At 58.7% G+C, this 230,686-nt stretch carries 174 protein-coding genes, 4 tRNA genes, 2 pseudogenes and 2 riboswitches (1 of these 182 only partly in view); of the genes and pseudogenes, 70 read left to right on the top strand and 110 right to left on the bottom strand.

Features of this window, described 5'->3' with window-relative positions:
- Positions 1–27 precede the first annotated feature (27 nt).
- Positions 28–1,377: a site-specific integrase gene (locus L0U79_RS10495; RefSeq protein ID WP_233842224.1), complete on the bottom strand. Its 1,350-nt coding sequence runs from the start codon at positions 1,375–1,377 to the stop codon at positions 28–30.
- 206 nt (positions 1,378–1,583) lie between these two features.
- Positions 1,584–3,542, bottom strand: coding sequence for a peptidase M61 (locus L0U79_RS10490; protein WP_233842223.1), 1,959 nt, complete (start codon positions 3,540–3,542; stop codon positions 1,584–1,586).
- Positions 3,543–4,094: 552 nt separating this feature from the next.
- Between L0U79_RS10490 and L0U79_RS10485 the strand changes: the two genes are divergently transcribed.
- A complete protein-coding gene (locus L0U79_RS10485) occupies positions 4,095–4,565 on the top strand; it encodes a hypothetical protein (protein ID WP_233842222.1) in 471 nt (156 codons plus the stop codon).
- A gap of 27 nt (positions 4,566–4,592) precedes the next feature.
- Here the strand turns inward: L0U79_RS10485 and L0U79_RS10480 are convergent, their stop codons facing one another.
- The gene (locus tag L0U79_RS10480) at positions 4,593–6,191 is read right to left on the bottom strand and encodes an MASE1 domain-containing protein (RefSeq protein ID WP_233842221.1); all 1,599 of its coding nucleotides are present in this window, start codon (positions 6,189–6,191) and stop codon (positions 4,593–4,595) included.
- A gap of 413 nt (positions 6,192–6,604) precedes the next feature.
- Here L0U79_RS10480 and recC point away from each other — a divergent pair, with 413 nt between their 5' ends.
- Genes recC through recD form a run of 3 tightly spaced genes read left to right on the top strand, consistent with a single transcriptional unit; the run spans position 6,605 to position 15,712 of the window.
- Positions 6,605–10,096, top strand: a complete 3,492-nt coding sequence (gene recC, locus L0U79_RS10475) for an exodeoxyribonuclease V subunit gamma (protein WP_233842220.1) — start codon at positions 6,605–6,607, stop codon at positions 10,094–10,096.
- Complete coding sequence (recB, locus tag L0U79_RS10470; protein ID WP_233842219.1) at positions 10,093–13,749, top strand: exodeoxyribonuclease V subunit beta; 3,657 nt, start codon at positions 10,093–10,095, stop codon at positions 13,747–13,749. Before recC ends, recB begins: the two co-directional genes overlap by 4 nt.
- Complete coding sequence (gene recD, locus L0U79_RS10465) at positions 13,739–15,712, top strand: exodeoxyribonuclease V subunit alpha (RefSeq protein ID WP_233842218.1); 1,974 nt, start codon at positions 13,739–13,741, stop codon at positions 15,710–15,712. The genes recB and recD overlap by 11 nt, the downstream gene beginning before the upstream one ends.
- A 61-nt stretch (positions 15,713–15,773) precedes the next feature.
- Here recD and L0U79_RS10460 read toward each other — a convergent pair whose 3' ends face one another.
- From L0U79_RS10460 to pilV, 5 genes are read right to left on the bottom strand one after another with little or no spacing between them, the layout of a single operon-like run.
- Positions 15,774–16,193, bottom strand: a complete 420-nt coding sequence (locus L0U79_RS10460) for a type IV pilin protein (protein WP_233842217.1) — start codon at positions 16,191–16,193, stop codon at positions 15,774–15,776.
- A gap of 13 nt (positions 16,194–16,206) precedes the next feature.
- Positions 16,207–18,435: a PilC/PilY family type IV pilus protein gene (locus tag L0U79_RS10455; protein WP_233842216.1), complete on the bottom strand. Its 2,229-nt coding sequence runs from the start codon at positions 18,433–18,435 to the stop codon at positions 16,207–16,209.
- Positions 18,416–19,057: a PilX N-terminal domain-containing pilus assembly protein gene (locus L0U79_RS10450; protein ID WP_255682792.1), complete on the bottom strand. Its 642-nt coding sequence runs from the start codon at positions 19,055–19,057 to the stop codon at positions 18,416–18,418. The genes L0U79_RS10455 and L0U79_RS10450 overlap by 20 nt, the downstream gene beginning before the upstream one ends.
- Before the next feature lie 25 nt (positions 19,058–19,082).
- A complete protein-coding gene (locus L0U79_RS10445) occupies positions 19,083–20,435 on the bottom strand; it encodes a PilW family protein (protein WP_255682922.1) in 1,353 nt (450 codons plus the stop codon).
- Positions 20,432–20,944, bottom strand: a complete 513-nt coding sequence (gene pilV / locus L0U79_RS10440; protein WP_233842213.1) for a type IV pilus modification protein PilV — start codon at positions 20,942–20,944, stop codon at positions 20,432–20,434. The genes L0U79_RS10445 and pilV overlap by 4 nt, the downstream gene beginning before the upstream one ends.
- Positions 20,945–21,089: 145 nt before the next feature.
- Between pilV and L0U79_RS10435 the strand changes: the two genes are divergently transcribed.
- Positions 21,090–21,165 (top strand) — tRNA-Thr (locus L0U79_RS10435).
- A 108-nt stretch (positions 21,166–21,273) separates the two neighbouring features.
- Here L0U79_RS10435 and L0U79_RS10430 read toward each other — a convergent pair.
- Entirely contained in the window at positions 21,274–21,579 is a 306-nt protein-coding gene (locus tag L0U79_RS10430; RefSeq protein ID WP_233842212.1) for a hypothetical protein, read from the bottom strand.
- A gap of 135 nt (positions 21,580–21,714) precedes the next feature.
- Here L0U79_RS10430 and L0U79_RS10425 point away from each other — a divergent pair, with 135 nt between their 5' ends.
- Entirely contained in the window at positions 21,715–22,134 is a 420-nt protein-coding gene (locus L0U79_RS10425; RefSeq protein ID WP_233842211.1) for a hypothetical protein, read from the top strand.
- 130 nt (positions 22,135–22,264) lie between these two features.
- Here the strand turns inward: L0U79_RS10425 and L0U79_RS10420 are convergent, their stop codons facing one another.
- The 4 genes from L0U79_RS10420 to L0U79_RS10405 form a co-directional block, all read right to left on the bottom strand.
- A complete protein-coding gene (locus L0U79_RS10420) occupies positions 22,265–22,756 on the bottom strand; it encodes a hypothetical protein (RefSeq protein ID WP_233842210.1) in 492 nt (163 codons plus the stop codon).
- A 1-nt stretch (position 22,757) separates the two neighbouring features.
- On the bottom strand, positions 22,758–23,909 hold the full coding sequence (locus L0U79_RS10415) for an RHS repeat-associated core domain-containing protein (RefSeq protein WP_233842209.1): 1,152 nt from the start codon (positions 23,907–23,909) through the stop codon (positions 22,758–22,760).
- A complete protein-coding gene (locus L0U79_RS10410; protein WP_233842208.1) occupies positions 23,906–28,651 on the bottom strand; it encodes a hypothetical protein in 4,746 nt (1,581 codons plus the stop codon). Before L0U79_RS10410 ends, L0U79_RS10415 begins: the two co-directional genes overlap by 4 nt.
- 258 nt (positions 28,652–28,909) lie before the next feature.
- Positions 28,910–33,538, bottom strand: a complete 4,629-nt coding sequence (locus L0U79_RS10405; RefSeq protein ID WP_233842207.1) for an RHS repeat-associated core domain-containing protein — start codon at positions 33,536–33,538, stop codon at positions 28,910–28,912.
- A 1,126-nt stretch (positions 33,539–34,664) separates the two neighbouring features.
- On the opposite strand from L0U79_RS10405, the gene L0U79_RS10400 reads away from it, so the two are divergent.
- The 6 genes from L0U79_RS10400 to L0U79_RS10375 all read left to right on the top strand — a co-directional run bounded on the left by L0U79_RS10400 (position 34,665) and on the right by L0U79_RS10375 (position 39,639).
- On the top strand, positions 34,665–34,940 hold the full coding sequence (locus L0U79_RS10400) for a hypothetical protein (RefSeq protein ID WP_233842206.1): 276 nt from the start codon (positions 34,665–34,667) through the stop codon (positions 34,938–34,940).
- 235 nt (positions 34,941–35,175) lie between these two features.
- On the top strand, positions 35,176–36,744 hold the full coding sequence (locus L0U79_RS10395; protein WP_255682791.1) for a recombinase family protein: 1,569 nt from the start codon (positions 35,176–35,178) through the stop codon (positions 36,742–36,744).
- Between the two features lie 12 nt (positions 36,745–36,756).
- A complete protein-coding gene (locus L0U79_RS10390; protein ID WP_233842204.1) occupies positions 36,757–37,638 on the top strand; it encodes a plasmid partitioning protein RepB C-terminal domain-containing protein in 882 nt (293 codons plus the stop codon).
- Positions 37,635–38,546 (top strand): plasmid partitioning protein RepB C-terminal domain-containing protein, encoded by a 912-nt coding sequence (locus L0U79_RS10385; protein WP_233842203.1) that lies wholly within the window; start codon positions 37,635–37,637, stop codon positions 38,544–38,546. Before L0U79_RS10390 ends, L0U79_RS10385 begins: the two co-directional genes overlap by 4 nt.
- A gap of 322 nt (positions 38,547–38,868) precedes the next feature.
- A complete protein-coding gene (locus tag L0U79_RS10380) occupies positions 38,869–39,261 on the top strand; it encodes a hypothetical protein (protein ID WP_233842202.1) in 393 nt (130 codons plus the stop codon).
- Between the two features lie 3 nt (positions 39,262–39,264).
- Entirely contained in the window at positions 39,265–39,639 is a 375-nt protein-coding gene (locus tag L0U79_RS10375) for a DUF2513 domain-containing protein (RefSeq protein ID WP_233842201.1), read from the top strand.
- Positions 39,640–39,900: 261 nt separating this feature from the next.
- Here the strand turns inward: L0U79_RS10375 and L0U79_RS10370 are convergent, their stop codons facing one another.
- The 4 genes from L0U79_RS10370 to L0U79_RS10355 all read right to left on the bottom strand — a co-directional run bounded on the left by L0U79_RS10370 (position 39,901) and on the right by L0U79_RS10355 (position 45,627).
- The gene (locus tag L0U79_RS10370; protein WP_233842200.1) at positions 39,901–41,661 is read right to left on the bottom strand and encodes an AAA family ATPase; all 1,761 of its coding nucleotides are present in this window, start codon (positions 41,659–41,661) and stop codon (positions 39,901–39,903) included.
- Positions 41,662–41,998: 337 nt separating this feature from the next.
- Positions 41,999–42,313 carry a hypothetical protein gene (locus tag L0U79_RS10365; RefSeq protein WP_233842199.1) on the bottom strand — a complete coding sequence of 105 codons (315 nt, stop codon included), beginning with the start codon at positions 42,311–42,313 and terminating at the stop codon, positions 41,999–42,001.
- Positions 42,297–42,728: a DUF5681 domain-containing protein gene (locus tag L0U79_RS10360; RefSeq protein WP_233842198.1), complete on the bottom strand. Its 432-nt coding sequence runs from the start codon at positions 42,726–42,728 to the stop codon at positions 42,297–42,299. Before L0U79_RS10360 ends, L0U79_RS10365 begins: the two co-directional genes overlap by 17 nt.
- 28 nt (positions 42,729–42,756) lie before the next feature.
- Entirely contained in the window at positions 42,757–45,627 is a 2,871-nt protein-coding gene (locus L0U79_RS10355; protein WP_233842197.1) for a phage tail length tape measure family protein, read from the bottom strand.
- On the opposite strand from L0U79_RS10355, the gene L0U79_RS10350 reads away from it, so the two are divergent.
- Entirely contained in the window at positions 45,626–45,787 is a 162-nt protein-coding gene (locus L0U79_RS10350; RefSeq protein ID WP_233842196.1) for a hypothetical protein, read from the top strand. The genes L0U79_RS10355 and L0U79_RS10350 overlap by 2 nt on opposite strands.
- Before the next feature lie 545 nt (positions 45,788–46,332).
- Here the strand turns inward: L0U79_RS10350 and L0U79_RS10345 are convergent.
- From L0U79_RS10345 to L0U79_RS10295, 11 genes are all read right to left on the bottom strand, one after another.
- Positions 46,333–48,135 (bottom strand): toprim domain-containing protein, encoded by a 1,803-nt coding sequence (locus tag L0U79_RS10345; RefSeq protein ID WP_233842195.1) that lies wholly within the window; start codon positions 48,133–48,135, stop codon positions 46,333–46,335.
- A complete protein-coding gene (locus tag L0U79_RS10340) occupies positions 48,135–48,896 on the bottom strand; it encodes a hypothetical protein (protein ID WP_233842194.1) in 762 nt (253 codons plus the stop codon). Before L0U79_RS10340 ends, L0U79_RS10345 begins: the two co-directional genes overlap by 1 nt.
- 1 nt (position 48,897) lies before the next feature.
- Positions 48,898–49,197, bottom strand: coding sequence for a hypothetical protein (locus L0U79_RS10335; protein ID WP_233842193.1), 300 nt, complete (start codon positions 49,195–49,197; stop codon positions 48,898–48,900).
- Complete coding sequence (locus L0U79_RS10330) at positions 49,194–49,460, bottom strand: AlpA family phage regulatory protein (RefSeq protein WP_233842192.1); 267 nt, start codon at positions 49,458–49,460, stop codon at positions 49,194–49,196. Before L0U79_RS10330 ends, L0U79_RS10335 begins: the two co-directional genes overlap by 4 nt.
- An 80-nt stretch (positions 49,461–49,540) precedes the next feature.
- A complete protein-coding gene (locus L0U79_RS10325) occupies positions 49,541–50,068 on the bottom strand; it encodes a hypothetical protein (RefSeq protein WP_233842191.1) in 528 nt (175 codons plus the stop codon).
- 69 nt (positions 50,069–50,137) lie between these two features.
- Positions 50,138–50,341 (bottom strand): hypothetical protein, encoded by a 204-nt coding sequence (locus L0U79_RS10320; protein ID WP_233842190.1) that lies wholly within the window; start codon positions 50,339–50,341, stop codon positions 50,138–50,140.
- A complete protein-coding gene (locus L0U79_RS10315; protein WP_233842189.1) occupies positions 50,338–50,652 on the bottom strand; it encodes a hypothetical protein in 315 nt (104 codons plus the stop codon). Before L0U79_RS10315 ends, L0U79_RS10320 begins: the two co-directional genes overlap by 4 nt.
- Positions 50,653–50,701: 49 nt before the next feature.
- Positions 50,702–51,130, bottom strand: coding sequence for an ash family protein (locus L0U79_RS10310; RefSeq protein ID WP_233842188.1), 429 nt, complete (start codon positions 51,128–51,130; stop codon positions 50,702–50,704).
- A gap of 635 nt (positions 51,131–51,765) precedes the next feature.
- Positions 51,766–52,260 carry a helix-turn-helix transcriptional regulator gene (locus L0U79_RS10305; RefSeq protein ID WP_233842187.1) on the bottom strand — a complete coding sequence of 165 codons (495 nt, stop codon included), beginning with the start codon at positions 52,258–52,260 and terminating at the stop codon, positions 51,766–51,768.
- Positions 52,261–52,806: 546 nt separating this feature from the next.
- Entirely contained in the window at positions 52,807–54,015 is a 1,209-nt protein-coding gene (locus L0U79_RS10300) for a tyrosine-type recombinase/integrase (protein WP_233842186.1), read from the bottom strand.
- 378 nt (positions 54,016–54,393) lie between these two features.
- Positions 54,394–54,753 (bottom strand): hypothetical protein, encoded by a 360-nt coding sequence (locus L0U79_RS10295; RefSeq protein ID WP_233842185.1) that lies wholly within the window; start codon positions 54,751–54,753, stop codon positions 54,394–54,396.
- Between the two features lie 289 nt (positions 54,754–55,042).
- On the opposite strand from L0U79_RS10295, the gene L0U79_RS10290 reads away from it, so the two are divergent.
- On the top strand, positions 55,043–55,645 hold the full coding sequence (locus tag L0U79_RS10290; RefSeq protein WP_233842184.1) for a glycine zipper 2TM domain-containing protein: 603 nt from the start codon (positions 55,043–55,045) through the stop codon (positions 55,643–55,645).
- A gap of 164 nt (positions 55,646–55,809) precedes the next feature.
- On the opposite strand, the gene L0U79_RS10285 is transcribed toward L0U79_RS10290, so the two are convergent.
- Together L0U79_RS10285 and L0U79_RS10280 are read right to left on the bottom strand one after the other, a co-directional pair.
- On the bottom strand, positions 55,810–56,148 hold the full coding sequence (locus L0U79_RS10285) for a hypothetical protein (protein WP_233842183.1): 339 nt from the start codon (positions 56,146–56,148) through the stop codon (positions 55,810–55,812).
- Between the two features lie 447 nt (positions 56,149–56,595).
- Positions 56,596–56,672 (bottom strand) — tRNA-Arg (locus tag L0U79_RS10280).
- A gap of 142 nt (positions 56,673–56,814) precedes the next feature.
- Between L0U79_RS10280 and L0U79_RS10275 the strand changes: the two genes are divergently transcribed.
- The 5 genes from L0U79_RS10275 (at position 56,815) to murB (ending at position 62,056) form a co-directional block, all read left to right on the top strand.
- Positions 56,815–58,350, top strand: coding sequence for an aldehyde dehydrogenase family protein (locus tag L0U79_RS10275; protein ID WP_233842182.1), 1,536 nt, complete (start codon positions 56,815–56,817; stop codon positions 58,348–58,350).
- A gap of 80 nt (positions 58,351–58,430) precedes the next feature.
- Positions 58,431–59,207 (top strand): SDR family oxidoreductase, encoded by a 777-nt coding sequence (locus L0U79_RS10270; RefSeq protein WP_233842181.1) that lies wholly within the window; start codon positions 58,431–58,433, stop codon positions 59,205–59,207.
- A 5-nt stretch (positions 59,208–59,212) separates the two neighbouring features.
- Entirely contained in the window at positions 59,213–59,980 is a 768-nt protein-coding gene (locus L0U79_RS10265) for a class I SAM-dependent methyltransferase (RefSeq protein WP_233842180.1), read from the top strand.
- On the top strand, positions 59,980–61,017 hold the full coding sequence (locus tag L0U79_RS10260) for a quinone-dependent dihydroorotate dehydrogenase (RefSeq protein WP_233842179.1): 1,038 nt from the start codon (positions 59,980–59,982) through the stop codon (positions 61,015–61,017). Before L0U79_RS10265 ends, L0U79_RS10260 begins: the two co-directional genes overlap by 1 nt.
- A gap of 10 nt (positions 61,018–61,027) precedes the next feature.
- Entirely contained in the window at positions 61,028–62,056 is a 1,029-nt protein-coding gene (murB, locus tag L0U79_RS10255) for a UDP-N-acetylmuramate dehydrogenase (protein ID WP_233843886.1), read from the top strand.
- A gap of 7 nt (positions 62,057–62,063) precedes the next feature.
- Here the strand turns inward: murB and murJ are convergent, their stop codons facing one another.
- The 3 genes from murJ to L0U79_RS10240 all read right to left on the bottom strand — a co-directional run bounded on the left by murJ (position 62,064) and on the right by L0U79_RS10240 (position 64,570).
- Positions 62,064–63,644 carry a murein biosynthesis integral membrane protein MurJ gene (gene murJ, locus L0U79_RS10250; RefSeq protein WP_233842178.1) on the bottom strand — a complete coding sequence of 527 codons (1,581 nt, stop codon included), beginning with the start codon at positions 63,642–63,644 and terminating at the stop codon, positions 62,064–62,066.
- 285 nt (positions 63,645–63,929) lie between these two features.
- Positions 63,930–64,238 carry a hypothetical protein gene (locus tag L0U79_RS10245; RefSeq protein WP_233842177.1) on the bottom strand — a complete coding sequence of 103 codons (309 nt, stop codon included), beginning with the start codon at positions 64,236–64,238 and terminating at the stop codon, positions 63,930–63,932.
- A gap of 8 nt (positions 64,239–64,246) precedes the next feature.
- Positions 64,247–64,570: a YbjQ family protein gene (locus L0U79_RS10240; protein ID WP_192678064.1), complete on the bottom strand. Its 324-nt coding sequence runs from the start codon at positions 64,568–64,570 to the stop codon at positions 64,247–64,249.
- A 150-nt stretch (positions 64,571–64,720) separates the two neighbouring features.
- Here L0U79_RS10240 and L0U79_RS10235 point away from each other — a divergent pair, with 150 nt between their 5' ends.
- Positions 64,721–67,432, top strand: a complete 2,712-nt coding sequence (locus L0U79_RS10235; RefSeq protein WP_233842176.1) for a pitrilysin family protein — start codon at positions 64,721–64,723, stop codon at positions 67,430–67,432.
- A 46-nt stretch (positions 67,433–67,478) separates the two neighbouring features.
- Here the strand turns inward: L0U79_RS10235 and L0U79_RS10230 are convergent, their stop codons facing one another.
- A complete protein-coding gene (locus L0U79_RS10230; protein WP_233842175.1) occupies positions 67,479–68,690 on the bottom strand; it encodes an MFS transporter in 1,212 nt (403 codons plus the stop codon).
- A 123-nt stretch (positions 68,691–68,813) separates the two neighbouring features.
- On the opposite strand from L0U79_RS10230, the gene L0U79_RS10225 reads away from it, so the two are divergent.
- Positions 68,814–69,599, top strand: coding sequence for a helix-turn-helix transcriptional regulator (locus L0U79_RS10225; RefSeq protein ID WP_233842174.1), 786 nt, complete (start codon positions 68,814–68,816; stop codon positions 69,597–69,599).
- Between the two features lie 148 nt (positions 69,600–69,747).
- Complete coding sequence (gene ppk1 / locus L0U79_RS10220) at positions 69,748–71,883, top strand: polyphosphate kinase 1 (protein ID WP_233843885.1); 2,136 nt, start codon at positions 69,748–69,750, stop codon at positions 71,881–71,883.
- A 1-nt stretch (position 71,884) separates the two neighbouring features.
- Here ppk1 and L0U79_RS10215 read toward each other — a convergent pair whose 3' ends face one another.
- Positions 71,885–72,442, bottom strand: a complete 558-nt coding sequence (locus L0U79_RS10215; RefSeq protein WP_233842173.1) for an NAD(P)H-dependent oxidoreductase — start codon at positions 72,440–72,442, stop codon at positions 71,885–71,887.
- A 346-nt stretch (positions 72,443–72,788) separates the two neighbouring features.
- On the opposite strand from L0U79_RS10215, the gene L0U79_RS10210 reads away from it, so the two are divergent.
- Positions 72,789–74,477, top strand: coding sequence for a diguanylate cyclase (locus tag L0U79_RS10210; RefSeq protein ID WP_233842172.1), 1,689 nt, complete (start codon positions 72,789–72,791; stop codon positions 74,475–74,477).
- A gap of 53 nt (positions 74,478–74,530) precedes the next feature.
- On the opposite strand, the gene L0U79_RS10205 is transcribed toward L0U79_RS10210, so the two are convergent.
- The 4 genes from L0U79_RS10205 to L0U79_RS10190 all read right to left on the bottom strand — a co-directional run bounded on the left by L0U79_RS10205 (position 74,531) and on the right by L0U79_RS10190 (position 78,878).
- Positions 74,531–76,801, bottom strand: a complete 2,271-nt coding sequence (locus L0U79_RS10205; RefSeq protein WP_233842171.1) for a thiamine pyrophosphate-dependent enzyme — start codon at positions 76,799–76,801, stop codon at positions 74,531–74,533.
- A gap of 20 nt (positions 76,802–76,821) precedes the next feature.
- The gene (locus L0U79_RS10200; protein WP_233842170.1) at positions 76,822–77,079 is read right to left on the bottom strand and encodes a GDCCVxC domain-containing (seleno)protein; all 258 of its coding nucleotides are present in this window, start codon (positions 77,077–77,079) and stop codon (positions 76,822–76,824) included.
- Positions 77,080–77,107: 28 nt separating this feature from the next.
- Positions 77,108–77,647 carry a GNAT family N-acetyltransferase gene (locus tag L0U79_RS10195; RefSeq protein WP_233842169.1) on the bottom strand — a complete coding sequence of 180 codons (540 nt, stop codon included), beginning with the start codon at positions 77,645–77,647 and terminating at the stop codon, positions 77,108–77,110.
- Positions 77,648–77,708: 61 nt separating this feature from the next.
- A complete protein-coding gene (locus L0U79_RS10190) occupies positions 77,709–78,878 on the bottom strand; it encodes an acyl-CoA dehydrogenase family protein (protein ID WP_233842168.1) in 1,170 nt (389 codons plus the stop codon).
- Positions 78,879–79,570: 692 nt separating this feature from the next.
- Between L0U79_RS10190 and L0U79_RS10185 the strand changes: the two genes are divergently transcribed.
- From L0U79_RS10185 to L0U79_RS10160, 6 genes are all read left to right on the top strand, one after another.
- A complete protein-coding gene (locus L0U79_RS10185; protein ID WP_233842167.1) occupies positions 79,571–80,446 on the top strand; it encodes a DMT family transporter in 876 nt (291 codons plus the stop codon).
- 304 nt (positions 80,447–80,750) lie between these two features.
- Positions 80,751–82,007 (top strand): efflux RND transporter periplasmic adaptor subunit, encoded by a 1,257-nt coding sequence (locus tag L0U79_RS10180; RefSeq protein WP_233842166.1) that lies wholly within the window; start codon positions 80,751–80,753, stop codon positions 82,005–82,007.
- Between the two features lie 19 nt (positions 82,008–82,026).
- Positions 82,027–85,134 (top strand): efflux RND transporter permease subunit, encoded by a 3,108-nt coding sequence (locus L0U79_RS10175; RefSeq protein ID WP_233842165.1) that lies wholly within the window; start codon positions 82,027–82,029, stop codon positions 85,132–85,134.
- On the top strand, positions 85,131–88,445 hold the full coding sequence (locus tag L0U79_RS10170; RefSeq protein WP_233842164.1) for an efflux RND transporter permease subunit: 3,315 nt from the start codon (positions 85,131–85,133) through the stop codon (positions 88,443–88,445). The genes L0U79_RS10175 and L0U79_RS10170 overlap by 4 nt, the downstream gene beginning before the upstream one ends.
- Positions 88,442–89,914 carry an efflux transporter outer membrane subunit gene (locus L0U79_RS10165; RefSeq protein WP_233842163.1) on the top strand — a complete coding sequence of 491 codons (1,473 nt, stop codon included), beginning with the start codon at positions 88,442–88,444 and terminating at the stop codon, positions 89,912–89,914. Before L0U79_RS10170 ends, L0U79_RS10165 begins: the two co-directional genes overlap by 4 nt.
- Before the next feature lie 12 nt (positions 89,915–89,926).
- Positions 89,927–90,817: an aldo/keto reductase gene (locus L0U79_RS10160; protein ID WP_233842162.1), complete on the top strand. Its 891-nt coding sequence runs from the start codon at positions 89,927–89,929 to the stop codon at positions 90,815–90,817.
- A gap of 53 nt (positions 90,818–90,870) precedes the next feature.
- Here the strand turns inward: L0U79_RS10160 and L0U79_RS10155 are convergent, their stop codons facing one another.
- Positions 90,871–91,800, bottom strand: a complete 930-nt coding sequence (locus L0U79_RS10155) for a 5'-nucleotidase (RefSeq protein ID WP_233842161.1) — start codon at positions 91,798–91,800, stop codon at positions 90,871–90,873.
- Positions 91,801–92,387: 587 nt separating this feature from the next.
- On the opposite strand from L0U79_RS10155, the gene L0U79_RS10150 reads away from it, so the two are divergent.
- Positions 92,388–96,197, top strand: a complete 3,810-nt coding sequence (locus tag L0U79_RS10150; RefSeq protein ID WP_233842160.1) for an autotransporter outer membrane beta-barrel domain-containing protein — start codon at positions 92,388–92,390, stop codon at positions 96,195–96,197.
- A gap of 110 nt (positions 96,198–96,307) precedes the next feature.
- On the opposite strand, the gene L0U79_RS10145 is transcribed toward L0U79_RS10150, so the two are convergent.
- Together L0U79_RS10145 and L0U79_RS10140 are read right to left on the bottom strand one after the other, a co-directional pair.
- A complete protein-coding gene (locus L0U79_RS10145; RefSeq protein ID WP_233842159.1) occupies positions 96,308–97,069 on the bottom strand; it encodes an NAD kinase in 762 nt (253 codons plus the stop codon).
- A 144-nt stretch (positions 97,070–97,213) separates the two neighbouring features.
- Entirely contained in the window at positions 97,214–102,136 is a 4,923-nt protein-coding gene (locus tag L0U79_RS10140; RefSeq protein WP_233842158.1) for an NAD-glutamate dehydrogenase domain-containing protein, read from the bottom strand.
- Between the two features lie 472 nt (positions 102,137–102,608).
- On the opposite strand from L0U79_RS10140, the gene L0U79_RS10135 reads away from it, so the two are divergent.
- Positions 102,609–103,796 (top strand): efflux RND transporter periplasmic adaptor subunit, encoded by a 1,188-nt coding sequence (locus L0U79_RS10135; RefSeq protein WP_233842157.1) that lies wholly within the window; start codon positions 102,609–102,611, stop codon positions 103,794–103,796.
- An 11-nt stretch (positions 103,797–103,807) separates the two neighbouring features.
- On the top strand, positions 103,808–107,017 hold the full coding sequence (locus tag L0U79_RS10130; protein WP_233842156.1) for a multidrug efflux RND transporter permease subunit: 3,210 nt from the start codon (positions 103,808–103,810) through the stop codon (positions 107,015–107,017).
- A gap of 91 nt (positions 107,018–107,108) precedes the next feature.
- Here the strand turns inward: L0U79_RS10130 and L0U79_RS10125 are convergent, their stop codons facing one another.
- Positions 107,109–108,269, bottom strand: coding sequence for an acyl-CoA dehydrogenase family protein (locus tag L0U79_RS10125; protein ID WP_233842155.1), 1,161 nt, complete (start codon positions 108,267–108,269; stop codon positions 107,109–107,111).
- A gap of 188 nt (positions 108,270–108,457) precedes the next feature.
- Here L0U79_RS10125 and L0U79_RS10120 point away from each other — a divergent pair, with 188 nt between their 5' ends.
- The 3 genes and pseudogenes from L0U79_RS10120 to metH form a co-directional block, all read left to right on the top strand.
- A complete protein-coding gene (locus tag L0U79_RS10120) occupies positions 108,458–109,384 on the top strand; it encodes a metalloregulator ArsR/SmtB family transcription factor (RefSeq protein ID WP_233842154.1) in 927 nt (308 codons plus the stop codon).
- A 10-nt stretch (positions 109,385–109,394) separates the two neighbouring features.
- Positions 109,395–110,480 carry a homocysteine S-methyltransferase family protein gene (locus L0U79_RS10115; protein WP_233842153.1) on the top strand — a complete coding sequence of 362 codons (1,086 nt, stop codon included), beginning with the start codon at positions 109,395–109,397 and terminating at the stop codon, positions 110,478–110,480.
- Positions 110,481–110,561: 81 nt separating this feature from the next.
- A pseudogene (gene metH, locus L0U79_RS10110) lies at positions 110,562–113,249 on the top strand (methionine synthase); the annotation flags it as partial.
- An 8-nt stretch (positions 113,250–113,257) separates the two neighbouring features.
- On the opposite strand, the gene L0U79_RS10105 reads toward metH, so the two are convergent.
- Positions 113,258–113,587, bottom strand: a complete 330-nt coding sequence (locus L0U79_RS10105; RefSeq protein ID WP_233842149.1) for a lipid-A-disaccharide synthase N-terminal domain-containing protein — start codon at positions 113,585–113,587, stop codon at positions 113,258–113,260.
- A 134-nt stretch (positions 113,588–113,721) separates the two neighbouring features.
- Here L0U79_RS10105 and L0U79_RS10100 point away from each other — a divergent pair.
- Positions 113,722–113,796, top strand: a tRNA-Val gene (locus L0U79_RS10100).
- Between the two features lie 78 nt (positions 113,797–113,874).
- Here the strand turns inward: L0U79_RS10100 and L0U79_RS10095 are convergent.
- The 4 genes from L0U79_RS10095 to L0U79_RS10080 all read right to left on the bottom strand — a co-directional run bounded on the left by L0U79_RS10095 (position 113,875) and on the right by L0U79_RS10080 (position 117,389).
- Positions 113,875–114,228: a hypothetical protein gene (locus tag L0U79_RS10095; protein ID WP_233842147.1), complete on the bottom strand. Its 354-nt coding sequence runs from the start codon at positions 114,226–114,228 to the stop codon at positions 113,875–113,877.
- A 90-nt stretch (positions 114,229–114,318) separates the two neighbouring features.
- Positions 114,319–116,214 (bottom strand): CHASE3 domain-containing protein, encoded by a 1,896-nt coding sequence (locus L0U79_RS10090; protein ID WP_233842145.1) that lies wholly within the window; start codon positions 116,212–116,214, stop codon positions 114,319–114,321.
- Positions 116,215–116,334: 120 nt separating this feature from the next.
- Complete coding sequence (locus L0U79_RS10085) at positions 116,335–116,685, bottom strand: response regulator (RefSeq protein ID WP_233842143.1); 351 nt, start codon at positions 116,683–116,685, stop codon at positions 116,335–116,337.
- Positions 116,686–117,131: 446 nt separating this feature from the next.
- Complete coding sequence (locus L0U79_RS10080) at positions 117,132–117,389, bottom strand: hypothetical protein (protein WP_233842141.1); 258 nt, start codon at positions 117,387–117,389, stop codon at positions 117,132–117,134.
- Between the two features lie 850 nt (positions 117,390–118,239).
- Between L0U79_RS10080 and L0U79_RS10075 the strand changes: the two genes are divergently transcribed.
- From L0U79_RS10075 to L0U79_RS10065, 3 genes are all read left to right on the top strand, one after another.
- On the top strand, positions 118,240–118,626 hold the full coding sequence (locus L0U79_RS10075; RefSeq protein WP_233842139.1) for a response regulator: 387 nt from the start codon (positions 118,240–118,242) through the stop codon (positions 118,624–118,626).
- Positions 118,627–118,996: 370 nt separating this feature from the next.
- Positions 118,997–119,212 carry a hypothetical protein gene (locus L0U79_RS10070; protein ID WP_233842137.1) on the top strand — a complete coding sequence of 72 codons (216 nt, stop codon included), beginning with the start codon at positions 118,997–118,999 and terminating at the stop codon, positions 119,210–119,212.
- Between the two features lie 305 nt (positions 119,213–119,517).
- Positions 119,518–120,018 (top strand): hypothetical protein, encoded by a 501-nt coding sequence (locus L0U79_RS10065; protein WP_233842135.1) that lies wholly within the window; start codon positions 119,518–119,520, stop codon positions 120,016–120,018.
- A gap of 30 nt (positions 120,019–120,048) precedes the next feature.
- On the opposite strand, the gene L0U79_RS10060 is transcribed toward L0U79_RS10065, so the two are convergent.
- Together L0U79_RS10060 and L0U79_RS10055 are read right to left on the bottom strand one after the other, a co-directional pair.
- Positions 120,049–121,530, bottom strand: a complete 1,482-nt coding sequence (locus tag L0U79_RS10060; RefSeq protein ID WP_233842133.1) for a glycine betaine ABC transporter substrate-binding protein — start codon at positions 121,528–121,530, stop codon at positions 120,049–120,051.
- Positions 121,527–122,297: an ABC transporter ATP-binding protein gene (locus L0U79_RS10055; protein WP_233842131.1), complete on the bottom strand. Its 771-nt coding sequence runs from the start codon at positions 122,295–122,297 to the stop codon at positions 121,527–121,529. The genes L0U79_RS10060 and L0U79_RS10055 overlap by 4 nt, the downstream gene beginning before the upstream one ends.
- Before the next feature lie 122 nt (positions 122,298–122,419).
- Between L0U79_RS10055 and yccS the strand changes: the two genes are divergently transcribed.
- From yccS to L0U79_RS09995, 12 genes are all read left to right on the top strand, one after another.
- Positions 122,420–124,579 (top strand): YccS family putative transporter, encoded by a 2,160-nt coding sequence (yccS, locus tag L0U79_RS10050; protein ID WP_233842129.1) that lies wholly within the window; start codon positions 122,420–122,422, stop codon positions 124,577–124,579.
- 126 nt (positions 124,580–124,705) lie between these two features.
- Positions 124,706–124,844, top strand: a riboswitch (molybdenum cofactor riboswitch).
- Positions 124,836–125,819: a GTP 3',8-cyclase MoaA gene (gene moaA / locus L0U79_RS10045; RefSeq protein ID WP_233842128.1), complete on the top strand. Its 984-nt coding sequence runs from the start codon at positions 124,836–124,838 to the stop codon at positions 125,817–125,819. (Overlaps the previous riboswitch by 9 nt.)
- Before the next feature lie 3 nt (positions 125,820–125,822).
- Entirely contained in the window at positions 125,823–126,824 is a 1,002-nt protein-coding gene (gene moaCB / locus L0U79_RS10040; RefSeq protein ID WP_233842126.1) for a bifunctional molybdenum cofactor biosynthesis protein MoaC/MoaB, read from the top strand.
- Positions 126,821–128,071 (top strand): gephyrin-like molybdotransferase Glp, encoded by a 1,251-nt coding sequence (gene glp / locus L0U79_RS10035; RefSeq protein ID WP_233842124.1) that lies wholly within the window; start codon positions 126,821–126,823, stop codon positions 128,069–128,071. Before moaCB ends, glp begins: the two co-directional genes overlap by 4 nt.
- The gene (locus L0U79_RS10030; RefSeq protein ID WP_233842122.1) at positions 128,068–128,328 is read left to right on the top strand and encodes a MoaD/ThiS family protein; all 261 of its coding nucleotides are present in this window, start codon (positions 128,068–128,070) and stop codon (positions 128,326–128,328) included. The genes glp and L0U79_RS10030 overlap by 4 nt, the downstream gene beginning before the upstream one ends.
- An 11-nt stretch (positions 128,329–128,339) precedes the next feature.
- On the top strand, positions 128,340–128,846 hold the full coding sequence (locus L0U79_RS10025) for a molybdenum cofactor biosynthesis protein MoaE (RefSeq protein WP_233842120.1): 507 nt from the start codon (positions 128,340–128,342) through the stop codon (positions 128,844–128,846).
- Positions 128,830–129,399 (top strand): molybdenum cofactor guanylyltransferase, encoded by a 570-nt coding sequence (locus L0U79_RS10020; protein WP_233842118.1) that lies wholly within the window; start codon positions 128,830–128,832, stop codon positions 129,397–129,399. Before L0U79_RS10025 ends, L0U79_RS10020 begins: the two co-directional genes overlap by 17 nt.
- Positions 129,396–129,752: a hypothetical protein gene (locus tag L0U79_RS10015; RefSeq protein WP_233842117.1), complete on the top strand. Its 357-nt coding sequence runs from the start codon at positions 129,396–129,398 to the stop codon at positions 129,750–129,752. Before L0U79_RS10020 ends, L0U79_RS10015 begins: the two co-directional genes overlap by 4 nt.
- A complete protein-coding gene (locus L0U79_RS10010; protein WP_233842115.1) occupies positions 129,749–130,648 on the top strand; it encodes an extracellular solute-binding protein in 900 nt (299 codons plus the stop codon). Before L0U79_RS10015 ends, L0U79_RS10010 begins: the two co-directional genes overlap by 4 nt.
- 42 nt (positions 130,649–130,690) lie before the next feature.
- A complete protein-coding gene (locus L0U79_RS10005) occupies positions 130,691–131,458 on the top strand; it encodes an ABC transporter permease subunit (RefSeq protein ID WP_233842113.1) in 768 nt (255 codons plus the stop codon).
- Complete coding sequence (locus L0U79_RS10000) at positions 131,458–132,477, top strand: ABC transporter ATP-binding protein (protein WP_233842111.1); 1,020 nt, start codon at positions 131,458–131,460, stop codon at positions 132,475–132,477. Before L0U79_RS10005 ends, L0U79_RS10000 begins: the two co-directional genes overlap by 1 nt.
- Before the next feature lie 284 nt (positions 132,478–132,761).
- Complete coding sequence (locus tag L0U79_RS09995; protein WP_233842109.1) at positions 132,762–133,427, top strand: transposase; 666 nt, start codon at positions 132,762–132,764, stop codon at positions 133,425–133,427.
- 67 nt (positions 133,428–133,494) lie between these two features.
- Here L0U79_RS09995 and L0U79_RS09990 read toward each other — a convergent pair whose 3' ends face one another.
- Positions 133,495–133,824, bottom strand: coding sequence for an Imm58 family immunity protein (locus tag L0U79_RS09990; protein WP_233842107.1), 330 nt, complete (start codon positions 133,822–133,824; stop codon positions 133,495–133,497).
- Complete coding sequence (locus L0U79_RS09985) at positions 133,821–136,124, bottom strand: RHS repeat-associated core domain-containing protein (RefSeq protein WP_233842105.1); 2,304 nt, start codon at positions 136,122–136,124, stop codon at positions 133,821–133,823. Before L0U79_RS09985 ends, L0U79_RS09990 begins: the two co-directional genes overlap by 4 nt.
- A gap of 997 nt (positions 136,125–137,121) precedes the next feature.
- Here L0U79_RS09985 and L0U79_RS09980 point away from each other — a divergent pair.
- On the top strand, positions 137,122–137,589 hold the full coding sequence (locus L0U79_RS09980; RefSeq protein ID WP_233842103.1) for a hypothetical protein: 468 nt from the start codon (positions 137,122–137,124) through the stop codon (positions 137,587–137,589).
- A gap of 21 nt (positions 137,590–137,610) precedes the next feature.
- Here L0U79_RS09980 and L0U79_RS09975 read toward each other — a convergent pair whose 3' ends face one another.
- The 9 genes from L0U79_RS09975 to L0U79_RS09935 form a co-directional block, all read right to left on the bottom strand.
- Complete coding sequence (locus L0U79_RS09975; RefSeq protein ID WP_233842101.1) at positions 137,611–139,251, bottom strand: MASE1 domain-containing protein; 1,641 nt, start codon at positions 139,249–139,251, stop codon at positions 137,611–137,613.
- Positions 139,252–139,628: 377 nt separating this feature from the next.
- Complete coding sequence (locus tag L0U79_RS09970) at positions 139,629–139,865, bottom strand: formate dehydrogenase subunit delta (protein WP_233842099.1); 237 nt, start codon at positions 139,863–139,865, stop codon at positions 139,629–139,631.
- Positions 139,862–140,716 (bottom strand): formate dehydrogenase accessory sulfurtransferase FdhD, encoded by an 855-nt coding sequence (gene fdhD / locus L0U79_RS09965; RefSeq protein ID WP_233842097.1) that lies wholly within the window; start codon positions 140,714–140,716, stop codon positions 139,862–139,864. The genes L0U79_RS09970 and fdhD overlap by 4 nt, the downstream gene beginning before the upstream one ends.
- Positions 140,697–143,618 carry a formate dehydrogenase subunit alpha gene (gene fdhF, locus L0U79_RS09960; RefSeq protein ID WP_233842095.1) on the bottom strand — a complete coding sequence of 974 codons (2,922 nt, stop codon included), beginning with the start codon at positions 143,616–143,618 and terminating at the stop codon, positions 140,697–140,699. The genes fdhD and fdhF overlap by 20 nt, the downstream gene beginning before the upstream one ends.
- A 134-nt stretch (positions 143,619–143,752) precedes the next feature.
- Positions 143,753–145,327, bottom strand: a complete 1,575-nt coding sequence (locus tag L0U79_RS09955) for an NADH-quinone oxidoreductase subunit NuoF (RefSeq protein ID WP_233842093.1) — start codon at positions 145,325–145,327, stop codon at positions 143,753–143,755.
- Positions 145,324–145,830, bottom strand: a complete 507-nt coding sequence (locus tag L0U79_RS09950; RefSeq protein ID WP_233842091.1) for a formate dehydrogenase subunit gamma — start codon at positions 145,828–145,830, stop codon at positions 145,324–145,326. Before L0U79_RS09950 ends, L0U79_RS09955 begins: the two co-directional genes overlap by 4 nt.
- Before the next feature lie 46 nt (positions 145,831–145,876).
- Positions 145,877–147,523, bottom strand: a complete 1,647-nt coding sequence (locus L0U79_RS09945; RefSeq protein WP_233842089.1) for an OFA family MFS transporter — start codon at positions 147,521–147,523, stop codon at positions 145,877–145,879.
- 267 nt (positions 147,524–147,790) lie between these two features.
- Positions 147,791–151,018: a hypothetical protein gene (locus L0U79_RS09940; RefSeq protein WP_233842087.1), complete on the bottom strand. Its 3,228-nt coding sequence runs from the start codon at positions 151,016–151,018 to the stop codon at positions 147,791–147,793.
- A gap of 34 nt (positions 151,019–151,052) precedes the next feature.
- On the bottom strand, positions 151,053–153,245 hold the full coding sequence (locus L0U79_RS09935) for a TonB-dependent receptor (RefSeq protein ID WP_233842085.1): 2,193 nt from the start codon (positions 153,243–153,245) through the stop codon (positions 151,053–151,055).
- A 192-nt stretch (positions 153,246–153,437) separates the two neighbouring features.
- Here L0U79_RS09935 and L0U79_RS09930 point away from each other — a divergent pair, with 192 nt between their 5' ends.
- Complete coding sequence (locus tag L0U79_RS09930) at positions 153,438–156,554, top strand: hypothetical protein (protein ID WP_233842083.1); 3,117 nt, start codon at positions 153,438–153,440, stop codon at positions 156,552–156,554.
- A gap of 19 nt (positions 156,555–156,573) precedes the next feature.
- Here the strand turns inward: L0U79_RS09930 and L0U79_RS09925 are convergent, their stop codons facing one another.
- Both L0U79_RS09925 and L0U79_RS09920 read right to left on the bottom strand, forming a co-directional pair.
- On the bottom strand, positions 156,574–157,401 hold the full coding sequence (locus L0U79_RS09925) for a hypothetical protein (RefSeq protein WP_233842081.1): 828 nt from the start codon (positions 157,399–157,401) through the stop codon (positions 156,574–156,576).
- A gap of 645 nt (positions 157,402–158,046) precedes the next feature.
- Complete coding sequence (locus L0U79_RS09920; protein WP_233842079.1) at positions 158,047–158,466, bottom strand: VOC family protein; 420 nt, start codon at positions 158,464–158,466, stop codon at positions 158,047–158,049.
- 300 nt (positions 158,467–158,766) lie between these two features.
- Positions 158,767–158,874: riboswitch (glycine riboswitch) on the top strand.
- Between the two features lie 39 nt (positions 158,875–158,913).
- Between L0U79_RS09920 and gcvP the strand changes: the two genes are divergently transcribed.
- Positions 158,914–161,784: an aminomethyl-transferring glycine dehydrogenase gene (gene gcvP, locus L0U79_RS09915; RefSeq protein ID WP_233842077.1), complete on the top strand. Its 2,871-nt coding sequence runs from the start codon at positions 158,914–158,916 to the stop codon at positions 161,782–161,784.
- A 77-nt stretch (positions 161,785–161,861) separates the two neighbouring features.
- Here gcvP and L0U79_RS09910 read toward each other — a convergent pair whose 3' ends face one another.
- The 4 genes from L0U79_RS09910 to L0U79_RS19300 form a co-directional block, all read right to left on the bottom strand.
- The gene (locus L0U79_RS09910; protein WP_233842075.1) at positions 161,862–163,829 is read right to left on the bottom strand and encodes a M48 family metallopeptidase; all 1,968 of its coding nucleotides are present in this window, start codon (positions 163,827–163,829) and stop codon (positions 161,862–161,864) included.
- Between the two features lie 51 nt (positions 163,830–163,880).
- Positions 163,881–164,468, bottom strand: a complete 588-nt coding sequence (locus L0U79_RS09905) for a LemA family protein (protein ID WP_233842073.1) — start codon at positions 164,466–164,468, stop codon at positions 163,881–163,883.
- 116 nt (positions 164,469–164,584) lie between these two features.
- Positions 164,585–167,233 (bottom strand): M1 family metallopeptidase, encoded by a 2,649-nt coding sequence (locus L0U79_RS09900; RefSeq protein WP_233842071.1) that lies wholly within the window; start codon positions 167,231–167,233, stop codon positions 164,585–164,587.
- A 231-nt stretch (positions 167,234–167,464) separates the two neighbouring features.
- A complete protein-coding gene (locus L0U79_RS19300; RefSeq protein ID WP_233842069.1) occupies positions 167,465–168,985 on the bottom strand; it encodes a GGDEF domain-containing protein in 1,521 nt (506 codons plus the stop codon).
- Positions 168,986–169,367: 382 nt separating this feature from the next.
- On the opposite strand from L0U79_RS19300, the gene L0U79_RS09890 reads away from it, so the two are divergent.
- Complete coding sequence (locus L0U79_RS09890) at positions 169,368–170,309, top strand: sensor domain-containing diguanylate cyclase (protein WP_233842067.1); 942 nt, start codon at positions 169,368–169,370, stop codon at positions 170,307–170,309.
- Between the two features lie 64 nt (positions 170,310–170,373).
- On the opposite strand, the gene L0U79_RS09885 is transcribed toward L0U79_RS09890, so the two are convergent.
- The 9 genes from L0U79_RS09885 to miaA all read right to left on the bottom strand — a co-directional run bounded on the left by L0U79_RS09885 (position 170,374) and on the right by miaA (position 178,575).
- Positions 170,374–171,687, bottom strand: coding sequence for a type II toxin-antitoxin system HipA family toxin (locus L0U79_RS09885; protein ID WP_233842065.1), 1,314 nt, complete (start codon positions 171,685–171,687; stop codon positions 170,374–170,376).
- Between the two features lie 35 nt (positions 171,688–171,722).
- A complete protein-coding gene (locus L0U79_RS09880; RefSeq protein WP_233842063.1) occupies positions 171,723–171,983 on the bottom strand; it encodes a helix-turn-helix transcriptional regulator in 261 nt (86 codons plus the stop codon).
- Between the two features lie 144 nt (positions 171,984–172,127).
- Complete coding sequence (locus tag L0U79_RS09875; RefSeq protein ID WP_233842061.1) at positions 172,128–173,420, bottom strand: adenylosuccinate synthase; 1,293 nt, start codon at positions 173,418–173,420, stop codon at positions 172,128–172,130.
- 82 nt (positions 173,421–173,502) lie between these two features.
- Complete coding sequence (locus tag L0U79_RS09870; RefSeq protein ID WP_233842059.1) at positions 173,503–173,688, bottom strand: DUF2065 domain-containing protein; 186 nt, start codon at positions 173,686–173,688, stop codon at positions 173,503–173,505.
- A 10-nt stretch (positions 173,689–173,698) separates the two neighbouring features.
- On the bottom strand, positions 173,699–174,574 hold the full coding sequence (hflC, locus tag L0U79_RS09865; protein WP_233842057.1) for a protease modulator HflC: 876 nt from the start codon (positions 174,572–174,574) through the stop codon (positions 173,699–173,701).
- Positions 174,571–175,677 (bottom strand): FtsH protease activity modulator HflK, encoded by a 1,107-nt coding sequence (hflK, locus tag L0U79_RS09860; RefSeq protein ID WP_233842055.1) that lies wholly within the window; start codon positions 175,675–175,677, stop codon positions 174,571–174,573. The genes hflC and hflK overlap by 4 nt, the downstream gene beginning before the upstream one ends.
- Positions 175,678–175,858: 181 nt before the next feature.
- The gene (gene hflX, locus L0U79_RS09855) at positions 175,859–177,175 is read right to left on the bottom strand and encodes a ribosome rescue GTPase HflX (RefSeq protein WP_233843884.1); all 1,317 of its coding nucleotides are present in this window, start codon (positions 177,173–177,175) and stop codon (positions 175,859–175,861) included.
- A 6-nt stretch (positions 177,176–177,181) separates the two neighbouring features.
- Complete coding sequence (gene hfq / locus L0U79_RS09850) at positions 177,182–177,463, bottom strand: RNA chaperone Hfq (protein WP_233842053.1); 282 nt, start codon at positions 177,461–177,463, stop codon at positions 177,182–177,184.
- 164 nt (positions 177,464–177,627) lie between these two features.
- Positions 177,628–178,575 carry a tRNA (adenosine(37)-N6)-dimethylallyltransferase MiaA gene (miaA, locus tag L0U79_RS09845; protein WP_233842051.1) on the bottom strand — a complete coding sequence of 316 codons (948 nt, stop codon included), beginning with the start codon at positions 178,573–178,575 and terminating at the stop codon, positions 177,628–177,630.
- A gap of 152 nt (positions 178,576–178,727) precedes the next feature.
- Between miaA and L0U79_RS09840 the strand changes: the two genes are divergently transcribed.
- From L0U79_RS09840 to kbl, 4 genes are all read left to right on the top strand, one after another.
- Entirely contained in the window at positions 178,728–179,402 is a 675-nt protein-coding gene (locus tag L0U79_RS09840; RefSeq protein WP_233842049.1) for a hypothetical protein, read from the top strand.
- Positions 179,403–179,502: 100 nt separating this feature from the next.
- The gene (tdh, locus tag L0U79_RS09835; RefSeq protein ID WP_233842047.1) at positions 179,503–180,537 is read left to right on the top strand and encodes an L-threonine 3-dehydrogenase; all 1,035 of its coding nucleotides are present in this window, start codon (positions 179,503–179,505) and stop codon (positions 180,535–180,537) included.
- Positions 180,538–180,712: 175 nt separating this feature from the next.
- A complete protein-coding gene (locus tag L0U79_RS09830) occupies positions 180,713–184,357 on the top strand; it encodes a DUF748 domain-containing protein (RefSeq protein WP_233842045.1) in 3,645 nt (1,214 codons plus the stop codon).
- Positions 184,358–184,469: 112 nt separating this feature from the next.
- Complete coding sequence (kbl, locus tag L0U79_RS09825; RefSeq protein ID WP_233842043.1) at positions 184,470–185,666, top strand: glycine C-acetyltransferase; 1,197 nt, start codon at positions 184,470–184,472, stop codon at positions 185,664–185,666.
- 52 nt (positions 185,667–185,718) lie between these two features.
- Here the strand turns inward: kbl and L0U79_RS09820 are convergent, their stop codons facing one another.
- A complete protein-coding gene (locus tag L0U79_RS09820) occupies positions 185,719–186,444 on the bottom strand; it encodes a hypothetical protein (protein WP_233842041.1) in 726 nt (241 codons plus the stop codon).
- A 128-nt stretch (positions 186,445–186,572) separates the two neighbouring features.
- Between L0U79_RS09820 and L0U79_RS09815 the strand changes: the two genes are divergently transcribed.
- Positions 186,573–187,454 (top strand): LysR family transcriptional regulator, encoded by an 882-nt coding sequence (locus L0U79_RS09815; protein WP_233842039.1) that lies wholly within the window; start codon positions 186,573–186,575, stop codon positions 187,452–187,454.
- A gap of 46 nt (positions 187,455–187,500) precedes the next feature.
- On the opposite strand, the pseudogene L0U79_RS09810 reads toward L0U79_RS09815, so the two are convergent.
- From L0U79_RS09810 to L0U79_RS09795, 4 genes and pseudogenes are all read right to left on the bottom strand, one after another.
- Positions 187,501–188,238: pseudogene (locus L0U79_RS09810) on the bottom strand (pseudouridine synthase); the annotation flags it as partial.
- A 79-nt stretch (positions 188,239–188,317) separates the two neighbouring features.
- On the bottom strand, positions 188,318–189,481 hold the full coding sequence (locus L0U79_RS09805) for an OmpA family protein (RefSeq protein WP_233842037.1): 1,164 nt from the start codon (positions 189,479–189,481) through the stop codon (positions 188,318–188,320).
- A 314-nt stretch (positions 189,482–189,795) separates the two neighbouring features.
- Positions 189,796–190,959 (bottom strand): OmpA family protein, encoded by a 1,164-nt coding sequence (locus tag L0U79_RS09800; protein ID WP_233842035.1) that lies wholly within the window; start codon positions 190,957–190,959, stop codon positions 189,796–189,798.
- 283 nt (positions 190,960–191,242) lie between these two features.
- The gene (locus L0U79_RS09795) at positions 191,243–192,694 is read right to left on the bottom strand and encodes a bifunctional 2-methylcitrate dehydratase/aconitate hydratase (protein WP_233842033.1); all 1,452 of its coding nucleotides are present in this window, start codon (positions 192,692–192,694) and stop codon (positions 191,243–191,245) included.
- A gap of 322 nt (positions 192,695–193,016) precedes the next feature.
- Between L0U79_RS09795 and L0U79_RS09790 the strand changes: the two genes are divergently transcribed.
- Complete coding sequence (locus L0U79_RS09790; protein ID WP_233842031.1) at positions 193,017–193,685, top strand: TerC family protein; 669 nt, start codon at positions 193,017–193,019, stop codon at positions 193,683–193,685.
- Between the two features lie 36 nt (positions 193,686–193,721).
- Here L0U79_RS09790 and L0U79_RS09785 read toward each other — a convergent pair whose 3' ends face one another.
- From L0U79_RS09785 to prpB, 7 genes are all read right to left on the bottom strand, one after another.
- Positions 193,722–195,116, bottom strand: coding sequence for an acetate kinase (locus tag L0U79_RS09785; protein ID WP_233842029.1), 1,395 nt, complete (start codon positions 195,114–195,116; stop codon positions 193,722–193,724).
- Between the two features lie 42 nt (positions 195,117–195,158).
- Positions 195,159–195,863, bottom strand: coding sequence for a hypothetical protein (locus tag L0U79_RS09780; protein WP_233842027.1), 705 nt, complete (start codon positions 195,861–195,863; stop codon positions 195,159–195,161).
- A gap of 8 nt (positions 195,864–195,871) precedes the next feature.
- A complete protein-coding gene (locus L0U79_RS09775) occupies positions 195,872–196,564 on the bottom strand; it encodes a C39 family peptidase (RefSeq protein ID WP_233842025.1) in 693 nt (230 codons plus the stop codon).
- Positions 196,561–196,944 (bottom strand): hypothetical protein, encoded by a 384-nt coding sequence (locus tag L0U79_RS09770; protein ID WP_233842023.1) that lies wholly within the window; start codon positions 196,942–196,944, stop codon positions 196,561–196,563. The genes L0U79_RS09775 and L0U79_RS09770 overlap by 4 nt, the downstream gene beginning before the upstream one ends.
- 125 nt (positions 196,945–197,069) lie before the next feature.
- The gene (locus L0U79_RS09765) at positions 197,070–197,957 is read right to left on the bottom strand and encodes a hypothetical protein (protein WP_233842021.1); all 888 of its coding nucleotides are present in this window, start codon (positions 197,955–197,957) and stop codon (positions 197,070–197,072) included.
- 403 nt (positions 197,958–198,360) lie between these two features.
- Positions 198,361–199,512: a 2-methylcitrate synthase gene (gene prpC / locus L0U79_RS09760; RefSeq protein WP_233842019.1), complete on the bottom strand. Its 1,152-nt coding sequence runs from the start codon at positions 199,510–199,512 to the stop codon at positions 198,361–198,363.
- A 70-nt stretch (positions 199,513–199,582) separates the two neighbouring features.
- Positions 199,583–200,470 carry a methylisocitrate lyase gene (gene prpB, locus L0U79_RS09755; protein ID WP_233842017.1) on the bottom strand — a complete coding sequence of 296 codons (888 nt, stop codon included), beginning with the start codon at positions 200,468–200,470 and terminating at the stop codon, positions 199,583–199,585.
- Positions 200,471–200,586: 116 nt separating this feature from the next.
- On the opposite strand from prpB, the gene L0U79_RS09750 reads away from it, so the two are divergent.
- Positions 200,587–201,804: a citrate synthase family protein gene (locus tag L0U79_RS09750; protein ID WP_233842015.1), complete on the top strand. Its 1,218-nt coding sequence runs from the start codon at positions 200,587–200,589 to the stop codon at positions 201,802–201,804.
- A 470-nt stretch (positions 201,805–202,274) separates the two neighbouring features.
- Here L0U79_RS09750 and L0U79_RS09745 read toward each other — a convergent pair.
- The 7 genes from L0U79_RS09745 to L0U79_RS09715 form a co-directional block, all read right to left on the bottom strand.
- Positions 202,275–202,367, bottom strand: a tRNA-Ser gene (locus tag L0U79_RS09745).
- Between the two features lie 71 nt (positions 202,368–202,438).
- Positions 202,439–202,651 (bottom strand): carbon storage regulator CsrA, encoded by a 213-nt coding sequence (csrA, locus tag L0U79_RS09740; RefSeq protein WP_233842013.1) that lies wholly within the window; start codon positions 202,649–202,651, stop codon positions 202,439–202,441.
- A gap of 274 nt (positions 202,652–202,925) precedes the next feature.
- Positions 202,926–205,562 carry an alanine--tRNA ligase gene (gene alaS, locus L0U79_RS09735; protein ID WP_233842011.1) on the bottom strand — a complete coding sequence of 879 codons (2,637 nt, stop codon included), beginning with the start codon at positions 205,560–205,562 and terminating at the stop codon, positions 202,926–202,928.
- A 74-nt stretch (positions 205,563–205,636) separates the two neighbouring features.
- Positions 205,637–206,137, bottom strand: a complete 501-nt coding sequence (locus L0U79_RS09730) for a regulatory protein RecX (RefSeq protein ID WP_233842009.1) — start codon at positions 206,135–206,137, stop codon at positions 205,637–205,639.
- 14 nt (positions 206,138–206,151) lie between these two features.
- Entirely contained in the window at positions 206,152–206,766 is a 615-nt protein-coding gene (locus L0U79_RS09725) for a short chain dehydrogenase (protein WP_233843883.1), read from the bottom strand.
- Positions 206,767–206,783: 17 nt separating this feature from the next.
- Entirely contained in the window at positions 206,784–207,818 is a 1,035-nt protein-coding gene (gene recA / locus L0U79_RS09720) for a recombinase RecA (RefSeq protein WP_233843882.1), read from the bottom strand.
- Between the two features lie 285 nt (positions 207,819–208,103).
- The gene (locus L0U79_RS09715; protein ID WP_233842007.1) at positions 208,104–208,613 is read right to left on the bottom strand and encodes a CinA family protein; all 510 of its coding nucleotides are present in this window, start codon (positions 208,611–208,613) and stop codon (positions 208,104–208,106) included.
- 68 nt (positions 208,614–208,681) lie between these two features.
- Here L0U79_RS09715 and mutS point away from each other — a divergent pair, with 68 nt between their 5' ends.
- Positions 208,682–211,255 carry a DNA mismatch repair protein MutS gene (mutS, locus tag L0U79_RS09710; protein WP_233842005.1) on the top strand — a complete coding sequence of 858 codons (2,574 nt, stop codon included), beginning with the start codon at positions 208,682–208,684 and terminating at the stop codon, positions 211,253–211,255.
- A gap of 140 nt (positions 211,256–211,395) precedes the next feature.
- Here mutS and L0U79_RS09705 read toward each other — a convergent pair whose 3' ends face one another.
- On the bottom strand, positions 211,396–212,025 hold the full coding sequence (locus L0U79_RS09705; RefSeq protein ID WP_233842003.1) for a glutathione S-transferase family protein: 630 nt from the start codon (positions 212,023–212,025) through the stop codon (positions 211,396–211,398).
- A 115-nt stretch (positions 212,026–212,140) separates the two neighbouring features.
- Here L0U79_RS09705 and L0U79_RS09700 point away from each other — a divergent pair, with 115 nt between their 5' ends.
- Both L0U79_RS09700 and katG read left to right on the top strand, forming a co-directional pair.
- The gene (locus L0U79_RS09700; protein ID WP_233842001.1) at positions 212,141–212,719 is read left to right on the top strand and encodes a TetR/AcrR family transcriptional regulator; all 579 of its coding nucleotides are present in this window, start codon (positions 212,141–212,143) and stop codon (positions 212,717–212,719) included.
- A 136-nt stretch (positions 212,720–212,855) separates the two neighbouring features.
- Positions 212,856–215,087 (top strand): catalase/peroxidase HPI, encoded by a 2,232-nt coding sequence (gene katG / locus L0U79_RS09695; protein ID WP_233841999.1) that lies wholly within the window; start codon positions 212,856–212,858, stop codon positions 215,085–215,087.
- An 89-nt stretch (positions 215,088–215,176) separates the two neighbouring features.
- Here the strand turns inward: katG and L0U79_RS09690 are convergent, their stop codons facing one another.
- Both L0U79_RS09690 and L0U79_RS09685 read right to left on the bottom strand, forming a co-directional pair.
- Positions 215,177–215,734, bottom strand: coding sequence for a response regulator (locus L0U79_RS09690; RefSeq protein WP_233841997.1), 558 nt, complete (start codon positions 215,732–215,734; stop codon positions 215,177–215,179).
- Between the two features lie 100 nt (positions 215,735–215,834).
- Positions 215,835–216,239: a S4 domain-containing protein gene (locus L0U79_RS09685; RefSeq protein WP_233841995.1), complete on the bottom strand. Its 405-nt coding sequence runs from the start codon at positions 216,237–216,239 to the stop codon at positions 215,835–215,837.
- A 46-nt stretch (positions 216,240–216,285) separates the two neighbouring features.
- Here L0U79_RS09685 and L0U79_RS09680 point away from each other — a divergent pair, with 46 nt between their 5' ends.
- The gene (locus tag L0U79_RS09680; RefSeq protein ID WP_233841993.1) at positions 216,286–216,894 is read left to right on the top strand and encodes a trimeric intracellular cation channel family protein; all 609 of its coding nucleotides are present in this window, start codon (positions 216,286–216,288) and stop codon (positions 216,892–216,894) included.
- A gap of 12 nt (positions 216,895–216,906) precedes the next feature.
- Here the strand turns inward: L0U79_RS09680 and L0U79_RS09675 are convergent, their stop codons facing one another.
- From L0U79_RS09675 to htpX, 3 genes are all read right to left on the bottom strand, one after another.
- The gene (locus tag L0U79_RS09675; protein ID WP_233841991.1) at positions 216,907–217,812 is read right to left on the bottom strand and encodes an AEC family transporter; all 906 of its coding nucleotides are present in this window, start codon (positions 217,810–217,812) and stop codon (positions 216,907–216,909) included.
- Between the two features lie 67 nt (positions 217,813–217,879).
- Complete coding sequence (gene htpG / locus L0U79_RS09670; RefSeq protein WP_233841989.1) at positions 217,880–219,748, bottom strand: molecular chaperone HtpG; 1,869 nt, start codon at positions 219,746–219,748, stop codon at positions 217,880–217,882.
- Positions 219,749–219,849: 101 nt separating this feature from the next.
- Positions 219,850–220,740, bottom strand: coding sequence for a protease HtpX (gene htpX, locus L0U79_RS09665; protein WP_233841987.1), 891 nt, complete (start codon positions 220,738–220,740; stop codon positions 219,850–219,852).
- A 142-nt stretch (positions 220,741–220,882) separates the two neighbouring features.
- On the opposite strand from htpX, the gene gluQRS reads away from it, so the two are divergent.
- The gene (gluQRS, locus tag L0U79_RS09660) at positions 220,883–221,749 is read left to right on the top strand and encodes a tRNA glutamyl-Q(34) synthetase GluQRS (RefSeq protein WP_233841985.1); all 867 of its coding nucleotides are present in this window, start codon (positions 220,883–220,885) and stop codon (positions 221,747–221,749) included.
- 139 nt (positions 221,750–221,888) lie between these two features.
- Positions 221,889–222,629, top strand: coding sequence for an acetoacetyl-CoA reductase (gene phbB, locus L0U79_RS09655; protein WP_233841983.1), 741 nt, complete (start codon positions 221,889–221,891; stop codon positions 222,627–222,629).
- A gap of 45 nt (positions 222,630–222,674) precedes the next feature.
- Here the strand turns inward: phbB and L0U79_RS09650 are convergent, their stop codons facing one another.
- Positions 222,675–223,460, bottom strand: a complete 786-nt coding sequence (locus L0U79_RS09650; RefSeq protein ID WP_233841981.1) for a tRNA threonylcarbamoyladenosine dehydratase — start codon at positions 223,458–223,460, stop codon at positions 222,675–222,677.
- 146 nt (positions 223,461–223,606) lie between these two features.
- Between L0U79_RS09650 and L0U79_RS09645 the strand changes: the two genes are divergently transcribed.
- Positions 223,607–223,996, top strand: coding sequence for a cytochrome c (locus tag L0U79_RS09645; protein ID WP_233841979.1), 390 nt, complete (start codon positions 223,607–223,609; stop codon positions 223,994–223,996).
- Between the two features lie 10 nt (positions 223,997–224,006).
- On the opposite strand, the gene L0U79_RS09640 is transcribed toward L0U79_RS09645, so the two are convergent.
- The 8 genes from L0U79_RS09640 to L0U79_RS09605 all read right to left on the bottom strand — a co-directional run bounded on the left by L0U79_RS09640 (position 224,007) and on the right by L0U79_RS09605 (position 230,377).
- Complete coding sequence (locus L0U79_RS09640) at positions 224,007–225,623, bottom strand: glycosyltransferase family 39 protein (RefSeq protein WP_233841977.1); 1,617 nt, start codon at positions 225,621–225,623, stop codon at positions 224,007–224,009.
- A gap of 207 nt (positions 225,624–225,830) precedes the next feature.
- Positions 225,831–226,133 (bottom strand): DUF962 domain-containing protein, encoded by a 303-nt coding sequence (locus tag L0U79_RS09635; protein ID WP_233841975.1) that lies wholly within the window; start codon positions 226,131–226,133, stop codon positions 225,831–225,833.
- A gap of 66 nt (positions 226,134–226,199) precedes the next feature.
- Positions 226,200–227,075, bottom strand: coding sequence for a pirin family protein (locus L0U79_RS09630; RefSeq protein ID WP_233841973.1), 876 nt, complete (start codon positions 227,073–227,075; stop codon positions 226,200–226,202).
- A gap of 13 nt (positions 227,076–227,088) precedes the next feature.
- Positions 227,089–228,147: an NADH:flavin oxidoreductase/NADH oxidase gene (locus L0U79_RS09625; protein ID WP_233841971.1), complete on the bottom strand. Its 1,059-nt coding sequence runs from the start codon at positions 228,145–228,147 to the stop codon at positions 227,089–227,091.
- A 57-nt stretch (positions 228,148–228,204) separates the two neighbouring features.
- Positions 228,205–229,101, bottom strand: coding sequence for an alpha/beta fold hydrolase (locus L0U79_RS09620; protein ID WP_233841970.1), 897 nt, complete (start codon positions 229,099–229,101; stop codon positions 228,205–228,207).
- A gap of 79 nt (positions 229,102–229,180) precedes the next feature.
- Complete coding sequence (locus tag L0U79_RS09615; protein WP_233841968.1) at positions 229,181–229,393, bottom strand: cold-shock protein; 213 nt, start codon at positions 229,391–229,393, stop codon at positions 229,181–229,183.
- Positions 229,394–229,668: 275 nt separating this feature from the next.
- The gene (locus tag L0U79_RS09610) at positions 229,669–229,881 is read right to left on the bottom strand and encodes a cold-shock protein (RefSeq protein WP_233841966.1); all 213 of its coding nucleotides are present in this window, start codon (positions 229,879–229,881) and stop codon (positions 229,669–229,671) included.
- A gap of 286 nt (positions 229,882–230,167) precedes the next feature.
- On the bottom strand, positions 230,168–230,377 hold the full coding sequence (locus L0U79_RS09605; protein ID WP_204633292.1) for a cold-shock protein: 210 nt from the start codon (positions 230,375–230,377) through the stop codon (positions 230,168–230,170).
- Positions 230,378–230,681: 304 nt separating this feature from the next.
- Between L0U79_RS09605 and L0U79_RS09600 the strand changes: the two genes are divergently transcribed.
- A protein-coding gene (locus L0U79_RS09600; RefSeq protein ID WP_233841964.1) for a hypothetical protein crosses the window boundary here: on the top strand, positions 230,682–230,686 show its 5' end (the start). The gene runs 367 nt beyond the window's last position; only the first 5 of its 372 coding nucleotides appear in the window; it begins with the start codon at positions 230,682–230,684; its stop codon lies off the right edge, out of view.

The raw sequence follows: 230,686 nt of genomic DNA, 5'->3' as shown, positions 1-230,686 counted from the left end.
CGAAAACGGCGAGGATTTACTCGCCGTTTATCCTTTCAGCGCGTCGGCGACAGCCTTGGTGATCATCGCCGTGAGCTGCTCGGGGGTGAGGGTCAGCAGGCCCTTGTCGCCCACCTGCTTGTTGACAGCCGCCGCGGCGCGTTCGGCGTCGGCCTTTTCGAGCTTGGCGCCCAGGTGCTGGGCGTCGGGGTGGTAGTAGTGCATCAGCATGCGCGCATCGAGGTGGCCCGTGATCTGCTGGGCCTCGTGCACAGGCAAGTCACTGGTGACTTCGGTGGTGCGCGTGTGGCGCATGTCGTGGAGGCGCTTGTGGATGCCAGCGCGATCGCGGCCGCGGATGAAAGCCTGCGTTGGGGTGTCCTTGGCGAGCGGGAACACCCGCCCCTTCGCCGGCTTGGGTTTGCCGGCCAGGAGTTCGTAGAGCGCCTGGACCGCATGCCTGTTGAGAGGGATGGTGCGTTGGCGTTGACGGCCCAGCGGATCCTTCGTGTCGCGGAAGGTGACCTCTGGAATCTCCTTGTCGAAATCCACGTCGGACCAGTCGAGACGCAGGGCCTCACTGCGACGACCTCCACTCCATCGGAGAAAGCAAATACAGCACCGGGTTTCCAGGCTGGCCTCGGGGATCTTGGCCAAGATCTGAGTGAGTTCGGCGTTGGTCACTAGCTCACCCTTGCGGGGCTGCTCCTTTGCGGTCTCGGCTTTGAGCTTCGGCAGGCCCTTAATCGGGTTGGCCACGTCGAAGTTCCAGTTTCGATCCTTGCGCGCGGTGTTGTAGACCGCTGACAAGATGTCCATGTTGCGATTGATCGAGGCGGGCTTCACGGTGGCCGGCGTGCCATCGCGGTAGGTGCGCTCATAGCGCAGCCAGTCCCGGACCTGATCCAGGTGCTCACGGGTCACCTGATCGGGCGCCCGGGCCATCAGCTTGGGGAACTCGCGCAGGTAAGAACGCAGCACGGTGCATTCCTGGGCGATTCCTTTCTTTCGAGCGTGGGCCGGAATGGGCCGCTTCGCGGCGCGAGGCTGGCCGTCGGCTTTGGCTTGGGCCATCGCGGCCAGTTCCACCATCGCTTCCTCGGCTTCATCGATGTAGCGCTGCACCCACCCGCCCAGGGTCTGGTCTTGCAGACGGGAGCCCACGGGGGTGCCATCGAAGCGGAGGGCGCGGCGCTGTTCTTCTAGCCACGCCTTCGCCGCAACGATCGCGCTGGTGCGAGACTGGGGGTGACTGGCCGCCACGTCCTCGTTGTAGGGAAAAGAGGCCCTGAGGTTCTGCACTTCCCCCTTGGCGTCCTGCTGTCGCAGGCGAGCCCGGATCACGTTGGAGGGCTTGCGGTCTTCCAGGCCGGGGGGCAATTCGGACTTGCGTGCCATGCGTTTCCCTTCGGGCCTTGGCCCAAATTTGGCCCACAAGGGCCGGCAGGCCGCTATTTTGCTCGCCTGTCACCTCCTTCGCAATGCAGAGGTCGGGAGTTCGATCCTCCTCCGCTCCACCACTCATTCGACATATCGGCGCACCATGTCACATGGCGCGCCGATTTTGTTTTCATCGTCTAGCACATTTACGAACGCGCATCGAACTACTTGCGCGGCGCGATGATTTCGCTCAAGTAATCGGGCGTCCCTTCCACGCGCACCAAGTGCGGGTATTGCAGGCCGTCGTGATAGTCGACCGATACCGTGCGATAGCCGCCCTGATATTTCAACAGCAATTGGATCGGCTCCTTGCCACCCTTCGCGGCGGTAATCGCAGCTTTGAGCGCATCGCTTGAATAATCCTTGCCATTCACCGCCATCAGCGTCGCGCCGGTGCTGACGCCGGCCTTGAATGCCGGACCATTCCAGCGCACGTCGTTGACTTGTCCTTTGTCGGTCATCGTCAAGCCGATCGACCAGGCGAAGTTATACAAATGCCGCGACGATTGCGGGCGGCTGTTGTAATCCTTCTCGTAGTCGCTTTCCTTATCGGTATAGACAAGCTTCCAGCCGGTGCCGGAGATACCGTTCAGTAGCGGCGGGTTGAGCGTTTGGACGCGTGCGCGCAAGAAACTCGCCCAGTCGTAGGGAGCCACACCGTTGAGCGTCGACACCACCTCATCGAAGTTATAGGTCTTCGTGACGTAGCTGCCATTGTCGACACCAAAGAACGCATGCGCAAAATCGTCCAGCGATTTGCGGTCGTGCGTCAGCGCGCGTAGCTTGGCGTCCACCTCGAGCCACATCATCTGTCCGCCGCTGTAGTACTCCTCGCTCATCTGCCAGCTGCGGTACGGCAAACTCGAACGACGTGCGGCGGTCGGATCGTTGGTCGTGTCTTCCAGCGTGCGCCACTGGAAACCTTCGCGATTGCGGTCGTAGTTGGCCGCCACCATCGCCAACGCATCCCGGAATTGCTGCGCCGACCACATGCCGGAACGCGCGGTCAAAATAAAGCCCCAGTATTGCGTCTGCCCTTCGTAGACCCATAACAATGAGTCGCCCATCGGCACGTTGAAATTGGGCGTCCACAAATCGGCGGGGCGACGGAACTTGCCGTTCCACGAATGCGTGTATTCGTGCGGTAGCAAGTCGCGGTCGGGCGCACCTTCGTTCCACGCAGTGAAGTAGTCGGCGCCCAGACCGTTTTCGCTGGATTGATGATGTTCCGTACCGTTGCCGCTCAACTGATCCGAGAGCGAAAACAAAAAGTCGTAATGATCGTAATGATGCGAGCCGAACAGTTTCACGGCCTGCGTGACCAGACCGCGGTGCACCTTAAGCTGCTCGGGCGTCATCTCCAGATATTTCGGCGCGTCCGCAACAATATCCAGATGCACCGGCGCATCGCCGCCGGGATTGAGGTCGACACGCTTGAAGTATTCGCCTGCGTAAATCGGCGAATCGACCAGGTTGTTGAACGTCACGGGCTTGAAGGTGGTGGTATCGCCCGATTGCGAGGACGTTTCCAACGCCGTGCCGAGCTGCCAGCCATGAGGCAATGTGACGCTCGGCGCGAACGTGATGCCGCGCGAAAAATAGCCTGCCGGATAGAGCGCCACCTTGCTCCATTCCATGTCCATCATGCGATCGGTCATCTCGAAGCCTTCGCTATCGCTACGACCGGACACGTATTGGAACGACGCATCGATGCTGGAAACATCTGCAGGCACGTCGATATGGAACGCATACACGTTGTACTCGTCGCGCTTCCACGCCAGCGGTTTACCGTTGGCGCTGAGCGTGAGGCCGGCAAGCATGTTGATCGGACCGGTCGGCGAGTGGTCGCCGGGAATCCACTGCGGATACAGCAGCGTCAACGCGCCCGCCTTCACCGGAATCGTTTCCTTGACGCGAAAGATGCCTTGCGCGGTGTCATTGGCGTCGACATGCAGCGTCACGGTGCCGGGATATGGCGTGTCTTGCGGCGGCGGCACGTTGTCTGCGTGCGTCTGTTGCGCAGCAGCCCCTCCGGCAGAGAGCGCTATCGCTACGGCCAAAGCAAGGCGCGAAAACCTGCGATGCATGGCAACGGCGGCAGCGACGGGGGTGACACGAGACATGAAGGGCTCCGGCAATCGAGTGGTCAGTCGCTCAACTTAGCATTTCACGTGCCTGACAGGGAATGCGTGTGCACAGGTATACGCGCGTTCCACTAGCTATGCCGGCGACCTAAAAATCAAATGCCGATATGCGCCGCGACACTAATAGAAAATAATGATTCATTTGCGCTCCGCATCATCCAAGCTATATCGAACCTCTTGCAATAACGAACGATTTTAAATATCGCGCGACATTGCACAGACATATTGTCGCTGCGAATCGTTCCAGATAATCAGCCGAAATTCGCTTGACCCCATGGGGACCGAAACCCTGCAAACGAGCACGTCCAAACCAATGGGTTACATCCTTCAAATCGCACCAATACTCCAACGTATTGGATGAGTTCCCCTCCGCCAGTTAAATCGCCGCAGGCATTTTCACAACCCCGTCACATATCTCTGTGGCCTGCTGAACGCCCCTCCCTTTTGGGCGGTTTATTCATCACCGTTTCCATGCCGAAACGGAGCTAGATTGCGGCAACTCAACGTTCACCATCGCAAGGGGAAAACATCATGCAAAAAATAACTCGTGCCACGCTCGGCCTGTTTCTGGCAATGGGATTGTCCGGAGTGGCCGCTGCTGCGGCGCCGCCCACCACGGGTTTGGGCCAGGCTTGGCCGAATGCCGTGGACGTTAGCGCGAGTCCGCATTGGCACGTTTATGTGTTTGTGTTGAACGGTATCGAATACGTGCAGGTCAACGACCTCAATGGCAACGTGATTGGCGCCGTGGGTACGGCGGGCGGCCAATTCATTACGTTGCCCATCGGCAACGCTTCGCAATATGTGGCCACGCCACAGCAAAGTGCCGCGCACGCGCCGTCGGTTTCCGCAACGAGCGCAGCGACCACGGTCTATCGCGACAGCTCGATGGTTCTGACTGCAACGCCGCAAACCAGCGGAATCACCACACTGAATGCCGCGTCGGCGAATACTGCGGCAACTTGCCAGGATCCCGAGCAGTGCGGCGCCGGTTCGCCGTGAATCCTGCGAACAAACCTACCGGCGGCGCTAGCCGCCGCCGGAAATGGGATCGAGCAGAAATACGCTAATGCAACGTCCCTCCGGGGACGTGCGCGTTTTTACGCTTCCTTCGAAAATGCCCGCGCGATCTTGAATCGAGCGCAAGCCCAAGCCGCTAGTCGTCCGTGCGATGTAGGCCAGCAGATCGTCCCAGTGCACCAATGAAATGCCGACAGGGTCCGTGCGTAGATGCACGCTGATCATCGCGCCACGACGCCCATCCTTTTCCTTGCCGTGGATGCGCACGCGAATATCGCTGACGTCTCGCCGCGAGCATGCATCGGCGATCACATCGCTCACGATGCGGTAGATCGTCATACGCACCGCGTGCGACAACGGACTGAGCGAACCGCGCACGTCGCACGAATAGGCGACACCGGCTTCGTCGAGCAGCCGCGCCATCGCACCTTCGCGCAGCACAGTAGGCAGCCCGCGTTCCCGCATGGTGGTGGGATACAAGCTGTCGGCCAGCCGATGCAATTGTTCTTGGGCGACTAGCGCATGACGTTGATAGCCGCGGTCGTCCAGTGCCGGCTGCAAATGGCGCAGCCGTCCTAGCACCATGGTGAAACCGACTTGCACCGTTTCGCGCACTTGCTCCAGTGTCTGCGACGCCATGCGCATCTGCATTTCGCCGAGATAGACATTACGCTGCGCGAGCGCGAGCGCGGAGCGCACATCGGCGCTCTCCTGTTCCGCTCTCCGGTCGAGCGCGGCGATTCGCGCTCCGGCCAACAGCATGGTCGAGATGGCAAACGCCACCAGAATTTCGGATTGGATGGTGGTGTGATCGTAAAGCGCGGGCATCAAGGCCTTGACGGCGCAGCTGGCGACGGCTCCGCCGATGGCGGCGCCCTGCCATCCATGACGCAACGCAAGCCAGACCACCGGCAAGAACATCGCGACCTGCACCATCTGGCGCGTTTCGCTAAGCGCAGGCGCGGACGCGCCGATCCACAACAGAAACGCCAGCAGCGGCAACCCAAGACACGTGCTTTCGTACACGAGACGGCTGGCAGCCACCTTGGCGTACAACTGACGCCAGCCCCCGCGCACGGTGACTTGATAAGCGGCCAATACCAAAGGCGTGACGGTCAGAATGCCCAAATAGCTGCCGATAAAATAACGGGCCGCCGTTTCGCCGAAGTGGAGCTCGTAACCCGTCGGCAGCACCATCAGGCGAACCATCAGCAGGTCTTTCAGCATCGACACCAGCGACACCATCAGGGCGCACGTCAGTACGGCGCCCATGTTGATGGCGTTCTTTTTGATGGGCTGCCAGCGCTCCCGCACGCCGTAGATCAACGGCGCAAGCACCACTGCGGGTGGGGCGAGATTGGCGACCGCCCAGGTCGATCCCCACACGCCGGCGCACTCGTAGCTCAACCAAACAAAGTAGCCCGATTCGCCGACCATCAATGCAGGCCAGTAACGGTAGGGCGTCAACAGGAAAACACTAAGGCGCAACCCAGCGAGAATCATCCAGTACGAGACCGAAAGTTCTCGAAACAGCACCACCGCGATCCCGTAGGTCACGGCTATGGCGATATGACGAAACCAAACGTTCGCCCAAAGTACTTTCCCCATCGATCACCCCATATATTTTTGACCGACGACCGCCCCATACCCCCACATGTCGGCTTGATCTTGCAACCGGCGGGATGATTCGATGCGGGGTGTGAAACTGTGGTGAAACGCGAGGCCGCACAAGGGTTCTGGCGGGGATTGCGTCTCATCTTGTTTCCAGCTTGTTTCCGTTTTGCGATGCATATCACAGGGATCGGCGCGACTACGAAAGTACGACCTTATGAGGTCGATGACGGCAGGCATTTTCGAGCTGCCCGAACCTTCGGACCGGCCGCGCCTGATTCTGGCTAAAATTCCCGGCGCTCGTCGCATCACCCGTGCACGGTTGTCGCAGGCCGCGCGACTGGGATAAGGCAAAGTGGCCATACCCCATCCGAAGCAATTAGTAGAACAACAAGGAAGCGCAGCCCACCGTGAGTGCATCCAAGCAACAGCCTCACCTTCACGCGATCGAACCTGGCCTGATGGTGATTCACGGCAATCGCCAGGAGGATCTACGCGACTTGCTCGTCGCCTGGCTGCAGCGCACCCCGCTGCTTCCGCTGGAGAACGAGGTGATGCTGGTGCAGAGCAACGGCATCGCCCAATGGCTGAAGCTGGCGCTGGCGCGCCCCATCGAAGCCGGCGGCATGGGCATCAGCGCCGCGGTCGACATGCAGTTGCCCGGCCGATTTCTATGGAACGCCTACCGCGCCGTCCTCGGCGAAACCGGCGTGCCGGCCACCTCGCCGTTCGACAAGTCCCGGCTGGTCTGGCGATTGCTGCGATTGCTCCCGCAGCATCTGGACGAACCCCTTTTTGCATCGCTGCGGGCTTTGCTCGGCGACGCCAGCGACTGGCGACGGCAATACCGACTCGCAATGCAGGTGGCCGATCTATTCGACCAATACCAGGTGTTTCGCGCGGACTGGCTGCACGATTGGGAGCACCGCAACGATGTGCTGCGCGACAGCCTGCGCAATCGCGTGAGCGACCTGCCCGACGCGCAACGCTGGCAGCCCAAACTCTGGCGGCGGCTGCTTGACGATGTTCCTTCGGCACAACGGAACAGCCATCGTGCAGGCGTGCACCAACGCTTTATGCAACACATGGCGTCCTCCCAATTGACGGCAACGACCCTGCCGCGGCGCATCGTGGTCTTCGGCATCACCTCATTGCCGCAGCAGGTGTTGGAGGCGCTCACGGCGCTGGCGCGATACAGCCAGGTCTTGCTGTTGGTCACCAACCCGTGTCGACATTACTGGGCCGATATCATCGAAGATCGCGAGCTGTTGCTCGCCGAACACCGGCGACACGCCAACAAACCCGGGTTGCCGCCCGAACCGCGCTACGAAGATCTGCATCTGCATGCCAATCCATTGCTGGCCGCGTGGGGCAAGCAAGGCCGCGATTTTATTCGTCAGCTCGACGCGTTCGATCAACCGGAGCGCTACCGTCACCATTTCGCGTCCATCAAGCGCAGCATCGATTTGTTTGAAAACGTAGGCACGGATACCCTGCTGCATCAGGTGCAACAGGCCGTGTTGGATCTGCAGCCCGTACCCACCGATCCAGTGCAACGAAAAGTGTTGCCCGAGACGCGATCGCTGCACTTTCATATCGCGCACAGTCCGCAACGCGAAGTGGAAATTCTGCACGACCAGCTGCTTGCGCAGTTCGAACAGGCTTCCCGCGAAGGTCGGCCGTTATCGCCGCGCGACATCATGGTGATGGTGCCGGATATCCAAACTTACGCGCCGCACGTGCAAGCGGTCTTCGGACGCATCGCCCCCGACGATCCGCGTTACCTGCCCTATAGCGTGGCCGATCAACCGGGACGCGGCGCCTCGCCGCTGCTGACCGCGCTGGAGCGTCTGCTCGGTATCGCCGAATCGCGCTTCACCGCCAGCGACGTGCTGGACTTGCTGGATGTGCCATCGCTGCGCCGCCGATTCGGCGTGGCCGAAGACGACCTCCCTACGTTGCGTCGATGGATTGTGGAATCCGGCATACGCTGGGGATTGGACGGCAAGCAAAAACAGCGGTTCGGTCTTCCGCCCGACGAACAAAACAGCTGGCGCTTCGGTGTGCGGCGCATGCTGCTCGGCTACGCCACCGGCGACGGCCCTTCGCTCAACGGCATCGCGCCCTACGCCGATCTGGGCGGCCTGGACGCCGTGCTGATTGGTCCACTGAGTCAGCTACTCGATACCTTGGCACACTACTGGCAGTTGTTCGCTTCTCCAGCCACGCCCGCGCAATGGAGCGAACGCCTGCGCCATCTGCTGCGCGATTGCTTCGATACGCGCGGCGACGATGCAGACACACTACGCATCGACCGCTTGGAAGACGCGCTCGACACCTGGCTCGACGCCTGCCACGAAGCGGGCTTCGCTCAAGCCATTCCGCTCTCCATCGTGAGCGAAGACTGGTTGCAGGCCATCGATCAGAATCATCTGTCGCAACGCTTTATGGGTGGCGCGGTGAATTTCGGCACGCTGCTGCCAATGCGCGCCATACCATTTCGCGTGGTGTGCTTGTTAGGCATGAACGACGGCGATTACCCGCGCCGCATGTCGCCGCCGGATTTCGATTTGATGGCTTATGCAGGGCAATATCGTCCCGGCGATCGTTCTCGACGCGAAGACGATCGCTACATGTTTCTGGAAGCGATGCTTTCGGCGCGCGATGTACTTCACATCAGCTGGGTCGGTCATAGCGTGCGCGACAATAGCGAACTGCCGCCTTCCGTATTGGTCGGTCAGTTGCGCGATTACCTTGCCGCCGGATGGTGCGCTTCTCATGACGCCGACGACAAAGCATCGCGCCAACGTACGCTCGACACCATCACCACCACACATCCCCTGCAAGCGTTCAGCGAACGCTACTTCAACAGCGATCCGGCTACGCCTTGGTTTAGTTATGCATCGGAATGGGCGCGCGCCCGCAAGGCCACCGCTGAGGTTGAGACGGCTCCACTCAGTCCTTGGCAATTCGAATCCAAATTGCCTGTTAGCGCACTGCAACGTTTTCTTACGAAACCCGCCGCTTGCTTTTATAACGAACGCCTGAAGGTGCGATTCGAAGATTTCGACACCGGTCTTGAAGATGACGAGCCATTTTCCTTGGACGGGCTGGAAAATTACGCCGCAACGCAAGCGCTATTGGAAAACGCCCTCGCTTCGGACCATGCGCAAACCAAACCCGCACTCGCCGATGCCGCACAACATCTACGGCAACAAGGCGCTCTGCCGTCCGGAGGGTTCGGTGCGCTCCTCATGGAGGATATCAGCGCCGACGTGCAGCGCGTTCTGCAGCGATGGCTCACCGCTATCACGCGGTGGCCGCAGACAATGTCCGCGCAGGAATTCAGTCACACGCATGACGATTTAACCGTAGAAGGTTGGTGCGACGATCTGCGCACCGATGCCAGAGCGGAATACGTGCGGTTGTTGCCGTTGGCTGGTCGCATCTGCCACGGCAAAGCCATTCGCTACGACAAACTTCTTCCAGCCTGGGTGCTTCAGCTTCTCGCGAACGCCGACGACATCGCTCTAAGCACTCGTTTCCTTGCATCCGACGGCACCGTTGTGCTGAAACCTATTGCAAGCGACGAAGCTGCGATGCTGCTTGGCCAACTCATCGATGCGTGGAAGCAAGGTATGCAAGCGCCCTTGCCGATCTCTCGCCGCACCGCTTACGCATGGCTGTTGGCCGAACGAAACGGAAAGCCACCCTACGAGGCAGCGCAAAGCGGCTACGAAGGAAGCGACATACCGCAAGCGCCCCCCGGCGAAATGACACGCGACCCTTATCTCGCGCGCAGTTGGCGAAACTTCGCTGCGCTCTATGCCGATGGCTTCGAGCGTTGGCTTCCGCTCTATCGTCCGCTTCTTGATGCCGCGGCACTGGAAGGCGACGCATGAGTGCAATGACGCCGCTCGACCCTTTGTGCGTACCTCTTCAGGGCATTCGCCTGATTGAAGCCAGCGCCGGCACGGGTAAAACCTGGACGCTAGCCGCGTTGTATTTGCGCCTGGTGCTCGGCCATGGCGGACAGCCTCCGCGTTTGCCGGCACAAATACTTGTGGTGACGTTTACCCGCGCCGCCACGGCGGAGCTGCGCGAACGCATTCGCGAACGTCTCGCCACCGCAGCCGCCGCGTTTCGAGATCCCCGTGACGCCGATGAATTCCTGCAGCGACTGATCGGCGAGTACCCGAGCGCAGACGAACGCGCGGCGGCTGCGCGTCAACTGGAACTGGCGGCGCAGTGGATGGATGAAGCGGCCATCTACACCATCCATGGCTGGAGTCAGCGCATGCTGGCCCAGCATGCTTTCGAAGGCAGCGATTCGGTCGACGACATCGCCGATGAAAATGCTCGCCTTGCCGAAGCCGTGCGCGACTATTGGCGTTGCTTCTACGCACCGCTCGACGAAACGGATGCCGCGTGCGTTGCGGCGCTTTGGCGCAGTCCGCAGGCTTTGCAAAGCGCTCTGCGCCCTTTGCTGCGTCAGCCTGTACGCCACATTCGAATTCAGGGACATCCGCTGCCGACCGTCGACGATCTCACCGAAACATTGCGTAGCCATCATGGGCCACGCCGTCAGGCGGAAGACGCAGCTCGCGCCATTTGGCGAGCGGATGCGGACGCGATCGCGTCGATGCTCGACACCGCCGTACAAACCAAAGTTCTCAAACAATCCATCTTCAAACCCGATACCGTCGTGCGGGAATTACATTCACTACGCGAATGGGCCAGCGGACTGGATGCCGACCAAGCATTGCTCGAACGTTATACGCAGGCGAAGCTGGACAGTGCGATAAGCAAAGGCAATGCACCACTCAAGCATCCAGCATTCGAAGCCGTTCAAACGCTACTCGACGCATGGAACATTGAGCCGCCACTTGCTCCACTGCTGCTTGCGCATGCCATTCCGTGGATCGCCGATCGCGTCGATCAGATTCGCGAACGCCAGGCAAAACCCGGTTTCGACGATATGCTGCGCCAGCTCGACGCGTCATTGCAAAGCGCACACGGGGCGCAACTCGCCGACACGATCGCCGACCAGTATCCCGTTGCATTGATCGACGAGTTTCAGGACACCGATCCGCTGCAGTGGCGCATCTTCCACCATATCTATGCCGACCGCTCAGAAACCAATCTGTTGTTGATCGGCGATCCCAAACAAGCGATCTATGGATTTCGCGGCGCGGACATTCACACGTATCTGGAGGCGCGCGATCAAGCGCTATTCCCGACCTGGACGCTGACCACCAACTATCGATCCACCGCACCGCTCGTCGGCGCCGTGAATCGACTCTTCCAACACGCCGATCAATGGCCGTTAGGCGCGTTCGCGTTTGGTCACGGCGCACATAGCGTACCTTTCCAGCCCATTCTCGCCGCAGGCACGTCACGCACGTTGCACTACAACGGCAAACCCATCACAGCCTTGCATATGGAAGTGTTCCAGGGAGACAAGCCGCTGAGCACCGGCACGTACCTGGATGCCGCTGGCGCTCACGCGGCCGCGCGCATCGTTGACTTGCTGGAATCGGCGCAGGCCGGACGCTGCGGTTTCGTTGAAGCGCAAGGTGCGCAAACGGCGCTGCGCCCACGCGAAATCGCCGTGTTGGTGCGCAACCGGCGGGAAGCCGCTTGCATCCGCGCAGCGCTACGGCAGCGCGGCGTGGCGAGCGTGTACCTTTCGGAAAACGATTCGGTTTACGCATCGGATGAAGCGCCGGACGTATTGTTATGGCTGCAAGCATGCGCCGCGCCCACCTCCGACCGCGCCATGCGCGCGGCACTCGCCAGCGCGACCATGGAACGAAGTCTGGCGGAGCTCGACCGACTCAATCACGACGAAGGTTATTGGGAATGGTGCGGAAATCAGCTTCGTTCTCTGCAAGCGCAGTGGCAGCGGCATGGCGTGCTCGCCATGCTGCACAATTTGATTCACACCTTCGAATTGCCCGCGCGCTTGCTGACTAAATCGCATGGCGAGCGCGTGCTCACCAACGTGCAACATCTGGCGGAGCTGCTGCAACACGCAGCGACCGATTTGGACGGCGAGCATGCGCTGATCCACTTTCTGACCTCGCAAATAACGCGCGCGCAAGAACGCGATACGGACACCGCCGAAGAACAGGTTGTACGTCTGGAAAGCGAAGCCGACTTGGTCAAAGTCATCACCATCCACAAATCAAAAGGCTTGCAATATCCGGTCGTCATCCTGCCCTTCGTCAGCCGTTTTCAAGACGCGCCCAAGGGTAGCGTCCAACCGTGGCATGACGATCAGGGCCGCACCTGGATCGACCTGTTGCCAGACGACGACGCGCAACGACGTGTGGAACGCGAACGCTTGCAGGAAGATTTGCGATTGCTCTACGTCGCGCTTACGCGCGCTGAGCATGCATGCTGGCTCGGCGTGGCATGCGTTGTAGACGGTCGCAGCCGAACACCGGTATTCCATCGCACGGCATTCGGCTATTTGCTATCAGGCGGAAAACAAGTCGAGCCAAAAGATCTTATGCCACGACTCGCGACACTGGGCGGAGATCCGAGCGAGATACTTCTGCATGTCGCCGAGGAGTCCGCCGGCGTACGCGTCTATCACCCGCAACGCCACGCATCCGGCGCATGGCAAGCGCGACGTTATACGTTGTCGGCTCCGGAACCTTGGTGGATCGCGAGCTACAGCGCGCTGACGCATGGCGAAACCGATTCGGCGCGACAAACCGCACCGGACACCGCGACGCAAGACGTGCTCGCGGAGACCGGTCGCGAGTCTATGGACCGAATCGCCGCAGACAATAACTACGGCATGCATGCCTTTCCCCGTGGCGCGGAACCGGGCACGTTTCTGCACGATTTACTGGAGTGGGTGGCCGACGCGGGCTTTTCATCCGTCGTGGAAAACACCAACGGTTTGACGCAAGAGATAGCCCGCCGTTGCCAACGTCGCGACTGGCAGGCATGGATAACACCGCTTAGCCAATGGCTGCCTTCCCTGCTGCGCACACCACTCGTATGGAATGGTGGCCATTCGTTTGCGCTTGCCGATATCGCCGAGCGCAAGCACTTCCAGGCCGAACTCGAATTCTGGTTCGAAGCGAACCACGTGGATACGTCGCAACTCGACCGCTTGATCACCCGGCACACGCTCGCCGGCGCGAAACGCCCTTCGCTGCCCCCGAATCGCCTGAACGGCATGCTCAAAGGATTTATCGATTTAATCGTAGAACACGACGGTTGCTACTACGTGATCGACTACAAATCCAATTGGCTGGGCGACAGCGCAGAGGCCTACACGCCTAAAGCCATGCGCGAGGCGACGCTGCAAGCACGCTACGACGTTCAGTACGCGATCTATACGCTTGCGCTACATCGCCAACTTCGCGCGCGACTTCCGGGATACGACTACGAGCGCCATATGGGCGGCGTTCTTTACTTGTATTTGCGCGGCATCGATTCGTCCGGCCACGGCGTTCATGCGGAGCGCTTGCCGTTTGCATTGATCGACGCCATGGACCGACTGTTTGCGCAGGGAGCATCCGCGAATGTCGCGTGACACCATGCTCGCCATGATCGCCGACGCCGTGTCACGACGCGTGCTGCGTGCGTTGGATTTCGCGTTTGCACGCTTTATCGCCGAATGCGATCCGAACGCCGAACCGCCGCTGTTATTGATGGCTGCGCTGGCGAGCCGACAGCTTGGCGACGGTCACCCTTGTCTCGATCTGCAAGCGCTGGATGCGTTGGCGACAGCGCAGGAATGGCCCGCCTCATGGGTAGGCATGCTTGCCGCCGAATCAGCTCCCGCATCGCCCTTAGTTGCCGATTCTCAAGGTCTACCGCTGGATGCGCCCCTTGTACTGGATCGCCATCGTTTGTACTTGCGTCGCTACTGGCAGTACGAATGTCGCGTGGCAACTGGCATTTCAACGCGACTTCGCCCTGTCGAAACGCCAGACGACGCCCTGCGCGTCGAATTGCAGCGCTTTTTCCCCGTTCAGCAAGACAACCCCGTCCACTGGCCTCGCGTCGCGTGCGCCCTTGCGGCACATGGGCTTTTCAGTGTCGTCACAGGCGGACCCGGAACCGGAAAAACCACCGCCGTCGTACGCTTGCTCGGCTTGCTGCAAACGTTGCAATTACGCCAGCAGGCTACGCCTCTACGTATTCGCCTGGCCGCGCCCACAGGCAAGGCTGCCGCACGACTGAACGCCTCCATCGCTCGACAAATCGCCGCGCTCGACGTCGATGAACACGTGCGCGAGGCGATACCGCTTGAAGTGGAAACCTTGCACCGTCTGCTTGGCGCACGCCCCGACAGCCGCCGCTATACGCACGATGCGCAACATCCTCTGCATGTGGATGTGTTGGTGATCGACGAGGCGTCGATGATCGACCTAGAAATGATGGCCGCGGTGCTCGATGCGCTCCCCATTCATGCACGCTTGATTCTTATCGGCGACAAGGATCAGCTTTCATCGGTGGAAGCCGGCGCCGTGCTCGGCGATTTGGGGCAGCGCGCCGAGGATGGCCACTACGACGCTGCAACCGCAGCGTGGTTGCGCCTCGTGAGCGGCGACGACATCACGTCGTTTGTTCGGGAAGACGCACAACCGCTCGATCAACATGTCGCCATGTTGCGTAGCAGTCATCGTTTCGGCGCGGAAAGCGGCATCGGTCGACTTGCTGCCGCCGTGAACCATGGCGATGCGAATGCGGTCGATCAGTTGCTCGACGCCCCGCCCGGCGATATCGCCTGGATTTCTTCCAGCACCAACGCCCTCATGATCGCGCCATCGATGGTAGACGGTCATGCCGATTGGTTTTCGTCGCGAGCAACAGATCATGCACCGCAAAGTTTTCGCTACTATCTCGAGCGCCTAAAGCAGCAACGCCCACCTCTCGATGCGGATAGCGCGCATTACCGTCGATGGGCGCACGACGTACTGGAAGCCTTCAATCGCTTTCAATTGCTGTGCGCGGTGCGCCAGGGTCCATTTGGTACTGAGCGTTTGAACCGTGACGTTGCGGCGGCGCTGGTTGCGGCCGGTCTTATCGATACGGATCGCGGCTGGTACGAAGGCCGCCCCGTCATGATGACGCGCAACGATTACAGCCTCGGCCTTATGAACGGGGATATCGGCATCGCGTTGCGAATGCGGGGCGTCGACGGGGAACTTCGGCTGTATGTAGCATTTCCCGTCACGCGGGGCGCGGCGTCGACCGCACCGCTCGACGATGACGCACAGGTGCGTTGTGTGCTGCCTTCGCGCCTTGGCGAGGTGGAAACGGTTTATGCGATGACGGTGCATAAATCCCAAGGATCCGAATTCGAACACACAGCCCTAATATTGCCGGACGACGCACCAGCCATGCTTACGCGCGAGTTGTTGTACACCGGAGTTACCCGTGCGCGACGCTGGCTCACGCTCATCGCAAGCCGTGCTTCGATCGAACAGGCGTTGGCGCAGCGCACGCGGCGCTACTCCGGGTTGGCGGAGCGATTGCCCCCCATGTAGCGGCTATGCGACTCGACCGCATTGGGTTGAATCCAGCCGAACAATACGCTCAGCCAACAAGCTACCAGCAGTTCCCGTTTGCATTGGCCGCTGCATCCGACTTGGCCGGCGTTTTGTGGCCGGCGTTGTCTATAGAAAGCGTACCGCATGCATCGCCGGCCTGTTGTTTGATCGGTATGGCCGTCGCAATAAACGCCTGACCGTCATCGTCAGTGACCGTCACTGTCGCTTCGTAATAACCATGCGGCGACAAGGTCGGGGTTGCGTAGCCCAACTTTCCTGGATCATCCGTATAACGGTTGTAAGTGGCGTACCAACGTTCTTCGCTGCTGGCAATTGTCATAAGCATATGATGTGCGTCCGTACGACGGGAGCGGCTCGCATATCGCACATAGGATTGGGTAGCCACAGCGGCCAATATCGCAGCGATCGCCACAGCGGCGATCAATTCGAACAATGTAAATCCGCGGGTGCGATCCATCGCGTTTCTCCTTTCAAGAATCCGGCGTCAGTACCTGCCACGAACGACGACGCCATAACGAGCTGTCGAGTGATACAGGTGTGTCCAAGCCGTTCTTGACGCCTCTCAATTTGAGGTCTGGCAAGATCAGCTTCCCGCCACCCATTCGCGCCGCGGCGGGCAATGTACCGGTCGTGAGCGGGGTTTCGACGAGAGCGCCTGCATACGATGTCCCACCGAACGAAACGATCGATGCCGAGCGACCTGTCGCGGCGTCGATCGCCATGATCGCGCCGCCTGGTTTGTCGGCATGAGGGATCAGCGTACTGACCAATGCAACGTTGGTGTTGAAGACGGCGCCAGGCGTCGCGACAACGCGCTCGCCCGCAATAACGTTCAGGTCGATAAACCAACCGCCCGCTTTGGCGAGGATGGGATTTGACGTGAGACTGCGTACAGTCGCACTTGCGCCCTGCCCGTTTTGATCCGCCGCCACACTTTCAGTAAGCATTTGGGACTGCAAGTCTTGCCGCGTGGATGTTATCGGTTGCTCTTCCGCATCGAGCTTATCTCGAATGCCGTAGATCGACTGCGTTGCGACGTCCTCGTTGGCCTTGTCGTCATCGCCAAGGTATTTACCCGTGCCGAACACGACGATAAATCGATTTGTCGCCGGATCGGGAAAAAGGCGCGGCATGCTCGTGATGGGTTGAGCGCCTTGCGCGGCGGCCCGATAAGCCAGCGCAACCATCCACTTCGATGGATTGGGCGAAGATAGATCGAAGCGCCACAAATTCCCGGCAAGGTCGCCTGCGAAAGCCACATTGTCGACTTGATCGTTGTTGTAGTCGCCAAGTACCGGCGTCGTGAGCCCATAACTCCTAACACCGTCGATCGACGTCGGCGTTTTCAGTTCGGCGATAACTTCGCCCGTTTGCGCATCCAATACGAACAAAGCGCTGTAAGCGGCAGGTGGCGTCCCGCTCGATTCTTCGCAATGAATCGGTTTGTCCTTGGCGCTGCAGTCGGCGAAATATCCGCTGGGAATCAATACCGTCCATCGACCATTCGCAAGACGCGCAATCGCCGGCTGCCCATAGGTATAGTCGAGATCCACCGGGTTGTACGCGACGTTCGACGGCGTTGTGCCGGGCGCCGAATCGGCATCAAACTCCCACAACACCGTGCGCCTTGGAAATGCTTCGCTTGCTGCATCAGGGTCGGTAATATCCAACGCATAGACGCCGCGCCCACCGAGCCGAAGACCGCCCACCAGCAAGGTGTGCCATTCGTGATGCCCACGTTCGCTGAAAAAGACATCTCGCACCACCGGTGTAGCATCCACTGTTGGTTGAAAGTGGAAATGATTCGCCGATGTCAGATTGCCGAGATTGCCATACACCGCGCGCGGCACGTAGGCCCACCACTCCCTGCCCGCATTTGTGACGGCGTTGTACGCAGTGCAGCGATTATTCGAATCTCGCGTTTTGCACGCTGGAATCGGCGCGTGAAACACATGCAACATGCCGTCATTGGCGCCGACGTACAAAGCCGGTGGACGATTTGCGTGCTTCGAGACGAAATCTGCGTAACGCTGCGCGCCGGGTTGGGCTTCGGGCGCGGACACGATCACGCCACCGATTTGTTTCGGCCACGTGTCGATATAGTTGCTAGACGGATAGCCTACATAGATTGCCTGCGAATGCAGTATCGCGCCCAGTAGGCTGATACGTTTGCGCATCCCGCCATCCGTTTCGGATATCCGGTCGCCACGCAGATAGTTCACACGCGCCATCATCGTGTCTGCAGCGTGTTCCGACGCGGGCGACATCAAGCCATGCATTTCGACGTCATCAAAGTCGGCTTGCGGCTCGAAACCCATGCCAGTAATCGCGCCGCCATCGCCACGTCTTGCCGTGAGCACCGTCCGCCCTTCGGGAGAGGATATGTCTGGATCGGTAAGCAACGCGCCCGCATCCCACATCGTCTCGCCTGCGACGCCGCCACCATTCACAGTCACCGCTTTGAGTACACCTGACCAGTCGGCAGAGTTGTAGCCGCCTTCAAAAGCGAGCGAGCCCTCTCCAAGCACATTGCTATTCAGCCCCAGAATCGCGAGAGACGGCGCTTCTTGTGAACGGTCCAATGGCAGCGGACTCAGCTCTACGGTGTTTTGCGCTTTTGCAAACGACGTCAGACCTATCGTTGCCGCCAACGAAAGCGACACCAGCGGACGGAAGGAATTAAGGATTGACTGGCGCATCGAATGTACTCTGCACGACGCTAACCGTATTCGAATTGCCACCAACGCCACGCGCCGTAATGCGATACATGTGAATGGCAACCTGCGCCTGGGCAGCATTGTTCGGCCCGGTGTTGCCGGATTCATGCAAGCCCGTTGTCCCAGGCGGATGTTCTGCGCCTAAATCTTCAATGAGATAGACGGGATCTTTCGCCAACGCTTCTGTCGGCTCCTGCGTATTCGATGAAAGCGGATACGACACACCGATACCGGCTATCCAACCTGCCGCCGATTGAAAACGAGTCACTGCACCGTTCGTCGCGTAAAGCGCGCCATCGCCGCGGTAGACGACGCAGCCATCGTCGGGCGACACGGCGGCGTCCAGACAATGCAAACGTGTGGCTGGCTGATTCGCTGTCGACCACAATTTGTATTCCGCACCTCGTAGCGCCGATTCCGCACTCATTCGTGCCTGCTGCGCATTCCGCAGATTGCCGGCCATACGTTGCTGCAACAACGCGTACTCGGATGCTCCCACGGCAAACATGCTGATCAACAACAAAAAGATTAAAGCCATTAACAACGCGAACCCGTTGCAAGTGCCGTCACGGAAAAATCGTCGGTCATTACGTAAAACGCGCATGCTTGCATCCTTGCAACGATTGGAATCATGGATTGGCGTTACGCACGGCCACGACAGCCGTAAACTCGCGACGCAACATCGGCAACGGAAATCCCTGTTGTTCCGGCGTTACCTTTCGCCTTGAAGAAGAAGGAGATTCCGGACTGTGAATGCCGTCCGCGGCATAGCTGTACGCCAATTCGTCTGGAGTGAGCGAATACAAAGGCTTTTGACCGTCCATCAACAGATCGATCTCGATCAAACTTACGGCACGCCAGAGACAACCATGATCGTTGCTGCCCGGAATCGGCAGCGGGACCCTGGGGCAATCGGCGCTCGTACTGTTATCGACTTGAGCTGCTGTGTAGTAGCGGACGGTGCCATCGGCGTGTTGCACGCCGTATTTGAAATCGAGGCGCTCGACGCCACGCGCAATTTCTTCTGATAGTCCGTCACGAAAAGCCGTGTTGCCTCCATTGAGGCGACGAACCAGCGCACCCGTCTTATGCCCCGCGCCGTCCCCGGTATCTACCACCCTCAAGAAGTAAGTAACGGTTCGAAGATCGCGACTGAGGTCGAATAACTTTGGCGCAACCATGTTTTGCATCACGCGCGGCTGGACAAAATTGTTACCCGTAGAGAAGAGTTGCGAGCCACCCTGCCCTGATGCATCGAAGATCTGCGCACTGGAGCAATCAGCCAGCAACATCAATGGCTCTTCTGCCTTGACCTTGTCGACAGCCAATTCACCGGCGCCGGGATGCAAGCTGATACCGATCGATCCATCGGCATGACTATCGATTTTGCTTCCTCCAGCACTATCGTTCGAAGCGACTTTCCAACCGCCTGAAGGATTGATGTAGCGCACAGTAATGACTGATGTACCGATAACTCGACTATCGATCGCCTTACCCATAGCGGCAATGCTGAACCCACTTGGATTGCGCTTATTGCTTGGGTCCATCGGCGTGCAAGCAGTCGAAGTGCAGTCATAACCGCGCATGGCGAGAAACGAAGGAAAGGAATACGGCTCGCTCGGCGCCGATGGATACGCGCCGCCCCAAGGTGTGGTGACATCATTCAAGGCCCTCATAAGCACGCTGGGATCGCTTGCATAAACAGTGGGAGCTCGCAGTTGATCCAGGTAGGGACCTGCTCCGCTGGCGTGCGCATCGCCTCCCGTTCCGGCGCAGTATTGCGCGCCGGCCATGGCGAGATCGTTCTTGATTTGCGTGATGGCAAAGCGCCCTTCTTCTTGCAGTAGCGCCAGTTGCTCCTGCACCTTGCGTTGGGCGGACGTCGCGGTAAATACTGCAACGATGCCTGCGCTTAGCAACAATCCGAGCGCCATCGCGATCATCAACTCCACTAGCGATAGCCCGTGACAGCATCGCTTCATGGTTGGAATTCCCAGGCGAGCGTTTCCGCCGAGGGAATTGCACTCCCTAACCGTCGCTCGATCCACGTAACGGTCATCGCGCAGTTGCCGCCGTACGGAGGTCGCCACGCCCATTGTTCCGGCGTCGGCACATAGGCGAGTCCACCGTTGCTGCAAAGAACGCGCGCCTGCGCATTCGGCGGTAGAAACGTTTTGAGCTGATCGCCAAAAAGTTGCCGATCATGCAGCGCCAATCTCTGCGGCGTGCAGCCAGCGGAGCAATCTTGCGCGCTGCTATCGGGATACGTGCCGTTGTAGTCGCCGCGCCACACGCCCGTGAGATTGGCTTGCATGCGCTCAACCATGTTTTGCGCGACAAACGCGACTTGCGTGCGCAAATAGGCGGTATGGTTGACGTGCGACGCCACCAGCATCAACTCGGCCGCGCCGATCAAACCCACGCTGAAGACAAGCATGGCCGTGAGAACTTCGATCAGCGTGACGCCTTGCTGATGCCTCGAACGCGACATGGACGCGATCCCTGTTGAACCGATCCCCACTGTCGCCGCGCCGGAGCATCCGCGTCAGTCGGCCGCCGCCCCATCGCGCGGTCCGATTCAGCCGCGCCATCAACCCTTGCAGGCCGTGGGCCTCCCCCGTAAACTAGGCGGCTCCGCCGGAATAGCTCAGTTGGTAGAGCGGCGCATTCGTAATGCGTAGGTCGTAGGTTCGATTCCTATTTCCGGCACCAAACTACGAAGCCAAGGTCTTGACAGGCCTTGGTTTTTTTGCGTTTCGCGTTTGTAGTACCCACATATCTACCCACAGATCTTCGCACAGCCAAGTAATTGGCTTCGAATTATTCTTCCGACGTACGGCGTTCTGGAAATCCTGATTCAATCTGCTCTTTTATGCGCTGGATTATCGGCAGCACCGGATTTCCTGTTCCGCTCATCACAGCGGCCGTCGACCACATTGCCGCAATGTTCTGATCCCATTCCTCACGAAATCGATCTGGATCTGGATGACTGCGAATGACAGTAAGGGTCAAGGTCATGAGCACCGCTTCCAGTGCATACGCATGCTGTGTGACATCCAATAACTGTGCTGCCATCGCTGCTAAAGGCCCAGTCGGCTGTGCGCCGTTCGAATTTTGATCGCTCATGAAACCTCCAGTGCGGGGGCGATGACACCACTGTGGGTAACCCGTAGCCAAGGGTCAATATACCGCCCAACGGGTCTACGATAACGATCGATAAAAATTCTTGTCAGTCGTTATCACTCTGCCCGAGGCGCACACATGAGAGCCAAATCAGAGCTCGAGGCGCGAATCCGTAAGCTGGAGAGCGATCTTTTTATGGCGCGCGTGGCAATCATCGAATTGACCGGACCCAAATTCGAAAAGGTGTTATATCCACGATCCGACTTCTGCGAGCCGGGCGCCGTGTACACCTGGTTTCGCGATGCCGTCGAGAAAGTGCTAGAGCTCGCGGACGTCATTACGGTCGGCAATGAAAAGTACAGCGAAGAGCGAGCGATATGTCCGCTGTGTCGCGCTGAGGCGCAAAACTTCTACAAACACGGGCCCGGGTTTACCTACCCTGAGGGCCTGCGCAGACATCTCCACGGCACTCATCGCAGTGCGCAGTGCCCCGTTGCCGAAGCTGCGCACGAGCTCGCCATCAGCAACCGTGAGCGACAAGAACAGCTCGACTGGTAGTCACTCAACGTCACTCAATTTATTTGACTTCGTTTGACGGTCACTTCGGCACGAACTATGCGTGTATCGGACACCTAACCCAGCGATTCGATTAGGTTAACGTCAATACGACGAGGCCGTGTTGTTCAGTCTACTGTTTTGGAGTTATCAACATGGGGCCGTATTCGTTGAAGCCCCAAGGTGCGTAAGCATCGCCAACCAGCCGAATGCTCGAAATACTTCCGCTTGCTCTGCCAGCATGATAACTGGTCAGATCGACGGGACTAGCATCATATCTACCCAATATGTCCACTGATCTATGATTTAATTCGAACAGCCTTGCCGCTATCGGGCTATCTTTTTGAACGCGTACAACCACGCCATTTTCGACGTTTGATGTAAGAAAGTCTTCGTTACTGGCAAAGAGCACCGGCACCGCTCCATTTGCAAAATACCCATGCAAGAGCACAAGCTTGCCATTGAAGTCTTCACCTCGTGCGATCAACACCGTCAAAGGAACCGCACAAACCTTCTCGTTGGTGTCGCCCCGATCGAAACAGAATCGATCGATATCACCGGCGTTAACCATGGGTGTAAAGATGCAGAGCATCACTAGCGCAAGAAGAGTCAAACTTTTTTTCATGTCAATGCCCTACCCTTACAGTAAAAACTCCGCTGCCCAACGTTGTCGGCCCATGTTCGTCTGCTCTTTGTTTGAACGACCTGTAGTTCCAGCCATATATCGATCCATTTGGCATCGCCACATACCCATCGATACCGTTTCCATAATACCTATTTAAATCACAACAATAATTTTGTCCTGCAGCATGCGCATTCGGATCGAATGGCATTACATACGCCGTCATACCTGAGAATTCATTGTTAAAAGGGTGCGTATGAATCTCAGCGACCTTTTTCCCTGCCGCCTGCACTTTAACCTGAAAATTCGCAACATCTACATTGGTTTGATTTCCTGTACTGTACGCTGCGGAGCTGAAAAATCCGCTATTTTGCAAATACATAATGTCCGATTGAAGCTCCACACGCATTCTCTTCGTAACAGGCACTACGGCATTGGCCCATGCGGTGACCAGATTGTTTTCAGCGTCATAAGGGTGACCAAGAACTCCTTGATCCTTGAGGGCATCATTCGCCTCGTTCATTGCGGTCTGCGCACGTTGCACCTGCGCTGAGTCGGAGCCTGTTATTTGACAACTGTAAACTTCGCATTCGATCTGACCTCCAGTCATACCTTCTGTGAATGCGCCAGTCGGGTCCGAATTTCCAATTGGATTATTGCCTGCATAGGTGTAACGAGCGATTTCAAACGACGTTTGAGAGCTAAGACCTATAGGATCGACACTCAAAAAACGCCCAGTAGCCGGGTCGTAGTATCTCGCCTGCATGTAAACAAGATTCGTCTCCGGATCATTCACATGCCCCGTATAGCCAGGCCCATTCGGATCCGCTCCTGGCGAACTCGTCCCATTCGGTGCGAATGTTCCATAAGGCGTGTACTCAAATGTCGCCGTGATATTGCCACTCGCGTCGGTCTCGGCCAGTGGCGTACCTTGCTGATCGGTGTAAACGTAGGTAATCGTGCCTGCGCTTTGCCCGAACGCATGGAAGCTCACTAACAGCATCAGTGACGCCATCCATCTCAGCGCAGTCTTCCATCCCTTTCTGTGCAACTGGTTCGTACTGGCCATCCGTAGGCGCTCCTCTTTCCGACAGTCCCGCTTAGTGGCGAACAAGCCTTCGTGATGGCTCAAGCTAAATATGTCCAGGTTGGTCATGGCCCCACTCCTCCCGATCCTGAAGGACTCACCCATCCCGTACAGGCTGATTGGCCGCCTGAGTTGTTGCAGGCCTGGAGTTGGTAGGTGTAGCTACCAAATGAAGACAAGCCCGTCAGGGTGACTTGAGTGTTTGTACCGCTGTAGACCGTCGTCCAGGCACCCTTGTTGAAGCTCTGTTGCAGCGTGTAGCCGGTAACTGGTGAAGCGATCGTCCAAGTGATCGTCTGCTTACCACCAAGGGGCGACGATACCGTCAAGGTTGGCGCGGGCGAAGGCATAACACCGGCGTTATTGACGACTACCGAGGCTGGAGCGCTCCAGCCTGCCGAACCGTATTGATTGATCGCTTCCACCTGATAGGTGTAGGTGCCGTAGGCATTGCCGGGTTGGCTGATCGAGGTGGCGGCGGTGTTGGAAGCAATCGTGATCCAGCCGCCGCCAGCCGACATCTGCACGTTGTAGCCGGTGGCCCCCGGTGAGGCGGTCCAGCTTACGGTGTAAGAACTATTCACCGAGCCTGAGGGTACGGTCACCGTAGGAATAGCGGGCCAGACTCCTACTGAAGACAACGAGGCCCAGGTACTGTGAGCACTGCTGTTACTTGCCTGAACTCGATAGGCATAGCTCCCGCCCGCACGACCAGTCAGCGCGGCACTGGTGCCGCTACCGCTGTAAATCGTGTTCCACGCACCGCCGTTGATGCTTTCTTGCAACGTATAGATGGTGGCGGTGTTGCTGGCACCCCAACTTACGGTGAAATTGCCCGTGTTCGGATTGGGATTGGCGGTGAGATTGGTGGGTGCGGTCAATTGCACCGTCGCGTGCTTGGCAACCAGCTTCGTGCCCACGTAGAAGTAATTCGTCCCGATGGCTGTCGTAGGATTGTAGTCATACATCAGTTGACCAGCCTGGTCGTAGAAGTAGTAGTCGCTCACGGCGCCATTGAGAGCGGTCTTGGCGACACGTCGGCCGGCCGCATCGTAGTCGTAACCTTCTACCCCTGACACCTGCAGCAACTGGTTCTCCGCATCGAAGTTGTAGTTGGTGTTCGTACCGCCACTACTCACGCTGTTCCGGTTACCCTGATTGTCGTAGCCGTAGGTCGTAATGATGTTCGACCCCATCGATACACTGGCGACTTGATTCGTCGGCTCTAAGGTAAAGGTGAGCGTGTTGCCGCCAGTCAGACGCGTGCGCAGATTGTTGAGGGCATCATATTGGTACACCTCCGTCCCATAGAGGTTTGGCGCCGCCGCGTTGGTCAGGCGGTTGAGCGCGTCGTATTGGAATGACTTGGTGCGCACGCCATTAACCTGATCACTAATATTGGTGATATTGCCGTTGCTGTCATAAGCAAGACCTTCACTGACCGCGGACGCACTACCAACGCCGTAACTGAAGTTACTTAGCAACTGGCGGGTGTTTTGCCCCGCCACATAACTGGCACCACTGCCATAGTTAAAGCCTGACACTTGGCTGTCTGGAAAATAAGTGATTCCACTTACGTAGCTACCTACTTGCGTTACGCGGCCCAGAGCGTCTGGGTTGTACGACACGCCTTCATTGGTGCCGTTGAAGGAGGGATATCCAATCGCGCTGACATGAGGGTAGCCGTCGTAGACATACGCCATCCCCCATGAGTAACCCGGCACCGACAATGTCTCGCTGGTCAGAAGATTGCGCGTGTTGTAATAAAAGGCCTGACTAGTGATGCCGGAAGCCGACGTTTTGAGATTGCCCACGTAGTCGTAGGTGTATGAGGTGCTCTGGGTGCCTGTTGGCGGCGTAACAGTCAGCACGCGGTTCATCGGATCGTAGGTGCGCACCGTTTGCACGGCTGCGGGAACATCGCTCGTACCGCAGGTGCCATCGGTGATGACCTGACCCGACGCGTTCCACTTTAGATTGTTAGCACCGTCGTAAAACATCACCGTGCTGCCGCTTTCTGGCTCTGTCGTACGGCACAAGCGGTGAAAACCGTCATACATCAGCGTTCGGGTAAGGCTGCTCTGTACACCGCCATACGGACCGGATTGGGTGATCGATGTCGGGTTACCGTAGATGTCTCGCGCGATCGACTGAACAACGCTTAGCGGAGCATTGACCTGAATCGGCGCGTTGTAGCTAGGCGTGTCAAACACCTGGTAATACGTGGTCGTCACGTTACCTTTCGGATCCGTGACTTGGATGCCCGCGCCTGACACATAGTTGGTGATCGTATTTAGTGCACCAAGCTCACTATCTTCGGTGGTCAGATCTTCTCGCTCAAGCGCGTCGTACTGGTGATGGGTGCCGGTAGTGACAGCGGTGAAATCGGGCGTGCCGTACACCGGATACGACGCCAACGTGGTGGCGCCGGTCCAGTCGTAGTTCGTGACGGTTGTGATGTCCTGGCTACCATTGGAAGTGTCGGTCAGGATCGGTCGTAGGTCGGCATCGAAATAGGTGGTGGTGATCGCATTGCCGACGGTAGCCGTGCGATCCCAATGCGGTCCAGAAATGCCACGTTCACTAGCACTCGTCAGCGTATACGTGAAGGTCTTGTTGAACCACTGCGCACTATCGGTATTGCTGTTGTACGGATAGATGATTTGATGAATCCGTCCGATCGCATCGTAACTGTATTGCGTCGTGTAGTTGTTCTGATCAGTGGTCGACGTAATGTCACCGAGATCATCCACCGTCAAACTCTCTACACCACCATCGGGATAATTGATCTGCTGCGGGATGCCTCGGTAGTAGTTGCCCAATAGGGTCGTGTTGTTATTACCGTCCTTGAAATTCGCCAACTGCCCTGCACTGTTCCATCCGTAGTTCATCAATGTCTGGCCAAAACGAGCGCGTGCAGTCAGTTCATCCAGGGTGTTATAGGCGTTACTAATCTCCACCTCACCTGTGCCGACATTCGTCACGGTTTGCGGCAAACCCAGCACCCAAGTATTCGTATCGTTGAGGTAAGTCGTGGTCTCTTCGATCGAGGACTGCCCGGGGACGTCGTTGTAACGCTTCACATCGGTAGGCTGCGCATAGGCGTTGAACGCGGTCGCTTGCCAAGTGTAGTTTTGACTATCTTGGGTGATTGTGCGCTGGCTTAACGGTGAGATTTCCGTAGTCCGCGCATTGTTATCGCGATCCTGCAAATCATTACCGTAATTAGACGGCCATGGGCCACCCGTCGGGTTAGCGTAAGTATTAACTTCCGAGCGAATCAATGTACCGCTGGAAGATCCACTGTAGCGATCTGTGCGCAGCAATTGCCCTTCTGTCGCATTAAAGCGATTGCTGAAGGTGTAACGGGTATCGTTACCTCCTGGATCGGTGACGTCGACGTAGACTGACGACGGACAACTACTGTTGCTCGCGCAACTATCGCTAGTCCAACTCCGATTTATGGCGGAGTAACTGTAATTCCACGTTTCTGTGGGTACGCCCGCACCCGATACCACTTCGCTTGTTACCGAATACTGGTAGTAATAGTTAGGAATAACAGCGTAAGTCTCCTGAGTGGTCGTATCACTTACGGCCATACACTCTTTAGGTACATACGAGCGTCCGTGCAAAACGGGCGCCAGCGTGAACGTCGCGGTCAAACCCGAGGGATGCGTAATACTGCCGGTGGCGGGAGAGGAATACAGGACAGGAAGCGTATTTTGCTCACAGTCACCACCCGCCGTTGCGAGCTGTGCACTCCTAAAGTTGCTCAACTGATACGACCAGGTACTTCCATCCGGTAGTTGCACGCCTGTCAGGGTTGGCAACGGAGTATTCGCTGGCGTGTTGTAGCTGTAATACCACTTACGCGGCGAAACATTCGTGGCCGTCGCGGTGATCGAGCTGATCAGCGGAGATCCCGATTGGTAGCTGATATCCACTTCACGCCCATCGCTGGCCGTGATGCTTGTTAGATAGCCCGTACTGGAGTCGTAGTTGTACGTCAGCGTGTTGCCGAAGCGATCCTTAATTTGCGTGACGTACATCAAAGCGTCGCGGCGATACAAAAGATCCGTAGTCGCCGCTAGCGACTGCGCACCCACAGTCGCCGCATCCGGTGCGGTGCCGGCGGGCTTGGAAATATCGATGATCGGGTGGTAGGCCAGATGGGCAAACGTGTAAAGCGTGCCGTCCGGTGCGAGCATCTGGAAACCCTCGCCTCCGTCGCTAGCTGTCACACCGCAACCAAGCATCCAATTTTGCGTGGTGCCGATAGTGGCGTTAAACCCACCCGTGGGTGCAGGCGTGGACCCGGTAGCGCGCTGCAACAAAGTCTGACTACCTTGTCCAGGCATCATCAAGTGATAGCCGTACCACCATTGATCCGCGGACCATGGATCACCACCAGGTTGCGCCGGCCCTACCTCAGGAGGAACTCCGAAGTAGGTGCAACGCTGAAGCGGGCTATTGCCCGGCACGTCCCAGCCGGTAACGTTAGCTTGGTTGGCTGAGATCGTCTCGATGCGTGGAATGTCCAAATCCCAATCTGCGAAAGCAAGCGAGACAGTGGGCACATCGGCCCCTGGTGCTAGTACGCGTCCAAGCTGGATCGTCGGCCCGTTACCTTTGAGAACGACGTCGGTTTCTTCGAACGAAACCGTGCCATCGTACAGGCTAATGTTTTCACCGAAGGGATGCTCACCCAAGGGATGGATGTTCTGATCGACCTGGATCAGTTGCTTATAGTCATCTTCGGGAGTGACCGATTGAGCATGGCACCAACCAGCCAGCGCAAACAACGCCGCCATCCACAGGCAGCTCCTTTGCCAACATGCACGCATCAAGTTTTCCCTTCAGTCTATTTATTCGCATTCGTCACGAGCAACAAAAAACCAATGATGAATAGCGAGGCACTTATAACAATGGCAACCCAATAGCGAGGCGCATCATCGGACCGCTTGACGAACCCTATCAGCTCACAAACCTCACCCGTCTTCAGTCCATATATGACGTTGTAGAGAAAAGCCAAATCTCCCAAAAGAACCCACCCGTTGTATTTTAGCCATTCAATTAACACCACAGGCTTCTTCCTCTTGCTCAAGTGCATCCGGGATTTCCCCCAGGATGCTGTTAGCAGCGTCTATCGTAGAAGATGGAGCGCCACCGAACGCATGCTTTAAGAGAAAGCTTCCTAAGACATCAGGTGACTTGCTCATAAATGCTGCACGTCCGGCGCTCGTAAAGCCTCCTTTTGCATACCCTGTCAGCGCGGCGCCCGCTAAGGAAACATACCCACCCACCCTAATAAATCCCGCTCCAACCTCAGCGGCGCTAATTTCAGCCGGAGCCCCTTCCGGAGCCAGAAGTCCTGCGACACCTGCCCCAGCGACAATACCAACGCCGGCCCAAGTGGTCTTTTTACCTGCTGAAGACAGTTGCTGACCAAGCGCGGCGACAAAAGCACGCGCTGCCGTACATTTCGAGTTTTGGCAGAGGCCTAGCATGTCAATGTAGTTCAAAGAATTGCCATCTACGTAGGCGTAAGTACTGCTTTGCCCACCAGACAACCCTAGTGGATCACTTTGAATGTATCGGCCTGTGCTTGGATCGTAATAGCGCGCACCGTTATAGAAGAGCCCGGTTTCGACGTCATAATTTTGTCCCGGGAAGCGGTTGTAGAACGGGGAGCTACCAGTAGCTGGGGCTTCACCAAAAGCGTTGTTAAGCCACGGCCAAGCGTAGATCTGATTTCCCTGCGTATCTGTTACGGCGCGAATGGTTCCGTTTTGATCCGTATAGAGATCACGGATGGTTGCCGTAGTTGTGGGACTAGCGTCAACGGCCGCGACAACCGGCATACCGTTTAAGTAAACGAATTCGCGGTGATCGCTGGCAAAATATTCACCGAAAATTTCACCTGTACCCTCAGGGTCGAAAACATAAGCGGCCTGCCCAGCGCTAGGTGAAGTAATTGTGCGCCATACGCGCTGCCCAAACCCGTTGTACTGATAATTGGCAATAGTGCCTGCTGAAGTCGTAACGGCATCGACTACATTACGATCGTCATAGTCGAGGCCGATAATGTCCCCGTTTGGATCAGTCATCGTAGTTGTATTGCCTGCAGAATCAACCGTGCGCAAAGCTCCTCCAACCGATGTCAAGTAATGCGAGTTCGCGTTATATCCATACACCGCTGCTGGTGAACTACCGACAGTCTTCGATAACCTGTCACCGGAAACGTTATAGGTAAAGCTCTCTTCCAACGCACCGCCAGCACCGTCCACCTCATAGAGGCGATGAAGTGCGTCATAGTGATACGTCTCATTCGGCGGATTCGCACCGTGAGAAGGCAGCTCGCCAGTCACATTGCCATTGCCATCACGACCGTAATGCAGATTCAGCGGAGTACTTACGATGTCAGTGAGGATGTAGTTCCCATCGTAGCCAAGATACTCCGTTGGACTTCCTGTCTGCGCCCAGGTGTAGTTCTCCATTGGGCCAAACGGCAAGTAATTCACGCCGCTGATTAGCGGCATAACGGAGCCCACAATGGCGTAGCCGTTCCCAGAAGGTGTGTTTTGCTGATAGTTGATGCTGTTGACGCGACCGTCCGCGTCAAAGCCATAAGTTAGCTCAAGGGCCGACGGATATTGAACGTACTTCATTCGGCCACCAAGAGTTTTGACAAACCCGGAGATATAGGTAGTGCCGTTTATAACTTTCTGCTCCACACGAATATACCCTTGGTTCGTGTAGCACCAAGCAGAACTCCCGGAAGCATCCGTCATGCCCGTCAAGTGTCCAACATTGAAATTTGTCGGGCAAATTCCAATCGGAGCCGACTGGTCATAAGTGTAAGTCACGTTTAGCGCAGGATGCGCCGGGTATTGAATTCCCGTCAATCGATCGATGCTGTCATATGAATAGTTTGTTACATAACCACGCGCATCAGTCTTTCCAGTTAGGCGACCAGCACTGTCAAAAGCGTAGTTTGTTTGCCCGCTATCTGGACTATTTACCGCCCAGGTTTGGCCAAACCCGTCAGTTGTATAAGTAGTGGCTAGCCCGCCGGGATCGACCACACTGACGAGATGATCAAGCGCGTCGTAACTGTACGTCGTCGTCGCATTTGCAGTTGCAGGGTCGCTACCGCCGTAGTATCGAATCGTAGAATGCAGTCGATTTAAAACATCATAAGTAAAATGAGTGTCGACGCCATTTGCGTCGTACGCGTCGGTCAAATTTCCTTCTGGATCGTATGAATAACCTGCAATCTGAAGACCACTTGCATTGGAGCGGTTAGTTTGTTCGCTTAAGACATTATATTGCGCAAACGCATAGCTCGACGCCTGATTGCTGGAGTTGTATATCGTGCGCTCAGTCCGATCTCCGGCGGCATTCAACGTATATTTTATATAGTTCCCGAGCGCATCGGTTACTTGGTCCATTCTCTGTGACGCGTCATAGGAATATTGTGTCGCAACCCCATCCGGGTCGGTCACAGAGGTCACTACGCTGAAAGGAAAGTCACTATAGGCGAGCGTAGTCACCGCATCTCCTGAAGATGGGCTGCCATTGGAACTCGCCCGCACCGTGTGCGTGAGCGGCCATTCAAGGGAGTTATAGGTGAAATCCGAAATAACTCCATTTGCGTCGGTCATTCGCGTGACACGACCTAAACCGTCGTGGGTGTTATACGTGACTGACTGTCCCAAGCCATTAACGATAGAAACTACGTTCCCCAACGTATCGTAATTGTAGATCGCGGTATCTGATGCGCTTGGCGGAGTCACTTTGACGCTTTGGACCATGCCATTCGGATAAAGTGTGTAACCGTATGACGTCGTCCTGGATTGATTGCTCACACCCGCAGAAGTCAAATTGGTCTGCGTTACCGAGGCAATTCGACCCTGCGGTGTATAGAAAAATTTCGTCTGAAGGACACCCACTACTGTCACCGACGCGAGACGGTCCGTACCTGGCGTAGGATCCCATGCAAAATTTGTGGTCCGTGCGTAGCTTGAATTCGCCCCCTCTACCTTTTGTGATAGCTCACCATTTGCAGCGTAGGTAAAGTTCGTCACATTTCCGTTTGCGTCCGTTTGTGACTTGACGTTTCCATTGCCGTCGTACGTTTGCGAGCTAAAGGAAGCTTGACACTGAGCCGCGGCTTGGCCTGTTATCGAGACGATATTCGAATTGCCATCAAACTGATAAACACTGACGTGACCTAACGGGTTGGTCACCGTAGCGGCAACACCCGTGCTATTGCTCGCGTAAGTGACTGTTACTTTATTTGTCCCGTCCGAGTTTTGGGTTTGAGTAGTCTGTCCCAACGAGTTGTATGACGTCGTGTCGTGCGCGACCCCGTTATAGTCAACCTCAGTCAGCGCGTACTGATATTTCCCATACACCCCTGACGTATCGTCTATGTACTTATACGAAACAACGGAAGCTTGTGTTCCTGAATAGTATGGATAGGTCACAGAATCTAATTCGCCTACCAAATACCTATTGGAAATCACTGCACCGATCGTCCCAGCAGGAATACTGGTGTTGTAGCTGTACATTTTTCCGCTCGGATCGGTGACGGTAAGTGACCGCACCATTGGTTGAACAAGATCGCTGTACCCAATATATGTGTCGGTCCAATTGAGTTTTACCGTCTGCCCGGAGGTATGAGTGACGATCATGTCATTAGCATCCGGGTACGAAAACGACCAACCGATGCCGGCAAGATCTTTAATCGATGTGATGGTGAAGCTATTGTGGAATTGCGCGGAACTGAACGTCAGGATGTTGGAATTCTCATCGTGGATGACATATGACCCATCGCTATTGCGAGTCATTGTCGATACGCCGTTATTCAACTGCACAAAGGAAGCGGAACCGTCCGCATTTTCTGTCCCCGGCGCAAACTCAACTATCCTTCCATCAGGATGGACTAGCACCATCGGACAAACGCTGTTTACGGCGGAGAAATTGCAATTTGATGATTGCCGCAAGTCGCCTGTTAAGACGTAGTCGTAGCTAGTTGACCACGCACCTACGCGAGTACTCGTTCCCCACAGAGTTGTATTTTGTGCGTTGGAGTTGTAATAGCGAACGAATTTCAAGCCCATTTCGCCGGGCATTTGGAAATCAACTGCAGAAGCGACTTTCGCCTGCGTACCTAGGTCAATCGGGTCACCCTCAGTGCAGTCGGTAGTTGTCTTGCTGATTTTCGCATTGACGTTTACTGCGCTGAGCGTAGTTACTGACCCAGGTGATTTACTTAGCTGTATCGAAGGACCAATCGCTGATTGTGGTGTTTGCGGGGCCATACCAGTGACGTCGGTGGCTCCAAAGTCAATGACAATGTCTGGCGCTCTATTCGCTGTAACCTGCACCGCCTGCCCTTGAGCAGCCTGACTTGGATCAGCACCGCCGCCACCACCACCGCCCCCTCCGCCACCGCTGCCATTCCCGCTGTCATCGCCAGTCGGGGCCTTGTCATCTGCATGTGCGACGCTTACGAGCTGGTTATTTATTCCAGCGATCATTACAAGGGCTACCAATCCAATGATCAGCTTTCCATTGAACCTTTTGGTGATGCCCCTAGCTTTTTTAGACTGGGCTGCAAATGATTGCTCACTCACTCTCTCGCAGTTGCGCCTAGGGAGGACGATTTCCAATGGCGATATGATCTTTTTCATAGGGGCTCTCCAGCTTTGCAGGATTTCCGCGCGCAACGACTTATCGGAGCCGAAGACTCCGACGAAAAACCAGGTGTGTTATGCCCTAATCCTGGCGTAGTTCAGCCGGTATCAAGAGCTATAGCGCGATGAAATAGAGAGCCAATCCGCAGTGGCGGTGCAAACCTACTTTCCATGTTTTCCCCTGGGCCATCTTTTGCGATGACAATGAACGCCAAAAGTTTGATCGGGCGTTCGCTCAAATGTGCCCTCTTCCACGAATCGCTGTCAATACGGTGCAAATTCCTGCGAGTTTTGGTCAAGGCATCGACTACCTTGCACACCCGTCAGAATGTCGCAAGGCAAATCGAACGCTGGCTGCCAGCACTCAAATTTCAATCCAGTTTACGGAACGCAGCTTCATCGCGGCCGCATTGCGTGCCCCTTCAGCTCCGCCAGCATCTCGTGCCCCAATCGAAAGCCTGCTAGCTGCGCCTCGCTCTCGCACGCAAAGGTCGCCTCAGTTCGACCTGTTTGCACTTGACCTAAGTACATAACACGACAGCCACCGTGATATCGCGGTGGTTCATCGGTGCGTTTGGGAACGAATTGGAGTTCAGCAAAACCTTCAACGGATTCACTGCTCATGGGTGGATTCCTCGCCCTGTTCACCCAACTCCATAGTGAACTCCCCGAATCCCGCCTGCAATCCTCGTGTCAGACATGAAGGCAAGAGAAATGCACCAAGAATTTAACGTGACATAGAGCTCAAACTTGTTTTTCCCGGGCGTAACATCGTCAGGTATTTCATGAACTGCCCACGCTTTGCACCGACGTCGATCACAGATGCGGGGCTCATATGGACGTTCAAACACAGCAGACCTACTTCGATAGGTTGGTACTCTCAAAGTTATTTGAGGCGCGTCAAACGTCGCGCTGTATACCTTTCTGCATATTGCTATCGTCCTGGCAGGAAGGAACCATTTCCCAATTGATTGAGTCCCTTCAATCATTGACGGACCATGGCTTAGTAAAGCGCTGTGACGCGTTAAAGTTCTGCCTGACGAGCGACGGACTAGACGCCTGCAACAGCGATTAGCGAGAGAATGTCGCGAACGGGATTCAGAAGAACAGGGAGATTCCAAACATGTCCGAAGAAGAGATGCGCGAAATCATCCAGCGCAATGAAGACATTTGTTCGGCAATGGTTGGCGCGATGAAGGCGCTCGAATATGGTGTCCGAACATTGATCGCAGTGCATCCCGACCCGCAGCTTCTAAACCATACGTGGCAGGATATCATTTCTGAGATGCCAGATATTCACGAGAATAATGGCGCACCAAATCCCAAGATGTTCAATGCAAGCTTGAGCGCCATGCTTGGAGTATTAACTCGGCAGATAGAGCTGGCAGCCAGCCAATAAATTTTTCGCTAGCTCTACCCTTGTAGCATTCCTCACCAACCATTTCTTTTCTTGGCCGACGTGAAAATTCACCGCACTGCCCGCCTCATGCTTGCATAGCATGATCGAAACGGTGCAAAAGTGTTAAGTTGAAATAAGCGAGCTTTCAAGTTTGCTCGAAGTGCTTGACACGCTCCAAGCATTAGGACTAAAGATCAAAATCTGTCACTGCGATGGGGCATCCCTAGGCGCAGCCATGGGTGGATGGGCGTTGCCATCACACCAGGGGGAGACTCGGCAGCCTACACGGGTTGCGCAGTACATCCGCATGTCCACGGATTTTCAGCGCTATTCCACTGAGAATCAGCGCGACGCTCTGGACAAGTACGCATCCCAGCACGGGATGACCATCGTTCATACATACGCTGATGAAGGCAAGAGCGGCTTAAATTTTGAAGGGCGTGACGCCCTTCAGCGTCTCATTCAAGACGTTCAATATGGGCACCTGAATTTCAACGGCATTCTCGTCTACGACATCAGTCGTTGGGGGCGCTTTCAGGACGCTGATGAGAGTGCCTATTACGAATACTTGTGCAGGCGCGCAGGCATAGAAGTCTTTTACTGCGCAGAGCCTTTTGAGAACGATGGAAGCCCGATGGCAACCATCATGAAGAGCGTGAAGCGTGCGATGGCTGGAGAATATAGTCGAGAGCTGTCGTGCAAGGTCTTTCAGGGGCAATGCCGGCTCATTGAGCTGGGCTTCCATCAAGGTGGCTCGTCGGGTTTTGGGTTACGTCGCATGCTGCTGGATGAACAGCGCGTTCCCAAAGGTCTGCTGAAACGCGGCGAGCGCAAAAGCGTCCAGACCGATCGCGTCATCCTTGTGCCTGGTCCCGACCACGAAGTGGCAACCGTACGATCTATCTACCAAGCATTTCTAAAGGAAGGCAAATCAGAGCAAGCGATCGCCAATACCCTAAACGAGAACGGCATTCGGATGACATATGGCCGTCCTTGGAACCGCGAGGCGGTGCACAGGGTGCTAACCAGTGAGAAATACATCGGCAACAATGTCTTCAACCGAACATCATTTAAGTTGAAGCGGCAGCATGTTCAGAACAGTCCCGACACCTGGGTGCGAAAAGACGGCGCATTTCAACCTATCGTACCGACAGAATGGTTCACACGCGCCCAGGCCATCTTTGCGAAACGAAATCCGATCATCACCGATGAGGAAATGCTGGCCAAATTAAAGAGTCTCCTCGATCGAACCGGCTCATTGTCAGCAGCATTGATCGATAAGCAGGAAGACATGCCACGCAGTGGCGCCTACATCGCCCGATTTGGAAGTCTCTTAGGCGCCTACGCGTTAGCGGGCTATCGCCCTCAACGTGACTATCGGCACCTAACCAAGAGGCGAATGCTACGTGAAGTGGTGAAAAGCGTCATTGCTGAAATCATCACCGAACTTCAGAAAGTGCATGCGGAAGTTCGGATCGTCAAATCCCACGGCTTTCTGCGCATCAACGACGAATTTACGCTTACCGTTGCCCTTACCCGTTGTTTAAGGATGCCAAGCGGGGAGGCGCGATGGCGCTTGCGATTTGACTCACTCCGCTTCCCTGACTTTACGGTCGTAATACGCATGTCGGAGGACCAAACGACGCCACTCGATTATTTCGTAATTCCCCGTTCCGGCCTTTCCGTTAGATGCGCCTTTGTCGATAAAAGCGTCAACTCCACTGCATTTCGGTGTTATCGCATCGACAATCTTGATCTGCTCTACGCGCTTGCGGAACGCCGCCCGCTCCACAAAATTCCTTGATGGAGAAGCATCATGCACACCGTCAACATGATTCCGATTGAACGAATTCAAGTTCTCAACCCTCGCGTGAGAAATCAACATATCTTCGAAGAGATAGTCGAAAACATCGACGTTGTAGGTCTTAAACGCCCTATCACGGTGAGCCGAGGCAACGATTCCGAGGGCTCCCCCGAGTACAAATTGGTATGTGGACAGGGACGGCTTGAGGCGTATCAGCGCCTTGGGGCGACTGAAATACCCGCCATCGTCGTCGAAGCCAATGAAGAAGACTGTCTCGTAATGAGCCTCATAGAGAACATCGCGCGGGGCCAGCATCCCGCTATTGAAGTCATGCAGGAAATTGAATCTCTTCAACTACGCGGCTATGGCGAGACGGAGATTGCACAAAAACTAGGCGTCTCCCCGGCGTGGGTCGGCATACTCGTTGGGCTCATGGAACGCGGCGAAGAGCGCCTTATTGCAGCAGTAGAAAAAGGCTTAATTCCCATTTCACTAGCCGTCACCATTTCGCGCAGTGACGATGCGGGGGTGCAAGAGGCCCTGGCCGACGCTTATACGAGGGGCATTCTTAAAGGCAAAAAGCTGACGCTAGTTCGTAGAATGCTCAACCAACGCGCCGCACGCGGTAAACGCGCGCACTTTAGCCACAGCGGTAAGCCGGGCACTCACAAATTTGATGCACAACAGCTCATGAAAATCTACCAAAAGGAAGTGGACAAGCAACAGTTACTGATGCGAAAGGCAGATATCACCCAGAAACGCCTGCTCTTTATCGTTCACTCTCTCAAAACGCTTCTACAACAGGACGACTTCATTGCAATGCTTCAAGAAGAAGGCATACACACGATTCCGGCACCGCTTGAAAAGCGCATGATGGGAGGTCAAACGCCATGAATGCATCGATACCCTCTAAAAATTCGGTGCCTTTGAAATTTGAATCGGAAACACGGGTCATTTCCGTCACGGCAATTCAGCCGCTAAAGATACTTCAGGCTGCCACAAAGCTTAGCCAAAAGTATCAACAAATTGCGGCTTCAATTCATGCTGTTGGGCTTGTAGAGCATTTGGTCGTGGCACCAAATGTCAAAGACCAGGGTCGATACCTATTACTTGATGGAGCTACGCGGCTAGATATCATCAAAGACTTGGGCTGGACCGAGGTCGAATGCCTCATTGCCACCGATGACGAATCTTACAATTATAACAAGCGTGTCAATCGATTAGCCGCTGTGCAGGAGCATCGCATGATCGTACGCGCCGTTGAACGAGGTGTACCGGAAGAGCGAATTGCACAAGCTATGAATATTGAACTAGATAGCCTCCGTCGTCGCTTTCGACTGCTCACGGGTATCTGCCCCGAGGTCGTGGAACAGCTGGCCGATAAACCATGCCCTAAAGCCGTGTTCACGATGCTTCGCCGTATGAAACCGATACGTCAAATGGAAGCCGCAGAACTCATGATCGGCCAAAGGGACTATTCCACCCCGTTCATTACCGCGATTTGGGCAGCGACGCCGGACGACCAACTGGTAAGACCCCGCTCGAAGCCAAACTCACCTGACGTCTCCCATGAGCAAATTGCGCGACTGGAAAGAGAACTCAGAGCCACTCAAGGAAGAACGAGATATGTCGAAGAGGCATACAGCGAAGACAACCTTCAATTGACCATTGCAAAGAGCTACATCACGAAGCTTCTGAGGAATATAAGAATTTCGGAGTGGCTAGCTGCACATCAACCCGAATTCTTAGCAGAATTTCGAGATATTGCGGAGATGGACGTGGCTGACCTAAAGCGGAAATGATCGCCAATCTTGACTCGCTATTTTTTCCAGTTTTCGTGCAGATGGAGTCGGCCCCTTTTATCTGCACCTATTGAATTTGCATTTCAAATCAAAAATTTCGATCACTACTTGCAAACAAGCCGTATTGTTTGCGGGTAGGAATGTGGGTAAACCAAAACACCCCACTTAGCAACGCAAGTGCAGGAGCTGCTTTCCAGGTCGCCCTAAGGTCCTGATACAGGAATCAAACTACCCAGCGCCATCAGTGCGCTCTGTTTTGTGGCGAACTTCGGTACTACCGTAGCGGCACCGATCGCATGGATCGAGGAACAGGGAGAGCGCAATGAATGCAGCGAACGCCGTATGGATTGTGGTGGGCCTCATCGTAGCCGTAGGCCTTTGGTGGTTGCTGGTCATGCGGAAGGAACCGAGCGACATGATTGTCCCAAACGTCGCCGGCAACAACTCGGACCAACTCGGTACGGAAGCAGTCTCCTCTCCCGAACGCAGCGCGAAAGTAGACACGCAAAGCGCCGGCCTCCTTCAATTGCTGGCCGTGATCACGCTAATAAGCTGGCCCATTCTTTGGTTCGCTGCAGCGGGTGAATCGTCTTGGGTACTGTTCTTTGTTGGTTGCGCCGCACTCAGCCAGGGGATCTTCCTGTGGGGCTTCAGCAACATCATTGAGAACCTCGCCCATATCCGTCACAACACGAATAAAGCGCTTAGAGGGTGAAAAATGAAACGTGACTGGGACGTCGTCCGAGAAATACTGCTCGCACTCGAACAACAAAATGAAAACTCGTCGCGCGGGATATCGCATATCGAAGGGCGTGACGACTCGAACGTTGCCTATCACATTCGCATCATGATTGAAGCTGGGTTGATCGAGGGCAACGTACGCGACTACTTAGGCGGCGAGGTCAGCGCGGTTGCGTTGCGAATGACATGGACAGGCCACGAATTTCTCGACCAGATCCGCAGCCAAAATGTTTGGGGCAAGGTAAAGAGCCAAGCAGCTGAGAAGGGCCTTTCGCTAACCTTCGAAGTTGTCAAATCACTTGCAGGCGCCGTCACGAAAGCCATTCTAGCCAGCCACGGATTGCCTACGTAGCTCATTTGCATGCAAGTTCATCGCTACTTTAACCTTGTCTCCAGCCGTTCTGGACCGCGTCAACATCTTGCCCGACCATCTGCACTACCTTGGCCGAAGCGCCAGATACCTGCAAATTGTTCGGACAAAGGACATGTTCGATCCTTCAAGCAACGCGTTGAATTGAAAACTTACGGTAATTTCGGTTCGAATGGAACGCGCCAACAAGGTTGGGACGTTCACTACCAGATGGTTCATGCAAACTCAGTGCCGCCAGTCGATTCAACTCCTAAACAGATGCTGATTGATAGATTCAACAAACAAAAACGCATGACCACCGGCCGCACGATCCAACTTGGCGGCCAGAGGAATCGCGGATCTAATCCACGCACTCTTGTCCGACGTATATGGCAAGCCCGCGTCGGTTAGCATGGATTCCAGTTCGCCGTAGGGATTAATGAACAGCCCGACCGATGCACATACCTTATAAATGTGCTCAAAAGCCGTCTGCGCATCGATATTGAATGCCTCTTTTCCCTTTTCTTTGACTTCGGCCCAGGGCTTTCCACTTTCCAAAGTTTTGCGAATTGTTGAATCAGCCCTTTTGATCGCTTTGTCGATGTTGTCTTGATTCGACTGCGAAATTGCACTTGAAATGTCGCTGTTGGCGGTGTTGAGACTTTCTAGCAAGGCCTGTGCTCTTTCCTCGATGGTCTTACCAGTAACGGACTTGTCAATCACCTTCTGCTTATCAATGAGCGCGTCAATGGTGACAGCATCAAATCCCACAGCCTCCAGCTGCTTCTTAAACTCTTTTGTGTCATTGAGAACGTCAATATCTACAACACCAACAGTTCGCACGCCAAGTTCCCGATAGAGCGAGGCGATTTTCGGAACGGTTTGCTTGTTGTCTGCAGTGACAAAGTGGACGTCCGCATTCGGATGAACTTTATTGAGAATGGTTTGGTAAAACCGCGCGTCAGCGTCGGCCTCAACAACGATAGCGGCCGCGGAAAACAGCCCCTCAATGACTCTGTGAGAAGCCAGGAGCGGATCCTTAATGATTTCTTTCAGGCGAGATGGCGCCAATTTCCTTAAGGAATTCGTTTCTGATTTTCTGTCTATTCTGACAACCGCAACGTCATCCTTTAGGGATAGCGCACCACGCAGAATGTCCGCGCTGTGTGTAGCGATGATTATTTGCTCCCCATTTCCGCTTTGTTGCGCGATGAATCTTCCCAATGCGTACGCTTGCGGTGGGTGAAGAAACGCCTCGGGCTCATCTATAAGACACACAGGTCGATTCATCACTAAAAGCGATGCGACGATGCCAACATAGCTGCGAAGACCATCACCTTGCTGATCAAGTTTTTCGAGCTGACTGAGAATGGGCCTGGCGTCTCGAGGATCAGGTGGCACATCACCAAGTTTTTCGGCGATTCTGAGACACAATTGGGATGGAATTGAAAAGTCCAGGGCCAATTCAACACTAAAAACGGCCTTGACGGTTTCGCGCAGCTCGATCTCCTTGTGTTTGGATTCGAGATACAGCTGTTGAAGAAGGGTCTCAGCAGTGTCTTCGGGTGCATTGGGTCCGGCGTTGAGCAACGTAAGGCGCGTTTCAGTAAGCAAATGGGTTGTTAACGCTTGACCAATCAAGTGAGCTACCGTGTATTGGTCGCGCCTCTCAATGCCGCTGTTCCACTGCGCTTCAACATTTTCACGAATGCCGCCCCAACTAACGCTTCTAGATTTAATTAGCGTGTGATTGAGCGAGATCAGCGAGACCCCGTTGGTCGTAGTGATACCTCGAAGCTTGGGGTAAGCCCTAAACAGGGTCGTCGTGTCACTCGGAAGTGCCGTCGAGACCTTCGCAACAACTTTGACATTCGGCGTACTGAAGCTCTGGGTGGTGAGTTCAGCAATATCTTGTAATGCACGGCTTTTGCCGGCATTGTTCGGACCAATGATGACAGTCAGATCTCCGAGCTCAATCTTCGTACCATCGTTACTTTCGATTTCGTTCAATCGATACACGTACACGCATCCGCTCCTGCAAGTAGTTCGTTCTTTGCTGGGATGGCATCGACATTTCAGTCAGTGTGTCGCCTTGGGCCATCGCCCCGTAAGGGCTTCCCCTCGTTAATTAGCGTATCAGCGGAGGTACCGTCTGTCGCCGTGTATCTGTACGGGAAGCATTCTGACAACTACAAAGCTCTATCGGTTTCATCCATCACCACAACCGCGCCCCTATAGCCAGTCTCATCGAGATATCGTTCGCGCTCCGCCTCCTTGTCCGTGCCGTCAGAAACGAAGATCACGCGGAATGCGTCCATGCGGCCTAGAACCCTTTCCAGCATCAGCAATCTGTTTCTGAGGGTCATACCTGGGCCTCTACGTGCTGGGCGTTCAACCGATCTACGACCGCCTGATTAAGTTTTTCGTCTTCCAATGCGTATAGCGGGTGCCAAATGTCCGAGCACTGCACTGCGTAGCCATGTTCTGCCAGATAGCAGAGCAGTTTGCGAACAGGAGCATAAGTCGCCGCCAGCTCATCCAGTCGCCCCTCGCAGTACCGCTGCAGCACGATCTTCGGCCAGCCTTGGAGCCGAGCGTGGTCTTCACCGACCTCATCGATCGCGGCTTCCGTAAGGCGCTCCTCAAGGCGCTGGATGCGATTAGTTATCTTGCCCATGTGCCTTCTCCAGTGCTTCCAAGCGACGCGTCAGTTCATCGATCTCCGTTGCTTTGGCGAGTTGGCCAATGGCACTAAGCATCGCTGTGGCAACGTCTGGGGACAACTTTCCTTCTGCAGTCAGGGACACAATGCACTCCGCCTTTGCTGTTAGCGTCGCTGCATCACTGAGGCCGGGGAGCTCGACCGGCTCCGCGACCGACCGCAGCGGTGGAAGTGCTCTCTCCAACAAGAGCTCAGCGGCCCTTGTGTTGCCCTTGATAGCGTTCTCCTGCAGCTTCGCGATGATTGCTTCTACGTCGATTAATTTGCGCAACCTGGCTTGGGGGTTCGGGATGCCCTTGGGGCGTCCGGCAGGATTACCCGACTGCCCCTTTTGCCACTTTGGTGCACGTTTTTTCTTCTGCTCCGTCATCTGATATCTCCAATGCTTAAATCAGTGATCAGCGCCTGCGACCACCGGGATTCATTGCTCGTCGCGCGGCTTTGGCGAAGGCGTTTGGATCACGCTGCAACATTTGCCCGAAACTCTTCGGGTCGTTCGCGTGGACGTGGATCGTTTGTGATGTCGCCCCGGATGAGCCTGCGGCACCTGAATTTCCAGCGGCGGCGTGCGATCCATACTGAGCTGCGAGTGCTTCCGACTGCCTTTGTTGGTGTGAAACGGCGGCTTGCATGCCAAAGTCGCTACTTGCCGCAGGGCCAGCAGAAAATTGAGGCCCCTGTGCGGCGGTGCGCACGTAGTCTGCGATATGCGCCGGCAAGATCATCTCGTTTTTATGAACCATCGCGAGTTGGTCGGCAGGAATGTCATCCCAACCACCAGCGGCAGAGGAAAGATTTGCGTACGCTTCGACCGCGACGAATGCGGCACCGGCCGCAAGGGGTGCCAGGATTGGACCGACAATTGGAATCGACGATGTCGCGGCATAGGTATTTGCCGCCGCTGTTTTCGCCGCGTTGAGGATTTGCGTTTCGTCCGCATCCGCCAGCTGCGCCAAACCCGCCAGCGCCGAAGTCGATTGAACCGCATCGCGTTGTGCGGCGCCGGCAGCGGCGGCGGCCGTTTTCTGAACTTCGCCCTCGATGAACTTCTGTACCACCTTAGTGACGACGTTCTGAACGAGCGTTTCGGATAGTTGCTGTGCTTCCTGCGCCAGCTTCTGGTTCATACTCTGATTGCTGAAAAGGATTTGCGTGAAGCCGCGGCCAACTGAATTGGCAATGCTCTTCGATGTGCGTTCCCAATCCTGTTCGACTGCCTTCCCTACGTCGGCGTTGCTCCGCTCATACTGTTTCAGGATTGCATTCGATCCCGTTACCCAGTCCTGCGCATCCTTCTCCAACGCCTTGACACTGCCTTGGTCCAGGGCGGTTTTTTGCGCGATGTATTGCGCAAACGCGCTAAGTTCCTCCTGATTTATCGTCCTGGAAGCGGCCAGGTATTGCTGGGCACTGATCTCACCGGTGCGAAACATCTCCTGGATCGACTGGAGCTTTTGCTGGTCCGCCGCCATCTGATCCGCGACGTTGGTTTTGAGAATCGCAGCTTGTTGGTCGCGGGCTTGCTGCGCTGCCTGGGCGCCCGCTTTCTCGTACGATCGCTCGTCCGCGAGCATTTGATTCAGCGCGGATCGCGCCTGCGAAGTTCGTATCCCGTACATCTGGATAGCGCTCTGCAGGACCTTGTTGTCCGCCTGGATGCGCGCTGCGGTGTTTTCCTGCGTCGCTGCCCGCTCCTCTTCCAGACCGTCCATGATGGCTGCGTCACGCTGCTTCTGCGCCTCGGTCGCTTGCCGTGCAGCTTCCTTGTCGGCTTCCGCCTGCTTCCGCTTGATCTCGATCAACTGCTGAATCGCCTGCCGATATTCAGCCGACCCTTCCTGCGCCGTCGACTCGATCATCTCCCAGTAGGCCTTCTCCTCGCCAAGGGACACGGTGCGTGCGACCTGCATTTCCTCCAGGTCTTGTTTGTCCTGCTCGGCTGCGGAGCGGTCGCCGCCTGCCCGTTTGAACGCTTTCTCCATCTGATCGATTTGCGCGGCTGACTTCTGCGCGGAGTCACCAACCGCAGCGGCAGTAGCCTTTTGTTTGTTCACCTCGGCAGTCAATTGCTGCACAACTTGTGTCTGGCGCTGCAGCTGGTCCGTCGTCACCGATGACCCGAAGCCATGACTGGACTCCGCGCTGTAGGTCTTGATCATGTCGTTGAGTTCGCGCAATCGCACGGTGAGCTGTGCTGCCGCGTCACCGCCGCCAAGCTGGACGTTGAGAAACTCCATGCTCTGCGAGAACTGCTGCTTCACGTCCTGCCAAGCCCGCGCGAGGATGTTCGCGTGTTGTGTCAGCGTGTCGGTGCGCTGCTGCATCGTGGTCGCGAAGGCTTCGAACGCGATCGCCGCGGCGCCCATGGTGTCGCCCTGCTTTACGGCTGCTTCCATCTGCGCGTACGTCGATGCCGTCAAGAAGTGATACTGGTCGTTGAGCGCGGCGGCGGCTTTGAGCGGATCCTCCTGAAGCTTCTCCATCTCGGTCACACAGCGACGGATGCTCTCCCCGGTCAGGTTTGCCATTTCTGCGGCAGCCGTCGCGACCAGTTCGAAGTTCTGGCCAGCGAATCGCCCGGACTCCGCCAGCTGTTGCACCGCTTCGCGCGCTTCCGTGTAGTTGTGTGTCGACACCGCGATCTGATCGGAGAGTGCCACCATCTGGCCGGCGGTCACCCCAACGCTGCCGCCGGTCGCGAGCACGGCGCGGTCCATGTCCTCGAAGTGTTGCTCTGTCTCGTAGACCTCGTAGCCGAGCGCTGCTGCGGCGGCAATGGCAATGCCGATAGGACTGGTCAACGCATTCAGCGCCGCCCCTAGCAAACCAGTGCGATTCGCGAGGGTGATCGTGGACCCTTCCAATCGGGTGTAATTGCCCCGTGCAAGCTCACCGATCATCACACCAAGCTCGCGAGCCGCGCCGCCCGAGAGGTTCATTGCGTCGTTTTGGACTGCTTGTGCGGCGGCTGCCGTTTCGGTTGTGGCAGTCAGTTGCAACTCGGCAGCATTGAGCGCTGAGAATGCGGTGGTCAGCTCTTCGGCAGAGACCAGTCCGGCTTGCTGCAATGTATCGAGCGCCTGTTCTTGAGCGGCAAGCTGTTCCAGCGTTTCGGTATGGCCTCCCAGCAACGCATCCAACTCTCCGAATGCCGACATCTGCGCTTGTACGGCGCTCGTCGTGGCAGCCGTAGCCTCCGCCATGCCCGCCTGCAGCTGCGAAGCGTCGGCGGTCAACAGAACTTTTATTTCATCAGGACTAACACTCATGGCGGTCTCCATTCACGACGACGTGCCCCGCAGACGGATCCTTGGTGGCAGAAAGCGCCTGCAAAATCGGCATCAGGATTTCGAGTTCGCATGGCACTGCCTCGGCGAGCTCGACAGCGAGCTCATCGACAGTGGCACCGGGAAACTCATGGCGAATTGATACGGCAATTACTCGAAGCAAATGCGGTCGCATGCCTGGCTCAAGCACGCGAATTGTCGGGGAGCATTTCCCGAGTTCGCGAACACTATCGAGGACCTCCCCGATCTGTGGTGCCGTGAGGGGTCTTACGACAACGCTTTTGCTGCGGACTGTGAGCATTTTCACTGGCTCCTAAACGTTAGGGGTCGATAGGGGTATGGCTTCGCGTGGGTACGAATGTGGGTATCCAGTCGCGATCCCGGCGGGATGCCGTTGCTACAAGTGGTTTGCAGCGTCGGATGTGGTTGCGTGGTTGGAAGGTCAACTGGCTCGAGTACTCCAAAGTCATTCACGCGCGTGCGCGTTTTTCTGGCATGACATTTTGAGTGCATGCGCAAACTCATTCGCGTGCGCGCTACGTGCGCGAAGTGGGGGGATTGGGCCGCTTACACTGGCATTTTTGGCGGCCTGATCATTCTTGTGTGCCCGCTCGTAACCTTTGGAGACTCTCCCCACCGCAGTTCGAAACGACGTCACTTTCTGGGTGTGCCTCGCATTTATCGATTTCATGTGGTGCCTCCGACCGGCGTTACCGCAGGCACCGCCGAAAACGGCAACATCGACCGAGGCGTGTGATCGGATGCCGCGAGAAATTGGGTCGTGCCTTTGTCGAACCACAATGCGATCGAGGGTTCGTTTCCGGTGGCACGCTGTTTCAGCACGTTGAGATAAGTGCTGGCGTTACCTATGCGATCGGGTACTGGTGTGTTGTCACGTTCAAACCGCTCCAGTGCGCGCTCAAGTGGCTTGTTGCGCCAGACCTCGATGACGGTGTCCGCCATGTCGGTGATGCCGCCGGATCCCTTCACTGCCATTTTGCCGGCAGGATGATCCTCACCTTCGCCCTTGCGCATATGAGCAACGATCGCGACGTGTGTGGATTCCAATCGAGCGAAGTCTGATAGTTCCTCGACGAAACGCTTTTGCCCTGCGTAGTCGTCATCATCGAAACCGCACTTGGTCAGGTTGTCGATGACAAACAGCTCGATGTCGTAGCGCCGGCGGGCATACCTGAACACCTCTAGGATGCGTTGGGATTTGGCAGACCCGGCGACATCGAAAGCCCAGAGCTGCCCCTTGAGTGCGCGTACGATCGCTCGGATATAAGCCTCGGTCGGATGCGGCGTACCGGCGATCTGCCGCGCCATGCGCATCAGCCAGACCGGTGTACGGAACTCCATCGAGGCGACGCAACACCGGACGTCATGAGTGGTCAGGTCGCCGACTATTTGAGAGATGACGGCACTTTTGCCGTGTCCATTCATGCCGGCCCAGATTGAGGTTTCCCCTGCGCGAAGCAGCAACAGCTCGTGAGTCTTTTTCCACGGTAAGCGCAATCCATCGTCCACGCGGGTGAATTCGCTCCAAACGGCATCCTCGAAATCCGCCGCGGGCTTCAGTTCGGACGGATCCAGGGTGCGGGCATCGCGGAGCGCAGCAGCCATGTCCCCGACCGGCACGTTACGTATCAGACAGTCGTTGGCGTCCTTGTGCGGCAGTCGCACGATCCGGCAACGTTCGCGTCCGAGTCGTTCGGCAATCTCTCGCTCCGCCTGCTGGCCGGGACCGTCACCATCCAGGGAGAGATAAATCGTGTCGTATATCGCCAGCCGATCGAACTCGGTTGCAATCCATCCCTGCTTCGCGCCACCGCCACCGCCCATCGGCACGGACAATGCCGGGAAGCCGTACGTGTGCCAGGCCATCGCATCCAACTCACCTTCCGTGATGATCACACTGCGTGCGTCATCGGCGATGGCTTGCCAACCGAACAGGCACGGTTCGCAGTCGGCGTCCTGACGGAATGATTTCGGAAGCTTGCGGTACTTGGCAGCGATCAGATCTCCGTCACGCAGGTACGGGAACATCAGCCATCCGTCGCGGGTGGCGAGTCGATAGGCGTCAATCGTCTCCGTAGCAATTTTCCGCTCGTCGGCCAGCCAGGTCATGTGTTCGGGCGCCAACCGCTTCACGCCATCGCGTACGGGGCGGCTATAGCGTTTGACTGGCGGGTCGATGCGGTCCTCGCGGATACCGAGGTAATCCAGCGCTTCCTTGCAGGCGTCTCGGAGCGTGAGCTTCTTACAGGCCATCCACAAACCGATTAAGTCGCCACCCTCCCCTGTGCTGAAATCACTCCATACCCCTGCCTTGTCGCCAGTGAGGTGCACACCGAGCGAACCGCCAGCTTCGCCGTCTGCGGAGCCTACGCGCCATTCTTGACCGACACGTTTGCCGTTTGGGAGCAGGAGACGAACCACGCCGTCGACCTGTGCAGATAGTCGCTGTGCAATTTCCGTCGCACGCATCAGATCGCCCTCTTCAGCAGTTCGTTTTCGTCACGTCCGGGCCCGCCGCTCTCACCGGGTGCCAGCGCTATCTCGTCTTCCCACCGCCGTTTGTTGAGCCATGTCGCGGCATGCGGAATGAACTGACCGCCATCGCGTTGCCAATCCGACGTCAGTCGCTGGCGCCTCACCGCGGCGAGCATCTCTGCCAACAGGCGTTCATCGGGTTTGATCTTCGCGAAGGCTTTCACGGCGTCCTGTTTGCCCTGATGCCTGGGGTAAGCGGTCCAGAATTGATCAAAACCAGCGGGCGGATTTTCGACACGTCGCTCAGCTGGCTGAGCAAGAGGTTTTTTATAGATAGGGGAATCAGGAATCAGGAAAGGGGAATCAGCCGGGCCAGAACTGTGCGAGCACTGTGCTTGCACCGTGTCAGAACCAGTGCGAGCACTGTGCATGTCTGGTGCTGGTATGGAACTGGCCGGTTCTCTTATGTGCGGGTTTTGGTGCTTTCCGAAGTTCGGAATGGCGATATAGGCCGTATCGTCAACGACATAGCGAACGATGAAGCCGCGTTGCTCGAGTTCGGCCAACAGTTCGTCGACATCGCAGTTGTCGTAAGCCAGGTACTCAACCTTGAGGCGCTTTGGGCGATCTTCCATGCGCCCCTCACGATCTGCCTCGCACCACAAACCCGCAAACAGGATGCGAGCGAGCGGCTGGCACTCAGCGAGGCGGTCGTTTTTGAAGAAGCCAGGTTTGATGTTGCGGGCGCGAGCCATGTCACACCCCGTGCAGCTGAAACAGCTGGAATGCTGTGGTTACCGCGGCAGCGGGGATCCAGCCGTGGCAGAACGCCACCATCAGTGCCGACTTGATCTGACGACGGACGCGAAGTCCCAGCTTGGCTTCCATGCGCTGGATTTGCTCGGGGGAGCGTTCGGCGATCGCTTGGCGTAATTGGTCCCAGTGGATGACCGCTGCGTCGTGATCGCCTGCAGCATGAGCGCTGGAACACGCGCGTCCGATACGCTTGATGCGCTGTTCGTGCTGAAAGTCGCGAATAAGTGCCGGGGAACTCATGCCGCGGCCTGCTCAATCAATGCGCGGATGTCTTCGATGCGCCACGCGGTGATGCGTTCGCCCAGTTTGACGGGTTTGGGATAGCGGCCAGAGCGAATGCCAGCCCACCAGGTGGACTTGCTGACCGGGATGATGGCCGGAATGGCCGGAGAAGATTCGCTGGCGGGCTTGCCTACAATTTGCGGCAAGCGAAGATAGCCTGTTTCCGGGAGTTGCAGCGCCATGTCATTTCCCTTCGTCCAATATCGGACGTCGTTGAACATGGCTTTGTATTCTTTACACTATCTTGGCCTTGTCATCTGCTGGCTACTAACAGCCAGCGCTGGCTACTAACAGCCAGCGGCTATTTGGCATCCTTCTGCCATGCCTCCCGCCACCCCCTGACGGTGTTTTGAGCAACTCCGACCTTCTCTCCTACTTCTTTGTCAAACTCCGTCTTGTTCCTATAAAGGCCGCGATATTCGAGCCAAGTGTCGTAGAGGCTCTTTGCATCATCTCGAGCCCTACGGTTGTCAGCTTGGCGCACGTTGAGCGCTTTTTTGCTCGTCTCTTGACGCGAGCGCGCCGGCAACGCCTCAGCGGCAAAATACACGGCGGCGAGTTCAGCCTCCGCAACTCTCGCCCTGAGCTCCCAGTCCCCATTCAAAGGGATTGCATTTCCATACTTCGTTACGGCCAGCTCTTGAAGTTCGTCAGCGATCGGGGCCAGTTGTGTATGACGGCGGAGCCGATCAATTCGCGCCATGATGTTTTCTCGATTGAATAGTTCTTCAAGCGCTTTCATCTCGGCGACAGGGTCTGCTCCATCGAACTCGACGTCGATGTGATCAGGCAGAAGTCCCAGTGGATCCGGGGTTCGCTTTACGGACATGCGCACACCTCTGCGCCCTTCGATGAAAGCCACGGCACGGGCGATTGCCGTGGCTCGCTTCAGGCTACATCACTTCAAGTACGGTGCGATCGCCCGGTGGTAATCATCATCGCTCATCCCCTTCGGCGGCATATCTGACCCAAAGGCGCGCTCCGTTGCCTCCATGACCGCGAGCAGCTGGCGCACTGCCGGCGGCAAATACTCTTGTTCGGCGTCAATTGGAACCATGCGAACGCGCGCATGCGACGGAAAGGGAATGATGTTCGCGGTCATACGGCACCACAGTCGCGCTCGACCAAGGCCATGTGATGAAGAGATTCGTAGGAAGCGACTAGAAGCGCACGCACCATATACAGTTGTTGCATTGCGCCCCACTGATCAAGCGGAAATTCTTCCTGCTTATCGAACACGCCGATCGCTTGATTTAAAAGTGCCATTGAATCTTCGAGCGCATCTTCAACGCTCATTTCGGCTGGACGCCATTTTGAATTGAGCCCGGTCAGGTAGACGCCGTCTCCAAAATGTTTTTGGTCAAGCATCACCTGACTGAGCTTGCGAAGGAAAGCGACGTTGTCTGGCTTCATAGTCATTGTCCACCTCTGATATTGATTGGATGTATTGAAAACCAGCTCGTTATGGAGTGTCGATGAACGTCGAATGTTCGAGCGTCTCTGCAATGTTTTTCACCATTTCCAGCTGGTACTTAATTCCAAACAACATGCAGGGCACTTGCCTTTCGGCATTTGCAGCCATATCGCTGGTCTTGTCCGACATTCCGTCGATAACCGCTTGAATAGTGTGGATCACACCTTCCAACAGACAGCCGGCATCACATGCCAGCTCGCCGGCTTCCGAAGACGGATCTATGCAATACCGCGCATTGAGCGACAAGAACTCTCTGGCGATGGTGGTGTTTGCGCGTGCGTTCATTTGTTTTCCCTCCACGGTTGATGGACCACCTTGCCATTGCGGCAAGGTGGCAGACCTGCGGGTTGGCGAACCGGCACCAAAGGAAACCGGCCAGCCCGAAGGCTGCCCGCAGGCCCGCCGTGAAGCGGACATGACGCAACGAGCGCGCATAAAAAAAGCGCCATAGGCGCCGTTGCGCCTTCAGTGTTCAGGTCGCCAAACCTGGTCCCCGATTGGGCGGGGACGGGTCGATAATGCTCCCATGTTTTCTCACCGTCAAGAAGCAAAAACCCCGCAAAGTTGCGGGGTTTTCTTCAAGCGCCATCCAAAAACAGAATCACTCTGCCGCTTGAATTTCACCGGCTGTAGTAATTGCGAGAGCATTGGACATCAATTCGTCTTCACCGCTAAAAACATGAGCCCTAAGCAAACATGCACGGTCTACGGATAGCGGACTTAGGATGAATACGCTCTTTTTTGAGAAACAGCGATATGGGTGTCCATCCTTATCGTGACTAGGCCCTACAGCAGGGATGTCATCCTCAGAGAATTCTTCAATCCCAATGGCCTCATTGTTCAATCTCAATTCGATCCGAAGGCCCCTAAAAAGCTGATTCAATGGGCAACTAACGACTAGGTAAACGACAAGCTTTCCAATTGTGGCTGGAAAACTCTGGACCAACAAAGCGCTGTCGTAAATTCCCATTAAGGAAAATTTGTTTCCCACCTCAGCGCGTATGTCATCAGACACAAGCATGTGGGCATAGCGGGTATCAACTGACATCCGATTATCTCGCTCGCTGATTTTCGAGCGCCACTTCCAGAAGATTCATGTCCACGGAAAGGCCATTCTTAAGCTTGATCGCAACATCCCAAGAAATGTTTTCTGTCCCACTTTCAATTCGAGAAATATGGGACTGGCTTGTAAACATTTTTTCTGCCAACTGGCTTTGCGACAAACCTGCGCTCAGACGCAATGACTTGATGGTCACTAGCTTATCTCCATAGAAAGCTTCGCCAACCCAACGATTCGCGTCTGCTTCTTCTTCCGGCATCAGCTCAAGGGACGCCATCAGGTCATCGCCGCTTATGAATCCGTCACTGTCTCTGAGCGACTCGACTGATTGCGGAACGATTGAACGTGACTCGATAGCCGGCGGCACAGCAACGGCCACTGGCTCAATTTCACTTGAACCGATCGAGCCGCTTTCAGTCCCACCCGTCGGCCAGTAAGTCCCGGTAAGACTGTATGCATCGAATTGTGATTGGATGCGAAAGGTCATAGTTAAAGCTCCGATGGGCTACTGCAAGGGCGACGATCGTGTGTCTGTTGGGGAAATAGCAGTACAACACTCGATACGCTAATCCAACGCGTTCAAGATCCCAGATCTTGAAGCGGTACATGTCGATGCCTTGCTGCTGCAATGCGACGAAATCGTCGACGTTAAAATCAATATCCGTACCCCCATGTGCATGGTCTCCGAGCTCCAGAAACTCGTCCGCCAAGTCAGGGTCATCACATGCTGCCCTCAATAGTGCGGCAATTTTTATAGCCGCGGTACGCGCCGATATTTCGCCCGATTCCTTAAGTCCCTTAAGGTCGAGCGCAACTCCCGGCTTTATGAGAAACGTCGCCACTATATCTACCTAGATATATCGGTGCAATTGGCACGAACTAAAGGGCGCAGAAGAACGCCGTTCATAGTCGTGAAGGATTTCCCCCAAGAGCCCGATAATTGCGGACATTTCCCATCAAATCAAGGAGACAGCCGCTCCCACCCCGCACCGTGGGTGATCTATGGACGCCCGCAAACTGCCATTAACGCAATTCAAACCACCCGGCGGATCGGCACCACATTGGCACCGGTGCGCTTTGCATCGATCATGTCCGCCCATGCCTGCAGGAGCACTCGCCGCTCCTCAAGATATTGGGAGCGATGGTAAGCCGCGCGGATCTTGTCTTTCGGAACATGTGCCAGCGCGCGCTCGATCACGTCTGGGTTATGCCCCAGTTCGTTTAGGGTGGTGCTGAATGTGGCGCGGAAACCGTGCGCGGTGATGTCGCCTGTTTCGTACCCCATCCGACGTAGAGCTGCCAGGAGCGCGTTAGCGTGCAGGGGTTCGTTCTTCTTCACCGGACTTGGAAAGACCAGCTCCCCGTCGCCAGTGAGCGGCTGCATGCGTTCCAGGATGGCTTTCGCTTGGCGGCTCAACGGGACGAGGTGCTCCATCCCGGTCTTCGTGCGATCGCCAGGGATGCGCCAAAGGTCTTTAACCATGTCGACCTCAGACCAGCGCATGCCGCGAGTCTCGCCAGAGCGTGTCGCGGTGAGGAGAAGGAATTCGAGGGCACCTTTTGTTTCGGCACCGGCACCGACGTTCTCCAAGCGCTCAAGGTAATCGGGCAACTGATCAAAGGTGAGTGCTGCGCGATGCTGCACTTTGCGTGTCCTAATCACGCCGACAAGTTCTCGTGCCGGATTCGTCTCGCACCGCAACGTGCGCACGCCAAGCGCAAAGATGGACGCTACCCGCTGCAGACAACGTTTCGCCTGATCGAGCGCGTCCCTGCCCTCCACGCGCTTTGCGACCGCCAGCACTTCGGCAGGCGAGATGTTGCTTATCGGTCGATCGCCAAGCGACGGGAGAATGTCGCGGTCGAGTTGTGATTGCACACGTACGACATGCGTTGCACGCCACTTGCCCCGATTGAGCTCGATCCACTCCTCGGCGACAGCGCGAAACGAATTGGCGGCCGCGACCTTCGCCTGTGCCTTCGTTTGTTTTCGTACGGCGCCGGGGTTCAAACCACCACGTAGTTGCATACGCGCATCGTCGCGCGCCTCACGCGCCTCTGCGAGCGACACCTCCGGCCATTGCCCCAAGCTGAGCATTTGTTCCTTGCCCGCGAACCGATAGCGGAAGCGCCAAAGCTTCGAGCCATCGGGTTGAACTAGCAGAGTGAGCCCAAGTCCATCCGCTTTCTTATACGGCTTGGACTGCGGTTTGGAGTTCCTGATTTGCGGCAGCGTAAGCATGGGAATCCTACTGTGGCCTACCCACATTCTACCCACAATCTACCCACAGTTAGTGTCGGATGCAACAAAACCAACTTGGACGACGCTGGACGAAAAACTCAAAAAAACCCGCAGAAAACCCCACATTTCTTGCACTGCACTGGACGACATTGGATGCACTTGGACAGCCAGTGTGGTTCCTATTTCCGGCACCAAAATTCGTTCCCTGTCGCATCGTCGATGAGCAGGAACTACTGAAACCCGCCGCTTGGCGGGTTTTTTGTGCGGTACGCGCATCGATGCCGCGAGTTGACTTGATGGAATAAAAAAAGCCCGGCGCTTGCCGGGCTTTTTTAGACGTGGACCGCTTTGTCGCCAGTCCGCAGTGCGGTAACTCGCTCAATACGCCGTGGTGTAGACCACCGTGCGCGTCACTACCGGCGCGGGCGCGTAATAAACCGGCGCAGCCTGCTGATAAACGACCGTGGGGGGCGGCGCGTAGTAGACCGGCGGCGGAGGCGGCGCGACCGCGCCTTCAACCAGACCCGCCACAGCGCCCGCTACGACCGCGCCCGCGATCCAGCGACCGCCACTCCAGTAGCCGCCGCGATGCCAGCCCTCATGATGCCAGCCGCCGCGGTCCCAACCACCGCCGTGATGATCCCATCCGTCGTGTGCCGATGCCGCCAGCGGCGCAGCCGCCACGGCTGCCATGGCCAATCCAAACAACATACGTTTGCCTACTGCGCGCTTGGTCATACACACCTCCGTTGGTTCGGTGTGAATGCTCTGTTTGTTGCGCTTAATCCGCACTGAAGATTTTTGCTCCACTCTGCGACTTGGTTCGAACAGTAGAACTGCGTCACACGGCATTATGTGTAGCTTGGCGACGCCGCATCGCTACATTGGCGTTAAAATCGCCCCGTTTAGCCATCGCTTATGCATTGTGTAGGTGGCGTTCAGGCGCGTCGCCATTCAATGAATAACGTGGAATGCAGGGGTGAATATGCACCGTTTGTTTTTTAGTGACCGCATGGGGGATTCAAGCATGAGCAAATTGGCAATGAAAACGCTTTGTCTGGCAATCATGACGACGGCCGTCGCCGGGCTGACCGCTTGCGGCCATCAAGCCAGCGCCACCGATCCGGGCACCGATGCCGCCTCGGCCGCTTCGGCGCAAGCACAGCAAGCCGCGCAGAACGCCGGCCCGCAATACGCGCAGGTCGTCAGCGTGACGCCGGTGCACGGCAGCACCAATAACCCGCATCAGGTTTGCCAGGATGTGGTGGTCAATCACACCGAGCCGCCGAAGGATCAGCATCACATCGCAGGTACCGCGATCGGCGCCGTGGCGGGTGGTTTGCTGGGCCATATGGTCGGTAGCGGCAAGGGCAATACCCTGGCCACGGTGGCGGGCGCCGTGGGTGGCGGCTACGCGGGTAACCGCATCGAAGCCGCGCACCAGCACGACACCGTCACTTCGACCACCGAGCACCAGTGCAAGACGGTCAACGACACCACCGACCGCATCATCGGTTACGACGTGCAGTACGTGTACAACGGCGTAACCCGCACCACGCGCATGGATCACGATCCGGGCAATCGCGTGCAGGTGCAGGAAGGCGTTACGTCCGTCAGCGATGCGCGCTAAGTAGCCATCGGCTTTTTGATGTTCGCCAAAGCGTGGCGGTCGAATGACCGCCACGCTTTTTTGTTGTCCGTCGCGCCTATGAAAATCGTCGATTGACCCTGCCCCATAAAAAAACCTCCCGTGCGACGACGGGAGGCTTTTTGCGACGCGCTAACTGCTCGGGATCAGTGCTTCTGCTTATAGATGTGACGGCTGTTTTTGTTTTCGGAGCGATTGAGGTTGCGCTGTTCTTTCTTGGTCAGATGACCATCGTGCTTGGCCTCGTCCACCGATTCGCGACGGGCGATGTTGGCATCGTGCGTTTCGTCGCGGGCGGCCTGCTTCTGCGTCATGGTGCCGTTCTTCAGGCCGTTGTCGATACGGTCCTGCTGGTTTTCCAAACGGTTGTTGACTTCGTTGACGCGCGGATGGTTGGGGACATCGGTTTGCGCCATCGCGGCGCCGGACGCCATCGCTGCACCGATGACCAGACCGACAACAACAAGCTTCGACTTTGCATTCATGGCAAGTTCCTTGGGTTTATTAGCGGACGTTTTAGAAAACGTACCGCGCTGCCGTTTCCAAGCAAGGCGGTATGAACGCGTCGAGTGGGGTCATCTGTTTTTGAACATGCCGATGGTGTCTCCTCTAGCATCCTGCTCCATCGTGTGCCCCTCACCCTCGCTGTGGCCATAAACGAGCGGTGCTGTAGCGCGTTGACATCGAACTGTTGTTCCACCGGATCGATTCAGCTGGCGCATAGCTTGACGCATCGCTGCCTTTCATCCGCCTGACGCGCAGCCGACATCGCGTTCCAAGCGCATATCATTTGTGCAATGCGCCATCGCATTGTCATGGTTTACATGCAGCTCTATCGCAACGTCAAAAACGCGCAGCGACTCGACACGAATATCGCGCGGTCGGCGCTTATCGAAACGGATGCCGCGGCGGGAATCGGCCAGCGAGAAAAATGGTGCCCCCGATACGATTCGAACGTACGACCTTCCCCTTAGGAGGGGGACGCTCTATCCAACTGAGCTACGGGGGCTAAGCGAAGTGCCTGATGTGCCGCAATTTTGGCATGGAATCGGTGACGAGAGCGATCCGCCCAAAACGGGCCCGTAGGCAGGCCTGATAGAATAGGCGTTTCCCCATCCAAGGCGCCTAGACGCCACGTCTCAGGAGTACGCATGTCCCACGAAATCCTCAAGGCGCTCGGCCTTACCGGCGAGCAGTCGGGTACGTATCTCGGCAACGGTGAATGGTCCAAGACGACGAACGCCGGCACGCTGCAACCGATCAATCCGGCTACCCACGAGGTGATCGGTACGGTTCACGCGTCGAGCGCCGCCGACTACGACATCATCGTCAAGCGTGCCCAGGAGGCGTTCAAAGTTTGGCGCAAGACGCCGGCGCCGCAGCGCGGCGAAGCCGTGCGTCTGTGCGGCGAAGCGCTGCGCAAACATAAAGACGCGCTGGGTTCGCTGGTCGCGCTCGAAATGGGCAAGATCAAGCCCGAGGGCGACGGTGAAGTGCAAGAAATGATCGACATCGCCGACTTCGCCGTGGGCCAGAGCCGCATGCTCTACGGCTACACCATGCACTCGGAACGTCCCGGCCATCGCATGTACGAGCAGTATCAGCCGCTCGGCCTGGTCGGCATCATCAGCGCGTTCAACTTCCCGGTAGCCGTGTGGGCATGGAACGCGATGCTCGCGGCGATCTGCGGCGATATCTGCATTTGGAAGCCGTCGCCGAAAACACCGCTGTCAGCCATCGCGACGATGAAGATCTGCAACGAAGCGCTGAAAGCCGGCGGCTTCCCGAATCTGTTCTTCCTTTTCAACGACGCGGGCACGGAACTCTCGCAAGCCTTCGTCGACGACCATCGCATTCCGCTGATCAGCTTCACCGGTTCCACCAAGGTGGGTCGCCACGTCGGTGAACGCGTCGCCAAACGCATGGGTCGTTCGCTGCTGGAACTGGGCGGCAACAACGCCATCATCGTGGACGAAAGCGCGGATCTTAAGCTCGCCATTCCCGCCATCGTGTTTGGCGCCGTGGGCACCGCCGGTCAGCGTTGCACCACCACGCGCCGTTTGTTCGTGCACGAATCCATCATCGGCGACGTCACCGACAAGCTGGTCGCCGCGTACAAGCAGGTGGAAGGCAAGATCGGCGATCCTACGCTCGCCACCACGCTGATGGGACCGCTCAACAGCAAGGAAGCCGTGGGTGCATATCTCGCCGCCATCGAAAAAGCTAAAGCCAGCGGCGGCACGGTGCGCACCGGCGGCACGGCGTTGACGGATCGCAAAGGCAACTTCGTACTGCCTGCCATCGTCACTGGCTTGAAGAACAGCGACGAGGTCGTGCAAACCGAAACCTTCGCGCCGATTCTTTACGTCATGCCGTTCAAGACGATCGATGATGCGATCGAACTGCAGAACAGCGTGCCGCAAGGCCTGTCGTCGTCCATCTTCACGCAGAATCTGAAAGCGGCCGAACAGTATTTGTCGGCAGCCGGTTCGGATTGCGGTATCGCCAACGTCAATATCGGCACTTCCGGCGCCGAGATCGGCGGCGCGTTCGGTGGCGAGAAGGAAACCGGCGGCGGTCGCGAATCCGGTTCGGATGCATGGAAGGTCTACATGCGTCGCCAGACCAACACCATCAATTATTCGGATTCGTTGCCGCTGGCGCAGGGCATCAAGTTCGATCTGTAACACCGCCTGCAACACAACTCTGAGAGGTATCCCTCCCGGGTCGCCGGGGAGGGAGCACCTTCGCAACGAAGGATCGCGACGTGACGTCACGGACATCTCTCTCTCCATTCGATTTTCGCGGTTATCGCGTTGTCGTCGCCGGCGGCAGCAAAGGCATCGGCCGCAGCATGGCGCTTGCCTTTGCCGCGTCGGGCGCGGCCGTATCGGTATGCGCGCGCGGTATTGATGCATTGAAGGAAACGGCTCGCGCCATCGAAGCCCATGGGGTGCTCACGCACTATCGCTCATGCGATTTGAGCGAAGCGGCTGCTATCGATGCGTATATCGCGGATGCCGCTCAATCGATGGGCGGCATCGATGTGTTGATCAACAACGCCACCGGCTACGGCTTTGGCGATACCGACGAAGGATGGTTGACCGACTTTCAGGTAGACCTGATGGCCGCCGTACGCGCATCGCGTGCAGCGCTGCCGCACTTATCCGCTTCGCCGCACGCCAGCATTCTGCACACCAGCTCCATCGCAGGATTGAACCCGCGCCCCACCACGCCCGCGTATGGCGCGATGAAAGCGGCGCTTTGTCACTACACCACCTCGCAAGCGCTGTCTCTTGCCGCGCAACGCATTCGCGTCAACGCGATTGCGCCGGGTTCTATCGAATTCGAAGGCGGCTTGTGGGATCGCTGTAAGCGCGACGATCCGACGCGCTACGCCGCCGTACAAGCGCGCATTCCGTTTGGCCGTTATGGCACGCCGGAAGAAGTGGCGCACGCGGCGCTGTTTCTCGCTTCGCCCTGGGCCAGTTGGATCACAGGCCAAACGCTGTGCGTCGATGGCGGCCAGCAATTGAACGGATGACGACGATGAACACACTTCGCAGCACCGAACGTTTTAGCGATCGCGTCGCCGACTACGTACGCTATCGCCCGACCTATCCCGCCGCCTTGCTCGATTGGCTGCACAAGGCGCAGGGTGTCACCACGGATTGGCGCATCGCCGACGTCGGCGCCGGCACGGGCATCTCCAGCAAATTGTTTCTCGATGCCGGCCACACGGTTGTCGCCGTGGAACCGAATGCAGCGATGCGCGGCGCCGCTGTCGAATGGTTGTCGAGCTATCGGACATTCAGTGCGGTCGACGGTCGTGCGGACGCCACCACGCTGGACGATGGCAGCGTCGCACTCGTTTCAGTTGCGCAAGCTTTTCATTGGTTCGATCCCGAAAGCACGCGTCGCGAATTCCATCGCATTCTTCGCCCGGGTGGATTGGCCGCCATCTATTGGAACTCGCGCCGTCTGGTCGGCACACCGTTTCTGGAGGGCTATGAGGCCTTGCTGAAAACCTATGGCACCGACTACACCAGCGTCGCCGAGCGTTACGCCGACGAGCCGCAAATGCGCGAATGGTTCGGCCAAGGCTGGCGAGGCACGGCCAGCTTCGATCACCGCCAACTGCTCGATTTCGATGCGCTGCGCGGTCGCTTGATGTCATCTTCCTACGCACCGCAAGCCGGGCATCCCAACCATGAACCCATGATCGACGCGCTGCGCAAGCTATTCGATACCTGTGCGGTGAATGACCAGATAAGCTTTGACTACGACACCCGCGTTTACGTCGGTGAGGTGCTTTGATGTATCACTGGCTTCGCCCTTTGCTCTTCAAGCTTGACGCCGAAACGGCGCACGGCCTGACGCTTTATGGCCTGGATGTCGCGCATCGCAGCGAATTGGCGCGGTTTGTCGCATCAACGACTGACGAGATGCCTGTCGACGCGTTCGGCCTGCACTTCCCCAATCCCGTAGGCCTTGCGGCTGGCTTGGATAAGAACGCAGCGCATCTCGATGCACTGGGCGCGCTAGGCTTCGGCTTTATCGAAGTAGGCACCGTGACGCCGCGACCACAAGTCGGCAACGACCGCCCTCGCCTGTTCCGCCTGCCGCGTCACGAAGCGATCATCAATCGCATGGGCTTCAATAACGACGGCGTCGATGCACTGGTGCGCAACGTGCAGGCATCCAACTATGGCGGCGTGCTGGGCATCAATATCGGCAAAAACAAAGATACGCCCAACGACAAGGCGGTCGACGATTATTTGTTTTGCCTGGAACGCGTGTATGCGCATGCGAGCTATATCACCGTCAATATTTCCTCGCCGAACACCAAAGGTTTGCGCGACCTTCAAGAAGAAGCCACGCTGCGCCGATTTATTGAGACCTTGCGCGAAGCACAGGAACGACTCGGCGCGCAGCAAGGCAAGCGCAAACCGATGTTGCTGAAGATCGCCCCCGACCTCACCGACGCCGAACTGGATAGCGTTGCCGAAGTACTGCTCGCTGCCGGCGTGGATGGCGTGATCTGCACCAACACCACCATCGACCACTCTGCCGTCGCCAGCGATCCACACGGCAACGAAACCGGCGGTCTTTCCGGCACGCCTTTGCGCGCGCGCGCCACGTCGGTGGTGCGCGGCATGCGCGAGCGACTTGGTGATCGCATCGGCATTATCGGCGTGGGCGGCATTATCGACGGCACCGATGCCGCGGAAAAAATCGATGCCGGCGCGAAACTGGTGCAGATCTATTCCGGGCTTATCTATCGCGGCCCGCAACTGATCGCCGAATGCGTGAACGAAATCCGCCGCCAGCAGGAAGCCCGCGATGGCCGTTGAACGCATCGATATGGGCGGCTACACCTTGATTGAAAACGCGCCGCTGGTCTCGCGCAACACCTTGCGCGTCCCGGTGAAGGTGAAGCTGCTCGCGGAAATTCGCGATGCCGCAAAACTGCCGGAGTTGCTGGATTTCCCCGCTATTCGTAGCAGTCGCATGCTGGTGCTCGGCGAAGGTAGCAACATTCTGTTGACGGTCGATATCGACGGCACCGTACTGGCGATGGAAACGCGCGGCGTGCATATGGAGCAAGACGGCGATATCGCGCATATCGCCGTCGCCGCCGGCGAACGCTGGGACGATTTCGTGCGCTGGACGCTGGGCCAAGGCCTTGCAGGTTTGGAAAACCTGATCCTTATCCCCGGCACCGTCGGCGCCGCACCGATTCAAAACATCGGCGCCTACGGCACGGAAGTGGCCGAATTTATCGAGAGCGTCGAAGCGTGGGACCGCATCGAGCGCCGTGTGGTCACGCTGGATCGACGTGCCTGCGCATTCGCCTACCGCGACTCGATCTTCAAGCATGAGCCTGATCGTTTCATCGTGACGGCCGTGCGATTCGCCCTGCCTCGCCAACACGCATTGCGCCTGGACTACGCCGGCATTCGCGAAGAATTGGAGCGCATGGGCGTGGACAAACCCGCTCCGTTTCACGTTGCCGAAGCGGTCGTGCACCTGCGCACGCGCAAACTTCCCGATCCTGCCGTAATCGGCAATGCGGGCAGCTTTTTCAAAAACCCCATCGTCGACGCCGCGCAAGGCGAGGCGTTGAAACACGATCATCCAGAACTCGTCGCGTGGCCTGGCAAAGACGGCCGCTGGAAACTCTCCGCCGCGTGGCTGATCGAATCCGCCGGGTTCAAAGGCGCGCGCGACGGCGACGCTGGCATCTCCAATCGGCACGCGCTGGTGCTGGTCAATCACGGCAAAGCCAGTGGGCAGGAGCTTTGGCGATTCGCACAACAGGTGATCGATGGCGTGCAATCGCGATTCGGTGTGCGATTGGAACCGGAGCCGATGGTCATCGGGATGACCTGAGCCGTTTTTACCCGATGCCCGCGCGCCGCATTACCTTGCTGATGACTTCCCTGCATACGGCAACGCGCAGCAGAAACGTCACCACGAAATACGCAACGCCGTAGGTCGATAGCACGAAAAACGCAGTGATAATCGGCCGCTGTTCGGGCATATAACGCTCGACCGCACACGCCGCGAGGGCCGCCACGATGGCCGCGCTCCACAGCTTGACCATCATCGATGCGGTGACGCCCGTCGCGCCGAGTCTCTTGTTCATCTTCCTGCGCAGCAGATGGAACTCGATCCAACCGGCCACACCCGCCGAAGCAGTCAGTCCGACCGCTCCCCACTGCATTGGAATGCCCAGCAATTTCGGACCGAGCAACGCGCTAGCCAATCCCAACACAGCCGTGAACGCAAGCCGTACCATCGCAAATCGCAGCGGCGTACGCGTATCGCGCATGGCGTAATAAGTAGACGAATAGAGCCGCCCAAAGGTGGACGCAAGCAACCCCACGCCGGAGCCGGCGAGAATCGCCCACACGTAATGCGAATCCTTGCTGGTGAATGCGCCAGATTGATAAAGCGCCGCAACGATCACATTCCCCAACGCAAAAAACGCCATCGCGGAAGGCACGATAAAAAACGCGATGCGCTCCAATCCGTTGTTCAGTCGCGTGGACAGCTTTGCCGCGACTTCGTCATCGACATGATCACCCGCCATGCGAGAAAGCGTCGGCAATTCCGATGCGGAAACCGCCATGCCGAACAAACTCACCGGCAGCAAATTGATCGACGATGCGGTGGTCATGCCCGCAATTGCGCCGCTACCTAACAAGGTGGAAATGGCCTGATCCACAAATGCGCTGATCTGCACGACACCGCGCCCGACCGCGACGCCAAGAAAACTCCCACCCACCTGTTTGACGTGCAGATTGCGCAGATCCAGCCGCAAGCGCAGGCCCGGAACCAGTTTCAACACCGGACCCAGCTGCACCAAAAACTGCAGCACGCAACCCAGCACCGTGCCCCATGCCAGGTACACGATAAGGCGATTCACATCCAAATGGCGGAACGCCAGCAACGTCACGATCATGGAAAGATTCCAGATCACGGGCGCCGCATACGAAAGGAAAAATTTGTGGTGACTGTTGAGAATGCCCAAACACCACGCCGACCACACCAGAATGCCGGTACCTGGAAAAAGAATCCGCACGATCAAAATGGTGAGTTCGCGTTTTTCGCCGGTGTAGCCCGGTGCGATTAGCCAAATGAGATAAGGCGCCGTCAGCACACCCAGGGCGACGATGATGGAAATGATCACCGCCAGAATGGCGAAGATCGCACCCGCGAGACGATCCGCATCCTCCTGCTTATGCTGCGCCAACAGTCGCGCATAAACCGGAATAAAGGATGCGGAAAGCACGCCTTCCCCGAACAGATTTTGCAGAAAATTGGGAACGCGCAATGCCGCGCTGAAAATATCCGCCGCGTCGGAGAGTCCGAAATAATGCGAAAAAACGCGCTGCCGCACCAAGCCAAACAGGCGGCTGCAAAGGATGCCTGCCCCGACCAGCAGAGCGTGTCCACGGCCCGCGTCTTTCGTCATAGCAATTTGGGTTGTTGGAAAAGCGACAAGCGTAACATCTGCAGGCGTGGTTCTCCCGTTTGCGCTGTTATGGCCCCTATTACCTCACCGTCATTCCGGCGAAGGCCGGAATCCAGTTTGAATAACCCGTGCGAAGCACACTTAATCATTGAGTTGAGTGCTACGCACAACATATTCGTACTGGATTCCGGCCTTCGCCGGAATGACGGTGAGGTAATCATTTGCCCATGCCGCAAGATTGGCTACTCGCCCTGGCCTTACCTCAAACGGAGGGCTGATTCGGATTCAGTGCGATGGCGCCTGATCTTCGACCACGATGTAGTGGCGCTCGCCGCGCTGCGGATCGAAGTAGACCGCCGTAAGTTCCCCACTCCCAGGATCGACGAAACGTTCACCCGTGTCCTTCCACTGCGGGTCCGGTCGAGTCCGCAACAACGGCTTATAGCGCCAACGCTCAATCGCCAACCCGACCACCAGCAGCAGCCCGCCGAAAATCAATTGCGGCAACAGCATCACCATAATGCCGGTCAGCGCGGCAATCGCCGCCCCAACCAGCATGATCCCGCCCAATACGTAGAGAACGATCGACAACATGGCGTTCGTCAGGTCGGCGGATCGAGCACCACGGCGGTGCCGTAGGCGACGATTTCGCTCATGGTCTGGCCGATTTCGGCCGAATCGAAGCGCATCATCACGACCGCGTTCGCGCCCATCGCCTTGGCGTTCGACACCAATCGATCCAATGCGTGCCTGCGCGCCTCTTCCAGCATTTGGGTGTATTCGTGGATCTCGCCGCCCACCAGCGAGCGCAGACCGGCCATCACGTTGCCGCCGATACCGCGGCTGCGCACGACCACGCCGAACACCTGCCCCTTCACCTGGACCACCTGATGGCCCGGAACGTTCTCGGTCGTCACCACCAACATAGCCTCACTCCTTTTCGAGGGAACCTTGCGTTAAGGCACGATACCCCGTCTTTACGGGCCGCGCTCGTGCCACCTCTGGCACTTAGGCGAAATCGCGGCGCTATGGCACCATCGGTCGGTCTATCGCTGTCCGAACCGAGGAACCCCACCATGACGTCGAGCCCGTTCAAAACATTGGCCTGGAGCGTGTTGCTAGGCCTGGGGTTGATGACTGCCGGCAGTCCTGCCCGCGCCGATACCCCCGCGGCGTCCAAGGCGGTCGCCAACGACAGCAATGTTTTGCGAACCACGCTCGACAACGGCCTGCGCGTCGTCATCGTTCGGGAAACGCTCTCGCCGATGGTCACCACGCAAATCACCTATCTTGCCGGCGGCTATCAGACACCCGACGGATTTCCCGGTACTGCACATGCGCTGGAACATATGATGTTCCGCGACAGCAAGGGCATGACCGGCGCACAGCTCAACGAAATGACCGGCAAGATGGGCGCGGACAACAACGCCTTCACCACCAACGACGCCACACAGTATTACTTCGTTGCGCCGTCGAATTATCTGGATATCCTGCTGCATATCGAATCGGAGCGCATGGAAGGCGCGTTGCTCACGCAAACGGATTGGGAACGCGAGCGCGGCGCGATCGAGCAGGAAGTCTCGCGCGATATTTCCGAACCGGAGTATCTCGCCTTCCAGAAAGCCGAAGGCATGCTTTACGCCGGCACCGGTTATGCCGAAGACCCGCTCGGCACGCGGTCCTCGTTTGGCAAAACCACGTCGACCGATCTGCAATCGTTCTACAAGAACTGGTACGCGCCCAACAACGCGTTGCTGGTGATTGTGGGCGATGTGAATCCGCAGCAGACCTTGGCGAAGGTGCAAGAGCTGTTCGGCGCCATTCCTAAGCGTACGCTGCCGGCGCATGCGCCGCTTACGTTGCAGCCGATGAAGCCGCAATCGATCGCCTCGACCACGCCACGCGGCACGGGCTCGGTGCAATTTCTCTTTCGCATGCCCGGCATGATGGATAAAGACAACGCTGCCGCGCAGGTGCTGCTCGACGTACTTAGCAACGCGCGCAGCTCGCTCTCCGCGCTGGCCGTTGAAGGCAAAGTGCTCGATACGAGCGCGCAGCTGCAGCCGTTCAGTTATGGCGGCATCGGTATGATCCAAGTGGGATTCCCCAAAGACGGCGATGCGAAAAAAGCCGAAGCGGATCTTCAGGGTGTTATCGACGATGTGCTGAAAAACGGCGTCCCCAAAGATCTGGTCGACGCCTCCATTCGCTCGGAAATTTCACAAGCCGAATTCAACAAGAACAGCGCGGTCACGCTCGCCAGCGCGTGGTCGCAATCCATCGCCTGGATGGGATTGAGCTCGCCGGAAGAAGCCGAAGATCAATTCCGCACCGTCACTGTCGACGACGTAAACCGCATCGCGCGCCAATACCTGAAGCCCAGCGAGCGCGTAACGGTGGTGCTTACGCCCGACAACAACGGCAAACGTCCGCCGGACAGCGCCGGCTTCGGCGGCTCCGAATCGTTTGCCGGCAACGACAAGCTCGATGCGCCGCTGCCTGCCTGGGCGTCGGAAAAACTGAGCAAGCTGGACATGCCGAAGTGGACGTTGTCGCCCGTGGAAATGAAACTCGACAACGGCATTCGTCTGATCGTGCAACCGGAGACCATCAGCAAGACGGTCACCGTGATGGGCCATATCGACAACAATCCGAAGCTGCAGGAGCCCGCTGGACAGGAAGGCGCCGCGCGTCTGCTCGGCGCACTGTTTGACTACGGCTCCGCCACGTTGGATCGCGATGCGTTCCATAAGGCGCTCGACGATATTTCCGCCACCGAATCCGGCGGCACCGATTTCGGCGTGGCGGCGCTCAGCGATCAATTCGACCGCGCCACGCAATTGCTGGCCGACAACGAACTTCATCCAGCGCTGCCGCAACAAGGTTTCGTGGTGCAGCAGGAAACGCTGGCGCGTGCGCTCGCCGGCGAAATGCAGTCGCCGCAATACAAGATGATGAAAGCGCTGCGCATGGGCTTGTTGCCCGCCGGCGATCCCGATTTGCGGTTTGCAACGCCGAAATCCGTCGCATCCGTGACCTTGCAGAACGTCAAGGATTACTTCGCGAAAACCTATCGCCCCGATCTCACCACCATCGTCATCGTCGGCAACGTTACGCCCGAACAAGCCAAGACGACGGTGCAACGGTACTTCGGCCAGTGGAAAGCGCAGGGCCCGAAGCCCGACGTGATTTCCAAACCGGTGGGCACGAATCCGGCGGGCTATGTGGTGGTGGAGAATCCGTACGCATCGCAAGACCAGGTGCTGATGGGCCAGATGCTCGAACTCAATATGCACAACCCCGATCGTTTCGCGCTGCAACTGGGTAACAACGTGCTAGGCGGAAACGGATTCGCCTCGCGGCTGATGACCGATATCCGCGTGAAGCACGGCTTTGCCTACGGCGCGGGTTCCGGCATTCACTTCGATCGCTCGCGCTCGATCTTCTTCGTGCAGTACGGCAGCGATCCGGACAAGGTGGCGCCGGTCGATGCGCTGGTTCGCCAAAACCTGATCGATATGCAGACCACGCCGATCAAGCAGAGCGAGCTGGACAACGCGCGTCAGTACGAAATCCGCTCTATCCCCGTGAGCGTTTCCAGCATCAGCAGCATCGCGCGTTCGTTGCTGGAATGGGCATGGCACGACGAACCGCTCGATCAGCCGATGGTCGCCGCCAAGCACTACCTGACCTTGACGCCGACGCAGGTGCAAGCGGCTTTCAAGAAATACCTGAAGCCCGCCAACCTGATGCAGGTGGTGCAAGGGCCGAAGCCTGAGAAACATTGATCTCCGCTTTATATCGCCCTCTCCATGTGGGGAGAGGGCGAAAGCTTCACGCGCGCCGCGGTTTATCCAGATTCGGCAGGAACACAGCCAGCACGCCGATCAACGGCAAGTACGCGCACAGCGAATACACATAATCGATGCCGTGCACATCGGCCACGTGCCCGAGCACGGCCGCGCCGATACCGCCCATGCCGAAGGCGAAGCCGAAGAACAAACCGGAAATCATGCCCACACGCCCCGGAATCAATTCCTGCGCGTAAACCAGAATCGCCGAAAACGCCGACGACAGAATCAAGCCGATCACCACCGACAGCACGCCCGTCCAAAACAGATTCGCGTGCGGCAACGCCAAGGTAAACGGCGCGACGCCAAGGATCGACACCCAGATCACCCATTTGCGCCCGATCCGGTCGCCTACAGGACCGCCAATCAGCGAGCCGGCTGCCACGGCAAACAGGAATACAAACAGATACACCTGCGCCGCCTGCACCGACACGCTAAAGGTGTGCATCAGGTAAAACGTGAAATAGCTGCTGATGCTCGCCAGATAAAAATATTTGGAAAAAATCAGCAGCCCAAGAATCAGCAAACACATAAAGACTTTGGAGCGGCTCAGCGATTCGCCGGCAACATGCCGCACCGCTGCGCTGCGGCTGACGTGATGCAAACCGTACCAACGCCCCACCTGCAGCAACACCACGATGGCAAGCAGCGCCGCCAGCGAAAACCACGCAACGCTGCCGCGACCGTGCGGCACGATGATCCACGCTGCGAGCAACGGACCAAGCGACGAACCTGTATTGCCACCTACCTGGAACAGCGATTGCGCCAATCCATGCTGCCCACCTGATGCCAAACGCGCCACACGCGAGGATTCGGGATGGAACACCGAAGAACCTGTGCCCACCAGCGCGGCCGCAATCAACAACACCGAAAAGGTCGGCGCCGTTGCAAGCAACAGCAATCCGCAAAGCGTAAAGCTCATGCCGACCGGCAACGAGTAAGGCATCGGCTTGCGATCCGTCACCATGCCAACCAAAGGCTGCAGCAACGATGCGGTAACTTGATAGGTAAGCGTAATCAAACCCACCTGCCCGAAGCTCAAATGAAAACCGCTCTTCAAGATGGGATAGATCGCAAGAATCAACGACTGAATCATGTCGTTGAGCAAATGCGAAAAACTGATCGCGCCGAGGATGGTGTAATCCGTGCGTGGCGCGGTCGAAGGCAGGGAAACCGATTCGGCGGAGTTCTGCATAGTCTCTTTGGGGGTTGGGGCAGCGAAATTGCGTGATGACGCGTTGCACCTTAAAGTAGCGACGGGCGGCCTGCATGCACTAACGGGTCAACTTCTGTCGAATTCGGGCCAAACTTAAGGTTCATGCGAAATACCCGAGTCATCGCCTACGAAGACACGCCGCGCGATGTCGTGGCCACCGGCAGCGATTATCCCTCTGGAACGATCCTACCCAGCCATACGCACAAACGCGGCCAATGCCTTTACGCCATCACCGGCGTGCTGACGGTGACAACCGCCGAAGGAAGTTGGGTGGTGCCGCCGCGCCGCGCGTTGTGGATTCCTACCGGCGTCGCGCATTTGGTGCATATGGGCGGCCCCACCAGTACGCGCAGCGCGTACGTGCTTCCCGATGCGGCGGCAAAGGCGAATTTGCCGGCGCGTTGCACGGTGATCAGCGTGTCGCCGTTGCTGCATGCATTGTTGTCGGAAGCGGTGGATCTCCCTGCCGAATACACGCTCGGCGATCGCGACGATTACCTGATGCGATTGCTGGTGGAAGAAATTGCGCGCATGCCGTCCCTGCCCCTCAGCACACCGTTACCGCAAGATCCGCGTTTGGCGCGCCTGTGCCAAGCATTGATGAAATCACCCTCGGTGGACGTGGATATCGATACGATGGCCCACAAGGCCGATATGAGCCGTCGCAGCTTTACGCGTTTGTTTCGCGAGCAAACCGGCATGAGTTTCAGCCATTGGCGCCAACAAGCGTGCTTGCTGGCTGCGTTGGCACGGCTGGGACACGGGCAATCCGTGACGCGGGTCGCCATGGAACTGGGTTACGGCAGCACTAGCGCCTTTACCGCTGCGTTTCGGCGTACGCTGGGCGCTCCACCCAGCCACTATTTGGCCGCCGAGGATGTATCGTGACTAATGGCCTCACGCGGCCGATGTCATATCTATGTCAACGCGTTACCGCACCATGTCAACACCGTGGCACTCCCGCATCCTCGCGGGTTCGCACAACGATAGTCACCGGATTGATGGATCGATGAGCAGACTTAACGATCAAGACACCATGTCCGCCGCGAGCGCCGTCGCGCCGACCGTAGAGGCAGCCCCCACACCCGCCGTCGATCTCACCGACAAGGCGCATTACATTCACCGCGAGTTGTCGCAACTGCAATTCAACAATCGCGTACTGGAACAAGCGCTCGACGAGCGCACGCCGCTGATGGAGCGGTTGAAGTTTCTGCTGATCTTCTCCAGCAACATGGACGAATTTTTCGAGATCCGTGCGGCAGGCCTCAAGAGCCAGCTCGCGTTCGGTCATGAAATCGTGGGGCCAGACGGCATTCCGCCTAAACAAGCGTTGGCGGAAATCAGCGAAATCGCGCACCGCCAGATCGCGCGCCAATACGCGATCCTCAACGAACGCCTGTTGCCGGAACTGGATCAGCACGGCATTCGCATCGTGCGCCGCGAAACCTGGTCCGCCGCACAGAAGCGCTGGGTGCAACGCTACTTCCGCCAGGAAGTGGCGCCGATGATGACGCCCATCGGATTGGACCCCACGCATCCGTTTCCGTTGCTGGTCAACAAAAGCCTGAACTTTATCGTCGAGCTGGAAGGCGTGGACGCCTTCGGCCGCGATTCGGGTCTGGCCATTTTGCCTGCGCCGCGCGTGCTTCCGCGCATCATGCGTCTGCCCGACGATATCTGCGACGGCGGCGAAAATTACGTGCTGCTTTCCTCGATCATTCATGCGCACGCGGATGAATTGTTCCCGGGCATGGAAGTTCGCGGCTGCTATCAATTCCGCCTGACACGCAACGCCGACCTGACCATCGATCCGGAAGAAATGGACGACCTCGCGCGCGCGCTGCGCGGCGAGCTGTCGTCGCGTCGTTTCGGCGACGCGGTGCGCCTGGAAGTGGCGGACAACTGCCCGAAAAAACTCACCGATTACCTGCTCAAGCAGTTCGGCTTGACCGAAGCGGAGCTGTATGAAGTCAACGGCCCGGTCAACCTCACGCGCATGTTCGGCATCGTCAGCCGGATGGAAAATCCGCAACTGCAATATCCGCCGTTTGTGCCGGCTATTCCCAAATCGCTGAAAAAGGCGGAAGACCTCTTTCAAGTCATCAACAAGCAAGACGTGTTGCTGCTGCATCCTTATGAATCGTTCGCGCCCGTGGTGGATCTGGTGCGTCAGGCGGCTAAGGACCCAGCCGTACTCACCATCGAGCAGACGCTCTATCGCACCGGCGCCAACTCCGAAATCGTGGACGCGCTGGTCGAAGCGGCTCGCGCCGGCAAAGAAGTGATCGCCGTGGTGGAACTGCGTGCGCGCTTCGACGAGGAATCCAACCTTAGCCTGGCGACGCGTTTGCAACAGGCCGGCGCCGTGGTGATCTACGGCGTGGTCGACGTGAAGACGCACGCAAAAATGATGCTGATCCAGCGCCGCGAAGGCCAGAAGCTTCAGCGCTATGCGCATCTTGGCACCGGCAATTACCACAGCGGCAACGCGCGTCTGTATACCGATTACAGCTTGCTCACGTCCGACGCCGCGCTATGCGAAGACGTGCATAAACTCTTCAGTCAGCTCACCGGCATGGGTAAGCTTTTGAAGATGAAAAAGCTGCTGCATGCGCCGTTCACGCTGAAAAAATCGCTGCTCGACATGATTGCGCGCGAAACCGCGCTTGCCGAAGCCGGCAAACCTGCGCACCTGATCTTCAAGATCAATGCGCTGACCGACGCGAAAATGATCCGCGCGCTGTACAAAGCCAGCATCGCCGGCGTGAAAGTGGATTTGCTCGTGCGCGGCATGTGCTGCTTGCGCCCGGGCATTCCCGGTGTGTCGCAAAATATCCGCGTGCGTTCGATCGTCGGGCGCTTTCTGGAACATAGCCGCGTGTACTGGTTCAACAACGACGGCGACGAACATATGTACTTGGCGAGCGCCGATTTGATGGAACGCAATCTGGATCGCCGCGTCGAGACCGGTTTTCCGATCGAAGATCGCAAGCTGCGCCAGCGGATCCGCAAGGAGCTGGATCTGTATATGACCGACAACACCACCGCATGGCAATTACATACCGACGCCACGTACTCACGCCTTCATCCTGCCGAAGGCGAGGCGCCGCACGATGTGCAGCAGCAATTGCTGGAGAAGTACTGCGGCGTCGGCGCTCCGCCAGCGCCGTAAGTCAGTGGCCTAACTGCCGGTGAATCCAAGCGACGTAGCGGTCGACGAAACCTTCCAAGAATTTTTTAGTGCTTTCGACACCGATATTGCCGTCGTTATCGATCAGCCCGTCCGAATATTTGATAAAGACTTCGGGCTGTCCCATCACGGCCACATCCAAATAGGCCAACACATTGCGTAGATGTTGTTGCGCCAGCGCGGTGCCGGTGGCGCCCACCGACACGCCGATCATGGCGCCAGGTTTGCCTGCGAACGCATTCGTGCCGTAAGGGCGTGAGGCGATGTCAATCGCGTTCTTGAGCACGCCGGGAATCGAACGATTGTATTCGGGCGTTACGAACAACACGGCGTCAGCCGACTTGATGTGCTCCTTCAGCTGCTTGCAGACCGGCGGATAGTCGCTATCGAAATCCTGGTCGTAGAGCGGCAGGTTGTCGATGCGCACGTGCTCGAACGACAGCTCAGGCGGTGCAAGCCGCTCTACCGCATTGGCCAATTTGCGATTGAAGGATTCCTTGCGCAAGCTGCCGACCAAGACGGCTACTTTGATTGCAGACATGCGCGACTCCTTCAAATGGGGCGTTTCGTGCAGAAAAAGATGCACTTACAGCACGTAAGTCGATGTGAAATAAACCAGGCATGCACCCGCCCGCTGGCACGCCTCCTGCTTCATGACAGGTAACTGACGTTTTACTACGCGACAGGATGTCCATATTGGCGTTACCGTGGTCGGAAAACCGAACATCGACGGGTCTGACGCGGAGGCGACCAGGGCTTAGTTCGGCATTTTGCAGACGGATTGGCGAGACCACTTCAGAAGCTTGGGGGCTGGGGTGACAGGGGAGTTTCAAGTCAAAGGAAGCCGTTTTTTCCGGTGGTTCTTGGCCGCCCTGCCGGCGATTTGTTTGCTTTGGTTTTCCCTGGTCCTGGCCGGCACCGATCTGCCGCTACGTGGGGCCTGGCGCGAGGTGACACAGGGGGACACACCCGCGTCAGTCATCGCCGCGTTCCGGCAGGGCGACCTTAGAGCGTTCGTGCCTTCGATGCTGCAACGGTTTCCACGCGACGATCGAGGGAGCTGGGTCGTATTGCAGCCGCTGCCGAACGGTCGAATCGAAGACCCGGTGCTGTCGATTTACCCCGCACCGCTGGGCTCGGTCACCCTTTATAGTGAAGACGCCCCTCCTCGTTCGTATGCGGTCAATGACCAAGACGCTTCGCTGCATGGCCATGGCAGCTTGGCGTTTCACGTTCCTGTCAACGGCGATCGCGCCGATCCGATTCTGCTGAAGTTCGAGCCGAGCAACAGCCTCGCCGCGCCCGAACGTTTCACCTTGCAAAGCATGGATGCGTTTCTTCAGGCCGATTCCAATTGGCTGACGTTTGCGACCGCCTGCTTCGCGATCATGGTGGCGATGGCGCTGATGGCGTTCTGTTTCGCTATCATGCTGCGCGACGTGACCTTCGCCTGGTACACGGGCTACATGCTTTGCTACGTCATTGTGCAAGGCATTCAAACCGGCTACCTGTTCCAACCGCTGGGCATGACGTGGCTCGCCGGTTCCGAAGTGCTGTTCGGCAGTTCCGCGGTGGCATTGTCGGTGTCGTTCGCGGCGCTGTTCGTCAATCGCTTTTGCGATATTCAACGCTACGCGCCCGCGTTGCGCGTTCCGATCGTGGCGCTAGGCTTCGCCATGCCGCTGATTGTGCTGTTGCGCTGTACCGGCGTGCACGAGCTGGTGGTGATGGCGCAGACGTTGATTAATCCGGTATTGATACTCGGCGCACTGTTGCTGCTGCTGGTTGCGCTCGTTGCCGGCGTCCGAGGCTCGCGTCAAGCATGGTTCTTTCTAGTGGGATGGACGCCGTTGCTGGTGCTGACGGCCATGACCAGCGCGCAAGCCACCGGTGCGCTACCGAGCTTGGACTGGCTCAACGACGCGAGCATCGCCACTGGCGCGTTTGAAGCCGTTGTATTGTCGCTGGGCCTCGCCGATCGCGCGCTTACGATGCGCCACGACCGCGACAGCGTCCGCGTGCTCGCCGATCGCGATGCGCTAACCAACACCTTCAATCGACGCGCATGGACCGAAGCGGCCAATCGGCTGTTGAGCGATACGGCGAACACTGGTCGCCCCATCGCCCTGCTGTTTTTGGATCTCGATCACTTCAAAGTGCTCAACGACTTGCAAGGGCACTCCGCTGGCGACCGTGCGCTGGTGGCCGTGGCCGATGTATTGACCAACGAATTGCGCCCAACCGATTTGCTCGGCCGATACGGCGGCGAAGAATTTGTCGCCATGCTGCACGACGTCAATCAGGAACACGCCATGCAAGTGGCTACGCGACTATGCCGGCGCGTGCATCGCCTGGAGATTCCGGTCGACCGGGCGGAACTGTTGCTTAGCGTGAGCATCGGCCTGGCGATGCGCAGCATGGGCGATACCCTGGAAAGCCTGATCGAACGTGCCGATCAGGCGATGTATTACGTGAAGTTGCATGGGCGCAATCACGTGCATGCTTACGAACGTCGCGCGGAAATACTCTGCGCATTGCAGCGCAATGGGCATCACAAACACAACCCAGACAAGTAGCCGACGCGCGTCCGCTCGATCCGAGCAGGCGCGCGTCGAATCGCTACGACGTATTACTTGCGCTGCGACAACTTTTTCGCCGCCGCAATCACCGCCGCATCGTCGGGCAGCACCAGGAACGCAGCGCCGGCCAGTGGCGTAAAGGTATCGGCGCCCACCACGCGTTCCATCGGCGTACTGCCAAAACCGGCTTCCGCGATGGCGGTGATCACGCCCTCGCCCACGCCCGCGCTCTTGCGACCTTCATCGAGCACGATAATGCGTTTGGCGTTCTTGGCCTGTGCCCCAATGAACCCATCGTTGAGCGGCGCCAACCAACGCAGATCGACCACGCGGACTTTCCAGCCCTGCTCCTTCTCGATCGTACGTGCCGAACGCAACGCCATCGGCACGCCGTTGCCGAAGGTGAAGATGACCAGATCGTCGGCGGCGTCGTGATAGACGCGGCCTTCGCCCAGCGGCATCGCTTCGTCGGGCGCCGGATAGGAGAACTGCCACTGACCATCGCCGGCTTCGTAGAGGTCTTTCGCCATATACAGCGCGATCGGTTCCAAATAGGCGCACACGCGACCGTCGACTTTGGCCAGCGCCATCATCGTGCGCAACATGGTGGCCGCGTCGTCGCCGCGGCTGGGGCAGCCAACGACGAGACCGGGAATATCGCGCAACGCGGCAATCGAATTGTCGTTGTGGAAATGGCCACCAAAGCCACGCTGATAACCCAGCGACGCCACGCGCATCACCAGCGGATTGCGATATTGGCCGTTGGAGAAGAATTGCAGCGAAGACGCTTCGCCGCGAATCTGATCGCAGGCGTTGTGGAAATACGCCAGATACTGAATTTCCGGAATCGGCAACATGCCCACATTGGCATAGCCTTGGGCAAGACCCAAGATGACCGTTTCGTCGAGCAACGTGTTGAACACACGATTGCCCTTGAACACCTTATGCAAACCCTTGGTGACCGTGTAGACGCCGCCCTTCTGCGCAACGTCCTCGCCGAACAGCAGCGATTCGGAATACTTCGCCATCACGTCATGCAAGGCTTGATTGATTTGGATGGCCAAATGGCGCGGCGGTTGTTTCTCGGGCAGCTTCTCTTCGCTACCGAACACCGCAACGCGTCGGTCGTGATAATCGTTGCGTTCCGCTTCTGCCTTCACTTTCTCCGGCGTATACGGCGCAAGCGGCGCCATGACTTCGTCCAGGCTTTGCAACCTGGGCCGACGATCGGCGTCTTCCGCCGCTTCGAAGCAGCGCTTGCGCGTCGTTTCGTTCAACGCGATGAGCTCGTCCTTGGTATACAAGCCCGACGACAACGCAATGGCGGCGGAACGCAGCAACGGATCGGAGGCTTCGATCGAAACCAGTTCGTCGATGCTGCGCCATTCGATTTCGAAATCGGTGCCAGCGTGCCCCATGATGCGAGTGGTCTTCAAATGCAGGAACGTGGGACGACGCGTTTCGCGGCAATGATCGACAGCACGCTGCACTTGCTCGTAGCCCGTCGCGAGATTCAGGCCGTCTGCAAAGAAATAATCGAGATCCGGGCGATGCTGAAAATTGTTCGCAACCCAGCCGCTGGGGGTTTTCACCGAAATACCGATGCCGTTGTCTTCGCACACGAACAACACCGGCGCCGGCAGCTTCTGATACGCCGTCCACGCCGCGGCGTTGAAAGCCGTTTGCGCCGTCGCATGGTTGCTGGATGCATCGCCGAACGAACAAATGGAGATGGAATCGTTGGGAATCGGCAACTCGTGCCCGATTCGGCGCGCCTGCTCGATGGCGACCGCCGTACCGAACGCCTTCGGCAAGTGCGAGGCGATGGTGGAGGTTTGCGGCAACACCCATAACGGCTTGCTGCCCCACACTTTGTGACGACCGCCGGACGCGGGATCTTCCTTGCTTGCCGCAAACGACAACGCCGAATCCATCACCGGATCCATGCCAGGCAACTTGCGGAAACGCTCGGCCATAAAACCGCCAGAACGGTAATGCAGAAACGCCGGATCGGTGTGACGCGTGAGGCGCGCCACCATCGCATTGCCTTCGTGACCGGAACTGCCGATGGTGTAGAACACCTTGTTCTGCACGCGTAATACGCGCGCCATCAGATCGAGATGACGCGAGATCAATTGCGATTCGAACAACTCGCGAAACCCTTGGGCATCGAGCGCACTACCCGGCAACACCGGCTCGTGATCACGCGGCTTAGCGTGCACGTCGCCCTGCCAGTGCTGCACGAATTCCTTGAAATTCTGATCGACGATCTCGGCGCGATTGAAGCCTTTGTGACGAGCAGCGATAGGTGTGGAAGACATGACGTACCTTGTTCCAATGCTTAATGATGACGACCGCAACACGGGGACGCGCTTTCGCCGTCTTGATGCGTCGCGTCGCTGGAATGCTGTTGGATCGGTGGACACTTGACCGAGCCGTACGAACAAAACACGCAGCAATCGCCGGACTTGGGGCGAAGCAGCGCGTTGCAATGCGTGCAGTCGTAGAAAAACAGGCAGGCGTCGACCGGCATGGTTTCCTCGCGGGAGAACCCGCAATGAGGACATGTGATCACCGACTGCAAAATCACGTCGCTCATGGCGCGCTGCATTCCTGGCCGAGCGACTTCATTTGCGTTGCAACCACTGTTCCCGCGTCTGCCCCCAAATTTCGACCGTTACATCCTGATAAGGCTCAGGTAACGGGGAGTGGCGCAGAAACGTCGATCCCAGTCGTTTAGCTAGGGCTTTCGACGGCAGGTTGTCGGTATTGATGGAATGAATGATGTCGTTCCATGCGAGGTGCTCGAACGCCCAATCGATTGCAGCGACGGTGCCTTCGTAGGCGTAACCTTTGCCCCATGCTTCGCGCGACAGCGCCCAGCCCACTTCGGTGCCGGGCCATCCTTCGGGATGCCAGGGACCGAGACGACCGATCCAGCGGCCGGTGGCTTTCTCGATGACCGAAAACATCGAAAAACCCTGGATCAGCCAAGCGCCCGAAAGCGACAGAAATCCGCGCCACGCGACCGGGCGCGTCTGCTGGCCGCCGATAAATCGCGCGGCTTCGTGATCGGCCATGTTCGCCGCGTAAGCGCCGAAGTCATCGGCGGCCGGCGGACGCAGAATCAGGCGTTCGGTTTCGATGCGAATATCGTTGATCGACACGTGAGAGCCTCGGTTATCGCGCTGCGCTCCTTCGACAAAGAAGGAGCGCGCGTGCACTCGATCAGAACGCGTTGATGCCCGTCAGCTCGCGGCCCACCACCAACTGATGCACGGTCTCCGTGCCTTCGTAGGTGATCACGGATTCCAGATTCAACGCGTGGCGAATCGCGGAATGTTCGACGGTAATGCCGGCGCCGCCGAGAATGTCGCGGCATTCGCGCGCGATATCGATGGCCATGCGCACGTTGTTCCATTTCGCCAGCGACACCTGCGTGGGCTCCATCTTGCCCGCGTCTTTCAAACGGCCGAGCTGCAGCGACAACAGCTGCGCCAAGGTAATGCGGCGCGCCATGTCGGCCATCTTCAATTGAATGGCCTGGTTCGCCGCGAGCGGGCGATTGAACAGCACGCGCTCCTGCGTGTAATCGAGCACTTCCTGCAGGCATGCCTGCGCGGCGCCGATCGGGCCCCAGGTGATGCCATAACGCGCTTGCGTCAGGCAGCCGAGCGGACCTTTCAGGCCTTTCACGTTCGGTAAGCGGTTCGCATCCGGCACGCGCACATTGTCGAAGAACAGCGCGGACGTCACCGACGCGCGCAGGCTCATCTTCTTGTGCACTTCCTGCGCGGTAAAACCCTTGGTGTCGGTAGGAACGATAAAACCCTGGATGCCGTCGTCGGTCTGCGCCCACACAATGGCGATATGCGCGAGGTTGCCGTTGGTGATCCACATCTTGGCGCCGTTGATGACCCAGTCGCCGCCGTCTTTCTTGGCGTTGGTCTTCATATTGGCCGGATCGGAACCGCCGTGCGGTTCGGTCAGGCCGAAACAGCCGATGATTTCGCCCGCCGCCATCTTGGGCAGGTAATGCATCTTCTGCTCTTCGTTGCCGTACGCGTAAATGGGATACATGCACAGCGAGCTCTGCACGGACGCGAAGCTGCGCAGGCCGGAATCGCCGCGCTCAAGCTCCTGGCAGATCAGGCCGTAGCTGACGCCGTTCATGCCGGCGCAACCGTATTTTTCGGGAATGGTGGCGCCCAACAGGCCGAGGTTGGCGATTTCCGGGATCAGTTCGTCAGGAAAGCGCCCCTTGTCGAAGCAATCGCCAATGATCGGCAGCACCTTTTCGTCGACGAAACGCCCCACCGTGTCCTGCACCATGCGCTCTTCGTCGGTGAGCATGGAACGGACGTCATACAGGTCGAGGGGGTTCAGTCGGGCTGCCATAGGGGCTCCGGTTTGGGTCGGGGAAGCCCTACATTCTAGCTGGGCGGGCTCTAGCCGGTCATGTGGGGGTGCAGCAGCCGTCAGGTTAGCGCTAGCTTTGGGTCATTCAGGTTCGCCAAAACACACTACTTTTGCCGGCGTATGGGGTTCCGCCGACGTTCCGACCCATCTGCAGGAGGCACATGGCGCCGAGACTGAATCGCTGTGCCCACCCATAGGGCGATCGGATTTCTCGCGTCGTTATTTCTGAAGATACGTCGCGCCTTTCCATCGATCCGAACCGCAGCGGTATGCGACCGACGTTATCCATCGCGGACGCACCGATCGACATCCATGCTGGAATCGTTTTTGCCGAAGCGGCGATGAGTACGCACGTTGGATGTCTTTGCACATGATCGACGCACATCCAGCCATGCATACGAATGCATCGCGCGACGCGCAGAATTTCGCATCGTCTAAATGTCGCTTGCGTTCGTTCGTTTGCCCAATCCTCCGGTAGATCATCGCCATGCAACGCGTCGTTTCGAACGATTGTCATAACGCTTTTACTCAACGAGATTTCGTCTTGTCATCCGCCCTTTCGCCGGTATGCTTTGTAAGAGTCTCCTAACCCAACGTACGCGGTAAAACGCCATTCCGTACCAGTTGGATGGCGCACCGAGAATCACTCCCACCTGTTCGTCGGAATCCGCATGATCAAAGGCATCCTTCTCGGCTTCGCCAGCTTCGCGGCCTACGCGATCAGCGACGCATTCGTGAAGTCGTTGTACGGTTCGGTGCCGCCTTACGAATCGGTGTTTTTCGGCGCGGTGTTCGGGCTGTTCGCCCTTCCCTTCATCATGCGCAAAGGCGATCGCTGGCGCGACGCGGTGACGGCGCAACGGCCTTCGCTGTGGTGGCTGCGTGCGGCAGCGGGCGCGTTCGGCAATATCGCTTCGGTCACAGCCTTCACGTTGCTGCCGATGGCCGAAGTATTCACGATGATTTTTCTGATGCCGATCTTCGTGACGATTCTCTCGGTGATTTTTTTGAAAGAGCACGTCGGCTGGCGCCGCTGGTCGGCGGTGGTCGTCGGCTTTGCGGGCGTGCTGGTCGTGTTGCGCCCGGGTTTTCGCGCGCTGGGCGTGGGCGATATCGCGGCCTTGGTGTGCGGCTTGTTCGCTGCGGCGTCGGTGGTTGCGTTGCGCATGGCCGGTCCGCATGAAAAACGCACCAGTCTTTACGGCGCCGGCGTATTGGGTCCGTTGATTATCGGCGGGCTGATGATGATTCCGCACTTCCGCTGGCCCAATCTCCACGAGTGGGGCTTGCTCGCCGGCTACGGACTTCTCGCCGCGCTAGCGGGCGTACTGCTGATGTACGCCACCTTGATCGCCCCGGCCAACCGCGTGGCGCCCACGCAATACAGCCAAATGCTATGGGCCATCGGTTTCGGCTACTGGCTGTTCGGCGACACGCTCGACTGGCCGATGCTGATCGGCATCGTGATGATTCTGGGCGCGGGCCTGTTCACCTTGGTGCGCGAAGAGAAAGTCACACCGTGGTGGCGGCGTCAGAAAATTGTCTAAGGCGCGTCTAAGGCGTCGTGCGTACATTTAGTGAAAATCGTTCGCGATCGCGGACGTCCAGACGTCCCTAACACACTATCGAATTGAATAAAAAGGCCCGAAAGGCATTTTGTATTAACGGGTTAATTCACTGAGTGTGCTGGGGTTTGTTCAACCGGCATGTCAACCTTGTGAACGGCAAGCCGTTTAAGAATGTTCCGACCGTCGAGCTGACGGCCGCCTCGCTGCCAACACCCCAGGCGGCTCACGTTTCGACAACTGAAAGCGCTCTTGTAAACTCAGGGGCGGGTATTTGGAGATGGTTATGAGTGCGGATACCCCGCGAGCAGCCGGAACTTCTGGCAGGAAGCGTGGCAGGTGGATCGCGATTGCGACCGCCGTCGTGGTCGTTGCGCTGGTTGTTTTCCATCTATTCAATCGCAAACAAGAAAAAAACGTCGCGCCTCCGCAGATCGTCAGCGTCGCCGTCGCAACCAACGGCAACATGCCGGAAGAGTTGAGCGAACTGGGCACCGTTACACCCGTCGCGACAGTCACAGTGCTGCCACAATTGAGCGGCTACCTCACTGAAGTGGGTTATCAGGAAGGCCAGGACGTCAAGAAGGGCCAGTTCCTCGCGCAGATCGATCCGCGCCAATACGAAATCAGCAAGCAGCAGGCCGAAGCGCAGCTCGCCAAAGATCAGGCCAACCTCGATCTCGCGCGCGCCGACCTCGCTCGTTACACGCAATTGCACGAACAGAAATCGATCGCCGAACAAACCTACATCGATCAGAAATTCACCGTCGAGCAAGACGAAGCGGCGGTGAAGGCGGACAAAGCCAACATCGCGCAATTCGAACTCGATCTCACCTATTGCCGCATTACGGCGCCCGTCGATGGACGTGTGGGTTTGCGTTTGGTCGATCCAGGCAACTACGTCACGCCTTCGAGCACGACCGGTATCGTCGTCATCACCACGATGAAACCCACCACGGTGCAATTCACCGTGCCGCAGAACACGCTTAGCAAAGTGCTCGATCGCTACCACACCGGTGCGAAACTGCCGGTGACGATTTATAGCAGCGACAACACGAAGCAAATCGCGACCGGTTCGTTGTATGCGATTAACAATCAGATGGCGACCAGCACCGGCACCGTCTCGCTGCGCGCCACCATTCCCAACGACGACGAAGCGCTTTATCCGAACGAATTCGTCAACGTCAAAATGCTCGTCGACACGCTCAGCAACACCGTGCTGGTGCCTACGCCCGCGGTGCAAACCGGCGCGCCGGGCAATTACGTATTTCTGGTCAACGCGGACGACTCGGTGTCCGTACAAAAGATCACACCTGGTCCCAGCGACGGCCAATTCACCGCGATCCTTTCCGGTCTCTCCGCCGGGCAACGTGTGGTCACGGATGGCACGGATCGCCTGAGCGACGGCGCGAAGATCCGCATCGCCAAGGCCGGACCGGCCCAAGCCGGCAGTGCAGCCACGCCCGCATCATCGTCGACGCAAACGTCGCCCGCGAGCGGACGACGCAAGCACGGCGCCGGCGCTGCGGCGTCCGCGTCCTGATCGGTGAGCGTGTGACTCGATGAATATTTCCCGCCTGTTTGTACTCAGGCCGGTGGCGACGTCGCTGCTGATGATCGCGCTGGTGTTGATAGGCCTGGTGGCGATGCGCTTCCTGCCGGTATCGTCGCTTCCCAGCGTCGATTACCCGACGATCCAGGTGCAGACGTTCTACCCCGGCGCGAGCCCGTCGGTGATGGCCACTACCGTAACCGCGCCGCTGGAAGTGCAGCTCGGCGAAATTCCCGGCTTGCAGCAGATGACGTCCAGCAGTTCGGCCGGCGCGTCGGTGATTACGCTGCAATTCGATCTCTCGCTTAATCTGGACGTCGCCGAACAGAACGTGCAGGAAGCAATCAACGCGTCCAACAGTCTGTTGCCGAGCGGCCTGCCCGCGCCGCCGACGTACGCGAAAGTGAATCCGGCCGATCAACCGATTCTCACGCTTGCCGTGACATCCAAATCGATGTCGCTGACGCAGTTGCAGGATGTCGCGAACAATCGCCTGGGCACCAAGATCGCCGAAGTGCCGGGCGTTGGTCTCGTTACGCCGTCTGGCGGTAATGTCCCCGCCGTACGTGTCGAAGCTGATCCGCAGAAACTCGCCGCTTATGGTCTCAATATCGACGACCTGCGCTCGCTGATTTCCAACGTCAACGTGAGCCAGCCGAAGGGCAATTTCGACGGCCCGGAACTCGACTACACCATCAACGGCAACGATCAGATTCAAGATCCACAGGACTACCTCAACACGGTGGTTGCCTACCAAAACGGCGCACCGGTGTACTTGAAAGACGTCGCGCGTGTGACGCAATCGGCGCAGAACACCGAACTCGGCGCGTGGTTCAACAACACGCCTGCCATCATTCTCAACGTGCAGCGCCAGCCCGGCGCAAACGTGATCAAAACGGTCGACCAGATCAAGGCCGAGTTACCGCAGCTCGAATCCACGCTGCCGGCCGGCATGCAGGTGCAGATCGTTTCCGACAGCACAGGCGAGATTCGCGCTTCCGTATCCGACGCCGCCTTCGAGCTGATTCTGGCGGTGGTGCTGGTGGTGCTGGTGATCTTCGTATTCCTGCGCAACCTGCCCGCCACCATCATTCCCAGCATCTCCGTGCCGGTCTCGCTGATCGGCACCTTGGCGATGATGTACGAGCTTAACTACTCCATCGACAACCTGTCGTTGATGGCGTTGATCATCGCCACTGGCTTCGTGGTGGACGACTCGATCGTGATGATCGAGAACATCGTGCGTTATCTGGAAGAAGGCGAAACACCGCTTAATGCCGCGCTGATCGGCGCCGGACAAATCGGCTTCACCATTTTGTCGTTGACGGTTTCGTTGATCGCCGTGTTGATTCCGCTGCTTTTCATGGGCGGCGTCATCGGCCGATTGTTTAGCGAGTTCGCGGTCACCCTTGCGGTGACGATCGTGATCTCCGGCGTGGTGTCGCTGACATTGGTGCCGATGTTGTGCGCGCGCATTCTGCGAGCGCAGGCGGAACGCCATCCAAGCCGGTTCGAGCAGATCAGCGAAGGTTTGTTCAACAAAACGCTGAACGCTTACGAGCGCGGATTGCGTTTTGTGATGGATCACCAAACCGCGACGCTGGTGACCTTCGTCGTCACGCTGATCATCACGGTGATCCTGTACATCGCCATTCCAAAGGGTTTGTTCCCCGTCCAAGACACCGGCGTGCTTCAGGGCATCAGCATCGCCGACAACTCCGTTTCCTACGACACGATGGTGAATCGCCAGGCGCAGTTGGCCCAAGCGATTCTCAAGGATCAGGACGTCACCAGCCTCACGTCCTACGTCGGCATCGACGGCACCAATACCACGCTCAACAACGGCCGCTTCCTGATCGACCTCAAGGCGCGCGACGATCGCTCGGATAGCGCCGCCGAGATTGCGCGACGCATTCAACAGGAAGTGGCGGATGTCTCTGGCATCCGGCTGTTCTTGCAGCCAGAACAGGATCTCACGCTCGACACCACGGTATCCCCAAACCAATATCAATTCGTGTTGCGCGGACCGAGCCAGCAAGCGTTTCAGCAGTATGTGCCGGCGCTTGTGGCGAAGATGAAGCAGATCAAATCGATCACCGATGTGACGAGCGATCTGAACAACGAAGGGTTGAGCGTCAATATCGAGGTAAACCGTCAATTGGCGGCGCGTTTCGGCATTACGCCTGCGACTATCGACAACGCGCTTTACGATGCACTCGGCCAGCGCATCGTATCGACGATCTTCAACCAGTCCAGCCAATACCGCGTCATCTTGGTCGCCAAGCCTGAAAAGCTCCCGACGCTGCAATCGCTGGGTGAACTCTACCTGCCCAGCCAAACGGCCACGAACGGCCAAGTGCCGCTAAGTGCGATCGCAAAGATCGAAGTCAATAAATCGCCGTTGGTGATCAGCCATCTCTCGCAATTCCCGGCGATCACCATCTCGTTCAACCTCGCGAAGGACGCCTCGTTGAGCAAAGCCGTGGCCGAAATCAATCAGGCTGAGCAGGCGGTACAGTTGCCGGCGTCGATTACGTCGTCGTTCCAAGGCGCGGCGCAGGCGTTCCAGGATTCGCTGTCCAGCGAAGTCTATTTGCTGATTGCCGCGCTTGTGGCGGTGTATATCGTGCTGGGCGTGTTGTACGAGAGCTTTATTCATCCGGTCACGATTTTGTCCACGTTACCCTCGGCCGGTATCGGCGCACTCTTGGCGTTGATGGTTGCCGGCTCCGATCTTGATGTGATCGGCATTATCGGCATCGTGTTGCTGATCGGCATCGTAAAGAAGAACGCGATCATGATTGTGGACTTCGCGCTCGAAGCCGAACGCGATCACGGCAAGCCACCGGCCGAGGCGATTTTCGAGGCATCGTTGCTGCGTTTCCGTCCGATCCTGATGACAACATTGGCCGCCATGCTCGGCGCGTTGCCGATGCTGGTCGGCACTGGTACCGGTTCGGAGCTGCGTCGTCCGCTTGGCTTGGCGATCATCGGCGGCTTGATGCTCAGCCAGTTGCTGACGTTGTTCACCACGCCGGTGATCTATCTGTTCTTCGATCGGTTGGCGCAGCGCTTCAACCGCAAACCGTCGCTCGCTGCGGGAGATAGAACGCCGTGAACATTCCGGCGCTCTTTATCAGGCGTCCCGTCGCGACGACATTGCTCGCGATGGCCATCCTGCTTTCCGGTGTGCTGGCATATTTCCGTTTGCCCGTCGCGCCGCTGCCGAACGTGACGTATCCAGTGGTCGTCGTGCAGGCCAGCATGGCCGGTGCAAGCCCGGAGATCATGGCGTCCACGGTGGCCGAACCGCTGGAGAAACGCCTTGGCGCCATCGCCGATGTGACCGAGATGACGTCGTCGAGCGACGTCGGCTCGTCGCGCATCGTGGTGCAATTCGGTCTCAGCCGCGACATCAACGGCGCCGCGCGCGACGTGCAGGCGGCGATTCAGGCCGCGCGCGCCGACTTGCCCACGACATTGCGCAGCAATCCCACGTACCGCGAATACAATCCGGCCGATTCACCGATCATGGTGCTCGCGCTGACGTCCGACACGTTGACGCGCGCGCAGCTTTACGACTCCGCCGATTCGGTGATCCAGCAGCAGCTTTCGCAAGTGGATGGCGTGGGCCAGATCACGCTGGGCGGCAGCGCCCTGCCCTCTGTGCGCGTGGAGCTGGAACCGGACAAATTGAATAGTTACGGCATCGGCCTGGAAGATGTGCGCGCTGCCATCAGCGCGGCCAATGCCAATAGCGCGAAAGGCCATATCGATCAGAATGGCTTGCGCTATGAAGTCACATCCAACGATCAGATTCGCAAAGCGGCGCCGTATCGAGATCTCGTCGTGGCCTATCGCAACGGTTCGGCCGTCCAGCTGCGCGATATCGCTGACGTGCAAGATTCGGCCGAAAACTTGCGCAATATGGGTTTGTACAACGGCAAGCCCGCCGTTCTGGTGATTGTGTTTCCGCTGCCCGGCAGCAATATCGTCAAAACGGTCTCGCAGATTCGCAAAGTGTTGCCGTCAATCGAAGCCACCTTGCCGAGCAGCATTCACGTAGGCGTGGCGATCGACCGATCTGTATCGGTGAACGGAGCGGTTGGCGATACGGAGCGGTCGCTGTTTATCGCCGTGATCCTGGTGATCGGCGTGGTGTACGTGTTTCTGCAATCGCCGCGAGCGATTCTGATTCCGTCGGTGGCGCTGCCGCTGTCGATCATCGGCACCTTTGGGCCGATGTATCTGATGGGCTACAGCCTCGACAACCTCTCGCTGATGGCGTTGACCATCGGCACCGGCTTCGTGGTGGACGATGCGGTGGTCGTGCTGGAGAACATCGTCCGGCATGTCGAAGCCGGCATGGATGTGCGCGAGGCGGCGATCAAGGGCAGTGGCGAGGTCGGCTTTACCGTTATTTCGATGAGCGTATCGCTGATCGCGGTGTTTATGCCGATCCTGCTGATGCCCGGCATTATCGGTTTGCTGTTTCACGAATTCGCCGTCACGTTGTCGGTCGCGATTCTGCTTTCGATGGTGATATCGCTTACGGTGACGCCGGCGATGGCGGCGGCTGTGCTTCGCCCCGGCGCCGCGATGCATTCCCGCGCGCGTTGGGCGGTGTGGTACGAAAAGCAGTTCGAGCGCTTCAAGAACGCGTATTCACGCTCGCTCAGCGCGGTGCTCGATAACGCCTTGATGATCGGGCTGACGCTCATCGGCTTGGTCGTACTCAACGTATTTCTTTTCAAATTGCTGCCGTCGACATTCTTCCCCGAACAAGACAACGGCATCCTGATGGGGCAGATCATCGCCGACCAGAGCATTTCCTTTCAGGCAATGGAAAAGAAGCTCGCGCAAATGCAGGCCATCGTGCAGAAGGACCCTGCCGTCGCCTCCGTGGCGGGTTTTGCCGGCGGTCGTGCGCTGAATCAGGCGAGTTTGTACGTCGAGTTGAAACCGCTCGCCGAGCGCAAGATGACTGCGGCGCAAGTGGTTGATCGTCTGCGCCCTAAACTCGGCGCTATCTCCGGCGCCAAGTTGTTTTTGCAGGCGTCGCAAGACTTACATATCGGCGGCAGGCAATCGGCCTCCGAATATCAATACACGCTCACCAGCGACGATCCCGACGCGCTGTATAAGTGGATTCCACAACTGGTGACCGACCTGGGTAAATACCGAAGTACGTTGACGGACGTGAATTCGGATTTGCAGCAGAACGGCCTGCAGACCTATATCAATTTCGATCGCTTGACCATGGCGCGCTACGGATTTGCGCCGAATCAGATCGACAGCGTGTTGTACGACGCGTTCGGCCAGCGCACGGTATCCACCGTCTACAACGAGCTCAATCAGTATTACGTCGTGATGGAAGTCGCGCCGAAATATTGGCAGTACCCGCAAATGCTCAACCGCATGTATTTCAGCAAGGCGGCGGGCAATGCTAGCGGTACGCAACAAACGCAAATGCCGGGCAGCACCGTTCAGGGCGTGCAAGCGTACGCGGCCGTTACGTCGGCGAAAACGGCCGGTTCTAGCACCAACTCGCTTAACGCGAATGCAGAAGCCAACCAGCTCACGAACGCGATTTCCAATTCCAAGGGCGGCTCGTCCAGCGGCAGCGCGGACAGTACGGCGGCGGAAACGATGGTGCCCTTCCCGGCCATGCTCAGCTATACGAACAATCACACGCCGACCGAAGTGAATCACCAGGATGGATTGGTCGCCGGCACCATCTCGTTCAATCTTCCGCCCGGTGGTTCGTTGAGCAAGGCGCTGGTCGCCATCAATCAGGCGATGCAGGATTTGCGTATGCCGGCTTCGATTCACGGCGAGTCAGCCGGTGCGGCGCAAGTGTATTCGCAGTCGATGTCGACTATGCCGCTATTGATTCTTGCGGCGCTGGGTGCGGTCTATATCGTGCTCGGTATGCTTTACGAAAACACCGTGCATCCGATCACCATTCTTTCAACCCTGCCTTCCGCCGGCATCGGTGCAACGCTTGCTCTATTGATTTTTGGCACACCGTTCTCCGTGATCGCGATGATCGGCATGATTCTGCTGGTGGGTATTGTTAAGAAGAACGCGATCATGATGATCGACGTCGCCATCCATCTGCAGCGCGACGAAGGCTATGAGCCGACCAAAGCCATTCACGACGCCGCCGTGATGCGTTTGCGCCCCATCATGATGACCACCGCCGCCGCCGTGCTGGGCGCGGTGCCCTTGGCCGTCGGCATCGGCCAAGGCGGATCGCTGCGCCAGCCGCTGGGTATTACGGTGATGGGCGGCTTGATTCTCAGTCAGGTCTTTACGCTGTACACGACACCGGTGATTTACCTCTTCCTCGACCGGCTGCGCGCAAAACTCGCCAGGTGGTCCGCCACCTTGCCGTGGAACAGATCCGACGCGAGTACCTCAACATGAAAACTCTACACACAGCGCTTGCCGCGTCGCTGGCCTTGATGCTGGGCGGCTGCATGGTTGGCCCGGACTATCATCGTCCGCAGGTGCCGATGCCTACGCAGTACAAAGAACTGCCCGGCTGGAGCACCGCGACGCCCGAAGCCGGCGAAGCGCCGAAAGGCGACTGGTGGACGGTATTCAACGATCCGCTCATCAATGAACTCGAACCGATGGTGTCGGTGTCGAACCAGACCGTGCGGCAGGCGTACTTCAATTACCAGCAGGCCGAAGCCGAAGTACAAGTGGCGCGCGCGTCGTTGTTCCCCACCATCGGCATTACCGGCTCTGCGGATAAACAAGGCGGCGCAAAGAGCAGTTCTTTGACTGGCTCGACGAGCAGCGCGTCCGGCTCAAGCTCGCGCCATACCGTCACTACATCCGGTTCGTTGGAAGGCAACGCGAGTTGGGCGCCGGATCTGTGGGGTCAGGTGCGCCGTTCGATCGAAGAAAGCAAAGCCAAAGCGCAAGCGAGTCAAGCAACGCTGGCAAACGCCACGCTTTCCGAGCAGATTGCGCTGGCCGACGCCGTAACCGAATTGCGCATCACGGACGCCGATACCGATTTATTGCAGAAAACCGTCGACGCCTACACCGAATATCTGCGCGTCGTCGCCAATCAAGGCACGGCGGGTACGGTTGCGCCGTCCGACGTGCTGACCGCTCGTACGCAGTTGGAAAGCGCCAAGTCCAGCTTGATCGCACTTGGCATCGCGCGTGCGCAATACGCACACGCGATCGCGGTGCTGGTCGGCAAGAATCCGGAAGAACTCGATATTCCGCATAGCACGAGCATTCCGGGGTTACCGACCATTCCCGTCGGCATGCCCTCGACGCTGCTGCAACGTCGGCCCGACATTGCGGTGGCCGAGCGCCAGATGGCGGAAGAGAATGCGGCGGTCGGTGTGGCAGTCGCCGCTTACTATCCCAATGTAACGCTATCGGCGGCGGACGGTTTTTCGCAGTCTCCGTTGGCGGGATTGCTGCACCTTGCCAATCATGTATGGTCGCTGGGCGCGAACGTTGACGAAACCGTCTTCGATTTCGGCGCGCGTCACGGCCAAGTGGCGGCCGCCAAAGCGTCGTATGAAGCGGCGGTAGCCAACTATCGCGGCACCGTGCTGACCGCGCTGGAAGACGTCGAAAACGACCTGTCGAATTTGCGTATTCTCGCTCAGCAAGCGCAGATGCAAGACACTGTCGTCAACGACGCCACACAAAGCGCGCAAATGGCCTTCAACGAATACCAGGCCGGCACCGTGGATTACACCACCGCCGCCACGGCGCGCGCCGCGCAGTTCAGCGCCCAGCAAAGCGCGTTGAGCATCACGCAACAGCGACTGCTCGATACGATATCGTTGATCGGCGATATCGGCGGCGGTTGGTCAGCCGACGAACTCAACGCGCCACAAAAATCCACTGCCAGCCGCTAATTCATCACCCTTATGCCCATCGAAGCCGCCGCACGCACTTTCGAACTCTCCCCTATCGTTGCCGGTCTCTGGCGCATCACCGACTGGCAGCTTAGCGTGCAGGAGCGCTTGCGTTGGATCGAGCAAGCGATGGAAATGGGTATTACCTCGTTCGATCATGCGGATATTTACGGCGACTATCGCGCCGAATCGCTGTTCGGCGAAGCGCTGAATACCTCGCCGAATCTACGCCAACGCATGCAGTTAGTGACGAAGTGCGGCGTGCGCTTGAAGTCCTCCAAACGCCCCTACCGCATCAATTTTTACGACACGGACACCGCATACGTACGCGCCGAGGTAGAGCAATCGCTTCGCAACCTGCACACCGAGCAGCTGGATCTTGTGTTGATCCATCGTCCCGACTATTTGATGGACGCGGCCGCGCTGGCAGAGACCTTCGCTACGCTCACACGCGAAGGCAAGGTGGTGAACTGGGGCGTTTCCAATCACAGCACGAGTCAGTTCGCGCTGTTGCATCAGCACCATCCGCTGGTCACCAATCAGCTGGAACTGTCTCCGCTGCAGATGGATACCTTGGACGACGGTTCGCTCGATCAGGCACAGCAACTCGGCTTGCGCCCAATGATTTGGTCGCCACTGGGTGGTGGGCGGCTATTCAATGGCGAGGATGAGCAAGCAGCGCGCGTTCGCGCCGAAATGTCCGCTATCGCAGCGCGCCTTGGCATTTCCCTTACCACGCTCGCCTTTGCGTGGGTGCTGCGTCATCCCTCGCGGCCGTATCCCATTACGGGGACGCGTCGTATCGAAGGCTTGCGCGATGCCGTCGCTGCATTGAACGTGCGGCTCGATCCCGAAGATTGGTATGCCATTTGGACCGCCTGCAAAGGGCATGGGGTACCCTGAGCACAACGCAGTCGACACAACTGTCTAAGCGAGCGCTTATGGTGAGTAACGAGCTAACCGTTACTCACCCCATGCGGCACATGCCCCGTAGCCACATGCTTCCGCGCCGACTCCACATTAGCCGGCGAATCGTCAAAAAAGATATCCGCGCCAAACGCATCGAGAAACGGCCCCTTATCGCGGCCGCCAAGAAACAGCGCTTCATCGATACGAACACCCCAGCGCCGCAATGTAAGAATCACGCGCTTATGCGCCGGTGCAGAACGCGCCGTCACCAATGCAGTGCGAATCGGTGAATTCTCAGCAGGGAATGCAGCCTGCAAACGATGAACCGCCGTAAGGAACCCACGGAACGGCCCGACGGACAGCGGCTCCTCCGCACGCTCGGTTTCGGTGCGATGAAACGCTTCCAAACCTTCTTCGCGCGATACGCGCTCACCCTCGTCGCCAAAAATCACCGCATCGCCGTCGAACGCAATACGCAATTGCTCGCTTGCGCGCGGCGGCGCTGTGGATGGCAAGATGGTCGCCGCGGCCACACCCGCCTTCAGCGCGCGACCAACGTCTTCGGCATTGGCTGATAAAAACAAATCAGTCTTGAAAGGTGCGATGTAATCGGACGTAGGCGCGCCACTAGTAAACGCAGCGCGGCTGATTTCCAGGCCGTAATGCTGAATCGCATTGAAAATACGCAATCCCGTGTCGCCGGAATTGCGCGACAGCAAAATCACTTCCACCGGCGGCACGTCCCCGGCGAGCTTGTTGAGGCTTAACAGCTTCTGCACCAAAGGAAACGCGACGCCAGGCTGGAGTATCTCGTTCTCGTGATCGATCTGATACGCGCGGTAAGCATCCAAGCCTTCCTTTTCAAACAACATATGACTGTCGCCCAGATCGAATAGCGCACGCGACGAAATCGCGACAACCAGTTTGTTGTCGCTCAAGGCGCTCGGATCGTGTGCGGTTTTGGTTGGACGACTCATAGCGAAGCACCGGAATGTAAGCGTTGAAGCAACCTGAGGACGCGAACGCCCTGAGTTTAGCGCCCCTCGCGAGAACTTGCTGACATACCTAGCCGCAGAAGCAGCTCACTCCCGGATCAGCTCAACACATGACGGCCGGGCAAGTCGCCTTCAAACATTCTGATGAGCATTCGGTTTTATCTGAGCCGACATTCAGGCAAATCGTCACACTCAGAATCTGGACGACGACATACGCGCCACATGTCCAAACATTACGATATTCGCCTTGCTGAACAAAGCCCTGATTTACCGGTGATTCGGCGTTGCGAGGGCGCAGTTTTCAGACGAGTCCCATATCACCTCGCCGTCTGAATACCTACGATTTCCCACAGAACAGGACACCTTCGCGACACCTGGCGGCATGCATGTGCAAGGCGTATCCGCACATGCGGTCAACGGCACCACACCGTTTCGCAGTAGCGAAACGCGCCCGCGACAACTCGACAAGTACGTCGAGGAAATCCCAACACGAAACATCGATTCAAGGCTCTTTCTGAGAGTCCAGGGTCCGTTTGCGCCCCAAAATCCATCTCACCAGGAGCACTCGCATGAATAAGGTTTATCGATTCGTCTGGAATGCAGCGACTCACTCGTGGGTGGCAGCCTCTGAATTGGCTCACGCGCGCAGCAAATCCAATTCGCGTCGGCGCACGGCGTTGGCGCTTGCGACGATCTCCGCGTTAGCGGTTTCACCGGTGTGGGCGCAGACATCCATTGACGGCGCAACGCTGACGATTGATGGCACACAAGCTCCGCGGGCACCGTACATGCTGTACGTTGGCAATGTTGGCCAAGGTACGTTGAATGTCGTCGCGGGCGGCGTGGTCAACAGTACAGGCGGCAGTTACATCGGATTGAATGCAGGCTCCAACGGTGCTGTGACCGTCGATGGGGTTGGCTCAGTTTGGACGGAAGGCAGCTCGCTCAATGTCGGTTACAACGGCGCGGGCACACTCGATGTCACCAATGGAGGCGCCGTCAGCGCAGGCTCAACCCTATACATTGCTCAAAATTCTGGCAGTTCGGGCTCGGTTCGGGTCGACGGAACGGGATCGACGCTGAATGTTGGCGACACTTATGTAGGGTCGAACTTCTTTGGGCCAGGCGGAGACGGATCGCTGACCATCACCAATGGTGCTTCGGTAACGACAGGAGGTTTTAAGATCTATGGCGATGGCGTAACTAATGTCCAGGGACCTGGCTCTAGCCTTGTGGTCACGGGCGGCGTCGGCGTAACGATTGGTCGCGTCACCAGTGGCGCGACACTAAACGTCGCCGACGGCGCTATGGTCGATCTTTCGGGAAATAATTATTCAGGCGGTTACACGTTTCTTGGCACCAATCCGGGTGGCGTAGGCACGATCAACGTTGATGGCGCTGGTTCGCATTTGACGACTGGCTGGACTGCAATGGTCGGCGGCAATGCAGGCGGAAATTCCGGCCAGGGTATCGTCAATGTTACGAATGGCGGCACGATCAGTACCGCAGGAACCGTATTCACTGCGACATCGTCGAATCAAGAGTCCGTGGGCATCATTAGCATCGATGGTGCCGGGTCGAATTGGACGTCTGGTTACGGGTTCAATATCGGTAACTCTGGTCAAGGCACGCTATCCGTCACAAATGGCGGTTCTGCAGTAGCTGCAGGCAACCCTAACGGCGTTGGCAATGTATCCGCAGGCGTTTACGCGGGATCGCAAGGCGCCATCTACGTGAATGGGAACGGTTCAAATATCACAACCTCCGGTGGCGTGAGTGTCGGCTACCGAGGTGTCGGCCTGCTGGAAATCACCAACGGGGGCACCGTCAATTCGACAGCACAGACGCTTGTTGGCGCCTTTAACGGCGCGAAGGGAACTGCCTTCGTTGATGGTGTCGGTTCCACCTTGGCGACGACAGGCGGTCTCTACGTCGGCTACACCAATACAGCGTCGGGTTCACTTACTGTTTCCAATGGTGGCACGGTGACATCAACGACCACGGACATTGCGACGGATTCCAACGCAATAGGCACCGTAGCTGTCGACGGCATAGGTTCCAGTCTCTCCACGAGCGATTATCTGTCGGTGGGAACCGCCAACGTTGGCTCGCTCACTGTAACGAATGGTGCGAACGTCACTAGCGACAGTGCACTCTTCGGGAATAGCAAAACCGGTGTAGGCACGGTAACCATCGATGGTGCGAATTCGTCCTGGACCAATGTGACGGGCATTGCAGTAGGCAATAGCGGTCAAGGCGCTCTGACAATCTCCGATGGCGCGCTTGTTCGATCCAACAACGTTGTGATCGCTCAGCGTGCAGGCTCTTCGGGCACGTTGAATATCGGTGCCGCTGCGGGCGATGCCGCTATCGCCCCTGGCACATTGAATGCAACGAGCCTGAGTTTTGGCAGCGGCACGGGCGTGATCAACTTCAACCATACCGACACCAGCGGCAGTTACGTTTTTGCACCAACCATCACGGGTGGTCCGGGAAGCGTCAACGTATACAGCGGCACCACAGTGTTCAATAGCAACGATACCTACACAGGCGCCACGACGATATCCGGCGGCACGCTCGTGATTGGCGATGATGCGCACACGAGCGCTTCGTTGTCGGGCAGTGCCGTCGACGTTCAGTTGGCGGGCACGCTAGCTGGCTATGGAACGCTCGCCGGAAGTGTTACCAACAGCGGCACGATCCTGCCGGGCAGTGCCGGTATGCCGGGCGGTCCGTTTGGTGCACTCACCATTCTTGGTAACTACGTTGGCAACAACGGCACTGTGCAGATCAACACTGTGCTCAACGAGGGTGGTGCACTGAGCAATCAGCAAACCGATCGTTTGTTGATTCAAGGAAATGTTACCGGCACCACGCTTCTTGACGTGCGTGGCCGGGGCTTGGGTGCAGACACTGACCTAAACGGTGACGGTTACGTGCAACCCAACGAGGGAATTTCAGTGGTGCAAGTGCATGGCGATTCGAGCGCGAATGCATTCCAGCTGAAAGGCGGCTATGTCGCGGTGGGCCCGTGGATGTATGACTTGTATGCATTCGGACCTGGCGCTACGGATCAATCGCAAAGCGTGCTATCGGGTGGCAATTCTTTGGATTGGGACTATCGTCTAGCCAATGCCTTCGAAACTCCGGTGCCCGCACCAACTCCGACACCTACACCTACACCTACACCTACACCTACACCTACACCTACACCTACACCTACACCTACACCTACACCTACGCCGACTCCTACACCTACGCCGACTCCTACACCTACGCCGACTCCTACACCCGCGCCGACTCCTACTCCTGCGCCGACTCCCACGCCTGCGCCAACTCCCACGCCTGCACCGACACCGACAGGTCCGGACCCGGTGATCACCGATCCGCCAGTACCGGTGCGCAAAGCCGTGGCTCCGCAGGTGGGTTCGTACGTGTCGTCCGGCGCCGCACTGCTTGGCTACGGCGGTCAGATGATCGACACCCTGCATCAGCGCTTGGGCGAGATTCGCAATGTGCAAGCCAACGACAACGGCGACCACGGTGGCGAGATGTTCGCGCGCTATATCGGCACGCAGTATCGCTACAACTCCGATCGCAACTTCCAGCAATACGGTTACGACTTCGACCAGCAGGTCAACATGCTGCAGTTGGGTGGCAGCATCCTGGGCTGGACGAACGACAAGAGCAGCGTGCGCTTTGGCGTGGCCGCCGACAAAGGCACTACCACCGTGACGCCCAAGGCCACCAGCATCGGCGGCAGCACGACCAAATACGATGCCGGCGGCGTGTCGGCCTGGTTGACCTGGCAGCAAGACAACGGCTTCTACCTCGATACGGTGGTCGGTGGCGAGAGCTATCGCGGCAAGGTGAGCACGAATCTGCGTGGTTCGGATGTCGCCACGATTCGTGCGCACGGTTGGCACGCATCGATCGAAAGTGGTTATCCGTTCGCCTTGGGTCAAGGCTATGAGCTGGAACCGCAAGCACAGGTGACGTATCAGTCCTTGGTGTTCAACAGCGTCACCGACCAGGACGGTCTGAAGGTGAATCTGGGTGACACCGGACAAGCCACGTATCGCCTGGGTGCACGCCTCACCAAGCACGACGACGAGAAATTCTCGCCATACCTGCGCGCCGACTACATCAACCGTGTCGGTGGCCGTCAGCAGGTGGATGTAACCAGCACCGATTGGCAAGACGTGCAAGCCACGTTCGCCGATGGCCGCGCCGGTGCGAGTTATCGCCTGGGTGGCGGCGTCACCAGCCAGTTCACCAAGAACCTCGCGCTGTATGGCGAAGTGGATTACCAAGGTGCGTTACACAACTACGGTACCAGCGGTTGGACGGCCAATGTGGGTTTGCGCTGGAATTTCTAATCCACGTCGGCACACACGGATGTGCATAGGGAAGTGAGCAAAGAGCCGGGCAATGCCCGGCTCTTTTTTATGCGCGATAGATTTAGGAGCGTTCTAAAAAAATGACTCGTTCAATCCGCCGCGAATTGCTCGTCCAAGATGCGCTGCTCAAGATTGTGTTCGGGATCGAACAACAACTGCACGCCCTGCTCCCGCGATTGGTGAATTTCCACCGTGCGCACGTTGCGCACTTCGAGAAAATCCGCCGTCGCACTTACCGGCCGCTTGCCAGGATCGAGCACACGCAGGCTCACCACCGTGCGATGCGGCAGGATCGCGCCGCGCCAACGACGCGGACGAAACGGACTGATCGGCGTAAGCGCCAGCACGTTCGCATCCAGCGGAAGAATGGGGCCGTGCGCGGAAAGGTTATAAGCCGTCGATCCCGCAGGCGTAGAAACCAGAATGCCGTCGCAGACGAGATTCGCCAGCTTCACCACGTCGTTGAGTTTCACCTCGACATGCGCAGCTTGGTTGGTCTGTCGCAACAACGACACTTCATTGAACGCGAGCGCTGTGCGCGACTGACCGTCGCTATCGACCACGTTCATCTCCAGAGGAAACAATTCGGCCGCGTGCGCGCGCGCAATGCGCTCGGGCAATTCATCGAGATGATGCTTGTTCATCAGAAAGCCGACGCGCCCAAGCTTCATGCCGTACACGGGAACGGCCATCGCGCGATGCGTATGCAACGTGCGCAACATAAAGCCATCGCCGCCTAACGCAACAATCACTTCCGCATCGGTAGCCGGCACGTCGCCGTAGCGCTCGACAAGTTTGCGGCGCGCTTGTTGTGCAACGTTGGTTTCGCTGGCGACGAACGCGAGGCGCATGTCGTGAGGTCCATCTATGATTTGTCGGGCATCCTGAGACGGGAATCGTAAATCGTCAATCGGGAGAAGTAAGAGCTGCCTCTTGTAAACACGTGAGGAGCCGCCCTTCACCATTCCCCATTGACGATTCCCGATTCCCGGCTATTACGCCACCGGCACCTGCGCCAACTGCGCCAGGCGACGCACGGCCACCGAGGCGATCGGATAATCCGCGTTTTGCGTAAGGATTTCCGCCAGCATATCGCGGGTGTACTTCAGCGTGGCGTCGTCGCGGTTGAGCCATGCCTGCACTGGCGACACGTCCTTGCTCGCACCCGTCAAAGCGAGGATTTGCACTACCAGCGCGCGATGCTGATGGTTGAGCTCATCCAGCAACGAACCGCGTGCCTGTGCGTGCCAATGCCCATCCACCGGCAGCGCTTCGATCTGCCCGCGCAACCACTCCAGATCGAGCACCTGACCCAGTTCGTAGAACGCTTCGGCGACCTTGGCGATCGGCTGACCGGTTTGTTGCGCCACTTCCACGATATCGAGCATGGCGCGCAATTCCGGCAGCTTGGCCAGGTGCAGGGCGAGATCGTTGGGGAATCCCAGACCTTCCCATTTTTCCTGGCTCGTCGCGAAGTCGGCCTTGCCGGCCGGCGTGAGCACATCGGGAACGTGGGTGCTGAGTTCAGCCACGGCCGCCTGATAACGCTCCACGTTCGCGGCGATTTCCAACGTACCGCCTGGACGGTTGAGCAACCAGCGCGTGAGGTGACGCAGCAACGACCAGATCTGCATGATCGCGTCGACCTGCGTGCTCTCGGCGACCTTGCTGTCCTGCGCTTCGATCTGCGCCCACATATCGCGTGCGCCGAGGATTTCGCGTGCGGCCGTGTAAGCCTTGGCGATCGCGGCCGGACCCTGCCCCGTATCCTCCTGCATGCGCATCATAAAGGTGGCGCCCATGCGGTTGAGCGTCGAGTTGGTGACCGCCGTGGCGATGATTTCACGCTTCAGACGATGGCGCTGCATATGCGTGGCGTACTTCTCGTGCAACGGCCGCGGGAAGTAACGCACCAGCTCCTTGGAGAGGTACGGATCTTCCGGCACATCCGACTCCAGCAACTGCTGATAAAGACGGATCTTGTCGTACGACAGCAGCACCGAGAGCTCAGGACGCGTCAGACCATGGCCGCGCGTTTTGCGATCGGTGAGCTCGGCTTCGCTGGGGAGGTTTTCCACCTGACGATCGAGCAAGCCTTCGCCTTCCAGCGTGCGGATAAAGTGCGCCATCGAACCGATGCGCTTCACCGACTGACGCTCCATCAACGTGATGGCTTCGTTCTGACGGTAGTTGTCCCACAGCACAAGCTGTCCGACTTCGTCCGTCATCGACGCGAGCTGACGATTGCGATCGTCCACCGTCATCTCGCCGCGCTGCACGGCGTCGCCGAGCAGAATCTTGATGTTCACCTCGTGATCGGAGGTGTCCACGCCGGCGGAGTTGTCGATGAAGTCGGTGTTGAGCAGCACGCCATGTTGAGCCGCTTCAATGCGCCCCTTCTGCGTGAAGCCAAGATTGCCGCCCTCGCCCACCACTTTGCAGCGCAGATCCGTACCGTTGATGCGCAACGCGTTGTTGGCGCGGTCACCGACGTCGCCATGCGTTTCACTCGACGCTTTCACGTACGTGCCGATGCCGCCGTTCCACAGCAAATCCACCGGCGCTTTGAGAATTGCGCTCATCAGATCCGACGGCGCCATCTGCTGCACGTCGGCCTTCAAACCGAGCACCGCGCGCACCTCCGGCGAAATCGGAATCGACTTCACGCTGCGCGGCCACACGCCGCCGCCCGCGGAGATCAGCGACTTGTCGTAGTCCTCCCAGCTCGAACGCGGCAGCTTGAACATGCGATCGCGCTCGGCGAACGATTTGGCCGTATCCGGATTCGGGTCCAGGAAGATGTGGCGATGATCGAACGCCGCGAACAGGCGAATATGTTGGGACAACAACATACCGTTGCCAAACACGTCGCCCGACATGTCGCCGATGCCTACGCAGGTGAAATCTTCGCTCTGAGAATCGCGGCCCAGCGCGCGGAAGTGGCGCTTCACCGACTCCCATGCGCCCTTGGCGGTAATGCCCATGCCTTTGTGGTCGTAGCCGTTGGAACCGCCCGACGCGAACGCATCGCCCAACCAGAAGCCGTGTTCGATCGAAATCGCGTTGGCGATATCGGAGAACGTGGCGGTGCCCTTGTCGGCCGCGACGACGAGATACGGATCGTCTTGATCGTGACGCACCACATCGTGCGGCGGCACTACTTTGCCTTCAATCAGGTTGTCGGTGATGTCGAGCAGGCCGTTGATAAACAGGCGATAGCACGCGATGCCTTCGGCAAGCTGCGCGTCGCGGTCGCCGCCCACCGGCGGATGCTTGACGAAGAAGCCGCCCTTCGAGCCCACCGGCACGATCACGGTGTTCTTCACCATCTGCGCTTTCACCAACCCGAGCACTTCAGTGCGGAAGTCTTCACGACGATCTGACCAGCGCAGGCCGCCGCGCGCGACCGGTCCGAAGCGCAAGTGAATACCTTCCACGCGCGGCGAATACACGAAGATTTCGCGATACGGCACGGGCTTGGGCGCATCTGGCACCAGCTTGGAATCGAACTTGAAGCTGATGTAGTGACGATGCGCACCGTCCCAGGTCTGGAAGAAGCTGGTGCGCAACGTAGCCTTGATGGTGTTCATGAAACTCAGCAAGATTCGCTCGTCGTCCAGGCTCGCCACGTCGTCGAGCAGCGACTTCAACGCCTCCCACAGAATGTGCACTTGCTGATCGCGCTTTTGCGATAGCGCGCCCACGATGCTGTCGATCAGCTCGGGTTTGGCTTTTTGCGTTTCCGCAGGAATCAGCGCCGCCATCTCGCGACGGAGATCCGCTTGAGCGCCTTCCAGCTCCGACGCGGAAAGCAATTCGCGCCGCGTATCGAACTTGGCGTTGAACAGCTCAATCAGCAAACCGGCAATAGCCGGATAGCGATTGAGCGTCTCTTCCATATAGCTTTGCGAGAACGCGATACCGACCTGCTGCAGGTATTTGCAGTAGCCACGCAGCATCGCCACCTGGCGCCAATCGGCCTGCGCCAGCAACACGAGGTTGTTGAAGCCATCGCTCTCCGCTTGACCGCGCCAAAGCGCTTCGAAGCCACGTTCGAAACGCTCGCGCAGATGCGCCAGATCGAACACCAGTTGCGACTTGGTCTTCAACTCGAAGTCGTGAATGGTCAGCGTGCGACCTTCGCTTTCCAACGTGTAGACATGCTCGGCGAGCATGCGTACGCCCATGTTTTCCAACATCGGCAGCGCGTCGGACAGCGAGATCGGCGCGCCGACATGGATCACCTTGAAACGCAGGCTTTGATCGCGCGGGTCTTCGTAGAGATTAAGGTGGATGGAGTCGTTGTTTTTAAGCGTTGTCAGGGCGACGACGTCATTCGCGGCGACTTCCGGCGACACGTCTTCGACGTAGCCGGCTGGCAATTGCTTGCCAAAACGATTGAACAGCGCCACGCCTTGCGCTGCGCCGACTTGCGAAATCAGACTGTCGCGCAAACCGTCATGCCAATTGCGCACGATGTGCAACAAGCGCGCTTCGAGATCCTGCACGTTGAACTTGGGATGATCGCCCGGACGCGGACGCACCGTGACGTGCAGACGCGCCAGCGCGGATTCGCCCATCAACACATTGGAATCCAGGCTCTCGCCGTGGAACACCTCGCGCAACATCGCCTCGATGCGTTCGCGCACTGTGGTGTTGAAACGCTCGCGCGGCACGAAAACCAGGCACGTGAAGAAACGGCCGTAGCGGTCGCGACGCACAAACATGCGCGTGCGGGCGCGTTGCTGCAATTCCAGAATGCCCGTGGCGGTGGCGAACAATTCGTCTTCGGTGCTCTGGAACAGTTCTTCCTGCGGCAGCGTTTCGAGGATATGGCGCAGCGCCTTGCCGGAATACGCATCGCGCTTGAGGCCAGAGCGCGCCATCACCGCTTCCACGCGCTGACGCACCAGCGGCACTTCCTGCGGGCGCGTCATATAAGCGTTGGAGGTGAACAAGCCGAGGAAGCGTTGTTCGGATATCGGCATGCCATTTGCGTCGAACTTCAGCACGCCGACGTAATCCATATTGCCGGGACGATGCACGTGCGAGCGCGCATTCGTCTTGGTAAGAATGATGGCGTCGTAAGAGCCCGACTGCGGCAACTCGTGCGCGGCCAGCGTGCGCAACGAACGCGGTGCGACCGAGCGTTCGCTCTTGTGAAGAATGCCCAGGCCCGACTCTTCGATAGGGCGCAGCACTTCGTCGCCATCGGACTTGGCGACTTCGTATTCGCGATAGCCGAGGAAGGTGAAGTTGTTGTCCGCCAGCCAACGCAGAAATTCGCTAGCTTCGTTGATCGACGACGCATCGAGTTGTAGCTTGCGATTCGGCAGATCGGTAGCGATCGCCAACGCCTTGTCGCGCATCGTGCTCCAATCGCGCACGGCAGCGCGCACGTCTTCCAGCGCGTCGGCAATGCGCGACGTCACCTGGGCGCGGGTGGCTTCGTCCGCGATGTTGTCCACTTCGAAATGCATCACCGATTCGGGCGTGCCGTGTTCGTCGCCGATGCGCTGCAATTGACCGTTGGCGTCGCGCGTGATCTTCACCACCGGGTGAAGCACGGCGTGGATCGCCGAATAGTCGGACAACACCATGGTGACGGTGTCGACCAGGAACGGCATATCGTCGGTAACGATTTCCACCGCGCTGCGCGCCGCGTGGCCCGCGTCCGTAACGCGTACCGACGCGCGGCCGGGCTGGCGCTGCTGCATGAAATCGAACAGACCGGCGACCACCGCCGCCCATTCCGCGGGCGTATGCAGGTCGACATCGGTGCTGGCGATGCGCGAAAAAAAGGCGCTGATAAAAAATTGCGCCTCATCAAGGCGCTTCGTCGGAAAACTGCTTTTTTTCAACTCTTCGAGCACGACAGACGCAAGGGGGATGTCGTTGGCCGCACGGATCGCATTCATGGCTTCTACTTAAAGGAGTGGAGACGGGTGATGTGGAGCAGAAAGCTTTAAAAGGATACGCTTCGGCTTGCATTGAATCTATCGGCAGCGCAACAACTCAGGCGCTTGTAAACAATGCAATCAGCGAACAGTCATGCAACGTGTCCGACAAGCCTTCGCTGTGAACACGTTTACGCGATCCCCTGCAACACGCATCATCTAATCTTGCGTGAGCCACATGACAGGACGCTTGTACACATGCCGGGCCCGCCGCCCTGTGCCGTCAGTCACGACCGCCGGGGGCTGGATTCATGCGGCCGATAAATTGTAAACTGGTCGGTATAGTCTTGCTGGCGCCCCTGTCATCCAGGGACCAACGACACAAGACAAGACGGCTTCGATCCGATAAACGTAGGATTTTCCGGCAAGTACAGCCGGGCAATCCTTATGCCGTTGCCCACCCCACCCCGATTACGCAAGTCATGGAGTTCTCATGAAGTCGACGCCAATGCGCACACCGGTGCTGTGCCTGAGCTTGCTGGCTCTTGCCGCCTGCAGCAGCAAGGACCAAGGCCCGCCCAAAATGCCTACGCCGACGGTCGGGGTGGTAGAAGCCCAACCCGTAAGCGTGCCGCTGACCAAAGACCTGGTGGGCCGCCTTTCGGCCTTCCGCAGCGCCGACGTACGCGCCCGCGTATCCGGCGTGCTGGTCAAGCGCGTCTATACGGAAGGCACCGACGTCAAGCAGGGTCAGGCGCTGTTCCAGATCGATCCGGTTCCCTATAAGGCCGCCCTCGCCAACGCCGAGGCGGCGCTCGCTTCGTCGCAAGCCAGCTACACCAATGCCCACGTAATCGCCAACCGCGATCGCCAGCTGGTGCCGCAGGGCTATATCTCGCGCCAGCAGCTCGATACGGACGAGGCCAACGAACGCTCCGCCCAGGCTGCTGTCCGGCAGGCCGAGGCGAACGTGCAGACAGCGCGCGTCAATCTGGGTTACACCAATGTCACCGCACCGATCGACGGCCGCGCTGGCGAGCAGCAGGTAACCGAAGGCGCGATCGTCGGCAACGGCACCTCGGACGCGGGCGCCAACGCCACCCTGCTCACCACGGTGGACCAGCTCGACCCGCTGTATGTGAACTTCACCCTCGCCGCCGCCGATCTCGATGCCTTGCGTCACGCGCAAAGCAACGGCAACGTGCAGCTTGCTGCGCAGGACAAGACCACCGTCCAGATCGCCATGCCCAGCGGCGCGAAGTACAACCACGTGGGCACGCTGGATTTCTCCGACACCAGCGTTAACCCGACCACGGGCGCAGTGAATCTGCGCGCCCAGGTGCCGAACCCCGAACGCCGCTTGCTGCCGGGCATGTACGTAACTCTGACCGCCACCATGGGCGACTTGAACAAGGTCTTCCTGATTCCCCCGGCCGGCATTCAGCGCGATACCACTGGCGCGTATGCCCTGACTGTGGGCAAGGACGGCAAGGTGGCCCAGAAGCGCGTTACTGCCGACGTCATGCGCGGCAACGACTGGGTCGTCACCAGTGGCCTGGACGCCGGCGATCAAGTGATCGTGTCGGGCACCCAGACGGTCAAACCCGGCGCGCCCGCCAACGCGACGCCTTGGAAGCCTGATGCACAGGCCGCCCAAGGCCCTGCCGCCGGCAAGCAGTAAGGAGACCGCTGATGCCGAGTTTCTTTATCGACCGCCCCATTTTTGCGTGGGTGGTAGCCATTCTGATCACCCTGGTCGGCACCATCTCGGTGCTGGGCATGGGTGTCGAGTCCTATCCCAACATCGCGCCGCCGCAGGTCACGGTCACGGCCACCTTCCCGGGCGCCAGCGCGCAGACCATGGAAGACACGGTCACCAAGGTGATCGAGCAGCAGCTGACCGGTATCGACAACCTGCTGTATTTCAGTTCGGCCTCGAACTCGAACGGCACGGCAACGATCACGCTGAGCTTCGCCACGGGCACCGATCCTGACATCGCGCAGGTGCAGGTGCAGAACAAGGTGTCGCTGGCGCAGCCGCAGTTGCCCGCCGCGGTGACGCAGCAAGGTGTCGTGGTGGCGAAAGCCAACCCGGACTTCCTGATGTTCGTCGCCTTGATCTCCAGCAATCCGGAGATCGATACCAACCGCCTGAACGACATCGTCGGTGCGCGCGTGATCAACACCATCGCGCGTATTCCCGGTGTGGGCAGCACCTTCCAGGTGGGTTCCGAGTACTCGATGCGCGTGTGGTTGAACCCGGACAAGATGCAGGGTTACGGCCTGTCGGCGACACAGATCGAAAACGCGATCTCCGCGCAGAACGTGCAGTTCGCGGCAGGTTCGCTGGGCGCCGATCCTGCGACTGGCGGTCAAGGTTTCACCGCCACGGTATCGGGTGAAGGCTTGTTCTCCTCGCCCGACCAGTTCGCCAACATCATTCTGCGCGCCAATCCCGACGGCACCGTGGTGCGCATGAAGGATGTCGCGCGCATCGAATTCGGCCCGCAAACCTACGGCTTCACCTCGACCTGGACCGGCCAACCGGTCGGCGGCTTCGGTGTGCAGTTGCTGCCGGGTGCGAACGCGCTGAACGTGGCCGAGGCCGTGCGCGCGAAGATGGACGAATTGCAGAAGGACTTTCCGCAAGGCGTCACCTGGTTTGCACCGTACGACAGCACGCCGTTCGTGCGCGTGTCGATCCAGGAAGTGGTGCACACGCTGATCGAAGCCATCGCCCTCGTCTTCTTGGTGATGCTGGTCTTCCTGCAAAACTTCCGCGCCACAATCATTCCCACGTTAGTGATCCCGGTCGCGCTGCTCGGCACGTTTATCGGCTTGGCGCCGATGGGCTTCACCATCAACCAGCTGACCTTGTTCGGCATGGTGCTAGCGATCGGTATCGTGGTGGACGACGCGATCGTGGTGATCGAAAACGTCGAACGCATCATGACGGAGGAAAACCTTCCGCCGAAGGAGGCCACGCGCAAAGCCATGAGCCAGATCACCGGCGCCATCGTCGCCATTACGGTGGTGTTGGCGGCGGTGTTCGTGCCGTCCGCGCTGCAGCCCGGCGCCACCGGCGTGATCTACAAGCAGTTTGCGCTCACCATCGCCGTGTCGATGGGTTTCTCCGCGTTCCTCGCGCTGTCGTTCACGCCGGCGCTGTGCGCCACCATCCTCAAGCCCACGCACGAAGAGAAGAAGAACTTCTTCTATCGCTGGTTCAACAACACCTTCGATTGGGTGACGCACACCTATCACGGCCATGTCGGCGGCGCCGTTCGTCACGCGCCGCGCTGGATGATCGTGTTCGCGTTGGTCGCGATGCTGGCCGGCTTCCTCTACACCAAGCTGCCCACCAGCTTTGTACCGAGCGAAGACCAGGGCTTCGCGCTGGCGATCGTCAGCCTGCCGCCCGGTGCAACGGTGGAGCGTACGAACGGCGTGATGAAAGAAATCCGCGATACGTTGCACAAGAGCCCACTGAAAGACGACTTTGTCGGCATGTATCAAATCGCCGGCTTCAGCTTCGTGGGTCGCAGCGAAAGCGCGGGCATGGTGTTTATCAAGCTCAAGGACTGGAGCGAACGATCGATCACGGCGGACGATTTCATCCTCAAAGCGAACGGCGTGCTGCACAGCATTCGCGACGCGCAGATTTTCGTGGTGAACCTGCCAACCATCCGCGGCCTTAGCCAGTTCGGCGGCCTCGACATGTATTTGCAGGCGCGCAGCGGCCAAACGCGCGGCGAACTAGGTCAATCGCTGGGTATTTTGCTCGGCAAGGCCGCGCAAAGCCCGACGCTCTTCGGCACGCGCCCGAACATCCTGCCCGATGCGCCGCAGTACAACCTCGCCGTCGATCGCGTGCAGGCTTCTGCGCTGGGTCTATCGGTAAGCGATGTGTACACGGCCGTGCAGTTGATGCTTGCGCCGGTGTATATCAACAACTTCATCTACGAAGACCGCGTCAAGCGCGTGATGGTGCAAGCCGATGCGTCGTACCGCATGGGCACGGATGCACTGGGCCACATTTACACGCCAAGCTCGTTGAGCACCGCTTCCACGAGCGGCACGACGTCGAGCAGTTCGTCGAGCAGCACGTCGACCAACTCGCCTTACGGCCCGTACAACATGATTCCGCTGTCCAGCGTGGTGCACACCACTTGGAGCATGGCGGCGCCGTCGCTCACGCGTTACAACGGTTATCCCGCCATCGAAATCGTGGGCGATGCGAACAAGGGCTACTCCACCGGTCAGGCGATGACGACATTGCAAAACATCGTCGATACCGATCTGCCGAAGGGCTTCGGCGCGGACTGGACGGGTCAGTCGTATCAGGAAGTGCTCGCCGGTAACTCGGCCACGCTGCTGATGTTGCTGTCGATCCTGATCGTGTTCCTGTGCTTGTCCGCACTGTACGAAAGCTGGTCGATTCCGGTGGCCGTGTTGCTGGTGGTGCCGCTGGGTCTGCTGGGCATGGTTACGGCGTCCATGTTGCGCGGGTTCCCGAACGACATGTACTTCAAGATCGGCTTGGTGACGGTGATCGGTCTGGCCGCGAAGAACGCAATTCTGATCGTGGAATTCGCGGTGGAACAGCAAGCCGACGGCAAGACGCTGTTCGACGCCGTGCTCACCGCGGCCCGACTGCGACTGCGCCCGATTCTGATGACCTCGATGGCCTTTATCCTCGGCGTGTTGCCGCTGGTGTTGTCCACGGGCGCGGGCGCAAACTCGCGTCACGAAATCGGTACCGGCGTGATCGGCGGCATGGTGTTCGCCACCTTCCTAGGCCTGCTGTTGATTCCGGTGTTCTACGTCAGCGTGCGACGCATGCTCGGCGACAAGATGGACGAAGCCACGCACAAGCTGGCGCGTACCGAACACGGACATTGAGGTTCGCCGCAAACGAAAAAGCCCCGGTTTTCACCGGGGCTTTTTTTATGTGCTCTGCCGACGAAGCGTTCGCCTCGTCGTTTCCCACCGATCAACGTAAGCCAGTTTCCGAACGTGCGATCACCATGCGCTGGATTTCGCTGGTGCCTTCGTAGATCTCGGTGATCTTGGCGTCGCGGAAGTAACGCTCCAGCGGCATTTCCTTCGAATAACCCATACCGCCGTGGATCTGCACCGCCTGGTGCGAAATCCACATCGCCGCCTCGGACGCGACCAGCTTCGCCACCGATGCCTCGGTACCGAAACGTCCGCCGTTCTTTTCCGCCTCGCCTTTCGCCCACGCCGCACGCAGCGTCAACAGCGTGGCCGCGTCGAGCTTGCACTTCATATCGGCGATCTTGGCCTGCGTCATCTGGAACGTGCCGATCGGCTGACCGAACGCCTTGCGATCACGCGACCACTGCAAAGTGGCTTCGTACGCTGCGCGCGCAATGCCCACCGCCTGCGAGGCGATGCCGATACGGCCAGCATCGAGCACGCCCATGGCGATCGAAAAACCCTTGCCTTCCACACCCAGCAAATCTTCCTTCGGGCAGACGTAATCGTTGAATTCGATTTCGCAGGTGGCCGATGCGCGAATGCCGAGCTTGGGCTCCGTCTTGCCGGCATGGAACCCGGGACGCTGCGTATCGATGACGAAAGCCGACACGCCTTTCGCGCCGATACCCGGCGTGGTGATCGCGAACAGCACGATATAACGCGCGACCGGACCGGACGTGATCCAACTCTTCTTACCGTTGATCACCCAGTCGCCGTCCGCATTCTTGGAAGCGCGCGTATGCATGGCCGACGCATCCGAACCCGACTGCGGCTCCGTCAGCGCGTAAGCGCCGATGCCTTCGCCCTGCGCGATGGCGCGCACGTATTTCTGCTTCTGCTCTTCGGTGCCGTGCTTGAGGATGCCGTTGCAGAACAGCGAATTGTTGACCGACATGATCGTCGACGTGGCCGCATCGGCCGCGGCGATTTCGATCATCGCCAGCACATAACCGATCGGGTCCATGCCGGCGCCGCCGTATTCGTGCGGCACCTCGATGCCCATCAGCCCGAGCTGTCCCATCTCGCGGATGTTGTCCAACGGAAACTCGCCTTTGGCATCGAGTTCGGCGGCCACCGGCACGATGCGCTTCTGCGCGAAATCGCGAGCGATGGCTTGGATGGACAACTGGTCTTCGGTGAAACGGAAATCCATAGGGGCTCCGGACTACAAAAAAGGATGGGGAAGCCCCCCATTTTAGCGGGGCTCGGGGAAAGCCCCTGTGCGGTTGCAGCAGAAACCAGGGAACCCTCAAACAAACAAGCCATTACAGCGCTCCCCTTGACGCCAACGGCATCCGTCCCTACCCTTAACATCTCTCTATCGCGATATAAGGATGCACGATGGATCTGGCCACCGCCTCCAGCGTGTTGCGCCTGTTGGCCGATCCCACGCGCGTGCGGCTGCTTGCCTTGCTTGAGCGAGAGGAATTGACCGTCGCCGAACTGGCTGCGGTGCTGCATCTGGCGCAACCGCGCGTCTCCACGCATCTGGCCAAATTGAAAGAAGCCGAGCTGGTGCGCGATCGCCGCGCCGGCGTCTCCGCGTACTACCGCGCCAACAGCGAAGGCAACGAACGCGAGCACGCCCTGATCCGCTCGCTGCGCGAAAGCATCGACGATGCGCTGCTGCGCGAGGACGCCGCACGTCTGCCCGGCGTGCTGGCGCAACGCGCACGCGAGGAAGGCTGGGCCGATACGGTCGCCGGCGATATGGAGCGCCACTACTCGCCCGGCCGCACGTGGGAAACGCTCACACGCTCGCTGCTTCAATTGCTCGAAACCGGCGATGTGCTCGATATCGCCTCCGGCGATGGCGTCACCGCCGAATTGCTCGCTCCGCACGCGCGCTCGATCATCTGCGTAGATGCCGGCGAACGCGTCGTGGAAGCCGCTGCCAAGCGACTCGAAGCGTTCGGCAATGTCCAAGTGCGCCGTGGCGACATGCATGCCTTGGCGATGGACGACGGCAGTTTCGACTTGGTGTTGATGCTGCACGCCCTCACCTATTCCGAACAGCCGGCCAAAGCCGTCGCCGAAGCGGCGCGCGTGCTGCGTCCGGGTGGCCGATTGCTCGCCGTCACGTTAGGCAAGCACGACCATCGCCCCGTGGTGGAGCCGTTCGATCATCGCAATCTCGGCTTTACGCAAAACGATCTCACCAAGCTCGCCACGCAAGCCAACTTGGACGTCATCAGTTGCAACCGCCTGAGCCGCGAACGCAAAGCCCCGCATTTCGAAGTGATCAGCCTGCTCGCCCGCAAGCCGTAAGGAGTTCCCCATGAGCCAACTTCCCTGGCACAACCCCGATCGCGTCGCTGCGTTGGATGCAGCGTTGCGCGAACGCATTCTGATTCTCGATGGCGGCATGGGCACCATGCTGCAAGGGCATCAATTGGACGAAGCCGGCTTTCGCGGCGACCGCTTCGTGGACGGACGCGATAGCGCGCATACGCATACGCACGATCATCCCGGCAGCTGCGATCTGAAAGGCAACAACGACCTGCTGTCGATCACCAAGCCGGAGATCATCCGCGGCGTGCACGAGGCGTATCTTGAAGCCGGCGCGGATCTGGTTGAAACCAACACCTTCAATTCCACGCGCATCAGCCAAGCCGATTACCACCTGGAACATCTGGCGTACGAACTCAATCGCGAAGGCGCCAAGCTCGCGCGCGCCGCGTGCGATGCGTACACCGCGAAAAATCCGGCCAAACCGCGTTTCGCGATCGGTATTCTCGGACCGACCAGTCGCACGGCATCGCTGTCGCCGGACGTGAACGACCCGGGTTTTCGCAACGTCACCTTCGAAGAACTGGTCGACAATTACACCGAATCGACCAACGGCCTGATCGATGGCGGCGCTGACTTGATCATGGTGGAAACCATCTTCGACACGCTCAACGCCAAAGCGGCGTTGTTTGCGCTGAGCGAAGTGTTCCGCGCACGCGGCAGTCGCGTGCCTGTGATGATTTCCGGAACCATCACCGATCGCTCCGGTCGCACGCTTTCAGGACAAACCGCGGAAGCGTTCTACTACTCGGTCAAACATATCCGCCCGCTTTCCGTCGGCTTGAATTGCGCACTAGGTGCGGCCGATCTGCGCCCGCATATCCAAACGTTGTCCAACATCTCCGAAAGCTTCGTCAGCACCCATCCGAACGCGGGTTTGCCCAATGCGTTCGGCGAATACGACGAAACGCCGGCGCAAATGGCGGCCGTGATCGAAGGTTTTGCGCGCGACGGTTTGCTGAATATGGTTGGCGGCTGCTGCGGCACAACGCCCGCGCATATCAAGGCGATTGCCGAAGCGGTAAGCCGCCACGCGCCCCGCCGCCTCAATGCAGAGATCAGCGAAGCGGCATGATGCGCTTCGCTTCTCCGTTCTCCATCCACACCCCACCGCGCCCCGCCAACAGGGCGCGGTGAAACACATCGACGTCGACCACGCATGAGCGCAACCCGCTATACCCGACTCTCCGGCCTCGAACCTCTGGTCATCACGCCGGACTTGTTGTTCGTCAACGTTGGTGAACGCACCAACGTCACCGGCTCCGCGCAGTTCAAGAAACTAATCAAGGAAGATCGTTACGAAGAAGCCGTCGACGTCGCGCGCCAGCAGGTGGCGAACGGCGCGCAGATTATCGACGTGAATATGGACGAAGGTCTGATCGATTCCGAAGCCGCAATGACGCGCTTCCTCAATCTGATCGCCGCCGAACCCGACATCGCGCGCGTGCCGGTGATGGTCGACTCGTCCAAGTGGACGGTGATCGAAGCCGGCCTGCGCTGCCTGCAAGGCAAGGGCGTGGTCAATTCGATCTCCATGAAGGAAGGCGAAGAGCTCTTTCTGGAACACGCGCGAAAAGTGCTCGAATACGGCGCCGCAGTCGTAGTGATGGCGTTCGACGAACAAGGCCAGGCCGATACGTGCGAGCGCAAGGTGGAAATCTGTTCGCGCGCGTACAAGCTGCTTACAGAAAAACTGGACTTCCCGCCGGAAGACATCATTTTCGATCCGAATATCTTCGCCATCGCCACAGGCATCGAAGAACACAACAACTATGCGGTGGATTTCATCGAGGCCGCGCGCGAGCTGAAGAAGCGCTTCCCGCTAAGTCACATATCGGGCGGCGTTTCCAACGTGTCGTTCTCGTTCCGCGGCAACAACACCGTGCGCGAAGCGATCCACTCCGTATTTCTCTATCACGCCATCAAGGCGGGTATGGATATGGGCATCGTCAACGCCGGCGCGCTGACGATCTACGACGACGTGCCCGAAGAATTGCGCGAACGCGTGGAAGACGTGGTGCTCAACCGCCGCCCTGACGCCACCGAACGCCTGCTTGAAATCGCCGATCGCTACAAAGCCAAAAAAGGCGAGGCCGTCGTCGAAAACCTAGCTTGGCGCGACAAGCCGGTACGCGAGCGCCTTGCGCACGCACTCGTGCACGGCATCGATCAGTTCGTGGACGAAGATACCGAAGAAGCGCGCCAGCAAGCCAAGCGCCCGCTCGACGTGATCGAAGGGCCGCTGATGGATGGCATGAACATCGTTGGCGACTTGTTCGGCGCTGGCAAAATGTTCTTGCCGCAGGTGGTGAAATCGGCGCGCGTGATGAAAAAGGCCGTGGCTTATCTACTGCCTTACATCGAAGAAGAAAAACTGCGCACGGGCGACGTCGGCAAAAACAACGGCACCATCGTGATGGCGACGGTCAAAGGCGACGTGCACGATATTGGTAAAAACATCGTGGGCGTGGTGCTCCGCTGCAACAACTTCGAAGTGATCGATCTCGGCGTGATGGTGCCGGCGCAAAAGATTCTGGAAACGGCGCGCGAGCACAACGCCGATCTGATCGGCCTCTCTGGCCTGATTACACCTTCACTGGAAGAGATGAGCCAAGTCGCGCGCGAAATGCAGCGACAGGATTTCCAGATTCCGTTGCTAATCGGCGGCGCTACCACGTCGCGCGCTCACACCGCGTTGAAAATCGAGCCGCACTACAAATCGCCTACGGTTTGGGTGAAAGACGCTTCGCGCGCCGTAGGCGTGGCGCAATCGCTGGTGAGCAAAGATTTGATCGACGGCTTTATGGCGAAGATTCGCGCCGAATATGCCGATATCCGTCAGCGCCATAAACAGCGCGGTTCCGCCAAGCCTTTGGTGCCTTTGGAGCACGCGCGTCAACAACGATTTTCGTGTGACTGGGCTCAGTACACGCCACCGCAGCCGAACAAGCCGGGGCTTACCACGTTCGACCATTACGATCTCACCGAATTGCGCCCCTATATCGACTGGACACCGTTCTTCCAGACATGGGAATTGGCCGGACGCTATCCGGCCATTCTTGAGGACGAAGTCGTCGGCAAGCAGGCCACCGAACTGTTCGCCGACGCGCAGGCCATGCTCGACAAGATCATCGCCGAACGTTGGCTTACCGCGCGCGCAGTGATCGGCTTTTGGCCGGCCAGCCGAGTCGGCGACGATATTGAGATCCAGACGCCAACTGGTACGCAACGTCTTCACCATTTGCGCCAGCAAGCCGAAAAACCCGTCGAGCGCCCGGATTTCTGTCTCGCCGATTTCGTCGCAGCGAAAGAAGCGAACAAGCCCGATTGGATCGGCGCCTTCGCTGTGACCGCCGGCATCGGCATCGAGGAACATATCGCGCGCTTCCAAGCCGATCACGACGATTACTCGTCCATTTTGCTCAAGGCGTTGGCGGATCGATTCGCCGAAGCGTTCGCTGAGCGCATGCACGAGCGCGTGCGTCGCGAATTCTGGGGTTACGAGCCCAACGAAACCTTAGATAACGAAGCACTTATCGACGAGAAGTACCGCGGCATCCGCCCGGCTCCCGGCTATCCCGCCTGCCCCGATCACACCGAGAAAGCCGCGCTGTTCGATTTGCTAAAAGCCACCGACAACGCCGGCATCGAACTGACGGAAGGCTTTGCGATGTATCCGGCGGCGGCGGTTTCCGGCTGGTATTTCTCGCATCCGGACAGTCAGTACTTTGTGGTCGGGCGCATCACGCGCGAACAAGTCGAAGACTACGCCAAGCGCAAAGGCTGGACACGCGAGGAAGCGGAGCGTTGGCTGGCGCCGAACCTCGACTACGATCCCGAGTAGAAAACCGACTACACCTCGTCGCCCGTTGCAGAGTCCTTCTGATGACGCATATGCACGACGAGGTTGTAGACCGATACGAACACCGGGAAGAAATTGGAAAGAATGCCTACCGAGTCGTTCTTGCCGAACACGAAATACGCGAGCAACAAGGCGCTGCCCGTTACCGACATCCACCAGAACGACAGCGGCATCACCACGCGCTTGTACTTGCGCGTGTAATACAACTGCACAAACCAGCGCCCGGTAAACATCAGCGTGCCCAGAAAACCGATGGCCTTCCACGTGGTCAGGTGGAAATGCTGCAGCGACTGCAGGATGTGCGAGAGGTCGAAATGCATGGGGCAGCCGTCTGGCGAAGGGGAACGGGGCATTCTAGCCGCCTGACGGCTACAAAAACCCCCGAAAGGCAACGCATCCGCTGCCCAACGGTTGACGTTTTACCCCATGATCCGTATAGTTGCGCGTTCTCGGCGGGCGGTTAGCTCAGCGGTAGAGCACTGCCTTCACACGGCAGGTGTCACAAGTTCGATCCTTGTACCGCCCACCATCTCGATTTAAAAAAAGGCCACCTACGGGTGGCCTTTTTGTTGCCCGGCGCGGCGTCGATTCGCCATTCATCGACCCGCTATTGCTGCTGTTGTTGCGTGTCGCGGCAACGCTCTTCGTAGTGATAGGTCGTGGGCGGGGTCATGCGGTTTTGCCCCACGCTTTCGCTTCCATAACCGCTACCGGATGTGGCACCGCTTGTTGCGGCATCCAGGTCCCTTCCGCCCGCCTGGGCCGCGCCGAGTTGAGCGCTGGTTGCCGCGCCGGACGATGGGTCCACCGTTTGATGGCTGACCGTGGAGGGATTCGGCACTTTCACGCGACGGCAGACTTCGTGCGTGCCACCTACGCCTGTGCCCTGCATACTTTGCGCGGCGGCGATACCGACGCTCGAGAGCATCAGCAAACCCATCAAACCAATCTTTACGTTCACTCGCCTATTCATAGGCTCACCTGTCGATCGTCGAGAGTTGCATTATTTTTCTGCAACTGTGAGGGGCGAGTCATCGCTGCGTGACAACGTTCAGGCTGCGTCTTCGTTGGGACCCTGCTGCGCGTGATGATGCGGCCATTCATGCGGCGAATTCGCCACGATCGCCGAGCGCAATTCCCGCGACAGATCGTCCACCGTAAATGGCTTGGTGATAAGCCGCACGGTGGGATCCAACACGCCGTTGTGCACGATGGTGTTGCGCGGATAACCCGTCATAAATAACACCGTCATGTCCGGCCGGCTGCCGCGGATATCGTCGGCCAGTTGTTTGCCGTTGGTTCCGGGCATCACAACGTCGGTCAACATCACATTGATCTTTCGATCCTTCGCCAACAGCACGCGCGCCGTATCGGCGTTGTCCGCGGCAATCGCGTCGTAGCCCAGATCCTTCAATACGGAAACCACGAAATTCCGTACGTCGGCATCGTCTTCGACGACCAGCACTTTTCGATTCGGTACAAACGACGGCGCCTTGACCGGCACATGCTTGGGCTTTTCGTCAACTTTCGACATGTCCCGCGGCAGATAAAGTTTTACCGTCGTGCCCAAGCCAGGCTCGCTGTAGATCTTTACGTGACCATCGGATTGCTTGGCGAACCCGTGCACCTGACTGAGTCCCAAGCCAGTGCCCTGCCCGACTTCCTTGGTGGTGAAGAACGGATCGAACACTTTGTTCATGACTTCGGGCGGCATGCCGCAACCGGTGTCCGTCACCGCCACCATCACGTACTCGCCAGGCGTCACGTCATTGTGCATGTCGGCGTAGGTGCGATCCAAAAAGACATTGGCGCTTTCGATCGTCAGCTTGCCCTTGCCATTCATCGCGTCACGCGCGTTGACCGCCAGATTCAGAATCGCGCTTTCCAGCTGCGGCTTGTCGATAAACGCGCGCCACAATCCGCCGCCCTGCACAATCTCGATCTGAATGTTTTCACCCAAGGAACGGCGAAGCATCACGGCGACATCGTGCACGCATTGATTGACGTCCGTGCCCTTCGGTTGCAAAGGTTGCTGGCGAGAAAACGCGAGCAAGCGCTTGGTCAACTCCGCCGCGCGGTGAGCGCCGTTCAAAGCATTGCTGGCGAGAGTGCGTTGCAGGTTCTCGTGCTCGGGAAGTCGCTTGATCAACATCTCAAGGTTGCCCACGATAATCGCGAGCATGTTGTTGAAATCGTGCGCCACGCCGCCGGTCAGCTGACCCAGCGCCTCCATCTTCTGCGCCTGCCTCAACTGAAGTTCGGCAGCCTCGCGCTGCACGATTTCTTCTTGCAGAGCCGTGTTTCTATCGTGCACCGCGTTCGCATCGCGCCGCGCCTTCAGCACCACAATAAAGCCGAGCGCACCCGCGAGCAGAATGACCACCACCGTCGCGGTCGTCAGTAACGTTCGATGCAAAGCGGCCGCCGCATTACGATCGTGCAGCATATCCAATTCCGCGCGGTCGAAATCATTAACCAGATAACGAATGCGCTGCATCATGTCGCGGCCAAGATTGGTTTTCATCAGCCACATGGATGCACCGACATGCCCGACCTGGCGCTGGCGCACCGTCGTGGACAACTCATCCATCTTGTCGGCGATCAACGGATACAGTTCGTCCAGCTGTTTTTGATGGGTGATGCCGCCATCGGTCAGCTGCCGCAGCTGACCTTCCAAAATCGGCAGTTGCGCCTTGGCTCGATTGAACGGTTCGAGATAACTCGCATCGCCCGTTAAGACAAACCCGCGCTCTCCCGTTTCCGCCTCTTGCAGCGTATTGAGAAGTTGCTCAACGGTTTGTCGCACCGTCATGGAGTGTTCGACCAGACGGTCTGCACTCATGCTTGCAAACGCGGCGACGATAACTAACGTGCATACGCAGAGCAACAACGCGAATCCACCGATGAGTCCCAAGCGAATGCGTGCCTGCGCTGATTCGTGCTCCATCCAACGAGTCCTTGGTCGGATTCGGAGCAACGGCAAGAGCTTTCACACTCACAAGCGCTACCCCAAATCGTGACGGCAATGCATGGAATCAATCCGTTGAGCATCCATCACCGGTTAGGGTTACGCGTACGCCGTGATGACATCCAACAGCGTCTTACGGTCGAAGGGCTTAGCGAGATACTTCATCCACGATTGCATCTCTTTCTCGGGTGGCTCGCTGGCGCCCGACATGAGGATCAGAGGGCATTTCAATCCGTCCTCGTACATTGCCATGCCCATTTCAATACCGCTCATGCCTTTGTTCAAATTGAGATCGGTAAGCACTACGCCGATGTCCGGTCGCAGGGAGGCGACTTGCAGGGCTTGCTCGGAACTGTTGGCCGCTACGACTTCGTAGCCAGCATCCTCAAGCATGAACGCGGTCACTTCGAGCACGTCGCGATTGTCGTCAACGAGCAGAACAGTCTTCATGCCTATCTCCACCCGAGCATTATTGGTATGAACGATCCATCGAACGGTATTCGCGCGCCACACAATGGACAATGAATATGTATCTAGCCCGTGAACGATAACGAAAACAAAAGTCGACGATGTGAATACGAAGTCAAGGCTAAATCATGCGTTCATCAACAGATAGTGCCAGTCGGCAGCGATTGACCATAAGCGCATGCGCGACGCATCGACCGTTTGAGCGTCGTCCATCGCGACTCACGTGCGCCTTGCGAACGGTTAGTTGGAATACCGCGTCGATTAGCCGCCGCATTGCACGGCGATAGGCATTTATACAAACGAAGGCAGCGGGAACATGAATGTTCACGCTGCCTTGTGCTTTTACTCGTTTAAACGATCGAAGCGCGCAGACCGACGCGCACCTCCTCAGAGGAGGCTATGCGATCGCCAAGAGACGGTTCTGACCGTTAATGTCCAGCTGTCGATGGCGATGCCGGGGTCGACGGCGAGGAACTGGTGCCGCTCGATGCAGGCGGCATCGCAGGCGACGCCGCGGTCGAAGCCGGCGCGGGAGTCTTGTTAGCCGAAGCCGGTGCTGCAGGCGCTGCGGCCGGCGGCGGGGTGCTTCCGCCCTGCGTTCCGTCGTTGCCGCCGCTGGGGTTGCTGCATCCGCCAATAGCCAAGCCGATACAGGCTACTGCGATACCAAGTGCCGTGCGATTCATGGTTTTCTCCTGACGTGACATGTTTTTTCGCGTCGTGACGAATAGATTGCAACCGACTGCAAGTAGCCCTCAGCGAGAGCGCTAAATTTTCAGCGAACGATTGCAAGCCCCAACAGTGATCCCCTTGTATGCAAGACTTTGTGGAGCATTTGTCAACAAATTGTTTAGAAAATGGAATAAATGCCAACAAAGAACTCGCCAAGCCCTGTAAGACGGGGTTTTAGCTGAACAAACTCCTATCGCATGTACTTTATTCACCCACTCGTTCTCAATTGAAATGCAGCTAAATCCATAACCCGCGCAAATCAGATTTAGCGCCCACGCTCCTCGCACCCGGCAAATTAGCGTAAGTCGCTCGCAAGCCAAAGCATGTTTGGCAGTCCGACAGGCAACCCTTCCTCGTCATTGTGCACGAACCCAAAATACCCCACTGCGCACGCATTGACGCTCGTCTTTATCTTGCGCCTTCGACCCGTAGCGACTGCAAACCAAATCGAAGTCGACATCGATTTCCTATGCACGATGCAGCACAAGTAGTTTCGATAGAGTGAAATCGCATTCGTCATCCGTGCACGGTATTCATTGCATTCACGATGTCGTTCATCCATTTTCATGCGCATGTCGCACAATGAAAAACATCTTGCAAGCACTGCATATCGCGTCATTTAAGGCGAAAGCAAAACAAATGCAGCACATGCATCATCCGCAATATCGCTCGAAGGAATGACGAAATTCATTCATCGAATCGCCATGACATTCATCAGACACATGTCATTCATGCTTGAGTCACAGCGATAGTGAATGATGCGTAGACGGGGATACAGGATGCCGTGCACGATGGAGAATGCGAATGCACGTGCTCGTCGTCGAAGACAATCCGGACACCAGGGATCTGCTCCACCAAGCGCTCACCAACGAAGGTCATGAGGTTTCCCAGGCCCGAGGTGTCACTGACGCCCTGCGCCTTTCGGACATGCACCCCGACATCGACATTGTCGTTGTCGACATAAACTCCACGCATCAGAACTCTGTTGTGCAGATTGCGCAGCAAATGCGCCGTTCGCTACGCCATGGCAAGTACGTCCTGGCATCCGGCGATTGGGATGCGATCGAGCCGTTCTGCCAAAGAGACACCATCGTATTGCGCAAGCCCTACGGGAAAAACGACCTTCTTCGCGCGGTCGATCGCTGCATAGATCGTATGGATTACACCGAACAAGTACGGCGTCGCGCGTAAAACTTTGCGCATGAAACCGGGCGACGGTTTAGTTTCTGGCCACCCGACACATGAGACAGGCGTGTCGACAACTCTCGTTCATACGATTCTGCATGAGCCTGAATAGACTCCCATGTTGCATGCATACCGATCTCAAAACCCAAACTGATTTGCACCGAAAAACAATGTGGTTACATTCGGTTGCCCTATCGTTGACATATCTCGTTGCAAGTTATCGTCAACGGCATGCATAGGCTTCAGCCAATTTCCCGTGCGATGACGCAAGGAATCAAGGTCAGCAGTCCGCGCCGCCGAGAGATCGCTTGGCATCGTTACCCCATGCCGATCGCAGACGCCTACAAATCAAGCTTAACGACCGGGAGACCCGTTCATGACGACAACGTTGGATAAACCGCTACGACGCGAAATCGACATCGAAGGACAGGCTTACACCGTGGTGCTTGATGCCAAAGGCATCAAGATCACGCGAAAATCGCACCGCAAAGGAACCGAGCACAAATGGAACGACCTTATTGGCGATGACGAAGAATCGACAGCAACGTCCTTTGCACCGCCGATGTCAAACGCGCACGATGGAAATGGCTAAAGCCCATCTCAACATTCGATAAACGGAACGCATCGATGCCCCCCGTCGTCCCCGCCATGGCGGGGACTGCGCGACTCTCCAGATCCGCGCCTCATTCTTCGTGACCCATCGCTCTTCATTTGCGCACATCACGCTGAACTCTCTGACTCTGAAGTGACGACAAACGCATGTTCGTGCGCAGCGCTCCAGCTCGGCGCCTGCATCCGTTCTGCGCAGCATCCACGTCATACATCCCGAACTCGGTCACCTTCGAGTTAAGCTCGAAGGACTAGAGTGATTGTGCAAAGCAATTCGGGAGCACGATCATGACCGAGCTTGTCGTTGCATGCTTTGATACGCAATTCGAAGCCAACTCGGCCGCCGAGAAGTTGTTATCGCGAGGACTTCAGCGCGACCAAATCGTATTGACGTTCGACGAAAGCATCCAAAGCGTTCCTTCCAGCTCCAGCGCACCGACAACCGTGATATCCGACGTGAGCCATACCGGCTCGTTCGATACGAGCGCCGGACAGAAAAAAGAGCAAAGCGGCCATTCTTCGCCGGAAAGGCATGAAGCGCCCGATCCCACTCTGATCGGTCACACCACGCTGGTCATCGCGCTGCATGGCGAAATGTCAATGGACGAAGTCTGCGCGCTGTTGGACGATGCCGGAGCAAGCTCCGTCAATTCGGAAGAGCACCAAGAGTCGCGCACCGAAAACGCGTCGATGTGGCCTTCAGTTGGAAATGCGTCGCGCGAAGATGTCCAGCGCAGCATCGATGCAGCGAAACGCGGAGCAAACCTGAGGTCTCGCCGCCCGCGTTAGCATCAACTATCGCAATTAACTAACCACGAATTATTGTCGCGCCTCAAGTCGCATACCGCGCGGCGTTAGCCACCGCTCCACACCTTCGAACAAACCTTGCACAAGCAAGGCCATGCACGCGGCGGGTATCGCCCCCTCCAAAATCAGCCCAATATCGTCCAGCCGAATACCAGTGACGATCGGTTGTCCGTAGCCACCGGCGCCAATCAACGCGCCCAGCGTCGCGGTGCCGACGTTGATCACGGCAGCGGTTTTGATACCGGCAAGAATGGAGCGCATCGCCATCGGCAGCTCTACGCGGCGCAACCGCACGCCGCGCGGCAAACCCAGCGCAGCCGCGGATTCGCGCAGATCTGGCTGAATGCCGGCAAGCCCCGTATACGTATTGCGCACGATCGGCAGCAAGCTATACAGAAACAGCGCCGCGACCGCTGGCCACGTGCCAATGCCGAACACGGGAATCATGAAAACGAACATCGCCAACGACGGAACCGTTTGCAACACGCCGCTGGCAGCCATGATCAGGTGACCAAGCCGTTTGGAACGCGCGGAAAACACACCGAGCGGCACGGCGATCAACATGGCGGCGATCAGCGATACCAACACCAAACGCAAATGTTCGAGGGTGCGTTGCCACAGCCGCCCTACCATGCCGCTGCCATCGCTATCGGGCTGCACGCCCAGAAAGTCGGCGGCGACGACGGTTTCTTTTACGCCGTGCAATTTCACCATGGCGTTCATTTGCCGAATGGCGTCTACATCGATCCGACCGGCCAGTTTGTCCAACACCTCGACAAAAGCTGGCGAGCGTTGCGTCAAATCGAGTCGATACAGATACACCGCGTCATAGCGCGGGAAATAATGCTTGTCGTCATCGAGCGTACGAAGGTGGTAATAAGGGATTTCCGCATCGGTGCTGTAGAGATCGATGGCGTCCACCGCATTGCTTGCCAGCGCGCGATACGACAGCGCGTGATCCAGGCCGCGCACCTGCGTCTGCGCAAGCCCGTAACGCTGGCGAAGACCCGGCCAGCCATCGCTGCGATCCATAAATTCGTTCGAAAAGCCGAACCGCAATTCCGGATGCGCGACGAGATCCGACAAACGCCGAATGCCCAGTTGCGCCGCACGATCCTCGCGCATGCCGATGGCGTAGGTGTCGTTGAATCCGAGCGAATCGGTGATGCCGATGCCGAGCGGCTTGAGCGCCGCGCGCAGCGTTGGGATATCGGCGTCTGGCGCGACGTGTTTCAGCAGCTCGTGCGTAATCGTGCCGGTGTATTCGGGATAGGCGTCGATATCGCCGTGTTGGAGTGCGCTCCAAAGAATCGCCGTGCCGCCAAGTTCACGCTGGTGCAGCGCCGTTACGCCGTTTTGCCGCGCCGAAAGTCGTGCGATTTCTCCCAGAATCACGGATTCGGTAAATTGCTTGGAGCCGATGCGTATCGGTGCCGCGCACACCCATACAGGCAGGCATAGCAGCAGCACCGCGAGCAGCCACGCATGCTTCATGGCGATAACCCTCGCAAGGTGCGAGGCGCTTCCACGAAACGTGTAACGAACGGATCAGCAGGATGCTCGCAAAGATCTTTCAATCGGCCGTCCTGCACGACCTTGCCGTGACGCATCAGCACGATGCGATCGGCGAACCACGCCGCTTCGGCAATATCGTGCGTAACCACGACGACGGTTTTCCCCAACTGCTCGAAGATGGCTTTCAACTCATCCTGCAATTCGTGCCGGACTATCGGATCGAGCGCGCCCAGCGGCTCGTCCAGCAGCAACGCATCGGGGTTGAGCATCAGTCCGCGCATCAACGCGACGCGCTGGCGCTGGCCGCCTGACAACTCCACCGGATAACGCTCCAATACGCTTGATGGCAGGTGGGTCAGCGCAGACAATTCTTCCGCACGCTGACGAATGCGGCCCTTGCTCCACCCCAGGTGATGCGGCAATAACGCCAAGTTACCCAGCGCCGTCAGATGCGGAAACAAACCGCCTTCCTGAATCACGTAACCGACCCGCCGGCGCAGCGACAGCACCTGCGCGGGCTCAAGTACCTGTCCATCCACGCGAACCTCGCCGCTATCCGGCCATTCCAGACCGAGCAGCATGCGCAGCAGGGTCGATTTGCCGGAACCACTACTACCGATCAGCGCCACCGTATGGCCAGTGGGAAAGCGCAGCGAGACGTTGTCCAGCGCCGTAAACGTGCCATAGCGCTTGCTGACGCCACATAGCTCGAACGCTTCGGAGGAGGCGTTGTTGGTGGTCGGCATGGGGATTGATGACGATGAGGAAGCATCAATCTAACCCATGCCCGCAGAGCAATGCGCATCATGTGACCCCATTCACCTCGCGCAGGGCTAAAATGGTGCGAAGCAGCATGTAAGCTTGCCCCATGCCCTCCAGCATCTCCCTACTCCACTATTGGCGCCGTTTACGCGGCTCGGATCGGCTTGCCGAATGCCAGCGCGTGTTGCTCGCGCTGGGCGGGGTCATCGTGTTTTGCCTCTGGCGCGATCATGTGGCGGCCACGGTTCCTGCGATGCTGGGCGTCATCGCCTGTGCGCTCGCCGAGACCGAGGATCATTGGCGCAGCCGCTTCGGCGCCCTGCTTATCACCTTGTTTTGCTTTGCCGGCGTCGCGTTCGCCGTCGAATGGCTACAGCCTCACCCGCTGGCCTTTGCCGTCGCGATGCCGGTCATCACGTTCGTGTTGGTGATGCTGGGTTCGGTGAGCCCGCGATACGCCACGATCGCAGGCGGCACGCTGATCCTTGCCATCTACACCATGCTCGGCGCGGACCAGCCGGCGCCACTGACAAACCCGCTTAGCGAACCCATGCAATTGCTCGCCGGCGCCGCCTGGTATGGCGCACTTTCGCTGCTGTGGAGCGTGCTGTCGCCGCAACTCGCCGTGCGACACGCGCTCGCCCGCGTCTTCGACGCCTTGGGCGACTATTTGGAAACCAAATCGGCGCTCTTTACCCCGGTACAGGGGATCGACCGCGATGCGCTGCTGCTGACGCTGGCGATGCAGAACGAGCAAGTGGTCGATGCGCTGAACGATACGCGCATCGTGCTGATCGATCGCATCGGCATGCGCCGCCCTCGCGGCGCTACCGCGGCGCGTCTACAGCTCTATTTCAAAGCGCAAGACATCCACGAACGCATCAGTTCCTCGCATTATCCGTACCCGGAGCTGGCCGACGCGTTCTATCACAGCGATGTGCTGTTTCGCTGCGAGCACATGTTGCGCCTGCAAGCCCAACAGTGTCGCGAACAAGCCCACGCGCTGCGGTTGCGCACGTCACTGCCAAACGCCACCGATTTGCACGCCGCGCAGAACGATTTACGCGCGGCTATTTATGCCGTGCGCGGCGCGTCGCAAACCTCCGAACAACTTCTCCGTTCGCTCGACGCACTGCTGCGTAACATCGGGGCCATTCAAACGCTACTGGACAATGAAGGCGCCCCGACCGCCCCGCTGGACAACAACGAAAGCGCATTGCAAAACCCAGGACCGCAATCGCTGCGCGAAGCATGGGATCGCGTCACCATCCAGCTTACGACACGGTCGTCGCGATTCCGGCATGCGGTTCGCCTTGCCGTGGCATTGATGGCCGGCTATGCCGTCTTGCATATCGGACATATGCGTCACGGTTACTGGATTCTTCTAACTACGCTGCTAATTTGCCAGCCAAGTTACGGCGCCACGCTCGCACGCATGCTGCAACGCATATCGGGCACCGTGATGGGCGTGGTTCTTGGTTGGGCCGTTTTGCATCTGCTGCCCGCAACGCCCTGGCAATGGTTGCTGATCGTGCTTTCGGCCGTGATCTTTTTCGCAGCGCGATTGCGGCGTTACACACTTGCCACCGTGTCCATCACCGTGTTCGTCGTGCTTTGCTTCAACGAAGCGGGCAACGGTTACGAAGTGATGTGGCCGCGACTGCTCGACACCCTGATCGGCGCCGCCATCTCGGCGTTGGCGATCTATCTTGTGTTGCCGGACTGGCAGGGTCGCCAACTCGATCAGGTGCTCGCCAACACGCTGCGCAATGATGCCCGCTATCTGCAACAAATCATCGCCCAATACGTGCACGGTAAGCGCGACGATCTTGCTTATCGCATCGCACGACGCGAAGCGCACAACGCCGATGCCACGCTCAGCGGAATGCTCGCCAATATGCTGCGCGAGCCGGGCAGACAACGTCGAAACCATGAGGATCTGCTGCGCTTTCTGACCATCGCCCACACCATGCTGGGGCATATTTCCGCACTGGGCGCGCATCGGCAAGAGATTGAAAGCGCGCAAGCACGCGACACCGTGACGCTGGCCGGCAACCTGATCGTGACCCAGTTGGAGTACCTGGCCGATACCCTGCTAGCCACGACACCCGTCTCGTCACCGGACGACGAGGCCGAAAAAAGCATGACGCCGCACGCAAACGGCATAAACGACGAAACGGCGCGTTTGGTGCTCGGTCAGCTTAGCTTGATCCAGGCCCATCGGGATCGGCTGGCCAGCGTGGCGCGGGATATCCGAAACAACTGAGCGAACGTCAAATTCGGCGTTTTAGGCAGTACGGAGAAGATAAGCCCGATCTGATGGCGTTAAAGCGTTCAATCTGTTCAAAATCTCATGGACGTATCCCCCTAATCCGGGGATAGTTACAATGCGTTGTAACCACAACTCCGAGGCGTCCGGCCTACGGTTCCCGCAAGGGACTACGGCTTGGCGTCCGTGATCGAAGATCACCAGGGTAAGCGCGGAAACGCGTTTGCCTCCCGGCTTGGAAAGGAGCAAAAACATGTCCCCGCTGGCAGACCGCTATGGCCGCCGGTTTCCGTATTTACGCTTGTCGGTGATCCCTGCGTGCAATTTCCGTTGCACGTACTGCTTGCCGCACGGCTATCACGCGGATACGAAAGCGCCGTCCGCGCTTTCCCTGCCGGAAATAACGCGCCTGCTCCGTGGCTTCACCGAAATGGGCATGCACAAGCTGCGCATCACCGGCGGCGAACCCAGCGTGCGTCACGATCTCACCGAGATTCTACGCACTGCCGCTGCGGTACCCGGCATCACCAAACTCGCCATGACCACCAACGGCAGCCTGCTCACCCGCCGACTGCACGAGTGGATGGATGCTGGCCTCAACACCATCAACGTCAGCGTCGACAGTCTCGATCGCGCCACGTTTGCGCGCATTACCGGTCATGATCGGCTCGACGATATCTTGCACGGCGTCGATATGGCGCTGGAGGCCGGCTTATCATCGGTCAAGCTCAATGCAGTGCTGTTGCGCGATGTGAACGACAACGCATTGCCGGAATGGCTGGATTATTTGCGCGATCGGCGCGTCGGCGTGCGCTTTATCGAACTGATGCAAACCGGCGACAACCTGCCGTTCTTCCGCGATCACCACGTGCGCGCCGAAACGCTGGAAACGCAATTGCTCGAATCGGGTTGGCAAGCACTTCCACGCGCCGTCGACGCCGGTCCCGCACGCGAATACCGTCACCCGGATTACGCCGGCCGCATCGGCATCATTGCGCCCTACTCCAAAGATTTCTGTGCAGGTTGCAATCGCCTGCGCGTCACCGCAACAGGTGACTTGCGTTTGTGCCTGTTCGGCGAATTCGGCATCCCGCTGCGCCCGCTGCTCCAGTCGGACGATCAGATCGACGACCTGGTGCGCGCCATCGGCGGTCAGATCGGCCGCAAAGAGCAAGGACATTTCCTGCACGAAGGCCGCACCGGCATTACTCCTCATCTTGCGTCTACCGGAGGCTGATCCATGCACGAGCGCGAGGAACGCGCCCACTTTCATATGGCGGATGTGCGCCATAAACGCGTAACTGCACGTCGCGCTGTGGCAGTCGGAGAATTGAGCGCAGGTGCATCAGCCTTTGCGCAAATCGTCGAACGCCGCCTACCCAAAGGCGACGCCATCACCATGGCGGAAATCGCTGGGCTGCAAGGCGCAAAGAACGCATCACAACTGATGCCGCTTTGCCATCCGCTGCCGTTGGAATACATCAATCTGCGTTGCGAGCCGATCGACGAGCGCCATGCGATTCGCGTGTATTGTGAAGTCGCGACATTTGCGCGCACCGGCGTCGAGATGGAAGCGCTCGCGGGCGTCAGTGCGGCGTTACTTACGCTTTACGATCTGACTAAGCCGGTGGAACCTGCACTGTCTTATGGCGGCGTGCGTTTGCTTTTCAAAGAAGGCGGCAAAAAAGGCTTGTGGATGCATCCGGAAGGCATGAGCGAAGCGGAGCGCGATCACTACAAACCGCGCGCGATGGCCAAGCTGGATACCATCACCGCGGCTGTCATCACGCTCAGCGATCGCGCCAGCCGCGGCGATTACACGGACACCGCAGGTCCACTGTTGGTGGAACGCCTGCGCGAACTCGGCGCGGTCGTGGACGATGCGGAATTGCGTCCCGACGATCCGGAACCGCTCGCCGCGCGCCTGCTGCAACTTTCTTCCGTCGGCATGCGCTTGATTCTCTGCACGGGTGGCACCGGCCTTGGTCCGCGCGACCGCACGCCCGAAGCGTTGGAAATGATCGCGGATCGACACATCGACGGTATCGGCGAGCTTTTCCGCAGCGAAAGCAGCCAGCACACCACGATGGCCTGGCTTAGCCGCGCAAGCGCCGTGCTGGTCGGCACCACGCTGATCATCGCGCTACCCGGTAGCGCCAAAGCGGTGGCGCAAGGCATGGATATCCTTGCGCCGATCCTCGCGCATGCATTGAGCATGGCCGAGGGCGGAGGTCACGGATGAGTCAGGACACGCTCGCTTACGAACAGGCGTTGCGCATCGTGCTCGATGCAAGCGCAAGGCGCGGCACGGAAGAGTGTTCGATCGCGACATGCCTCGGTCGCGTATTGGCCACCCCTATCGTCAGCGCGGTCGACTTGCCGCCGTTCGACAATTCCGCCATGGATGGTTTTGCGTTGCGCGGTGCATCCACGCTTCATGCCGGTACGGAACTGGATGTTGAGGGTGAACAAGCCGCCGGCGATGGCATTCGCCATGCCCAGTATGGCGCGTGGGAAATCATGACTGGCGCACGCATGCCCGACGGTCTGGACCGCGTTATTCCGGTCGAGCAGACAGAACGATTGGCGTCTGGCGCACGCGTTCGACTATTGGCGGATGTCGCATCCGGACAAAACGTGCGCACGGCGGGTTCCGATGTCGCTCGCGGCGAAAACGTGCTCGATGCCGGCACCGTTCTGCAGCCGCAACATGTCATGTTGCTTGCCGCGCTTGGCGTGGCGAAGGTACCGGTCGCAGAGCGCCCGCGCGTCGCCGTGCTCTGCACGGGGCGCGAGTTGGTCGACGATCCTTCGCAAACCTTGGCGTCCGGCCAAATCCGCAATTCCAACGGCCCCTTTCTCGCTGCGCGCCTGCCCTTGGCAGGCGCCGAAGTCGTGCATGTCGAAACGGTGGGCGACGATGCCGTCGCGTTCGAATCGGCTTTGCATCGCGCGTTGAATGCGGGCGCCAAGATCATCGTCACCAGCGGCGCTGTGTCGATGGGCCGCTACGATTTCGTACCGCAAGCGCTGGAACGTCTCGGTGCGAAAACGCTCTTTCATAAAGTGGCGATACGCCCCGGTAAACCGCTGCTGTTTGCCCAGCTTCCCAACAACGTATTGCTCTTTGGATTGCCCGGCAATCCGATTGCGGTGGCGGTCGGCCTGCGATTCTTTGTCGAGCCGGCATTGCGAGTCATGCTTGGCATTCCATCGGAAACGCCGCGACGCATCCCCTTGAGCAAGGCATACAGCAAGAAACCGCGTCTGCGTTTTCACCTCAAGAGCCGCATGCACATCGACGCGGAAGGCCGTCTTGCGGTGGAGGTGCTCGACGGCCAAGAGTCTTACCGCATCCGTCCGCTGGCTGACGCCAATGCTTGGGCAGTTGTGCCGGCCGACGTCGATGCCCTACTCGCCGGCGCGTTGGTGGATGTTTACGGCGTCGGTCATTTCGAATTTCCATTGCCGTACGAGGCCACGCCATGAAAGTGCGCATCGCCTTGTTCGGCGCCTTACGCGATGCGGACGCACGCGGTTTCATTGAACTGGATGCACCCGACGTGTGCACGATTGCGACTCTGCGCGATCTGTTGCGCGAGCATCTTCGAGAACATGCTCCGCATATCAGCGCAAACCTCGTGCAACGCTCCGCGTTCGCCAGCGACGATGAAATTCTGCACAACCACCGCACGCTTCCCGACAACGGAAAGCTGGCGATATTGCCGCCAGTGAGTGGAGGCTGAGAGATACGCGCATGACAGATCTCTACACAGCGGTTGTCGATATAAGTGAAGCGGCGCTGGACCCTGCGACAGCCCTGGATTTTGTTTCCGATCCACGCTTCGGCGGCATCGATATCTTTATCGGCAAAGTGCGCGAGCACAATCTCGGCCGTATCGTGACCGGCATCAGCTACGACCTGTTCGAGCCGTTGGCGCTGCGCACCTTCGAAGCGATCGATGCGCGCGCCCGCGCGGAAATCGGCGGACCTATGAAACTGTACATCGCGCACGCCAAAGGCGATCTGCGCATCGGCGATGTAGCCGTGATCGTCGCAGCCGGCACACCGCATCGCGACGAAGCGTTCCGCGCCTGTCGTCTTGCCATCGAAGCGGTAAAGCACGAAGCGCCGATCTGGAAACAGGAACACTACATCGACGGCGACAGCGCCTGGAGCGAAGGTTGCTCGTTATGCGATGAACAACGCGAGGCCGAACACGCCGCCACCCTGCGCGGAGACGTGCATGACCACAGCCATTGAGCCAGCGCGCTGTATCGGCGTAGTGCTCGCTGGCGGGCTTTCCTCGCGCATGGGGCGCGACAAAGCATTGCTTCCATGGCATGGGCGGCCGTTGATCGAACATCAAATCGCGCTGCTGAAAGCGGCGGGCGCGAACGAGGTGAAAGTCAGCGGCAGTCGTCCCGACTATCACGGCGTCGCCGATCTCGTTCCTCTCGCCGGCCCCATCGGCGGTATCGCTAGCATCGCGGCGGCATGCGACGACGGCGATCTGCTCATCGTTCCAGTCGATATGCCGCGGCTGCAGGCATCGTTGCTGCAACGCTTGCTCGATGCCGAGCGCAATGCCGCGTGTGCGCGGTTCGTTAATCGTGTTCTGCCCATGCGTCTTCGGCTGAATGCGAGTAGTCGAGGCGCATTGAATGCGTTGATCGTTGCAACCGACAAGCGCGACCGATCGCTGCGAGCGCTGCAAGAACGGATCGGCATGGTTGAAATCGCTCTTTCCGACGACGAGGCGAAGCAGTTGATCGACTGCAACACGGAAGAAACCTGGCAGGAGGTAATTGCATGAGGGTGCAACTGGAGGGCCAAAGCTTGCGACTTCGCATCGACGAAGCCGAACTGGCTCGGCTTTTGTCCGGCGACACCGTACAGAATCGCACCACGCTTCCCGATGGACGTATCGAAACGCAGGGACTCCGCCTCACCTCGAAAATCGCATGGCGCCGTGACGACGCGACGTGGCTGATCGATCTGCCCAGTGCCGAGGTGCGCGCGCTAAGCGAACGCCTTCCCTCACGCGATGGACTGCAGTTCTCGCTTCCAACCCCGCACGACGACGCATTAGAAATACTGTTCGACATCGATGTTCGCGACAGCACGCGCAAACGACTGCACAAATCGTCAGAAGGAGAACGCTCTTGAAGAAGTGGTCGCTGCTTGCTGCCTTTCTGAGTCTGATCGGCGTATGCGCCTACGCACAGACTGCTCCCGTGTTGCGCGTCGCCTACGCCGGCTCCATGGGCGTGGTCATGGACAACGCTGTCGGCCCCGATTTCGCCAAAGCGCATCAGGCCACGTATCAAGGTATCGGCCAAGGTTCATATGCTTTAGCGCGCCTGCTGGCTGCGCATCAATTGCAAGCAGATGTTTTCGTCACCATCACGCCAGGCCCCATGCAGGTGCTTAAGCAAGCCGGACTGGTAACGGCCGGCACGCCCGTAGCCAGCACGCAGATGGTGGTGATCTACAGTCCTCACAGCCGATTTGCTCACGATTTGGATGCCGCGTCGCATGGCCAGAAAAAATGGTACGACGTATTGAGCGAATCCGGCATTCGTTTGGGACGCACCGATCCCGCAGTCGATCCGCAAGGCGCAAACGTGCTGCTGGCCTTGCAGCTCGCCTCGAATTACTACCACAAGCCCGATTTACTAAAAGCCATCACCGGATCGCCGCAGAACCCCGCGCAGATCTTTACCGAGCCATCGCTCATGTCGCGACTGGAAGCCGGACAAATCGATGTCGCTATCGGTTACCTGAGCGCGGCGCAGTCGCATCATCTCCCAACGATCGCCCTGCCCGATGAAATCAACCTTGGCAATCCGGATATGCAAGCCCCGTGGTACGACCGCGCATCCGTCGCGCTGCCAAATGGCAAGACGTTGCATGTGCAGCCATTGGTTTTCTACGCCGGCGCGTTGACCAATGCGCAACAGTCTGACTTGGCACGTGCGTTCGTCGACTACTTGCAAAGCTCTCAGGGACAAGCTTTGTTGCGCGAGCACGGTTACAGCGCGCCGCGCGGAAACAGTCTATGAATTCGCTTTACACTGTAATCGGCGCGTCCAAGAGTCGTGCGGATGAGCAACGCTAAAGCGCAACTTCCAGTATGGGTGAGCGGCGTAACACTGCTGCTTTTGATCGCGCCCTTTGTCGGGCTTGCGCTGGGTACGCCGTGGCATCAATTCGGCTTTGCCGATGGGGACGGTAGCGCCATTGGCGTTTCGCTTATTTACAGCATCGTCGCCCTCGTCTTGATAATCGCGCTCGGTACGCCACTGGCATGGTGGCTTGCGCGTTACCCCATTCACGGCCGATGGTTGATCGATGCGCTGCTGCTTCTCGCGCTGCTGACGCCGCCGCTCGCGATGGGTTTGTTGTTGGCGTCCATGTATGGACCTTACGGCCCGGCGGGCAGTCTGCTCGAACGCGCGGGGCTGGTGCTAACCAACTCCGCGCCCGCATTTGTCATGGCGCAGTTTTATAGCGCGCTCCCCTATTACGTAATCGCCGCACGAGCCGCATTCGAAAGCGTGCCGCGCGAATTGGAACAGATCGCATTGACGCTGGGGCATTCGCCGTGGCGTAGTTTTCTTCACGTCAGTCTGCCCCTCGCACGACTGGGATTGGCGGCGGCAATTGCGCTGGCTTGGGTGCGCGCACTGGGCGAATTCGGCGCCGTGCTGATCGTGGCGTATTACCCGCAAGGCATCCCGGTAAAGCTGTGGGTGAATTTGCAGAACATCGGATTAAGCGCGGTGTATCCGCTGCTGTGGGTCTTCTTTATTGTCGCCATGCCCTTACCTTTGCTGGTTGGCTTGGCCGCGCGCCGCAGGCATTTGTTCTGATGCGCATCGAGTACCGTATCGAACACCCCATCGCGTTAAGCGCGGCCTTCGACGTCGAAGGTTTTACCGTGTTGTTGGGCGCAAGCGGCGAAGGCAAATCACTTTTGCTTCGGGCGATTGCCGGTTTGACGCCAGCGCAAGGCGAGCCATTTTCCGCCATGGCTGCGCAACATCGCGCGGTAGGTTATCTGCCACAGGGGTACGCGCTGTTTCCGCACCTCAATGCGTGGCAGAACGTCGCCTTCGCATTACGTGGCGCACAGCGACGCGCTCAAGCGATGGCGCTACTCGAACGCGTGCATATGGCGGAATTTGCCGAACGCTACCCGGCGACCTTGTCCGGCGGACAGCAGCAACGCGTCGCGTTGGCACGCGCCATGGCGCGAAGGCCGCAATTGCTGCTACTGGACGAACCCACGTCCGCGCTGGACCCGGTAACGCGCGACGATGTCATCGCGGAACTGATTGGCGAAGTCCACGAGTTCGGCATTCCCACGCTGGCCGTAAGCCACGATCCGCAACTCGCCGCCGTGGCGGATCGGCTAGTGTTGATGCACCACCGACGCATCATTCAAATCGGTCCACCAGACCTTGTTTACGCAAACCCCGTCAACGGAGCAGCCGCTCGACTGCTAGGGCATCGCAATGTGCATCGCGGAAGAATCGAAGGCGCCCCGGGCGCACGCCGGCTGATATGGCAAGAAGGTGCCGTCGCTTTTCCGCTCGACGGCCAGCACAGTGCGAATGGCGACGTCGATTGGACCATCGACCCGGAAGCCATTCGCCTCGTCGATGCGCGAGATACGTCGATCGATGCGATTCCTGCATCAATAGAAGTCAAGCACGTGATAGGACGCATCACCCATCTAGGATTTCGCTGCGGCCAGGGACGCCTATGGGTATCTACCTCCGGCCAAAACTCCATCCCCGAATCGCCTGCCCTGCATCTTCCTGCTGACGCTATTCGGTGCTGGGAGCGAAAAAGCGATGAGCGTGTGACCGACAAGACGCAGCGATAAAGTGCGAGAGCCCCCAACGGTTAGATGCCACCAGCCAGGATCGGCCGGACCAAAAACGCCAAATCACACGATGAAAGCGCACTCTGAAAACTCATGTCGCCGCCTCCCTCGCGAAGAGGTACGTTCGAGACCACCACAGTTTCGACGATCGCTCAGCGACAGGAGGCAGCGATGTCACTTTACGCAGCTATCGACCTTCATTCCAGCAACAGTGTGCTGGCGATCATGGATGATGCGGGAAGGCCGTGTTCCAAAGCCGGCGCACGAATGATTTACCCTGCATCTTGGCCGATCTGGCCCCGTACCAAAGCCAAATCGTCGGGGTGGCGGTGGAGTCCACCTATAACTGGTATTGGCTCGTTGATGGGCTGATGGACCGCGGCTACGTCGCGCATCTGGTGAATGCCGCCGCGATCCCGCAATACGACGGTCTCAAACACGGCGATGATCACACCGATGCCATGCACCTGGCCCAACTGATGCGGCTAGGCCTCTTACCGGAGGGCTACATCTATCCGCGTGAACAACGCGCCACGCGCGATCTGCTGCGACGCCGCTTTGCGTTGGTACGGCAGGCTGTTCGCATGATGCTCTCGATCCAATCCAGCTTCAGTCGTAACACCGCCAAACAACTGTCGAGCAATACCTTGCGCCGGTTGCCGCCGGCGCAATTGGAAGTGCTGTTTCCGGATCTGGCTACACGCTATGGCGTGCTGATCCAGTTCAAATTGTGGCTGACGTTGCAGGATCACATTGCCGTTCTGGAACACTGGGTGCGCAAAGACCTTGCGCATCCCGATCAGCTGCGGCGGTTACAAAGCGTGCCCGGCATCGGCTCCATTTTAGGTATGACGATTCTGCTCGAAAGCGGAACCATCGAGCGCCTCGATTCGGTGAGCGATTACGCCTGGTATTGCCGTATGGTGGAGAGCGTTCGGTTATCCGCTTGACGCAAGCGGCGAAATGGTGCCCCCTGTTTCACTCCTTATCGAAGAACGGGGTCGCCATTTCTGTTCTCTACAGGACTTTTACGAGCTTGCCATCTTTAAATTCGAAGCGAACCCCGTCCAGATATATGGTGTTTGTCTCTGGGTCCCGCTTTAAAACAAGCGGCTCATCCGTTCGCGATACAACATAAGCTTTTAGTTTTGGCATTAGTTGCTCTTCAGTTAAACCCGACCATTCGTGCTCGACTATGCTCGCAAGTAACGCGCTGTGCTTAGCACATTGCTCCGTACTGGCGTCAAGGTATGTGCGAGTCACGCCTTGGTCAAACACACGATACGTCAAAACGGCACAAGCTAAAGCAAGCAATATCGTGGTCACTTTCCACACTTTCGTACTCATTGCCCTGCTCCAAAAGCTCGGTTTGAAAAATCGCGGCATTGATTTGATGACCACGGTTTCCAACTATATTTCGGTCTGTTTTTGTCCTTAGCATAATCTTGGGCATATTTATTGACTTTCTTTGCGTCTGGTTCTGCGCTGCAGACCAGCATTGCCTTGCTACCTTCTCCATACCTTTTGGAAAGATATTTACTCAAAGCATCCATTGATTTTTGCGTTGGTAACTCAGTTTTTGGATCCACATCTACATCTGGAACAGGCCCCCGTCTCACATTTCCATCTTCTTGAGAAAGCTTTGCTCCAATGACGCCAGGGTCTGCCGGCGAATAGCGCCCATATTCATAGTATTGCGTCTCACCAGATGAATCGAAACTCAGAATTGCCCCATGCCCCCCAAGGTGGCTAGACCTAAAGCCGAATCCGGTATCTATTGGGTAATCAGGGTACAGCACAGTACAAGCTCCAAACCCAAGAGGGTCGAAAAGGTCTAACGGGTTGTCATCGACGTACGCATATGTGCTGCTTTGACCACCAAACATACCGAGTGTGTCGCTTTCGATGTATCTACCTAGATTGGGGTCGTAGTCACGATTGACGTTGTAATTCAGGCCTGTTTCCGCATCTGCGTATTGCCCCTGGAATCTCGGGTTGTAGGTGTATCCATTGCTCGTAGGTGACTGCTCACCCCATGCGTTGCCTTGATATGCCCAACTCCACTCCGTATTACCGCTGCTGTCAGCAATCGCTCGTGGTGTTCCGAGTTCGTCTGCGGTGACATACGCAATGGAGCTCGTCGTCCCTTGCGTGTCGAGATTTGCGACCGGGATGCCGTCGAGATACACGTACTCTCGGTTCGTCGCTCCGTATTCGCTGAGCAGCTGACTGCTCGGTCCGTAGTTGTAGCGCTCCGTGGTGCCATTGGCAGTTTTGGCAACGCGTTCGCCCTCGGCGTTGTAGGTGTAGTTAGCGACCGTGCTCTGGTTGAGCTGCGCGAGCGTCATACGGTTGCGCGCGTTGTACCCAAAGCCGTACGTGCTGCCCGCTTGCGAGATCGCCGTGGTGTTGCCATCGGCATCCACTGTTCTTGCCGCATTACCCGTCGCCACGAGCTGATGCGTGTTCGGGTTGTAGCTGTAGGCGCCCGTCGCCAGGCCGCTGCCGGTCTTGCTGAGGCGATCACCGGTGGGGTTATAGGTGACGCTCTCCAGCGTGCTGCCATCGGCTTCGGTGATCTGGGTTAGTCGATACAGCGGATCGTAGCTGTAGGTTTCGGTCGCCGGATTGGCGCCGGCGCTGTTGCCGATGGCGGTGATATCGCCCATCGCATCGCGGGCGACGTGCAGCGTGAAGGCCGGGCTGACCAGGTCGGTGAGGCGGTAGTTGGCATCGTAGGTGCGGGTGATCGCTTGGCCGTTACCCAGGGTGTAACCGCTGATGGGGCCGAATGGTTGATACGTTACATTACTCGCCACCGTGGTGGCGGTACCGCCTGGGGGCGTGATGCTGACGCTTTGGATTCTGCCATTGCTATCGCGGGTGTAGGTGACTTGAGCGCCGCTTGGATAAGTGATGCTCTTCAGGCGCCCGGCGGCGGTGTAATCGTAACTGGTGATATCAACCGTTGCCGTGGTGCCGAAATCATTAGCGCACTCCATGCCTGTAGGGCAGTTGCCGAAATTAGGCGCTTCGGCACCGATTGGGCTCGTGATGGATTGGCTCTTGCGGGTGACGCGACCTTGCGTGTCGTAGCAATACGCGGTGGTGACGGCGTTCTCGACGATGTGGGTTAAATGACCGATCGGGTAGGACGTGCTGCAGCCCGTCGCGGTGTTGGGTTCGTCGTAGGTGTAGGTGATGTTTTGGGTGCTGTCGGTGTAGCTGGCACTTAGACGGCGGTTTTGCGCGTCGTAGGTGTAGGTGACGGTGTTCTGGTTGGCATCGGTGCCGGTGAGGACGTTGCCGGCGGCGTCAAAGGTGCGCGCGGTGACGCCGGTGTCGGGACTGGTGAGGGTGGTCGGATCAGACAACCCATCGTATTGATAGGTGGTGGCGAGACCACTGGGATCGGTCACCTGGGTGAGGCGATCCAACGCATCGTAGGTATACGTAGTCTTGGTGTTGGCCGTTTGAGCGAACACGGGCGATGCACTCACGATCATCGTCAGGCCAACAACAAGGCTTATCCATGCTTTCCCGACGTACGCATTATTCTTTTCTGGTTGCAACAGCTCGTTTTGTTGTGGAGCGGCGCGCTCATTCATAACAGCGCAGACATGCATTGCGAAGTGCCCTTGATCCATGGCGATGTACTCCTTCAGTTCGTGCCCTGTAGTTGTCGAATGAAACAGGGGTAAGAGTCCACTATCTGTAACTCGAAATGCGGAATGTAAGTGCGCTGCGCCCCTTATTTTGCTTAGCTGCTCAATCCGACTAATTTGATCTGCGTCAAACAATCATTTTCCTTTTCAATCTGAAAAGGCCCAATAAGCGCTCTTTGGCTGCGCCAATTCGGAACACCATAGCCATCCTCCTTCATTACACTTTCATACACCTCGACCGGCACGGAGCACCGTGGTAGTGAAGTATTGATTATGTCCTGCATAAAACTTAGGGCATTTTTTTGTAGATGAACCTGCGACTTAAGGTCATCGACCTCTAGGGATCTATCTATAACAAGGAAGATCAAAAAAAATGTTAGACAGAGCGAGACAACCCTATAGAAGTGGAACAGGTATTTACTCATTTTATTAAACAAGCCCCGAAAGCGTCGTGAGCAAAGGTGTCGCACACGTTAAATTTGTGCTTACCGAATGGATTAATACTGTAAGGATATTTGGAGACGTTCTTCTACGTGTCCAAAGCAAATGCGATGATCTCGCTGGCATCCGCATCCTTCGAATAAATCGAGCTCACAGTTTTATCCCTGCCGAATTCCTTCGAAATTATTGCATTTATCGCCCGGAGAGACGCAACAGTCGGATTGCCACCACTGTCAAATTGAACAGTGCCAACATCGAACGGACCACGTACATCGCCATCTATCGAATAGCGCGATCGTAACTGTAGAACAGCGCGGATTTGCGCCGAACCCACCTTGTTCAATCGCTTCCAACTCCCCGACTCAACAATAGGCGGCAAGCCGATAAACGAAGCTCGCCTACTAATTGGCGAGCCCCAATAGGGCAAAAACTGACAATGAAATCGGACAAAATCTTGCGGAGAAATCGTCTTTTGTTGTCCTCGTGGATTGCTTCATTCTGACGTTGAAGAATTCTTCCACACCGTAGAGGACACGTCATGTTTGCTCCTATTAGCCACCCTGTTCGAAAAATGATTCTTCCCGCTGTCATGGCTTTGAGCATGACGACAGTCGTCGCCGCACACCATGCCTCACCCGCCTCCGGGCTCGGTCAATCGTGGCCGAATGCGCCCGACGTCAGCACCAGCACACGTTGGCACGTATACCGGTTTGAACGGGATGGCATTCGATATATTCAGGTGAATGATTTGCAGGGCACGGTGCGTGCCGCCGTGGCGGAGACGCAAGGCGTTGCGTTTGCATTGCCAGTTGGTGTCGATGCGCAGAATGTCGCGTTCATCAACGACAGTGTGCCAACTGATTTAACAGAAGTGGCTTATCAGGACGAAAGTCTTATGGTAGCGGTGGAGTCGCAAAGTGATGGCACAATCCAAATTGCAATACAGATGGTGGCCTGCGAGCCTTCTAACTGCTCAGGTGGTCATATCGCTTCGCTAATTCAGTAGCCCCCAACGTTCCAAACCGATTCACTCGACCCATAGCCGAATCGGCGATGCAGGCATAATCGCGCTTGGCACCTGATCACAAAGAAGCATGGAAATACGCTTGCCGTCAGGCACGGAGCGCAGATCCAACAGTCCGTCGAACACAAGCACCAGTTTGCGAGCTTCCTCGACAGTGCGAAGGCCGGCACCTAATACGTCGGCCACGCCTTCGCGTTTACTATTGGCGACGGCGTAAGCCACTTGCCGGTTGTCTTCCACACTATGGATGCGCAAAACCACCCAGCGTCGCCCCTGCCGCCGTCCGGTACGTATTGCCATCCGAATGGCGGTACAGGCTGGTGAGCTACTGAGCGCCGTCACAGCGTCGCAGGCAACGCGGTAGAGTGCGGCCTGCAATGCCGGGCTGAGAAAACGCAACTCGCGCCCCACCATATCGCAGTCGTAAATGATGCCCGCTTCACGCAGTGCCTTGCCGATGGTTTCATGCAATGCCGCACCAAGGCCCCGTTCACGCCAGGCACTGGGATACAGGCTTTCAGCAAGGTGCTGCAAGTGCCGATGCAGTCGTTCGGCCTGACTATTGAAGTACTCCCATTCCTCGCGCGCAACACAACATTTCAGCGCTTCGGTGTAATCCATGCGCAGTAGCATGCCTACACACTCCAGTGCGTGCGCAGTTCGCTGCAAGCGTTCTTCGCCCAGGGCCAGAGCGTTTTGCGCTACATCTTTGTCTTGGTGTGCATTCTGCTGGGCTCTACCGTAATCGCGCCCTTGCTCGGAAATACGTGCGCCAAAGAAATACAGGCTGGTAACCGCCATTGCCATCAGCGTTTGGGCCTGCTGGTTGAAGGGCTCGGTGCCCCAAGCAAGTAACGCACATATACAGGCCAAAGAAAGCGTTCCGCCTACTACCGAAGCGCGCCATCCGTGCTTTAGCGTCAACCATACGGCAGGCAGGAAAAGAGCCATTAATGGCGTGGCTTGCGTGCTCGCGTCGGCGACACGATACCAACCAATCAACCCCGCCAGGATCAGTACTGCAATCCCGACATCCCGTACCAGCGGATGCGTGATAGGCGTACGCAGTGGCAGTAGTGGCAAGATGTATCTTCGCCCTCGAATGCGAATCATGATGATCCACGGCACAACCAATAACAGAACAGCATAGGTACCAATGAAATATTTCATCCACGTTCCCGGAGGGATCGCGTAAGAACCGGATGGGAGGCGCACTGTCGAGAGAATGGTGTAGTTGATCGATGCCCACATCGCTGAAAGCACTAGCATGCAAGCCAGCAACCGCGTCAGATTGACCATTCCTGGCGTAGGAAACAATCCAGCACGATTGCGGAACCAGCTAATAACCGGCATAGCAAAAATGATGAGCGGAATGGAATCGAGGATGACCCAAGTGAGCCCCAAGTCACTCAGGCATTGAATACTGAAATACGTGAGCGGAAACACTTCGCCCACCACCATCGCTGGCCAGTGGCGACGCGGCGTGAGCATCAGAAATGCCACGCGCAGCCCTGCAGCGAATGGCCAAAACGTGACGGAAAGCGGCCTTATCGCGATGTACACCAATGCGTACCCCAGCGCCACCGCAACATGCGCCATCCAACGATGCGCGCGCCACTGCTTCTCGATCCAAAGTCTGAGCATGTCTCCCTCGCCCTCCGTTAAAGCCATATCAGGCGTTTCCCCGGCCTGTATGGCGTTCCATTCACTGATGACGCCCCAGCGGTGGGGCGACGATGTTCAGTGGTAACACGGATATGGCGTTTGGACCTATCAGCAAAACCTCACACGACTTGCAGGTTTTAAGCTGATTTTATTTGCGGAGGAGAAACTTCAATATGCGTAGCACTCCCGCTTGGCCGCTGAATGCGCCTCGCTCCCCTTCCCAGCCGTGAGGCTCGGTGCGCTGCGATCTACAAAAAATTAGACTACTTCACACATGTTTTATTGCTATTCCCTTTTCTAGTCGCGCGCTGTCCAAGCGGGAGTTTTCCTCGAACGTTCTTAGTATCGGAACGGCGTTACGCGCCGAGCGGCTTGCGATCCAATTCCGCAAGTTTCTCCACGCCTTTTCTCGCGAGCGGGTCCAGACCTTCGCCGCCCGCTGCAAGATGCGCCACGATTTGCTTGCGCATGCCCGGCTCCCAATAGCGTTTCAGATGCGTGGCGACGCCTTCCACGCCGGCCGCCCCATCCGGTTCTGCCGCAAAATAGTGGCTGATGTCGTTCACCATGGCGACGAGTCGTTCGATGTTCATATGAAGGGTGCTCTAGCGGCGTGAACCAGTCGCTGCGGATGACTATAAACAACATAGCTGCCTGGGCGCGCAAACCCGATCAGCGTGAGGCGCGTACTTTCGGCCAGATGAATCGCCAGGGCGGTGGGCGCGGAGATCGCCGCCATAACGGTGATGCCGGCGCTTGCCGCCTTGGTCACCATTTCATAGCTTGCACGACTGGTGACGAGCAAAAAACCACGCTCTGGATCGATGTGGTCCTTGGACATGGCGCCGATCAACTTATCGAGTGCGTTGTGACGACCCACATCTTCGCGCACCAAAACAATGAGGCCGTCGCGATCCACCCACGCCGCAGCGTGCACGGAACCTGTGGCGCGATTCACCGGCTGCGCTTCGTGTAGCGTTTCTAGCGCACGTTCCAACGCTGCAGCCTCAATCTTTGGCCCTTCGCCCACCGGCGCAGGGTGACGTACGGCATCTTCCAGCATGCGCGCACCGCATAATCCGCAGCCGCTTCGTCCCGGCAACAAACGCTCGCCGCCGACGCCCGCGCGTTGTTCGACGGCGTTTGACGAAACCTGCATCGCCAGTTCGATGCCTTCCAGTTGCGCGCGCACTTCCAGGGAAACGAGTTCTTCCGGCTTCGCGATCAGACCTTCACTCAACGAAAAACCGAGCGCGAAATCCTCCAGATCCAGCGGCGTCACCATCATCACCGCGAATGGTACGTCGTTGTAGATCATAGCCACCGGCACTTCTTCGGTGATGGTGTCACTCGTCGATTCGTGTTCGCCACGGCGATAACGATCCACGCGGCGAGTGACATAACCGCTGCCGACGACCGGCTTATCAAGGCGATTCGGCTGCATCCAACAAGGCCTGCTGTTCGTTGGAAAACGTCTGGTAGCGTTTTTGCCATTCCGACGGCTGATTCACGCGCGTCACCTGTACTGCCGTAACTTTGTATTCGGGGCAGTTTGTGGCCCAATCCGAATTCTCAGTCGTGATGACGTTCGCGCCGGTGCCGGGGAAATGGAATGTGGTGTAGACGACGCCCGGCTGCATGCGCTCAGAAATGCGTGCGCGTAGCACCGTTTGGCCCGCGCGGCTTTCGATGCCGACCCAATCGTTTTCGTTGATGCCGCGTTCTTCCGCGTCGTTGGGATGGATTTCCAAGCGGTCCTCGTCATGCCACATCACATTGGCGGTGCGACGCGTCTGCGCGCCAACGTTGTACTGACTAAGGATGCGGCCGGTAGTGAGAATCAACGGATGCTTCGCGTTGACCTTCTCCGTCGTCGGCACATATTCGGTAAGCATGAAGCGGCCCTTGCCGCGTACGAATTCGCCAACATGCATGACCGGCGTGCCTTCCGGATGCTGGTCGTTGCAAGGCCATTGCACCGAACCGAGACGATCGATTTTCTCGAAACTGATGCCGTTGAAGGTGGGTGTCAGCTGTGCGATTTCATCCATGATCTCCGACGGGTGCTGGTAGTGCATCGGATAACCCATGGCGTTGGACAGCAATTGGGTCACTTCCCAATCGGCGTAGCCATTCTTCGGTTCCATCACCTTGCGCACGCGCGACACGCGACGTTCGGCATTGACGAAGGTGCCATCCTTCTCCAGGAACGAACAGCCTGGCAAGAACACATGCGCGAACTTGGCGGTTTCGTTCAAGAACAAATCCTGCACCACGACACATTCCATCGACTCCAAGGCCGAAGTGACGTGTTGCGTATTCGGATCGGATTGGGCGATGTCCTCGCCTTCGATATAAAGCCCTTTGAAATTACCGTCGATGGCGGCCTCGAACATATTCGGAATGCGCAAGCCGGGCTCGTCATGCAGATGCACGCCCCACGCCGCTTCGAACGAGCCACGCACCACTGGATCGCTGACGTGGCGGTAGGCGGTAAATTCGTGCGGGAACGAGCCCATATCGCACGAACCCTGCACGTTGTTCTGACCGCGCAGCGGATTGACGCCCACGCCTTCACGACCGATGTTGCCGGTCGCCATGGCGAGATTGGCAATACCCATCACAGCCGTAGACCCCTGCGAGTGTTCCGTTACGCCCAAGCCGTAATAGATGGCTGCGTTGCCGCCCTTGGCATACAAGCGTGCTGCGCCACGAACCAAAGCGGCGGGAACGCCCGTTTCGGCTTCCATCGCCTCCGGGCTGTATTTGTCTTGCGCGACAAAATCGTGCCATTTCTTGTATGCGTCAGGCTCGCATCGCGCTGCGATAAACGCTTCGTCGGTCAAGCCTTCGGTCACGATGACATGCGCCAAGGTGTCGAGCATCGCCACATTGGTGCCTGGTTTGAGCTTGAGGTGAAAATCGGCCTTTACGTGCGGCGTGCGCACCAGATCGATGCGGCGCGGATCAATCACAATCAGCTTTGCGCCAGCACGCAGGCGACGTTTCATTTGCGAGCCGAACACAGGATGCGCGTCCGTCGGATTGGCGCCGATAACCAGAATCACGTCGGTCTTTTCCACCGAATCGAAGTCCTGCGTTCCCGCCGACTCGCCCATGGTGGATTTGAGACCGTACCCGGTGGGTGAATGACAAACGCGCGCGCAGGTATCGACGTTGTTGTTGCCGAAACCGGCGCGCACTAGTTTCTGCACCAGATATGTTTCTTCGTTGGTACAACGCGACGATGTAATGCCGCCGATGGAAAACTTGCCGTACTTCGCCTGCAATCGCTTGAACTCGCTGGCGACGTGCGCAATGGCTTCCTCCCAACTGACGATGCGCCACGGATCGCTGATTTTGTGGCGAATCATCGGCGTTTTGATGCGGTCGGGATGCGTGGCGTAACCGATCGCAAAACGTCCCTTGACGCAGGAGTGTCCGTGATTGGCGTGCCCGTCCTTGTTGGGCACCATGCGCACGATCTCTTCGCCCTTCATTTCGGCGCGGAAGCTGCAGCCGACGCCACAGTAAGCGCAGGTCGTAATGACGCTGTGTTCCGCTTGTCCGCGATCGATCAGCGATTTCTCAGACAGTGTGGCGGTTGGGCATGCCTGCACGCAGGCGCCGCAGGACACGCATTCGGAATCGAGGAAGCGTTCGTTCTGGCTGGCCGCCACCTTCGATTCGAAGCCGCGGCCTTGTATGGTCAACGCGAACGTACCTTGCACTTCTTCGCAGGCGCGCACGCAACGCGAGCAAACGATGCACTTGGACGGATCGAACGTGAAATACGGGTTGGATTCGTCCTTCGGTGAGAACAGAGGATTGTCGACCCTTTGAGAAGTGCGACCATGGATGGCCGCTTTTTGATCTTCGCGCGCAGGGATGCGCGCATAAACATGATTCGCGCCGTCGTAGCCGTAGCGCACTTCGCGCAAGCCCACGACACCGGCCATATCTTGCAATTCACAGTGACCATTGGCGGGACACGTCAGGCAATCCAACGGGTGATCGGAGATATAAAGCTCCATCACGCCACGACGAATATCAGCAAGCTTCGACGTCTGCGTACTGACTTTCATACCTTCGGTGACAGGCGTGGTGCACGACGCCGGATACCCTTTGCGCCCTTCGATTTCCACCAGGCACAATCGGCAGGAACCGAAGGCTTCCAACATGTCGGTCGCGCACAGCTTGGGAATGGCGATGCCCGCCTGCGCGGCCGCGCGCATCACCGAGGTGCCTTCCGGCACGCTGATGCTGCGGCCGTCGATCGTCAGCGCGACCTGTTTCTCCGATTTGACGGCAGGTGTGCCGAGATCGATTTCGACGATGGAAAGCATAATGCGTTACCTCCTCAACATGACGTAGCCCCTCTCCCCTTCGGGGAGAGGGGTTGGGGTGAGGGGCCAAGGCTTGCAGGGAACATCAACGAAACCATGCTTTTCACCTGCAAACTTGCGGCAAGACTGGCCCCTCACCCTGCCCTCTCCCCGGAGGGGAGAGGGTTCAAACCATTTGCGAAATCTTCATGAAAATGGTCGAGTGCGCTGAGCACCGGGAATGGCGCCATGCCGCCAAGCGCGCAGAGCGAACCGGCCACCATCGTTTGACAGAGATCGCGCAGCAATTCTTCGTTGCGTTCGCGTTCGGCCATGTCACCTTGAACGATGCGGTCGATTACCTCAACGCCGCGTGTGGAACCGATACGGCACGGCGTGCATTTGCCGCAGGATTCGATGGCGCAGAATTCCATGGCGAAGCGCGCTTGCGCCGCCATATCGACGGTATCGTCGAACACCACCACGCCACCGTGGCCGACCATGCCGCCGATGGCTGCAAACGCTTCGTAATCGATGGGCGTATCGAGTTGCGACACCGGAATGTAAGCGCCCAACGGGCCGCCGACCTGTATCGCTCGCACGGGTCGACCGCTCGCTGTGCCTCCGCCGTAATCTTCGATCAATTCGCGCAATGTCAGGCCGAAGGCGCGTTCCACCAAACCCGGACGCTTGATATTGCCGGCCAGCTGCAGCGGCAGCGTGCCGCGCGATTTGCCCATGCCGAAGTCGCGATAAAACGCGGCGCCGCGATCCAGAATGATGGGCACCGTCGCCAGCGTGATCACGTTGTTGATTACCGTCGGTTTGCCGAACAAACCCTGGATCGCAGGAAGCGGCGGCTTGAAACGCACTTGTCCGCGTTTGCCTTCCAGACTTTCCAGCAACGAGGTTTCTTCCCCGCAAATATAGGCGCCGGCGGCCATACGTACTTCGAGATGAAACACCTTGCCGCTGCCGCAAATGTTGTCGCCCAGATACCCGCGCGCCTTGGCGGTGTCGATGGCAGCTTCCAAAGCGCGCTGCGCATGCGGATATTCGACGCGCAGATAGATGTAACCGCGCGTGGCGCCCACCGCGAGCCCGGCGATTGTCATGCCTTCGATCAGCACGAACGGATCGCCTTCCATGATCATGCGATCGGAGAAGGTGCCGGAGTCGCCTTCGTCGGCGTTGCATACGATGTATTTTTGATCGGCGTTCGCATCGAGGCAGGTTTTCCACTTGATACCTGCAGGAAACGCTGCGCCGCCGCGGCCTCGCAAACCCGAATCGGTGACGGCTTGCACGATGGCCGAAGGCGTCATCGTCAAGGCTGCCGCGAGGCCGCGATAACCTTCGTGCGCCAGGTAATCATCCAAGCTGCGTGGATCGACGACGCCCATGCGCGCGAAAGTGAGGCGTTGCTGGCTCTTCAGCCAGGGAATCTCGTCGACCGGCCCCAACGCCAGCACATCGTCGCCACCGTGCAGAAAGTCGGCGTCGAACAAGGCGCCGACATCGCCGGCTTGCACGGGGCCGTAAGCGACACGCCCATTCGATGTTTCCACTTCCACCATCGGTTCAAGCCAATACAACCCACGCGAACCGTTGCGCACGATCCGCACATCCTCGTTGCGCACCGACGCCGTGGATTCAATCGCTTTGGCCACTTCGTCGGCGCCCAACGACAGCGCGCTGGCGTCGCGCGGTACGTAAACGGTGATACTCATGTCGCCTCCGACTGCGACTGCAACCATGCGTCGAAACTGTCGGGCGTCACGCGGCCTTTCAATTCATCGTCGACCATGATGGCAGGCGAGCATGCGCAGTTGCCAAGGCAATAGACAGGTTCCAGCGTCCAGTTGCCGTCTGCAGTGGTTTCATGGAAATCCACGCCCAAGCGTTCTTTCACATGCTGCGCGAGTTTCACCGCACCCATCGATTGGCACGACTCCGCGCGGCAGAGATAGATAACGCGCTTGCCGGCCGGACGCGTGCGGAAAAAGTGATAGAACGACACCACACCATGCACATCCGCACGCGAGAGGTTCATCTCGCGTGCGATCAGTGCAATGGCATCCTCGGGCACGTAGCCCAAGGATGCCTGGATGCCATGCAGAACCGGAAGCAATGCGCCGGGCTCATCCTTGAGTCGACCCGTGACATCAAGTACCGCATCGCGAACCGCTTCATCGATCGGCGGTAATGCGGCGACGTTCTTGGCAGGTTTCATAGCGTGTGTCTCTTTCCAACCTCGGCGCAATCGGCGCACATCATCCTTAGAACAGCGCGGCCGCTTTGCTGAGCGCGATCCATACGCCAATCAGGAACGGAACGCCTACCAATGCCCAGGCGATCACGCCCACGATACCGAATCCGCCGCGAGCCGCCTGATCGGCGTTGGCCGCGACCGTAGGCGCCTCGTGCTGCAGCGAACGCTCGTGCGCGAGTTCCTCGTCGGTCATATGGTGCTCTTCCTTGACCGGCCTGACCATTAAATTGGCGATAAGGCCAATCAGCAGCAAAGCGGCCAAAATGTAGAGCGTGCGGTCGTACACCAGATTCTTGGCGACGCCCGCGTCCAACTGCGCCTGACGCACCGCCGCGATCAAGAAAGGCCCCACCACACCCGCAACGGACCATGCCGTCAACAGACGACCATGAATGGCGCCAACCATTTGCGTGCCGAAAATATCCGCCAGATAAGCCGGCACCGTCGCGAATCCGCCGCCGTACATCGAAATAATCACGCACACGGCAATCACGAAAACGCCCGCCAAGCCCATATGACCGAGCGTGGGCAGACTGCAATACAGCACGATGCCCAGCAGGAAGAAGACGACATACGTCGTTTTGCGTCCGATAAAATCCGACGTCGACGCCCAGAAGATGCGGCCAAGGCTGTTGAACAAACTGAGCAGACCCACCAGTCCCGCCGCCGACGCAACGATCGATGCTTTCTGCGCTGCCGTCAGCGTGGTTGCCGTATCGAGGCCGAGCAAACGCGCACCGAATACTTCCTGGAACATCGGGCTGGCCATGGCCAGCACGCCGATGCCGGCGGTCACATTCATGCACAACACGATCCACAGCATCCAGAATTGCGGCGTTTTCCAGGCGCGATTCAAATGCACGTGCTTGGTGGTGATCAACTTGTTGCCGGTTGTTTTGTCCCCCGTCCAACCAGTCGGTTTCCAGCCGCTGGGCGGCACGCGGAATCCGAACGCGCCGGCCGACATGGCGAGGATGTAGATGACGCCCATCACCATCAGCGTGCTGGCGACACCGGCGATTTCGCCGTGCGCGAAACGCGCCATCAGCGCCACCGCAATCGGCGCACCGATCATCGCGCCGCCGCCGAAACCCATGATCGCGAAGCCGGTCGCCAAACCACGGCGATCCGGAAACCATTTGATCAAGGTGGAAACTGGCGTGATGTAGCCAATGCCAAGTCCGATGCCTCCCAATATTCCGCAGCCGAGAAACACCAGCCACAACTGATGCATCGACACGCCGATGCCGCCGACGACCAAACCGCCGCCCCAGCACAGCGCCGCGTAAAAGCCAGCCTTGCGCGGTCCGGCATGTTCCAGCCAGCCGCCCCAAATCGCCGCGGAAATACCGAGCATGGCGATAAAGGTTTCGAAAATATGCGTGACCGCAGGCACGGTCCAATTGCACGATCCGGCAAATAACTGCGCGAAAAATCCGAGGCTTTCGCAACTGGCCGCCCCCGGCACCAGTTTGCTCATCGGCAACCAGAACACCGAAAAACCGTACGCCATGCCGATGCACAAATGGATCGCCAAAGCCGCCGGCGGCACCAGCCAGCGGTTAAAACGTGGACCTGCGATGGTGCGCTCCCTCGCGAGCCAACCCGGCGCAGTCCCCCTGGACGCCGCTACTGCTTCAGGTACGACAGTCATACTTGTCTCCCTCACGTTAGCTTCAAACGACCGGCCCGCCGCGATTGCGACTAGCTCGACTGTAGCTTAAATGCGGAAAAACAAACGTTGACGATTATGACAACTTACCGCTGCGCAACATGTCGTCGCCCATCCTGCAGATGGAATCGCGCCAAGCACGCGTTTATTAGTCTTTTTTATGTCACCGAAACGCATGCACGACCGTAAAAACGGTCGTGCAGTGCAATATCAAACTTAGGCGATAAAGCAGTACGCAAAGTGCGGCTATCAGGGAATGTCATCCGAGTCGCCCGACGCTTCGGCATGAATCTGATTTGCCGCTGGCACCGTAAGTGGCTTAATGCCTGCCGCTTTCAGGTGCGTGTTGAGCGTCGGCAGATCCGTGCCACGAATGGACTGCCATTGCGTGGTGGCCTTATCCAGGCTCGCCTTGTACTGCGCGTACGCATCGCGCTGACCATCCGTCGGCGCACGATCCGCACCTTCCACATCGGTGGCGATGCCGGTAAGCGCGTCGTTCATCGCTTCGAGGTTGGTGGACGTTTCCGCGTCGCCCGACACCAGCGGATCGGTCTTTTTGCGGAATGCGTCGATCTCGTCGTGCAACGCTTTGTGTGCTGCATCGTCGCCGAGTTTTTTCTCCGCTTGATCGAGCTGATCGCGCACCGCGTCGATTTCGCCGTGAGCTTGCCAAATCTTCTGCAGCGAGTCGCCGACTTCACGCGAGAACGCCAGACCTTGCGCGAGCGCGTTCTGATCGAGCGTGACGCGCGGATCCATCGTGACATTCAACGGCGCGCGATACGCATGACCGTCGACTTTGAGCACCACTTCGTATTTGCCTGGCGACACCAGCGGACCTTCGGGCGTGAGCGGCGTATCCGAATCCCACGTCGCCGCGATGCTGTAGCCGTAGAGCAATGCATCCGGGCGCGGATAACGCAGATCCCACACGAAGCGATGCGCACCGGCGCTGGTGCCCAAGGTTTCGGGCGAACCCAGCCAGCCTTTCTGGAAGTAGCGTTCAGCCGGCAAATGATCCGGTTTATCCGCGCTGGAATAGTGACGCACCACTTTGCCGTCGCTATCCAGAATATCGAGCGTCACGGCGCCTTTCGTCGCGCTGGCTAGGCGATAGTCGATGATCGCGCCGGCAGGCGGATTTTTGCCGAGCGGCTCGTCCGGCGGCAGCGGTGTGTCGCGATTTTCGTTGGCTCGCACGCGTACGGCCGTGGCAGGCGTGTAAAGCACAGTCTTACGTGCGTCGTTGTTGGCTTGGCGCAGCGGCGTAATGTCGTCGAGAACCCAGATCGCGCGACCCTGCGTACCGACAATCAAATCGTCGCCGTGTACTTGCAGATCGCGCACCCACGCCGTAGGCAGATTGCGCTGCAACGATTGCCAATGATCGCCATCGTCAATCGATACGAACACGCCACGATCCGTGCCCGCAAACAACAAACCTTCGCGTTGCGTATCGGCGCGCACCACGCTGACAAAGTCATCATTCGGCAAACCGGCGGCAATATCGGTCCACGTCTTGCCGTAGTCGTGCGTGCGGTACACGTGCGGACGGAAATCGTCCTGACGATGATTGTCGACCGCCGCATACGCCGTGCCCTGCTTCACGGCGGAAAGATCGAGCGAACTGACAATGCCCCAACTCGGCAGATCCTTCGGCGTAACGTTCTGCCAGTTCTTGCCGCCGTCGCGCGTGTACTGGATCGATCCGTCGTCAGTGCCGATCCAGATTTCGTCGTTGGTGAATGGCGAGGGCGCGATGCTGTAAATCACGCCGTAGCCGCAATCGCGCGCTTGTTGCGCAGTTGGGTTGCCGTTACAGCCTTCGGTTGCGCCTTGCTTCTTCGCGCTGAGATCGGGACTGATCACATCCCAATGCTGACCTTGGTCGGTGGTACGGAACAGCACCTGCGCGCCGAGATACAGCGCGTAAGGCGCTTTGGCGGAAAACGCGATTGGCGTGATCCACGTGTAGTGGTATTTAAAATTCGTGGGACGTTGGCCATAGCTGTTGACCGGCCACGGCGTGACGTTCTGCACCACGCCTGTATCGCGATCCCAGCGCGAGACGCGGCCGCCGAGCCCGGAACCGAACACAATGTTGGCGTTGTCTGGATACGGCACGTCGTAATCGCGTTCGTCGCCGCCGACGGGGCGCCAATCGCGATAGGAAATCGAACCGTAGTCGCTGCGGCTGGCGATGCCTACCGTGCCCGAATCCTGCTGTCCGGAATAAATCCAGTAGGGAAACTGATTATCGGTTGCGATGTGATAGAACTGCGCAGTCGGCTGGTTGTACCAGCTGCTCCAGCTTTTGCCGCCGTTGACGGTGACGACCGCACCTTGGTCACTCGCTGCGATCATGCGTTGCGAATTGCGCGGATCGATCCACAGGAAGTGGTAATCGTCGCCACCGGGCGCGCCTTTGAAAATATCCCAATGCTTACCGCCATCGTCGGAGCGACGAATCGATTGTCCGGCTGAATAAACGACGTTGGAATTTTGCGGATCTACGGTCAGGCGACTGAAGTAATCGTTCGGCAACCACGATTCATGACTCACCGCTTGCCAGTTCGTGCCGCCATCGTCGGAGCGATATAGACCGCTATCCTTGTGCGAACTTGCGCTGTGCACCACAGCATAGATGCGATGGCCGCTCGTCGTGGCTAGACCGATACGCCCAAGCGAACCGCTCGGAAAGCCGTTGCCGGTGATGCGCTTCCACGTCACGCCGCCATCGGTCGATTTGTACAAACCGCTGCCCGGCCCAGCGTTCGGCTGAAAGTACGACAGCCAGGGATAATTGCGCACCTGCCATGTCGCGGCGTACACGATGTTCGGATCGGACGGATCGGCCTTGATATCCACCACGCCGGTGTCGGCGTCGACGAACAAGGTTTGCGTCCAAGTCTTGCCGCCATCGGTCGAGCGATAAACGCCGCGCTCTTTATTCGGCCCGAAATAATGACCGAGCGCACCAACGAGCAGCGTGTTCGCATCGTGCGGATTCACCACGATCGCGCCGATATGTTTGGTGTTTTCCAGACCAATGTGCTGCCACGTTTTACCGCCGTTGTCCGAGCGATACATGCCGTTGCCGGCGGCAACGTCATAGCGCGCGGCGACTTGTCCCGAGCCCGCATAAATAACGTTGGTGTTGGACGGCGCAACCGCAACCGCGCCGATAGGCGCCGCGCCCACGTTATCGAACGTCGGCGACCAGGTGCGACCCGCATCGGTTGACTTCCACACGCCACCACCCGCCGTTCCAATATAGAACGTATCGGGATTGCCGGGATCGCCCGCCGCCATCGTCGCCCAACCGCCGCGGAACGGTCCGACCAATCGCCACTGCAGCGCAGCGCTTGCGTCGTTCGACGTCGGCGCAGCAGCCGCATGCAAGGGAGCGGCGCTGGCGAGCAGCCATGCGCAGGCTATCGCCGAAAGAGGCCGAAGAAGAACGCGTGTCGACATGATGTGCTCCCGCTGCAATAAATGGATTAGCGCGCTAATAGCTCAGCGCGAAGCCGGTGTACCAGGTTCTGCCAAAAGCCGGTTCCAAACCGTTTTGCCAAACACGATCGAAGTAACGACGATTACCCAGATTGCTGATGCCCGCAAGCAAGCGCAACGAACGGTTCAACTGCCAATCCGACGCGACGTCCACCACGGTATACGCGGGAATGCGCGCCGGCATATACGTTTGGCCGCTGCCGTAAGCCTGATCGGAATCCTGCCAATATTGCGCCGCCGAAGACACGGCCGTCAGGCTGAGCTTGACGCGCTCATTGCGCCAGGTTACGCCAGTCTTGACGAGATACGAAGGCGAGAACGCCGGCGTCTTGCCCACTTGCCCCGGAATGGCGCTGGCGACGAATCGCGCATTGAGCAAACTGCCGTTGACGAAGGCTTCGAGGTGTTGCCCTTCGCTGGCCCATTGCGTCGGTGCGAAGAAATCGTAATCGAGCTGCGCTTCCAATCCGCGACTGCGCGTGTTGCCGGTATTGACGTCGATGGTGTCGATCGCATTGATATAACGCGTTTCCAGTCGATTCCGGAAATTGATCCAGAACAGACTGACGTCGTAATACAAACCGGTGACCGGCGCGCCATGCACGCCCGCTTCCCACGACACCGATTTGGAAAGCTTCGCGGCGTGCCCCGGCACCAGATTGCTGAAAGGCGATGCGATATCGAAAAAGCGCAGCGGACGCCAGCCTTGCGATACGTTGAAATACGTCTCGTTGCCGTGACCGAAATCGTTGCCCAGTCCTAGGCCGAACAACGGCAAGTGGCGTGTGTCAGCTTCGTGGATGTAAGGCCGCGACAGGAACGGCGGACGCACGCTCTCGTCCACTGCAATGCGTTCGTGCTCCAAACGCACGGAAGGCACAAAATGAATGCGATATGGCAAGCGGAACACGTTTTCTGCGAACAACGATTCGTATTGCGAGCTTCGACGTTGACTCAACACCGGCTTGCCGCTGTGATCGTCGGGTGCAACGAGTAAATCCGTGCTGCTCCACTGACGGAAAGGATCGCTTCCATGGAACACCACGGCGCCAATCGTGAAAGCGTTCCCCTGCCCCCAATGCTTGCGCAAGCGAACGTCCGCGCCCATGGTGCGGAAGGCTTCGTCCTGCAGCGTCGTTGTGCTCGGCGCCGCTTGTCCAGGCAACTGCGCCTTTGCTGCGCGACTAACCAGGTCCTGATACGTAAACCAGAGCTTGGCGTCCAGCGACCAGTCATTGCCGAAATCGTGCGTATGACCAAGCACGAGTTGATCGCGATTAACCCAGTCGCGGTTGTAAGGCGTGGTGACCGTGCGCGGATCTTCTCGCCACAGCGTGTAACTCAACCGTCCCGGATCGCCGGAGACCGCGCTGATCGCGTGGAAATCCATGTACCAGAGCTGATGTTCGTCGGGACGATAGCCGACGTACAAATCGGCCTGGCGATTCTGCGAACCGTCGTTCGCGCGCGTGCCATCGCTATGTACATAACCGGCATCGGCGCGAAACGCCCACTGACCTTGATTGCGCTCGATCACGTTGTAGCTGGAAAACAAACCGTGCTCGCCGACGACGTTCTCCGTGCTGACCGTGAGCGGCGTACCGGGCGCGGGACGCTTGGACACCAGATTGATTACCGGCGCCGGCTCAGGTCCGTAGAGCAAACTGGAGCCGCCGCGAATCAGCTGCACTTCCGAAAGACTTTGCGTCATCGGAAACGCGTACAGCGTCGGAAAGCCGATCCAGTCGCCTTCCATCGGAATGCCATCCTGCATCACCAGCACGAATTCCGATTCCTGCGGATTGCCCACGCCGCGATAGCTGAGATTGAACTGCGTCGGCGTCGGCTGCTCGGAAACCAACACGCCGGGCGTGCGCGCGAGCGTCTGATTGAGGTTATTGCCGATGACGGTGGGCTGGTTTTCCAGATGCGTCACCGTGGTTTTCTTGGTGACGGTGATCTTCGGGCCGTCCACTTCCGGCATCTGATACATCAGCTTGGCTTTTTGATACTTGCGCCAGTCGTTCGCCCGCACGTTCACGGCGGGGAGATTGGTGGCTTTATGGCTGGACTGGCCCTGGGTGGCATCGTCGTCTTGGGCAGACGTTGTCGATTGCGCTGCAACAGACAAGGAAATCAACGACATCGACAAAGCAAACGGCAACACGGCGCGGCGCAGAAGCAACATGCGGCATCCAGGTAACGGCGGGGTAGCCGCCTCTTATCGCGCAATGACAGTTCCATGACCATATGCCATCCGTTTACCCGGCGACGAGCGACCTATCCGCGTCGGCCGCAGCAGCATGCGTTATGGTCTGACTTTATGCGGCGCTCGCCGCGAATCAGCGCTATTCCGTTCACTCCCCAGGGAATTCCAATCATGCACTTGGGTCGTATCGCCCTGTTTACGTTGGGCATATCCTCCGCATTGGCCGCGCAAGCGGCCGTCGATCCGTCTCAATTTCAAGACTTGCACTGGCGCCTGGTCGGTCCGTTCCGCGGCGGCCGCGTGCTGGCGGTAAGCGGCGTTCCCGGCGACGACCGGCATTTCTATTTCGGCGCGGTGGACGGTGGTGTGTGGAAGACCGACGACGCCGGCCGCACTTGGCAACCAATCTTCGACGACGAACGCGTGGGCTCGATCGGCGCGCTCGCTGTCGCGCCGTCGCGTACCGACACCGTGTATGTCGGTAGCGGCGAAGCGGATATGCGCTCGGATATCGCGCACGGCGACGGCATGTACAAGTCGACCGACGCCGGCAAGCATTGGAGTCATATCGGCCTGGAAGACAGCCGACAGATCGGCCGCATCCTGATCGATCCGAATAATCCCGACGTGGTGTTTGTCGCGGCGCTTGGTCACGCGTATGGCCCGAATGCCGAGCGTGGCGTGTTCCGTTCGACCGATGGCGGCCAGCATTGGGACAAGGTGTTGTTCAAAGACAACGACACCGGCGCCATCGATATGGCGTTCAAGCCCGGCGATTCGAAGACGGTCTATGCCTCGCTGTGGCAAACGCGTCGTCCGCCGTGGAGCGTGTATCCGCCGTCGAACGGGCCGGGCAGCGGTCTCTATGTCTCGCACGATGGCGGTGCAAACTGGACGCAGATTCAAGGCAACGGCTTCCCTGCGCACCCAGGTCGCATCGGCCTGGCCACAGCGCCGAGTCAGCCCGATCGCGTTTATGCATTGATCGATGCGCCAGATGGCGAAGGCGGTCTTTACCGCTCCGACGATGGCGGCGCGCACTGGAAACACATCACCGACGATCAACGCATCTGGCAGCGCGGCTGGTATTTCAATCGCATGGCCGTCGATCCCAAGAACGCAGATCGCGTGTACGTGATGAACACCATCGTGTTGCGCTCGGATGATGGCGGCAAACAGTTCATCGCCTTGAAAGGCGATCCCACCGGCGACGATTTTCATGAAATGTGGATCGACCCGACCAATCCGAATCGCCAGATTCTCGGCGTGGATCAAGGCACGTTGATCACGCTCAACGGCGGCGCCACGTGGAGCAGTTGGTACAACCAGCCCACCGCGCAGATCTATCACGTCGCCACCGACAATCGCTTTCCGTATTGGGTGTACGGCGCACAGCAGGACTCCGGCGCGGTGGCGCTGCCTAGCCGTTCCAGCAGCGGCAACGGCATCACGATGCAACACTTCCACGAAGTCACGCCCGGTGGCGAAAGCGACATGATTGCGCCCGATCCGGACGATCACGACGTCGTTTACGGCGGTCGCGTGGACAAGCTCGATATGCGCACGGATCAGGTGCGCAACGTCGATCCAACCCTCGCCTACCCGGCTGCGCATTACCGCGCGGCGTGGACGCTGCCGCTTACCTTCTCCAAGCGCGACCACAAAGTTCTGTACTTTGCGAACCAGCGTCTATTCCGGACAGCCGACGGTGGCGATCACTGGGCGCCGATCAGTCCTGACTTGACGCGTGAGGACGCGGGCGTGCCCGCCAATCTCGATGCCACCACGGCCTCCGACGACAATCATGTCGACAAGCGCCGCGGCGTGATCTACACGATCGCGCCCTCGCCGCTTACTGCGCAAACGTTGTGGGTGGGTACTGACGATGGCCTGGTGTGGCGTACGGATGACGAAGGCGCGCATTGGAACAACGTGACGCCGACGGCACTGACGCCGTGGTCGAAAGTCGGCGGCATCGAACCATCGCATTTCAGCGGCGACGTGGCGTATCTGGCGATCGATCGCCATCGCCTCGATGACGATGCGCCGTACATCTATCGCACCGCGGACGGCGGCAAGAACTGGACGCGTATCGACGCCGGTATTCCCGCCAACAGCTTCGTGAATGTCGTGCGCGAAGATCCCGTGCAAAAGGGATTGCTCTACGCGGGTACGGAGAAAGGCGTCTACGTGTCGTTCGACGATGGCGGTCACTGGCAATCGTTGGAGCAGAACCTGCCGTCGACGTCCGTGCGCGATATCGACGTGCATCAGGACGACTTGGTGATCGCCACGCACGGCCGCGGTTTCTGGATCATGGACGACATGACCGCGCTGCGCCAAATGAGCAACGCGAAGACGACGGCCGTCACGCTGTTCAAACCGACCGATGCCTATCGCGTGCGCCACGCCTTGTTTACCGGCACGCCGTTCCCGAAAGACGAACCGATGGCTGAGAATCCGCCCGATGGCGCGATGATCGACTACGCGCTTCCGGCGCACGTCAAAGGCCCGGTGACGTTGGCGATTCTGGATGCTCAGAACAACCTCGTGCACAGCTTCAGCAGCGATGCCAAAGCGCCGTCGCTCGATCCGGCCAAACTCGAAATCGCGCCGGAATGGGTGCACATTCCTACGCCTGTACACACCACGCCGGGCATGCATCGTTTCGTATGGAATCTGCGTTACGCCAGCAAGACCGGCAAGCAAGGTCGTCGCGGCAGCGATGGCGTGTGGGCGCCGCCGGGTTCGTATACCGTGGAACTGACGGTGGACGGCAAGCACTATCGCCAGCCGCTCGTCATCAAACCGGATCCGCGCGTCAACGTTTCCGTGGCGGCGATGCAGCGTGAATTCGAGCTGGCGCAAAAAGTGGAAGACACGTCGACCAAGGCATCCAAGGCAGGCGACGAAGCGAAGACATTGATGCAAGCCCTCGACGCGCAACAAGCGCATGCGACCGGCGCGCTGCATGATCAAATCGCGACGTTGATCGGACAGGTTTCCGATCTCTCCGGCTTGCCGTTGCACGCCGATCCGCGCAACACCATCGGCGCGGAACCGCGTCGCACGGATAGCCTGCGTGCGCTGTCGATGGATCTGGAAAAGCTGCTCAGCGCCGTGGATGGCGCAGATGCCGATCCCAGCGCCGATGCGCAGACGTCCTACACGACGTTGTCGCACACCTTGGACACTACGCTCGATGCGTGGCAGCAGTTGAAGCAGCACGATTTGGCGGCGCTCAACGACAAGCTCAAAGCCGCCGGAAACAAACCGATCGCGCTGTAACGTTTCGGTCTGGCGGCGCTCAGCGCGCCGCCAGACGCGCCTGCACTTCTGCATAGATACGCGCACGCTTGGCGGAAAACCAGCCAAGCACGCCGGTCACCGGCATCGGTTGCAAGCCGGCCAGACGCGCATGCGCCACGCGCAGCAGATGCGCGCCATGAAATTCGGCGAACGCTTCCGCAAGTTCAGGCGTGTGGAAAGGGGCTTCCACGTATTCGTCCATCGCCGTACCGAGAATCGCGGCCGCACGTCGTGCGATATCCCGATTGGCGCGCACCACCTGGGAATCGCCGAAGCCGGCGTCATAAGCCGCCTCGATGGCGCGAATGAGCTGATGGAATTCCGTGGCGTGCAGCGGGCGCAGATAAATCGGCGACTTGGCGCGCGCAAGCAGCCACGTTTGATCCGCGCGCGTCAACGCACCGGAGTTGGTAGTGGCGATGTCCAGCGCGGTGTTGTAGCCGTAGCCGTACTCGTCCATCAATTCGATAGCGAGCTCTTCGCGCACCATCGGCTCGGCGCGACGCGCGCCATCGCGTCCATACCAGCGAATGTATTCGGGGGTGACCTGATAAAAACTGCCGCGCGGCGGACGGTTGAAGATGCGATCTTCCACGTCGCCATGCAAATGCAGTTGCACGGCTTTGACGCCCGCAGCGCGCGCGGACAATACGCGATCCATCAGCACTTCGGCGGTAACCAGATCGTGGTGGTATTCGCCGAACAAGCTGTCGTCGTCGACATTGCCGAAATAGACGAAACGAATGTGCCGCACCACGCGCGCAGCGCGACGCGCCCGCTTGGCGGGATCGTGCAGACGGCGTTTCCACACATGATTTCCCGACACGGCTTGAGCACCATGCGCGGTAGGAAGATCGCTCAGCAATTTGCCTACTTCCCGGTCGGATACGGCGGCGGTATTTACCGCACCGTTATCGAAAGACCGTTTTGAATAATCCGATTCACACACACCGACACCCTCGCACTGCAAGCGCGCGGCGACACTCGCCGCTATGTGACGCGTTGAAGAACTGCCAGAACATTCGTTGCGCGCCTCGGCAGCGCGGTGTTGCTTAACTGAATCGCATGGCCGTACACGGCCGCGCGCGCCGGAGCACACTGCTCCAACACGCTGCGGACAGCTTTGCGAATACCTTCGCCGTGAACGGATCGGCCGACGGGGAAATCGGCGGATACCTCAAACTCCATGCCTCAGGAACAGCCCGAATCCCATCTCCATGGCACGCGAACGCGCCACGCGGGATCCTTTGGAGCCTGTTAGCCGCCGTGCAATCCGAGACGAAAGCCGAGGGGGAATCGCTTCGTGGGACTGCACGCGCTCATGTATCTCGTTTGCGGTACCGCCAAACGAACCGTGAGCGACCTGGGAAGCGGTCATTATAACGAGTACTAGTTCACAAACGTTAAATTCGTGACCTATGGCCCATGCTTTTCATGGAATACGTATGCAAAAGCCCGGCGCATCGATCGCTTATTTCGCGGGCGGGCCTTTCAATTCCACCATGTTTCCTTGCGGATCAAAGAGATAAATCGACGGACCTTCGCCTTTCGCGCCGTAGCGGTTGCCGATCTCGCCCACATGCACGCCGTGCGCCTTTAGGTGCGCCACGATGGCGGCTTCGTCGTAACCGTCCACGCTCAGGCACAGGTGATCCATGTTGTGCCCTTCCGTGCCCGGGCCTGCGCCGCCGTGGCGACCGAGTTTACTGTCTACGCTGACCAGATCGATCAGCGATTGCCCTGCGCGTAGCTGCACCAGGCCGATGTCTTCCTGGCGGCGTTCGACGGTGCAACCCAGCACGTCGCAATAGAACGCCTGCAGGGTGGGAACGTCGTAGGCGCGCAGCACGATGTGATCGAGTTGTTCGAGGTGGAAAGGTGGTTTGTTCATGTTTGCTACTCGCCGAAAACTGCTCCCTCTCCCCTCCGGGGAGAGGGTCGGGGTGAGGGGCCACGCTCGCGACGATGCCGGCGAGCACGATAAATCACCGCCTTTACTGTTGCGTGCGTCGATGAAATTTCAAGGCGAGATTGGCCCCTCACCCCCTCCCTCTCCCTGGGGGGGAGAGGGAGCAACGAGCTGCGGCACGAGGTATAATTTCTCCCTTGATGTACATGGTGGGAGAAGCGGGCAAACACCCGCTGCCGAAGGCGCAACGCCCGTAATCGCTCAGGCTCCATACCGCCGTATACCCAAGACTCTGGAGAGACCGGTTGAATCCGGCGCCGAAGGGGCACGAAGCACAGGCGCAAGCCTTTCCGCTTCCAAACTCTCAGGCAAAAGGACAGAGGGGCGCCCCGCGTGCGGCCTGCACGCGTTTTTCGGACGCCCCATGCCATGAGTCAAAACACTTCCCCTTCGCTGCGCGAACTCGAGCACCATCACGCTTTTATCGAGCGCCACATCGGCCCGAACGACGCCGAGATCGCGCAGATGCTGCATGTGATCGGCCACGGCTCGTTGGAAGCGATGACCGACGCCATCGTGCCCGGTCAGATCAAATCGCAGCAGCCGCTCGCATTGCCCCCGAGCATCACGGAAGAGGAAGCGCTGGCGAAGATCCGCACCATCGCGGACAAGAACAAAGTCTTCAAGAATTTCATCGGCCAGGGTTACTACGGCACGCTGACGCCGAACGTCATCCTGCGCAACATTCTTGAGAATCCCGCGTGGTACACGGCCTATACGCCGTATCAGGCGGAAATTTCGCAAGGCCGCATGGAAGCGCTGATCAACTTCCAGACCATGGTGGCCGACCTCACCGGCATGGATATTTCCAACGCGTCGCTGTTGGACGAAGCCACGGCGGCGGGCGAAGCGATGACGCTGGCCAAGCGTTCGGCCAAGTCGAAATCCAATGTCTTCTTTGTCGCCGACGATGTGAATCCGCAAACGCTGGAAGTGCTGCATACGCGCGCAGATGGCGTGGGCATCGAGGTACGCGTCGGTCATGTGTCGGAAGCATCCAGTGCTGATTGCTTCGGCGTGTTGCTGCAATACCCGAACACCTACGGCGAGATTCAGGACTATCGCGCGCTCGCCGACGCGGTGCATGCGCGCGGCGGCATCGTCGCCGTCGCCACCGATCTGCTCGCATTGACGTTGATCGCCTCGCCCGGGTCGTGGGGCGCGGATATCGTGATCGGCAACAGCCAGCGCTTTGGTGTGCCGTTCGGTTTCGGCGGTCCGCACGCGGCGTATCTGGCGTGTCGCGATGCGTACAAGCGCTCGATGCCGGGCCGCCTGATCGGCGTGTCGGTCGATGCGGAAGGCAAGCACGCGTATCGCCTTACGTTGCAGACCCGCGAGCAGCACATCCGTCGCGAGAAAGCGACGTCCAACATTTGTACCGCGCAGGTGCTGCTGGCCGTGATGGCGAGCATGTACGCCGTGTATCACGGTCCGGAAGGATTGCAGCGTATTGCGCGCCGCACGCATCGTCTTACGGCGATTCTTGCCGCCGCATTGCGTAGCGCCGGCATGACGGTGAGCGGCGATTTCTTCGATACCTTGCACATCACCAACGTCGACGCCGACGCGATTCACGCGAAGGCGGTGAGCAAGGGCATCAATCTGCGCCAGATCCACGGCCAGAGCGTCGGCATCAGTCTGGACGAAACCACCACGCGCGCCGATGTGAAAGCGCTGGCCGATTTGTTTGGCGCCGACCTTGGCGACATCGACGAACTGGACGCCAGCACGCCGAACGCCCTGCCCGCCAATCTGGTGCGCAAGGAATCGTTCCTGCAGCATCCGGTGTTCAACACGCATCACAGCGAGCACGAGCTGCTGCGCTACATGCGTTCACTCGCCGACAAGGATCTGGCGATGGATCGCACCATGATCCCGCTGGGCAGCTGCACCATGAAGCTCAACGCCACCGCGGAAATGATTCCGGTGACGTGGCCGGAATTCGGTCAAATCCATCCGCTCGCGCCGGCCGATCAGACGCAGGGCTACAAGCAGCTGATCGACGAACTCGAAGCGATGCTGGTGGAGTGCACCGGCTACGACGCGGTGAGCCTGCAGCCGAACTCCGGCGCGCAAGGCGAATACGCCGGCCTGCTCGCGATTCGCGCGTATCACCGTTCGCGCGGCGACGATAAACGCGATATCTGCCTGATTCCCGAATCCGCGCACGGCACCAACCCGGCATCCGCGCAGATGTGCGGCATGACAGTGGTGGTGACCAAGTGCGACAGCAACGGCAACGTCGATGTCGAAGACATTCGCGCCAAGGCGGAGAAGTATTCGGATCGCCTCGCCGCGTTGATGATCACCTACCCGTCCACGCACGGCGTGTTCGAAGAAGACGTGGTGCGCATCTGCGAGATCGTGCATCAACATGGCGGCCAGGTATACACCGACGGTGCGAACATGAATGCGCTGGTCGGCCTCGCCAAGCCCGGCAAATGGGGTTCGGACGTCTCGCACCTCAACCTGCACAAAACCTTCTGCATTCCGCACGGCGGCGGCGGTCCTGGCGTCGGCCCGTGCGCGGTGAAATCGCATCTCGCCCCATTCTTGCCGCGCACGCTCAACGGCGAAGGCAAGGTAGGCATGGTCAGCGCGGCCAGCTTCGGCAGCGCCAGCATCCTGCCGATCAGCTGGATGTACATCACGCTGATGGGTCAGCAAGGTCTGCGCAAAGCCACGCAGGTGGCATTGCTCAATGCCAACTACATCGCCAAGCGCCTTGAAGCGCATTACGAGACGCTCTACACCGGCCGCAACGGCCTGGTGGCGCATGAGTGCATTCTCGATCTGCGTCCGCTCAAGGACAGCACCGGCATCAGCGCGGAAGACGTGGCGAAGCGCCTGATCGATTTCGGCTTCCATGCGCCGACGCTGAGCTTCCCGGTCGCAGGCACGTTGATGGTGGAACCGACCGAAAGCGAATCGATGCACGAGCTGGATCGCTTTATCGACGCGATGATCCAGATCCGCGACGAAATCCGCGCCATCGAAGACGGTCGCCTGGATCGCGAAGACAACCCGCTCAAGAACGCGCCGCACACCGCCACCATGGTTACCGGCACCGAGTGGACGCACGCTTACCCGCGCGAGCTGGCTGCGTTCCCGCTGCCCAGCCTGAAGCTGCAGAAGTATTGGTCCCCGGTTGCGCGCGTGGACAACGTCTACGGCGACAAGAACGTGATGTGCGCGTGCATCCCGATCGACGACTACAAGGAAGAAGCCGAGGCTTGATCTTATCGGCGACGAAAAAAAGACCCCGCCTAAAGCGGGGTCTTTTTATTTGCGACAACGCGAATCCTAACGCGCGCTCACGCCGCTTCGGATAGTTGCGGCACCGGACAATGCAAGCTCGCGCATACCACGCGCAGTAGTTCCTTCTCGGTCGATGTCACTACTCCATCGGCTTGAATTGCACTTTGGAGACTCTGGATCACGATCTCTTTGGCCACGGGAAGCAAGCCATCCAGATCGTCCAACGCACGATCCAACTTCGGCTGCCATTCCATGGGTAGCGTCTGCCACTGGAAGGTTTCGCCCGGGAACGCCTGGTTCATCGCGGCAAGCCATGCGCGCCGCGCCGATGCGTCATCGCTGCCGCCATAAACGGCCACCACCGCGCACACCAGAGACAGGCTTTCGCGACACGCCGGTATTTTTTTCTTGCCTTCCACCGGCGCGCTGCGCGGCTTGGCGGCCTCGCGAAGATACATGCGCAACAGTCGCACAAGGCAATAGTCGTCGAGCTCGACTTGCGGATCGATGCCGACGATCGCTTCGAGTGTCGTACTCAAGGTTTCCAGACGACCTTCAGGCAGTTGCTTCAATGCAGGAAACGCCAAGGCGATAAGCGGCATACGTTGCGCCGCCGGCAATGTCATTTCATCGGTGACAAGCGCATCCGTGGCGCACAACACATCGTCGCCGAATGCATTGGCAATGAAACGCCGTTGCCGTGGGCGCAGTTCTTCGTGTTCGGACATGGCCAACGCCAACGCCAAAGCGAGCGCCGATTCGGGCTTTCGCGCCGCTGCGATCAGACTCGACGGCATGCTTTGGCGAACGGCACGCGCCTGTTGGAAATTTGCAGCCGGGGCAACATTCGAAGGCGCGGAAGCGGCTGCAACGACTGCGACCGCCGGCACCACCGCCGTCGCCACGTCGGCGCCGCCCGGCCACTCCAGCGGTGGCAACTCTTTCTTCGCCGGCGTGGCATCGTCGTCGCTCGTCGCAAGACCGTGATAACCGTTGAGACCGCCGCGCAGCGATTGCTCCAGCGACAACAGTTGCTCTTCGCGAAACCAAGGTTCAAGCACGCGAATGCGCTGCATAAGCGGCGGATGCGTGGCGAACCACGAATTGAACGGATCGACATCGCCGAACATCATGTGCGCGACTTCGTGCCGGTTATCCACGTCCAGCAAAGAACCTTCGGGAACCACCGCGATTTTCTTCAGCGCACCGGCGATACCCGCTGTCTGCCGCGTGAATTGCACCGCCGATGCGTCGGCCAAGGCTTCACGCTCGCGCGCCACCGCGGCTTGGATCAAGCGCCCGAAGAAATAGCCGATCGATCCGATAACGATAAAACCCAGGCCCAGCACGTAACCCATGACTTTGCGATCAGCGTCGCGCTCGGAGTCGTCGAAGCGGCTGCTGCCACTCCAGCCGAACTGCCGGCCGATCACCGATAGCGCCATGATGCCGTACAACAATCCCATCAGCCGAATGTTCAGTCGCATGTCGCCATTGAGCACATGACTGAATTCGTGCGCGATCACGCCTTGCAGCTCATCGCGTGTAAGGTGATCCAAACAGCCTTGCGTCACGCAGATCGCAGCATCGGACGCCGAATAGCCGGCGGCGAACGCATTGATGCCTCGTTCCTGCGGCATTACATAAATATCCGGCACCGGCGTGCCGGAGGCGATCGCCACTTCTTCGATCACATTGCGCAATTGCTTGAGCTTCGGATCGGCGACGTCCGGCGGCACCAACACGCCGTCGACGTCCTCGGCGACCGCCGAGCCACCTTGCGAAAGACTTCGAATGCGATACAACGCGCAGCCGAAAATCACCGCCAACACGCCAAGCGTGGTGAACGTGATCAGCCGGCGCTGATACACACCAAGATGATCCCCTCTGATCCAGGGGTGACCGAACACCGTGAACACAAAAAAATCCACGGCGAAAACAATCGCGATAACGGCCAACGCGAACAGCACCACGAGTACGCGTGTGCTGCTGCGCACCTTTGCTTGTCTGGCAAAGAAATCCACGGCGTATTCCCCCAGCGAATCGACGCGATCCGACGTTTTGCGTCGAGCTGATTAGCTGAAAGAGACCTTGGGCACTTCGCGTACCGTCTTGTCTTCGATATCCAACGGATGCGCCTCGGTAAAACTGAAGCTGCTGGCGATAAACGAACCCGGGAAGACACCGCAACGGTTGTTGTACGTCATCACCGAATCGTTATACGCCTGACGCGCAAACGCTACGCGGTTTTCGGTGGAGGTGAGTTCTTCGGACAATTGCTTGATCGTTTCGTTGGCCTTGAGGTCCGGATAGGACTCGCTCACCGCGAACAGTCGACCGAGGCTCTGCGTGAGGCCGTCTTCGGAATCCGACAATTGCTGCATCGCTTGCGGATCGCCCGGATTGCGCTTGGCTTGCGCCAAACCGTTGACCGCCGTATTGCGCGCCTGGATCACGGCTTCGAGCGTGCTGTGTTCGTGCGCGAGATACGCCTTGGCGGTTTCCACGAGATTGGGAATCAGATCGTGGCGACGCGTGAGCTGCACGTCGATTTGCGCAAATGCATTTTTGTAACTGTTACGTGCGGTCACCAGTCCGTTGTAAAGACCAACCACGTAGACGACGGCCACCACGATGATGGCGAGAAAAATAAACAAACCCATTGCACTCCCCCTGTAGGCGTTCCGGGCCTTTCCCGGCCAGCATACCACGCAGTTCCTTGCGGATTTTCGGGGCCGAAAGCCCCCTCCCGTTCAGAGAGGGGGCCAAACCGAGTGCATCAGCCGTTCTTATTCAGCCACGTATCGATGGCGGGCATACGATCCTTGTGCACGCCGATGCGGTACTGAATATTCGCGATCGCCGTATCCGCCACGCGGCGCGACGTCGGTGCGATATGCGCCTGTTCGAATGCGCGCATCTTGTCGATCGTCTGAGGGTCCAGCGACGAACCGATCAGGCGCGGGTAGTACTCGCTGCGCGAGGGGGCGTCGACCAGCTTATCCATCTGTTCCCGGTGCGCCACCGCAAAATCGAAGGCCATCTCAGGATGTTGACGCGACGCCACCGACACCATGTTGGCGCTGTTGGTGGCGCCCGGTTCGTTCGTCAACGCAAGATCGAGTGCGCGCTGGGCAAGACTCTTGTCTTTGGCGTTGGCCAGCAATGCGTACAAGTTGTCTTTGATCAACGGCGTTTTTTCAGACTGCGCGCGCGTGTGCAACTGGTTCCAGGTGGCTTCGTCGGCGTTATACGCAACCACCGCCGTGATGGTCTTGCGCAGCGCCGCCGGCATCGCCGACGGATCGCTGGACTGCGCGGCGAAACGACGCTGCGCCTCCTTGATCACGTTCTGGTCGCCAAGCGTACTTAGCGTGTAGATCAGCTGCTCACGCAGGATCGCAACCGGCGCCTGCTCGCCCGCCTTGGAAGTCCAACCGACCTGCTGAAACACAGGTTCGAGTTTGGAGATAGCGAACGTGCGGAACGCAGCCTGCCCTGGATCGCCGTCGCGGTAATACCGATTCAAGCCCGCCAATTCCTGCGTGATATTGCCCCACAGCACCGGATTGGCGTCGACCGGCGTGGCCTTGATCAAATCCAATACACCCGACGCAGGCTGCAGTCCCGCCAAGCCCAATGCGGACGTGTCGTCCATCAGACCCAGCTGATCGATCGGCGCAAGCTTGGCGTAATCGGCGCTAAGCGCGGCGAAGTCTTGTGGCGTGTACAGCGTGCGGAAATAACCGGTCTGCCCTGCGTTGACGACGACCGGACCGCAGCCAGGCACGACGAGCGAGGCTTGTCCGTTCACCAGCGTGCTTGCCGCTTCGCCACCCACCGTCTGCGCGGTCACCGGCACATGCCAATGACGCATCATTTTGTTGGCGGCGCCCTTGGTGAATTGTCCTTGTGTGAGTTGCAACGTGGTACTGCCGTTCTTGCACGTTTCCGAGGCCACGCGAATCAGCGGTACGCCAGGCTGCAAAGTGAAATCGTGCGCAACGGTCGCCACCGGTTTGTTGGTGACCGTTTCCATCGCGTGCCACAAATCGTCGGAAACCGTATTGCCGTAGGCGTGATCCTTCATGTAACGGCGCACGCCATCGCGCCACGCATCGGCGCCCACGTAATTTTCCAGCATGCGGATAACGGATTCGCCTTTCGAATACGTGATCACGTCGAAGGCCTGATTGGCCTGCTCCACCGTTTCAATATGCTGCACGATCGGATGCGTGGTGGAGGCGGCGTCGAAACTCATCGCCCCTTCGCGGATAGCAACCGTGTCGAGTTGCGCGTTCCATTCCGGATGCAACTTTTCCGTAGTGCGCGTCGCCATCCACGAGGCGAAGCCTTCGTTGAGCCACAAATCGTCCCACCAGCGCATCGTCACCAAATCGCCGAACCATTGATGCGCCATCTCGTGCGCTTCGGTACCGAACACGCCTTCCTTGTCCGCCTGCGTGGAGATCGACGGATCGAGCAGCATGGCGTATTCGAAGGTGAAGATCGCGCCCCAGTTTTCCATCGCGCCGAAGAACTGACTGCTACCCGGCGACGCGACATTGTCCAGCTTGGGCAGCGGATACGGTGTGCCGAAGTAATCGTTGTATTCGTGCAGAACCGCCTTGGCCGAATCGAGCGCGAAGCCGGCTTGCGAGGAAAGTCCCTTTTGCGTGACCACGCCGATCTCGGTGCCGTCGGCGCTGGTCGTCGTGCGGTCGAAATCGCCGGCACCGAAGAACAGCAGATACGTGGACATCTTCGGCGACTGCTTGAAGCGAACCTGCGTCAGGCCGTTGCCGAGATCTTTCTTTTCTTCGGCGGGCATATTGCTCACGGCCATCTGGCCCGTGGGAATCGTGGCCGTCAGATCGAATGTCGCCTTGTACGCAGGTTCATCCCACGACGGAATAAAGCGGCGCGCATCGGAATTCTCGAACTGCGTATACAGCGCCTGTTTGCGGCCGTCCTTGGTGTCGTAATGGATCACGAACAGACCGTTGGGCTGCGTGTCGATCGTGCCGACGTAGTCCATCGTCAGGCGATAGCTGCCCGCCGGAATCGGTTTGGCGAACGTGAAAGTCGCGGTTTGCGCCTTGTCGTCGATGGCGATTTTCGGTGCGGCAAACGTCGCCTTGCCCGAATCTGACGACAGGGTCACCGAAAAAAACTTCATTTCCAACGCATTGAGTGTGATGCTCGCTGTGGGCTTGATGACGTCGATAGTCACCGTCACCTTGCCGTCGAACTTCAATCCATCGATATGAGGCGTTACAGCAACGTCGTAATGCGTGGGGCGCACGGTGCGCGGCAGCTGCGTGGTGCCGATCACCTCCGCCGAAGCGGCGGTTTGCGCCATGACGGGGCTGACTGTGGCGGCGCCAGCAAGCGCCACGACGATGGCGGAAAAAAGTATCTTGCGCATAACGTCCTCTTTGTCGGTGGGTGACCGGCCTAGTCGGCGGGTAAGCATGTCTCGCTTTTGAAGCGAAGCAGACCGCGGATGTCCCCTGAACGTTCCGGCCGGCTCGCGTAGAGCTACCGAATAGTGCGGCGACTGGGAGGCTGCGAGATACGGCCGGAAGTCACGGCTTGCTGCTTGGGCACCGTTTGAAAGGATCGCCATCAAGCTATTGGCCTGCGGATAACGCGCGCTTTACGGGATAGCGTCGCCTTGCGTATCAAATCGAGCTTGCGCGGAAGACGGGCATGGCGCCGCCGCATCGGCCGTCTCCAACCGATTTCTCCCCTTGCTCTTGGCGCGGTAAAGCGCACGATCGGCTTCGTCCAGAATGATCGTGGGGTCCATTGAGGTTTCTTGCGTCTGCGTTGCGATGCCAATGCTTACCGTTACGTGACCCAACGGACAGTTGGGGTGTGCGATTTCCAGCCGCTCGATGGACGTGATCAGTCGATGCGCCACGTCCTGCGCGGCGTCCGCAGGTGTGTTATCGAGCACGATCGCGAATTCTTCGCCGCCGTAACGCGCCACCAGATCGTTCGCACGCACCTGGATGCTGCTGAGCGCGCCGGCCACCCGAACCAGGCAGGCGTCGCCGGCGATGTGTCCAAGGGTGTCGTTGTATTGCTTGAAGAAGTCGATATCGATCATCAATACCGAGCAGTAGTGGCCGGTTTTTCGCCCCGATTCCAAGGCTTCGCGCAAACGCGTATCCAACATGGCGCGATTGGCGATGCCGGTCAACGGATCGCGCCCCACTTGCTGCTCAAGACGCCACGTACTGAGATCGACGGCTCGCTGCATGTCCAGATGACGGCTTTGAATAATCGCGACGCGCAACCCGTAGAAAACTACCGAAACGCCGGCTGCCATCACGCCGGGAATAAAGCTGATGCGCGACACGCTGATCCCAAGCATCAAAATCATCAGCGACATCATGATCGGCGCAAACGACGCAATCGTTTGCGATACGCCCAGCGGCGGATGATAGGCGCGCAACAGCCGCGGCGGCTGACGCATAAGCACCATGATCAACATGACGTAGGGGATATCGACCATCGAGCCCGCCCACCAAGGCAAGCCGCGCAATTCGATACGGTTGTAGACGTACGCCACGATCGCATTGACCAAAAGATAAGTGCTGGCCGCGTAATAAAAATATCGCCACCGAAAACTGCGCGCGCCCAACATGCGCAAAATCGCCATGGCCGCCAAGGAAAAATCGACCGCATCTGCGTGATAGATCACCACCAAGACGCTATTCGGATCCGACGCCAAGGGACCGCTCAGCAACTGCGTCACCAGCTGGTACAGCAACACCGCAACCAGACACGAAAGAATCAGATCCAGCACGATCACGGCGCGTGGCTCATGCTGCGCGAACGAGCGCGCCAGCATAAACATCGCCGGGATCATATACAGGCCTGAAATCACCACGCCGATGGCGGTGAGATAACCGCCCTTATCGCCCACTATCGTGGTGAGCAGATTGGTGATCGCCCACAACACCTGCATCAACGCCGCCAGCGCCAGCAGCAACCATGGCATTTTGATCAGCGGCGGACTGCGCCGAAAGCGCAGGAAGACCATCCATACCGCGGCGCACTGCACGGCGACCATCGCCAATTGCGGCAACGGGTCTTGCGCATGACCGCTCCAGCTTGCAAGAGCCAGATGAACGATCAGCAATACCGCCAGTGCCCATGCGAAACGCACGCGAGCGACCCCCAGAATCGATGCGCAGAGAGGTGCGGCGTGTGCGGACAAAACGCGTCACATCGAAGAAAAAACGCCACTTTCCTAAATCATCCAGCCATACGATCCAAGCGCCACCTCCACAACCGCCGCCCGGATCAAGTGCCCAGCCTACCGCCGTTTTCAGAACTATTACCGAAAAACCTTATATACGCCAAGCACGTTACAAGGCGGGTTTCCTCGGCGACACCCGTGGCCCTGGCCCAGAGGGATGGCACGCCTCCATGGGCATGACCATTGCTTGCCGTTAGTGGTTTGAAGGTGACAAAGATCGATCCGGATGCGGGACGATCGATGAAGACTTCGACCGATCATCTCGCAACGCTCAACCCGGAGCCGCTCCATGAACGCCACGCTAGACGCCAAGTTGGAACTGGACAACGACACCTATAAAACGCTGTTGGAATCGACCCGGGCCATTCCTTGGAAAATCGATTGGAGCACGATGCAGTTCGCTTATATCGGCCCGCAGATCGAAGAACTGCTGGGCTGGGAACCGTCGAGCTGGGTCAGCGTGCAGGATTGGGCCGACCGCATGCATCCGGAAGATCGCGATTGGGCTGTGAATTTCTGCGTCGCGCAATCCAAGGCAGGCGTGGATCACGAAGCCGATTATCGCGCGCTCAAGAAAAACGGCGATTACGTATGGATTCGCGACGTGGTGCATGTCGTGCGCAAAGAAAACGGCGACGTCGATTCGCTGATCGGCTTTATGTTCGATATCAGCGAACGCAAACGTACCGAAGAACAACTCGCTGCGTTACGCCGCGAACTGGAAGAACTGTCGTTCAAAGACGGTTTGACCGGCGTCGCCAATCGCCGGCGGTTCGACGTGGTGATGGAAACCGAGTGGGATCATGCGTGCCGCAACAAGCAATCCATATCCGTGCTGATGCTGGATATCGACTGCTTCAAGCAATACAACGATCACTACGGTCACTTGGAAGGCGATCAATGCCTTAAGCGCGTCGCCAAACTTTTGACCGTCGCCGCCTCACGCCCGCGCGATTTTGTCGCTCGTTTCGGCGGCGAGGAATTCATTATCGTGATGCCGGATACCAACGAAACGGAAGCGTACAAAATCGCTTCGCGCTGCCGCGAATTGATCGCCAGCGAACATATTCCGCATAACGGTTCGGACGTCAGCAAATACCTCACGGCCAGCATCGGCCTAAGCACGGTCACACCAAACTGCGGCGACGTATCGCTGCGATTTATCGAACAAACCGATCGACGGATGTATCAGGCCAAGCAACGCGGAAGAAATACCGTCGTCAACGACTAACCAAAATGGATTGCATGATCGCGCTGCTCGATCTGGCGTAAACGGTGTATTTCCCTGCGGTCGGTCAACGACGATTCGGTTCCGAACTCAACCGTTTGGTCGCACTAAGCATGCCATCATTTACCGATTTGAAGACTAGCTCAGGAAATTCTTTGGGCAACCGCTTCACGACGCGATCTAAAACAGTGGGCACCTGCTGAACAATGTCATCGATCAGCGCGGGCATTTCGGGCAAGCCGAGTTTTTCGCCCATGGCGACCCAATGCCAGCGGTGAATGCCATAGAGATCGTAATGGCGATTGCGATCCACCACGGCCATGGCGAGTTTCGCTTTGCGTGAATCGAGATGTGTCGCTTTATTTCCCATGATGGGATAAGCAGAAAGGATGTCGTAGAGCGGTGTCATGCAGTACCTACCGCGGGACAGCAAATGCAAACTGAAATTTTTTGCATGGCCGTCGGTCGCAGCCATCAGCCAAAAGAGCAATTGGCTCTTGAAGAATGCGGTGCGGTCCTCCGCCGCATTTTCAGAACCGCGAAGCCGCTCCATGATGGGCTGAATGCCGGGGCCGCCGTCTGCTTCGTATTTGCGTACGGGCGACACTCCCAATGCCTGACAAAAGTCTTCTTGCGGATTGCGCATCCACCATCGGCCATCTTTGGCCAGAGTGCGGTCAAAGCGCTCCACGATTAGTGCCTTTTCGTCTTCGAACTGACCGATTTCGACCGCGGCGACGGATAGGCCGAACTCGCGCACGATTTCCATGCAGAGCCATTCGTTTTCAACGGAGTCGCGCATGTCGGCACGCATGTTGCCAACCAAGCCCAATGGCAATTTGAAAATATGCGTACTCGGCGTAGCGCCGTGTGGAACGCACCAGCGCCCATCATGTTTAAGCAGCGCCGCTTTCTCTTGCGCGCCAGCAATGGATAGACGAAACGCATCGTCTTCCCGTCGCCCCAATGGCCCGGTTACTGTGGTGTCGTGCAACAGTTGCGCTACAGCTGCATCATCGATCGGCTCGGCTTCGATTCGCCGTACGTCGCCTGGCGCTTGCCCTGCAGGCACGAGTTGTACGGCGCCGGCACAATCGCGACCGATGGTTGCCAACATATCGAACGCCGAGGTCGATTTCGCTCCATATCGCTCGCGCAATCGACGAAGGATGCGATCGTTATCCGGCAGAAGGTTTTCAAAATAAGCGCCGACCGCAGGTGTGGCTAACGGAATGACATGTCCTTTGGCGTCGACATCGGTCCACGGCAACGAAAGTGATAAAGGTCGGCCTTCCGGCGCTTCCATCCAAGTTCGTTCGTAAATCAGGCGATCGACGCCCGCGCGCGAACGCTCCCATCGACCGACGGATACGCCGTTCATCCATATATCGAGTGCTGGCACGCGTGGAGCCATGGTTACCACTCAGTCTCGGATGGTTTCGATGCCAATTTGTCGGTTCGGGTGCCCTTGGGTTGCAGCACGATCTCCAGACCAAGCAACAGGCACAACCGATGAATGCGCTCGAACGATGCACGGCCGGCTTGGCTTTCGAGTTTTGAAACCGCTTGCGTGGAAACGCCAAGCTGGCTGGCGACTTGAGCCTGGGTCAGGCCTTGCCTGATTCGAGCGGCACGCAGCAGCGTGCCGAGTTGATCGGGAGTACGGATCGCATCCATAGGATTCAACCTGTAGGTTGATAACGGCGTTATCAACCTACAGGTTTAATTATGCAAAATCAACCTATAGGTTGAATTCGACTCTCGATGCTCTAAAAATCAATCTAAATCATTGATTTTTATATATTTCACTGAGCCACCGGATTACGCGAACGGATCGTCCAGCACGATGGTGTCGTCGCGGTCCGCACCGGTCGCCACGATGGCGAGGCTGCAGCCGGAGAGCTCTTCCACCGCGCGCAGGTATGCGCGCGCTGCGGGCGGCAGCTTGTTCCAATCGCGGATGCCGGCGGTGGATTCTTCCCAACCCGGGAATTCCAAGTACACGGGTTTGCATTCGGCCCAACCGTCGGCGTCGAGCGGCGCGAGGTCGCGACGCTTGCCGCGGTATTCGTACGCGATACAGACCTTGATGGTTTCCAGGCCGTCGAGCACGTCGAGCTTGGTGATGGCCAGGCCGTTGATGCCGTTGATCTGCACGGCGCGCTTGAGCGCGACGAGGTCGATCCAGCCGCAGCGACGCGGACGGCCGGTACTGGCGCCGAATTCGTTGCCGACTTTGCGCAGGCGCTCGCCCATCTCATCGTTGAGTTCGGTGGGGAACGGGCCGCCGCCGACGCGCGTCGCATAGGCTTTGCAGATGCCGAGCACGTAGTCGATATCGCACGCACCCACGCCGGTACCGGCCAGCGCGCCGCCGACGGTGGTGTTGCTGGAGGTGACGTACGGATACGTGCCGTGATCGATATCAAGCAACGCGCCCTGCGCACCTTCATACAGAATGTTGCCGCCTTCCTTGCGCACGTCGTGCAGGATGGTGGCGACGTCGTCGACCATCGGGCGAATGAATTCGCCGTAGGTGATGGCGTCGTCGAGCACTTGCTTGTAGTCGACCGGCTCGGCCTTCAGCCACTGCGTGAGGATGAAGTTGTGATAGTCGACGGCGCACTTGATGAGATCCGGCAGCTCGTGCGGATACATCAGATCCGCCACGCGCACGCTGCGGCGGGCGACTTTGTCTTCGTACGCCGGACCGATGCCGCGGCCGGTGGTGCCGATCGCCTTGCCGCCGGCGGCGGCTTCGCGCGCCTTATCCACGGCAATGTGGTACGGCATGATCAGCGGCGTGGCCGGGCTGATCTTCAAGCGGTCGCGCACCTTGACGCCTTGCGCTTCGAGTTCCTCGATTTCCTGCTTGAGCGCGGCGGGCGACAGCACCACGCCGTTGCCGATCAGGCAAAGCGCGTCGTCGCGCAAGATGCCGGACGGGATCAGATGCAGCACGGTCTTCTTGCCCTTGATGACAAGGGTGTGGCCGGCGTTGTGACCACCCTGGAAGCGCGCGACGGCGCCAACGCGCTCGGTCAACAGGTCGACGATCTTGCCTTTACCTTCGTCGCCCCACTGTGCGCCAAGAATTACGACTGACTTACCCATGATATGTCTCGCTCTAAAAGGACGTTCCGATCGGCGGAACGGGAAAACTAACGCGCGGCCATGACCGCGTGGTGAACGTTTTTCAATGCACCCAATGCAGCGTGATCAGGCCGATGCCAATCGCGACCGCGCCGAACACGCGCAAGGTACGCGGATGCAGCTTCAAGGCCTCGCGCATCACCGCCTGCCAACCGTTGGGGGCGGCGAACAGCACCAGGCCCTCGATGACCAGTACCAGACATAGTGCGGCGTAGAACTCGCGCGGCATCGCCTTAACCTCAGTGCCGGACCGGCGCGGACGCCGGGTTGCCGAAATAGCGCAGGAATTCGGAATCGGGCTTCAGGATGATGGTGCCTTTGCCGTCGCCGAAGGATTTCTTGTAGGCCTGCAAGCTGCGATAGAACGCAAAGAAGTCTGGATCCTGCGCATAGGCCTGCGCGAAGATCTGCGCAGCCTGCGCGTCGCCCTCGCCCTTCACTTTTTCCGCGTCGCTTTCGGCGTTGGCGCGAATCACTTGCGCCTGGCTATCGGCGTCGGCCTTGATGGTTTCGGCTTGTTGCTTGCCGTCGGCGCGAATCGCGGCAGCCTCCTGCTGACGCTCGGTCTGCATGCGCTTGAAGACCGCGGACTTGATGTCGTCGGGGAAGTCGATGCCGGTAACGCGGACATCCACCACCGAAATGCCAAGCTTTGCCTGCGTTTGTTCGTTGGCTTGCTTCAGCGCATTGGCGGCGATGTCGGCCTGGTTCGCGGCGATCAGGTCTTCGAGCTTGTAGCCGCTCAGAATGCTGCGCAGCGCATTGCTCACGATTGGGCTGAGCCGCTGGCCGGCTTGCAACTCGTCGCCGCCTGTTGCGCGGTAATAATCGGCCGTGTTGTTGATGCGCCACTTCACGTAGTACTCGACATTGACGCTTTGCTTGTCGGCCGACGCAAAACGCTGCGGCGCGCCGTCGAAAGACAGCACACGCTCGTCCAAGGTAAGCACCTGTTGCAGCAGCGGCACTTTGGCGTGCAAGCCCGGTTGCCGATCGGTGCGCATAATCTTTCCGAATTGCAGCACGAGCACATTCTGGCCTTCGCCAACCGTATAGAGACTGTTGAAGCCGAGCAGGATCAGCAGAACGATAACGATCGCAGCAGTGGTTTTCATGGCTGCTTCCCCTTGTCCGCTTCCTCGCCGACACCGCTGTTGGACGGTGCCACCGCGCCTACCCCCGGCAGATTGGTCGCCGGTTGCGCGTCCGAACGATCGTTGGCGATGTTGATGACGCTACGGCCGTCGGAACCGTCGATCACTTTGTTGCTGACACGAAGAATGTCTTCCATGGTTTCCAGCCACAGGCGACGACGGGTGACATCCGGCGCGGCCTTGTATTCTTTGAGGATCGCGTTGAAGCGCTCAGCGTCGCCTTGCGCCTGCGCGACGCGTTCGGCCTTGTAGGCTTCCGCTTCGGCCGACAAGCGCTTGGCGTCGCCCTTCGCGGTGGGAATTTCCTGGCTCGTGCCGGCGTGCGCCTGATCGATCAAACCTTGTCGATCTTGGCGCGCGGCGATGACATCGTCGAATGCGTCTTTGACTTCCGGCGGCGGCGTGATCGACTGAAAACTCACGTCGGTGACTTGCAGACCGCAGTCATAGGTGTCCAGCGCGTGCTGCAGTTGACTGCGCACTTGCTGTTGCAGTGCGCTCACATGCGAGCTCGGCGCGTTGCTGTCGCTTTGTCCGGTGAGCACGTCTTCCATCGTTTGCGCACCGATCACCGCACGCACCACGGCCTGCACGGCTTCGTTGAGCGTGCCGTCCGGATCGCGCGTGTTGAACAGGTATTTCTGTGGATCGGTCACTTGATACTGCACGTTGAAATCGACCGCGACGATGTCCTGGTCGCGCGTCAGCATGCGAATTTGGTCGGACATGGCGCGTACGCGCGACGTTGCGACCGGCTGCACGGTCTCGATGGGCAGCGGAAGCTTCACATGGAATCCGGGGCCGAGGGTGCGCGCATACGCGCCGAAGCGCTCGACCACGCCAACCTGTCCCGCGTCGATCACGGCATAGCTGGTGAGCAACAGCCAAGCCAGCAGCATGGCCACGACAATGGTGAGTATGCCGCCGGGGCCACCCATCTTGCCGATGCGCTTGAACACGTCCTTGACCGCGCCCTCAACGCCAGGCGGTTTACCGCCGGCATTGCGCTTGTTCTTATTCCACGGATCGCGTTGCCCGTTGTTGCCGGGTTCGTTCCAGGCCATGGTCAGTCTCCTTGAGGCCGCTGGGAGGCCGGCAACAGTGGCCGGAAAGCGCTGGGTGCTGGATGGGACATGGTGTCGGATAGTGGGCGTGCAAGCTCTCACGTCGAGGCCATGCACAAACGGTCGCATTCTATCAGAGACAGTACGGTTACAGCCTCACGGAACCTACGGAAGGCTCCGCCTACATGGCGGCATCGAGGTCGGGGTCGCCGAGCAAACCCCGCAACAACTCCACATCCGTGCCTCGGCCGCCGGTCAGCGGCGCCAGCACGCTACGTGGCGCATCGATACGCAGGCGCCAGCCCTCTTCGTCCACGGCCTCTTCGGCAATGGCTCCGGCCGCGCGCAATCGGGCGTGCAGGCGCCCGGCGGAAAGCGGTAAACGCAGCTCCGATTGCACCCGATCGCCGCCCAGGCATTCGCCCAAGGCTTGGCGAAGCAGGTCCAACCCCTGCCCGGTCGCGGCCGACACCCACACTTGCTGGGGAACGCCTTGCGCGTCGCGCACGATGCGCGGTTCGGCATCGACCAGATCGATCTTGTTCATCACTCGCAACTGCGGCACGTCGCCGGCGCCGATTTCCTCCAGCACCTGATCGACGACGTGATGGAGCCGCTCGCGCTCTTCATCGGCCGCGTCGCTGACGTGCAGCAGCAGATCGGCGTCGCGCGCTTCTGCCAAGGTGCCGCGGAAGGCGGCGACGAGATCGTGCGGCAGCTCGCGGATGAATCCCACCGTATCGGCCAGCACGGCCGGGCCGCAGGTCAAATCGTCGAGTTTTCGCACGGTCGGATCGAGCGTGGCGAACAGTTGGTCCGCCGCATACACATCGCCTTGTGTCAGCACATTGAACAAGGTGGATTTGCCGGCGTTGGTGTAGCCCACCAGCGCGACGCGCGGCACGGTATTGCGCAAGCGCGCCCGGCGCTGCTGCGTGCGCTGGGTTTGCACTTTTTCCAGGCGCTTGGTGAGCATTTTCACGCGCTCACCGAGCAGGCGGCGGTCGGTTTCCAGCTGCGTTTCACCAGGACCGCGCAAGCCGATGGCGCCGCCGCGCTGGCGTTCCAAGTGGGTCCAACCGCGCACCAGGCGGGTAGCCAGATGTTTGAGTTGGGCGAGCTCCACTTCCAGCTTGCCTTCATGCGATCGGGCGCGCTGCGCAAAGATGTCCAGAATCAAACCGGCGCGGTCGACCACGCGCACGTTGAGCAGCTTTTCGAGGTTGCGCTCTTGCACGGGCGAAAGCAGGTGGTCGACCAGCACCACGTCCGCCTCCAGGGCGCGCACCGCCTCGGCCACTTCGTCGGCTTTGCCGGTACCGATGTAATAGCGCGGATTGGGTGCTTCGACGCGCGCGGGAATGCTCGCCAGCACTTCCGCGCCGGCGGACTTCACCAGTTCGACGAACTCTTCCGCGCGCTCGGCTGCGTCGTCTCCTCCCCGCGAATGCGGGAGAACCAATACAGCGCGCTCGCCTTTCTTTTGTCTATCGAACAGAGTGAATCAACCTTCGCTTTCGGCCGACGCGTGCTCGAGATGGCTTTCGTGGCCTTCGTGACTTTCGTGGCCATTGCCCACGCGCACGTTGCGGCTCGGCACAACGGTGGAGATGGCGTGCTTGTAGACCATCTGACTGACCTGGTTACGCAGCAGCACCACGAACTGATCGAACGATTCGATCGTGCCCTGCAGCTTAATGCCATTGACCAGATAGATGGCGACCGGAATGCGCTCACGGCGCAATGCATTTAGAAACGGATCTTGCAAGGATTGCCCTTTTGACATTTTTGTTCTCCCCCTCATCCACGGATAGGCCGAAAAAAAGTGGCGCCAACGACGCCCCGACCCGAGTCTTTGAATGTTAACCGCTTTTAAATCGTGGATGAAAGAGTTTTGTAAGTGATGACAAAGACATAACGAAACTGCGTCACCGTTTTTACGAACAGTGCTCAGTTTGATCCCAGGAAGAGTCGCAGGGCTTCGGTCGCGCGTTGCTGGAGGCCGCCCCGCTCGGGGTCCAGGACACGCGCATCCAGCTCACTGCGCAGCCAGGTGATCTGTCGTTTTGCGAGCTGGCGAGTGGCGAAAATGCCCCGGTCCCGCAGCTCGGCCGCGTCGTAGAGGCCGTCCAAATGCTCCCAGGCCTGGCGATAGCCCACGGCGCGGATGGCCGGCAAATCGGCGGCAAGGTCGCCGCGTTGGCGCAAGGCCCGCACTTCGTCGAGCAAACCATGTCGCAGCATGTCGTCGAAGCGCTGGGCGATACGGGCATGCAGCGGAGCGCGGTCTTCCGGCAGCAGGGCCAGCTTCAAGACGCGCCAGGGAAAGGGCTGCCCGCGGCCGCCTTGCTGCTGGGCGCTCAGCGGCAGCCCGGTCAGCGCGATCACTTCCAGGGCGCGTTGAATGCGCTGGGTATCGGCCGACTTGATGCGTGTGGCCGCGGCCGGGTCCAATTCCGCCAGCCGACGATGCATGCCGTCCCAACCAATGACAGACGCTTCCTCCGCCAGCTGCGCACGCACCTCGGCATCCGCCTCCGGCAGACTGGACAGCCCGCGCTGTAGCGCGCGGAAGTACAAGCCGGTGCCACCCACCAGCAAGGGGATGCGACCGGCGTCGCTGGATCGGCGCATCGCAGCCTGCGCATCCGCGCTGAAATCGGCGGCCGAATACGGCTGGGCCGGATCGCGGATATCGATCAGCGCATGCGGGTAGCGCGCGCGCGTCGCGGCATCGGGCTTGGCGGCGCCGATATCGAGTCCGCGATAGACCAGCGCCGAGTCCACGCTGATCAAGTCGAGCGGAAATTGCTCGCTCAGCGCGCACGCGAGCGCCGTCTTGCCCGACGCGGTCGGGCCCATCAGGAATATGGCGAGCGGGCGGCGATCGACAGGCATCGACGGATTTTAGCGGTTCGGCTTGGCGATCAGCAGTGGCCGATTTGTTTCCGTGTGTCCACTGCAGCGCCGAACGCGCGTTGATATCGCAGTCGCCACAATGATCTTCGCTTATGTCGCCTTCCGTTTTTCTTCGCCCAACGTTCCTGTGGATGGCCGCAGGACTCCTCTTCACCGGTGTTGCTTCGGCGCAAACCGCAACCTCGCAGCCCGATTTCACGGGCATCTGGCAAATCAATGATAAAGCGAGCGACGGTGCGGCCGTGATTGCGCAACGCTTGCATGCCCAACAAAAACGCGAGCAGGCGCCGTCGTCTCGCCCGGCCTCGGCGGCATCGAGCGGCACACCGCCTTCGTCGTCGAACAATGGCTTTGGCGGTGGCCACCACGGCATGGGTGGCGGCATGGGAGGAGGACGCGGCATGGGCGGCGGTGGCCGACACGGCAATCGCGACACGCAGGATCAATCCAGCGACAGCAGCGCGCCGCGCAAAGATCCGACGCCACCCCTGCTTGCCAACGACGCCCTGTTGAACGTGCAGCAAACCAGCGCAGGCCTGCAGGTAGACTTCAACAACACCGACCGGCTCGACACGCGGTTCGACGGCGTGGGTCGCCCCTCGCTCAACGGCAGCGCACATGTGCAGACGCAGCTGACGCCAACCGGCATGCAGATTGCTATGACCTTCGACGACGGCACGGAACTGGATCAATCGTGGGAACGCTCGCCGGACGGTCATCACCTGACGGTGACAGAAACGTGGACGACAAACGCGGCCAAGGCGCCGATCGTCTTCAGACGCAGCTACGACCGGCTCGATCTGTGAGCGCACTCGGCATGGATGCCGCAGCGCAGTAAGTCTTGGACTACATGCACCGATATAATTGCGGCCTTCGTTCCCCTCCCCGCCCGCTTTGGATGTCCCCATGCCGCAAACGATGAAAGCCCTGGTCAAGCGCCTGCCCGAAAAAGGCATTTGGATGGAAGAAGTGCCGGTGCCGGAGGTCGGCCCGAACGAGGTGCTGATCAAATTGGAAAAAACCGCGATTTGCGGCACCGATTTGCATATCTATAAATGGGACGAGTGGTCCCAGCGCACTATCAAGCCCGGCCTCACCATCGGTCACGAATTCGTTGGCCGCGTCGTTGAAATCGGCCCGGGCGTGACCGGATACAAAATCGGCGACCGCGTTTCCGCCGAAGGCCACATCGTCTGCGGCCACTGCCGCAACTGCCGCGCCGGCCGTCAACATTTGTGCCCGAACACCATCGGTATCGGCGTGAACCGCAACGGCGCGTTCGCCGAGTACATGACCATGCCGGCCGCCAACTTGTGGCCGATTCCAGATCAGATTCCCTCCGAGCTCGCCGCCTTCTTCGACCCCTACGGCAATGCCGCGCACTGCGCGCTGGAATTCGACATGGTGGGCGAAGACGTGCTGATCACCGGCGCCGGCCCGATCGGCATCATCGCCGCGGGCATCGCTAAGCATGTGGGCGCGCGTAATGTGGTCGTCACCGATGTGAACGACTATCGCCTGAAGCTCGCCGCCGATATGGGCGCGACGCGCGTGGTGAACGTCGCCAATCAATCGCTGAAAGACGTGATGAAAGATCTGCACATGGAAGGCTTCGACGTGGGCCTGGAAATGAGCGGCAATCAACGCGCCTTCAACGATATGCTCGATTGCATGTATCACGGCGGCAAAGTCGCGTTGCTCGGCATTCTGCCCAAGGGCGCGGGCATCGATTGGGACCGCGTGATCTTCAAGGGCCTCACGCTGCAAGGCATTTACGGTCGTCGCATGTACGAGACCTGGTACAAGATGACGCAAATGGTGCTCACCGGTTTTCCGCTCCAGAAGGTGCTCACGCATCAAATTCATATCGACGACTTCCAGAAAGGTTTCGACCTGATGGACGCCGGCACGTGCGGCAAAGTCGTCTGCTCCTGGCATTGAGCTGAATCGAACGACACCCTGTCACGGATTTAACCGACAGGGTGTCTACGAAACACGCAAACCGCACGCTACACTCCCCGACAGGCGTGCCGACATAAGTTTCTAGCTGGGGATGTGCACGGCTGCTGCTGCCGGCACGGTCGGTCCGCGATCTCACGGGAGGAGCATCGACGGCATGACAAACCGGAATCTGTCACCTAATGCCCTGATGAAGGCCGGCGGTGAACGTGCGATCGGCGTGTATCGTTCCCGTCGCACGCGCATTACGGCGCTAGTCGTTGCGATCTTTCTAGTTCTGTTCGGGCTGTTCGGCTTCTTCATCGCGCCCGGACTGATCAAATCTCAGCTGCAGAAGCAACTCGCCGCGCAACTCAATCGCCAGGTGACGATTGGCGCGATTCATTTGAATCCTTACACCGTACGACTGACGGTCGAAAAGCTGCACATTGCAGATCGCGACGGCGTATCGCCGTTTGTCGATATCGACAACCTAGTCGTCAATGGATCATGGAGCTCCATCTTCCACCTCGCACCGGTGCTCGATGAGCTCACGCTGCAACATCCTCAGATCCATCTCACGCGCATCAGCGAGCAGGAATTCAATTTCACCGACATCGTGCAACGCTTCGCCTCGAAGCCGGCGGATCCGAATGCGTCGCCGACACGCTTCGCGATGTCGAACATCAGCGTGCACAACGGCGATATCTCGTTCGATGACAAAGTCCAAAACGCCACGCATCGCGTGGATCAGATCGAGCTAGGCATTCCGTTTCTCGCCAATTTGCCGCACGACACGGATGTATTCGTGCAGCCCCTGCTCGCCATGCGCGTAGATGGTAGCCCGTTGCGCATTCAAGGCCAGACCAAACCGTTCGCGACGACGCACGAATCGGTGATCAGCTTCAACTTGGATCACCTGGATCTCGCCAAATATCTGAGTTATTCGCCCACGCCGCTGCCTGCGGCGATCCCGAGCGGTCAGCTATCCGGCAATCTCGATGTGCATTTCGTGCAAACGCAGCCCACCACGCAACTGCTGGTACAGGGCGCGTTGCAAATCGACAACTTTGCGATGACCACGCACGACCACGCCCCGATGCTGGAGCTCGGACATGGCGCCGCCATGTTGCAAGATGTGCAACCGCTGGTTTCGCGCTATCACTTCAGCGCGATCCAGCTCGACCACGCGACGCTTCACTATGCCAAGCTGGCTGGCGATAAAACGAACTTCGACACCCTGCTCGGCAAGAACGAGCCGCCGCCGAAACCAGGCACACCTCCTAACGATGCGCAAATCGCGACGTTGACGTTGCAAAACAGCGCGCTCGACTACGCCGATCTCACCGGCCCCAAACCTGCGCATCTGCAACTGGATAACGTGCACGGCACGATTCGCCAATTTTCCACGGTATCCGCACAACCGGGCGTTATCGATCTGACCTCCAACCTGGCCGGCGGCAACTTGCACGCCGCAGGCAACCTGTTCATGAAGACGAGCCGCTTCGACGGCCAGGTCAGCATGACCCACGTGGCGCTACAGCCGTTGGCTGCGATGGCGCCGCCGATGCTCAACGCCGATATCGCAAGCGGCACGCTGGATGGCGATACGCATCAACAAGTGGACTGGAGTAAAACGCTCGCATTGACGATGGACAAGAGCAAGTTCGCGGTCAACGATTTTGCGCTGGCGCATCGCGACCAAAAGCCTGTGTCGTGGAAGTCCTTGACGGTCGGCATCAACCATCTCGACCTCGGCAGCAGCATGGCGCAGCTGGGCGACGTGAGCATGCAAGGCTTGAAAATCGATGCGCGGCGACTGAAAAACGGCGATATCGATCTCACCAAGCTCATGAAGCCATCGCCGCCGGCGAAAGGTAAGCAAGCCGCTTCGCCATCGTGGCATTGGAGCATTGCGCATCTGGCTGTCGATGGCAGCACGTTCGCGCTCACCAATCCAAACGTGCCGGGCAAAGGCGGTCACGTGGAAATTCGCGCCGATAAATTCGGCTTCGACAATCTTTCCGACGACATGCACAAGCCGATCAAAATGGATTTGAACGGCGGCATCGGCCACGGAAAGTTTCGCATCGACGGCAATGTCAAACCGCAACCGATGGATGCGGATTTGCGGATCGACGCCACCAAACTGGATGTCGCGCCGTTCGAATCGCTGGTGCAGGTACCGTTGAACGTCAACATCGATAGCGCACAACTCAGCGCGACCGGACGCGTGCGCTACCGTGATCGCAAGCCGGCGCCGTCGATAAACTGGCGCGGCCGCATGGTGGTGGGGCGCGTGCATGTGCTGGATAAAGTCACCGGCGACGACTTCCTGCGTTGGAACGCGTTAGCCGCGAACGGCATGAATGTGCAGATGGGCGATGGCGCGCCGAAAGTCGATATCGGCGGTTTGGCGCTCAACGATTTCTATGCGCGCGTGATCGTCAACGCCAATGGCCGCATCAATCTGCAGGACGTGGTGTCCAATCCTGCGCAGGCGCCTGTTTCCGTTACGCGTGCGCAGAACGGTCCGGCACCTGCCGCAAGCGTGCCCCCGCCTGCTGCAACGGTGCCTGCCGTCGCAACTTCCACTGGACCGGCGCTCGCAACGGCGAGCACCGCCGCCACGCCGCCCGCCGAGATCCACATCGGTCAAATCGTGTTGGCCAACGGCAATCTCAACTACACCGATAATTTCATCAAGCCGAACTACACCGCCAACATCACGCAACTCGCCGGCAAAATCGGCGCGTTCGGCACGGCGGCTGGCGGCGCGCCTGCGGACGTCACCTTGCAAGGTGAGCTGGACGACAACTCGCCGGTAAATATCGACGGCTCGATCAATCCGCTGACGCCCGTGGCGTTTTTGGATATCAAAGCCAAGGCGAACGATGTGGAGCTGACGCATCTCACGCCCTACTCCGGCAAATACGCGGGCTATCCCATCGTCAAAGGCCGCTTGACGATGGATGTGCACTATCAGCTCGACCAAGGCAAGTTGAATGCCGACAACCATATCGTGCTCAATCAACTAACCTTTGGTGATCGCATGGAAGGCCCGGGCATCAGTCACTTGCCGGTGAAGTTGGCCGTGGCGTTGTTGAAGGATTCCAACGGCAATATCGATATCCACGTGCCGGTATCCGGCTCACTCAACGATCCCAAATTCAGCTTGGGCGGCGTGATCTGGCAAGCGTTCTTGAATTTGGTCAAGCGCGCGGTAACCGCGCCGTTCCGGCTGCTAGCGTCCGGCGGCGGCAGCAATCAAGACCTGGGCTACGTGGAATTCAAGCCGGGGTCCGCGGTGCTCGATGCGGATGCGACATCGCGCCTTACGCAAGTCGTGGACATTCTCAACAAGAAGCCGTCGCTGAAGCTCGACATTACCGGCCGCATCGATCCCAAGTTCGATGAAGACGGCCTACGCAAGGTCACCGTCGACGACATGGTTCAAAAAGAGGAAGCCGACGACATCGGCACCGACGCGGCCAAGGCCGCGCCCGTGAAGCCCGGCACCGACGACTACAACAAGTATCTGACCAAGGCGTACAAGCACGCCAAGTTCAAAAAGCCGCGCGATGTGATCGGGCTGACCAAATCGCAACCGCCCGAAGAGATGACCAAGATGATGGAGGCCAACGTCACCGTGGATCAGGACGCTTTGCGCCATTTGGCGGAACGCCGCGCTGGCGCGGTGCGCAATTACCTCCACGGCAAGATCGACGACAGCCGCGTGTTTGTGCTCGCGCCGAAACTGGATCCCACGGGCATCGACGACAAGGGCAAGACCACGCGCGACGATTTCGGCCTGCACCAATAACGACGTCGCCAGAGGCGAAGCCGGCCCCGACGAGCCGGCTTCACATCCAGACGGTTCCCCCCGGCGCCGGAAAAGCCGAAAATAGGGACTTTCCCCATCTCGGCATGTCCCAATGACCTACCCCGGCCAGGCACGTTTAGCGCAAGAACTCCAATCCATCCGCGAACAAGGCCTGTTCAAGGCCGAGCGCATCATCACCTCGCCGCAATCGGCCGAAATCGAGTTGGAGGGCGGCAGAAAAGTTTTGAACTTCTGCGCCAACAATTACCTCGGCCTGGCCGATCACCCCGAAGTGATCAAAGCGGCTAAAGAAGCGCTGGACACGCACGGCTTCGGCATGGCGTCGGTGCGTTTCATCTGCGGCACGCAGGATCTGCACAAGCAGCTCGAAAAGAAGATCGCCGATTTCTTCGGCACAGAAGACACCATTCTCTACGCCGCTTGCTTCGACGCGAACGGCGGCTTGTACGAACCGCTGCTGGGCGAAGAAGACGCGATCATTTCCGACGCGCTCAATCATGCATCCATCATCGACGGCATTCGCCTCTGCAAAGCGAAGCGCTTTCGCTACGCCAATTGCGATATCGCCGATCTGGAAGCGCAACTGAAAGCGGCCGACGCAGCCGGCGTGCGCACCAAGCTGATCACCAGTGACGGCGCGTTCTCCATGGACGGCTTTATCGCGCCGCTGGATAAGATCACCGAGCTCGCCGCCAAGTACAACGCGCTCGTTCATATCGACGAATGCCACTGCACCGGTTTCCTCGGCGCGCACGGTCGCGGTTCGGCGGAAGTGCACGGCGTGATGGACAAGATCGACATCTTCACCGGCACGCTGGGCAAAGCACTTGGCGGCGCCTTAGGTGGATTCACCACGGGCCGCACCGAAGTGATCGAAATGCTGCGCCAGCGTTCGCGTCCGTACCTCTTTTCCAATTCGTTGCCGCCGCACGTGGTCGCCGCCGCGATCAAAGTATTCGACATGCTCGCCTCGGCCGGCGAACTGCGCGAACGCGTGCAGGAAAACACGCGTTACTTCCGCGAGCAGATGACCAAAGCCGGTTTCGATATCAAGCCGGGCGTGCATCCGATCGTGCCGGTAATGGTGTACGACGCGAAGAAAGCGCAGGCGATGGCGGCTGGCTTGCTTGAAGAAGGCATCTACGTGACCGGCTTCTTCTATCCGGTTGTTCCACAAGGCCAGGCACGCATCCGTACCCAGATGAGCGCGGCGCACACGCGCGAACATTTGGATCGCGCGATCGCCGCGTTCACCAAGGTTGCGCGTTCGCTTGGCGTGATCGGTTGATTCGATGGTTTCACGGGCCGGGGTGACTACATCGTCACCCCGGCCTGAATGATTACGGCAGATTGCTTAAATCTGCGTGGTATTGCCAACTTTCCGTGCGGCTCCCACGCACCGCATCGGTGAAATCGCGCAAAGCGTTTTGATCGCCCGCCAACAGCTCGGCGGTATCCTTGCGAAAAACGTCGTAGCTCGACCAATTCGTACGCGCCACCATCAGCATGTACTGCGGCTTCTCGCCTCCCGATATCAGGCGATACCACGTGTGCGCCGGCGCATTGCGCGTTGTCGCGAGTACATGATGCGCCGTTTCTAGTGCTCGTTCGAAGCGAGCTTCGGTACCCGGCCGCAAATCGAAATACGTCACTTGAATGGTGTCGGTCGGCTTGCGGCTCTCCAACGGCGTGCCCGTACTGAGTTCGGGCAGAAGTTCATAGGCGAGCTGCGCTTGTGGCGTTACGTAGGGCGTCACATTGATTCGAAAATCCGCGCCGTCGCCGGAGATATCCACGCGATGGTCGAATGCTGCAAACGGCTCGCCGACATTGGCGTCGATGAAATAGCCGTTGCGCTCGCCGTCGGAGACAGTCCAGCCATACCAGACCAAGGGATCATGGTGACTGCGATGCCAACCAAGATGACGACGATAGCCATCTTCAAACTTGTCTTGTGCGCCGTCGTTCACGCGATAGACGAAGAAGTGCGCGGCCAGTCCTTGCTGCGCCTGCACCGGGAACGCCAGCAAAAGCGTTACTGTGACAGCAAGTAAACGGTAGATCATGAAAGTCCTCGTATGAGCATCGCTTGTTGAAGCGGCGACATACTAGACTTGCCGGCGTTCGCCTAACCATGCGAATCTTTTTGGCGGACCCCTAAATTTTTTTAGGCCAAGAAGGCACGAGCGCAACGATGAATGTGGAAATGCGCTACCTCCATACCTTTCGCGTTGTATGCGACGCAGGCAGTTTGCGTGCGGCATCGGGCATCCTGCATCGCACCGAACAGGCCGTGAGCTATCAGCTTCGCAAATTGGAAGAAGCGCTCGGCATGCCGGTATTTCATCGCGGAATCGGTCGCTTGACGCCAAATGCAGCAGGAGAGCGCCTGCTCGCGTTTTGTCGCGAGATGGGGCGCGACTGGGAAAAGTTGCACGAGGAACTTAACCAGGCTGCATCGCTCCGCATGCCATTGCGGATTTCCGCCGTAAGCGGGTTTGGTCGTTATCAGCTACTGCCGCTGTTTCGCGACGGACCATTAGCCGATATTCCCATTCGCATGCGCTATCCCACGGCTGACGATGTCATGCGCCACGTGGAATCGGGCACCAGCGATCTTGGTTTCATCCATCGTTTGGACACGCATGCTCGGCTGAGTCTGATACCGATCGGAGCGGAAGAAATCGTGTTGATCGCGTCCGCGCGTTTGTCGCAGCCGGCGCTCTCGCTGGAAATCAAATCGCTGCTTCATGCGCAATACGTTACTTACGATGAAAGCGATTACGTCTTCGCAACGTGGTTTAGCCAGGTTGTCGGCACGAATGTAGCGCCGCCCCACGTGATCGCGCATTTCGAAGAATTGGAAGAAGTCTTGGACTGGGTTGCCGCGGGCCGCGGCATATCCATTGTTCCCGCCGCGTGCGTGACGGATCACGAAGCACAAGGCGACATCGTTGTATTGCGCAAACCCGAAGCGCTTTGTCGTAACACTATTTACGCCGTCGTGGACCCGGCGGTTCGCCACGCCGCGATCGAGCAGACTTTGCAGGCGGTGCGGGAACACGCGGCATTTTAGTGACAGTGCGTGCGCGTTCGCCGGCGCCGGCGCCGGCCAGACGTACCACCTCGTCTGCGCTCAGGTGTCGCCAATGACCTTTCGTCAATTCGCCAAGCGCAAGATCGCCAATCGCGACGCGAATCAAACGTAAAACGTTGATGCCTTGCGCTGCCAGCAGGCGACGGATGTGCCGGTTGCGGCCTTCGTCGAGCACGACTTCCAACCACGCGTGTTTCTCGCCCGTGCGCAATAGCGAAACGCGTTTTGCGGCAAGTTGCTCACCGTTATCCTCGATGCCGTGAATCATTTGATCGAGGATGCGTTGCTCCGGAATCGCATCGATTTGCACGTGGTAGGTTTTATCCACGTGATGGCGCGGATCGGTAAGCCGCGCCGCCCACGCACTGTCGTTGCTCAGCAACAGCAGACCTTCGCTAGCCTTATCGAGCCGTCCTACCGGTCCTAACCACGGCAGACCGGAGCCGGACAATAATTCGTACACGGTATCGCGCCCGCGCTCATCGGCGGCGCTCACCACAATGCCGCGCGGCTTGTTGAGCGCGATATAGACGCGTTTTGCAGCAGCGACTTTTTCGCCGTCGAGGAAAATTTGCTGACGCTCGGGATCGGTTGCGCGCTCCGGATCGCGCACGACGCGGCCGTCCACGCTCACCCTGCCCTCGCGCACGGCTTTTTCCGCCTGGCTGCGCGAACACACACCCCACTTGCTGAGGACGCGCGCAAGGCCGAATCGCGGGCTCACTGATGGTGGAGCGGATGGTCGTTTTCGGAAATCAGTCATGTCGTTAGGAAAGCCGAGCGGCCGACAAAAGAAAAGCCCGGCAGAAGCCGGGCTTTTCCATGACAGCTTAGCGTGCGGATTACTGCTGAACCTGCAGTTCCGTACGACGGTTGCGTGCGCGACCTTCGGTCGTCTTGTTGCTGTCGATCGGGTCGTTCATGCCATGACCGATCGGACCTTCCAGACGGCTCGGGTCGATGCCGTGACCGGTCAGGTAGTCATACACGATCTTCGCACGACGCTCGGACAGGCCCTGGTTGTACTCGGCCTTGCCCACGCTGTCGGTGTAACCGGCGACCATCACCTTCACCTGCGGATAGCGCTTCAGCGTATCCACGGCCTGGTCCAGAATCGCCAGCGAGTCGCTGCTCGGCACGGCCAAAGCCGGCTCGATGTTGGTCTCGCCCTTCTTCGGACGGTCGAACTTGAAGTTCACGCCCTTCAGGTCGATCACGACTTTCTGCGGGCAACCATCCGGTCCCACGATCGTGCCTTCCGGCAGATCCGGGCACTTGTTGTCGCACAGGTTCACGCCGTTGCGGAACTGCTTGGAGCAGTCCGGCTGCGCCGGCGGGGGCGGCGTGGCCGGGGCGGCCGCTGCCGGCACCGCACCGATCTTCGCCACGATGCTGAAGCCCAGGAACCAGTCGCCGTAACCGTTGTGCTGCGGCAGGGTCTTGTCGTCCCAGTCGTAGCGGTAGCCGGCTTCCACGCGGAAGTCAGCACTGTCGGTGATCGACTTGGAAACGCCCACGCCTGCTTCGGCGGCCGGCGCCCAGTCGCGGCTGAACGGGTTGTGGTGGTAGCTGCCCATCACGCCGCCCAACAGGTACGGACGCCATGCGTTGGCATCACCGAAGAAGTAACGGGCCGAGACACCGTAGTTGTTGTTCGACCAGGTGTTGCCCTGACCGAACACGGCCGAATCGGCGCGACGCTTGGTGCGGTCCACGAACAACTCGACCGAAACGTTCGGGGCGATGAATTTACCCACCGACAAGCCGTAGTAGATCTGGCGGCTGCGCGTGTCGCGGTCGGTATCGTTGTAGTAGCCGCCGACGGTCGGCGCCACGTACCAGCGATCGTCAAAACCGTTCGGCCATGCCGGCGCCGTGCTGCTAGCCATGCTGCTGCTGGCTGCGGGCGCGCTGCTGCTGGCAGCCGGCGTGGTGTCCTGCGCGTGAACGGCACCTACGCCGCCCAGGGCAAGAGCGATCAGAAAATACAGGCCCTTACGTTTCATCAGGTGTCTCCTCGATTATTGGTGTTCGCGTCCATTCCACCCCAGACGGAAATCGCGCGGCAGAACTTATAGGTATGCGGGGACTTATTCGCCACCTTGCTTGGTGTCCCTAACAGCAAGCGCGGCAGAGTGTAGCAAAACCGTTAAGTGATCCGCACGCCAGTCTTTCGCGCGATGTGTAGCATCGGTGAAGCTTTGTTCAGGTAAATAGCGCACGTTAGTTACCGTATAGATACAGTTCTTTACTTTTTCGACGCCCATATAAGAAAAGCCCGACAGAGGTCGGGCTTTTCCATGACAGCTTAGCGTGCGGATTACTGCTGAACCTGCAGTTCCGTACGACGGTTGCGTGCGCGACCTTCGGTCGTCTTGTTGCTGTCGATCGGGTCGTTCATGCCATGACCGATCGGACCTTCCAGACGGCTCGGGTCGATGCCGTGACCGGTCAGGTAGTCATACACGATCTTCGCACGACGCTCGGACAGGCCCTGGTTGTACTCGGCCTTGCCCACGCTGTCGGTGTAACCGGCGACCATCACCTTCACCTGCGGATAGCGCTTCAGCGTATCCACGGCCTGGTCCAGAATCGCCAGCGAGTCGCTGCTCGGCACGGCCAAAGCCGGCTCGATGTTGGTCTCGCCCTTCTTCGGACGGTCGAACTTGAAGTTCACGCCCTTCAGGTCGATCACGACTTTCTGCGGGCAACCATCCGGTCCCACGATCGTGCCTTCCGGCAGATCCGGGCACTTGTTGTCGCACAGGTTCACGCCGTTGCGGAACTGCTTGGAGCAGTCCGGCTGCGCCGGCGGGGGCGGCGTGGCCGGGGCGGCCGCTGCCGGCACCGCACCGATCTTCGCCACGATGCTGAAGCCCAGGAACCAGTCGCCGTAACCGTTGTGCTGCGGCAGGGTCTTGTCGTCCCAGTCGTAGCGGTAGCCGGCTTCCACGCGGAAGTCAGCACTGTCGGTGATCGACTTGGAAACGCCCACGCCTGCTTCGGCGGCCGGCGCCCAGTCGCGGCTGAACGGGTTGTGGTGGTAGCTGCCCATCACGCCGCCCAACAGGTACGGACGCCATGCGTTGGCATCACCGAAGAAGTAACGGGCCGAGACACCGTAGTTGTTGTTCGACCAGGTGTTGCCCTGACCGAACACGGCCGAATCGGCGCGACGCTTGGTGCGGTCCACGAACAACTCGACCGAAACGTTCGGGGCGATGAATTTACCCACCGACAAGCCGTAGTAGATCTGGCGGCTGCGCGTGTCGCGGTCGGTATCGTTGTAGTAGCCGCCGACGGTCGGCGCCACGTACCAGCGATCGTCAAAACCGTTCGGCCATGCCGGCGCCGTGCTGCTAGCCATGCTGCTGCTGGCTGCGGGCGCGCTGCTGCTGGCAGCCGGCGTGGTGTCCTGCGCGTGAATGGCGCTTACGCCACCCAGAGCAAGCGCGATCAAAAAATATAAGCCCTTACGTTTCATCAGGTCTCTCCTCTTCTCTTAATGAGTAGGGCATTCATCCCGCCAAGAATAAAAATCGCTTCCGCCACGCAATCTTGAGTTGCGATAAACGAACTTCCTGCGACGACTAGCACCCGGCGCGGGCGAGTTTAACAAATTTTGAACGAGTTGCAAAACAAACGCTGACAGGCCTGTCAGGAAGCGGCCTGGTTACCCCAATTAAGCCACTGCACCGGACGCCGGTTTGAAATCCACCAAACCGGCATCCTGCTCATTGTCTTAAGATTTTCTGCCTTCTGCGTCGTTACAACGTGAAGAGACCAAGGAAAGTCTGAATCGGCATGGCGTCCAGCTTCGCCGGCGTCGCCGTAGCGTCCAGGATGGCTTTCACTTTATGCGACGGCAGATAGCTGCGCATCGCTGCCTCGAATTTCTTGAGCAGCACCGGAATACCTTCCGCGCGACGCTTGCGATGGCCGATTGGATAATCGATCGAAACCTTTTCCGTGCTCGAACCGTCTTTGAAGAACACCTGCACCGAGTTGCCGATGTAGCGCTTCTCGGGATCGAAATAGTCCTTCGTATATTGCGGGTTCTCAGTCACCACCATTTTGTCGCGCAACGCATCGATGCGTGGGTCGGCGGCCACGTCGTCGTTGTAATCGTCGGCGGTCAAGCGACCGAAGATCAGCGGCACGGCGACCATGTACTGAATGCAGTGATCGCGATCGGCGTAGTTCGCCAGCGGGCCAGTCTTGTCGATGATGCGGCAACCGGCTTCCTGCGTTTCGATCACCACATTGTCGATTTGATCGATTTTACCCGCGACTTGCGCATGCAATTTCATCGCGCATTCCACGGCGGTCTGCGCGTGGAATTCTGCCGGGAAGCTGATCTTGAACAGCACATTTTCCATCACGTAGCTGCCGAACGGACGCTCGAATTCGAACGCCTTGCCCTTGAAGGCGACGTCGTAATAGCCCCAGGTTTTAGCCGACAGCGCCGACGGATAATCCACCACGCCGCGATACACCGCGTTGATGGCATGCGTCACGGCGCGACGGCATGCATCGCCGGCTGCCCAGCTCTTGCGCGGTCCGGTGTTCGGCGCGTGGCGATAGGTGCGCAGCGCGCCGTTATCGATCCAGCTGTGCGAAACCGCGGTGATGATTTGCTCTTTGCTGCCGCCGAGCATCGCGGTGGCGACGGCGGTCGAGGCCAGACGCACGAGAATCACGTGATCCTGACCGACGCGGTTGAAGCTGTTGAGCAGCGCGTAGCAACCCTGGATTTCATGCGCTTTAATCGCATAACCGAGCACATCTCGCACCGTCAGCGCTTTGCCGCCCTCGCGCTCCGCTTTACGGCTGAGGTAATCGGCGACGGCGAGAATCGCACCCAGATTGTCGGACGGATGACCCCATTCGGCCGCCAGCCACGTATCGTTGAAATCGAGCCAGCGAATCTGCGTGCCGATCGCGAAAGCCGCCTGCACCGGATCCAGCTCGTGACTCGTACCCGGTACACGCGCACCGCCCGGCAACGTGGCGCCAGGAACGAGGGGGCCGAGGTGCTTGACGCATTCCGGAAACTTCATCGCCATCATCGCCGTCGCCAGCGAGTCGAGCAGCATGTAGCGCGCGGTGTCGTAGGCCTCGGTCGAGTCGATGTTGTAGTCGGCAACGTATTTGGCGATGTCGACCATGGGTTGATCGGGATCGGGACGCTTGGCCGAACGGATATCGTGCGCACTCATGGGGAGGTCTCGCGGTTAAGGGAAACGGATATTGTAGCCGGCCGCCGTGTTGAAGAGGTGGCGACCGATGACTGCCCTACCCCACGTGGCCTTTTCCAGCCAAAACTTGACCCCATCGCCGTTCATTGCCGAGAATCAGGGTTCATCCCAAAGGGGAGTAGTTCCGGGTGCGGCATACCGCATCCGCGCGGCAGTCGTCATCACGGGCGAAGCATCGCTCCGGTTGCCGCGGTGGTCCTGGCCAAGAACGAGACTTTTGCGGTGATAGCGGACCCGCGCGCGTCCGTTGTCATCGCTTGAGTCCGGCGCGCAAGGCATCCACATGATCTTCCCCACGCACCTGCTTTCCGACTTGCTGACCATTGTCCTGATGGATCTGGTCCTTGCTGGCGACAACGCCATCGTGATCGCGCTCGCCGCGCGCAATCTGCCCCGAGATGTGCAGAAGCGCGCGGTGCTATGGGGCACTGTCGGCGCCATTGGCGTGCGCATCGCGCTGACGGTGCTGGTTGTGTATCTGCTTGCGCTACCGGGTCTGATGCTGGTCGGCGGATTGCTGCTGGTGCCCATCGCCTGGAAATTGCTCGCGCCCGAGCACGCGCAAGATCGACCCGTCGCGAACGCAGCCAATTTCTGGATGGCGCTACGCACGATTGTCATCGCCGACGTACTCATGGGATTGGACAACGTGCTCGCCATCGCCGGCGCAGCGAAGGGTCACATGGGTCTGGTTGTGATCGGCTTGTTGATCAGCATTCCGCTTGTTGTGTGGGGATCGACGTTGATTTTGAAATTGATCGATCGCTTTCCCATCATCGTTTATGCCGGCGCCGCGGCAGTTGCGTGGACCGCAGGCCGCATGATCAGCCACGAAATCCTATGGCGCGCATGGTTCGATGCGCACGGCTGGATGAAGCACACGCTGGAGCTGGGCCTTGTGCTGATCGTTTGCGGCGGGCGCTATCTGCTCAATCAACGCCGAAAGAACTGAGCGCCGCGCTACAAACAATTTCAGCGAACGCAACGATCAGAACATCATGGGCACACGAACGATCACCGTCGCATCCGGCGTATCGCGCGTGACACCGACGCCGAGCGTAAAGTTTAAGGTTCGCTTTTCGCTAAAGCGATACGAGCCGCCGATCAACAACGAACCGAGCCACACCTTCGTCGATCCGGGGATCTTGATACCCGACTCGCGCGTCTCTCCGACAAAGGTCTGGTCGTAGCCGATACTGAGCGATGTCTTGTCGTTCAACGCCATGCCCATGCCGACGCTGATATCGGCTTCGTTGCCAAACTTTACGTTACCGAGAAACTGCCTGCCGCCCAGCAGAATATTTTCATACACATTATGTCGCTCGACGTTGTAGAGATAGCTGAGATTGCCGAATAGCACGACGGGATCTGACGGTAGCAACCACGTAACGCCAGGCTGGATGGTGTAGAAGCCCGAGCCCGTCGGTTGACGAAGTGGCAACCCGGTACCGGTGAGATTTTGCACGCAGCGTGTCACGCAGTCGGTCACCACTTCAAAAGGATCGGTGCCGGTGCGCGATTTGAATCGCAACCATCCGATGTAATACGGTTTGTCCGCGCCACCGTTGTTGATCTGGTAACGGAGCGTTGCCTCGATATCGCCAAGCCCTTTACCACTCGAACTGAAGACGTTGTCTTCGGCAGAACCCGTCAGCACTTCGCGGCTCACCGTATCCGTATGCGAATCCACATACGGCACGCGCACTTCCAACTCCATGCGATTGGTAATGCCATAGCGCGCCGTGAGAATCGCCGTTTGCGTGGTGCTTCGCACCTGACGCACATCGATCAAGCCAATCAGAATGGCGGGAATGATGGTGTAACCAACCAATGCCACGCGATCGGCGGTCGAATAGCCGAACTGATACGTCGGCTCGATAATGACTTTGTTTTTCGGCGTCAACACGCCCGGCTGCTGGAAGATCGGAGCGACCTCGGGCGGCCGCGAATTTTCCGATGGCGCCTGGCCGACAGGTGTCGTTGGCGTTGTCGTTCCTTGCTGCGGTGTTGCCTGCACGTCCGCATAACCATCGGGCGCCGGCATCGGCAATGTCGCCGCATTGGCGCCACCCGCCGGGATATTTCCGCCGCGCTGGCGATCCAACACATCCATGCCAACGGCATGACGCAGCGCTCGATAATCCGCTGCCTGCTGCGCAAGCTGGCGTTGCAGTGCTTCGATCTGATTACGCATCGCTTCGATGCGCTCGCCCTGTTCCGCGAGCCGCTGACGAATAGCGGGCGACGATGCGTCGTCCTTGCTGGGCGATGCATCTTGTGCGGTAACGACGCCACAAAACGCCATAAGTCCGGCGCAGCTGGTCGCATAAACCCATGGCCGGATTCGGCCTGCACGATGGGTACAACGATCCATCTTGTTCATGTTGTTCTCCTCGCTTGAGCGGGCTTTCGTCAAACGTGCACGTCAATGCGCCAAGGCTTGTATCTGAGCGGCTTCCAAGGTTTGTTGTATTCCGGCAGTGCGCATCGCATTGAGTGTGTTGACGGCGACATTGAGCGTGGTGAGGCTGGTGATGACTTGGTTATCCACCGTGTTCTGAATGACCGTCGCCGCCGTCGGCTGCAGCATCGGGGACGCGTTAAATGCGCTGCTGACTAGCACTGCGACCGGTTGCGAATTGGACGCCGATGTGCCGACGGAACTCGGAATGACCGAATTGCCCTTCGTCCCGGACGACAAATTCGAAAGATTGGGCACTACGTTACCGAGCCCGTTCTGCTTGGAGCCCGATGTCGCGCTGTTTTGTGTCGTCGATGACGGATTGACGGTATTGCCCGGCCCCACTTGCACATCGACCGTACTAAGCGCGCCAGCCAATGCCAGCGCCTGCTGCGCTGTGATATGCGCAATATCGGGAATATTGAGGTTGGTATATGTCACCAGATTTCCGTCGACATAAACCGCACGCTCAATGCCAAACGAAACGTCCAGGCCATCGCCTAAATCGAAGCCACCACGCACATCGTCGAGACGCTCCGAAGAAACAGGTGTGCCAAGTCCATCGACCGATTGCGGCGGTTCCGTACTTTCGTTTGCACGTACTGCTGCGGCGGATCCCAAAAGGCCGAGGAGTCCCATCATTTGCAAGGGAAGACGAGAGCGGTTCATAAGTCGCCTCATATATCGCCGGGTCCATATTTGGGCATCGTGAGCGTGTCCAGCCCGCGCCGGTCGACCCCTACGCCCAAAGGTGCGAGCGGCGCGTTGCGCCAATCGCTGTCCGTATTGAAATGCGCGAGTTCGCGTTTGTTATGGATGACGAACACCAGTCCGTTCTTCCACAACTGATCGAAACGATCTTGCGGAATCGCCCGAGTGCCGCGCGCGGGATCGCCAACCAGCACCCGCCCGTAGCGCACCCCTTTGATCACCACAAAATGGTGATAGCCGCGATCCTCAATCAAAACGATCGCCGGTAAATTCGCTTTCTCCAATTGACCGAGCGTGGCCTGAAAACCATCGGCGTCAAAGCCGATGCTGTGCAAGTACTGTTTGATATCCAGCAACGAAAAACCTTCTTTGTTGATCTTCTGGCGATCGCCGTGGATGTACATCTGCTCGAATACGACTTGCTCGTTGACCGGATAGTTGTATTGATACGTCAGCAACGTTGCGACCGCGGCCGAGCCGCAGCTGAAGTCGTATTTCTGATGAATCGTGTTGCGATACTTGACCTCCTTCATCGTGGAAATGTGAAGGATGTAGGTTTGCCCCGCGTTGTCGTTGAGCGCCATCGTGGCGGCGCGCAATGACGGCGCCGACAGCAGCGACATCATCAAAACGGCAAGCGCTGGCAGTGCAAGCTTCATGGCTTCATCTGCACATTGACGATCACACCGGTCTGAATGAGCACATTGTTGCCGGTGTTTTGCACGACGGTCGGCATGCCGGTCGATCCAGAAAACGCATCGCTGGAAATGGAGTTGGTGCCGGTGGACACTTGCGTCGCCGTGTTGCCAGTTACCGTGCCCGTGAGCGATTGAATGTTCTGCACCAGACCGCCGCCGCTGAAGTGCTGCAATGTGCCGGGGCTTACCGCCTGACCGAATCCATCCACGCTTGCCGACTGGGTCGGCGGCGGACTGCTTTTGACCTGAGCGCTCGGCGCGCTGGCCTGAGGGCTTGCCGAAAACGCGACTCCTGTTACGCATAGCAACATCAACCCAACCGCGGGTCTTGAACGAGCCATGGCACTACTCCAATCGTGTTTGGCGCATCGCATACGACCCAGTGCCGGTCAGCAGCGTTCGCTGCCGACCGGCGCGTACGGCATGGCGGAGCGATGCGTGCTCCGCCATGTCGATCAGTCGCACATCAATGACCGCCCACGTTCAGGTTTGCTTGGACCGTCACACCCTGCTGAATCAACGCCGCTGCGCCGCTGTTCTGCGCAATCGTCGTGATACCAGCCGCTGCTGCTGCGGTGCTGTCCATCGAATTGGACATATCGAAGCTGCCAGCGTCGGCCATGGTGCTTCCACCGTTGCCACCGTTACCGGCTGCGCCACCCATGCCACCGTTTCCACCAGCATTGGCTACGCTTCCGCTGGTGCCGCCCATCGACGATGCTGCACCCGAAGTCGATGTCGGAGCGCCGGCCGTGTTGGTGCCGCCCGTGGCCGTTCCACCGCCGCCACCCGTCGCCGTTGCGTCAGGATTGTGATTGCCCGCGCTTGCCGAGGCATCGCCGCCGTTGGCGTGCGCACCTGCACCGCCTGCGCCACTGAACGAGCCGGCATCACCACTGCTTGCGCCCGATCCACCTGCGTGACCGCTATGCGCATAGGCGTCGCCGCCCGATCCACCGCGTCCGCCTTTGCCGCCGCGTCCGCCGTTGGCATCGCCGTTATCGGTTGCTTTGTTGCCGAGGCCCCATACCGAAACATCGGACACCGAACCGTCGAGCGTGGTCTTGGCGACCGCCTTGCTTACGTTGAACGCGTCGCTGACCGAGGACACTGCCGTTGCGCCGTTGTTGGCGGCCGAAGTACCCATGCCGTCGCTGTACACGTCGCCGCTGTTGTTGCGGTCGTCACCACTGGTGGTGACCGTCTTGGTGTGGGAACTGGAATTGCTGTGCGTGCTGTTGTCGTTACCCTGATTGGAGTTGTCGTTGAATGAGTTGTGGTAACTCTGACCCATAGCCGGGAGAGCAAGTCCCAAGCCTAGCGTCAATGCCGTGAAAAGAAGAGTCTTGCGCATATGTATTCCTCCCGGAACGGATGCGGTTTGCCCCCCTGCTTTTTGCTTGTGCAGCTTTTGAATATGGCAAACCGCATGCCACTCGCGGACATGCAAGGCAGCACCTTCTACCGCTATAAAAATCAACACATTGCGTTCGTCGCGCCGGCATCGCGCGCACAACGTTTAGTCAGGAAGTGCAACACGCATGCAACAGTCTTGATCAACGCATTCGTCGACGAGCACGCGCAACACGCATATGCGCAAAAAAAACAGTGCGTTAGACAGCATCGACATCAAAGACATGGAATGTATCGTCAATGCAACAAAGTTGACTCGTTTAGCGAACTTTTTGTGCAAGCCTCAGGCAAGTAATAAAAAAAGGGGCCGTAGGCCCCTTTTTTTTTTCGCGACAGTAAAGCAATCAGCGCTTTTCGATCGGCGTATAGGTGCGATCTTCCGGCCCGATGTAATTGGCGCTGGGGCGAATGATCTTGCCGTCTTCACGCTGCTCGATCACATGCGCGCTCCAACCGGATGTACGCGCGATCACGAACAACGGCGTGAACATGGCGGTCGGCACGCCCATCATGTGATACGCGCTGGCCGAGTACCAATCGAGGTTCGGGAACATCTTCTTCAGATCCCCCATCAGCTTTTCGATGCGCTCGGAGACGTCGAACAATGTGGGATTGCCGCCTTCCGCGCAAAGCTTGCGTGAAATTTCCTTGATGATCACGTTACGCGGATCGGACACCGTATACACCGGATGACCGAAGCCGATGATGATTTCCTTGCGCTCCACGCGTGCGCGAATATCCGCTTCGGCATCGGCCGCACTGCGATAGCGCGCGATAATGTCCATGGCAACTTCATTCGCGCCGCCATGCTTCGGACCGCGCAGCGCGCCGATGGCGCCCGTGATCGACGAATACATATCCGAACCCGTGCCGGCGATCACGCGCGCCGTAAAGGTGGATGCGTTGAATTCGTGCTCGGCATACAGCACGAGCGAGCGATCCAGCGATTGCGCGTGCAAATCGCTCGGCTTCTTGCCGTGCAAAAGATGAAGGAAATGTCCGGCGACAGATTCGTCTTCCGTTTCCGTTTCGATGCGCTTGCCGTTGTGGCTGAAGTGGTACCAGTACAACAACATGGAACCGAAGCTGGCCATCAACCGATCGGCGATGTCGCGCGCGCCGGTCGCGTTGTGATCTTCTTTTTCCGGCAGCACGGTGCCAAGCACGGAACAACCGGTGCGCATGACGTCCATCGGATGCGTCGACGCCGGCAGCAATTCCAACGCGCTCTTCACCGGAGCAGGCAGCCCGCGCAGGCGCTTGAGCTTGGCGCGGTAGGCATTCAATTCCGCCCAGTTCGGCAGCACGCCGTGCACGAGCAAATACGCCACTTCTTCAAAGCAGCCTTTGGCCGCCAAGTCGTGGATGTCGTAGCCGCGGTAATGCAGGTCGTTGCCGCTGCGGCCGACCGTGCACAGCGCGGTGTTGCCCGCCGTGACGCCCGAAAGGGCAACGGATTTTTTCGGCTTGGGGGCAGTTGCGGGTTGCTCGCTCATCGATAGTGCTCCAGGTGCGAAACATCGATCATGGTCGCTGGGGAACATGCGACCTTCATAAACAGTTGAATTACTTCTTGCCGGCGAAAAGCGTGTCGAGCTTCTTTTCGAAATCGTGATAGCCAATGCGGTCGTAGAGTTCTTCGCGCGTTTGCATGATGTCGACCACATTGCGCTGATGACCGTCGCGACGAATGGACTCGTACACGGTTTCCGCTGCCTTGTTCATGGCGCGAAACGCCGACAACGGATACAACACGATGCCGACGCCTGCCGTACGTAATTCGTCGACACTGAACAGCGGCGTTTGGCCGAACTCGGTGATGTTGGCGAGCACCGGCACTTTCACCGCGTCGACAAAACGCCGATACGTGGGCAAGTCGTAAGCGGCCTCGGCGAAAATGCCATCCGCGCCAGCTTCGACGCATGCAAGCGCGCGCTCGATCGCGGCATCAACGCCTTCGACGGCGATCGCATCCGTGCGCGCAATCAGAAAGAAATTCGAATCGGTCTTGGCGTCCGCTGCGGCTTTGACGCGATCGGCCATTTCGCCCGCCGATACGATTTCCTTGCCGGGACGATGACCGCAGCGCTTGGCGCCGACTTGGTCTTCGATATGGCATGCGGCGGCACCGAATTTGATCAGGCTTTTCACCGTACGCGCGATATTGAATGCGCTAGGACCAAAACCGGTATCGATATCCACCATCAGCGGCAGATCGCACACATCGGTAATGCGGCGCACGTCCGTCAATACGTCGTCGAGCGTATTGATGCCCAGATCCGGCAAACCCAACGATCCTGCCGCCACGCCGCCGCCGGACAGATAAATCGCGCGGTAGCCGGCGCGCTTGGCCAGCAGCGCATGATTGGCGTTGATCGCGCCGATGACCTGCAACGGTTTTTCGGCGGCGAGTGCGGCGCGGAAACGGCTGCCGGCAGAATCAAGCTGAGTCATTGCGGTTCTCCGAAACCATCCATTGTAAGTGATGAGCGCCTTCGCTCAGATCGGGCTGCACTCTGTCACGCCGCAACATATTGATCAATCTTGATTAAAAGGATCAATATATCCTCATGCGCACCGACTACCTTTCCGCCCAGGACGCCGCGACACGACTCGGTATCAGCCTTGCCACGCTCTACGCGTATGTGAGCCGCGGCCGCATCGATTCGCGTCCCGGTCTCGACGGTCGCAGCCGGGAATACAGCGCCAGCGACATCGAGCAGCTGATCGAACGTAAACAAGCCGGGCGCGGCGCAGCGCAAGGAGCCGCGCATAGTCTCGCCTGGGGTTTGCCGGTGATGGAAACGCGCATTTCGCTGATTCGTCCGCACGGTCATTACTACCGCGGCGAATCCGCCATCGCGCTCGCGCAAAGCGGCGCGACGCTGGAAGAGACCGCACGATTGCTTTGGGATTGCGGCGAACGCGATCCGTTTGCAAGCGAAGCACCCGCTCCGTGGCCTGAGTCTGTAGCGATGCTGCTTCGGCAACCGCATCTTCCGCCACTCGAACGAACCGCCGCAGCGTTGCCTTTGCTCGCGCTCGACGCTATGCGCGCGCACAGCACCGATCCGCTTCATCGACGCAGCGACGCAGCGCGACTGCTTCGCGAAACGGCCGCACTGCTATGCGCCGCGCAGCCGAGTGCGCAACCGATCGATCGTGTCATGGTGACAAGTTGGGGCAAGAACGAAAGTGGCTTATTCGATGTCGTGCGCTGCGCGCTCGTGCTGTGTGCGGATCACGAACTCAACGCGTCGTCGTTCGCCACGCGCGTCGCCGCATCGACCGGCGCCAGCTTGCACGCCGCCATCTGCGCGGGACTGAATACATTATCCGGCCCGCATCATGGTGGCGCTGCGGCGCGAGCGCACGCGTTCATTCACGACATGCTGCGAGAACGCAGAGCCGACGACCGTGTGCGCGAGCGCCTACGTCGTGGCGATGCATTGCCGGGATTCGGTCATCCCCTCTACGCCGACGGCGATCCACGCGCCACCGTCCTATTGCATGCATTGCATACAACGCGACCCGAGCCGTCGAAACTTTCTCGCATTCAACAATTGATCGAAACAGTACAAGCGCAATGCGGCCGCAAACCGAATTTGGATTTTGCTTTGGCAGCCATTGCTTCGTCGTATGATTTGAGCGCAGACACCGCATTGGCGATGTTCGCTGCCGGCCGCACGGCAGGATGGTTGGCGCATGCTCTTGAACAGCAAGAGAGCGGAAGCTTGATTCGGCCGCGCGCGAATTATGTGGGACGTATGCCGACGCGCGAGGAGTAAACAACAAAAGTTCTCGTCGGCGCGTTCTCACAATGCATTGGTACGAGCGAACTCCGCAATTGGGAAAACTAATAGCGCAAAAAAAAATCGCCCACTAGGGGCGTTCGTTATCTGGCGCAGGGAGGGATTGTTCGGCCAGTCCGTGGGCCTCACCCCTGTGCGCTTCGCGCTCCGAGGCCAGCCTCCGGCTGTCCAAATTTGCTCCAGGCAAATTTGTGTCGAAGCGTTAGGGTTCTCACCAAGCTTCTCTCTCCGCCAAATAAAAAACGCCCACAAGGGGCGTTCTTTCTATCTGGCACTGCGAGGGATTGTTCGGCCAGTCCGTGGGCCTCACCCCTTCGCGCTACGCGCTGCGGGGCCAGCCTTCGGCTGTCCAAATTCGTTCCGGACGAATTTGTCGAACCGTTAGGGTTCTCATCGAGCTTCTCTCTCCGCCAAATAAAAAACGCCCACAAGGGGCGTTCTTTATCTGGCGGAGAGAGAGGGATTCGAACCCTCGATAAGGCTTTTGACCCTATACTCCCTTAGCAGGGGAGCCCCTTCGGCCTCTCGGGCATCTCTCCGTGTTTTGTTCCCGTGGCATCACGAGGAGCCGGCAAGGATACCGGCCGATGGTCGGAAGGTAAAGAGGCAGTTAATGACCGCCGGACTCGCCGGTCGCGCCACCGCCGCCCTCATTCTCGTTCTCGCCTTTGATGCGTTGGTAAATTTCTTCGCGGTGCACAGCCACGTTCTTGGGCGCATTAATGCCAATGCGAACCTGGTTGCCTTTCACGCCGAGAACGGTGACGGTCACCTCGTCGCCGATCATCAGGGTTTCACCGACCCTGCGGGTCAGAATCAACATAGCTGCTACTCCATTTAATGCTTATGGTCACAGGCCCTTTGCATGTTGCTGCCTCACCCCTGAGCACAATCATCATGCAAAGTTCTGACGTTTACGTCCGTCAAAGGCCTTACCGCCTTCCCGGCTCTCAACCCGGCGAGCTGTCCCGAAAGACCGCTTGCCATTCACAGCGCCACCGCAACCAGCGACACCGAACATCTGATCGATACTAGCCGAGCATAAGCGCCAGGTGCAATCTACACACAATTTTTACACGTGGTCCATACGCAGCGCGTCAACCCGCCAACTGCTTACCGATCCACTCCACTGTACCTGTCAAAACGTCAGGTAATTGTGGTTTGTCCATGCCGCCGCCTTGCGCCATATCCGGGCGTCCGCCGCCTTTTCCGTCGATCTGCCCTGCAACGTGCGCGACAACGTCGCCGGCTTTGATGCGACCTGCGGCTTTTCCGTGCACGCCTGCAACCAGCGAAACACGCCCTTCCATGGCGCCTGCAAGCACGACAACGCAGTCGGAAAGTTGCTGTTTAAGCTGGTCTACGCCGTCGCGCAACGCCTTTGCATCCAAACCCTCTACGCGAGCTGCAACAACCTTAATGCCAGCAATATCGCGCGCCGATTGCGCAAGATCTCCGGTCATCGAACCGGCTGCTTTGGCGCGCAGCGATTCCAATTCCCGTTCGAGTTTTTTCTGACGGTCCAGCAATTGACGCAGCTTGTCGGCGACTTCATCACCGCTCGTTGACAACAGTTGGGACAGCTCGCCCAAGCGACGCTCTTCATCCGCAACATAAGCGAGCGCGCCGACACCGGTTACCGCTTCGATACGCCGCACGCCAGATGCAACGCCGGATTCGCTTACGATCTTGAACAAACCGATATCGCCCGTGCGGCCGACATGCGTACCGCCGCACAGCTCGGTCGAGAAATCGCCCATTTTCAGCACGCGCACTTCGTCGCCGTATTTCTCGCCGAACAACGCCATCGCGCCGAATGCAATGGCATCGTCATACGCCATGTGGCGCACTTCCGCTTCCACGTTACGACGCACTTCGGCGTTTACGGCGGCTTCGATCTTCGCCAATTCTTCGCGAGACACAGGCTTGAAATGCGAGAAGTCGAAGCGCAGACGATCCGGCGCAACGAGCGAACCCTTCTGCGTGACATGTTCGCCCAACAATTCGCGCAACGCGGCGTGCAGCAAGTGCGTCGCCGAGTGATTGAGCACCGTAGCCTGACGACGCGACATATCGACATCCGCGTCGACGACATCGCCCGAACGCAACGGCTGCGCACCATGCCAGCGTCCGGCGTGGCCGAAGAACACGCCGCCCATCTTGATCGTGTCGGCGACATCGAAACGACCCGCGCCATTCGACAACGTGCCGGTATCGCCCACCTGTCCGCCGGATTCTGCGTAGAACGGCGTTTGATCCAGAATCACCAGACCATCTTCGCCTTCCGCAAGTTGGCCCACTTGTTTACCGGCGCGCACGATGCCGACGACCTTGCACGCTCCATAGGTCAACGCTTCGTAACCTAAAAACACCGTCGGTGCGAGCTGACTGGCAAGCTCCGCCGGCATCTGGCCCTTCGCTTCGAAGCGACTCGCTGCACGCGCACGCTCGCGCTGCTGCTCCATCGATTGCTCGAAGCCCGCCATGTCGACACTCAGGCCACGCTCGCGTGCGATATCGGCGGTAAGGTCCACCGGAAAGCCGTACGTGTCGTAGAGACGGAAAGCGTCTTCGCCGGGAATTGTCGTGCCCGACTTGGCGGCAACTTCATCGAACACGCGCATACCGTGTTCGAGCGTTTCGCCGAAGCGCTGTTCTTCCATGCGCAGCGCTTCTTCCACGAATGATTGCTTCGCAGCAAGCTCCGGATACGCCGCGCCCATTTCTTCGACCAGCGGCTTCACCATCTTCCAGAAGAAATCGCCGCGCACGCCCAGCATCCAGCCGTGACGCAACGCACGACGGATGATTCGACGCAACACATAACCACGCCCTTCGTTCGACGGCAACACGCCATCGACGATCAGGAACGAACACGCGCGAATATGATCGGCGATCACACGCAACGATTTGTTGCCGAGGTCCTGTGTTTTGGTGAGTTCCGAAGCGACCTTGATCAGATGCTCGAACAAGTCGATCTCGTAATTGGAATGCACGTGCTGCAGCACGGCCGCGAGACGTTCCAGGCCCATGCCCGTGTCGACGCACGGCGCGGGCAACGGCGACAGCGTGCCGTCGGGCGCGCGATCGAATTGCATGAATACCAAATTCCAGATTTCGATGTAGCGATCGCCGTCTTCATCCGGCGAGCCCGGCGGACCGCCGGCAACGTCGGGGCCGTGATCGTAGAAAATTTCCGAACACGGTCCGCACGGACCGGTATCGGCCATCTGCCAAAAGTTGTCGGACGCGAACGGCGCGCCTTTGTTGTCACCGATGCGCACGATACGCTCGGTCGGCACGCCCATTTCTTTGTGCCAGATGTCGTAGGCTTCGTCGTCCGTGTGATAGACGGTGACCCACAGCTTTTCGGCTGGCAGTTTGAACACGCCGGTCAGCAATTCCCACGCATAGCGGATTGCATCGCGCTTGAAATAGTCGCCGAACGACCAGTTGCCCAACATCTCGAAGAAGGTGTGATGGCGCGCGGTGTAGCCCACCGAATCCAGATCGTTGTGCTTGCCGCCGGCGCGCAAGCAACGCTGCACGTCGGCTACACGCGTATAGGGCAATTTCTCGCTGCCGAGAAACACGTTCTTGAATTGCACCATGCCGGAGTTGGTGAACAACAACGTCGGGTCATTGGCGGGGACCAACGAACTGGACGGCACAATGGCGTGATCCTTCGAGCGGAAGTAGTCCAGAAAAGCGGAGCGGATGTCGGCAGTTTTCATTGAGATCGGGGCTTAAGACAAAAAGGGCGCGACGCGGCGACGCCAACGCCCTTCGTCAGGCCCGCGCGGGGGTCTCAAAGGGTTTCGTCGGTCGCATCGTCCACGTCGGCGTGGGTTACATCCCGTACTGTGGCGGCGGGAAAGCCGCGACGCAAGAGGAATTGCGCCCGGCGCGCGCGTTCGGCCGGGTCTGCGGAGCCTTTGGCGCCGTATCGGCGACGCAGTTGCGCGGCGGCGGATTCGGCCCAATCGATATCGGCGGCGTCGAGCAGAGTGCGGATGCGCGCGTCGGCCAAACCGTGGCTTTTCAGCTCGGCTCGCAGGCGCATGGGGCCGTACCCTTGGGCAGAACGGTTGCGGATCAGGGCTTCGGCGAAACGGTCGTCATCCTGATACTGCTGCTCGCCAAGGCGATCCAAGGCCTCGCCGGCTTCGTCTTTGGCATAGCCGCTGCGATCCAGCTTCTGGCGCAATTCACGACGTGAATGTTCGCGGCGCGCAAGCAGACCCAGCGCCTTGCTATAGGCGCTGGGTTTGGGTTTTTCAGTGGTTTTGTCGCCTGGCTTGCGTTTCATCGACGAAGAAACGATCAGAACACTTTGTAGATCTGCCCCGTCTGCGCGCCTTCCACGCTGCGACTGAACGCCATGGCGGCGCGTGCCGCGCTGACGGGTTCGAAGCCTCGAAAGAACGGCGCGTAAGCGGGCATGGCTTCCGTCAATACGTTGGGGCTGACCACGTTGATACGCAGCCCGCGCGGCAATTCGATCGCCGCCGCACGCACAAAGGCTTCCACCGCGCCATTGACCAGACTCGCGGACGTACCGGCAACGATCGGCTGCTCGGAAAGAATGCCGGTGGTGAGCGTGATCGAACCGCCATCGCGCAGACAATCCCGTGCGGCCAGCGCGAGATTCACCTGCCCGAGCAGTTTGTCGCTGATGCCCAACGTATGCAGCGATTCGCCGAACGGAGCCGCTTTGAAATCCGACAGCGGCGCAAATGTGACCTTGCCCGCTGCGCTCACCACAGCATCCAGTTCGCCCACTTGTTTCAAGCCGTCGCGAATGCTTTGGACATCGGTGAGATCCATGCGAATGCTGCCGGAATTGCGTCCGGCAGCGATCACGTCATGGCGCTGAGCGAGCTCGGCTTGTACTGCGCGCCCCAAGGTGCCGGACGCGCCGACAAGAAGAATCCGCAGGCGTCGCTCGCTCATCGTCAGGCTTCTTCCAACGCTTCTTCGGAGGATGCCGTGGCGCCGCCGCTGCTAACCAGCAGGCGCGCGCGCAGTTCGCGGTCGATCTCGTTGGCGATGGCGGGGTTATCGCGCAGGAACTGGCGCACGTTTTCCTTGCCCTGACCGATGCGATCGCCCTTGTAGCTGTACCACGCGCCGGATTTTTCGACGAGGTTCTGCGCCACACCCAGTTCGATGATTTCGCCTTCGCGCGAGGAACCTTCACCGTACAGAATCTCGAATTCGGCCTGACGGAACGGCGGCGCAACCTTGTTCTTCACCACTTTCACGCGCGTTTCCGAACCGATGACTTCTTCGCCCTTCTTCACCGCGCCGATACGACGGATGTCCAGACGCACGGACGCGTAGAACTTCAGCGCGTTACCGCCGGTGGTGGTTTCGGGGTTGCCGAACATCACGCCGATCTTCATACGGATCTGGTTGATGAAGATCACCAGGCAGTTGGATTTCTTGATGTTGGCGGTGAGCTTGCGCAGCGCCTGGCTCATCAGACGGGCATGCAGACCCACGTGGGAATCGCCCATTTCGCCTTCGATTTCAGCCTTGGGCGTGAGTGCGGCGACGGAGTCGACCACCACCACGTCCACCGCACCGGAGCGCACCAGCATGTCGGCGATTTCCAGCGCTTGCTCGCCGGTGTCGGGCTGCGAAACCAGCAGATCGTCGATATTCACGCCCAGCTTCTGCGCGTAGATCGGATCGAGCGCGTGCTCGGCGTCGACGAAGGCCGCGGTGCCGCCGTTCTTCTGGCAATTGGCGATCACTTGCAGAGTGAGCGTGGTTTTACCCGAGGATTCCGGACCGTAGATCTCCACCACGCGTCCGCGCGGCAAACCGCCGACGCCCAGCGCGATGTCCAGGCCCAACGAACCGGTGGAGACGGTTTCGATGTTGTCGTTGGTACGATCGCCCAGGCGCATCACCGCGCCCTTGCCAAATTGCTTCTCGATCTGGCCGAGGGCCGAAGCGAGCGCTTTGCGCTTGTTGTCTTCCATCGTCGTGATTCCGCTGTTCGTTGTGGTCGTGGCGAGCATCATGCCGCGTGTTCGTCTCACGGACTGGGATGCTGGCGGGGTTGGTCTAATCCATTTTGCGTGGGTGGCATGATGTCCAGAAGGCCCGCAGAGTGTGTTGCGTGGCGTAGGGCAGACTGGCCGTCTGTCCTCGCCGATGGTCCTGCGGTCTGCAGACAGACAGGAACGGTGACGCCTACGCAAAATGGATTAGACCAACCCTGAGTATCCCACAACGGTCAAGCCGAGCCGCTGGTCAATTTCTGTTCAATTCGTCAGGATTGCCAGCACGCCCTCGAGGGCCTCGGCCACGGTCTGGCGTCGTACGGCTTCACGGTCGCCCTCGAAATGAAAAAGCCTGGCGTGCGCTGCGCCGCTGCGACGCGCCCAGCCGATCCACACCGTGCCGACCGGCTTATCCGGCGTGCCGCCCGTCGGCCCGGCAATCCCCGTGACGGCCACGGCCACATCCGCATTCAGGCGATCCACCGCGCCGGAGGCCATTTCCAAAGCCGTTTCTTTGCTCACGGCGCCGAAACGCTCCAACGTCTCCCGTCGCACGCCGAGCAGCGACATCTTGGCGGCGTTGCTGTAGCTGACGACGCCCGCTTCGAACCAGGCGGAACTGCCGGACAGATCGGTCAGCGTCTTGGCGATCCACCCGCCGGTGCACGATTCGGCCGATGCCAGCATCGACGAATGCCGCTGCATCGCCGCGGCGGTGCACACCGCCAACGCCGCCAGCTCGGCATCAGTAGGAACGAACGACTTCTCCATGCGACACTCCGCGACTTGCGAATTTTCCGTTGTACTCGCTCAGCCCTACGACGCCAAGACAAGACCGCATGAATCAGGACGACCTCTCGCTGCACACCCCTTTGATGCGTCAATACCTCGCGGCGAAGGCCGCGCATCCGGACGTGCTGTTGTTCTTCCGGATGGGCGATTTCTACGAGTTGTTCTACGACGACGCACGCAAGGCGGCGCGTTTGCTCGACATCACGCTGACGCAGCGCGGGCAGTCGGCGGGACAACCGATTCCAATGGCGGGCGTGCCGTATCACGCGGTGGAAAATTATCTGGCCAAGCTGGTGCGCCTGGGCGAATCGGTTGCGATTTGCGAACAGATCGGCGATCCGGCGTTGGCGAAGGGGCCGGTGGAACGCAAAGTAGTGCGCATCGTCACGCCGGGCACGGTGACCGACGCAGCCTTGCTGGAAGAACGTCGCGACAATCTGCTGCTGGCCATTGCGGCCGGCGCGCACGGCAGTTACGGATTGGCGTGGGTCGATCTTTCTAGCGGCCGCTTTCTGCTGAGCGAAGTGTCGAATGCGGAATCGCTCGCTGCGGAATTGGCGCGCTTACAGCCGGCGGAAACGTTGGTCGGCGAAGATGTGGCGTGGCCGAAATTGGTAAGCGCCCTGCCCGGTCTGCGCAAGCGGCCGCCGTGGCATTTCGACGGCGATGCGGCGCGACGTGAGCTCAACCGCTTTTTTGGTACGCGCGATCTTTCCGGGTTCGGCGTCGATAACCTGCCGCTCGCCATCGCCGCCGCAGGGTGCTTGCTCGGCTATGTGGAAGAAACGCAGAAAAGCGCATTGCCGCATCTTTCAGGCATGTCCGTGGAAAGTGCGAGCGAAACCATTGCGCTAGATTCCGCAACGCGCCGCAATCTCGAATTGGATACGCACCCGAGCGGACGCGTCGAGCACACCTTGCTTGGCGTGCTCGATGAAACCGTGACGCCGATGGGCGCTCGTCTGATGCGCCGCTGGTTGAATCGTCCGTTGCGTTCGCGCGACACGTTGCGGCATCGGCATCAGGCCATCGGCGCGATGATCGAAACGCGTCGTTACGAAACCTTGCGCGAACAACTGCGCGGCATCGGCGATCTGGAACGCATTCTTGCGCGCGTTGCATTGCGTTCGGCGCGTCCGCGCGACCTGTCCACCTTACGCGATGGACTCGCCGCTGCACCCGCTTTGCGCGAAACCATCGCCGCGCTCGACAGCCCGCTTTTGCACGCGCTAGTCGAAGGAATCGGCGATCACGCCACGATGGCCCAATTGCTGAAGCGCTGCATCATCGAACAACCGCCTGTGCTGCTGCGCGACGGCGGCATCATCGCCGATGGTTACGACGCCGAACTCGACGAATTGCGCCGCCTCGCCACGCACGCGGATCAATACTTGGTCGAACTCGAAGAGCGTGAAAAAGCCGCCAGCGGCATTCCCACGCTCAAGGTCGGCTACAACCGCGTACACGGTTATTACATCGAGATCACCAAGTCGCAGGCGGACAAGGCCCCCACGCATTACACGCGCCGCCAAACCACCAAGAACGCCGAACGCTACATCACCGAAGAACTGAAAACCTTCGAAGACAAAGTGCTCTCCGCCAAGGAGCGTTCGCTGATGCGCGAGCGCGCCTTGTACGAAGCCTTGCTCGACACGCTGATCGAACAGCTGGAACCACTGAAACACGCCGCCGCATCCATGGCGGAACTCGATGTGCTTTCCACGCTGGCCGAACGCGCCGAAGCGCTGGACTGGAACGCACCGGAACTCACCGATGTTCCTGGCATTCTGATCGAACGCGGCCGTCATCCGGTCGTCGAAAAAGTGCGCGAAGAACCCTTCGAGCCGAACGATCTTGCACTCGACGACAACCGCCGCATGCTGGTGATCACCGGTCCCAATATGGGCGGTAAATCCACGTATATGCGCCAGAACGCGCTGATCGTTTTGTTGGCGCATATCGGCAGCTATGTGCCGGCATCGCGCGCAGCGGTCGGGCCGATCGATCGCATTTTTACGCGCATCGGCGCGGGCGACGATCTATCGCGCGGCCAATCCACCTTTATGGTGGAAATGAGCGAAACGGCCAATATCCTGCATAACGCCACCCCGCAAAGTCTGGTGTTGATGGACGAAGTAGGCCGCGGCACCAGCACCTACGACGGACTCGCCCTCGCCCGCGCGGCAGCGGTGCATCTGGCGGCAAGCAGCAAGGCGTATACGCTGTTCGCCACGCACTATTTCGAACTCACGGAATTGGCATCCGAATATCCGAGCATCGCCAACGTGCATCTGGACGCTGTCGAATATGGCGACCAACTCGTCTTCATGCATTCGGTGAAAGAAGGCCCCGCCAATCGCAGCTTCGGTTTGCAAGTTGCCGCGTTGGCCGGTTTGCCGAAATCGGTGATTGCCGATGCACGCAAAACGTTGGCCGAGTTGGAACGCGGCATGCATGCGCACGCTGCGCAACCCTCGCCACAACACGAGTCGTCGCCGCAAATGGGATTGTTCGCTGCTCAGCCGTCGGCGGCTGAGCGTGCGTTGCTGGATGTCGATCCAGATTCGTTGGCGCCGCGCGAGGCGCTTGAAGTGCTTTATCGGCTTAAAGCGTTGCTCTGAAAAATTCCGCGTCGCGCGATATCGCTAGAGCTCGTCGCCCCGGCGAAGGCCGGGGCCCAGTGACGTTCGCAACCAAAGTCGCTGGGTCCCGGCCTTCGCCGGGACGACGAACTTTCATACATTTCGAAAACGGACAAGTTTCACGCAGCTTCCGACATCGGCGCCGGGAACGGCTCCCGCCACGCGGGAATTTCCATCAACCGTTCATGCCAACGCGCAATATTGGCGAACTCTTCCAACGGCAACTTCGCTTCTTTCGTCCAGGGCAGCAACGTGCCCGCACCGAAATCTGCAATGGTCAGCCGATCGCCCAGAAGATATTTGCGTCCGGCAAGATGCGCATCGAGCACACCAGCGAAACGCTTGTAGAACTTGGTCGCCTCTTCCACCGCGGCGGCACTCGGCTCACCCATACCGACCGCCTGCTTGATCAGATTTTCGAAATACAACGTGCCGCCATGACGGGAAAAATGCGTCAAATCCCACGACAACCAACGCAACACTTCCACCTGCTGGGTCGGTTCGCTCGGCCACAAATCGGACCCGGCTTTGACGGCCAAATGCACCATGATCGCGGCGCTTTCCCATAGCAGCAGATCGCCATCCACCAGCAACGGCACCTTGCCGTTCGGGTTCAAACTCAGGAATTCGGGTTTAAGGTGCTCGCCTTTGCGAAGGTCGACGCGGACGTATTCCATGGGCAGGTTCAGGTACTTCGCCACGGCGCAGGCTTTGCGCGGATTCATCGTTTCTGCGTAATACAACTTCATGTCACATGACTCCTTGTGGGGGGCGGAACGAGGCGAGTTTGGACTGAAATTTAATATGTTCAAGAACATATTTTGAAACTATGGCAGGCTCTCCGCGTTCCTTGGAGATCGCGCCATGCCGTACACCCACGAACACAAGCAACGCACCCGCGAGCACATCGTTCAATGCGCCCGCGAGCTCTTCAATCAGCGCGGCTTTGTCGAAGTTTCCATCGATGAAATCATGACGCGCGCCGGCCTCACGCGCGGCGGTTTCTACAATCATTTCACTAGCAAGGAAGAACTTTTTACCGAGGCGATCAGGTCCCGCCTGACCTTCAATCCTGCCGAGCGCTGGCCTGACATCGAATTCGACCCCTCGCGTTGCGGCAAAGAGCGCGCACGGCAAATGATCGATACGTATCTGTCTCGCACGCATCTGGACGATGTCGCAGGACAATGCCCAATGATCGCGCTGCCATCCGACGTATCGCGCGCCAGCAAACGCGTTAAAGATGCCTACTGCGAGTTGCTCGAGCACATGGTCGCCATGTTTTCGGACAGCGTTTCGACCCCCGACAAACGCGAACGCGGCTTGGCGCTCGCGGCGCTTTGCGTCGGCGGCATGGTGTTGGCGCGCTCATTCGACGATGACCGTTTGCGCAATGAGGTCCGCGAAGCGGCGCGTCGAACCGCGCTGGATCTGATCGAATGAAATGATGGTCGTCTCAATAGCTCTTGCCTATGGAATCGATTGGAACAATTCAATTCACCTGCCACACACGCGCGCGTAGATTCCCTATGTAGCTAGCCGACGCCAGCCACCCATCCTCCGCCGCAGGGAATTCGCCATGAGCTCCGATCTCAACACTGTGACGCCCACTTCCGATACCGCCGCCGACAAGCCGAGCGAGTCGAAGTGTCCTTTCAAGCATTCCACGAGTGGCCCTACCAACCGCGATTGGTGGCCGAATCAGCTGAACTTGAAGATTCTGAATCAGCATTCCCCGCTATCCGATCCGATGGATAAGCCATTCAATTACGCCGAGGCATTCAAGAGTCTCGACTTGGCGGCGTTGAAGAAAGATCTGCACGCGTTGATGACCGATTCGCAGGACTGGTGGCCCGCAGACTTCGGCCACTACGGACCCTTGTTCATTCGCATGGCCTGGCATAGCGCCGGTACGTATCGCACAGGCGATGGCCGCGGAGGCGCTGGTGCCGGGCAGCAGCGTTTTGCGCCGCTCAACAGTTGGCCGGACAACGTCAATCTGGATAAAGCGCGCCGCTTGCTGTGGCCGATCAAGCAGAAATACGGCAACAAGATTTCCTGGGCCGACTTGATGGTGCTTACCGGCAACGTCGCGCTCGAATCAATGGGCTTCAAAACCTTCGGCTTCGGCGGCGGACGTGAAGATGTCTGGGAGCCGGAAGAAGATGTGTATTGGGGCTCCGAAGCCACCTGGCTGGGCGGCGACAAACGTTACTCCGGCGAGCGCGACCTCGAAAATCCGCTTGCTGCTGTGCAAATGGGCTTGATCTATGTGAACCCCGAAGGCCCAGAAGGTAAGCCTGATCCGCTCGCAGCAGCGAAGGACATTCGCGAAACATTCGCGCGCATGGCCATGAATGACGAAGAAACTGTCGCCTTGATCGCAGGCGGCCACACCTTCGGCAAAACTCACGGCGCCGGTCCCGCGACCCACGTCGGCCCCGAACCGGAAGGGGCCGGCATGGAAGAACAAGGCCTAGGTTGGAAGAGCAGCTTCGGTAGCGGCAAAGGCAGCGATGCAATCGGCAGCGGTTTGGAAGTGACCTGGACCAGCACGCCGACCAAATGGAGCAACAACTTCTTCTGGAATCTATTCGGGTACGAGTGGGAACTGACCACGAGTCCAGCCGGTGCGCATCAATGGACGCCGAAAGGCGGCGCTGGCGCGAACACGGTGCCGGATGCACATGACCGCTCGAAGCGCCATGCGCCCTCGATGCTTACTACCGACCTCGCTCTGCGCATCGACCCTGCATACGAAAAAATTTCTAGGCGCTTCCTGGAAAATCCAGATGATTTCGCTGACGCCTTCGCACGTGCCTGGTTCAAGCTCACCCATCGCGACATGGGGCCGCGTGCACGCTATCTCGGCCCGGAAGTTCCAGCCGAAGCGCTGATCTGGCAAGACCCGATTCCCGCCGCCGACCACAAGCTGATTGATGCGCAAGACATCGCAGCGCTTAAAAGCAAGATCCTGGTATCGGGTTTGACTGTCTCCGAACTCGTATCGACTGCCTGGGCCTCCGCATCCAGCTTCCGCGGCTCCGACAAGCGCGGCGGCGCTAACGGTGCGCGCATTCGACTCGCGCCGCAAAAGGACTGGGAAGCCAATCAACCCGAGCAGCTGGCGAAAGTATTGAAGACGCTCGAAGGCATCCAGCAATCGTTCAATAGCGCGCAAAGCGGCGGCAAGAAAGTTTCGCTCGCCGATCTGATCGTCTTGGGCGGTTGCGCAGGTATCGAGCAAGCCGCAAAGAACGCGGGCGTCGATGTGACTGTTCCCTTTGCGCCGGGACGAACGGATGCATCTTCCGAGCAAACTGATGTCGAATCCTTCGCCGTGCTCGAGCCCGTCGCCGATGGTTTCCGCAACTTCCTCAAGGGCCGTTACACCGTCCCCGCCGAAGTGCTGCTGGTCGACAAAGCGCAACTACTCACGCTGACCGCGCCGGAAATGACCGTGCTGATCGGTGGCCTGCGCGTGCTGGACACCAATGTTGGACACACCCGGCACGGCGTCTTCACCCAGCGCCCGCAAGCACTGACCAACGACTTCTTCGTGAACCTGCTCGATATGGGCACCGCGTGGAAAGCGACATCCAAAGCCGAAGACACCTTTGAAGGCCGCGATCGCAAATCCGGAGACCTGAAGTGGATCGGCGCGCGTGTCGATCTGCTCTTCGGTTCAAACTCCCAGCTTCGCGCGCTGGCGGAAGTCTATGGAAGCTCGGATGCGCAGAAGAAGTTCGTCAACGATTTTGTCGCCGCGTGGAACAAGGTGATGAATCTGGATCGCTTCGATCTCGCGTGATTGTCATTAACGAAACGCAGAAAAAAAGCGCCGCAGTGTCCCCACGCTGCGGCGTTTCCGTCTGAAATCAAACGGCTTGCTGCGGGTGTTTAGGCGGCCATGCCAGAGAGCGTGCTTCGAATTTCCTCGTAGGGTGACTCCGGCGTCACCACAGTCGCGGTGACAACCGGCGTCGCGACGCGCGCAGTCAAGCGCCCTGCACGCACCAATTGATCGATGGCCAGCTGCACTTCGCGCTGCCCGAAGGGCTTCTTGATAAAGTCGTCTGCGCCGAAGCGTTGCACGTAAAACTGCTCGGTGGCCTGTTGATTGCCGCTGATCATCACAATCGGAATGTGCTGCGTCAGCGGATCGTGGCGCAAGGTGCGCAGCACCGAAAAACCGTTGACGCCCGGCAGCACGATATCGAGAAAAATCAGCTCCGGCTGCTCGGCCTTGGCCAGCTCGATCGCGGTCTCGCCATCGACGGCTTTCTGCACCGCGTAGCCTTCTTGCCCGAGCATCTTGCCGAGCACCGCGCGAATGGTCGGCGAATCGTCTACCACGAGCGTCCGCATGCCCAAGGCTGCCTGCGCCAGGGTCCCTTGCGGTTCGCCCGTCGCGGCGTGGTTGCTCAGCAGCCGTTTGAAGAATCCGATCCCAGTCATGGTAGTCCCCAGTGATCCGTCATGGGCAGGCAACTTCGTGTGCTGCCTGCTTTTGTGGAGATAATCACGCAGATCTAGACGGATTTCTGAGATGTGCTACTCATGGAAAATCTTTAAGCCGTCGCAGTTCTCGACGTTCCTGCTTGTTTGGACGTGTCGGCGGACGGTTTAGCCCTGCCCCGCTGAGGCGGCGCTCCTCGCGTATCTGCTCGCGCGCAAGACGGCTTTCCTCGGTTTCCCGATAGAGCATTTGCGCGACGCTAGCCGGCCCTCGTAGCTCGGAAAGGGCGAGAATTTCCAGCTCCAGCCGCTCCTCGCCGCGGGTCAATCGCACCCGATCGCCCACGTGCAAAGCCTTGGATGGCTTGCACCCTGCGCCATTCACATCGACCTTACCGCCGTCGATGGCCTGCTTGCACAGACTGCGCGTTTTATACATACGCGCCGCCCACAGCCAAATATCGGCGCGTACTTCCAGTGCGGCTTCGTGGCTTGCTTGTTTCATCGTGGCATTATCGGCGCTTCGCGACGGGGATGCATGGGGAATCCGCATGTTGCTTTATTGGCTGGATTTGATCGGGGTTGCCGTCTTTGCGATCAGCGGCGTGTTTGTCGCCGCGCATTCGAACCTGGATCTGCTCGGCGGCTTGGCGCTCGCCGCGCTCACAGCTATCGGTGGCGGCACCTTGCGCGACGTGCTGCTCAATCGTCACCCCATCTTCTGGGTGCGCGATGCGCGTTACCTGTTGGTGATTTTGGTGGCCGCCGCGCTGGCGATGGTCTATGTCGCATTTCTTCCACCGCCGGGCTATGGATTTCTGATCGCCGATGCCTTGGGTTTGGCGTTGTTTGCGATCAGCGGCGCACAGATTGCCGAAGCAGAAGGGTTCCCGTCGTTGGTCGTGATTATGATGGGCACGATGACCGGCACGGCAGGCGGCATGCTGCGCGATGTGATGAGCGCACGCGTGCCGTTGATCTTTCAGCAGGATCTCTATGCGACGGCTGCGATTGCGGGTATCGTGGCGTATCTGGTTTTGCAAAAGCTTGGTGCGCCGCGCAGCTTGGCGGTTGTTACCGGCGTCGCGGTTATCCTTCTGATGCGCTTGCTGGCGGTCGTGTGGGGCGCGCATTTACCCAGATTGCACGCGATAACCTGAGTCGATTCGCCATCAACCGGCTGGTAGCAAAAGATTGCCCAGCGGAACCGTCAAAAGCGACAACACAATGCCTGCACCCAACAGCGCGTTGGCAAGCGGCGGATCGAGTCCGTATTCATCCGCAAGAATCGCGGCGGAAATCATCGGCGCCATGGCAGCCTGCAAAACGCCGACGGTCAGCACCAAACCGCTCACATGGGTGACGCTCGCCAACATCCAACACACCAGCGGCGCCAGCAGTAGCTTCCAGCCCAGACCCCACGCCAGCGCTGACGATTGGCCTTCTTCGCGCTTGAATCGAATTTGCATGCCTACCGAAAACAGCGCGAGCGGCGTCAGCGTTGCGCCAATCGGCGCCAACACATCACTCACCGTTTGGGGCCAACCACCAAGCGCCCCCACGACGATGCCGAGAATCAATGCGACAAAGGACGGGAAAGTAAGGATGCGACGCAGGATCGATCCGGCATTCGAGTCGCGCCCCGCGTAGATGGAGCCGACGATCACGCCAGCGGAAGACAGCAGTGGAAACGTTCCGAGTTGATCCGCGACGACTGCCAATGAAAGCCCCGCCTGGCCGTGCAAGGCTTGCATCATGGGATAGCCCATGAACGATGTATTCCCCAATCCGCATACAAGAATCAAAGCGCCGACGCGACCACGCGACCAACCAAGACGCTTGCCCAGCCAAGCGAACAACAGCCACGCGCCGCCAAACACGATAAGCATCGCGGTGACAGGAAACCACAATTGCGCATCAACCTTTACGCGCGGAATGAGATCGAGCACCAACGCCGGCAACGCCACGTTGATGACCCACCAATTGATCCCCTGCACCATGCCGGCCGGCGTATTTACGCGGCGCGCCACCACGATGCCCAACACCAGGCAAGCGAATAGCAACACCAAGGCGCTCATGGAGTTCCCATATAAACAAGTACGGCCGCAGTATAGCGGCCGTACATTTCGACCAAAGCGCGAACGCTCAGCCCAACAACACGCGATTCATACGTTGCACGAAGGCGGCAGGATCGAGCAATGGCGCACCGGCCGCGATCTCTGCCTGTTCGAGCAGAAGATTGGCAAGGTCGCTCGCTTTGATCTGATCGCTTTCTGCTTCCACGCGCTTCAACAACGCGTGCTGCGGATTGATCTCGAGCGTTGGCTTGCTTTCTGGCATATCGTGCCCTGCTTCGCGCAGCAAGCGCGCCAGATGCGGCGCCATCTCGAAATCGGAAAGCGCAAGACACGACGGCGAATCGGTGAGGCGCGCAGAGACTTTGACATCCGCTACGCGCTCGCCGAGCAAGTCTTTCAGCTTTTTCAGCAGCGGTTCGGCGGCTTTGTTCGCTTCTTCCTGCTGCTGCTTACCCGCCTCGTCCAAGGGGAATTCGCCCTTGGCGACGTTGCGCAGCTTTTTGCCGCTGTATTCGTTGAGACTGCCCAGCATCCATTCGTCGATGCGGTCGGACATCAGCAACACTTCGATGCCCTTGGCTTTAAACGCCTCCAACTGCGGACTGCCCGCTGCCGCCGCATGGCTATCGGCAGTGATATACCAAATCGTGTCCTGATCGACCGGCATGCGGCCGATGTAGTCGTCCAGCGAAACGTTTTGCGTGCCGCCTTCGCCCTTGGTGGACGCAAAGCGCAGCAACTTGGCGATGCGTTCGCGGTTGGCGTGGTCTTCGACGATGCCTTCCTTGAGCGTGTTGCCGAACGATTTGTAGAACGTATTGAATTTCTCCGGCTCGTCTTTGGCGAGCTTTTCGATCAGATCCAGCACGCGCTTCACGCACGCCGCTTTGATGCGTTCGAGCTGCCGGTTGTGTTGCAGTATTTCGCGGCTCACGTTCAACGGCAGATCGTCCGCATCGACCACGCCGCGCACAAAGCGCAGATAGTTGGGAAGCAGCTCTTCCGCCGCATCCATGATGAAAACGCGCTTGATGTAGAGCTTCAGACCTTTGCGTTCGTCGCGCCCGCCCATCATCTGTTCGAACGGCGGCTGCGACGGGAGATACAGCAAGGTCGTGTAGCTTTGATTGCCTTCGACGCGATTGTGCGTCCAGGCAAGCGCATCGTTGAAATCGTGGCCCAGCGACTTATAGAAGCTCTGGTAATCCTCGTCGCTGATTTCGTTCTTGGGCTTGGTCCAAAGCGCGGAAGCCGCGTTGACCGTTTCCCATTCGTTGGTGATTTTGTCGTCTTTTTCCACCGGCATGCGAATGGGAAACGCGACGTGATCGGAGTAACGCGTGATCAGCGAACGCAATTCCCAGCGCTTGAGAAAGTCGTCCTCGTCGGCTTTCAGGTGCAAGACCACCGCTGTGCCGCGCTCGGGCAATTCGATCTGCGCCAGCGAATATTCGCCCTTGCCATCGCTCTCCCATTTCACGCCTTCGCTCACCGGCAAACCCGCGCGGCGGCTGTAGACCGTTACTTTATCGGCGACCACGAAGGCTGAATAGAAACCCACGCCGAACTGGCCGATCAGGCGAGCATCGTTCTTCTGCTCGCTACTCATCGCCTCAAGAAAACGGCGCGTGCCGGAGCTGGCGATGGTGCCGAGATTGGCGACGATCTCATCGCGACTCATGCCCACGCCGTTATCGCGCACGGTGATGGTGCGCTGCTCGGGGTTCCAGCTCACGTCGATCCGCAACTCGGCATCGCCGGCCAATAGCTCAGGCTTGGCGATGGATTCGAAACGAAGCTTGTCGCAGGCATCCGATGCGTTAGAGATCAATTCGCGCAGGAAAATTTCCTTGTGCGAATACAGCGAGTGTGTGACCAGATGCAGGACCTGGGCGACTTCGGCTTCGAATTTGCGGGTTTCAGCGGCTGCGCTCATAACGTAAAACGTTCCAAAAGATGAGTGATCGTGATCGACGACGCCTCAACGCACCGGCTCCCGCCGATGCGAAGGGGACAACAAGACGGCGTTATATCGGTTTAGACTCCGCCACGCTGCAAGGCGGCAATGCGTTCTTCCAGCGGCGGATGGCTCATCAGCAAGCGCTGCAGGCCAGTCGCCAGCGGACCGGAAATACCGAAGGCAGCCATCGTCTTGGGCAAGGTGCTTTCGCCGTGATTGAGCTGTAACCGTTGCAAAGCGGAGATCATCGAGCCTTGACCGGCCAGCAACGCGCCCGCCGCATCGGCGCGGAATTCGCGCCAGCGCGAAAACGCCATCACAATCATCGAGGCGAACAGGCCAAATACCAACTGCAGCACCATCACGCACACGAAGTAACCGATGCCGCCGCCGCGATTGTCGCGGCCGCCGGAAATCCAGCTATCCACCAATCGTCCGACGACGCGCGCGGCAAGTATCACCAGCGTATTGAGCACGCCCTGGATAAGCGTGAGCGTCACCATATCGCCGTTGGCGACGTGGCCGATTTCATGACCAAGCACCGCCGCGACCTGCTCGCGATCCATCTGCAACAACAAGCCGGTGCTTACCGCCACCAGCGAACTGTTTTTGGTCATGCCGGTGGCGAAGGCATTCATTTCGGGCGCGTCGTAGATCGCGACCTCGGGCATGCCGATGCCCGCGGTCTGCGCATGGTGGCGCACGGTATCCAGCAGCCAGCGCTCGGTTTCGCTTTGCGGCTGTTCGATCACGCGCGCGCCGGTGGACATCTTCGCCATCCACTTGGACATCGCCAAGGAAATGAAAGCGCCGCCCATGCCGAAGACCGCCGCATAGAGCAGTAACCCGGTCATGCCGCCGTACCCGTGCATGGCCGCCCACTGATCGATGCCGAAGATGCGGCAGACGATGCTCAGCAAAAGCAAGACGGCGATGTTGGTCAGCAGAAAAAGCGCGATGCGGCGCATAGTGGTCCTTATGTTCGGTCAGGCCGAAGAAAACAATGGTAATCCGTGCCATAGATTCCGGCGAACCATCGACGATTCAAGCGTTAAGGATAGATACCTGCTTCAGCGCCCGCATTACGGTCAGCTTACGTAAAATATCTCGATGACCTACCGCGGCCGTTTCGCCCCCTCCCCCACTGGACTTCTGCACGCGGGATCGCTGGCCGCTGCGGTGGGTAGCTGGCTGTGCGCGCGCCACGCCGGCGGTCGATGGCTGGTGCGCATGGAAGACATCGACCCGCCACGCGAAGCGCCCGGTTCGGCCCAAGCCATCCTCGCCGCGCTGCCGGCGTTCGGTTTGGTAGCGGACGAGCTTGTCATCTATCAGTCATCTCGCATCGCCGCCTACGACGCGGCTTTCGAGCAGCTTCGCAAGGCCGATCTGATATTTCCGTGTTGGTGCAGTCGTAGCGAATTGACCATCGCGGGCGGCATTCACCGGGATGGCCGCTGCATCGCGCCTCCGGATCCGCATCGCGCACCTGCTTGGCGTATGCGCGTACCGGATAAAACCGTCACCTTTGTTGATGAGTTGCAGGGGCCGCAATCCCAGCCGTTGCGCGAGGTCGTGGGCGATTTTGTGATCCGCCGGGTCGAAGGCTTTTATTCCTACCAGCTGGCCTGCGTGGTGGACGATGCCTGGCAAGGCATCACCCAGGTGGTGCGCGGCAACGATCTGCTCGATTCCACCCCACGGCAGATCTGGCTGCAGCATTGCCTGAATTTGCCGACGCCGCGATATCTGCATCTACCGCTCGTACTCGACAGTGAGGGCCGAAAATTGTCGAAATCCGAGCGCTCGCAGGAGGTCGATCCTTCCTCGCCCATGGCGAGTTTGCGGCGTGCCCTATCGTTTTTAGGCGTGATGCCGGACGAATCGGCCGTCCATCCATCCGAATTGCTGCGTCGCGCCCTAGATCATTTCGATCCGAACCAATTGACGCGTTGCAGCGACCATCACGCAGCTTAACCCGGTATAACGAACGGACGCCGCTCAGCATGTTGCAATACAAAGAACCGATATTCCTTCATGTTGTCTGCGTATAAGCTCACGTAGATTCGCGCACGTCGCGCGGAACGCATCACGCACACCATAAGGAGATCAAGGCATGACTCAGCGTACGGCATTGGTAACGGGCGGCACCGGCGGCATTGGTACTGCGATCGTGCGCTATCTGGCCAAACAGGGACATCGCGTCGCCACCAACTATCGCGACGAGGCCAAGGCTGAGGCCTGGCGCCAAGCCATGGTCAAAGACGGTATCGAGGTGGTTCTGGTGTCGGGTGACGTCTCCGATCCGACGTCGTGCGAAAACATGATCAGCGCGGTCCACCACAAGTTGGGCCCGGTGGATATTCTGGTCAACAACGCGGGCATTACCCGCGACACCACCTTCCACAAGATGACCTATCAGCAGTGGATGGACGTGGTGAACACCAACCTCAACGCCTGCTTCAACGTCACCCGTCCGGTGATCGAAGACATGCGTACGCGAAAATGGGGCCGCATCGTGCAGATCAGCTCGATCAACGGCCAAAAGGGCCAGTACGGACAAGCCAACTACGCCGCGGCGAAGGCCGGCATGCACGGCTTCACCATTTCGCTGGCTCAGGAAAACGCGCGCTTCGGCATTACCGTGAACACGGTGTCGCCCGGTTATGTCGCCACCGATATGGTGATGGCCGTGCCGGAAGAAGTGCGCGAGAAGATCGTGGCGCAGATCCCGGTGGGCCGCCTCGGTAAGCCTGAGGAAATTGCGCACGCCGTGGCGTTCTTCACCACCAATGAGGCGAGCTGGATTACCGGCGCTAATCTCGCCATCAACGGTGGGCATTACATGGGTTGGTAATACCCTTGCGCTTCCTCTCCCTTGGGGGAGAGGAAGCGCGTGTCGTCAGCGCTCCAGCAACTTCTCCATCACCTTGCCCACCGCGGCGAAGGCGAACGCACCCGTCACGTGCGTCGCCGCGCCAAGGCCGCCACCGCAAGCCAGATTCAATGAATCGCCGCCCGGCGGGCGCGTTCCGCATACCGTTCCATCCGGTTGCGGGTATTGCACGTTCTGCAACGAATAAACCGCCGACACGCCGAAATAGCGATCGGGGTTGCGAGGAAAACCAAAATCCTGGCGGAGCTTCTTGCGAATCAGGCTGAACATCGCATCGTGCTCGGTGCGTGAAAGATCGCGCACGCGAATCTGCGTGGGATCGGTACGACCGCCTGCCGAACCCACCGTCACCATCGGCAACTTACGTCGCCGGCACCAGGCGATGGCCTCGAGTTTTACGCGGAAGGCATCGCAGGCATCGAGCACCACGTCGTAGCCGCGATCGAGCAACTCATCCAGCGTGGCTGGGGTGAGAAAACGCTCGATCGCTTCCAGACGGATCGCCGGATTGATCGCATGCGCACGCGCGGCGATCACGCCAACCTTTGGCTTGCCGAATTCGCCATCGAGCGCGTGTAACTGGCGATTCGTATTCGAAACACAAACTTCATCCGCATCGATCAGCGTGAGCCGGCCCACGCCACTGCGCGCCAACGCTTCCGCGGCCCATGAACCGACTCCACCGACACCGATCACGCACACGTGTTTTTGCGCCAGATGCGCCACGCTGCCGACGCCGTACAGCCGCTCGACACCGTCGAAACGCTCGGAGGGATAGTTCGCACCGATCATGGGCGACCACCGGTCGCTCCGTGGAGCTCGCAAAAATTCACGCCGTCACCCGACTCAAAAGGATCGAGCCATTTTAGCCGCGATGCATGGACGGCATACGCCTTGGGGTATGCTCGACGTTCTTCGCCTCGGGAATAGGTATCGCAATGCGTGCAGCGCTTATGATCGTGTTGGGCTTGGTTATCGGCATCGTCGGCACCGTGTTCGCCATGCGCGCGCTGGCCGAACGCAACCCGCTGCCGCATGCGGTGATGGTGACGATGGGGTATCACCGCCATCAGCTGCAGCAGATCGTCAAAGGGCAGCATTGCGACGCCTCCGCGTCGGTCAATCAGCTGCAGCATATGGAGATGATCTCGACCGACATCCCCGGCGCCTTCCCCGACGCGCCGGCGCAGTTCAGCGATTTCGCCAAACAACTGCATACGACGCTGCAGACGGCCTCGCAATCATCCCCCGCCGATTGCCCGGCTCTGGTCGCAACGCTTAAGCAGGTGGATCACGACTGCAGTCAGTGCCATCAGCAATATCGCTGATTCCTGATCGTTAGTTCGGCTCGGCTTCGTCGGGCGCCTGGAACATCAGTATGGTGATTTCCTTGCCTTGCGGGATCTCTACGACAGGGGTCCCGAGCGCGGCGATGCGGTTTTTGAAATCCGTCAGATTCTCGCGCTGCCCCAACGCCGAGCGACCATTCACCGCCCACACGCGGCCGCCTTGCTTCCATCGAGCCAACGCCTCGTCGAGTTGCGAAGTTACCAATGCGGTGGATTGGATAGGTAGCTCGCCTTTGGGCTGCAATACCGAAAGCATAGTCGGCGCGTTCGGATCGGCGGTGAATACGGTGTCGCCGGGTCGCACATTCGCAGCCAGCGTTGCTGCCGCCATATCCCAACGCGGTTTGGTTTCCATGCGATAAACGGGGCCCAGGTTCACCACGCCCAGCAACAACAAGAGCGTGGTCGTCATCGCGAGAATGCGACGCGGCAACATACTCGCCCCCACGCCAACCAGCACGAAAAACGGCGCGGCGCTCCACAGCACGTAACGCGGCAGGAGCATCGACTTGAACAGCGAAATCGTCAGGATAAGCAGCGGCAACACCAACACGCTCAGCAACAGCACGCGTCCTTCCAGTCGTCCGCGCAAACGAAACAAGCCCGCTATACCGGCCGCCGCCACCAGCAGTCCCAACAATGGCACCGCCGTGTGCATCAAATCGAATTTGACGACCGCCACCATGCGCATCAGATAGACGCTGCCCGCCACCACCCACATGTGCTGCCAACTCAGCTCGGGAATCCAATCGAATTTCTGCAGCATGTGCCCATCGCTGAATGCGACGATCGCGCCGTAAAACGGCACCGTGCACAACACGATGGCGACGAAGCTCCAGATCCAGTTCCGACGAAATGTCGCGCGTGCTTCCGTCGACGAAGCCAACCCTCGCCCGATGAGAAACAAGGAAAGGTTGGAAGCGATCAACCATGGCAGCGCATCACTGAGCACATCCAACGCAGCGATGGTGCCGAATACATAAGCGCACCAGCCCCATCGATCGGCGTCGGCGCCGCGTATGTCGACCGCCGCGCGATTAGGCTCCTGCGCAAGTCGCAACAATCCCCACAACGCGACCGTAATCAACAAGGTGACAAGCGTGTACGACCGCGCCTCCTGCCCGTACTGCACTTGCAACGGCGACAACGCCATCAACAAACCGGCCACGATGCCCGCGTAGCGATTAGCCATGCGACGTGCGATGACAAACACCATGCCCGCCGTCATGGCGCCAAACAGGGCCGAAGGAATCCTCAACCATGCATCGCCTGCTCCGAAAAACGGCGACAGCAACCGCAGCAGCAAGAAATATGTAGGCATATGCCGATTGGTAAAGCTGTCGGCGATGAGTCCGTTCAAATCCAGATGCGCGCGCTGGAACGTCAGCGCTTCATCAAGCCACAGCGGCTGATGATCGATGCGAAACAATCTTGTAACAAGACCGAGCACGACGATCGCGAGTATCCAGGCTGCGTCGCGTCGCCATGTCGCTTCCTTGACGCGCGCCGTCGTGTCGTCCACGGCGTTCGGCGCAACGGTGCTGCCAAGCGCATGGCGGCGGCGCGATGCATCCGTGCGTATCGCAAGCGTGACGAAGTCATTCATGCGCTGACAATCCTGCAATCGATCTCGGCAGAGGGCACAAAATGTAACGCGTGCCCCATCGATTGGTTGTCTTGTATTTATGACAAGTTGGGGCAAATTCAGCCGAAAAACATTGCGGCGTGACTTATGGCACAAACAAACGCGACTGCATCGCGCCGCGTTTGTTTTATCGATGTTATCGATAAGGCTTACGCCAACCCTACGTGGTCAAATTTTTACTCTGCCCCGCAGCACGTCCCAATACATCACCCAGTCGCCCATCAGGCTGTAAAGCGGATGGCGAAAGGTTGCCGGCCGATTCTTTTCGAATGCGAAATGACCGACCCAGGCGAACCCGTAACCCGCTACGGGCGCAAGCCACAACCACGCCAGCCTGCCCGATACCAGCGCGTACACGACAATCAGAAGGACCAGCGAACTACCGACAAAATGAAGACGGCGACAGCGTCGATCACGATGCTCGTCGAGATAATACGGATAGAAATCGCGAAAACTGGCGAATGCGGACATGGCTCATCTCCGACGCTGATGTTCGCAGCCTAATGCTTCAGCGATTGCGCTGCACGCTGTAAAACATCACGTCGGCAACGGAATGAATTCTTCCTCGTCGCCGGCGACTTTGCCAAAACGCTGAGCCTGCCAATCCGCCTTCGCCTGCTCGATGCGCTCGCGCGAACTCGACACGAAATTCCACCAAAGGTGACGCTCGCCATCCAAGGGGGCGCCACCAAAAAGCATCACGCGACTGGCCGTTTTCGCTCGCACCGTCGGCGCACCCTCGCCCGTCTGCACAGCCATCTGCGTGGCGGCCAAATTGAGATCGCCCCAGGTGACTTCGCCTTCGATGACATGCACGCCGTGTTCGGTGTGTTCGTCGGGCAACGGCACCTCGGTGCCCGCGTCCAGATGCGATTCGACAAAGAACATCGGCGCGAAAACTTTGACCGGCGATTCGCTGCCGTAGGCCGTGCCGGCGATAAGCACCAGCTCTGCACCAGGCTTGCGAATACGCGGCAAACTTGCGGCTTCGTGATGATGGAATTCCGGCGCCACTTCCTCGTCTTTTTTGGGCAGCGCCACCCACACCTGGATGCCATGCATGCGCTGTCCGCTGCGACGCGCATCCGGCGGCGCGCGTTCCGAGTGCGCGATGCCACGCCCCGCGGTCATCCAATTCACCGCACCCGGTGTGATGTCTGCCACGCTGCCGACCGTGTCGCGATGACGAATGCTGCCTTCGAACAACCACGTCACCGTCGCCAGACCAATGTGCGGATGCGGACGCACGTCCAAGCCTTTTCCGGGCGCGAATTCGGTCGGCCCCATATGGTCGTAGAACACAAACGGCCCAATATGCCGCGCCATCAGCACGGGCAGCATGCGCCGCACGACGAAGCCATCGCCAAGATCGTGCAGACGGCCGCCTTCTATCAGAGTCGGTTGGGAGGGCACGTTCGGATTCCTATCACCAAGCCCGTTGATATTGCTCCGGCGCGACGATCGTTGCACCTAATTCTTGCGCGGCGCGACGAGGAAAATACGGATCGCGCAAACTGGCGCGCGCAATCAGCACCAGATCGGCGGCGCCGCCCGCAATGATGCCGTCCGCCTGTGCCGGCTCGGTAATCAAGCCGACAGCGCCTGTCGCGATGCCCGCCTCTTGTCGAATACGCGCGGCAAACGGCACCTGATAACCGGGACCGAGCGGGATCTTTACGTGCGGCACCAGGCCACCGCTGGATACGTCCACCAGATCCACGCCCAGTTCGCCGAGTTGACGGGCAAGGCGCACGCTTTCGTCGATGTTCCAGCCGCTTTCCGCCCAATCCGTTGCGGAGATGCGCAGCCACAAAGGCAAGTCTTCGGGCCAAACGTCGCGCACCGCTGTGATGACTTCGCGCACCAGTCGCGTACGATTTTCGAAGCTGCCGCCGTATTCGTCGTTGCGATGATTGCTCAACGGCGACATGAACTGATGCAGCAGATAACCATGCGCGCCGTGCAGTTCGATCAGCTTGAAGCCCGCTTCTTTTGCGCGAACAGCCGCCGCATGAAAATCCGCTACCACCTTGCGAATGCCGTCGAGATCCAACGCCTGCGGCACATGCCAATCGTGATCGAACGCGATCGCGGACGGCGCGACGGTCTGCCACGCACCTTTGTCGGCCGGCAGCGGACCGCCGCCTTCCCACGGGCGCCACACGCTGGCCTTGCGTCCGGCATGCCCCAATTGCACGCCGGGAACGGCGCCATGTTCGGCGATAAAGGCAGCGATGGGCCGCCATGCATCCACCTGCGCATCGTTCCAGATGCCCGTGTCCTGCGCGGAAATGCGCCCTTCCGGCGATACGGCCGTCGCTTCCGCAACGACCGCGCCCGCGCCACCGACGGCACGGCTTCCCAGATGCACGGTGTGCCACAAATTGGGCACGCCGTCATGCGCGGAGTACTGGCACATGGGCGATACGACAATGCGATTGCGCAGCGTCTGACTTCGTTGAACGTAAGGCTCGAACAGCTTCATGGGCAGCACCGTCTTGCGAAAGGCGAAACCAGACAGATGGCGGTCATCGCGCCGCGATCAAGTGTCGTGGTCGAAGTTTGTATCCATCCATGCCGCCAGTTGCGCGGCGATCGCATCGGGCACTTTCATCCACGTGAAATGATCGGCCGACTGCCCCGCCAACTGTTCGGGCGCCACGACATCCACGCGTCGCGGCGCTTTAGGCATTTTATCCAGCAACCATTCCAATGATGACAACGGAGCCAGCCAATCGTCGCGCAGGCGCATTGCCAACACGGGGCGCTGGAATGCACCCAATTCACGTTCAAAGTCTGCAACGATTCCATTCGCGGCGTAACGCCCCGTGCGCCCGCTGCGCGACCAATCCGCAATCACATCGCGCGCTTCGTTGCCGCCAAAACCGATTCGTCGTCCGGGTAAATAACCGATCAAGCGCGATATCGGCGTAACAAGCGCATACGCAGCAAGAATCAGCGAACCACGCTTAAACCGACGCCAATAAGGCGAGCCGCTTGCCACCAACGCAAGCCCGGCCACATCGCCGCGATGGCGACTCGCATAAAGACAAGACAGCTGACCGCCGAGGCTATGGCCGCCCATCCATAACTCCGCTTGCGGCCAACGCGTTTTCGCTTCCGCCATACCTGCGGCGATATCCGTTTCCAACAATTGGCGATAACCCCAATTGCTTTGCCTTCCCGCGCGACGATTGCTCGAACCGATGCCACGCCATTCGTGCAACGCCATCGCGACGCCATGCGCTGCAAATGCCTCGGCCAACGGTAAATAGTGCTTCGCCGGCACACCCATGGCGGGCAACCAGTACATCACCCGTTTGGGATACTCCGCCGGTTGCGTGCAGATCAATTCGCTTTGCGCACCATCAGCCGTCGCAACGGAAACGACGTGAGTGGAAGCGATTACGTTTGAAACAGCTTGAATGGATGCAGACATCGACAGAGCTTATCGAATCGCGCAAAAACAAAAAGGCCGGCTTACGCCGGCCTTTTTGTCATTCGATATATTTGCAGCATCAAGCCTTGGCGACTTCGTCCGCCTGCAATCCTTTCTGGCCTTGTACGACCTTGAAGGTGACCTTGTCGCCTTCCTTGAGGCTCTTGAAACCCTGCCCCGTGATTGCGCGGAAGTGCACGAACACGTCAGGGCCGTCGGTGCGACTGATGAAACCGAACCCTTTGGCGTCGTTGAACCATTTGACTGTGCCAGTTACACGTTCATCCGACATAACTCACTCCATCTGCAAAGCGTTGTCTCTAGAGACCAGTCGACCCACCCGAGCCGACGGCTTACTGGGTTTGCCAAGATGGGGGGAGCGTTGCGGACAGGGGCCGCAGGGCGGACCGCGCGCCTAACCAAGCAGACACAGTAAACACAGGATAATGACTTTCGTGAATTGAAATGTGATGAAAAATTCACACTCGAAAATCAAATGATCCGGGATCGGAAATAGAAAAAGCCAGGCATTAATCCTGGCTTTTTCAATCGATCCAAGTACTCGAATTAGGCTGGAAGCACTTCTTCCGCCTGCAAGCCTTTTGGACCTTGCTTCACCAGAAAGGTGACTTTCTGGCCTTCCTTCAGCGAACGGAAACCGTTGCCTTGGATGGATTTGAAATGCACAAACAAATCGCCGCCTTTATCGCTACTGATAAATCCGTAGCCTTTGGCGTCGTTGAACCATTTGACTGTGCCTGTTGCACGCTCTTCCGCCATGACGCACCCCACCCCTCTAACGCTGACTTGGAAACCATCGACTCACCCGAGTCGGCAGTTACTGAGCATGCCGATATCCAGTTAGCGTTACGCACAAAATCATTTGTGACACGCAATTGCACAAGCAGGCGCAGTGGACGAAGCATAGTGATTTTGGTGAAGCGATATGTGATCGGAAATTCACGCGCGATATCACATTCGACGCAACGTCCCTCGTTCGGGAAATAAAAAAAGCCGGGCATTAAGCCCGGCTTTTTAAATCGATTAAATCGATTTACGGCAGTAATTAGGCCGGCAGCACTTCGTCAGCCTGCAGACCCTTCTGGCCCTGCACAACCTTGAAGCTCACTTTCTGGCCTTCCTGCAGGCTCTTGAAGCCATTGCCCTGGATCGCGCGGAAGTGCACGAAAACATCCGGGCCATTGTCGCGGCTGATGAAGCCGAAACCTTTGGCATCGTTGAACCACTTGACGGTACCGATCTGACGATCAGACATGTAACTCACTCCAAACTAGGTATTTCAAAAAAAGAGACTCGACCTCCGCACGCAAGCGGGGCCGGCTTACTGGTGTGCTAAGGAAAACCCTAGGGGGTGAGCGATGAGGCAGATCGTAATCGGCTGCATCGGGTCACGTGACTCTGGTGACCCCGGCAAACACAGTGCGCGCATCATACCTGCAAATACTGGCGTAAAGCGAATAGGCGTTCAGGAAGCGGCTTTTTGCCGACGCAGTATGCTTAGGCTCCGTTACCCGCCAACGCTTCCTATGAAATTAGATAACGCGACAGGTTTCCTTCGAATGAC

It is taken from the genome of Dyella sp. 2HG41-7 (genome assembly GCF_021390675.1).
Taxonomy (GTDB): Bacteria; Pseudomonadota; Gammaproteobacteria; order Xanthomonadales; family Rhodanobacteraceae; genus Dyella_B.
The sequence above is the reverse complement of the archived record's forward strand: the minus strand, read 5'-3'. Positions and strand labels throughout refer to the sequence as shown.

What these genes read in the sequence shown, in the direction of transcription:
- L0U79_RS10495 (WP_233842224.1), bottom strand. Translation starts at nt 1,377, where the DNA reads ATGGCACGCAAGTCCGAATTGCCCCCCGGCCTGGAAGACCGCAAGCCC.
- L0U79_RS10490 (WP_233842223.1), bottom strand. Translation starts at nt 3,542, where the DNA reads ATGTCTCGTGTCACCCCCGTCGCTGCCGCCGTTGCCATGCATCGCAGG.
- L0U79_RS10485 (WP_233842222.1), top strand. Translation starts at nt 4,095, where the DNA reads ATGCAAAAAATAACTCGTGCCACGCTCGGCCTGTTTCTGGCAATGGGA.
- L0U79_RS10480 (WP_233842221.1), bottom strand. Translation starts at nt 6,191, where the DNA reads ATGGGGAAAGTACTTTGGGCGAACGTTTGGTTTCGTCATATCGCCATA.
- recB (WP_233842219.1), top strand. Translation starts at nt 10,093, where the DNA reads ATGAGTGCAATGACGCCGCTCGACCCTTTGTGCGTACCTCTTCAGGGC.
- recD (WP_233842218.1), top strand. Translation starts at nt 13,739, where the DNA reads ATGTCGCGTGACACCATGCTCGCCATGATCGCCGACGCCGTGTCACGA.
- L0U79_RS10460 (WP_233842217.1), bottom strand. Translation starts at nt 16,193, where the DNA reads ATGGATCGCACCCGCGGATTTACATTGTTCGAATTGATCGCCGCTGTG.
- L0U79_RS10455 (WP_233842216.1), bottom strand. Translation starts at nt 18,435, where the DNA reads ATGCGCCAGTCAATCCTTAATTCCTTCCGTCCGCTGGTGTCGCTTTCG.
- L0U79_RS10450 (WP_255682792.1), bottom strand. Translation starts at nt 19,057, where the DNA reads ATGCGCGTTTTACGTAATGACCGACGATTTTTCCGTGACGGCACTTGC.
- L0U79_RS10445 (WP_255682922.1), bottom strand. Translation starts at nt 20,435, where the DNA reads ATGAAGCGATGCTGTCACGGGCTATCGCTAGTGGAGTTGATGATCGCG.
- pilV (WP_233842213.1), bottom strand. Translation starts at nt 20,944, where the DNA reads ATGTCGCGTTCGAGGCATCAGCAAGGCGTCACGCTGATCGAAGTTCTC.
- L0U79_RS10430 (WP_233842212.1), bottom strand. Translation starts at nt 21,579, where the DNA reads ATGAGCGATCAAAATTCGAACGGCGCACAGCCGACTGGGCCTTTAGCA.
- L0U79_RS10425 (WP_233842211.1), top strand. Translation starts at nt 21,715, where the DNA reads ATGAGAGCCAAATCAGAGCTCGAGGCGCGAATCCGTAAGCTGGAGAGC.
- L0U79_RS10420 (WP_233842210.1), bottom strand. Translation starts at nt 22,756, where the DNA reads ATGAAAAAAAGTTTGACTCTTCTTGCGCTAGTGATGCTCTGCATCTTT.
- L0U79_RS10415 (WP_233842209.1), bottom strand. Translation starts at nt 23,909, where the DNA reads ATGACCAACCTGGACATATTTAGCTTGAGCCATCACGAAGGCTTGTTC.
- L0U79_RS10410 (WP_233842208.1), bottom strand. Translation starts at nt 28,651, where the DNA reads ATGGCGGCGTTGTTTGCGCTGGCTGGTTGGTGCCATGCTCAATCGGTC.
- L0U79_RS10405 (WP_233842207.1), bottom strand. Translation starts at nt 33,538, where the DNA reads ATGAAAAAGATCATATCGCCATTGGAAATCGTCCTCCCTAGGCGCAAC.
- L0U79_RS10400 (WP_233842206.1), top strand. Translation starts at nt 34,665, where the DNA reads ATGTCCGAAGAAGAGATGCGCGAAATCATCCAGCGCAATGAAGACATT.
- L0U79_RS10395 (WP_255682791.1), top strand. Translation starts at nt 35,176, where the DNA reads ATGGGTGGATGGGCGTTGCCATCACACCAGGGGGAGACTCGGCAGCCT.
- L0U79_RS10390 (WP_233842204.1), top strand. Translation starts at nt 36,757, where the DNA reads ATGCACACCGTCAACATGATTCCGATTGAACGAATTCAAGTTCTCAAC.
- L0U79_RS10385 (WP_233842203.1), top strand. Translation starts at nt 37,635, where the DNA reads ATGAATGCATCGATACCCTCTAAAAATTCGGTGCCTTTGAAATTTGAA.
- L0U79_RS10380 (WP_233842202.1), top strand. Translation starts at nt 38,869, where the DNA reads ATGAATGCAGCGAACGCCGTATGGATTGTGGTGGGCCTCATCGTAGCC.
- L0U79_RS10375 (WP_233842201.1), top strand. Translation starts at nt 39,265, where the DNA reads ATGAAACGTGACTGGGACGTCGTCCGAGAAATACTGCTCGCACTCGAA.
- L0U79_RS10365 (WP_233842199.1), bottom strand. Translation starts at nt 42,313, where the DNA reads ATGGGCAAGATAACTAATCGCATCCAGCGCCTTGAGGAGCGCCTTACG.
- L0U79_RS10360 (WP_233842198.1), bottom strand. Translation starts at nt 42,728, where the DNA reads ATGACGGAGCAGAAGAAAAAACGTGCACCAAAGTGGCAAAAGGGGCAG.
- L0U79_RS10350 (WP_233842196.1), top strand. Translation starts at nt 45,626, where the DNA reads ATGGCGGTCTCCATTCACGACGACGTGCCCCGCAGACGGATCCTTGGT.
- L0U79_RS10355 (WP_233842197.1), bottom strand. Translation starts at nt 45,627, where the DNA reads ATGAGTGTTAGTCCTGATGAAATAAAAGTTCTGTTGACCGCCGACGCT.
- L0U79_RS10345 (WP_233842195.1), bottom strand. Translation starts at nt 48,135, where the DNA reads ATGCGTGCGACGGAAATTGCACAGCGACTATCTGCACAGGTCGACGGC.
- L0U79_RS10340 (WP_233842194.1), bottom strand. Translation starts at nt 48,896, where the DNA reads ATGGCTCGCGCCCGCAACATCAAACCTGGCTTCTTCAAAAACGACCGC.
- L0U79_RS10335 (WP_233842193.1), bottom strand. Translation starts at nt 49,197, where the DNA reads ATGAGTTCCCCGGCACTTATTCGCGACTTTCAGCACGAACAGCGCATC.
- L0U79_RS10330 (WP_233842192.1), bottom strand. Translation starts at nt 49,460, where the DNA reads ATGTTCAACGACGTCCGATATTGGACGAAGGGAAATGACATGGCGCTG.
- L0U79_RS10325 (WP_233842191.1), bottom strand. Translation starts at nt 50,068, where the DNA reads ATGTCCGTAAAGCGAACCCCGGATCCACTGGGACTTCTGCCTGATCAC.
- L0U79_RS10320 (WP_233842190.1), bottom strand. Translation starts at nt 50,341, where the DNA reads ATGACCGCGAACATCATTCCCTTTCCGTCGCATGCGCGCGTTCGCATG.
- L0U79_RS10315 (WP_233842189.1), bottom strand. Translation starts at nt 50,652, where the DNA reads ATGAAGCCAGACAACGTCGCTTTCCTTCGCAAGCTCAGTCAGGTGATG.
- L0U79_RS10310 (WP_233842188.1), bottom strand. Translation starts at nt 51,130, where the DNA reads ATGTCCGCTTCACGGCGGGCCTGCGGGCAGCCTTCGGGCTGGCCGGTT.
- L0U79_RS10305 (WP_233842187.1), bottom strand. Translation starts at nt 52,260, where the DNA reads ATGACCTTTCGCATCCAATCACAATTCGATGCATACAGTCTTACCGGG.
- L0U79_RS10300 (WP_233842186.1), bottom strand. Translation starts at nt 54,015, where the DNA reads ATGCTTACGCTGCCGCAAATCAGGAACTCCAAACCGCAGTCCAAGCCG.
- L0U79_RS10295 (WP_233842185.1), bottom strand. Translation starts at nt 54,753, where the DNA reads ATGACCAAGCGCGCAGTAGGCAAACGTATGTTGTTTGGATTGGCCATG.
- L0U79_RS10290 (WP_233842184.1), top strand. Translation starts at nt 55,043, where the DNA reads ATGAGCAAATTGGCAATGAAAACGCTTTGTCTGGCAATCATGACGACG.
- L0U79_RS10285 (WP_233842183.1), bottom strand. Translation starts at nt 56,148, where the DNA reads ATGAATGCAAAGTCGAAGCTTGTTGTTGTCGGTCTGGTCATCGGTGCA.
- L0U79_RS10275 (WP_233842182.1), top strand. Translation starts at nt 56,815, where the DNA reads ATGTCCCACGAAATCCTCAAGGCGCTCGGCCTTACCGGCGAGCAGTCG.
- L0U79_RS10265 (WP_233842180.1), top strand. Translation starts at nt 59,213, where the DNA reads ATGAACACACTTCGCAGCACCGAACGTTTTAGCGATCGCGTCGCCGAC.
- L0U79_RS10260 (WP_233842179.1), top strand. Translation starts at nt 59,980, where the DNA reads ATGTATCACTGGCTTCGCCCTTTGCTCTTCAAGCTTGACGCCGAAACG.
- murB (WP_233843886.1), top strand. Translation starts at nt 61,028, where the DNA reads ATGGGCGGCTACACCTTGATTGAAAACGCGCCGCTGGTCTCGCGCAAC.
- murJ (WP_233842178.1), bottom strand. Translation starts at nt 63,644, where the DNA reads ATGACGAAAGACGCGGGCCGTGGACACGCTCTGCTGGTCGGGGCAGGC.
- L0U79_RS10245 (WP_233842177.1), bottom strand. Translation starts at nt 64,238, where the DNA reads ATGTTGTCGATCGTTCTCTACGTATTGGGCGGGATCATGCTGGTTGGG.
- L0U79_RS10240 (WP_192678064.1), bottom strand. Translation starts at nt 64,570, where the DNA reads ATGTTGGTGGTGACGACCGAGAACGTTCCGGGCCATCAGGTGGTCCAG.
- L0U79_RS10235 (WP_233842176.1), top strand. Translation starts at nt 64,721, where the DNA reads ATGACGTCGAGCCCGTTCAAAACATTGGCCTGGAGCGTGTTGCTAGGC.
- L0U79_RS10230 (WP_233842175.1), bottom strand. Translation starts at nt 68,690, where the DNA reads ATGCAGAACTCCGCCGAATCGGTTTCCCTGCCTTCGACCGCGCCACGC.
- L0U79_RS10225 (WP_233842174.1), top strand. Translation starts at nt 68,814, where the DNA reads ATGCGAAATACCCGAGTCATCGCCTACGAAGACACGCCGCGCGATGTC.
- ppk1 (WP_233843885.1), top strand. Translation starts at nt 69,748, where the DNA reads ATGTCCGCCGCGAGCGCCGTCGCGCCGACCGTAGAGGCAGCCCCCACA.
- L0U79_RS10215 (WP_233842173.1), bottom strand. Translation starts at nt 72,442, where the DNA reads ATGTCTGCAATCAAAGTAGCCGTCTTGGTCGGCAGCTTGCGCAAGGAA.
- L0U79_RS10205 (WP_233842171.1), bottom strand. Translation starts at nt 76,801, where the DNA reads ATGTCTTCCACACCTATCGCTGCTCGTCACAAAGGCTTCAATCGCGCC.
- L0U79_RS10200 (WP_233842170.1), bottom strand. Translation starts at nt 77,079, where the DNA reads ATGAGCGACGTGATTTTGCAGTCGGTGATCACATGTCCTCATTGCGGG.
- L0U79_RS10190 (WP_233842168.1), bottom strand. Translation starts at nt 78,878, where the DNA reads ATGGCAGCCCGACTGAACCCCCTCGACCTGTATGACGTCCGTTCCATG.
- L0U79_RS10185 (WP_233842167.1), top strand. Translation starts at nt 79,571, where the DNA reads ATGATCAAAGGCATCCTTCTCGGCTTCGCCAGCTTCGCGGCCTACGCG.
- L0U79_RS10180 (WP_233842166.1), top strand. Translation starts at nt 80,751, where the DNA reads ATGAGTGCGGATACCCCGCGAGCAGCCGGAACTTCTGGCAGGAAGCGT.
- L0U79_RS10175 (WP_233842165.1), top strand. Translation starts at nt 82,027, where the DNA reads ATGAATATTTCCCGCCTGTTTGTACTCAGGCCGGTGGCGACGTCGCTG.
- L0U79_RS10165 (WP_233842163.1), top strand. Translation starts at nt 88,442, where the DNA reads ATGAAAACTCTACACACAGCGCTTGCCGCGTCGCTGGCCTTGATGCTG.
- L0U79_RS10160 (WP_233842162.1), top strand. Translation starts at nt 89,927, where the DNA reads ATGCCCATCGAAGCCGCCGCACGCACTTTCGAACTCTCCCCTATCGTT.
- L0U79_RS10155 (WP_233842161.1), bottom strand. Translation starts at nt 91,800, where the DNA reads ATGAGTCGTCCAACCAAAACCGCACACGATCCGAGCGCCTTGAGCGAC.
- L0U79_RS10150 (WP_233842160.1), top strand. Translation starts at nt 92,388, where the DNA reads ATGAATAAGGTTTATCGATTCGTCTGGAATGCAGCGACTCACTCGTGG.
- L0U79_RS10145 (WP_233842159.1), bottom strand. Translation starts at nt 97,069, where the DNA reads ATGCGCCTCGCGTTCGTCGCCAGCGAAACCAACGTTGCACAACAAGCG.
- L0U79_RS10140 (WP_233842158.1), bottom strand. Translation starts at nt 102,136, where the DNA reads ATGAATGCGATCCGTGCGGCCAACGACATCCCCCTTGCGTCTGTCGTG.
- L0U79_RS10135 (WP_233842157.1), top strand. Translation starts at nt 102,609, where the DNA reads ATGAAGTCGACGCCAATGCGCACACCGGTGCTGTGCCTGAGCTTGCTG.
- L0U79_RS10130 (WP_233842156.1), top strand. Translation starts at nt 103,808, where the DNA reads ATGCCGAGTTTCTTTATCGACCGCCCCATTTTTGCGTGGGTGGTAGCC.
- L0U79_RS10125 (WP_233842155.1), bottom strand. Translation starts at nt 108,269, where the DNA reads ATGGATTTCCGTTTCACCGAAGACCAGTTGTCCATCCAAGCCATCGCT.
- L0U79_RS10120 (WP_233842154.1), top strand. Translation starts at nt 108,458, where the DNA reads ATGGATCTGGCCACCGCCTCCAGCGTGTTGCGCCTGTTGGCCGATCCC.
- L0U79_RS10115 (WP_233842153.1), top strand. Translation starts at nt 109,395, where the DNA reads ATGAGCCAACTTCCCTGGCACAACCCCGATCGCGTCGCTGCGTTGGAT.
- L0U79_RS10105 (WP_233842149.1), bottom strand. Translation starts at nt 113,587, where the DNA reads ATGCATTTCGACCTCTCGCACATCCTGCAGTCGCTGCAGCATTTCCAC.
- L0U79_RS10090 (WP_233842145.1), bottom strand. Translation starts at nt 116,214, where the DNA reads ATGGAGCACGAATCAGCGCAGGCACGCATTCGCTTGGGACTCATCGGT.
- L0U79_RS10085 (WP_233842143.1), bottom strand. Translation starts at nt 116,685, where the DNA reads ATGAAGACTGTTCTGCTCGTTGACGACAATCGCGACGTGCTCGAAGTG.
- L0U79_RS10080 (WP_233842141.1), bottom strand. Translation starts at nt 117,389, where the DNA reads ATGAATCGCACGGCACTTGGTATCGCAGTAGCCTGTATCGGCTTGGCT.
- L0U79_RS10075 (WP_233842139.1), top strand. Translation starts at nt 118,240, where the DNA reads ATGCACGTGCTCGTCGTCGAAGACAATCCGGACACCAGGGATCTGCTC.
- L0U79_RS10070 (WP_233842137.1), top strand. Translation starts at nt 118,997, where the DNA reads ATGACGACAACGTTGGATAAACCGCTACGACGCGAAATCGACATCGAA.
- L0U79_RS10065 (WP_233842135.1), top strand. Translation starts at nt 119,518, where the DNA reads ATGACCGAGCTTGTCGTTGCATGCTTTGATACGCAATTCGAAGCCAAC.
- L0U79_RS10060 (WP_233842133.1), bottom strand. Translation starts at nt 121,530, where the DNA reads ATGAAGCATGCGTGGCTGCTCGCGGTGCTGCTGCTATGCCTGCCTGTA.
- L0U79_RS10055 (WP_233842131.1), bottom strand. Translation starts at nt 122,297, where the DNA reads ATGCCGACCACCAACAACGCCTCCTCCGAAGCGTTCGAGCTATGTGGC.
- yccS (WP_233842129.1), top strand. Translation starts at nt 122,420, where the DNA reads ATGCCCTCCAGCATCTCCCTACTCCACTATTGGCGCCGTTTACGCGGC.
- moaA (WP_233842128.1), top strand. Translation starts at nt 124,836, where the DNA reads ATGTCCCCGCTGGCAGACCGCTATGGCCGCCGGTTTCCGTATTTACGC.
- moaCB (WP_233842126.1), top strand. Translation starts at nt 125,823, where the DNA reads ATGCACGAGCGCGAGGAACGCGCCCACTTTCATATGGCGGATGTGCGC.
- glp (WP_233842124.1), top strand. Translation starts at nt 126,821, where the DNA reads ATGAGTCAGGACACGCTCGCTTACGAACAGGCGTTGCGCATCGTGCTC.
- L0U79_RS10030 (WP_233842122.1), top strand. Translation starts at nt 128,068, where the DNA reads ATGAAAGTGCGCATCGCCTTGTTCGGCGCCTTACGCGATGCGGACGCA.
- L0U79_RS10025 (WP_233842120.1), top strand. Translation starts at nt 128,340, where the DNA reads ATGACAGATCTCTACACAGCGGTTGTCGATATAAGTGAAGCGGCGCTG.
- L0U79_RS10020 (WP_233842118.1), top strand. Translation starts at nt 128,830, where the DNA reads ATGACCACAGCCATTGAGCCAGCGCGCTGTATCGGCGTAGTGCTCGCT.
- L0U79_RS10015 (WP_233842117.1), top strand. Translation starts at nt 129,396, where the DNA reads ATGAGGGTGCAACTGGAGGGCCAAAGCTTGCGACTTCGCATCGACGAA.
- L0U79_RS10005 (WP_233842113.1), top strand. Translation starts at nt 130,691, where the DNA reads ATGAGCAACGCTAAAGCGCAACTTCCAGTATGGGTGAGCGGCGTAACA.
- L0U79_RS10000 (WP_233842111.1), top strand. Translation starts at nt 131,458, where the DNA reads ATGCGCATCGAGTACCGTATCGAACACCCCATCGCGTTAAGCGCGGCC.
- L0U79_RS09990 (WP_233842107.1), bottom strand. Translation starts at nt 133,824, where the DNA reads ATGAGTACGAAAGTGTGGAAAGTGACCACGATATTGCTTGCTTTAGCT.
- L0U79_RS09985 (WP_233842105.1), bottom strand. Translation starts at nt 136,124, where the DNA reads ATGGATCAAGGGCACTTCGCAATGCATGTCTGCGCTGTTATGAATGAG.
- L0U79_RS09980 (WP_233842103.1), top strand. Translation starts at nt 137,122, where the DNA reads ATGTTTGCTCCTATTAGCCACCCTGTTCGAAAAATGATTCTTCCCGCT.
- L0U79_RS09975 (WP_233842101.1), bottom strand. Translation starts at nt 139,251, where the DNA reads ATGCTCAGACTTTGGATCGAGAAGCAGTGGCGCGCGCATCGTTGGATG.
- L0U79_RS09970 (WP_233842099.1), bottom strand. Translation starts at nt 139,865, where the DNA reads ATGAACATCGAACGACTCGTCGCCATGGTGAACGACATCAGCCACTAT.
- fdhD (WP_233842097.1), bottom strand. Translation starts at nt 140,716, where the DNA reads ATGCAGCCGAATCGCCTTGATAAGCCGGTCGTCGGCAGCGGTTATGTC.
- fdhF (WP_233842095.1), bottom strand. Translation starts at nt 143,618, where the DNA reads ATGCTTTCCATCGTCGAAATCGATCTCGGCACACCTGCCGTCAAATCG.
- L0U79_RS09955 (WP_233842093.1), bottom strand. Translation starts at nt 145,327, where the DNA reads ATGAGTATCACCGTTTACGTACCGCGCGACGCCAGCGCGCTGTCGTTG.
- L0U79_RS09950 (WP_233842091.1), bottom strand. Translation starts at nt 145,830, where the DNA reads ATGAAACCTGCCAAGAACGTCGCCGCATTACCGCCGATCGATGAAGCG.
- L0U79_RS09945 (WP_233842089.1), bottom strand. Translation starts at nt 147,523, where the DNA reads ATGACTGTCGTACCTGAAGCAGTAGCGGCGTCCAGGGGGACTGCGCCG.
- L0U79_RS09940 (WP_233842087.1), bottom strand. Translation starts at nt 151,018, where the DNA reads ATGTCGACACGCGTTCTTCTTCGGCCTCTTTCGGCGATAGCCTGCGCA.
- L0U79_RS09935 (WP_233842085.1), bottom strand. Translation starts at nt 153,245, where the DNA reads ATGTTGCTTCTGCGCCGCGCCGTGTTGCCGTTTGCTTTGTCGATGTCG.
- L0U79_RS09930 (WP_233842083.1), top strand. Translation starts at nt 153,438, where the DNA reads ATGCACTTGGGTCGTATCGCCCTGTTTACGTTGGGCATATCCTCCGCA.
- L0U79_RS09920 (WP_233842079.1), bottom strand. Translation starts at nt 158,466, where the DNA reads ATGAACAAACCACCTTTCCACCTCGAACAACTCGATCACATCGTGCTG.
- gcvP (WP_233842077.1), top strand. Translation starts at nt 158,914, where the DNA reads ATGAGTCAAAACACTTCCCCTTCGCTGCGCGAACTCGAGCACCATCAC.
- L0U79_RS09905 (WP_233842073.1), bottom strand. Translation starts at nt 164,468, where the DNA reads ATGGGTTTGTTTATTTTTCTCGCCATCATCGTGGTGGCCGTCGTCTAC.
- L0U79_RS09900 (WP_233842071.1), bottom strand. Translation starts at nt 167,233, where the DNA reads ATGCGCAAGATACTTTTTTCCGCCATCGTCGTGGCGCTTGCTGGCGCC.
- L0U79_RS09890 (WP_233842067.1), top strand. Translation starts at nt 169,368, where the DNA reads ATGAACGCCACGCTAGACGCCAAGTTGGAACTGGACAACGACACCTAT.
- L0U79_RS09885 (WP_233842065.1), bottom strand. Translation starts at nt 171,687, where the DNA reads ATGAACGGCGTATCCGTCGGTCGATGGGAGCGTTCGCGCGCGGGCGTC.
- L0U79_RS09880 (WP_233842063.1), bottom strand. Translation starts at nt 171,983, where the DNA reads ATGGATGCGATCCGTACTCCCGATCAACTCGGCACGCTGCTGCGTGCC.
- L0U79_RS09875 (WP_233842061.1), bottom strand. Translation starts at nt 173,420, where the DNA reads ATGGGTAAGTCAGTCGTAATTCTTGGCGCACAGTGGGGCGACGAAGGT.
- L0U79_RS09870 (WP_233842059.1), bottom strand. Translation starts at nt 173,688, where the DNA reads ATGCCGCGCGAGTTCTACGCCGCACTATGTCTGGTACTGGTCATCGAG.
- hflC (WP_233842057.1), bottom strand. Translation starts at nt 174,574, where the DNA reads ATGAAAACCACTGCTGCGATCGTTATCGTTCTGCTGATCCTGCTCGGC.
- hflK (WP_233842055.1), bottom strand. Translation starts at nt 175,677, where the DNA reads ATGGCCTGGAACGAACCCGGCAACAACGGGCAACGCGATCCGTGGAAT.
- hfq (WP_233842053.1), bottom strand. Translation starts at nt 177,463, where the DNA reads ATGTCAAAAGGGCAATCCTTGCAAGATCCGTTTCTAAATGCATTGCGC.
- miaA (WP_233842051.1), bottom strand. Translation starts at nt 178,575, where the DNA reads ATGCCTGTCGATCGCCGCCCGCTCGCCATATTCCTGATGGGCCCGACC.
- L0U79_RS09840 (WP_233842049.1), top strand. Translation starts at nt 178,728, where the DNA reads ATGGCCGCAGGACTCCTCTTCACCGGTGTTGCTTCGGCGCAAACCGCA.
- tdh (WP_233842047.1), top strand. Translation starts at nt 179,503, where the DNA reads ATGCCGCAAACGATGAAAGCCCTGGTCAAGCGCCTGCCCGAAAAAGGC.
- L0U79_RS09830 (WP_233842045.1), top strand. Translation starts at nt 180,713, where the DNA reads ATGACAAACCGGAATCTGTCACCTAATGCCCTGATGAAGGCCGGCGGT.
- kbl (WP_233842043.1), top strand. Translation starts at nt 184,470, where the DNA reads ATGACCTACCCCGGCCAGGCACGTTTAGCGCAAGAACTCCAATCCATC.
- L0U79_RS09820 (WP_233842041.1), bottom strand. Translation starts at nt 186,444, where the DNA reads ATGATCTACCGTTTACTTGCTGTCACAGTAACGCTTTTGCTGGCGTTC.
- L0U79_RS09815 (WP_233842039.1), top strand. Translation starts at nt 186,573, where the DNA reads ATGAATGTGGAAATGCGCTACCTCCATACCTTTCGCGTTGTATGCGAC.
- L0U79_RS09805 (WP_233842037.1), bottom strand. Translation starts at nt 189,481, where the DNA reads ATGAAACGTAAGGGCCTGTATTTTCTGATCGCTCTTGCCCTGGGCGGC.
- L0U79_RS09800 (WP_233842035.1), bottom strand. Translation starts at nt 190,959, where the DNA reads ATGAAACGTAAGGGCTTATATTTTTTGATCGCGCTTGCTCTGGGTGGC.
- L0U79_RS09795 (WP_233842033.1), bottom strand. Translation starts at nt 192,694, where the DNA reads ATGAGTGCGCACGATATCCGTTCGGCCAAGCGTCCCGATCCCGATCAA.
- L0U79_RS09790 (WP_233842031.1), top strand. Translation starts at nt 193,017, where the DNA reads ATGATCTTCCCCACGCACCTGCTTTCCGACTTGCTGACCATTGTCCTG.
- L0U79_RS09785 (WP_233842029.1), bottom strand. Translation starts at nt 195,116, where the DNA reads ATGAACAAGATGGATCGTTGTACCCATCGTGCAGGCCGAATCCGGCCA.
- L0U79_RS09780 (WP_233842027.1), bottom strand. Translation starts at nt 195,863, where the DNA reads ATGAACCGCTCTCGTCTTCCCTTGCAAATGATGGGACTCCTCGGCCTT.
- L0U79_RS09775 (WP_233842025.1), bottom strand. Translation starts at nt 196,564, where the DNA reads ATGAAGCTTGCACTGCCAGCGCTTGCCGTTTTGATGATGTCGCTGCTG.
- L0U79_RS09770 (WP_233842023.1), bottom strand. Translation starts at nt 196,944, where the DNA reads ATGGCTCGTTCAAGACCCGCGGTTGGGTTGATGTTGCTATGCGTAACA.
- L0U79_RS09765 (WP_233842021.1), bottom strand. Translation starts at nt 197,957, where the DNA reads ATGCGCAAGACTCTTCTTTTCACGGCATTGACGCTAGGCTTGGGACTT.
- prpC (WP_233842019.1), bottom strand. Translation starts at nt 199,512, where the DNA reads ATGAGCGAGCAACCCGCAACTGCCCCCAAGCCGAAAAAATCCGTTGCC.
- prpB (WP_233842017.1), bottom strand. Translation starts at nt 200,470, where the DNA reads ATGACTCAGCTTGATTCTGCCGGCAGCCGTTTCCGCGCCGCACTCGCC.
- L0U79_RS09750 (WP_233842015.1), top strand. Translation starts at nt 200,587, where the DNA reads ATGCGCACCGACTACCTTTCCGCCCAGGACGCCGCGACACGACTCGGT.
- csrA (WP_233842013.1), bottom strand. Translation starts at nt 202,651, where the DNA reads ATGTTGATTCTGACCCGCAGGGTCGGTGAAACCCTGATGATCGGCGAC.
- alaS (WP_233842011.1), bottom strand. Translation starts at nt 205,562, where the DNA reads ATGAAAACTGCCGACATCCGCTCCGCTTTTCTGGACTACTTCCGCTCG.
- L0U79_RS09730 (WP_233842009.1), bottom strand. Translation starts at nt 206,137, where the DNA reads ATGAAACGCAAGCCAGGCGACAAAACCACTGAAAAACCCAAACCCAGC.
- recA (WP_233843882.1), bottom strand. Translation starts at nt 207,818, where the DNA reads ATGGAAGACAACAAGCGCAAAGCGCTCGCTTCGGCCCTCGGCCAGATC.
- L0U79_RS09715 (WP_233842007.1), bottom strand. Translation starts at nt 208,613, where the DNA reads ATGGAGAAGTCGTTCGTTCCTACTGATGCCGAGCTGGCGGCGTTGGCG.
- mutS (WP_233842005.1), top strand. Translation starts at nt 208,682, where the DNA reads ATGAATCAGGACGACCTCTCGCTGCACACCCCTTTGATGCGTCAATAC.
- L0U79_RS09705 (WP_233842003.1), bottom strand. Translation starts at nt 212,025, where the DNA reads ATGAAGTTGTATTACGCAGAAACGATGAATCCGCGCAAAGCCTGCGCC.
- L0U79_RS09700 (WP_233842001.1), top strand. Translation starts at nt 212,141, where the DNA reads ATGCCGTACACCCACGAACACAAGCAACGCACCCGCGAGCACATCGTT.
- katG (WP_233841999.1), top strand. Translation starts at nt 212,856, where the DNA reads ATGAGCTCCGATCTCAACACTGTGACGCCCACTTCCGATACCGCCGCC.
- L0U79_RS09690 (WP_233841997.1), bottom strand. Translation starts at nt 215,734, where the DNA reads ATGACTGGGATCGGATTCTTCAAACGGCTGCTGAGCAACCACGCCGCG.
- L0U79_RS09685 (WP_233841995.1), bottom strand. Translation starts at nt 216,239, where the DNA reads ATGAAACAAGCAAGCCACGAAGCCGCACTGGAAGTACGCGCCGATATT.
- L0U79_RS09680 (WP_233841993.1), top strand. Translation starts at nt 216,286, where the DNA reads ATGTTGCTTTATTGGCTGGATTTGATCGGGGTTGCCGTCTTTGCGATC.
- L0U79_RS09675 (WP_233841991.1), bottom strand. Translation starts at nt 217,812, where the DNA reads ATGAGCGCCTTGGTGTTGCTATTCGCTTGCCTGGTGTTGGGCATCGTG.
- htpG (WP_233841989.1), bottom strand. Translation starts at nt 219,748, where the DNA reads ATGAGCGCAGCCGCTGAAACCCGCAAATTCGAAGCCGAAGTCGCCCAG.
- htpX (WP_233841987.1), bottom strand. Translation starts at nt 220,740, where the DNA reads ATGCGCCGCATCGCGCTTTTTCTGCTGACCAACATCGCCGTCTTGCTT.
- gluQRS (WP_233841985.1), top strand. Translation starts at nt 220,883, where the DNA reads ATGACCTACCGCGGCCGTTTCGCCCCCTCCCCCACTGGACTTCTGCAC.
- phbB (WP_233841983.1), top strand. Translation starts at nt 221,889, where the DNA reads ATGACTCAGCGTACGGCATTGGTAACGGGCGGCACCGGCGGCATTGGT.
- L0U79_RS09650 (WP_233841981.1), bottom strand. Translation starts at nt 223,460, where the DNA reads ATGATCGGTGCGAACTATCCCTCCGAGCGTTTCGACGGTGTCGAGCGG.
- L0U79_RS09645 (WP_233841979.1), top strand. Translation starts at nt 223,607, where the DNA reads ATGCGTGCAGCGCTTATGATCGTGTTGGGCTTGGTTATCGGCATCGTC.
- L0U79_RS09640 (WP_233841977.1), bottom strand. Translation starts at nt 225,623, where the DNA reads ATGAATGACTTCGTCACGCTTGCGATACGCACGGATGCATCGCGCCGC.
- L0U79_RS09635 (WP_233841975.1), bottom strand. Translation starts at nt 226,133, where the DNA reads ATGTCCGCATTCGCCAGTTTTCGCGATTTCTATCCGTATTATCTCGAC.
- L0U79_RS09625 (WP_233841971.1), bottom strand. Translation starts at nt 228,147, where the DNA reads ATGAAGCTGTTCGAGCCTTACGTTCAACGAAGTCAGACGCTGCGCAAT.
- L0U79_RS09620 (WP_233841970.1), bottom strand. Translation starts at nt 229,101, where the DNA reads ATGTCTGCATCCATTCAAGCTGTTTCAAACGTAATCGCTTCCACTCAC.
- L0U79_RS09615 (WP_233841968.1), bottom strand. Translation starts at nt 229,393, where the DNA reads ATGTCGGATGAACGTGTAACTGGCACAGTCAAATGGTTCAACGACGCC.
- L0U79_RS09610 (WP_233841966.1), bottom strand. Translation starts at nt 229,881, where the DNA reads ATGGCGGAAGAGCGTGCAACAGGCACAGTCAAATGGTTCAACGACGCC.
- L0U79_RS09605 (WP_204633292.1), bottom strand. Translation starts at nt 230,377, where the DNA reads ATGTCTGATCGTCAGATCGGTACCGTCAAGTGGTTCAACGATGCCAAA.